Genomic DNA, 230686 nt, shown 5'->3' on the forward strand with positions numbered 1-230686 from the left:
GTGGAGTTGCACAGACAACCAGGATGTTGGCTTAGAAGCAGCCACCATTGAAAGAGTGCGTAATAGCTCACTGGTCGAGTGACTCTGCGCCGAAAATGTAACGGGGCTAAACACACCACCGAAGCTATGGCTTGATGCTTGCATCAGGGGTAGGGGAGCGTTGAATGCGGGTTGAAGGTGTACCGGAAGGAGCGCTGGACTGCATTCAAGTGAGAATGCCGGTATGAGTAACGAAAAGATCTGTGAGAATCAGATCCGCCGAAAGCCTAAGGGTTCCTGAGGAAGGTTCGTCCGCTCAGGGTAAGTCGGGACCTAAGGCGAGGCCGATAGGCGTAGTCGAAGGACAACAGGTGGAAATTCCTGTACCACCGTAATCCGTTATGAGCGATGGGGTGACGCAGTAGGGTAGTGACGCGGACTGATGGATGTCCGTCTAAGCAGTGAGGCTGGTGTGTAGGCAAATCCGCACATCATAAGGCTGGGCTGTGATGGGGAGCGAAAATTGTAGTAGCGAAGGTCATGATCTCAGACTGCCAAGAAAAGCCTCTAGCCAGGAGAAGGTGCCCGTACCGCAAACCGACACAGGTAGGCGAGAAGAGAATTCTAAGGCGCGCGGAAGAACTCTCGTTAAGGAACTCGGCAAAATGACCCCGTAACTTCGGGAGAAGGGGTGCCTCGGTAGGGTGAATAGCCCGAGGGGGCCGCAGTGAAAAGGCCCAAGCGACTGTTTAGCAAAAACACAGGTCTGTGCGAAGCCGCAAGGCGAAGTATACGGGCTGACGCCTGCCCGGTGCTGGAAGGTTAAGGGGAGTGGTAAGCTCTTCGGAGCGAAGCTATGAACCGAAGCCCCAGTAAACGGCGGCCGTAACTATAACGGTCCTAAGGTAGCGAAATTCCTTGTCAGGTAAATTCTGACCCGCACGAATGGCGTAACGACTTGGGCGCTGTCTCAACGAGAGATCCGGTGAAATTTTAATACCTGTGAAGATGCAGGTTACCCGCGACAAGACGGAAAGACCCCATGGAGCTTTACTGCAGCTTGATATTGAATTTGGGTACGATCTGTACAGGATAGGTGGGAGCCGTTGAACCTTGAGCGCCAGCTTGAGGGGAGGCATCCTTGGGATACCACCCTGATCGTATCTAGGTTCTAACTTGGTACCGTGATCCGGTACGAGGACAGTGTCAGGTGGGCAGTTTGACTGGGGCGGTCGCCTCCTAAAGAGTAACGGAGGCGCCCCAAGGTTCCCTCAGAATGGTTGGAAATCATTCGAAGAGTGCAAAGGCAGAAGGGAGCTTGACTGCGAGACCTACAAGTCGAGCAGGGACGAAAGTCGGGCTTAGTGATCCGGTGGTACCGCATGGAAGGGCCATCGCTCAACGGATAAAAGCTACCCTGGGGATAACAGGCTTATCTCCCCCAAGAGTCCACATCGACGGGGAGGTTTGGCACCTCGATGTCGGCTCATCGCATCCTGGGGCTGAAGTAGGTCCCAAGGGTTGGGCTGTTCGCCCATTAAAGCGGTACGCGAGCTGGGTTCAGAACGTCGTGAGACAGTTCGGTCCCTATCTGTCGTGGGCGTAGGAAATTTGAGAGGAGCTGTCCTTAGTACGAGAGGACCGGGATGGACGTACCGCTGGTGTACCAGTTGTTCCGCCAGGAGCACCGCTGGGTAGCTATGTACGGAAGGGATAAGCGCTGAAAGCATCTAAGCGTGAAGCCCCCCTCAAGATGAGATTTCCCAGTATGTAAGACCCCTTGAAGACGACGAGGTAGATAGGTTGGGGGTGGAAGTGCAGTAATGCATGGAGCTGACCAATACTAATCGGTCGAGGGCTTATCCTAAAGATAAGACGCAATGAAGTTTCGGATCCAGTTTTCAGGGTGTAAGTTTGATGTAGCGTAAGCTCAAGTAGCTTAGGCTGGACAAGCGAACACACAGCATTTGGCGATGCTGATACCTGAAAAAGAATTTGCGATGCAAATTCATGTTTGGTGGCGATAGCGGAGGGGTTCCACACGTACCCATCCCGAACACGACCGTTAAGCCCTCCAGCGCCGATGGTACTTGGACCGCAGGGTCCTGGGAGAGTAGGACGTTGCCAAGCAACAGTTAAAAGAGTCATGATCTTCTAAGATCGTGACTCTTTTTTTGCGTTGAAAGCAGTGATATTTATATATTTAAAGAAATAGGTGCAAATTAAGATGGACTCATCATCGTGTAAATAAATTTAAAATAAATTAGTACCAGGTATTAGTATCTGGTGTTATAATGTGATTAAGGATAACAAAGGAGAGTGGTCAGATTGTTGAATTCAAAAGCAAAGTTAACGGCTCTTGGTACTTATGTACCTGAACGGATTTTAACGAATGCCGATTTAGAGAAGCTCGTGGATACGAGTGATGAGTGGATTGTACAACGAACGGGTATGCGTGAACGGCGAATTGCAGCTGAAGATCAATACGCCTCAGATTTATGTATACAAGCAATTACACGTATGATTAACCTGTATGACGTAAATATAAATGATGTTGATATGATCATTGTAGCGACGAGTACCCCTGATTACTACTTCCCAAGTACGGCTTCACGTATTCAGGCTCATTTTAATATCCTGGATACGGGGTCGATGGATATTAGTGCAGCCTGTGCAGGGTTTGCCTATGGACTTCATTTGGCAAATGGTCTTATTACGGGTGGTCTGCACCGCAAGGTGTTAGTGGTGGGAGCGGAAACGTTATCCAAAATCACAGACTACACGGATCGGACGACATGTGTACTTTTTGGAGATGGGGCAGGGGTTGCACTTGTTGAATACGACGAGGATGAGGGGGCATTTTTGACCGCGGATATTGGAACTTATGGCCAAGGGGGAGCACATCTTTACCGTACAGGATTATCAAATAATTTGGATGGAGAGAAGCTGCAAGATCATGGATTTATCGCCCAAAATGGACGTGAGGTGTATAAATGGGCTGTTCGCTCCGTTCCAGCGGGAGTCGAACGTCTATTGAATCAGGCAGATATGAAGAAGGAAGATCTTGACTGGTTTGTACCTCATAGCGCTAATTTGAGAATGATCGAGTCCATATGTGAAAGAAGCATAATACCTGTGGAGAAGACGCTGACAAGTGTAGAGTTTTATGGAAATACATCGGCGGCATCTATCCCGTTGGCTTTACAATGTGGCCTGGATGATGGGCGTTTACGGTATGGGCAACATGTCATCTTATACGGATTTGGAGGCGGCCTGACATATGCGGGTCTGCTATTAAAATGGAGTGTGCCTGATTTATAAGATGTCCTAATCCATGTAAAATTAATATGAATAGTATGTATAAAAGATGCTGATAAGAGCCATTGACATAGATTTATCGTAGGATGGCTGGATGGTATAATTAAACTATGAGAGAAAGGAGCGTAACATGAAGGTATTGGTATTGGCAGAAAAACCGTCCGTGGCCAGAGAAATTGCACGTGTGATGGGCAGCCGCGAGAAGCATAAAAGTCATATAGAAGGACCCAAGTATGTGGTGACATGGGCATTGGGGCATTTGGTCGGCTTGGCAGAGCCGGAAGATTATGATTCTAAATATGCATCCTGGAATTTGGAGGACTTGCCCATTCTTCCAAAGAGCTCGAAGCTAAAGGTACTGCGCGAAAGCAATCATCAATTCAAAGCTGTGCAGCAGCTTATGAAGCGACAGGACATTGGTGAGCTGATCGTGGCAACAGACGCTGCTCGTGAAGGAGAATTGTTGGCACGTTGGATCATACAAATGGCGAACTGGAAAAAGCCTTTCCGGCGCTTATGGATTTCTTCACAGACAGACAAGGCGATTAAGGAAGGCTTTGCAAAGCTATTGCCTGGTCAGCAGTTTGATCGTTTATATGAATCTGCTCGCTGTAGAGCTGAAGCAGACTGGATGATTGGGCTCAATGTGACCCGCGCATTGACTTGCCGGTATAACGCGCAGCTTTCGGCTGGAAGAGTGCAGACGCCAACGCTGGGGATGATCATGGAACGTGAGAAAGAGATTACCCAGTTTCGATCTCAGGAATATGATACGTTGACAGCGGATTTTGGAGACTTTCAGGCAGCTTGGCGGGCAGAAAACGGGGATTCACGTATGTTTGACCGTACGCAAGCAGAGGCTTTGCGCCGTAGACTGGAGGGTGTCCAAGGGACAGTTGCTAGTGTTAAAAAGAGTGAAAAGAATGAGCCTCATCCATTGGCGTATGATTTAACGGAACTGCAAAGAGACGCTAACCAGCGTTATGGCTTTTCCGCCAAACAGACGTCTAATGTACTTCAGCGTCTATATGAACAGCATAAGCTGGTCACCTATCCACGTACAGACAGTCGGTATGTAACCTCTGATATGGTAGGTACACTGAAGGAAAGGCTCAGCAGTGTAGCTGTAGGCCCGTATGCATCCTTGGCACGGCCCTTGCTGCGCAACAATCTGCCGATCACAAAGCGAATTGTGGATGACAGTAAAGTTACGGATCACCATGCGATTATTCCTACAGAGCAGACATTGCTGCTTAATCAGCTAAGCCCGGAGGAACGCAAGCTGTATGACCTGATTGCACGTCGTTTTATCAGTTTGTTCTATCCGCCTGCACGCTATGATGCTGTAGCGGTATCGGTCACGGTAGGGCAGGAGACATTTCAGGTCAAAGGCACAACCATAAAAGATAGTGGCTGGCGGGCTGTATATGACGGAAGCCATTATGACATGGACGATGAAGAAGCAGACGATCGGGAGAACACAGGACGCGGCGTTATTTTGCCTGAACTGAAAAAAGGAGATGCCGTCCGCATACAGCGTTGCCTTGTGCGAGCTGGACGAACGATGCCTCCGAAGCGGTACACGGAAGCGGCCTTGCTCGCCCAGATGGAGAAGCATGGACTAGGTACTCCTGCTACCCGCGCCGATCTGATCGAGAAGCTCGTCAGCTCGGATACGATTGAGCGCCAGGGGAACGTGATGCATCCAACGGGGAAAGGTAAGCAGCTGATCGAGTTGGCGGCTCCGCAGCTTCGAACACCTGAGCTGACGGCACGCTGGGAAGCGGAGCTGGAACGAATCGCGCGTGGTCAAGGGAAACCGGAGCCGTTTTTGAACTCTATTCGTGCTATGGCGAAAGAACTGGTTTCCACTGTAAAAAATAGCAATGCCGAATATAAGCCTCATAACGTAACGAACAGTCATTGCCCGAATTGTGGTACAAAGCTATTGGAGAAGAAAGGTAAACAGGGCAAGTTTCTGGTATGTCCAATTACGGATTGCGGTTACCGTCGTGCAGGGGAAAAACGTTTGTCGAACCGGCGTTGCCCGCAATGTCATAAGAAGATGGAAATGAAAGAAGGCAAAGCGGGACTGTATGTAAGATGTCTGTCTTGCGGTATTACCGAGACGCTGGATAAGGACAAGCAGCGGGTAAACAAACGCGAACAACAAAAGCTGGTAAAACAATATGAAAAGCAGGAATCTTTTGGTTCCAGCTTGGGTGATCTGCTAAAGGCGGCCATGGATCAAAAGCAAGGCAAGTAAGGAAGGCCAAAAGTAGATATAAGCTGATTAATATCAGGTGTACGTCGGTATAAAAACGCTCACTCCTTGGCATGGTAAGCCGAGGAGGTGAGCAATTATGCCAAAGCATAAGCCGCTTAAAATCAATAATCAGCAAAATAAATCAAGTATACTGGAGGAAGAAATCGCTCCTCATCCAGAGAAGCAAGCCAAATATCCTCCAAGCCTAAATGGAATTCCCAAGCAACAGTCATGATCGCGGAATAGGCGGGCTGGCAGAATAGCTTGTAAGACTATGGCAATTAAATTTCGGATGGAGCAGTCCCTTATATCTGCCATTATCTTACTAAAAAAGCAGCAGAACGGTGATATTTATACCGTCACTGCTGCTTTTTTGTAGTAAAAAGGGGTAATGATTGTTATATTGCTTTGGGACTATTCTCAGTATTCATTGAAGAAGGATTGGATTTGATTTACGTCATGCGTTCGGGTCAAAGCGAGCATGAGCAAAATCCGTGCTTTTTGCGGATTAAGCGAATCGGTGGAAACAAAGTTCGATGCCGCGTCTTTCGTCGATGGAGATACGACTCCACTTCCTACACGCGTGGAGCGGGCGATAATGACTCCTTTTTTGCCAGCAGCCTCAGCACCTTCTTTAGAGGCTTTGGACAAGGAGCCATTGCCAGAACCTGCTACAACGATTCCTTTGGCACCAGCCGCTACAGCCGCATCATACAGATAGCGACCGTTGTTTTGATATTCGTATAAAATATCTACCTGTGGAAGCTCGGTCAGATTGGAGATGTCGAATACGGAAGCAGTTGTATGCTTACGTACAGATTTATTATAGTAATACACTTGATCTCCGACAACAGCTCCCAGATACCCCTGTTCCACGGACTTGAACGTATCTACAGCAGTCGTGTTCGTCTTGGTGACGTATCTTGCTGCACCAATGCGGTCATTCAGTAGTACGAGTACGCCTTGACCTTTGGAGCTCGAAGCTCCAGCAACTTTCACAGCATTATAGAGGTTAAAGGGACCGTCGGCGCTGATCGCTGTAGCTGGACGCATAGAGCCAACGACAACTACAGGCTTATCGCTTTTGACCACAAGATCCAGGAAATAGGCGGTTTCTTCCAATGTATCTGTACCGTGCGTAATTACGACTCCATCTACATCATCTCTGGCAAGCAGTTCATTGGTACGTTTGGCAAGTTTTAAGAGGATGTCGTTATTCATATCAGAGCTGTCTATGTTTACAATCTGTTCACCGCTGACGTTTGCAATACTTTTCATCTCAGGAACAGCCTTAATCAAGGTTTCAACACCTAGTGAGCCTGCTTTGTAGCCTGTTGTATCGGTATTGACAGCAGATGATCCTGCGATGGTTCCTCCGGTAGCAAGTATTTTAATATTGGGTAAATGATTGGTTTCTGTTTTTTCAGTTTTGTTTGAAGTTGTAGAGATCGAAGCAGGTGTAGTAGTGCTGGTGGCTGCTGCTGCGGTGTTCGTAAATCCACCATTCCATAAGGTACTTCCGAGAATAAGGCCAGCCAATAGGGGAATCATCGTCATTTTTTTCATGTTAATCATATTAAGCTCCTCTCGAATGTCAAAACTTGAATGATAATGATAGATTAACTGAGAAAATTGTCGAATTACGTTAATATCACGAATTATAGAGGGTGAAATTGTTTTTAGTCAATATAAATGTTAGAAAATATGACTTTAAAACTTATTTTCTAAAGATGTGATCGCTTTGTTCTACTTTTTGTCTGATTTTTGCATCATAGTACTTTGCGTACGATGAGAGAACTTGTGAGCTTAAGGCAATTTTACAATAGGTAGCATTCGTATTCAATGGATCTCACGCCAAATGCAAAAACAGCAAGCCGATATCCCAAAAAGGAATCTGCTTACTGTTTTCTGTGGAAGCTGAACAAACAGTTTGTCTTACTTCATCAAAGGAAACTGCAAGTTAAGCTGATTGGATCCATTTATACATGGCTTTACAGCTTGGACAGTGTCCTTATCAAGGGTTTTTGGTATGCTGTTTGGTTGGCAAGCTGGCACTGGGAGTTCCTTTTCCTCGTTTACGATTGTGCTCCGCTTTTTTTGCATTTTCTCGCAGCTTTTCAACGTATTCATGGGTGCTTTCCATCGCAGGTCCTCCTTTGAGACAAAATAGATGTGGTGAGGATTTTCCTCATACCACGTTACTATATCCGTAAAAGCGCTATTCCAGTCAGAAGAGGATTGTTTCTGTAAAAGGGGCGGGGGTATAATGGGGGTGAGAGCGTTCCATATGAACTAATACCTGATGGGTACGGTGTGCAAAAGGAGGAGAGACATTGCAGACAGGCTTGTTCGTATGGCTGCTGTTTATCAATGCAGTAGGCTATCTGGTAATGTCGGAGGATAAAAAAAGAGCGCGTAAGCATCGTGATCGCGTCCCCGAAAGGACCCTGTTTTTACTGGCCCTGATCGGAGGGGCATTGGGTGTGTTGATTGCGATGTACCGTAAGCGCCATAAAACACGACATATGAGCTTTAGACTCGGTATTCCTGCGTTGCTGTTCATTAACGCATTGCTATATGGATATTTTTTGCGGTAAAGCCGGGGTTTAGGCTCTTATAGGGATGTTTAATGATGAGTAAGGCGGCTACTTCAGCGTCCACGAATGTATTATGCAAGCGTGCAAAGGAATACATATTTCAGGCTTGGATTTAACAAACTGAAAAAGAAGAGGTGTTTATGATGCTATTTTCAAAAATATTGCTCGCTTATGATGGTTCGGATGCAGCCAACAAGGCCTTGCTAAAGGCCGCTGAATTAACCAAGGCATCACCGTCCTCGAAGCTTGAGGTCGTAACGGCATTTGATTTTCCACGAATCTTCATGGGCGAGGGTTTGGCCCCGATTCCGGCTTCGATAAATAAAGAATATTACGATTTGGCGGAGCAAACCACGGATGAAGTTAAAAAGCGACTTGCTGATCAAGGTGTGGATGCCAAGGTAGAACTGATTCAAGGTTCGCCAGCCGAAGTTATTTTGGATTATGCTAATGAAAATGGCTTTGATGTAATTGTGATCGGTAGCCGCGGCTTGGGTGGTATTCGTGAATTTGTATTGGGCAGCGTGAGTCACAATGTGGTGCAGCATGCGCGCATTCCTGTGCTGGTCGTTAAGTAACAGAATAAAATGAGTAAAAGTCGGATTACTTTCTGTACAGGAAGTGCCGACTTTTTTTCTGTATAGTATAATGTCCGCTATTATTAGTTGAGGCAGAGAGTTGGCTAAATGTGCTACTGTTGTCAGACTCTCAGGTATATAAGCGTGTTGATTTTATCAAACACGAACATTCAATTGGATGATTTTGATAATGTTCGTTTTCAAGTTGACATAGAGTGTAGGGAATTGTTAAACTATGAAGTGTATTGTCGATAAAAAATGAACTTTAGGTACAATTTAATAAAGTACACGTGTTTGAGCCGAAACAAATCACGATTATGCTAGGAACGTATAGCGTTGGGGATGGATTAGGCACAATGCTGACTCGTATAATGCCGGGGATATGGCCCGGAAGTTTCTACCTGGAAACCTTAAAATTCCGGACTACGGGAGACATACGGCTGAAGCCGCATTGGTGCGGTGGAACAGGCTTGCTTTTGGCATGCCTTTATGAAGTTCTGTCGTTTGTTTTTTCGTAGTCCGGTGTCTTGAAAATAACGTTATTTTCGAGTGCCGGATTTTTGGCGCTTATTGATAAACAGGGAGTGAAGGACATGTCAGTGCAGGTCGCTGTCATTATGGGCAGCACATCAGACTGGGACACCATGCAACATGCATGTGCTGTGCTGGACGAGCTTGAAATCGGATATGAGAAAAAGGTAGTTTCAGCCCATCGTACACCGGATTTGATGTTCCATTATGCAGAAGATGCCGCCGGGCGCGGGCTGAAGGTCATTATTGCCGGAGCGGGCGGGGCCGCCCATCTGCCGGGAATGGTGGCTGCGAAGACATCGTTGCCCGTTATCGGTGTGCCTGTCCAGTCGAAGGCGCTGAATGGTCTGGACTCTCTGCTCTCGATTGTGCAGATGCCGGGTGGTATTCCAGTTGCCACTGTGGCAATCGGCAAGGCAGGTGCTACGAATGCAGGTCTGCTGGCAGCACAAATATTAGGTGCTTTTGACGAAAAGATAAGCCAGCGGGTCGTGGCAAGACGCGACCGTATCCGTGATGAGGTGCTGGAAGGTAGTGATTCACTATGAATGAGGCATGTGAACCTGCAGGCTGTGTTCGTCCTCCTGGCACAACGATTGGAATTTTGGGAGGCGGACAGCTGGGCAGAATGCTTGTATTGGCGGGAACTAACCTGGGGTACCGCTTTGTGACGCTGGACCCGGCACCGGATAGTCCATGTGGGCAGGTGTCGGAGCAGATTCGCGCCGCTTATGATGACGAGCATGCAGCCAGAGAGCTGGCTAGGCAGTGCGATGTGATCACGTATGAGTTTGAAAATGTGGATGCGGGTGTAGCCGCGCTGTTGGAACAGGAGTCCAGTGTACCGCAGGGCAGCAATCTATTGTACACAACACAGCATCGTCTGCGTGAAAAGCGTTCTATTGAAGCGGCAGGCGTTCCTGTGGCTCCGTATCGTGAAATCAGCAGTGCTACGGATCTGGTTCAAGCGGTTGCTGAACTAGGTGTCCCGTGTGTTCTCAAAACGACAGTCGGCGGTTATGACGGCAAGGGACAGGTGGTCATTCGCCAGCCGGAGGAAGCTGTAGCAGCCTACGAACAATTGGCGGCTAGCGGTGCTGAGCTAGTGCTGGAGCAGTTTATTCGTTTTCGCTGCGAAATCTCGGTCATCGTCGCACGCAGCACGAATGGCGAAGCCAAAGCCTTTCCACCTGCGGAAAACATTCATGTGAACAATATTTTGCACACGTCGATTGTACCCGCACGTGTCCCGGAATCTGTGCAGGAGGAGGCACGCAGGCTGGCGGTAGCTGTGGCCGAGTCGTTAGGGGCGGTCGGACTGCTTGCTGTAGAAATGTTTGTTGCCGAAAACGGGCAATTGTACGTGAATGAGCTGGCACCGAGACCTCATAACTCCGGTCATTACACGATGGAGGGCTGCGCGACATCGCAGTTCGAGCAGCATATACGTGCGATTTGCGGCTTGCCGCTGGGAAGCACGAAGCTGCTGAATCCGGTGGTCATGGTTAATGTGCTGGGTGAGCATTTGGAGGATGTAGTTCAGCGATTTATACAGCCGGATGCCGAAGCTGAAAGATTGAATGTTGTGCCCAAGCTGCATTTGTATGGAAAAAGTGAAGCCAAGCCAGGCCGAAAGATGGGACATATTAATCTATTGTGCCAGGATGCGGAGCAAGCGCTGGAATGGATTGACCAAACCAATATTTGGGGGAATAAATAGTTATGATCGAACGCTATAGCAGACCGGAAATGAGAGCAATTTGGACGGAAGAAAATAAATTCAAAGCATGGCTGGAAGTAGAGCTGTGTGCCTGTGAGGCTTGGGCGGAATTAGGGGTTATCCCGAAAGAGGACACCGTGGCTCTGCGTAAGAATGCAAGCTTTGATATTGACCGGATTTATGAAATTGAGCAGGAGACGAGACATGATGTCATTGCTTTTACCCGTACCGTATCCGAAAGTCTGGGCGACGAGCGCAAATGGGTGCATTATGGTCTGACCTCCACGGATGTGGTAGATACCGCACTGGGCTACCTGTTGAAGCAGGCGAATGAAATTCTGGAACGGGACATTTTGAATTTTATTGAAATTTTGAAGGAAAAAGCATTGGCTTACAAGCATACGCCGATGATGGGCCGTACACATGGAGTCCATGCCGAGCCGACCACATTCGGACTGAAGATGGGCTTGTGGTACGAGGAAATGAAACGTAATTTGGAGCGTTTCCGCTATGCTGCTGATCAGGTACAATACGGTAAAATGTCCGGTGCAGTCGGAACATACGCCAACATTGACCCAGCTGTAGAAGAATTTGTATGCCGTAAGCTGGGCACCAAGCCAGCTCCAATCTCGACACAGACGCTCCAGCGTGACCGTCATGCTGAATATATGGCGACATTGGCGTTGATCGCTACATCCTTGGACAAATTTGCTACAGAGGTCCGCGCACTGCAAAAGAGTGAATTCCGTGAGGTGGAGGAAGCCTTTGCCAAGGGTCAAAAAGGTTCTTCCGCGATGCCGCATAAACGCAATCCGATTGGCAGTGAAAACATCTCCGGTCTGGCACGTGTCATTCGCGGGCATATGGTATCGGCGTATGAGAACGTGACACTGTGGCATGAACGCGATATCTCGCATTCTTCTGTAGAGCGTATCATTCTGCCAGATGCAACGATGCTGCTGAACTATATGCTGAACCGTTTTGGCAATATCGTGAAAAATCTGACGGTCTTCCCTGAAAACATGAAGCGCAATATGGCGCGTACGTATGGCGTACCGTTCTCCGGTCGTATTATGACGAAGCTGATCGACAAGGGATTTAGTCGTGAAAAAGCCTATGATACTGTGCAGCCGCGTGCCATGCAGGCATGGGAAGAGCAACGCCAGTTCCGCGAAATCGTCGAGGCTACTCCAGAAATTACCGCCGTGCTCAGCCCGGACGAAATCGAGGACGCGTTCAACCCGGCTTGGCATTTGAAAAACGTAGATACGATCTTTAAGAAGCTGGGATTAGGGGAGTAAGTGGGAGTGTTGGTGCGTGGAGAGGCCGCTGCGCGAACGGATCATTCTTCCGATTGCTGTTGCCCCTGGATTCCTGTGATTGTAATAAACCCGTAAAGGTTGGAATCCAGAGGCAAAGGCAAACGCTAACGCTTCTCCAGAACGATTCCGTCCGCTCCGCTGCAATCCAGCACCAACCCTCATATGGGAGCAGAGCTAGGGGAAGGTGCGGCACACAAGATACCGCACCCTCCCAGAGCAATGGGAAAAGCGTGTTCCACTGCTTTTCTATCGCAGGCCACGTTCTCGTGAGGGCTGCCGAATTTGCGTAGCAAACAGCCCGCTGCCCTCCCGAGAACGCGCAGGCTCAAGAAGCGAAGCCTTGAGCCACCACAAAGGTGCGCAGCCGTAGGCATATGCGCACAACAGGCGAAGCCCAATGCTCGGCTGCATGGCATGCCGAGCTACGGCCCCGGGGCCGGAATGGTCTGCGGCATGCACGGAGCCGCAGCAGCCCGTAAGCTTGCATATAAAATTGCAGCTTAGAGCTTTCAACGCCATTACGATGTCGTACTCGTAAAAACGTTGTCCTGCACCAACGTAAAAGCGTTGCTGGATTAAAGCTTGTGCCAACAAGCCTTAATCCAGCAGAACGCGCTCGCCCCACCCCAGTTTACACAATACTCCATCATCCACTGCTCACCAACCAACCCTTGCGGGAGTCCCGAGGGCAGCAGCCCTGGGGGTCCTCCCCGAGGGGAGGATTTAGGTGGGGGAAACTTCTTTGAAAGAGGTGTAATGAAATGTCATTGTCTACTGCCGAAGGTCTGATTCATGCGCCGCTCCTGTACAAAGGCAAGGTGCGTGAATTGTATGATCTCGGAGAGCAATTTCTGATTGTTGTGACGGATCGGATTTCGGCTTTTGATTATGTATTGGAGCCGCCCGTACCGGAAAAGGGAAATGTACTGAATAAGCTTAGCGCTTTCTGGTTTGAGCAGACGAAAGACTTGTTGGAAAACCATGTCGTGCACACCGATGTGAACAAGCTCGGGCATGTGATCGACGAACAGAATAAAGAGTTGCTGAAGGACCGGATCATGGTCACGCTGAAGGCTGAACGCATCGACATTGAGTGTGTGGTGCGCGGATATATTACCGGAGGCGGCTGGCGTCAGTATGAGCAGACCGGTGAGGTAAACGGTATTCCATTGCCGGAGGGGCTGCGTAAGAATGAACGCTTTCCCAAGCCTTTATTTACACCAGCTGCAAAAAACGACGTCGGACACGACGAGGACATTTCTCTTCACCAAATGAAAGAGCTGGTCGGGGCACAACTAACAGGTGAGCTTGAAGAAAAAAGCTTGGCGTTGTACGAATTTGCCCGTGCTTTCTGTGAAAAGCGTGGAATCATTTTAGCTGATTGCAAGTTTGAGTTTGGTCTTGTTAACGGGAAGGTTATTTTGATTGACGAAATTTTCACCCCGGATTCTTCACGTTTCTGGGCACAGGAAAAGTATGAGCTGGATGTGGAGATTGACAGCATGGATAAGGAGCCGGTACGAAGCTATTTGGCATCATCCGGTTGGGACAAGAACAGCAAGCCCGATCCGTTGCCTGCTGAGGTGGTAGAAGAAACAACTGCAAGATATACGGATATTTGGCGGCGTCTGACGGCACAGTAAATAGTAATCATTGATTTAAAACCAATAGGATTCATCCATTCGGAGGAGGAACTGAAGGAACATGATAAAAGCAACGGTCTATGTCACAATTAAGCAAAGCGTTTTGGATCCGCAGGGGGTTGCGGTGCAGGGCGCGCTGCATTCTATGGGTTTCGGAGAAGTGGACAGTGTCAGAATTGGTAAGTATATGGAGCTGAATCTGGATACAACAGACCGCGAGAGTGCAGAGAAGCGCGTCATCGAGATGTGCGAAAAGCTGTTGGCTAATACGGTCATTGAAGACTACCGCTACGAACTGGAGGGCTAATTCCATGAAATTTGCAGTTCTGGTTTTTCCGGGCTCCAACTGTGATATTGACTGCTATAAGGCGATAGAGGACACGGTCGGTGAACCTGTCGATTATGTATGGCACACTGCGACGGATCTGTCGCCTTACGATTGTATTCTTGTTCCGGGGGGCTTCTCCTACGGAGATTACCTGCGTTGTGGCGCGATTTCCCGGTTTGCTCCGGTGATGAAGGAAGTAGCCAAAGCGGCTGCCGAGGGTAAATATATTTTGGGTATCTGCAACGGTTTTCAAATTTTGACCGAAGCCGGGCTGCTGCCGGGTGCTCTGCGCCGTAATCTGTCGATGAAGTTCCTTTGTCGTGATACCGTGTTGAAGGTTGAGAATAACAAAACGCCTTTCACAAAAGATTATGCTGCTGGTGAAGAGATCATTATTCCGATCGCACACGGCGAAGGTAACTATTACTGTGATGATGAGACGCTGGCTCGTTTGCAGGCGAATAATCAGATCGTATTTACGTATAAAGATAATCCAAACGGTTCCATGACGGATATCGCGGGGATTTGTAACGAGCAAGGTAATGTACTGGGCATGATGCCCCACCCGGAACGCGCGGTGGATGCATTGCTTGGAACGGATGACGGCAAACGTATGTTTACATCTATTTTGAATGCTTGGAGGGATCGTCATGGCGCAGCAAGTGTCCGCTAAGGAGCCAACGGCAGAGCAGATTGCCGAACATAAACTATATCAGCAGATGGGTGTGTCGGACAGCGAATATGCGTTGATCTGCGAATTTATGGGACGTCAGCCCAATTATACGGAGATTGGCGTGTTCAGTGTCATGTGGTCAGAGCATTGTGCCTACAAAAACTCCAAGCCGTTGCTGCGTCGTTTTCCGACGAGTGGTCCACGAGTATTGATGGGACCTGGCGAAGGAGCAGGGATTGTAGATATCGGTGATAATCAGGCCGTTGTATTTAAAATCGAAAGTCATAACCATCCATCCGCTGTAGAGCCTTTTCAGGGAGCAGCGACTGGGGTAGGCGGTATCATTCGTGATATTTTCTCCATGGGCGCAAGACCTGTAGCGGTGTTAAACTCCCTGCGTTTCGGCAAGCTGGAGAGCGACCGTGTGAAATATTTGTTCGAGCATGTGGTATCCGGTATCGCGGGATATGGAAATTGTATCGGTATTCCAACCGTAGGTGGCGAGGTTGTATTTGATGAAAGCTATGAAGGCAATCCGCTCGTTAACGCCATGTGTGTTGGATTGATTGATCATGACAAAATCCAGCGTGGTGTTGCCAAAGGGGTCGGTAACCCGGTGTTCTATGTGGGACCGCCGACAGGCCGTGACGGCATTCACGGAGCGACCTTCGCATCGGTTGAGCTGACGGAGGAATCGGAAGCGAATCGGACTGCGGTTCAAGTAGGTGATCCATTTATGGAGAAGCTGGTTATGGAATCCTGTCTGGAGCTGATCGACAGCGGTATTGTGCTGGGTATTCAGGATATGGGCGCAGCGGGACTTACCTGCTCCAGTGCCGAGATGGCAAGTAAGGCGGGCAACGGTCTTGAGCTGTATCTGGATCAGGTACCGCAGCGTGAAGAAGGCATGACGCCTTATGAAATGATGCTATCCGAATCACAGGAGCGTATGTTGTTTGTTGTCGAGCCTAAGGATGAAGCACAGGCGCTTGAAATTTTCGAGCGTTGGGGTGTTATTTGCGCCAAGGTCGGCAAGGTGACGGATGACGGTCGTTTGCGTTTGTTCCATCACGGTGAAGTGGTGGGCGATATGCCAGTAACGGCGCTGGTAGACGAGTGCCCGATTTACGACAAGCCTTCCGAAGTTCCTGCTTATTACGAGCAAAATGCTGCCGTTGACACACTGCGTTACCCGGAAGTGACCGATTTGAACGGTGCGCTGAAAAAGGTACTTTCATCGCCAAGTGTAGCCAGCAAGAAATGGGTATACGAGCAGTATGATTACATGGTTCGCACCAGTACAGCCGTTCGTCCGGGTTCGGATGCAGCTGTAGTGACTGTGCACGGTACCCGTAAGGGACTCGCGATGACTACGGACTGTAACGGACGTTATGTATACCTTGATCCAGAGGTAGGCGGACGGATTGCAGTCAGCGAAGCAGCACGTAACATTGTCTGCTCCGGCGGCGAGCCTTTGGCGATTACAGACAATCTGAACTTCGGTAACCCTGAAAAGCCGGATATTTTCTGGCAAATGGAAAAAGCTGTGGACGGTATGGCAGAAGCTTGCCGTGTATTGGATACCCCAGTCATTGGGGGAAATGTTAGCTTGTACAATGAAAATGCCAAAGGTTCCATATATCCGACGCCTGTTGTCGGTATGGTGGGTCTGGTACATGATACAGATCATATTACGACACAAGGCTTCAAAGCCGAGGGCGACGTGATTTTCCTGGTGGGAGAAACGAAAGCCGAGCTGGGGGGCAGTGAGTTCCAGGCTGTTGTACATGGTGTATCCGAGGGACGTCCGCCCGAGCTGGATTTGAATGTGGAGAAGAAGCTTCTGAATGCGGTACTCAGTGCGATCCAGACTGGATTGGTACAGTCCGCGCACGATCTGGCAGAGGGCGGATTGGCTGTAGCTCTGGCGGAATCAGGTATTAGCGGCGGATTGGGAGCGCAGGTTAACGTGGAAACGTCTTTGCGTCCTGATCATGCTCTGTTCAGCGAAAGCCAATCTCGTATTCTGCTATCCGCATCGCCGGATAAGGCGTCTGCGCTGGAAGCACATCTGCGTGGTCTGGAAGTACCGGTTACCGTATTAGGTACAGTTGAAGGAACACAATTGACAGTTGAGGTAAACGGACAACCCGCTTTGAACGAGGCAGTCGCCAGCTTGAAGCAAATCTGGGAGGATGTCATTCCATGTCTGATGAAATAACAGCACGGACGTTGTGGACTGGAGATTATTATAATGAAGGCTCTGGTAAAGAGGGGCTGTTTGATAAATTAAAAGAGGAATGCGGCGTGTTTGGTGTATACCGACACTCCGATGCAGCTTCTCTGGCCTATTACGGCTTGCATGCGCTCCAGCATCGTGGAGAGGAGAGCGCAGGCATCTGTGTAAGCAGTGGGGATGAGTTCCATTATCATCGCGGGATGGGTCTTGTTAAAGAAGTGTTTAATAAAGACTTGATGGCTTCGCTAACAGGCGACATTGCTATCGGGCATGTACGCTATTCGACAAGTGGAGACAGCAAGCTGACGAATGCACAGCCCTTGGTTTTCAAATATCGTGATGGTGATTTGGCAGTAGCAACGAACGGTAATATCGTAAACGCCTTGCAAATCCGGCATGAGCTGGAGCAAGGCGGGTCTATTTTTCAAACGACAAGCGATACAGAGGTCGTCGCGCATTTGATCGCCCGGTCGTCCAAAGATTTGGTGGAGGCTGCCAAGGATGCATTGAAACGTATCGTCGGTGGGTTCGCCTTCCTGATCATGACCAACGACAAGCTGCTCGTGGCTTCTGATCCCAATGGTCTGCGTCCGGTTACGATGGGCAGACTGGGAGATGCTTATCTGTTTGCTTCCGAGTCCTGTGCTTTGGAAACGATTGGGGCAGAGCTGCTGCGTGATATCGAGCCGGGTGAACTGCTGGTGCTGGATCAAAATGGACTGCACGAAGACCGTTACACGGAAGAAAAGCAGCGCAAAGCGCTGTGTGCAATGGAGTATATTTATTTTGCTCGTCCTGACAGTGATTTGAACGGGACTAATCTTCATGCCGCACGCAAACGGATGGGCAGCCAGCTGGCTTTGGAAGCTTTTGTCGATGCCGACTTGGTGACCGGGGTACCGGATTCCAGTATTTCGGCAGCGATTGGTTATGCCGAGCAGACAGGTATTCCCTATGAGCTGGGCATGATTAAAAATAAATACACCGGACGTACGTTCATCCAGCCAAGTCAGGAACTGCGTGAGCAGGGTGTGAAAATGAAGCTGAGCGCTGTGCGCCGCGTAGTCGAAGGCAAACGCGTTATCATGATCGACGATTCTATCGTCCGGGGGACTACTTCCCGTCGAATCGTGAATATGCTACGGGATGCGGGTGCACTGGAGGTACATGTACGTATTACCTCACCGCCTTTCAAAAACCCGTGCTTTTACGGCATTGACACGCCGGATCGCCGGGAGCTGATCGCTTCCTCCAAAACAGTCGAGGAAATTCGTCAGGAGATTAACGCTGATTCGCTCTACTTTATGAGCGCCGAGGGCTTGATCGCTGCTGTAGGCGGACATAACGAGCAGGATTATAAAGGCGGCTTATGTCTGGCTTGCTTCGACAACGATTATCCGACTCAGGTGGATTTCAAAGGCGAAGAAAAGCTCGGATGTAGTTGTTGATAAAAGGGAACAAAAGAGGTACAACGGTGCATGGAGGCATGGGGATGCACGGTTCTGAGTGAACCACTCCGCGTGTGGAAGGTTCTTCCGATCGCTCTTGCCGCTGGATTCCTGGATTGGAATAACCCCTTACAGGGTTGGAATCCGGCGGCAAAGGCGAACGCTTCGCTTCTCCAGAATCCGTCCACCCGCTGCGTTCCTCAGGGCGGCATCCTTTTGCAGCAGTGCCTGTACCTCTTCTGTTCCCACGGGGAAGAGGATAGGAAAGGCAGTTAAAAACTCATGGCATAACTATTTCATGCCATGAGTTTTTAACGGGCGGTCGTAAAGCCGCCCGTGAGCCAGCGAAGCGAGGCTCATAGCAGGCAGGGCGAAGCTGCCTGCCCCAAAAGGGCAAAGAAGTAAGCCGCACGTTGGCGCCGCTCACTTCTTTGCCCTGGCACGTCCCCGCCTTTGCGAAGCAAACAGTCCGGGACGTGCCCCGCCGCCGCTGCAAAGGCGGCCACGCTCTAAAGCGTGTCCTTGTGGTTGGCGGGAAAATCCCGACAACCACAAGGAACACACGCGACTCACAGCACGAGCCAACCACCAAGCAACACCCAACCCTACGCATCTGACCGGCTCTTGAGGGGTCCAGGGGGAGCAGCCCCATGGAATCCTCCCTGCTAGGGAGGACTTAGGAGGGTCAATCATTTGAAGGAGTGTTCATGAATGTCCGAAGCATACAAAAACGCAGGGGTAGATATCGCTGCCGGTAATGAAGCAGTAGAACGGATGAAAAAGCACGTCAAGCGTACCTTCCGTCCCGAAGTGCTGACGGATTTGGGCGGATTCGGTGCTTTGTTCGGCCTGAATAAGGATAAGTACGAGGAGCCGGTACTCGTTTCCGGTACGGATGGAGTCGGTACGAAGCTGAAGCTTGCTTTCGCGATGGATCGTCATGACACCATTGGTATTGATGCAGTTGCGATGTGTGTGAACGATATTGTCGTTGGGGGCGCAGAGCCGCTCTTTTTCCTCGACTACCTCGCCTGTGACAAGGTTGTACCCGAGAAAATCGAAGCCATTGTCGCCGGAATCGCCGAGGGCTGCCACCAATCAGGTTGTGCGCTGGTCGGCGGTGAAACCGCAGAAATGCCAGGAATGTACAGCGATGGTGAATATGATATTGCCGGATTCACTGTCGGTATTGTGGATAAGAGCAAAATCATTAACGGCAGTTCCATCGCTCCCGGAGACACCGTAATCGGACTGGCCTCCAGCGGAGTGCATAGCAATGGATTCTCACTGGTTCGCAAGCTGTTATTGGAACAGCAAGGCTATGATTTACATGATGAAATCGAAGGCTTGAACGGCAAACTGGGCGACGTACTGCTGGAGCCAACAAAAATCTATGTAAAATCCGTTTTGGCTTTGCTGGACAAGGTTAAGGTTAAAGGAATGGCGCATATCACGGGTGGCGGTTTTATCGAAAATATTCCGAGAGTGCTGCCGGATCACGTCAATGTGGATATAGAATATGGCGCTTGGCCGATTTTGCCGATTTTTCAGCTGATGCAGGAAAAAGGTGCAATTTCCAACAAAGACATGTTTACGACCTTTAATATGGGGATCGGATTGGTCATCGTTGTGGGCCAGGAAGATGCACAGACTGCACTGAATGCACTGAAAGAGCAGGGCGAAGATGCCTATGTGATCGGGAAGGTAACGGAAGGCAGCTCTATTGTGACCTTTACGGGAGCCGAGGTGTAATGAGCGGTTACCGTATTGCTGTTTTTGCGTCAGGTGAAGGAACGAATTTTCAGTCATTGGTAGATGCGGCTGCGCGAGGAGAACTGGGCGGCGCATCCATAGAATTGTTAATCTGTGACAAGCCTGCGGCCCCTGCTGTAGCCAGAGCAGAGAAAGCCGGTATTGCTTGTCATACGTTTCGACCCAAGGAGTATGCTTCCAGAGAAGACTATGAGCGTGAACTGGTTGCTTTGCTGGAGCAGAAATCAATCGATCTCATTGTGCTAGCAGGCTACATGCGCCTGTTATCCAGTGTCATGGTCGATGCTTACGCCGGAAAAATCATTAATATTCATCCGTCACTGCTTCCTGCATTTCCTGGGAAAGATGCTGTCGGACAGGCGTTGGCTTATGGAGTCAAAGTCAGTGGGGTTACCGTTCATTTTGTAGATGGAGGTATGGATACCGGGGCCATTATTGCCCAGCGTGTGGTAGAAGTACACGATCATGATACAGCGGATTCGTTATCTGCAGCTATTCAATCCGTGGAACGCCAGCTCTATCCGGAAGTGGTTAGCAGACTGGCTCAAGGCAAAATTCATTTGGATGGTCGCAAGGTGGTTTCACTTCTCTAAAAATGATTGTAATTTGTCATATCATTGTCATATCAAGAATGCTGTATAAGCATTTTCCGATATTTCTCGGGAAATAAATTGATAAAGAGCTAAAGGAGGAGACAGGGTGACTATTAAAAGAGCACTCGTTAGTGTATCGGATAAACGGGGGATCGTGGAGTTTTGCCGCGAGTTGTCCAAATTAGGTGTGGAGATCGTTTCGACAGGGGGAACGAGTAGCTTGCTGGCGAAGGAGGGCATTCCTGTTATCGGAATTTCAGAGGTGACGGGATTTCCTGAAATTATGGACGGACGAGTTAAAACGCTCCATCCTGCGGTACACAGCGGCTTGCTGGCTGTTCGGGATAATGAAGAGCATCAGCGTCAGATGAAGGAGCTTGGCTTGGGTTATATTGATCTGGTCGTTGTGAATCTGTATCCTTTTGCGGAAACGATCGCCAAACCCGGTGTAACCTATGAGGACGCGATTGAAAATATCGACATCGGCGGTCCAACTATGCTGCGTTCTGCGGCGAAAAATCATGCTTTTGTAAGTGTCGTGGTCGATGCAGATGACTATAGCACCGTACTGGAAGAAATCCGCAAGGATGGCGATACCGAGCTGAACACCCGCAAGCGTTTGGCAGCAAAGGTTTTCCGTCATACGGCTGCATACGACGCTTTGATTTCCGATTATTTGTCGAATGTAACAGGCGAGCCATTGCCTGAGCGGTACACGGTAACCTATGAAAAAATTCAGGATTTGCGTTATGGAGAAAATCCACATCAACAGGCAGCCTTTTATCGTCAGCCGTTGGCAGCGAAAGGTACACTGACAACAGCCAAGCAGCTTCACGGTAAGGAGCTATCCTACAATAACATCAACGATGCTAACGCGGCACTGCAAATCGTCAAGGAATTCAGCGAACCAGCCGTGGTGGCGGTGAAGCATATGAACCCTTGCGGCGTGGGAATCGGCGGTAGTATTTATGAAGCGTACAGCAAGGCGTATGCGGCTGATCCAACCTCCATTTTTGGCGGCATTGTAGCGGCTAACCGGATTATTGATGGGGATACAGCCAAAAAACTGAGTGAAATCTTTTTGGAAATTGTACTGGCACCGGGCTTTACGAAAGAAGCGATGGAAATTTTAACGAAAAAGAAAAATATCCGTTTGCTTGATATGGGTGAGATGTCCCCGTCTGAACAGCCGGAGAGCCGTTTTGTTGTGACTTCTATTGAAGGTGGCATGGTTGTTCAGCAAAATGACATTCATGCTTTAGACCCGGATGCACTTACAGTTGTAACGGAGCGTGCGCCGTCCGCGGAAGAACTGAAACAGCTTTTGTTTAGCTGGAAAGTGGTTAAGCATGTGAAATCCAATGCCATCGTCTTAGCAGCAGACAATATGACCATTGGCGTAGGTGCAGGACAAATGAACCGTGTCGGAGCGGCCAAGATTGCCATTGAACAGGCTGGAGAAAAAACAAAGGGTGCGGTCCTGGCATCCGATGCATACTTCCCGATGGGCGATACGCTGGAGCTGGCAGCTAAAGCTGGCATTACGGCAGTTATTCAGCCGGGCGGCTCCATCAAGGACGAAGAATCCATCAAGGTTGCTAACGAATATGGCATTGCAATGGTCTTTACAGGCGTGCGTCACTTCAAGCACTAAGCTGCATTAGTTAGGATGCAAAGCATTTTCACACCTGAATGATCATAATAGGAGCGGGAGGAATCACCTGAATGGATATTTTGGTTATCGGAGGGGGCGGCCGCGAGCATGCGATTGTGTGGGCGCTGAAGAAGAGCCCCAAGGCCGGAAAAATCTACTGTGCGCCGGGCAATGCCGGCATTGGACAGCTAGCGGAGTGCGTTCCGATTCCGGTGAGTGAGTTTGACGCGCTAACAGAGCTGGCAGAATCCAAAAAAGTCGGACTTGTCGTGGTTGGCCCCGATGATCCGCTGGCTGACGGCATTGTGGATGCCTTTGAAGCGAAAGGCATTCCGGTATTCGGACCGCGTAAAAATGCAGCAGAAATTGAAGGTAGTAAAATCTTCATGAAGGATTTGCTGCACAAATACCATATTCCGACAGCAACCTATCGCAAGTTTTATACCTACGAGGAAGCACATGTTTATTTGAAGGAACAGCCAATTCCGGTGGTCATCAAGGCAGACGGACTGGCAGCGGGCAAAGGGGTAACAGTCGCCTTCTCGATGGAGGAGGCAGAAAAGGCTCTGTCCGATATTATGGTAGCGAAGGTGTTTGGAGAAGCGGGTGCACAGGTCGTGATCGAGGAATTTCTTGCCGGACAGGAGATGTCAATTCTCTCCTTTGTCGATGGTGAAACGGTTCGTCCGATGGCAGCGGCGCAAGACCACAAGCCGGTTTTTGATGGTGATAAAGGGCCAAACACCGGAGGCATGGGCACCTATTCTCCACTGCCGCACATAGCGGATTCCATTATTGAGGAAGCCATTGAGACGATTATTAAGCCGACGGCAAAAGCAATGGTTGCGGAAGGGCGCCCGTTCCGGGGTGTGTTATTCGCTGGATTGATGATTTCGCCAGATGGCAAGCCGAAGACGATTGAGTTTAACGCACGCTTCGGTGATCCGGAAACTCAAGTCGTACTGCCCCGTCTAAAATCCGATCTGCTCGATATTTTTCTCGCTGCCGTGAACGGCACGCTGGATCAGGTGGAGATCGAGTGGAAGGATGAAGCGGCGGTGTGTGTGGTGCTGGCTTCCGGAGGCTATCCAGCAGCCTACGCCAAAGGTATACCGATTCACGGACTGGATCAGGCAGACGAAGCCATCGTGTTCCATGCCGGAACAGGCATCAATGAGCAGGGGGAGTGGATAACGAACGGCGGACGCGTATTAGGCGTGGTCGGCTTAGGTCGTGACATTGCCGCGGCACGGGACAAGGCTTACGAGCAGGCGGCACGTATTATCTTTGAAGGCAAGCACAATCGTACGGATATTGCGGCAAAAGCATTGCTGTAGCAGAGCTTTACAAGATAAAGAGAGTCTCTTCGGAGGTTCTCTTTTTTGTTATACGCACAGTATGGAATTGGTTTAACAAAAGTCTACTTATCCTATAGGATTAAAAGTATAAAACTGACTGACTGATCAATCGGGAGGAGGGAACCTATGCAGCCACAGAAGGCGAAGCAGTCCGAAACCGCTGCGAATGAGCAATCTGCTGACCGTACTGGAGAAGAAACAGACCGTAGAACGCAGCTTCTCCACATTGCATTGAAGCGATTCGCTGAGCAGGGCTACCATCAAACGAAAATTTCAGATATTGTGGTGGAGGCTGGCGTAGCCCAAGGCACGTTTTATTGGCATTTTAAAAGCAAAGAGGCATTGGCGCTGGAGATTATTGCTACAGGTTGTGAACAGCTACTGTCAGCGATAGGACAGGGCTATCGCCGCGATGCGGGAACGCTGGCTGATATGGTTAAGGCTTCTGAAGCACTGTTTGTCCGTTTATTTGATTTTTCCTTGGAGAATCGCTATCTGATGGGCTTGCTGCTGAGCGGCAGCGGCGTCGATGAACCTGTGCGTCAAAGTATCCGGGAGACAAGAACCGCAATGGAGCTGGCATTCCGGCGCAATATGGAAAGAGCAATCGAGCTGAACATGCTGCCTGCCGAGCTGGATGTCGAATTACGGGCGGCATTACTTATGAGTATGATCGAGGGCGTCATTACACGCTGGCTATTCGGTTCCGAGGGAACACATGACCATATGAGGCAGGTAACGGCTAAAAGATTGGCGGCAGAGGCGGCTAGCTTTGAATTTTACGGCTTGTTAGGTCAAGGCTAGACGGTCAATATCGCATGAATGGGCAGTAGGCGATAAATAATATATAGCCAAATTACACATATGCATTCAATCATTTACATCCAGACAGGAGAGAACGATTTATGAAAACACGTAAAAAAGGGCTTCTGGTAACCACCCTTATGACTCTGGCATTGTTCAGCCTTGTGCTGGGTGCTTGCGGAACGAAGCAGGAAGCTTCCAATACAGGTAACGGTGCGGGGAGCAATGAGGTCGCGGGTAATCAGCTTGAAGCGATCAAGAAGGCTGGTGTGATCAAGGTCGGCATGATGGGGACCTACCCACCGTACAATTTTTTGAACGATAAAAAGGAACTGGACGGATTTGATGTGGATATCGCCAAAGAATTGGCGAAGCGAATTGGAGTGAAACCGGAGTTTACAGCACAGGAATTTTCGGGACTGATTCCAAGCTTGCAAAAGAAAAAATTCGATGCGGTGATCAGCCAGGTAACGATTACAGAGGATCGTAAAAAGGCAATTGACTTCACAGAGCCTTATATCACAAACCATGTAAATATTATCGTAAACAGTAAAACCAATGATATTACCAAGCTGGAGGATTTCAAAGGCAAAACCATTGGTGTCGGCTTGGGAACGAATGATGAGTCTTATCTGCGTAACGAAGTGCTGCCGAAGGTAGGCGATTTTGAGATTAAAACGTATGATGATGTCATTACGTCCTTAAAGGATCTTAACTCTGGCCGCATTGACGCAACCATTAACAATCTGTATGCACTCAAGCCTATTGTCGATAAAAATGGCTTTCAGATTAAAGCGGTGGGTGAACCGATTAAATCCGACCAAGCGGGCGTAGCCATTCACCAGAATACGCCTGAGCTTAAAGAAGCCTTGAACAAGGCTCTGAAAGCAATGAAGGAAGACGGCACATATAAAACAATTTTCAAAAAATGGTTCAGCGAGGAGCCAAAAGAATAACGCAAGCCTGTTACAGGCGTCTGGCTCCGGTCCTGGCTTTTATGCTCACATGGGGCCACTCGTCTGAAAGAAGGGAATATAACCGATGCTTGAATTAATGTGGGAGAACGTCCCTTTTCTATTAAAGGGCGCTTATTATACGCTGTATATTACGATTGTTTCTATGCTTTTCGGCTTAATCATTGGTTTGGTTGTAGCTGTCGCACGATTGAAGGGGAATCGCCCTGTCCGGTGGTTGTCGCGCAGTTATGTATCTATCATCCGGGGGACGCCCGTTCTGGTGCAGATTGCGGTCATTTATTATGGGCTGGATGATTACGGAATATCGTTTGGATCGCTGACGGCTGTTTGTCTTGCTCTCAGTATTAACACGGGAGCGTACTTATCGGAGACGTTCCGTGGGGCGATCCTCGCCGTACCACAGGGACAGACCGAAGCGCTCTATGCTACGGGAATGTCGCCTGGTCAAACGATGTGGCGTATCATTCTTCCACAGGCTGTACGCATTGCGATTCCCCCGATGGGGAATACGTTTGTTGGTATGCTTAAGGAAACGTCGCTTGTCTCGGTCATCGGGGTCAGTGAATTGATGCGTCAGGCACAGCTTTTACAGGCGCAGTATTTGCGCTACATGCCGTTTCTGCTCGAAATTGGCCTGATGTACTGGATTATGAGCATTGGATTCTCCGCTATACTGGAGCGGGTGGAAAAGCGTCTGGCTCGAGCCTATTAAGGTGGAGATGATGGAAGATGATAACAACATACGGATTGGGTAAACGTTTCGGAGAAGTAGAGGTTCTGAAAAGCATTGATTTTCAGGTCGCTGCTCGTGAAATCGTCGTATTGCTTGGCCCGAGCGGCTCGGGTAAAAGTACCTTGCTGCGTTGCTTGAACGGTCTGGAGGAGCTGTCTTCCGGCAGGTTTGCAGTGAACGGGATTGAGGTCGATGCCATCGCTCCTCTTCGTACACGTCAAGCAGCCATCCGTAACATTCGCAGACAGACGGGAATGGTGTTTCAGCAATTCAATTTCTACCCGCACAAAACCGCCATCGGCAATGTCATTGAAGGATTGGTAACGGTGAAAAAAATGCCGCGCGACCAGGCCATGTCCATCGGACAACGGTTGCTGGAGCGTGTGGGCCTGGCGGACAAGCAGGACGTACATCCTGCCCGTTTGTCCGGTGGACAGCAGCAACGGGTGGCCATTGCGCGTGCGCTGGCGATGGACCCGGCGATCATGCTGTTCGACGAGCCGACCTCGGCGCTTGATCCCGAACTGGTCGGGGAAGTGCTGAGCGTGATGCGGGAGCTGGCTCAAGAGGGGATGACGATGGTTGTCGTCACCCATGAGATGAAATTTGCCCGTGAGGTGGCGGACAAGATTGTATTTATGGCAGACGGTGTTATTTTGGAGGAGGCTGCACCACAGGCATTTTTCGAGGCTCCCCGGCACGAGAGAACACAAAAATTTTTGCGCCAGATTAGTGAGTTTTGAGACAAGAATGACGTTTGATTATAGATTATTAAGTGAGAAAGAAGGCTTTAATTATGAAAGTATCTACAACTTGGCATGGCAAACGCGCATTTACTTCGGAGGGATCGTCCGGTTATTCGGTTGGGATGGATGCTACGGCTGCATATGGCGGCGATGGTAAGGGGATGACACCAATGGAGCTGCTGCTGGCAGGTCTGGCGGGATGTATCGGTATTGATATTACGGTGATTCTCGATCGTTTCTTGTCAGACATTACCCGAATTGATATTGATGCAGAAGGTACGCGCAAGGAACAAATGCCGACAGGCTTTACAGCAATTGATCTGACGTTCCATGTAGATGGAGATATACCGGATTATCGTGTGTGGAAGGCGATTCAGATGGGCAAGGAAAAATATTGTGCAGTATCCGATTCCTTAAAAGCGGACATCCGCATGCACCTCATTTTGAATGGAATTGAAGTACCGCAGCCTGCATAAGTGCGGGAGCTTACAGGGAGAGCCTGCCTGTGTCATATACAGGGGGCTCTCTGTTTTCTTTTTATTGTGGCTATGTTAAATCATAATGTTGATTTTCGACCAAAAGAAAACCGCCCTGATAGGCGGTAATTGAACTATGGTATCCTATACTTCGCAAGCATTTCTCCCCAGGGTGATATCCCCTCCTCCCTGAAACCTGATTTTCTATACAGCTTTCTAGCTAGTTCATTGTCTGGTTTATATCCAATCATTATAACATCAGTTCTATCACTGGCTTTCCTTATCTCGTCAATAACCAGCAACATAGCATTGTAACCATGGCCAAAACCTTGAAATCTTTCGTCAATCATAAATCGGTAAACCCAGTAATTTCCGTCATCCGGGTCTAAACCAAACATCGTAAAACCAATCATTACGTTGTCATTGTAAATAGCTTTAGATAAAAATCCATCTAAAAACTGATGTTCCGCAATTGAAAAAAGATTAGATACAATAAATCTTTTTTGCTCTGGTTTCGGTTTAAGTTGAGCACATTCTTCCCAATTACTTTTGTCGACTGCTTTTAGCGTAATCATCTTGGATTCCTCCTATATAGGGAAATCCGTATAGACTTCCCTATTTTTTAGACCTCTCTAATATCTTACCTGGATGCATTTTCACACCACATCACTCCTTCCATAAAATCATATGAATTTAGTCTTACATCTTTGCCTTTGAATATTTTACAGTTTTTATCATATCCTAATTCTTCACAATTTGGGTACTAATTTTTACAATAACTAAAGTTTACTTCCCTTTCAGTAAGAAAACGATCATTTTAAGGATCGATTGCTGCGGGATGAATCGTTCAGAACCACTACCCGCTTCCTCTTGACTTGCGCTCCCGCAGCAATAGATAGAGAAAATAGGGCGCGCCAATGACGGCTGTCACGATACCGGCAGGAATTTCGAGTGGCGGCTTCAAGCCTCGTCCCAGCGCGTCGGCGAGGACGAGAATCAGGGCGCCGATCATCGCCGCGCCGGGCAGCAGGTAACGGTGGCGGTTGCCAAACAAGCGTCGTGCCAGATGCGGTGCCAGCAGGCCGATAAAGCCAATGGAGCCGATAGCAGCGACACAGGCGGCAGCCAGGGCCACAGACACAGCCAGTAGTCCTGTGCGCACGCGTTTCACGTTAAGTCCCAGCCCAGCCGAGCTTTCTTCATCCAGGCCCATAATGTCCAGCTTGCGCTGTAGCGTATAGGCGAGGGGCAGCAGGACCCCGGCTACCGCCAGTCCAGCTCCGGCCAGAATGGCCAGCAGGCCGCGTGGCAGCCGGTAATGGTAAACGATGAACCAGGATGAGGCGTCCCGGTCAGTCAAAGCCATGAGCAATTCGGAGGGCGTGATGTAGGTGCTGCCCACGCCAATGGCTATAAAGGAACCTACCAGCATTAGAACGAGTAAAATCCACAGCTTTTTCATCTTGCAGCCCTCCCGTTCTTGTGTGCCAGATATAAAAAGAAGGGTGCACCGACCAGTGCGGTTACAATGCCGACGGGTGATTCATACGGAAACGCGATAAATCGTCCAAGCACGTCTGCATAGGTCAGCAGCAGGGCTCCGCAGATTGCAGACAGGGGAATAACCCGTTTGTAATTGTCGCCTGTAAGCATCTTGATGATATTTGGCACCATCAGCCCTACAAAGCCGATGGAACCGGCCACTGCTACAGCAGAGCCTGCCAGCATAATGACCGAGGCCGAGGCCAGCAGACGGACAAGCCGGACATTTTGCCCCAACCCCTGTGCGACCTCTGTTCCGAGACTTAGCACAGACAGCGAGGGAGCCAGTGTCAACGCAAGAATCATGCCCACGGCGAACCATGGCAGCACCAGACGTGTATCTGCCCAGGTGGACCCGTCAATGGCTCCGGCGAGCCAATACAGTACATCGGATATTTGCTCGTTGAACACGAGCAGTCCCTGGGTAACGGAGGCCAGCAGCAGGTGCACGGCCATCCCGGCCAGTGTCAGCTTGACTGGCGTCATGCCTGCCGTTCCGGCCAGGGCATACACGAAGGAGCCGCCCGCGATAGCTCCGGCAAAAGCAAAATATATGCTACCGGATGATCCGATGTTTGGCAGCAGCACAACAGACAGCACGACAGCCAGCGAAGCGCCCGAGCTGACCCCGAACACCTGCGGCGAAGCCAGCGGGTTGCGTGTAATGGCCTGCATCAGCGCTCCGGCCACAGCAAGGCCAGCCCCGACGAGCAGCCCGATGACAGCACGCGGCAGCCGAACCGTCAGGATAATGAGCTGATCCTTGGACGGGTGCTCGGTGAAAAGCGCGGTCAGCATGGTGGGGATATCCATCCTGACAGGTCCGTTTAACGGGAGTCGTCTCATTTGCTTTGCGCGGGATACAGAAGCGAAATGGCTTGCTCCAGTATTTTCTCGGCTGAGCCGAGTCCGCGGTACCGGGTCCATAATGCCCGGTTCACTTCGTAAACTTCCCCTTTTTTGACAGCAGTGATATTTTGCCACAGTGGATTCTGCTTCCATTCTGCAATCAGCTTCTCATCTGCCTCCACCAAAAAGATCACATCTGGATCAGCTTGTACAATTTGCTCCAGCGTCAGCTTGACGGTGGGCTCGCTTGTATTTTGAAGGGCATTGCGGATACCTGCTTGCTCCAGCAGTTGTCCATCAAAGGAAGAAGCCCCGTGAGCAGATAGGGAATCAGAGCGGAATACCCCAAGCAGCACGCTGCGTGGCTCCCCGACTTTAATTCCTTTCTTCAACTGTTCCATTTTAGCTTTATGTGCGGCTAGAATCTGTTCGCCTTTTTCCTTCTCGCCCAGCGCATCAGCAATGACACCGAAGGATGCCAGATTTTGTTCATAGGAGGAATTGCGGCTCTTCAGAACAATGGTGGGAGCAATTTCACTTAGTTCTTTGTATATGCTTTTATGACGGTTCAGATCGGCAATGATTAAATCGGGCTTCAAGGAGCTGATGGTTTCCAGATTCGGCTGCTTGCGCGTGCCTACAGGCGTAAAGTCGATTTTCTTGCCGAGCAATCCAGCAATATCATCGTCATTTTCCTGAGCTATCCCGACAGGTGTTACACCCAGTTGGACTGCCGCATCGACAAAAGAGAATTCCAGCGTTACGATTCTTTTGGGTTTACCCGTAAGTTTGGTTTCTCCCATCTCATGCTTGATGATTCGGGTATCGCCGGTTGCTTGAGGTGCTGCTGCGCTGTTATCTTTTGACTGGCCACCACATCCCGCCATAATGACCGTCAGTAGTGCAAGGATCGCTGTAAGCAGCATGCCTGTGCGTAGTGGTTGCTTTGGTGTTGCCATATGTTGTCCCCCGTTCCCAAATATGATTATCATACTTATTGATAATCATTATCAATTAATCAACTGTTGACCATTCTAGCAATCGGGAGGAGGGACGTAAACAATGTGTTCATTTAAATCATTTTGGCTTATAAAGTGAATTAAGTTCATTAAAATTATGTTTGTTCATTTCCCCGCTGGCGCCGATAGATACGCTCCGGTCTACCAACCGTTCCGTATACCTGATCGTGGTGGGCGTCACCACTCTCTACTAAATGCTCCAGATCCCTTCTGGCTGTGGAACGACTCATGCCCAACTCATTCCCCACCGTACCCGTAGTCACCTCACCCCGCCGATTCAGAAGTTCGAGCACCTTGTCGCAGGTTACTTTGTCAATGCCCTTGGCCCACAGCTCTCCCACTCCGGTGCCTGTCATCCGACCAGTACCCGCGTTTTGAAGCAGGTTGTCAATTTCAGATTGCTCCACTGTCGATGGCTGCTCCTGCCAAGCCTTGACCTGTCGCTGAAAACGGGCATATTCCTCCAGTGTGGCACGCAATCTCTCAAACACAAGCGGCCTTACGATAAAATCAAACACGCCTGCGCGAACGGCTTGTACCACGGTTTCAGCTTCTTTGGCGGCAGTCAGCATAATGACATCGGTGTCTGGATAGTGTTGCTTGATGAACGATAGCAGCGTTAAGCCGTCGGTATCTGGAAAATAAACATCCAGCACGACTAAAGGCGGACGCAGCACGTCCAATTGAAGCTTGGCCTCAAACTCGTTCGTTGCTATTGCACATACAGTGAACCCGTCTACCTTTTCAATAAATCGTCGGTTAATTTCCGCAATTCGCGGATCATCTTCAATAACAAGAACCTCAATATCCAATAAAACCCGCTCATTCATGGGTGAAACCTCCTGTTGCTTCATCACTTGTTACTGAAGTATTTAAAGGTATGCGTATTGCAAAAATGGTACCTCCACCTGTCCGTTCATGTATTTTGATAGAGCCGCCCATTCGCTCTACATACTCGTGCACGAGAGCAAGGCTGTAACCGTGCCCTGCTTCTGCTTTGGTCGATGCTCCTTTGACGAACAGCTTTTCCCGGATATCCTCCGCAATTCCCGCTCCGTTACCCGCAACCTCGACGGTTATGGCTTCAGCCGTTTCTTCAAGCCGGAACCAGACCTGTCCCTCAGGGATTGAGGGCATCGCGACTGCCTCCATGGCATTATCCAGCAGGTTTCCGGCCATGGCAGCGAGAAGCGACCACTCCAACGTGGGAGATAAGGTAGAGAATGCACCGCTAACCGTAGAATGTAATACAATTCTCTTGTCCAGCAAGCCGGATATGAGATACAGCCGATTGGCGTATTCGTGTGTTTGTGATCGCAGCACTTCCGCGTAATCTTTGACCTCCGTCAATTGTCGCGTCATGCGGAGCAGCTCTGTTTTGTCACGCAGACTGGCAACTGTGCCCATCATTTGCCCGGAACGATCCTTGATCGGCACACGGCTGACGACTACGACTCGTTGCTGCACCTCAATTTCCTCATTGAGCACGATATGTTCCTGGTCCGACTTTATATTTGCATGATTCATGGTAAAATCGGCAACAAGTACATCTGCCAGCTTACCCGCGGCACCCGCTAAGTGACGAAGCTCGCAGCCGTCTATGGTAGTCTCCAGGGGAAGGCCGAGCAAGCGGACGGCTTGCGGATTGGCAAGTGTGACTTGTCCACTGCTATTAACCGCGATGATCCCTTCGCCTATAGATTCGAGAATGGCTTGCTTTTCCTGGTACAAACGTCCAATTTCCACCGGCTCCAGCCCATGCAGCTCCCGGCGTACCCTCCGCGCTATTAGCAGGCTGCCTAAAATGCCGATTATAAGCGCCCCCACCATGAACCACAGCTAGGCATAGGTGTATGTACGAATATTTTGCTCCACATCTGTCATTAAGAAACCTACAGAAACGAGGCCGATGGCCTTGCCTTGTTTATCATAAACTGCAGTTTTGGCCCGTAGTGACTGTCCGAGAGAGCCTGCCGATTCCGTGATTAAGGACTGCCCGTGCAGCACCTTATCATTTATGGGGTCTAGCATAGGTGTGCCGATGCGTTCTGGATTGACATGCCACTGCCGGATAAGATGACGATCAGCAATCGTAATAAAATCAGCGCCGCTGCTCGCTTGGACTGGCTTTACGGCCTCATTGATTCGCGAACGCAGCTGCGCCAAGTCGGTCTGCTCCAGAGCTTCCCTGACCTGCGCATCTACCGCAAGCATATTGGCAACGGTTAGAGCCCTTTTTTCCATTTCTTCGTATAGAGCGGAGGTGATCATATATCGAAAGGATAATCCCAATAGCCCGGTAACCACCACCACTAAAAGGGATATAAATACCATTAGTTTTGTCTGAAAACGCACATGCCTTCACCACCGTCAAGCAAGGTATAGGAGGAGCTGATCAAGCTGCACATCTCCTCAATACGATTCATTTTACTGTATTACAGGAACAGTCGCACTTTTAATCTGTCGGATGAATGGTCTATAATAGAAATAGTTACATAATGCGAGGAGGACGAAATCATGATTATTATTCATGCTGATATGAAAGTTTTACCTGAAAAAAGAGAGGCTTTTCTGCAACAAACACAGGGATTGATCAGTGCATCACAGGCTGAAGAAGGCAATGTACGCTACACGCTGATGCAGGATCTGAACGATCCCAACGCATTTACGATGGTCGAAGAATGGAAGGATGCAGCGGCTGTAGATTTCCATAACAAGTCTGCCCATTTCCAGGCATTTGTTGCCGCAGCTAAGGAATTGTTATCAGCTCCGCTGCAAGTGAATGCTTTTCAGGATGCAGCCAAACTGTAATCATCCCGCTATATAAATCATAATCAGGAACAGGAGGAGATAGATATGGGGAACATTGCGGATACAACTGTACTGAATAACGGAGTTCAGATGCCTTGGCTGGGTTTTGGTACGTACAAGGCGGAAGGCAATGAGGTCTACGAAGCGGTCAAAACAGCTATTGAGGTTGGCTACCGTAGCATTGATACGGCGGCGATTTACGGCAATGAAGAGCTCGTTGGACAAGCTATTCGCGACAGTGGGGCGGCCAGAGAAAATCTGTTTGTTACCACAAAGCTATGGAATCAGGATCAGGGCTACGATTCAACACTGCGTGCCTTCGAGGAAAGCCGCAAGCGGCTGGGCCTGGACATCATTGATTTGTATCTTATTCATTGGCCTGGCAAAGATAAGTACAAGGAAACCTGGAAGGCGTTTGAACGCCTGTATGAAGAGGGAAGCGTACGCGCTATCGGAGTAAGTAACTTCCAAGTTCACCATCTCGAAGACCTCCTGAAAGATAGCAACATTGTACCTGTCATCAACCAAGTGGAGCTTCATCCGCGTCTGACACAGCAAGAGCTGCATCAATACTGCCGCGATCACCAGATTCAGCTTGAATCGTGGAGCCCACTGATGAAGGGGAAACTGACAGAGCAGGCGGATATCGTTGAGCTTGCTGCTAAATATGGCAAAACGTCGTCACAGGTTATTTTGCGCTGGCATCTGGATCGGGGAATTGTGACAATTCCCAAATCTGTAACCGCGCATCGTATCCGCGAAAATGCCGATTTATTTGATTTTGAACTGACGGTAGAGGATGTTAACCGAATCAACGCACTTCATCTGGATGAGCGTGTAGGCACGCATCCCGACAAGCTGTTGTTCTGATATTCAAGTATTCTAATTTACAAATGCACAAGGAACCTCCAAATCTGCGTTAACCGTAGGCTTGGAGGTTCTTTTTTTATTTATGCATCGGGGATCTTCTCATACGCTTTCGTCGTTCTGAACAGAGTTGCTACGTCCTGCATGCCTGCTATTGATTTAATTTGCGATGCAGGAGGAAAGAATAGAGGATGGGGGCGACGACGGATATACCCAGTCCAGTGAGAAAAATGACTGTTCCTGCCACTCCATCGACCCATGCCGCCACCAAGCCCGAGGCACCACCAAGCATCATCATAGGCCCGCCGAAACGGTGCGTTTTACGCCAGACCTCCGGGTTGGACAGAGTCCACGGTGTACGGATCCCGAAGGTAAAGTTCGGCTGTACCTGCGTCATATAATTACCAAGCACCAGCAGCAACAGCCCTAATACCCCGTAAATTATAGCAGTCATCTGCAACCGATAATTCAGGTTATACAGCAGCATTCCCCAACCGGCTATAGCGATAATGAGCGAAGTGCCTACACGCGTAACCTCATAGGCTTTAGCAAATTTCTCGAAATTTACTCTGTTGGGGTCCATGTAGCGGGATAGCCGAAGGAGCAAAGGCACCAGCCCCAACAGCACCATCATAAGAATAGATCCATTTTTACTCATATACCCGTCTGCTGTATTGTTAAAGCTAAAATGTGAGGCCAGCACATCGGGAAGCCGGTTATACAGCAGTAAACCGCCTATAGCAGGTGATAAGGCAATTAAATTCGCGAAAACATCCATAAGGCTCCATTGCATTCTAAACTTCATTCAGACTCCTCCGTATCCTTAATATCATTCGAATGTTTCTTTACAGGGGCATCGGAATGGACGATGCTGAACATCCAGCCGATGACATCTGCCACAACCGTTGTATGCAAGGTGTAAATAATGCTTTGCCCCTGTCGCTCGTCCAGCACAAGCCCCGCCTGCTTTAGCAGATTCAAATGGTGGGATATGCTGGGCTTGCTGATTTGAAAATGCTCGGCGACATCGCCTGCGCTCATGCTTTTCTCTTTCAAAAGCTGTAATATTTTGCGCCGGGTCGGGTCGGCCAAGGCTTTAAAGGCATCATTCAAAGTTTGCTCACTCCTTTAGATATTTAGATAATTTCCTAAACATCTAAGCCAATATTAAAATAGTGCTGTGTTGTATGTCAACGGATCAATGCATTATTTTAAAAAAAAATTTTAGAGCAGGTTTGCAATTGGATTTGTAAAAGATAGAGAAGTTAGGTATAATCAAAATACACAAAAAATAAGATTCTTAATTTAAAGTTAAAATAAAGGAGGAATAGATATGAAACATATTTTCCGTAGAGGAAGTAATCCAGAGGCCCCGGTGATTTTGCTACTGCACGGTACTGGCGGGAATGAACAAGATTTGCTGCCATTGGCTGATTTGGTTGCACCAGGAGCATCTGTGTTAGGCGTAAGGGGGAATGTGCTGGAAAATGGAATGCCGCGTTTCTTCCGCCGTTTGGCAGAGGGGGTGTTCGAAATAGAGGATCTTGTATTCCGTACCCAGGAGCTAAGCGAATTTGTGGATACTGCTGCGGAGCAATACAATTTTGACCGTAGCAACGTCGTGGCTCTTGGCTATTCCAACGGGGCGAACATAGCGGCCAGTATGCTCTTTCACGATGCAAAAGCGCTGCGCGGAGCCATTCTTCATCATGCGATGGTGCCGCTGCGCGGGCTGCAATTGCCGGATCTCAGCGGTGTCCCTGTATTTCTGTCTTCCGGTGAAAATGATCCAATCGTTCCAGTTGGGGAATCCCGTGAGCTGCACGCTTTACTGGAAGGAGCTGGAGCCCAGGTGGAAGCATATTGGGAACGCAATGGTCATCAATTAACCCGTACAGAAGCCGAAGCCGCAGGGAAATGGTTTGGAGAGCACTGGAATGCATAAAATCATGCAATAACGATCAAGCTACCGATTAGCGCTCCAGTGAGCGATTCCATAATTAGGAGGCGGCAACAATATGGCAAAACCGGATAATCGGGCCGATAATGTTGAGCATTTGCAACAAAATATTCAGAATACACAGCAGAATCTTCATGAAGCTGAAGGGTATCTGAACGAGTTTTCCTCTGAAATCAGTGACGAGGAGCGTAAGCAAATCGAAGAAAAAAATAATCGCCGTAAAGAAAGTATTAGAGCGTTTCGAGCAGAAGTGAAGGACGAAGCAGCACATTCTCAAGAATAGCTAAAAAAGAGCGACCCAACTCCAAGTTTCAATTCGAGCTGGGTCGCTTTTTTATGCAAAAATCATCATAACCCCATCCGATTCATTTTCCCCCTATAATGCAATGAAGACGCTAGTTTTGTACTAAAAATGAATTTTTATAAATAATGTTGTTGTAAACTAATTTGGCTTGATGTTAAACAATAAAAGTAAGCGCAATCATTAGCGAATCATTTTTCATCATGCGAAGGGGGAAGGATATGCTGCTGCGAAGAAAAAGCATGTCGTTGATGCTCATGGCGGTGGTTTTAATGGCTGGACTGCTGCAAGGTTGTTCCTTGAAGGCCGACGAACAGGATGGGCCGGGAACAGAACTGGTTTTGTGGACGTTTAACGAGCTGCATGAGAAGTTTTTTCTGCAAATGGCTGACCAATGGAACCAACTGCACCCTGATGAACAGATTAATTTGAAAGCGAATACATTCCCTTATGACAACCACCACAGCAAGCTGTCGATTGCATTGCAATCGGGGGTGGGGGCACCGGATATCGCGGATATCGAGGTCAACAAGATCGGCAACTTCCTCAAAGGGATACCGCAGCTGGTCGCGCTCAATCCGGTGATTGACCCGGAGATGAAGAACATTGTGCCTTCCAGAGTCCAGATTTACGGTAAAGACGGTAAGTATTATGGCATTGATTTTCATGTCGGGGCCGAAGTGATGTATTACAATAAAGAAATTTTGGACCAGGCGGGCGTATTCGGTTTGGAGCCGCATAAATGGCTGATGAATGCCAACACCGGTTTTTTAGCGTTGATTGTGTTGGCTTTGTGGAGATGGCTGGGTGTTAACATGCTGTATTACATGTCGGGACTGCAAAACATTCCTCCCGAACTGTATGAAGCTGCGCAGATTGATGGAGCCAGTCGGTTTGCTTCCTTTTGGCGGATTACGATTCCGATGCTCAAGCCGGTGACGATCTACGTATTTACGATTAGTATTTATGCGGGCTTGTCGATGTTCACAGAGAGCTACATGCTGTGGAAAGGTAATAACTCTCCGAATGATATCGGCTTGACGATTGTCGGCTACCTCTACCGTCAAGGTCTGGAGCAGAACAGCATGGGCTTTGGAGCTGCGGTGGGCATAGTATTGCTCGTATTTACATTGGTGCTCAACCTGATCCAGCTCAAATTTTTTGGCATGTTCCGGAAGGAGGATTAAGCGATGGCTCAGAAACAAAAAGGCTCGTTATCCGCATTTCTTGTTGTTCTGTTCATTCTGTTTGCCGGGTTTGCCCTGTTTCCGCTATTTGCCGTGACGCTTGCCTCGTTCAAGCCATCGACGGAGCTGCTGCGCTACGGCTTGAATCTTAAGCTGGAGTGGAGCATCATGTCCTTGAAAAACTATGCGTTCATTTTCCAGGGGACGACCGATTATTTTCAGTGGTACTGGAACAGCATTGTCATTACCGTCTTGTTTACGGTGCTATGTCTGATATTGTCCGCGATGGTGGGCTACGGGCTGGAGATGTACCGTTTTAGACTGAAAAATGTGATTTTTACGCTGGTGCTGGTCGTGATGATGATCCCGGTCGAAATTATTATGCTACCGCTTTACAAGCTGATGATCGGCATGAAGCTGATTAATACGGTATGGGGTGTGATATTGCCCTTCGTCGTTGCGCCGATCCCGATCTTTTTCTTCCGTCAATATTTGAGTGGAGTACCCAAGGACTTTATGGATGCCGCACGGGTTGACGGGTGCTCGGAATATGGTATTTTCGTGCGGATTATGATGCCGCTGATGGCGCCTGCATTTGCGGCGATGGCTATTTTACAGGCGATGAACAGCTGGAACAACTTCCTGTGGCCGATGATCGTATTACGTACCAACGACATGCTGACACTGCCGATTGGTCTGTCTAGTCTGCTGACGCCATATGGCAACAATTATGATGTACTGATCGCCGGGTCGGTTTTGGCTATTTTACCGATTCTGGTCGTGTTCTTGTTCTTCCAGCGTTATTTCATAGAAGGTATGACGGCAGGCGGAGTCAAAGGATAATCGCTACAACAAAAATGTAACATCGAAAAAAGCAGGTCGGGCATCCCGGTCTGCTTTTTTTGATATTACTGATTTTCATTCTCATTTTCATGTCTATGACCAGCACAAGCTGTAGGGAAACGTGGTATGATATTTGAAAGATTTCAAATATAGAAATATTCAGGCGGAGCGTGGAGAACCTATGGAACCAACAGAAACCCAGAAAACTGGCCCGGCCACAGCGTCAACCGTTGGTATGGAGGATATTGTACGGGCGCATCATATGCTGCGTGAGGTGATTGTACGTACACCTTTACAGAGGGATGCCGTCCTGTCGGCCAAATATAACTGCAATGTATATCTAAAAAGAGAGGATCTCCAGGTTGTGCGGTCCTTTAAAATCCGTGGAGCCTACAATATGATCCGCAGTCTGACTCCTGAGCAAATGGAAAAGGGCATTGTGTGCGCGAGTGCGGGCAATCATGCGCAAGGTGTGGCTTTTTCATGTAATGCGCTGGGCATCCACGGTAAAATATTCATGCCAAGCACAACGCCTAATCAGAAGGTGAAGCAGGTTCGTCGCTTTGGCGGTAACAGTGTGGAGGTCATTCTGACCGGAGATACGTTTGACGATGCCTATGACGAAGCCATGAAGGTGTGCAGTGAGCAGACGATGACCTTTATCCATCCGTTTGACCAGCCGAAAATTATAGCAGGCAACGGTACGATTGCGATGGAAGTCATGGAAAGCCTGGATACACCTGCAGATTATGTGTTTGTGACGATTGGCGGCGGTGGCTTGGCGGCAGGCGTAGGCACGTATGTGAAAACTGTCAATCCGTCCACCAAGGTGATCGGCGTGGAGCCGCTTGGGGCAGCGTCGATGACGGAAGCGATGCGTCTGAACAAGGTGGTTACACTGGACCACATAGACAAGTTCGTTGACGGAGCTGCGGTGAAGCGTGTCGGTCAGCTGACTTACGACATTTGTAAAAATACGCTGGACGATATTGTGAAGGTACCGGAAGGTAAGGCTTGTACCGCAATTCTCGAGCTATACAATGAAAATGCGATTGTTGTCGAGCCTGCGGGCTCGCTGCCTGTAGCAGCACTTGATCTGTATCGTGAGCAGATTCAGGGCAAAACGGTGGTCTGTATCGTTAGCGGTGGCAACAACGATATTGATCGTATGCAGGAGATTAAGGAGCGTTCCCTGATCTATGAAGGACTGAAGCATTATTTTATGGTGAATTTCCCGCAAAGAGCCGGGGCGCTGCGTGAGTTTCTTCAGGATGTGCTTGGACCGGACGACGACATCACAAGGTTTGAGTATACGAAAAAGAACGATAAGGAAAACGGTCCCGCGCTGGTCGGCATTGAGCTGTTTCACAAGGAAGACTATCTTCCTTTGATTGAACGGATGAACCGCAAGGGAATTAAATATACAGAACTGAACAAAAACGAGGATTTATTTAATATGCTGATTTAACAAGGAGCCTGCGGGCTCCTTTTTGTATGTATAACGTTATGCGTAGTTTATGGATTTCTTTTTATTTGAAATAAAGCGTTTACAAAACTGAAGTCGATAAGTTAATATATGTGTAACTTCATAAGTGTAAACACTAACGTAATCTATGTTTCACCTGATTCGCATCATATAAAATAAATTTGGAGGTGCGTAAGCTTAAAAGCTTGGAAAAAATCAGTACAAGGTAAATTGGTCCGAACGGCGTTTGCCGCCGTAACCTCGGCGGCATTATTGCTGTCAGTGGTACCATCTGCATCGGCAGAGCACTGGGCATTAACGGGTGATGTGGCGACACATGATCCGTCCATCACAAAGGAAGGCAATGCATGGTATATTTTCTCGACAGGGCAGGGGATACAGGTCCAAAGGTCGGATGATGGACGTAATTTTTATAGATTGCCGCAAATATTCCTGTCGCCGCCATCATGGTGGAAATCGTATGTACCCAAGCAGAAGACTAATGATGTATGGGCACCGGATGCTCAAAAGTACAATGGACGTGTGTGGGTTTACTATTCCATTTCTACCTTCGGGTCACGCACTTCGGCCATTGGATTGACTTCAGCAACGAGTATTGGTGCGGGAAGCTGGAGAGATGATGGACTTGTGCTGCGAACGACGGATTCTAACGATTATAATGCGATTGATCCGAATCTGGTCATTGACGCTTCCGGTGACCCGTGGCTTTCCTTCGGCTCATGGAATTCAGGCTTGAAAATTACTCGTCTGGATAAGAGTACAATGAAACCTACGGGCCAGATCTATTCTATTGCGAAGCGTACTGCTGGTGGTTTGGAAGCGCCACATGTTACTTACCGTGACGGCTACTATTATCTGTTTGCTTCCATTGATAACTGTTGCAAAGGCGTAGACAGTAATTATAAAATCATTTACGGCCGCTCCAAGAGTATCACTGGACCGTATGTGGACAAGAGTGGTAAAATCCTGATGGATGGCGGTGGAACCGTGCTGGATGCAGGGAATGACCGTTGGAAGGGACCAGGCGGACAATCTATTTATAATAACAGTGTTATTGCGCGTCATGCCTATGATGCTACGGATAATGGAAATCCAAAGCTTCTGATTAGTGATCTGAAATGGGATTCAGCAGGCTGGCCTACGTACTAAAAAAGTGGGATGTCTGGAGCCATCCGTATAGTCAGCTCACATAGATATAAGCGAAAAACTGCTCCTCCATATGGGGGAGCAGTTTTTCGCTTGCAATGTAACAAAAACATGCTATTATGAATCAAGCTGATAATAATTATCATTATCGCCTTTGGATTTATGGAGATTTTCGGATCTGGTGATTCGGGTATGGAGGGAGTGACCTCAAGAATGCGGTCAAAAGGTCGGACGGACGAACGTTCAGCTCATACAGAAAGCACAATTTTCGATGCAGCCTCTGTAGCTCGCCCGTTGCTCCGGTCAGGCAGGATTCGGCAGGTATTATTATTCATAGCTTCTGCGGTATTATTAGCCTTGTCCATGTTTGCCGCTATCTCTTTTGGAGCTAAGGACTTGACTTTAAGCACAGTGTGGGCGGCAGTATTCCACTATGATCGTTCGCTAATGACACATCAGATTATTCATGAGCTGAGATTGCCGCGTGTACTCGGTGCAGCCGTTATTGGAGCCGCGCTGGCGGTGGCAGGCTCTCTGATTCAGGGCATTACACGCAATCCGCTGGGAGATACAGGTGTGCTAGGCATTAACGCAGGCGCGATGTTTGTAGTCGCTGTGAGCTTTGCCTTTTTCCCTAATCTGCCTTATGGCACGTTAATCATATTGTCGTTCCTCGGTGCACTGATGAGTACCTTGCTGGTATTCGGCCTCGGAGCCTCTGCCCCGGGGGGATTGACGCCAATGAGATTGACGGTGTCTGGTGCTGTGACGGCTGCCCTGCTAGGTTCCATGACTTCGGGGATTGCGATTTATTTTGATCTGAGTCAGGATTTGGCCTTTTGGTATGCGGGGGGTGTTGCCGGAATTAAATGGTCGCAGCTTGAGATCCTTGCGCCGATTTTGCTGTTGGTGATTGCCTGGTCTATGGGGCTGGCACGTTCCATATCGCTGATTTCAATGGGCGATGAGGTGGCGTTGAACCTGGGAATCAATCTCAAGCGTATCCGACTGCTTGGCCTGCTGACTGTGGTGGTGCTGGCTGGGCTATCTGTGTCGGCAGCCGGGGCGATCAGCTTTGTAGGGCTCGTCATTCCACATATCGCCCGCAAGCTGATCGGTGTGGATTATCGCCAGATTGTTCCGCTGTCTGCGCTATTGGGAGCTGTGCTGCTGGTGCTGGCTGATTTGGGGGCGAGAATGGCAAATCCACCGGAGGAGCTGGCTATTGGAATTATGGTGTCCTTTATCGGGGTACCCTTTTTCCTCTTTCTCGCCCGTAAGGAAAGGAGGGATTTGTAGTGAGTCGCTCTACAGGAACCGGAGATGCAAGAAAGACAAAGGCTTGGCTCGTCTGCCTGATATTGGCAGCGATCAGCTTTGTTGTCATTGTGTTGGGCCTGAATACCGGAACGATCCGTATTCCACCCCTGCGTGTGCTGGATACGCTGTTTGGCGGTGGCAGTGGACGTGATCATTTGGTCCTGTTTGAGTATCGTCTGCCGCGTATCGTCGTAACCGTGCTGGCTGGAGCTGGATTGGGCGCAGCCGGAGCTGTCATGCAAGGCTTGTCACGGAACGCGCTTGCTGACCCCGGAGTGCTGGGACTTCACGCAGGGGCTGCGCTCGGGCTGGTGATGTTCGTCAGCTTTTTTCGCGATCTGGAGGGCTCGGCAGCCGTGCTTATCCCCTTGTTTACCTTTGCAGGAGGACTCATTGCAGCGGTGCTGATTGTACTATTGTCGTATAGCCGCAGCAGAGGAGTCGTGCCCGTGCGTCTGATTTTGTCCGGTATCGGTGTAGCCTCGGGTCTCAGCGCAATAACGCTGTATTGGTCGTTGCGCCTCGATGAGGATACGTATGCATTTACTGCACGCTGGCTGGCTGGGAGCGTGTGGGGCCGGGACTGGGTGCATGCAGCGGCTTTGCTGCCATGGATCGTCATTGTGCTGCCCTATGTTCTGTCACAGACGCGCAGCCTGAATAACCTGTCGCTGGGCGACGAGACAGCAGCCGGAATCGGCACGAATGTGAGGCGTCAGCGCCTGCTGCTGCTGGGCGCAGCTGTAGCTCTATCGAGTGCCAGCGTGTCTATGGCTGGAGGTATCGGCTTTATCGGGCTGATCGCACCTCATCTGGCTCGCCGTCTGGTCGGACCGATGTACCAGCATTTGCTGCCCGTGGCCTGCTTTGTCGGGGTCGTCATACTGGTCACATCCGACACGATTGGACGTTCGGTGTTTCAGCCGAATGCGATTCCCGCAGGGGTGGTAGTTGCGGTGGTAGGGGCCCCGTATTTTTTGTTCCTGCTGTCCCGAACCAAATGACAGAAGGAATACATATAAAGCATAGGAGAGAATAATCATGAGAAAATGTGGATTTAAGAAATCAGATTTTAAGCGTTCTTGGGCAGCAATGATTCTTGTTTTGTGTATAATGATGCTGTCCGCTTGTGGACAAGCAGCAAACAAAGCTGCAGAATCCAAAGCTACAGATAACAAAGCAGCCAGCAGCGGTCAGACAACCCTTAGTGCCGATTCGCGTATTGCTTCGATGTCGATCCATTTGACGAACAACCTGCTGGCACTTGGCATTACTCCGGCTGGCTCGGTCATTGGCGGAGATGTGAAGGATTTTCTGCCCCATGTAAAGGATCGTCTCCAAAATACCCGCAAGCTGGGTGTTGTCACAGACCCGGATATGGAAGCAGTGCTGGAGCTTCAGCCTGATCATATTTTTCTCGACAAAAAATATTCGGGTGCCGATGTTGCCAAGTTTGAAAAAATCGCCCCAACCGAAGTTTTTGATCTGGATGAAGACACATGGAGGGACCAACTGAAAAAAATCGCTGTTATGGTTAACCACGAGGCCCAGGCTGACGCTTTTCTGAAGGATTATGATGCACAGAAGGAACGGGTTAAAAAGCTGATCCACTCCAAAATCGGAGATGGAACGGTTATGGCTGTACGTGTGACGGCGAAGGAAGTGCGTGTCATGGGCATGAAACGCCCGGTAGGGCCGTTGCTGTATCAGGACTTGGGCTTGAAGCCAGCCAAGGGTGTAGAAAAAATCGACAAGGCCTATCAGGTCGTGTCCCAAGAGGTTTTGCCTGATTATGATGCCGATGCTATCCTTGTCATTATCAGTAAAGGCGCCGATGCGCAAAAGGTATACAAGCAACTGGAGGGAAACGCAGTATGGCAAGGACTCAAGGCGGTTAAGCAGGGGCATGTCTACATGCTGGACGGACAGCCTTGGCTGGACTATTCCGCAATGGGGCACAAAGTCGCCCTGGATAATGCAGAGCAGCTATTTTCCAAATAAGTTTTAGAATACATCAATCCGTATTTCCACATGCATCTTCTTGCAGACGGGAATACGGATTTTTTGGGGTGATGAGGCGGCTTCAGTACAATGAGGATTTGTGGATCAAGAACGCTTTTTACGCAGAAAAAGGGGTTTGAGTCCGATGAAGCCGATGGATGCGAGAATTAGATTTAACCAAGGTGATATCCTGAACACAGGCAGTATACTGCGTAGTGCCAATCCGGAAACAAGAATCACGACAACCAGCACCACATACATCAAAATGGATTTGAAATTCAGCTGTGGCTTGACTGGAGCATGACCAGACTGTTGCGTTTCCTCGTCTTCTCCAGGGCGGTCCATAAAATTCATCAATGCTTCAACCAGCAGAATCGCTCCTGCGGCGATGATGATCAGGGTGGACAGGTTAACTTTTTCAAAGGGTGTGATATCTCCGCCTGTAAATGTGATGAACCCTCCGATCATCGCCTGTGTCAAAAAAAACATGGATAAGGCAATCCATGCAATAAGCGTATAATATTTTGCTTTATTCATTTTTTCCTCCTGCTTTGCGGGCGCAACCCGCTGATGGAACCGGTATTTTGCAATAAAAACAGTATACGTGAGGAAGCGCCAGATGGCAAAAGGCTTTATGTGCGGAATGTATATTAGCACTGCATTCTCCTCAAACTGGATAAAGGGTGAGCACATGGAGCAACCTGAATATAAACGTTGAGAGGATGTAGCATCATGAAACTGGAGAATCAGGCAGATTATTCAGTCCAAAAACGACTGGCAGGCGCTCCGAACGGGAACGGGGTCTCCTTGTCTGCAAACGTGAGTCACCGGAGCATTCAAGGAGCATCTCCAACGTACCGCATACTGGACGATACTGAAGTGACTCAGGATGCAGAGTTTGCAGGGGAACTGGGTGAAGAGAGCTATCGCAGCTTGTGGCACGAGGACCATAATAGCGGTGCCTCTTGTAAACTGGAGTGGGAGGGACGAGTCGAAACCCACCAAATGTTCAGGCACAGCTACGAATAGAGAATCTTCTACACGAATGTGGGGTGTTCACCCTAATAAGTATGTCGTCTGGCGTTCTCCGGCATCGTGTCGGGGAGCGCCATTTGTTTACTTTTTTATCAGTACGGATGACAGGTTGACAAGGAATCAGGGCGATGATAGACTGATTTTACTATAAAACTTATTAAACATATCGGAATTAAGGTGAAAGGGTATTTTGCTGAGTATCCGTGTTACAATATACGTTTAAATTGTTCAGGGGGAGAATCATGATGGAACGGCAAATTGGAATTCGCTTTAAAAATGAGGAGTTAGCTGCAACGGTTCATTATCCGAGCAATCCGAGTGCGGGCGAACGGCAGAAACGGGTACCGCTCGTCGTGATATGCCACGGATTTGTAGGCAATCGTATCGGGGTAGATCGGTTATTTGTAAAGACCGCACGTGAGCTTGCAGCAGGGGGATATTTTGTCCTGCGCTTTGATTTTGCCGGGTGTGGGGAAAGCACAGGCGATTATGGCAAGCAAGGGCTGGAGTCCATGATTAACCAGACACGTACCGTGCTGGATTATGCTGTGAATTGCGCGGACATTGACCCGACCAAGGTGACGCTGATTGGTCACAGTCTGGGGGGCGCAGTTGCTCTTCTTACAGCTGTCCGGGACAAGAGAGTACAAAACCTGGTCCTTTGGTCAGCGGTGGGCTACCCGTTCAACGACATTGTTAAAATTACGGAACGAAGCGTGTATGATGAGTCTGTTAAAAACGGTCAGGCCGACTATTTGGGCTACAAGTTCACACCTGCTTATTTTGAGTCGTTAGCCCAGTTCCAGCCGTTTCAGGAGGCTGTCAAATTTAACGGGGATGTGCTCGTTATTCACGGAACCTCTGATGATATCATTCCTGTGGACTACGCCTTCTTATTTCAAAAGGTATTCTGGATGCGTCCAGAGGGACGCTGCGATAAAGAGATTATTTTCCAGGGAGACCATACCTTCTCTTCAGGTAAAGAGCGGCAACAGCTAATTGACCGGACGCTGGAATGGCTGGATGAACAGGAAAACATTCAACGGGATTGGCAGCACTGGATGATCTGATTTCAGATTGTAACGAATTGCATTGGAAATTACGCCTCCGCCGGAGTAAAATGGAAGAGTAACACTATACTGGCGTGTGGAGGTTGGCAGCGATGACATTACCCTCAATTTTTGTTGCGCACGGTTCACCGACACTGGCTGTAGAAAATAACGCATATACTAGCTTTCTTGCAGAGCTGGGCGCAAGCCTGCCCCGACCCAAAGGAATAGTCATTTTTTCCGCGCATTGGGATAGTCCTGATCAATGTATCGGCGCGGACGATCAGCATGCAGCGTTGCACGATTTCTATGGCTTCCCTGAGCAAATGTACACACTTGATTACCCTGCACCAGGCGATCCAAAGCTGTATGAGGAGATAAAGCATCTGTTCAGTCAGCATAACCTGTTTCATCAGCCGGTTCGGAACCGGGGACTGGATCATGGAGCATGGGTGGTTTTGCGGCATATATATCCTGATGCGGACATACCTGTCGTCCCGCTTTCTATTGATTCCCGGCGCGCTCCGCAGGAGCAGTATGAGATTGGGCAGATGCTGGCACCGTTGCGAGAGCAAGGTATTTTGATTATCGGCAGCGGCGGATTGGTACACAACCTGCGAACACTCAAGGAAACGAATGAGCCGGCCGAGTGGGCGGTTCAATATGATGACTGGATTGGACAGCAGCTTCAAGACTGGAATTTACGTCATCTATTCCAATATGATAAGAAGGCTCCTTATGCCAAGCAGGCGGTCCCTTCTTACGGGATTGAGCATTTTTCACCTTTGTTTTATGTGATGGGGGCTGCGGATGATCAGCGCTCGGCACGCAAGCTTTTTCAAAGCTATGTCCTGGGCTCGCTAAGCCTTAATTGTTGGGCTTTTGGTCAGGAAAATGATCAATAAATGTGAAAAGAACTTCCGAATCCACACAGTATGTGGGAATGGAAGTTCCTTTGTGTATTATAAAAAAACAACCATTAGCCCGGAGGGTAACGGTTGTTTTGGGGTTAGTTAAGCTGTTTTTCGAGCGGGATCGGCTGGAAAAGTATCTTTATTTCTACTAAACAGTCCACGCAGGAAGGGCAGTACCCAACGGTCAAAGCCAATCCGTCCGGCATTTGCACCAGCAACCACCAGGAAGATTTCAAACAGCAGGTAGATTGCATTCGTGCTTACTGTACCCGAGAAGAGGAACGAGAAGTTCATGACCATGGCCATCAAAGCAGCCAGTGTAGTCAGTGTACCGAGCAGCAGGCCAACCCCGACCAAGAACTCACCCAGTGGGATCAGGACGTTGAACAAACCGACATTCGGCAGGGCAAAGGCTTCGAGGAACGATCCCCACCACCCTTGTACAGCGGGATGGTCCCCACCCGTTTTAGCAATGGCTCCCGAGATGAATCCACCAGCGTCAAATCCGCCAGTCAACTTTTCAAGTCCATGGCTCATCCATTCATATCCGAGATAAACCCGTACTACAGTCAGCAGCCACATCGCTGCTTTATTTTCACGCAACCAGGTGTTAAACATTTAAACCACTCTTCTTTCTTATCTCAAAATGTGTTGTATTTCATTAGGTTTGGGATGATCATCTCTGCTACACCTTTATTGTATTAAGTTCAGTTACACTTATTTGTGATAAAAATCACAAAGTCTGAATATTTTTTAAAATTTTAATGTCTTCAGATAAGCATTCTATCGGAGGAGGATCTTCGATCAAGACAAAAACAGGAAATAAAGCTTATAATGAGAAAAATATCTAAAGTGGAGGGATAAACTTGTCCAGGTCCATTTCCGAGCGAACTCAATGGTTGCGTGTGATGGCTTCAGTTCTGTTATGCATGATGCTGATGTCTTGTTCTACTTTGTCCAAAACGGGTGAATCTGAGCCCGCCCCCCAATCGAACGAGCAAAACACAGAACTGGAGGTTGAACCGCCCAAAGAGCAGTCCATTCCGGCATTTACAGCTCCGCTTACCGGTCTTCCGGTGGAACAGCCTGTTTTGGAGCGACCGCTTGCGATTATGATTAACAACGCCCCGGCTGCACGTCCACAGGCAGGGCTTAGCCAGGCAGACATGGTATATGAAGTTCTTGCAGAAGGCGGAATTACCCGTTTGATCGCTTTTTTCCAAAGTTATGATGGAGATGTGAAGATCGGTCCGGTTCGTAGCATTCGACCGTACCTGATTGAGCTGGGCGAAACCTATGGTGCGTTGCCGATCCATGCAGGGGGAAGCACAGATGCCTATGCAATTTTACAGCAGCAGCGGAAGGAGCATCTGGATGAGATATCAAATGGAGGGGCTTACTTTTGGCGGAGCAAGGATCGTCGTCCTCCCCATAATCTGTACACGGATATAAGCAGATTGCGCAAAGGAATTGATCATAAAGGGTATGCCGAACAGGCAAAGATTCCCGAATACCCTTACCTTAAACCCGGGGAAGCCCCGGTCATGACAGACGAGAGTGCAGTATCCTTGCAAATCCGTTTTTTGCTCAAAAGCTATCGCGTATCCTACACCTACGATTCGGCGGATCAACAATATAAGCGTTTTGTGAACGAAAAGTCACATATGGATCAAAATAATAACCAACAGCTTTCTGCGGCCAATGTTATTGTGATGAGTGCCAGCCATCGAACGCTGGACGATGTAGGCAGATTGAGTGTTGAGCTGAACGGTAGTGGGGAGGCCATGGTGTTTCAACAAGGACGAGTTATACGTGCACAATGGCAGCATACGCCCGGTGACGCGGTTCGTTTTATGAAAAATGGAGTTGAAATTCCGTTGACGCCGGGTACATCCTATATACATGTGGTACCTGCAGATACTTCGCTAAATGAGCATGTAATTGTAAAAGCAATATAAAAACGGAATCACCCTGATTAGGAAAAAAATGTCGGATTATGACCTTCTGTGTCGGGTATTGTATACGTATATCCTGAAATTTGCTTTTACAAACATTACAAAAACATTGATGAGTGTGATAAGATAGCAAAGGTTGTCTATTGCAGTCGAAACAGGTTGCGGATATTTTCGTAAAGGGGTAATCGTTATGAGATTGAAGAAAAAGGATATATTCTTCGAGACGTTGGAAAATATGGCAGATACGATCGTGCAAGCAGCCGATTATTTTGCCCAACATACTTCAAATCTTCAAGATGTGACTTTGTTTACTAATGAAATGAAGAAGTATGAGAATAAGTGTGATGATTACACACACACGATTATTACTGAGCTGAACAAGACCTTCATCACGCCGCTGGAACGCGACGACATCATGGAACTGACAACGACCATGGATGATGTACTGGACGGTCTGGAAGCAACGGCCTCGCGTTTTTATATGTACAACATTACGGAGCCGGACGAGTATATTGTTCAGTTCGCTGATATTTTGCGCCAATCAGCTTATGAAATTCAGAAAGCAGTACATTTGCTTTCGCAAAAGAAATTGCTGGCTATTCGTGAGTACACCATTCGCCTGAATGATTTGGAAAATCAGGGGGATGAATTGCTGCGTATTTGCATCAAAAACCTGTTTGCAACTGTAACTGATCCTATTGAGCTTATCAAACGCAAAGAACTGTACGAACGCCTTGAAACGACAACGGATTCATGCGAGGATGTTGCAAATATGCTGGAATCGATCATTATGCGTAACTCGTAAGGGAGTCCTTTTACATGGATACAAGTTTATTGGTATTGGGTATTGTTATTTTTCTTGCTCTGGCATTTGATTTTATTAACGGATTTCATGACACGGCGAACGCGATTGCTACTTCGGTTTCGACCCGCGCCTTAACGCCGCGACGTGCGATTATTATGGCTGCAATCATGAATTTTCTCGGAGCTATCATGTTTACGGGAGTTGCCAAGACGATTGGTGGAAGTGTTGCTGATCCTACCAAGCTTACGAATGGTATTGATGTTGTTATTGCTACGCTCATCGCTGCGATCATCTGGAATCTTTTGACCTGGTGGTTCGGTATTCCTTCATCCTCTTCCCATGCATTGATTGGTGCGTTGGCTGGAGCCGTGTATGTAGGTGCGGGCCAGGATAAATTAAATTGGAGCGGCTTTATCGGGATTGTTGAGGGACTGATTTTCTCCCCGCTGATTGCTTTTGTTGTCGGTTATATTGTGATGTTGATATTGAAGTACATCTTCGCTAAACGCAGTCCGCATACAGTGAACAAAGGCTTTCGTACAATGCAGGTTATTACGGCAGCCATTCAATCGTTCACGCATGGTACGAATGATGCTCAGAAGGCGATGGGGATTATCACGTTTGCACTCGTCGCGGCAGGCTATCAGGATCATTTGGAAGTACCAATGTGGGTAAAAATTTCGGCCGCAACAGCCATGGCGCTGGGTACATCCATTGGGGGCTGGAAGATCATCAAGACGATGGGGACCAAAATTTTTAAAATCGACCCTATTAATGGATTCGCAGCCGACATTTCGGGGGCTTCAGTTATTTTCACAGCCACCTTGCTTCATTTGCCTGTAAGTACCACTCATGCCATTACCTCGGCAATTTTGGGTGTAGGGTCTGCGAAGCGATTCTCGGCTGTACGATGGTCGCTGGCTGGTCGTATTGTCATAACCTGGGTGATAACGATCCCTATTTCTGCACTGTTGTCGGGATTGATTTTCAAAATTCTTTTCTAGTTTTCATTATTATTTCACGAAAAAAAACACACACTATAGGATACAGAATAAGCTTCCGTCCGCTTTTGCGGCAGGGGCTTATTGGCATTCAGGGGTCAAAATTCCGCCTTTAAAGTTCACATATCCAGATAGTCCCATGAAATGTTATTTCAAAAATAGCTGACATCAAAGTAGTCAATTTTTAATAACTCCTGTAAAATAAACAGAAAACTTTGAACCGTTCACTGACTGGAGGAAATTATGCAAAAATCTAGAAAACTAATACCACTCATAATTTGTTTGTTTTTTGTGGTTGCCCTGGCCGGTAACTTCGGGGTAGTAGCACATGCAGAAAATAAAGCAAAATATGATATTGGCACGGATACGACGTTCGCGCCTTTTGAGTTTGAAGATGTAAATGGAAAATTTGTCGGAATCGACATGGATTTGCTGGCGGCTATTGCCAAGGATCAAAATTTTGAGTTTACCATTAAGCCTCTAGGCTTTAACGCGGCAGTGCAGGCCCTTGAAACAAATCAAGTGGATGGCGTTATTGCCGGGATGAGTATCACCGACGAACGCAAGCAAAAATTTGATTTTTCAGAGCCTTATTTTGATTCAGGGGTCGTTATGGCGGTCCGTAAAGATAATGATACGATTAAACGCTATGAGGACTTGAAGGGGCAGCGTGTAGCCGTAAAAACAGGAACGGAAGGCTATACCTTCGCGGAATCCATTAAGGATAAATACGGCTTTACGATGGTACCTTTTGACGATTCTTCTCAAATGTACGATGAAGTCAAAACAGGGAATTCAGTTGCCTGCTTTGATGACTTTCCGGTATTGGCATACGGTGTGACACAAAATAATGGCCTCAAACTGGTGACGGATAAGGAAAAGGGCGGTTCTTACGGTTTTGCTGTCAACAAAGGTAACAATAAGGAACTGATCGAGAAATTCAACGCCGGACTTGTTAATATTCGCAACAGCGGGGAGTATGACAAAATCATGTCCAAATATCTGGGCGAATCCGGCAAAGGAGTGGCACCTGTCAAGCATAGCCGCTGGGAGCTGATTTCCGCTTCGCTGCCTGCGTTGATTAAAGGGATGGGGAATACGCTGGTGTACACCCTGGTTTCTTTGCTCATAGCCTTTTTGCTAGGGCTGGTGTTTGGCTTTATGAAGGTAAGCCATAACAAGGTGCTCCGTGGTATTGCGACGGTGTTCGTTGATGTATTCCGCGGTATTCCGCTGATTGTTCTTGCATTTTTTATCTATTTTGGTATTCCACAAGCACTGGGTTTCAAAATGCCGCTTTTTGCTGCAGCTGTATTAACGTTGTCTTTAAACGCGGGTGCTTATGTAACGGAAATTATCCGCGGGGGTATTCAGTCTATTGATCCGGGACAAATGGAGGCGGCTCGCTCACTTGGTCTTCCTTATCGGACGGCTATGCTCAAAATCATTTTGCCACAGGCTGTAAAAATCATGATCCCGTCGTTTATCAATCAGTTGGTTATTACATTGAAGGATACGTCCATTTTGTCTGTTATCGGTCTGGTCGAATTGACCCAATCCGGTAAAATTATTATTGCGCGGACGTTCCAATCCTTTGATATTTGGCTGGTCGTTGCGATAATGTATCTTATTGTCATTACAGTCCTGACCAAAATTTCCAACCGTCTTGAAGGGAGAGTTCGCCGTGGGTAAAATTATCGTCAAAGATCTGAAAAAAAGTTATGGCAGTAACCAAGTGCTGAAGGGCATTGACATGCAAGTACGGGAAGGCGAGGTTGTATGCGTCATTGGCCCTTCAGGTTCGGGAAAAAGTACGTTTTTGCGTTGTATGAACATGCTTGAGGAAATTACCGCTGGTGAGGTCATCGTCGATGACTACAACTTGGGCGACAAAAGCGTGGACATTAACAAAGTCCGTGAAAATATAGGTATGGTGTTTCAGCATTTCAATCTGTTTCCGCATATGACGGTGCTCAAAAACATTATGTTCGCACCGACAGAGCTGGGCAAACAAACGAAGGCAGAGGCCCGGGAAACGGCAATGAAGCTGCTGGATCGTGTTGGCTTGGTTGATAAGGCCAATGCACTGCCAGGCCAGCTTTCCGGTGGTCAGAAGCAGCGTGTCGCGATTGCGCGTGCGTTGGCGATGAACCCGGACATTATGCTGTTTGACGAACCCACCTCGGCGCTCGACCCAGAAATGGTGGGCGAAGTGCTTGGCGTAATGAAGGATCTGGCTCGTGAAGGCATGACGATGATGATCGTGACCCATGAAATGGGTTTTGCACGCGAAGTAAGCGACCGTGTCGTGTTTATGGACGGTGGCTACATCGTGGAAGAAGGAACACCACAAGAGGTATTTAGTAATCCGAAAAATGAGCGGACCATAAGTTTTTTAGAGAAGGTATTGTAAGTGGGGCAGGGTTTGTGAATGTGGGTGGGGGTGTTCGTGAGACGCTCCGCGTTCCATTTGATCTTCCGATCGCTGTTGCCCCTGAATTTTTTGGATTGTATAAGACCTTATAAGGTGAAAATTCAGGGGCAAAGGCGAACGCTGTCGCTTCTACAGATTCAAATGGACCGCTGCGCTACTGCCCGCTGAACCCTCCTTTCTTCACAAAAGCCTGCCCCACTTTTAAATGGGTGGGTATAGGCAGAGGGAATTGGCGCAGCGCTTTGCTTGCTGCGCCGAGGGGGATATAGCGAGGTAAGCATCATTCGATGAATGTTGGAACCCGGGTATCCCACAACTGTAAAAGAAATGAAAAAAGATTTAAGTGATACCGAATGAATTAGTTTAAGGATATGTTAGGGGTGGTATTGAACCTGACATATCTTTTTTCTTATTTTAGCGTGTGGAATATAGGGCTTGGAATTTGTATAATTCAGAATGGCTTATATACAATATACAGCATGTAAGACAGCAGTGTAGACGAGGAGGACGTTCGGTGATACGTACACTGGCTATAGGTCATGACCATCAGGTGACGGTGGGACAGCCGCTGGAGCAGCTAGACATGGAAAATTACATATGGATATGGGTGGATTTCAACGAGCCTACAGATCGTGAGTCGGAGCTGCTAACGAGCTATTTTCATTTTCACCCACTGGCTGTGGAGGATTGTATGCATGTCCTGCAACGCCCTAAATTGGATTATTATGAGGATGTGCAGTTTCTGGTCGTGCACGCGCTTGATGTGGATACATTGGATGCGGAAGAAGTGGACTTGTTCATTAGCAGTCGTTTTTTGGTGACCTATCACCATCATGAATTGGATGAGATAGATCAGGCATGGGAACGGATTGTCCAGCATGCGAATGAACGCAAAATATGGTCACGCGGACCGCTGGCTGCGGCCTACACGGTGATGGACAAGCTGGTGGATAATTATTTTCCAAGTCTGTTCATGATTGAGGATGAATTGGCCGAGCTGGAGGGCCAGGGCAGGCATGAGTCCGTTGAGGAATTGATGAAGCAGGTGTTTGCCCTGCGCGCCAGGCTGCTCAAGCTGCGCCGTACAATTGTACCGATGCGCGATCTGATGTATCGGGTTCTGAATTCGCAGCATGTGCAGGGCAAAGGGGAACATATGGCCTATTTTACGGATATTTATGATCATCTGTTGAAGCTGACGGATATGCTGGAGGCCGACCGTGAAATGACGGCCGACCTGAGAGACAGTTATATTTCGCTCAATTCCAACCGTATGAATTCGATTATGAAGACGTTGACCGTAATTACGACGATTTTTATGCCCTTGACGCTGATTGTCGGCATTTATGGTATGAACTTTTCGTATATGCCCGAGTTAGGCTGGAAATACGGCTATTTCGGCATCCTTTTTTTCATGTTTCTGCTGAGTGTCGCAATGGTGGTCTGGTTTATGCGTAGAGGCTGGTTCAAATAAAATGGACTAACGACGTTTACGCTTGACCGAACGTTTGCGCGGAGTAGTGTTTTTTTTGCGTTGTGTTTTTTTTCGGCGGCGGCGTGAAGGTGGTGTGTATTCATCCAATTCCTCAGATACAGGCGCAGAATTTTTACTGAGGGATTTGCCGAATACGGGGAGCGAACCCATGAGTAGCTTCGCCATCGGAGCAAATTGCTGTACACTGCTCATAACTTTTTGTACCTTGCCAAGAGTGGCTACAATTCCGTCAATGCCACCCATGCGGTCGATAAAACCTTTAATTTCGTTGAGATTGTTGATATTTCCGAGACTGCCCAGCAGTCCTCCTTTGGCTGGTGCCGGGTCTGGTGTAACCACAGCGGAATCCGTAATACTCGCTGGCGCTTCATAAGGCACCAGACTGGAGGAATCGGCTTGTGGAGTCTCGCTGTATGGATCGAGTCCGGGATAGGGAGTAGAATTATACGGATCGGAAAGGGATCGCTGTAGCGGCCTCCGATGATAGTAGTGTCCAGGCATGAGATCACATTCCTTTGCAGGTTGATACTCTACTGTATGTTACAAACGCACAGTGGGTTTAGGCATGTGTCCCGAAATCAGGTATAAATGCGGATTTGGGCATTCGTACGGTATAATCTCATGTCATGTAATGTTGTTCTGTAATGCGTGAAACCGTTAATGCTTGAAAAACCTACTATTTCTCAGGTACAATGAGGAGAGATTGTAACCTTGGGAGATGATAATCCATGCAGCTCAAAAAGCTTAATGATAAAAGTATTGATCAATTGTTTGAAGCTATCTTAACCCTTAAAAATTTGGAAGAATGCTACGTGTTTTTCGATGATCTGTGCACGATAAATGAAATTCAATCCCTCTCCCAACGTCTGGAGGTTGCTCGTATGCTGGGCAAGGGCAGCACATATAACCAGATTGAAGCGGAGACTGGGGCGAGTACAGCCACAATTTCACGTGTTAAGCGTTGTCTGAACTATGGTAATGACGGGTACAAAATGACGCTGGAACGTCTGGGACGCTAATGCGGAGACCTGGGATACTGGTAATCAGCCATGGCTCGAGGGAGCCGTATTGGGTGGAACAGGTGGATCGGGCAGTCGCAAAGCTTCATTTGCCGAAGGATATGCCGGTAGAGGTTTCATTTTTGGAAACGGTTAAAGGAAGATTGATTCAGGATGGTATTGATCATCTGGAGGCCGTGGATGTAACGGATTTACTGGTGATACCTTTATTTATGTCATCGGGCAGTACACATGTTGATGAGATTAGCTATGCGCTTGGGGTCAAGGATGCGCCGGATAAAGAAACGGATTTGATGCCTTTTCGAAGAAAGGCGCGAGTGCATTTCGGTAGGCCGTTGGATGACGGAGAAGATGTTGCACGCATGGTGTGGGACAAGGTTCTTCCACTGTCAGCCCAGCCTGCGAAAGAGCTCATTTTACTCGTTGGACACGGAAGTTTGCATAATGGCTTTCTTCAGCGCTGGGAGCAAGGAATTTCTTCATTGGCCCGTACCGTGCAAAGCGTGAGTAGCATACGAACAGACTATGCTTTGCTGAATCCAGAAAGTGTGCACGACAAGGCAGCGTATTGGAATCAGGAGCGGGGTCATGATGTTATTGTGGCGCCGCTTTTTTTGAGCTCCGGATATTTTACACGCCATATGATTCCTAAGCGGTTGCAGGGCCTGGAGTACCGTTATTCAGGAGATCCTTTGTTGCCGCATCCTTTACTTACAACCTGGATGGACAGGCAAGTTTGCGAACTTATGCAAGGCATGGGTGAGTGAACAAGGCCAAGTCATTGGCAGTTGGGTTCAGGTCGTGTAGTTTAGCTACAGTATTTTTCGCCCTTTTATTCCCAAATTTAGGTCTGTGATGGCTTCTTTTATTGTAAAAGAGGTCTTTTTCCAGTATGATGATATTTTGTACAGACTGAATGTGATGACTGGAATTTGCATATAAATATCATTAAATATACGGGTGGCGTAACGGAATGAAAAGAGCTAGATTAATTTATAATCCGACCTCCGGGCGGGAGGAAATGAAACGTCGTCTTGCGGATGTTTTGCAGCGCCTGGATGAAGGTGGTATTGAAACCTCTTGCCATGCAACTACGGGTGAAGGGGACGCAACGCGTGCTGCAACAGAGGCCATCGAGCGTGGGTATGATATGATTATCGCCGCTGGTGGCGACGGCACCTTGTATGAGGTCATTAACGGGATGGCTGAAAGGGAAAACCGCCCGCCCTTGGGTGTGTTCCCTCTAGGGACGACGAATGATTTTGCCAGAGCAATGGGCATCCCCAGGCAGTGGGAGGATTACTGCGACCTGGTTATTCGTCAAAATCCGAAGCCGCTGGATATCGGAAAAGCCAATGACCGCTACTTTATCAACATTGCGGGCGGAGGGACTTTAACCGAGCTTACGTATGAAGTTCCCAGCAAGCTAAAAACGATGATTGGCCAGCTGGCCTATTATTTTAAAGGTATGGAGAAAATGGTCAGCCTGGCCCCGCAAGAGCTGATTATTAAAGCATCGGGTCAGGAAGTGATACACGACGAGTTCATGCTCTTCCTGATTGCGAATACGAATTCGGTGGGCGGGTTTGAAAAGCTGGCTCCCGGGGCGACAATAGATGATGGGCTCCTCGACGTCATCGCTGTACGCAAATGCAATCTGGCGGAAATGATCCGGCTGGTGACACTCGCATTGCGTGGCGAGCATTTGCAGGACAAGAAGATTGTTTATTTCAAAACAGATTATATGGAGGTAACCTCACCCGGCTATGTCCAGCTTAATCTGGATGGCGAACTGGGAGGAACTTTGCCTGCAACTTTCCAGAATTTGCCGCACCACTTGAATGTATTTCGGTGAGAATTTTTTGGGAAAAATCCACAAAGCGTATGTAATTAGCAATATAAAAATCGAAATGATTTATCTGACTTTATATTGTATCTTGGCGCGACTGAAACCGAATTTTGCAAAAGTCCTGTGGTAGGGAATGATGTGGAAAGGTTTTTGTTTCCGAACGATAGTGTTTCCGATAAAATAATTTTTTGAAGAGATTGGCTTCTCCAGAAGAGATTTCGTCTTCAATAATAATAAAAGACAAGCTACGAGACAAGCTATGGTATACAGAGGTAGTTATGTCGCTTCGACCCTATTAGCAATTGATCCTTGCCGTTCTCCGTGGGGAGTAACGGCATTTTCGAGTTGATGTTTATATAGCTTGCAGGCCGTTTACATCGTATGTATTGAAGGAAGATAGGTATAAAAAAGATGACCAGAAAGAAGTGACATGAATCATGACAAGTAACCGTAGCGGACGTGGAAAAAGCCGCCGGAATGTAGCAGCTCCTGTTCAAGGAAAGCCACAGAAAAAGACTGTGCAGCCTAAAAGGGAGAGAGAGCAAGGGCGGTCTCAAGGTGGAACTGGAAAGGAACAGCTTGGAATCGGAATTGAAAATGGAAATTTTGATGGAAATATAAAGGATGCAGATCGGAATAGAATGGAAAAAGGACGAGGGACTCGTCGTTCTTCCGGTGATGGACAGGAGCGGCACACATCCAATCGTAACCGTTCCAGTACAGAGCGTGCTGATCTGCCTGTACAAAAAAACGATGAAGCCATACTCGACATTATCGGCATGAATCATGATGGTGAGGGTGTAGGGCGTGTCGAGGGCTTTACGCTGTTTATACCAGGCGCATTGCCGGGGGAAAAGGTACGAGTCAAGGTGCTGAAAACGAAAAAGCAGTATGGCTATGCCAAGCTGCTGGACATCGTGCAGGCCAGTCCTGACCGGATTGCAGCGCCTTGTGCCATCTATGATCAGTGCGGCGGCTGCCAAATCCAGCATATGAGCTATGAAGCGCAGCTCGGCTGGAAGCGCCAGCACGTTGTAGACGTACTGGAACGTATCGGAAAGCTGAGCGTGGCTGCCAGCGCCGGTTCCGCAACGGATTCGGGTGCGAATGCAAACGCGACTACTGAATCCGGTAATCAGGCAGCACAGGTATCGGCTGCCCTTGCGGGTTTAGAGGCGAATACAGCTTCGTCCTCGGCAGTAAGTACGGACCCGAATGTCGCCAGCGTGTCCGTAAATTTGGCGCGTGAGCAAGGCGTAGTCGTACATCCTACCCTTGGTATGAGTGAGCCTTGGCGGTATCGCAACAAAGCCCAAGTGCCGATTGGTGTCACCGAGGGCGGGCTTGTCGGCGGCTTCTACGCGCGTGGAAGTCATCGTATCGTGGATATGAACACCTGCCTCATTCAAGATGAGCGTAACGACGAGGTTGTGGCACGTGTCAAAGAGATTGGGCGAATGCTGGGTATCAGTGCATATAATGAAGAAACCGGACGCGGACTGCTGCGTCATGTCGTCGTGAAGACCGCTTTTCGCACAGGTGAAATGATGCTGGTCCTCGTCACGAATGGACGAGATATTCCGCACGTCGATGCTTGGATTGGTAGTATCCGTGAGCATATTCCGCACGTGGCAAGCATTTGCCAGAACGTGAATACCAAGCGAACGAACGTTATTTTTGGCGACGAAACTCGTGTGCTATGGGGCCGTGATGTGATCTACGATTATATCGGAAACGTCCAGTTTGCCATTTCCGCAAGATCTTTTTACCAGGTCAATCCTGTCCAAACGGAAGTGCTGTATGGCAAAACCGTCGAATATGCCGGACTCACGGGCAAGGAAACGGTGATAGATGCGTACTGTGGTATTGGCACGATCTCATTGTTCCTCGCTCAGCATGCGGATCAGGTGTATGGGGTGGAGATCGTAAAAGAAGCCATTGAGGATGCGCGGAGTAATGCGCGGTTAAACGAGATGCGTAATGTGAAGTTTGAGGTAGGCGCGTCCGAGGACGTCATTCCGGGATGGAAAGAGCAAGGCATCACCGCTGACGTCATCGTCGTCGATCCGCCCCGTAAGGGCTGCGATCCACGCCTGCTCGATACCATTCTGGAGATGAAGCCAGAGCGGGTGGTGTACGTATCCTGCAATCCAAGCACGCTGGCACGGGATTTAAGGATATTGGAGGACGGCGGGTATAGAACGGTGGAAGTGCAGCCCGTCGATATGTTCCCGCATACGGTGCATGTGGAGTGCGTGGTAGTAATATATCGAGATGATGCTTCTTATGATTAATTAATGAAGGTGAATTTTTGAACCTCCTTTTATAGGGAGGTTTTTTGTCAATTAAGATAATACTATTCTTTAATTAAACTGATATATACTAGGAATATTTGATCGTTACACTTAATAAAAAGACTGATATCGGTAGTTTGATGTATACTAGTGGAGGAACCTGTCGAATAGGGGGATTTCCAGTTGAACTGTTGAATAGCTTACACTAGCTTTTTTTTTCAAAAGTTTTATTAGAATGGGTAAAGAATAAGAGGTGGTATCATGGCTTCAATTGACGTCCGTATAGATAATTGGAAAAAACGTCTTCTTGATTTGGGTAAAAGGAACAGACTGATTAATTATAGAGAAACTAAACGATCTAGCATAAGGATAATTTTTCCTGATCTGGATGAATTGTTCGCGAATTTAGTTTTAAACGAGAATTCTTTGGAGTTTCCATTCCAATATGAAGATTTTAATGGTGATGATTTAGACGAAATGGAAGGTTCATTAATTTCTTTAGGTGACATCAAAACTGACCAATCACTTAAAGAGCAACAAAAAACATTAAGAAATCTAAGAAATAAAGCCAAGATAGCTTTGGAAGAACAAGGTATTAATATTCTTTATCTTTCTTTTGGATTTCTTAAATGGACAGAAAGTACAGGATCTGATCAAGTAATTACTTCCCCAATAGTGTTGGTTCCGGTCTCGATTACATTAGAGTCGATTAGCTCTCCATTTGTACTACTGCTTGCTGAAGATGAAATTGTTGTAAACCCGACATTAAAATATAAAATGGAACATGATTTTGGCGTTATATTACCTGATTTTGATGCTCATGAGGATAACATTAGGGAATATTTGAAAAATATCAATAAGTTTATTACTAAGAATAAATGGGAAGTTGTTAATGAAACGGGTTTAAGCCTCCTTTCTTTTCTGAAAATCAATATGTATGAAGATCTGGATAAAAATCAAGATAGAATGAAGGCACATCCTTTTTTAGTCGCATTATCCGGTGATAAAGGACAGATTAAAACATTACCGATGGAATTTAATGCATACGACCATGATAAAAAAACGAGAGCAATAGATACGTATCAAGTAGTAGATGCGGATTCTAGTCAACAGGATGCCATTTTATATGCTAAAAAAGGTATCAGTTTTGTGCTTCAAGGCCCCCCAGGTACGGGGAAAAGCCAGACGATTACCAATATTATCGCTGAAAGTCTTGCAGAGGGAAAAAGTGTTCTATTTGTTTCTGAAAAAATGGCCGCTCTTGAAGTAGTCTACAAACGGCTATCTCAAGTTGGATTAACTGAATTTTGTCTAAACCTACATAGTCATAAAGCTAGTAAGAAGGGAGTTTTGGATGATCTAGGAAAAACACTGGCTTTAAATAAATTCAGAATTCAGGATGATACATTCTCTCAACTTGACCTCCTTGAGAAACAGAGAGATAAACTAAACCGATATGTAGCAGAACTGCACACGCCTATTCAGCCACTTAACCAGACACTGTACTATATAACTGGAAAATTGGCTAAACTTTATGAATCTCCTGATATAATTTTTTCTATTGACGATTTGAGAGGAACTACGTCGGAAAAATTAAACGACTATACTTTTTTACTTGGGGAGTTTTCTAAAACTATTGGTAAAATGAGTGGAGATTACACTTTAAATCCGTGGCGAAACTGTATCATAGCAATGGTTTCTCATGAACTACGTCATGATATTGAAACTTATTTAAGAAAGCTGTCACCTAAATTTGATATGCTTACTGAACAGTTTAAATTGATTAATGATTATTATGAATTTAATAGGAAATCTTCACTAATTGCTGTTAATGAATTAATTGAGATACTGGAGGTGTCTGAGAAATCTCCAGGAATTCCAGTTCAATGGGTTACTGGACAAGATATCACTGCTCTAATAGAACAGGCGGAAAAGTATCTAAACTTAAAAATGGAGTATGAGAAACATCATAAAAAATTAACTGATTTTCACCATACCGGCTATTTTAATCTGAATGCTGAATTTCTTAAAACGCAGATTTTATCGACAATCAGTACATTAAAGTTATCACTAAATGAAACAAGTTTCCCTCATGAACAGGACATTGTTAAGTTAAGCAATTCTGTTATAAATGGGTTAACATCAATATCTGAGAAAATAACTTTGTCTTATGGTGCAGCAAAAAGTATTACTGAAATTTTTGATATTTCGAATAAATATACATTTTCTGGTCTTGAGTCTTTGTGTACATTGCTCGACCACGTAATTATGAATCCTAAACCAACGGAAGCATGGTTCGATCCAAGTAAATATAGTGCCGTAAAGAAAGTATACAATGAAGCAAGGAATAAATATTCGCAAATTAATGGTCTGATTCATTCTGTGACCGATCGGTTCGATTCGGAGATTTTTGAATTGGATTTTCACACAATGCTCAGGAAATTTAAGGTTGAATACTCATCATGGTTTAAAGTGTTTAATAAAAATTATAGAAAAGATAAAAAATTGATACGTAGTTTATATAAAGGAAATTCAAAGAAAATTGATGATCAAAACATTATTACAATCTTAAGTGAATTAAAAGAAATTCAGGATAGGAAGTCATGGTTACAAGAAAATGATAATTTACTGAGAGAGTTATTAGGGAGTCATTACTTAGGGGAACTGACTGATTGGGAGAGATTGAACGATTCGTTAGATCAATTTTCCATCATTATAGACTGGTTTTCAAAGGATTCTGTTCCTGAAAAGTTAAAGAACTTTCTGTGTAGTAGTGAGACGAATTCCCAAGGAAATAGAGAACTTTTTGAAAAGGTGGGACTTATAAAGGAAAGTGATATATTACTTACTCTTCAAAAAGTATTTTCCTTTACTACTGAATTCGAGAAAATGGGGATTTCTGATCTTCTGGAAATAATCACAAACGCAATTAAATTGTTTCAACAGCTAGAGAGATTATATACAGAAATCACTAAATATAGTAATCAGGAAATCTCATACGATGAAGCTATAGATCATTTGTCAAGATTAGAGATACTTCAACTCATAGATCATACTATTGAGGATGAAAATGAAAGCCTTAAAAAAAAATATGAAAATTTCTTTATTGGAGGTATTCAGACAGACTGGAATTCGATTCTAGATTCACTTTCTTGGACTGGAAAATTAAAAGAAATTAATGAAAAGTATACATTGCCTCAAAGCTTTATTATTGGCATTTGTTCTAACACGAATTTTGTTAAAAAAGTATCTGAATCTTTAGAAAGGTTAAAGTCTAGTTACAGTCAGATTGAAGTGGAATGGAAATGGTATGCCGATCTTTTTGTAAATAAAGAAGAATTACAACAGATAGCATTATCTGATATATCACTAAAAATAAATAATTGTTTAAATAATATCTCCTCTCTTGAAGAATGGATTGATTTTCGAAGTTGCAGAGACAAGTGTAACAAGGAGGGACTATCAGAATACGTTCAAAAGGTTGAGGAACTTAAAATTGACAAAGATTTAATTGTTGATGCATTTTTGAAACGGTTTTACAGATTATGGGTAGACTCTGTTATTCTTAAATTCCCAACGGTTAATACTTTTCGGAGTCGTAGCCATGCAGAGATTATCCAGGATTTTAGTAGACTTGATTTAAGTCAACTTTCTCTTGCTCGTACACGAGTAAAAGAACGGCTTGTTTCAAAGCTTCCAGACCCAAATTTGCCTACCACTTCAATAGATGAAGTGGGCATATTAAAACGAGAGCTCAGTAAACAACGCAAATTACTACCTTTGCGTAAGCTTTTTAAATCCATACCGAATCTGATGCTTACTTTAAAGCCTTGCGTGATGATGTCACCTCTTTCGGTGAGTTTATTCCTAGAAGCAGATAAGTATAAATTTGATTTAGTCATTTTTGATGAAGCTTCGCAGGTTTGTACGGAAGATGCAATTGGAGCTATTATGAGGGGAAAACAAGTGATTATTGCTGGCGATAACAAGCAGCTTCCGCCAACTAGTTTTTTCTCTGCCAATACATCTGAGGCAGATTATGATATAGACAGTGTGGATGAGAAGGGTGAATATGATGATAGTGATGCTTTTGAGTCTATCTTAGATGAATCAATTGTAGTATTGCCAGAGCGTACCTTACGATGGCATTACCGAAGTCGGCATGAGCATTTAATTGCTTTCTCGAATGCTAAAATTTACAATTATAATCTAATTACATTTCCTTCACATATTGATAAGGTTCCTGATCATGGTGTTGAGTATATTTATGTTGAAAATGGAGTTTACGATCGGGGAGGAAAGAAATGTAATGTGAATGAAGCCTTAGAAGTAGCTAAGTTGGTACTTAATCATTTTGATAAATTTCCCAATCGATCACTGGGTGTTGTCACTTTTAGTGAGTCTCAGCAACAGGCAGTTGAAACTGCCCTTAGACAGTTGCGTTTACAGAATCAAGATTATGAAAGATATTTCAACGAGGAAAAGGAAGAAGCATTTTTCATTAAAAATCTGGAGAATGTTCAGGGAGATGAGAGAGATACAATAATTTTTAGTATTGGTTACGCCAAAGACCCACATGGGGTTATGTATATGAATTTTGGACCACTAAGTAGAGACGGTGGTTACAGAAGATTAAATGTAGCTATAACAAGAGCAAAATATAACGTAAAATTAGTCGGATCAATTCGCCCTACGGATATTAAGTTGGAGAGTACGAAGGCAGAGGGCGTAAAAATGCTACGATCTTATATTGAATTTGCAATGAATGGACCTGAAGTGTTGCAACAGGAATTGAGTTATTCAGATACAGTTAATGTTGATTCGCCTTTTGAAGAGTCTGTTTATGATTTTTTGTTGAAGCAAGGATATAGGGTATCAACGCAAGTTGGTTGTTCCGGTTATCGGATTGATTTGGCTGTCAAACATCCCACGTTAAATGGGCGATTTGTTCTTGGAGTGGAATGTGATGGAGCCACATATCATTCTGCTAGAACTGCCAGAGAACGTGATAGGTTGCGTCAAACAGTTTTGGAAGACATAGGATGGAAAATTTATCGGATTTGGTCTACTGATTGGATTAAGGACCCGGTAACAGAGGGAAAAAAATTGCTTGAAGCTGTTGAAAAAGCGACTAAAGAATACGTTGAAACCGGCTTTAAACCAAAGGAATCTGAGGATAGGTTATCTTCTCCTAAAATAAATATTGAAGTTCTTGAAAAACCTATGTCCAACGATGATATCCAGTATGATAATCCGTATTCATTTGCTTACTATAAAGAAGCAAATATCCATGAAGTGAAAAGAAACTCAGATAATACAGATTACTTTACTAAAGTAATCCATCATGTTGTTCAAATAGAACATCCGATACATTTTGAACTATTATGTAAGAGAGTAGCTGGTTTATTTGGAAATCAAAAGGTGACCGTAAAAATCAGGAAATCTGTTAGCTTTTTAATTGATAATTATCTTGAACAAAAATTAATACGTAAAGGGGAATTCATTTGGATAAAGGACAAAGAGAACCTCTCTGTACGGATTCCTTTATCAAATGATATTGCTGTAAGAGCAATTCATCATATTTGCACAGAAGAGCTTTCTGCGGCTATGCATAAGATTGTTAGTAATAGTATTGGAATTACATCTAATGACCTTTATTTAGTTACAGCACGGGCATTTGGCTTTAGCAGAACTGGAGGGAATATACTTCAAGCAATGGAAAATGCTTGCCAGCATCTCATTCAGACTGGTGTAGTTCAAAATTTGGATGGAAAGATTGTTTTATTAGCAGATAAATATCTTTATAAATCTTAAAGTAGTTTTGTAAAGCAAAAGCGACTTCCTCTCCATAAATAGGATCTGGCAACAATTTTGTTCAATTTTATTTAGATCTATTCTCTGTGAGAGGAAGCACCTTTTCTATATAGTCGATTTCCTTAGTAACCGTCTCTTCAAGATATAAGTATTTTTAATAGAGTATTGGTATGACTTCTTTGATTAGTTATGCGCTTCTTGCGAGATTAATTGTTCTTTTTAATTAAATCATAGGTATACCTCTCTTTCACTCAAAGCCCTATGCAATCTTCTCTTTTATAATTGAGCTAACATACCCATGATAATTTTTTGTTTAGCTTGATCTCTCCAATAAATATCAAAGCGAATTAACTCGTCGATTTTACAAGTCCATAATTGCTGGCTTTCCTTATACAAGCGCTTCTTCAGTTTGGTTCTGCTTGATTTAGGCAAGACTTCGCAAATTTGTTTGAAAATTATTTTTTCTTTTTCGGTCCACTCGTAAATCCCAACGTTTTCTCCGATAAAATTAAGCATAACTTCTACTGTGGCATTATAGAGCATATCCTTTCGATATGGTTTGTGAGAAGTTTTTACCTTATTCTTTATAACTTCTAGGGAGCACAATACTTCCTCTAATGTGTTAATTTTTTTGCTATCCCTTATCTCTTTTGATAATATCAACCATACCTTTGGGTCTAGTAACCAGGTCGAAAAACGCCTTGGCCACTTTTTCTCGACTAAAATATAGTTAAATAATAGTGAGACTTGTGTTCGGTCATCAACTTGTGATAAAGCATACTCAATTTTCCTAAGTTCAGCTTCGATCCCAGTGTATAGTTCATTTCGAGCTGCTTTTTCTCCCTTAGTATCTTGATAACGATCACCATCTGACAATCGTTCTATGTACCTTCTAAGTTTTTTCGTCAATAAATAGAAAGTAATATTTTGGAGGAGTTGATCCTGTGTTTTCATTAAATCTATAATCCATTCTTCCGGAATTTCAATTTCAGGATTATATGAAGTTAGGTTCAAAAGTAAGAGTTGTGAATTGTCTTCTTTTATTAACCATCTAAATTTTTCTTTGTCCTCTTCATAAATTACTTTTGCAGCCATAAAAAATTCTATGTAGTCCCAAAAACCAAACTCCCCTTCAAATCTTCTTAAAAACTGGTATTTATTTCGGAAAGGGCCGTCTCCCGTTGAGATGTGTATTACAAAATCTGGTTTGGTTCCTTTAATTAGCACCGCTAAGCCCCCGTAGAGTAGGGAGATAAGTTCATATCTCTTTAAGTACTTTCGTATTTGTTCACTTTCGTCCAAGTTTTGTCCAAAAAGTGCTAGAACAAAGATAGCAGTATAGATAGGCTTTTTCTTTAAATGTTCATTTGGTAAGGAATTCATAAATATTTTGAATTCTTCGAACAAATTCGAGATTGATTTTTTTCCTAAAAGCCTTTTCAGATGCATTTTAACTTCTCTATATTCTTGAATCCCATTCCAGTGACCAAAGATAGTATCAGAAAGTTCAGCAAGTATTTTTATATCCATCATGTTGGATTCTCCTAATTTAAATAGTTGATTTTTCCACAATGTGAGGTAAAATAGTGAATTTTTTTAGTTCCTCAAAAACATGGCGAGCAGTTCCTTTGTACAACTTGTACATGCAAAAATAGTTGCTATCCAAAGAGTTTAACGATGTTCCTATAGTTATTCCTGTTATAAATCCTTCTTTATCTATGATGAATAAAAAACGATCATGAATACGTTGTTTAGTTTGGTAAAACTGAATCTTTAGTGGCTCCGTTCCTTTTAGTGACTGTATAACAGAATCTTGCTTAGCGATAGTAGCAAATTCTGCTGCACTTATAGGGTTGTGCTCAGTTTTTTTAGGGTTATTATGAAAAATTATATGTTTCTCTTCTGCATGGCAAAAAGCAAAAATTCTAATTAAATCTATTGAATAATTAACTCCGTTACGATCAGAAAAATAAGAATCGAAAAACCAGATTTCTTTGCATGGTTTTTCTAGTTCTTTTTTTATAAAATCCATTGCTTTTTGGACTTCATTTGGTTTAATGAACAGAAAGGAATCATCGACTTCTTCTTCATTCAGCCTTCGACGAATGTTTGATTCAGAATGTTTAATTTTCAATTCTTCAAACGTTTTATTTTCTGAAGTAATGTTAGTTATTATCTGCTCTTTCCCTGAATTCATTGTTTTAAATTCTTTGCCTAGGTTCTTTAAGGGAATAGTATGGCCCTGACGACCTATTGTCGCATTTATTTTTAAACTTCTCATAAAATATGTATCCTTATCAAAGTAGATCAATTTGCCGTCAGCGTACAATTCGATATCGTAATTATTCCAAGAACTTGTAGATAAAATTATAATATCTTCTTCTTGAGGAAAATTAGTAGTATGAATTATTTTTGTGCATACAACCAGATCATCTTTTTTGAAATTTACAATAATAGTATCACAATGTCTCTTATTGCTAACTACAATTCCATCTTCTTTATATGCATGAAAGTTTCTGGGCGAATACTCGTAAATGAAAGTATTACCAAAACATAGAGGGGCCTTTAAAAGGTCTATTCCTATGTATTTTTCAATAAAAGAGCATATTTGTTGAAAGGTTGGAACATCCACTTTTAACGAATATTCTTCAGTATTGGAAAAAAGACGGCGTGGTTTATCAAGAGATATAAATTGCTCTACAAAAGCGCAGGCTCCTTTGCGATAGGGATTCAAAACAGCCCCTTGGCTTAATAGTCCTTCCATTTTCCAACCGTTATATGAAATATTTTCGACTTCTTCGTCTGGAACAACCTTTTCTTCAAAAATCAGTTGAAAACGTCCCAGTTTTTCTTTGGTTTTTAAATGGCGATTTTTTACGTCTTCATCAAAACCTTTATGGTAAACAGTTAGAATATTTTCTCCAGCATAAGAGATTGTATTTTTAAGCATAAAATTCCTCCTGTGAAAACTTATTTAAATATTTTTAGAGTTTTAATAGATATTAGTCCCTTATAGATATTATATTCTATTTTCGCTTTCCTCCCCCAAAAACTCTTTTCCACTTCAAAAATTATATTACACTAACTATTCAAATGAGAACGTATATTCGGTATAATAAAATAGGAACATTAGTTCTGTGTTTAAACTAATAATATCGGAGGATTCGCATGATCAAAAAAAGACAGTACCACTTATGGCAATATCAACTTGGCGATGTAACAGAACGAAACGGAGAATTTTCACTGGCCTACACTTTAGCAGATGCCAAGCAAACAAGTGAAACTTTCATGTATTACATTCTACACGAGAAAATAATGAATAAGAAATTTGATGCTACGCCAGAGTACATAACCAATCAAGATACTTCCAACCTAAAATCCAATAATAGCAAGCCGATCAGAAAAAAGAAGAATCTCCTCCCAATCATGACCATCGAGACTGGACGTGGACGTAGTGAAGAGGACAATGACAAACTCAAACGTTTACTGGAAAAGGGCTTTACCGCCATTTATACAAAGTCAAACGGTCAAGAGATTGCTCGGCATACTTATGTATTTTTGGATAATGTCCTTTCCGGTGTTCAAAACAAAGAATGTCGTCAGCTATTTGTACTGGAGAAATACGTTGAAGCATTGAAAGCGCATGTTTCCCTTGGAACCGAACCAACTAAGTGCACCGTATCTAAAAACTTGACGCGCAATGCCTTAACGACAACAGACGTATATCTATTTCCTGTAGATATGAAGCAATTGGCCATCTGTATTCTCCCCGATAAAGAAATACCAGTAACGGAAGATGTAGAGATGATCCTTCCATATGATCGCACACCCGAAGAAGAGGGCAGATATGTTAAGCTTCAAGCCTATATGGAAGAAGAACAACACTATGAAAAGGAGCGCCAAAAAATCAGCCAAAAGGTCAAAGAGCATAAAATCGAACTTCCTATCGCACCTAACGATAGAGACAAATACAAAACGACTGGTCGTTGGGAAAAAGAGAATAGCAGACGAGTGTGCTTAGAGCACCTTAGCAAGCCTGTATGGAAAGTCCAAAAGAAAGATGGCGTTTCGGTTCCTGTATGGACAATCGACCAGACTGAGCCGTATGAGAAAAAAGAACTCCCCATCACTCCATGGTCAACAGGGTTGCAATTAGCTGAAGTAAAAAATCATACGGTCATGGAAAATGTATTTGACGGTATGGGTTTGGTCTCAAAAGAGTTAGGACGGAAAATGGAGCGTTTCCTAGAGGTAGACTATAGGATTACAGGTTATCAATTACGCTTGCCAGCAATCAAAGGCTTCTTTCCTTGTGTAGATTTTCATGGATATTTCCGTAAGCATAATGTGAAACGGATTCAGGATATATTTGGAACATGGCATGATGCAGACAAAATTGATATTTTGACCACCGAGTCTACCTTTAAAGCGAAGCTACAAGTGATCGGAGAAAAGCCAGACGGTTTAGAGGAGAAAGCCTGGTTATTTCCCTCGATAGCAGTGTACCAGTCTAAATTGATAGAGTATGGCTATGATGCGATAGGGATCTCCAATGTTGCCAAGCCAGTACATGAACAATACCGGAAATCATCGTATCAGCTGTTATTGGCTCTTGATCTGCAAGCCAGAGATGTCGTTTGCTTATCCCATGTCCAGGGTGACCTTATATATCGGGCATTAAGTATCTATCGCAAAGAGGAGTTGGACTGGGAAGGTCTCCGCTATTTGCAAGCCTTCCTGCACTTGGTGTATCGGGAAAATTCAGATAATGGAATTGGTAAACAGTGTAGCGATGCCATTCATGCTCTGCAACTTAATAAAAAATTGGCATTCGATCATAAAGTAAGGCAAACGATCAAGGAAGTAATTGATCATAAAATAGATGAAATGGGCTTGGGTAAATTTTATATTGAAGCTAAGTATCTGTATGTGACACAAGATATTTTAGCGTTTTTGTCTTACGCTGCGGCAGCGGATCATCACACTTGGGAATATACAGGGTTTTTGTCTGCCAAGCAGAGTTACTGTGGCGGCGCAATATTAGGTCAGAATCTATTTGCGAGAAATCCGATCATGTCTTTCAGTGAAATTACCCGAACCACATTTGTGGATTATGAAGGTGAGGATGCTGAGTTTATTCGTCATATCGACAATATTGTGCAGCTTCCTTTGGGGACAGAGCCAGATCGTCTTGGCGGCGCAGACAGGGACGGCGATGAACTACTGGTTTTGTCTACAGAATTAAATTTGGTCGAAACTCAGATTGAATACCTTCAGCAGTACAATTTTAAGGTTAATAACGAAAAAAGTGAACACCACGGTAAAAATCGGCTTGACCTGTTGAATGAGAATATTCAGCAGCATTTTGCGGAACGTTTTCCCGCTCAGGCTAAAGTATCAGTGGCAGACTATGTGATCGATTCACTGGTACAAGTCAACGATGCAGATAAATCCACCGCTCCTTCACAGGATTGGAACAAGGCAAATGTTATTGATTTTATTATTCGCTCTGAAGATAAAACGGGAGAAATCACCGATATTAATACGACGATTGAAAATATCGCTAACGCGAAGGGTAGGCTATTGCAATACAAGTTTCCGATTGCGATCATGAAGCATTTGCAGGCCCTATGTATAGATGCTTCCAAATCGGGTCTGTTCGACCAAGTTGTCATTCCAGATGTAATTCAATATCGGTTTGGAACGTTGAAGCCACAATTTACATTTTTCAAAGACGGAAAAACCTACAACAAGTATCGTCAGTACATCTCGGCTTTAGATCTGCTTGCCGAGTCCATGTTTTCATTTAAGAAATATATAAATCGAATCATGATAGACGATACGGATCGGAAAATTCGGAAACATCAGTTTGAGAATATCTATCAGTATTTTCAAAATCCTAACTTGGATACAGTGTATGTGGATCAAACCATCAATGCGTTAAAGACAACTTATGATACGTTCCTGCAAATAAATAGAGAGCTAACGCAAGAGAAGCAAAGCCTGAATCCATTCGCATCAGACGAGAAGCAGAAGCGATTGCGAAAAGAAGTGGATGCCAAATTTGCGGAGCTATATCGGGAAACGAAGGCAGCAGCAGAAAGCATATGCGATTGTCCTTCTCTACTTGCTACGGCTGCTGTGCGGAAGACTTACGTGGACTCCAAAGCGAAAAAATCGAATAAAAATTATTCCTTTTGTTGGGTGGTCGCCAGTGAAGGAATGCTGCAAAATGTACAGCTTCATTATGAGGACAAAGATAAAGTATATATCCAGCAGGCAAAAGAAAGTGATGAACATACCTTTGAATGGTTAGGCCATAACTATGCCACGGTGATGAAACGAGAAGCTTACACGTTACAATGGCCTGAAGGCAAGGATATGAGCATCCCTGACAAGTACCTCAAACGACAGGATGCGAAGCTCGGTGATCTCATCGACTATAAAATTTCCTTGGTAAGCAGCGAAAAGAGGACATGGAATCCCAAAGAAGTAGCTGAGAAAATGGTGGGTCAGACATACACCCTGTTCGATGACCGTGGCTGGCTTGGCGTAGCTGAAGGATTGAGTATTGCTCGCAAAGCAGGAGATTCCATCCTCAATTGCTATATGTACAAGTCGATAACCATTAAACAGATTATAAAGACAACGAACGCTTCTATCATTTTCCAGGCAGACTTCCGAGCTTAACGATGCGGCTTGCCAGCCGGTAGAGAGGGATGTGGGGGGATTAACCTTTCACATTCCAATCATTAATATATGTGGAGGTCAAATATGGATAGCTATACCATTGTCATTACCCAGTCTCGAATGGCAGGGTGGTTGATGTTTAATCGGTTTCATAAAATGGATGAAAAAGTAGATTTAAAGGATTCCAATCGGAAAGTATTTATATTCAAGGATTCACTTCCATTAAGGAAGGCCATGGAACAATATAACGAATTTAAACAGGTAGTCGATAACATCTATTAATAAGGGGGATCATAACAATATGACAATAGCTTTACAAAAACACGATGATAAACACAAATATTATACCGACCAATTCACCATTAATGGAAAACGGGTGGCTGTACGAAAAAATAGCAATAGCAAACAAGTAGAGGCTTGGATAGATGGTATGTGGAAGCCGATTACCAAGGAAGATATCGATAAACAGTATCGGATACAGTTTGATTATTCTCCATATGAGTTGGAGTTTTCGTATAATGGTGGCAAAACGTGGTGGACATACACGGACGAAAAATATATGACCGATTCGGAACGAGCGTATTTCAAGAAGGAGATCGCGTTTTTTGAGAATTGGGAACTTGAACAACGGATTGCAGAGGAAGAACGGAAAGCGAATGATCCTGAATATCAAGAGTGGCTTGCCGAACAATATGAAGAATGGTTAGCTCATGAGGAAGAGTATTACCAGAGTCAAAGCAATTCTAAGCTTACATCTTATGTGGATTTTCCAGATGTGTTCAAACGCGATGATGAGTCAGCAGGAGAGAATTCTCCCAAATCAATTGAGCATAATTATATGGAATACTTCGAGATTCACGGAACGCATAAGAAATTTCAACCTGTTTGGTATGCCAAAGATATTTTAGATCAGCATATGAAATGTTTTTCTGATGGTACGTTTTTGTATCGATATGATCAGGGCGTATATGTCAATGATGGTGAGCGTCACCTGGAGCAATTATCCGTTACCCTGCTGGATAATGAATTTCGCCATAGTCGGATTAAGGAAGCACGTTATTACATAGAGGCCCAAAGTTATATTGCAGGAACCCAAATGAATCTGTTGGACGACTATATTAATGTGAAAAACGGTTTGTTGAATTGGAAAACGGGAGAGTTAAGGGAGCATACGCCTGATAGACGGAGCACTATTCAATTTCCTGTCCTATATGATCCTACGGCCAATGACCCTGTCATGCTTCAGTTTATCGAATCTGTACTGGAAAAGGATACGCATGCAACTTTATTTGAAATGATTGGCTATTTCCTGATTCCCACCTTGGAATATGAAAAAATATTTTTATTCACAGGTACGGGAAGCAACGGGAAATCGGTATTGATTAAAACGATTGAAGCAATGATAGGCAAGGCGAATATATCCAAAGTTAAAATTCAGGATTTAGAAGGAGACAGATCACGGTTTAAGATTGCCGAGTTGTATGGAAAAGTGCTGAATTGCTTTACAGGTATCCCTGCGGATGCATTGAACTCAACAGGGAACCTCAAGGTGCTTGCCAGTGGTGAAGGATTAAACGCAGAAAAAAAGGGGAAAGATCCCTTTAACTTTGAGCCGTTTTGTAAATTGTTGTTCAGCGCCAATGAGTTGCCGAAAAGTAGTGATAACAGTGACGGATTTTTTAGAAGGCTGACGGTGTTTCCTTTTACTCGTAAATTTACAGATCAACAAAAGGATACGAAACTAATTCATAAACTGACGACTCCATCCGCTTTATCGACACTATTAAATTATGCACTTGAGGGCTTAAGACGACTCGAACAACAAGGTGGATTTTCGTATTCACAAACGATTAAGGATCAAGTTAAAACGTATCAAATGGAGTCGGATACCATTATGCTGTTCATAGATGAAGAATGTGAAATTGAAAGTGAAGCTTCAAAACAGGATGAAAGCCGAATTGAATGCAAAAGGTTGTATGCCAAGTATGCTGCATGGTGTAAACAAGGTGGATTTAAACTTGAAACGACGACTAAATTTAATAAGCATCTCGATGCAAAACTTAAGGATAAGATTTACCGGAAGAAGGCCAAAACAATAAGTGGCAGCTCAGTTCCCTTTTGGTTTGGTATCAAAATATAATGTTTCCTGTTTGCAGCATCTGTTTCCTGTTCGTTTTCTGTTTTGCATACAATTGGAAACGGAAAAATAGTTTGTTTACATAGAGAATCATGAGTTTGTTTCCATGTTTCCTGTTTTTTTAACTCTTGAGAGAATACATATAATAATATTTGATCGAATATTATGTGCTGGTGAGGAGTGTATATATGATAAGGAGTGCTCAAAACTGGAAACATGGAAACAGCTTTTAAAAATCCGCTATTATATTGGAGAAATTGAATCGAAGATAGGAATTCGGCATTATAAAATTGGAAACAAACGGACGGAGAATAAGAAACATGTTTGTATATCGAGTTTATATGGTGGGCTTGTCAGCTCGTAGAGAGGAAGTGGAATTGAATATATTTGTTCAGCCATGAATTTTAGAGTAAAGGGATGATTGGAGTTGCGAAAGTGAACTTAATAAGCCGCAATGGGGTTGGGTGTGGGAGGGGAAACGGCGGCAGCAAATATTTGTCCGAAGTACAGCTCAAGCGAAACGAAGGAAAATCTTTGGAGAGTTTCCCCTATCCCACAAATAGATTATTTATAGATTCAGCAAATATTATATACATAATCAGAATCATGTTATTGACTAGGATTACCACTTGAAAATTTTCAATTTACATATTCAAATTAATCTTGCTGAATTGGACTATTATTTGCAAAATTTTAAACTACACGAATTGAGGACTTGAACCTTCAAAGTTGAAATGTGTCACGTGACACAATGAGCAGTTTTACAATTACAAATTAGACTACACGGGAATTCTGGCTGCTGGCTAGGGTTCCTTTTTCATTTAGAGAGGAGAAATATGAATGCTATTAATGTTACAAGCAATAAGTGTAGAAATATCACGAGTTGTCACAGCAGTTGTTGTGTTTTGCATCTGGATTTGGATTGCAGCCTTTTTAAAAATGAAGGTAGAAAGGGGGATGAAGTGGATTGGAAATCAAATTCGTAAACGTAGAAATTTTAATACCGTACATAAAAAACGCCAGAAATAATGAGAAAGCTGTAGAATATGTAGCAACGAGTATTGAGAGTTATGGTTTTAAAAATCCAATTCTGATTGACAGTAACAATGAAATCATAGCAGGTCATACTCGTCTGTTAGCAGCTAAGAAGCTTGGACTAAAGGAAGTACCAACTATATTAGTGGATGATTTAACACCAGAACAGGTCAAAGCTTTCAGAATAGCCGATAACAAAACGGCTGAGTATGCAGATTGGAATTTTGAATTGTTGGCGCAGGAAATGGAAGAATTAAAACTAGCTGATTATGATCTTTCTTTAACTGGATATGATATGAGTGAGTGTGAGAAGTTGTTAGATATATTGCATGAAGATACAGCCGATGATGAGGATGATTTTAATGTAGAAGAAGCATTACCTGAACATCCGGTCACTCATAAAGGTGATATTTGGCTACTTGGTAAGCATAGACTCATCTGCGGTGACTCGACTAATCCACAGGATATCGCGACATTGATGAATGGTAAGAAGGCTCAGCTTATTGTAACTGATCCACCTTATAATGTAGATTATACAGGTAAAACCAAGGATGCATTGAAAATAGAGAACGATAAAATGGACAATCACGAGTTTTATAATTTCCTATTGGCTGCTTATACTCAAATGTTTGAAGTTGCTGATGATGGAGCGAGTATTTATGTATTCCATGCGGATAGCGAAGGATTAAATTTTCGGAAGGCATTTATTGAAGCCGGATTCAAACTGTCTCAATGTTGTATATGGGCAAAGCAAGCAATGGTAATGGGCAGAAGTGATTATCACTGGATGCACGAACCCGTATTATATGGTTGGAAGCCGACAGGTGGACACTACTGGAACAGTGATCGGAAGCAGACGACATTATGGCAATTTGATCGCCCCTTCCGCAATGAATATCATCCCACCATGAAGCCGATTCCCTTGATTAGCTACCCGATTAAAAATTCGAGCAAGCTTGGTGATATTGTGTTTGATCCATTTGGTGGTTCTGGTTCAACGTTGATTGCTTGCGAGGAAACAAATCGGCTTTGTTATACGAGTGAGCTTGATCCCAAATATGTAGATGTGATTGTGAAGCGGTATATTGCCCATGCTGGCGACAATAGCGGCGTATATCTGATTCGGGAAGATAAGCAACATAGCTATCAAGAAGTAGTGGCTAAATCCAAAATTAGTGAGCATATAATGAGTTTATAAGGTGTATAGCATCACAAAAATTATAAACAAGGAAATACCGAAATTACTAAGTGTAGATTTTATAGTTTGAAAGAACATGGAAGTTTTAATTGATATAAGCCGACTTTATTAGGTCAAGCCATATGTTTTATATCAATTTGCTACGATAAGTTAAAATTAAGCTTATTTCAATGAGAACAAAAAAGCCCCTAACCCTCAAGAAAGCGAGAATTAAGGACCATCCTACTTTAATTTTAAAGGTGAGGAGGAGTTAGACCTCCATCTCCTTCTTGACGGGAAGGTGTTTTCATTTAAACTATCACCATACACAGAAAGGATTGAGACCTTCATTCTCCCGCGTGAAAGGCGGGCACTTTAATTAAGCTACTGTGTAAGAAAATTGTACCATATGTTATTATATGTGTAAATAATATTTAAGGTGATAAAATGAGAAAATATGAAAAAATAAACGATAAAGGCAGACAGTATAGATGCTATGTTTGTAAAGAATCAAATATTGTAGCTCATGAACATTATGTAAAGCTGTGCCAATCATGTGGTGAATACAATGAAAAAAAACGTCTAGCCAAGCATCATTTAGAATCTTACATCGCATTGATTACAGGTGGACGAACAAAAATAGGATATCATACAGCATTACGCCTATTACGAGACGGTTCACGAGTCATTCTGACAACCCGTTTTCCGTATGATGCACTACAGCGTTATATTCAAGAGCCTGATTTTGAAAATTGGAAAGATCGCATCCATATCTACGAATTAGATTTTCGCCAAATTGAAAGGGTAGAAATGTTTGCCCACTTCATAGATAAAGAGTTTCCCTACATCGACATCATTATAAATAATGCTGCTCAGACGGTAAGAATGTCACAAGAGGATTATAAAGAATTAAAATTAAATGAAGTGGAACTCCAAAAACAAATAATGGACAACCAACATTTACTCGCTAACAGCACGACTATCTCTTACTTTGATAAATCTGCGAATGAAACAAAAGATATTCAAAATTTACAGCTTTTTAATCAAGAAATGGGAGTAATAAGTCCCAATCATTCGCTTCAAAATTCATGGACAGCTCAATCCCATCAAATTTCCATGGTTGAAATGCTCGAAGTTCAGCTAATCAACGTGACCGCTCCATTTTTGCTCAATACAAAGTTGAAGGATACTATGATGAGGAGTCCTAATCAAAATCGATTTATTGTTAACGTATCTGCGGCAGAAGGCCGCTTTCAGATGAAGAGAAAAGGTGGATATCATGTCCACACCAACATGGCAAAAGCGTCGCTTAATATGATGACCCTAACCTTGTCTAAAGAGTATAAAAAGCATCGAATATTTGTAACTAGCGTAGATCCTGGCTGGGTATCGAATCAGTTTCCAGAACAGGTAAAGGCTAGTCGGGAGATTAATCTACCATTGGATTTTAATGATGCTGCTGCTAGAATTTGCGATCCAATCTATGAAGGAAAAGATGCAGAGAGACCACTCACGGGTGTATTTTTAAAGGATTATAAACAAGTGGATTGGTAAAAGATATTCATATTATTATAACGAGGGTAGCCAGAGACTATCCTTGTACACCTCTATATTAAAGCTCGTATAGAGGAGTGTGGATTGTTGTTAGGGTAAGCTAGAATACATATGGGGGATGGTCGATAGTTGGCTGTTCCCTTTTTTCGTGCTGGAGGTGAACAGAAGATGAGCAAAAATAATGAAAAACCAAAAAGGAACAAGCCAAAGATACTAACCAAGTATGATCAATTTGTTGTACCAAGGCTCAGGGATATTCCCGTTTGGGTACGTGAGGGGGCAACAGATGAGGAGATTGCTAAGCGATTAAATATTCATATCTGGACGTTAGGTGACTATCGCAGGAAGCATCCCAAATTTGCGGAAGCATTGGAACGTCCAACCAAGTGGGAAACTCATGTATATCCTCGGTTAGCGGAGATTCAACAATGGTTCGAAGAAGGCGTTAATGCAGAGGACATTATCAAGAAACTCGACATTGGTAAAACGACTTGGTACGAGTATATTGATAAGCATCCGATGCTGGCTGAACTAGTCAAATGGAGCAGATCTGTCCCTATCTCACACGTGGAGAACTCACTTTTGAAAGCTGCTACGGGCTATGAGTATGAAGAAATTAAAACGATCATTGAAGAGGACAAAAATGGAAAAAAGAAGACGCGTATCGAGAAGGTAAAACGATATCAGCCTCCCAATCCGACAGCGATGATCTTCTACTTAAAGAACCGCGCACCCAACGAGTGGAATGATCGCCGTGAGCTAGTGGTCAATACGAAGGCACTGGAACAGGAGCGAAAGCAGCTATTCCTGGATATGATCGAAGCCGATGTAGTGGATGCCGATTATGAAGCTATTGAGGAATCGGTCGAAATGGAGGAAGGATATATAGAGCCGGATGATTCGCAGTCGTAACGTTATGTCGTCAGTATTTGCATAGATAAACGCCAGTTTCAGCCCTGAATGAGCCTGTAAATTGCCCAAACTAAGTGCATAAGATAAGTTATGCAATCAGTGGACTTTCCCCCACATCAACGGTATGATGTGACACACAAGCGAAGGGTGGGGGCGAATATGGACTATATTCAAGGGTTTGAAGCACATTTACGGAGCAAGGATCGAAGCAAGAACACAGTTTCGTGCTACATCCGGGACGTGTTGCAGTTTATAACCTGGTATCAAAGGAAAACGGAATATGGACTGGACAAGTGGATTGAATTGGATGGCGTGGAGTACAAGAAATATCTGCAAAGCACCAACCAAGCGATACTCACCATCAACCGCAAGATTGCCAGTATCAACGTATTTGCTCAGTGGATGCACCAACAAGGATATATTAAGGAAGAAATACATATCGAAGCGGTTAGGAACAAGGTTGTTCGGCAATACAAAGGGTTAGCGGAAAAGGATTTGTGGAAGCTGCGGAATGAAATTCACCGTATGGGCAATCGGATGCATATCTGTGTGATTGAATTGTTGCTGGGAACAGGAATACGGGTTAGCGAATTGGTTGGTATCAAGCTGAAAGATATTGAAATCAGTGAACGCAAAGGATTATTGAAGGTATTCGGTAAAGGGAATTCCTTTCGTACTATTCCATTAAATAAGGAAGTGCGAAAAGCCATTACCCGATATCTTGAAGTCAGACCACAAGTGGAATCACAATATCTATGTATTGGGCAGCGAGGGTCATTGGAACGGAATGCAATCAACCTGATTCTGAATAAATATGGGGATCGAATCAACGTGAAGGTGACGCCACATATGCTTAGACATACACTTGGCTATAAGCTGGTGAAAACGACTCCCTTGACGACCATCCAGCAAATCCTTGGACATGACCACGTAGCGACCACCAATATCTATACACTAACAACACAGCAGGATATGGTTGAAGCTTTGGCCAATATCGAGTGGTGAGAAGCCACTCTTTTTGTCGTGGAGGGAGGGGTTCTTCTATGTAGATAAACGGAGCCGCCAGCAAAGGGCGCAGAAATTTTTGTGATGATTTTATAGTGAATATGAGAAAGGAGCCGCAACAATTGAAACGATAAACCAAGAACAACAACGCCAAGCTGAGCTACTTAAGCAGTATATGGAGAAGCATTTTAGACCACCGAAAATGAAACAATTGATCGAGACATTCAGCTTCTCCGAACTAAGAAAGCTTATCGGTGAGATGGACATCGAATTTTTCGCTTTAGCCTATTTTCCTAAATACTTTGATCGAGCGTTTGGACAGTTTCACAAAGAGTTATTTTCGGAATTAAGACATATGCTTGCGAATACAGGACTGATTACAGCTTTCGGACTCCCAAGGGAGCATGGAAAGTCAACGATCAGTTCTTTTTTATTTCCGCTGTATGCGACTTTATATGATAAATCTCAGTTTACATTGATTATATCTGCCACAGAGCAGATTGCATTGCCGTTCCTCGATATGATCAAAGATGAGCTAGAAACGAATACGATGTTGATTGAGGATTTTGGGATTCGTAAAGGGAGCCGTTGGAACAACAATGAAATATGGCTGAAGAGTAAAGGTGGACTAGATTCTTGCATTATGATTCGTGGCATCGACGGTAGCTTGAGAGGTATCCATTACAAGCATCATCGTTCTACGCTGGTATTGATGGATGATTTGCTCAAAGAGGATACGGCTCGATCTGAAGCAAAACGAGAACAGATTAAAAATACATTTACAGATGTCATTCTACCTATTGGCACAAGGGATACGAATATTCAAATCTGTGGAACCATTCTAAACGAAGAGGATATTATGGCCGATTTGCTCAAAGGTAAAATACCAGGTGTGCGAAGTGTCCGTAAAGCAGCCGTGCTTCAATTTTAAGAACGAGATGATCTATGGTCAGAGTGGGAACGAATGTATAATAACTTGCAAGACGGGGACAGGATCAATACTGCCTTGTCTTTTTTTATGGCGAATGAGGAGGAAATGCTGGAGGGTACGAAAATCCTATGGAACGAGTATTTGGACTATTATTATTTGATGTGCAAAAAGCAAGCGATGGGTGAAAAGAGTTTCTATAAAGAGCTACAAAATGATCCACGTTCAACAGACGAATACATATTTCAAAATCTCATGTATTGGGACAGGTTGCCTGAGTTTGAGGAAATAGAAATCGCCATGTATATTGATCCAGCCATTAAAGCTGGGAAGAAAAATGACTATTCTGCGATTTCAATTATTGGTCAGCATCGCAAAACAAAGCAAATGTATGTGGTGGATGGCAATATCTATAAACTGCTGCCGGATGGTTTGTTCCAAGTGGCTATTGAGAAGTTGAAGCTTTACCCTGTAGATAAGCTTGGTTTTGAAGTCAATCAAGCGCAGAGCTATATGAAGCAAAAATTTGAAGAAGAGTTATGGAAGGCGAAGATACATACACCCGTAGAAAGTGTGCATTCCAAGGGACAGAAACATGAACGTATTATTAGCTTGGAGCCGGAAGTGAAGAAAGGTCATATTCTGTTCAATGCAGATAATATTCGATATAATAACCAGATAAAGGATTATAACCGAAACTGCCAATATGATGATGCGCCGGATAGTTTGTATGGGGCTGTTCAATTGATTCAGTCGGTCAAGAGTTTAAAGTTTTATGATCGAGGCTTATTATTTTGAGACTTTCGCTAGATACTCATTCATTATTTTGATCCAATTTTGTTAAGCTAATGGGAAGGATAACTTAACCAGTTACCCAATTAGTTGTTTGTATTGTTGCAAGGAAAGGGGATACAAATGGCCATTTGTTTGGACTACGAGTTAGTTGAAATAAGAGGAACTGTTGCTTTGTATAAATTTGGAAACTGTTTGGAGGAATTAGATGGAATTTTTGAGATTGATCTACCCAAGTTGATAAATGGGGAAATATCGATGCAAGCACCAATTGGTGAAGTAGTGAAACTAAAGAATGACAACCAATCTCAAGCTAAGGCCATCAAAGTATTTGGAAAGATATATAAACATTATCTTGAACATCACGAATATCCTACAAAGGGTGGATATTATGCTTAGTTAATCGGAGTTTATTCTTTTAATCTTATAACCGATCAATGGAAGATATAAAAATTACTCAGTGGACTTGAAAAGGAGCGGGAATATGGGCCTGGATGCTTATGTAGTATGCAATTGTGTGAAGGAAGGAAATGTTAAGCCTCCCCCTTTTGATATAAGCTTGCTGGAAATTACGGACGAAGGGATCGACATACTGGAATCTGTAAATGACGAAATCTATGAGCTTTATCAGCAGTGGCGGGAGAACGCTTGCGAGCATGAAGGCTTTTACTATTATCAAGACCGGGTTTTTAATGTCGCAGGAGGAAATTTCTTTTATGGAATCATTGATCGGTTGGGGCAGGACAAATTCCCATTATTAATTTCAATTGGGGGGAAGTTACTCTCCGCTGATCAGGCCGAAAAAGCTTTAAAGGAACTGGATATTTTTGAATCAGGAGCAAGCAAGCTGCAAGGGACTTTCCTCGTAGATACTGTATCTTATGATGAATATGGGAGATCTCTTCCTGGAGAGGATAAGTGGTTCTTATCATCTGGAGGCGAGCACACTTATCAGTTAAATGACCGAGGATTCTGTATTCTAGACAGAGGTCATCGTGAGCTTTTTCATTCAGTAGCGTTCGCCCAGGAAGTACTGAGTGTTGAAAAAGAAGGACGGAAGCATAAGTATGCAAGATTTCATGATTTGGAGATGGGACGAATTTTTGAATCTTCATATCCGCTAAGCCGAAAGATATGGGGAATCGATGAGCTGTATTATCCAAAATCTTTTCAGGTCGTAAAGAGAAACCTAAAGGGATCTGATTCTCGACCCGCGCGAGTATTAAGAAGCCTGTTGAGGCTTCCTTACAGACAGGTAATCCGATCATTTGGGCATAAAGAGATCTGAGATGAAGCATTTGAATATTAACGGAATACGATCCTGTGCTGATTACAAATCCAGATTTTTTGAGATAGCTTAATATTATTCTAAAATTAGCATAATTGAGCTAACGGGGAACGTTAGTTCAACAAGGAACTATCTTATTAAAGGTGGTTCTTTATTTATTTAAGCAAAAATTACACAGCCCATTTTGAGAGGAAGAATCTATTTGCAAATAACCGAACAAATCGTATTGGAGTGTCTAAATGAACTCCACTCGATTGCATTAGCTAAACAGAAATATTCAGATTACTACAATGGTCAGCATGCTATTCTTAAGAACTATGCGATGCAAGAAAGTCGCAGCAACCAAAAGCTCATTTTCAATTTCCCTCGTAAGTTCGTGGATAATGAAGTTGGTTATCTGCTCGGTAAGCCAGTAAACTATGTGTCCAAGTCGGATCAGGATGAAGCCATACATAATATCGATGTACATATGAGTCATTGGGATAAGGAGCATAATCTACAGCTTCGAAAACAATCCGAAATCTTTGGAGAGAGCTTTGAGTTGAATTATATCGACTCGGATGGCCAGTTTTCAGCCACGGTGCTATCTCCTTTGAATGCGTATATGTTGGAGGATGGAACAGCAGAACGAAATGTATTACTTGGCTTACATAAATTTACCCGTCGATTCGATAAGCAAGTGTATTTGGACGTGTATACCGACCATGAGATTCTACACTATACAATCGGCAGCGATAGTAAACCTAATCAGAGTAAGCAAAACCAAGCACCTGAATTAAAATATATCGGCAAACATAATCACATCTTTGGAAGAGTCCCACTTATCTCCTGTCCAGCCAATACGGAGAGGAAAAGCGGCTTCCATGATGTGATTTCTTTATTTGATGCCTATAATGCGCTGAATTCCGATTTGGTCAATGAAATTGCAGATCATCGCAACGCCTATCTTGTGATCGAGAATGCCAAGCTGGAAGCAGAAGACTTATTGAATATGAAGAAGATGGGGATTATTCAGGTTCCCGCTGGAGGAAAGGTAAGCTGGCTTACGAAGGAGATTAACGATTCTTTTGTGAAGAATGAATTGGACAATATTGAACGAAAAATCTTTGACATGATGGATCAGGTTAATTTTAATGAGAATTGGGCCAGCAATACATCTTCCTTAGCTCTGAGAAACAAGCTGCTGAATTTGGAGAATCGAGTAGCAATGCGTGAAGCCTTAATGGAAAAGGCAATCAAGCAGCGTTTACGGAATTTCTTTACCTTTCTGCACATTAAAGAAGGTGTGCAATATGATTACCGTGATATCGCGGTGAAGTTTACTCGTAACTTGCCGACAGATTTGGTTGGGATGGCTGATGTGATTGTGAAACTGAAAGAAGTGGTCTCTCAGGAAACGTTGCTTACATTGCTTCCATTTGTGGAGAATCCGAAGCTGGAATTCAATAAATTTCATACGGAGCAGCAACGATTAGTAGATACGGCTGAGGAGAAATCGGATGCAGAATAAAAATAGGATCAAGCGGCTGGTGAAGAATAATTGTGCTTGTTATTTCGGAGCGAAGTATGGTATCCCAAGCTATTGCTGTTTACAGGATGGCCCATGTGTATTTTTCGCTCAAGATGATTCTCTTCCCTGTTGTACCTATTTTGAAAATGGAGTTTTGCCAATGGATGAGAAGCTGGATCAAGAGTATAAGTCTGATCGGAATGTAGAATCTGAATTTAAGACAGCGAAATCGAGGGTGAACTGTACACGTTGCGGAGGAACATTTTCGGCAAATTCGAATCGGCAGAAATATTGTGAGAAGTGTAGAGGTAAGGCGAGAAAAGAAAATATTAGGATACGTGTTCGGAAGTTCAGACAAAAAGACGACTCGATGTAACGCTTTAGAGGTGGAAAAATCCCTATAAACAAAGGGTTGAAAATAGGCAAAAATGAGGAGTTGGTATGTTCGTACCTTTTCGTCACTTTTGCGTTTTCTAATGCGTTACATGATTATCTTGAGCATGATATTCAATATGATACGGTTCCAGCATACATATACGTTTCAGAAGTTTAGGCAAACAATAGGGTGGATGTAACGCTTTAGGCTATCCAAAAGCCGTATAAACAAAGGTTTAAAAATATGCAAAAGTGGGGAGTTGGTATGTTTGTACCTTTTCCTCGTTTTTGTGATTTCTAAAGCGTTACATTGCTGTCCTGAGCATGACATTAAACGGCTCCATACATACATAAGCGTGTTCGGTTCTGAGGAGTCGGATGGGCAATAAAGGAGATTAACGAAAGTGAAATTGGAACAAGTGAAGCAGTTGATTGAAGAAAACCAAACAAACGAGGAATGGCAAACGTATCTTCAGGGTTTGAATCCGTATAGCGTAGAAGGGATAGAGCAATTCATTCAATCTAATCATGAAGCAAGAAGTTGGTTCGATAGCACGGTAGATAAACGATCCACTAAATCGCTGGAAACATGGAAGGCCAATCAGCTGGAAAGTGTGGTGGATGCTGAGATCAAGAAGCGATTCCCGGCTAAGGATGAGAAAGAAATTGAAGTAGAGAAGCTACGTGCCGAAGTCGAAAATATGAAGCTGGAGAAGCAGCGTGAACGATTAACCAGCCAAGCGATCAAAATTGCATCCGAAAAGAAACTTCCACTCCCGTTAGTGGATTTTTTTATTGGTGCAGATGAAGAAGCGACGACAGCGAATTTGGCTATGTTGGAACAATCACTCCAACTGGCTATACAACAGCAAGTAGAGCAACGACTCAAGGGGAAAAAAGGATATACCCCTCCGGCTAGTCCAACGATTAGCACATTTACATTGGATTCGATTAAAGGAATGTCTCCTAACGAGATTAATCAGCATTGGGATCAAGTCAAACAAGCATTACAAAACAAACAATAATAAACGAAAAGGATAAGGTGATTAGATATGTCAGTACAAAATTTTATTCCTACCATTTGGAGCGCACGTTTAAATGAAAGTCTGAAAAAGAATTTGGTATACGGAAATGTGGTCAACACCGATTATGAAGGTGAAATTAAAGGCCAAGGCTCCACCGTAAAAATCAATTCGATTGGGGCAGTAACGATTGGTAACTATGATAAGGTGGCAGGAATCGGGAATCCACAGGAACTGGATGCTACACAAAAAACGTTGGTGATCGATCAGGCTAAATATTTCAATTTTCAGGTGGATGATGTCGATGCTGCTCAAGCGAATGTAAATTTACTTGATGGTGGAATCGTAGAAGCCTCTTATGGACTTGCCAATGTAGTGGATCAGTATCTTGCTGGATTCTACACAGAGGTTAAAGCTGAGAATACGATGGGTAACGATGCAACGCCGATAACCCCTACAAAAGATACAGCCTATGATTTGCTGATTGATCTTGGCGTGATGATGGATGAGAACAATGTACCTGAAACGGAACGTTTTGTGGTAGTTCCTGCATGGTACTATGGCTTGCTTTTGAAGGATGCTCGTTTCACGAAAGACCCGAACATTATCCGCACAGGCTATGTCGGAGATATCGATGGCATGACGGTTTACAAATCCAACAATGTGCCGAATACCGGAGGAGCCAAGTATAAAATTATTGCGGGTCATAAGAGCGCCATATCGTTTGCGGGTCAAGTGGATTCAGTGGAAGCCTTCAGACCAGAGAAGCAATTTTCGGATGCAATAAAAGGTTTACAGGTGTTTGGAGCTAAGTGTATCAAGCCAGAGGCTCTTACTGTACTCACAGCCAATAAGTCTTAATTGAAAATAGGATGATATGAAAACACATTATAATAGAAGAAACACGTTCGGGGTATCCGTTTTGGATGCCCTATTTTTCATTTTTGGAGGGTGATAAGATATGGTTTTTGAATCAAGAAACAGGCTGCACATGGAAAGTCACAGATCAGGAGTTAATGCTGCGGTTACAGGCTAGTGGGCATTATGAGCAAGTAGAGGAACCGCAACCAGATGAGACTGAAGAAGCAGCCCAAACGAAAGCTCAAACTGTCAAGAATATGAAACGTACCGACAAGGCACAAGTAAAGGAGAAAAAGGAGTCGGCACATGAGTGAGCTAATGGATTTGATGAAACGATTATTGAGTATGGAGCCAATAGATATCTCTAAAGACGAGATCTTGATTCACTACTTAAACAAAGCGAGGAGTAATATTTATGGCTATTGTAATGTGGTAACACTGCCAGTGGAATATGATGATGTTATGGTCGATTATGCGGCGTATCTCTATAAAAATAGGGATTCGGTTGGCCTTATGAATAAGCAGGAAGGTGAACGTTCAGCCACATACGAAACAGGGATTCCGGCAAGTATCCTGCTTGCTCTTCCTCTACCTAAAATCAAGGTAGGGACAGATTAATGTTCTATGATACGAAGCTGGAAATTTTGAATAAAGCCGATTTCATTCCTGTCCAGTTGATTATGGCAGATGTACAACCTTATCGCAAAAGCTTTTCATTTGAAGATGGTTACATACTGGAGACGACATATCGAGCCTTCTGTCCACTGGAATCCATATTGCAATTAAACGGCTATGTTCGAATGGGCAAGGATATTTTTATTATTTTGGATAAGAAAGAATGGAGCGATTATATGGAGTTGTATCTGTATCGCTGTAAGCCAGATTTTGCATTGGAGGTAGAGGAGTGACAAGGAGCCTAGAACCGATGCTTGATTTCTTCCTACGAGAGAAGGGAAAGCTTGTGCATATAAACGGTGTAAGACAGCTTGGTCTGATCCAGGATGCGACAAATAATATTCAAATGACCGATGAAAAAATTATTCGAGCAGCAACACCCTTACATACAGGAGATAGCGTGGATTATCGTGATGAACGTTATCTGATCACCAGTCAGGTGGATCAAAATGAACAGTCGTGTCGAGGCAGAATGAGAAAGTGTAATCAACGACTAGCTCTAAACTGGAATGGAGAGGTGAAATGGTTTGATGTTGTGGTAGAAGCCAGAACGTTTTCAACGGAAACAGGTAAAGTTATCTCCATGCCAGAGGGAAATATTATAGTTAGACTACAAGACAATGCAGATACGAGGGGCATTACATTAAGCCAACGATTTTATATGACTCATCAGCCGTTTAAAATAGTTGGAATTGACCGCACAATGAATGGCATTATTCAGTTAAGCTGCACATTAGATAGCATAAATACAGCTAATGATGACGTGGAAAATAACATTGCAGACCGATGGAAATATGAGACTGCTCATACATACGCATTACATATACACCAGGGAACGATAGCTCATGTGCGACTAAACGAAACAATAACGTTGAATGTGACTGCTACAGATAATGGAAATGAGATAGCCAATCCGGCGATTACCTATATATCTAGTGATCCAAGTGTAATTAGCGTAGACCAGCAAGGTCAGGTTATGGGCATCGCTTTGGGACAAGCAAGTATCACTGCAAAATTAACCTATCACCCCACAGTGCGGAGTACCATTGAATTGAAAGTCGTTGAAACGGGAACGCATATCTATTCGATAGCCATTATTGGCAATTCAGTTCTAAAAACAGGTCAAAGCGTCTCATACGTCAGTCATATCTATGATCATGGAACGGAAGTGTTTGACCAGTCGGTAGAGTGGAGCCTACGGAATAAAGATGATTCAACTCCTATCATGGGAAGCATGACAGCGAGTACAGGAAATAGCGTGACTGTGAAAGCCGGAAGCAGTAGTGGAGCGAACAATAAAGCCCTTGTACTGACAGCCACCTTAGTAAGTGATCCTAGTATTACCATAGAAAAGACCATTAGCCTTAAGAATTTATTCTAAGCTTTATAGCTATACGGCTTGCCTGTGTGGTGAGCCATTTTTATTTGCAAAGGAGCACATACATATGCAACAAAAATCTATTGATTATCTACTGAGTCTAAGTCTATTAAAGCAATTAAGATCACAACATGTCATTACAGAAGAAGAGTTTATAGCGATTGATGAGCTTAATAAAAAGTCTTTCAAGTAGCTGTAACATGGACAGAAATGGACTTGATGATGTGCCGCACGCATTATACCATGTGACCGTATAAAGAAGATAATGAAGGGAGAAATACATATGGCACAAGCCGCAACCGCAAAAAAAGTCGTGATCGTTCCCATTAAAACGATGGACATCGTAGAGGGAATTCAATCGATTCAAAAGAAGAAAGTCGCTGCCTATTGCCGAGTCAGTACCGATTCCGAGGAGCAAAAGGAGAGCTATACCAATCAGGTAAACCACTATACACAATACATTCAAAACAACTTGGAATGGGAAATGGCTGATATTTACGCAGATGAAGGCATCACCGGAACCAGCACTAAAAATAGAACGCACTTTAATCGCATGATACAGGATGCCCGAAACGGTAAACTAGATCTCATTCTGGTCAAGTCGATTTCGAGGTTTGCTAGGAATACACTGGATTTATTGAAATATGTACGGGAACTTAAAAGTCTCGGAGTGGCTGTATTCTTTGAACGAGAGAACATTAATACACTGGATACAACAGGTGAAGTATTACTGACCATTCTGAGTTCTCTTGCCCAAGACGAGAGTCGAAACATTTCTGAAAATAGTCGATGGGGCATATTACGAGGCTTCCAAAACGGCAAAGTCTTCTGCAACACCACTCGCTTCCTCGGCTATGATAAGGATGAACATGGTGAATTGGTCATTAATGAGAAGGAAGCCGAGATTGTGCGGCGTATATATGAGGAGTATCTGGATGGCAAAAGCTATCAGGCGATTGCTAGAGGATTGATGCGAGATCACATCAAAACGGCTGCGGGAGGCAGTCGATGGTGGGACTCCTCGATTACATTAATCTTGACGAATGAGAAATATTACGGAGCCTTGCTTCAGCAAAAGACGGTAACGGTAGATTTTCTAACCCACAAACGAATAAGGAATAAAGGACAGGAGCAGCAGTATTTAATTGAGGATAACCACGAGCCGATTGTATCCAAGGAAATATTCGAAGCGGTGCAAAAAGAGAAGGAACGAAGAGCCAAGCTGAAAGGTAGTGTAATGGGGGAGAGTAAAAGATACTCCAGTAAATACGCACTGAGCAGTAAAGTATATTGTGGATGCTGTGGAGCTATTTTTAAACGCCGAACCTGGAATAGCAATAATCCATCCAAAAAAGTGGTATGGCAATGCAAAACGTATGTAAATGAAGGTAAAGTGGCATGTGATGCCAAATCGGTTGATGAGCAAGTTTTACATTCTGCGTTTGTACGATTGTTTAATCGGTTGTATAAGAACAAGGAAAGATTGATTAAAACGCTGAAAGGAAATATTGTATCGGTACTTTCCAGCAGAGTAGAGCAAGAAACACTATTGGACATTGAAGGAAAGATGCAAATATTGAAATCCGACTTGAAGGAATTAGTGAATCTCAAGCTACGGAATCAAATTGATGAGACTATATATGATGAAGAAACGAACAGACTTTCCAGTGAGCTAAACGAGCTACGGCAACAGATGCTGATATTAGAGGAGGAAGAGGATCGAAAGGAAAAAATTAAGGAACGAGTCGATGAAATCATTCAAGTACTAAGCTCACGGCAAGATATACTGGAACAATTTGATGATAACCTATTCAATGCGTTGGTGGAGAAGATAAACGTTCTCTCACCAGCGCATTTTGTTTTTACCTTGAAAAGTGGAATGAGCATAGAGGAAATATTGGACTAACGAAATTCATAGGCTAATGCGATAAATAGACTAACGAGTAACTGTGGGTTGTATGACGGGAAGGATCAATCGAATCCCGTCTTTCACTCCTTCCATATACATAGATTGTTTGTCCTGACTTAGCTGATAGCCTATTGCTTCTTCTCATTCAGATAACAGACGTTGGATATCCTTGTTTTGACTCATTTTGAATTGATCCATTTGAGTGAATAGATTATTGTCCTCTGATGAACATGAAGCTTGTTGTTCACTGGCTAGTTCTATCTGATAAAAACGTTGGCGTAATGCTTCTTGAAACCATTCTGGCCAATCTGACATAGTACATTTCCCTCCCGTTGTTGAAGTGTGTGTATGGTAACTCTGATGGGGAGGGATGGCAAGTCATTGTTTTGTTCTTTGGATGGATTGTAATATGAAGTGCGACACCTACTGGAAGATCGATTATTAACCATTAATAGACTAAACTGCACAATTGTGAAACATAAAATCATACAACTTAGGTCTTGAGCAGGATTGTTCCATTTGTATACATGTATTAACATTTATTTGAATAAAACATCAAAAAATATAAGGAGTGAAAAATTTTGAAGAAATTGATCAAATCAACACTTGTTTTGGGTTTAATGCTGAACCTATCAGCGTTGACTGCACAAGCTGCCTCAGATCAGAATGAATTAGAAGGGAATTTCAGACCCCCAGCCGAAAGTAATGTAGGAGATCAGTTGTATATTGATGGTGTTCCATATTATTCTTCTGAGGACATTAAAAAATTCGATAAAGATCAAAAAGAAGACACCCAAACTCTTAACAGAGAAAACAATCTAGTTCAACCGATGGGCACAAATAAGTGGACATTTGTGAATTCAAGTAATTATTATACAGGTCAAGATTACGACAAATTTAACAATGGAAGTAATCAAAGTGTAAGAATGAATTTAGAAACCGAGTCAAAAATGACTGGTGAAGTAACTGGAACTGTAAAATATGGTTTTGAGGCTATCGCAGAAGCTGAGATGAGCTTGAAAATCGGCCAAGAATACAGAAAAAAAGTTTCCATTGATGTGACGATTAAACCTTGGCATACTGCCGAATTAAAAAGTGCTGCAAGAGGTATAAAAAGAAATTATGAGTATACTGATACGGGATGGTTTGGCGATACCAAATACACCGCTTCCAGTTATGATAACAACGGCGGTGTAGAATACTGGCTCTACGATAACCCAAGCTAATTAAAAATGAACCATTTACATAACCCTCCTCAATATGAGGGGGGTTTACCATTTCAAGAAGAGGTGACTACATATTGAGACTACGTTTTATTCTAATTGTCATGTTGCTGCTGACTAATTCTATGTTTTTATTTGGATGTACAAACAATAATCAAGATAAGGTTATAAATGAATCAAATAAAAGTGAAGACACTCAGTTGGAGTATATTCAACAAGTAAGTGTACGAGAGAATAGTTATTTCATTTTCAATTCTCATGATGATAGTCCTAAAAAAATCAAGATAAGTTTCCCCTATAGAGTAGATAGTTTAAATATTAAAAAGGCTTCTTTATTGTTAAAGAATAAAGTTATTTTAGACAATGTGAAAATTGTTCAGATCTATGAAAATGAATTGACTGTGGATATCAATTTTATTCGTGAATTTGATGCTGTCGAAGTTGTTCTCAAGGATGGAAACAATGTACGGTTAAATTCCGGTCAATACTATTTCGAAAATTTTAAAGAAGATAATCTAAATGAATTTGATAAAGAAATCCTTGAAGTTAATAATTTTCATTTAAAATTCAAAGATGGACACTTGTTGACTGATATCATACTTCCTCAAGATAGGAACTCCAAAATAGAATATTTATTTCCATCCCAAATTAGAAAGTATGCATCTAATATAAAGTTCTATCATCAAAAGATAGACGATAACTCTGTTAAGTATACATTGGAGGCCGATATTTCTCGAGATATCCTTTTGAAAAATAATGTAAACTCAATCATTTTTGATGTTGGAATGATTCAAAATTATAAAAATCATAAATGGTTCCTAATAAATGGAAAAGTTCCTATAGAAGCGTCAGATTTTAAAAAATGACAGATTGTCAAACCAAGTGTGACATGTCCTCTGTGAAAGATTCGTAAGCAGTCTTCCAACCAAAGCATTTTCGTGGTCTGTGATTAATCAGATCTAGTGAATGGGCGAGTTCTTCATCCTAAATCTGAGCGAGATCGGTGCCTTTAGGGTAAAACTCTCGAAGCAAGCCATTCGCATTTGCTCCGGAGGCCACGTTGCCTGAAGTTTTTCCTCCAGTGAGGCAGCTAAGGTGTCTGACCACTTATCTGGAGAGACAGAAGCCTTACGACGCTCCTCATAAGCGCCCGGGCTTGTTCTGCCTGATAGGGGTGCGATGCAGCAACACGATCTAACTCACGGCAAATCGTCGAAGGGTGCCTACCCAGTTCTTTTGCAATGACTCTCGAGCTTTAGCCTTGTCTATGCAGGATTTCTAGCTTGCTTCGTTCGATTATGCTAAGATGTGAATAACTCATGGACTGATTCTCCTTGTGTGAATGCTGGTGTGGTAACTTTCATACTTCACGAATCAGGCCATGGGCCCTTTTTTATTTATTTCCAGCAGGTGTCGCACTTCATATTACAATCCGTCCGTCATATAAAAAAGAAAATGCTATCATACGAGCCATGAATATTCTTTTGTTGCTATGTAGATGCAAATTCGACCAACAACGATAACGCTTGTTGTTGTTGGTCAAATTGTCAGTTCAATGCATTGGTCTGCTCACAACGCTACCGGAGCTGGATAGAGCTTGTACTGAGCGAACCGTGTACGACGAGTCCGTCCTCTTAATGATGCATCCGATTCTTCGTCTGGATACGGTCAAGGAGGCTTGTCAAAAAATTGGCAAGATTTTATGTGCCAGAGCGCTAAGGATTGGCGTCATATCCCAACTGACACGTAGAAGAATTGATTGTCCTGCGTTGCTTATTGCCCGACGAACATGATGAGTTCACTACAGAGGAGCAGTTCATCCACTTATGCTCACTGCTTAAAGTCTCACGGTATCTAATTACCCCGGATTTGTAGTCATCGACCGCAATATGTTTAGAGAACAGCCCCGATTGATCAATGATTCTATTCTTTTGGATAGACATGCTATTCTCTGATCTACAATGGTTTAAAACGTGTTTAAGGTATATCCTTTCCATCGTCTCGGCACATGTGGAGTGTGTGATAGTAATATATCGAGATTAGAATGCATTGATGTACGAAGGCTAGAGGATAATTTTTTGAATATGTTCCTGCATTCAACAAAATGCTTTAGGGTTGAGTGCGGGGACATATTTTATTTACAAAGGCATGTGGAGTGTGTGGTAGAGATATATTAGAAGGATGCATCTTCCGATTAATAATGAAAGTGAACTTTTGAGCCTCTTTTAATGGGAGGTTTTTTTGTTTTTTTTATAGTACATAATGTTATATATACTTTACAAAATGTTATTATAATATTACTATAATAATGAGAGGAGGTTTTTGTTTCATGTTTGCATTTGGCGATATCAGCAACCAAGTTTATTTACTGCGTGCTGAACGGAGATGGACTCAAACAGACCTAGCCAAAGAACTAGGAGTAACAAGACAAACGATTGCCGCAATTGAGAACAATAAGTTTGTTCCTTCGCTTGAGCTTGCATTTGCTATAGCATATGTATTTAAAAAAGAAATTACTGAAGTATTTCATTTTGCAGCCTATGAAGAAAACGAGGAGGAATAATACGATGAGTATTTTGATAAGTGTTATTATTTTGGTAGGGGTACTATTAAATTTTATTTTTTCGCTTAGAGAAGGAAAAGATGAACGGTGGAAGCACATTATTAGTAGACCCTTAAATTATGCATTTTCTTTATTATTTATGGGCTATACTGGGGGTAATCTTATCTCTGCGTACTATAATTTTGACTTAATTACATACAAAATGTACTATGATTATCTTTTTTCTGGCGTATTAGTCGTGTACATTATTCTTTTGCTTATTGAGAGAAGGAAATTATCTTGAACTCAAAGAATTATTATGACACTATTGGATAAATCTATCATAAAAGTCTTTTGTATCGTAGTACGCCTCCTGATTAACCATAAATAAGTAGTGATAAATTGGTTCACTACCTCTCCCTCACGCAGCGGAGTTTTTTGTTTGTTGGAGAAAATAACTGTCGAACAAAGGGATTTTCGGTTAGAATAGTGGAATAAGTCTAAAGGACTATTAATGACCTTTCATTCTGCTAAATTTTGATGGGAGAAACGATGATGATTAATATAAGAAAACTGGAAACGGAATTATGGGAATCCGCAGACTTGCTTCGACAAGGCTCCAAGCTAACATCGAATGAATATTGCATGCCTGTGCTGGGACTCATTTTTCTCCGTTATGCATATAGTCGCTATAAAATGGTGGAGACGGAAATCTTGAAAGATCGTCCGGTACGCGAAGGGCGCGTGCTTCCTGTTGAGCCAAACGACTTTAAAACCAAAAATGCTTTATATTTGCCGGAAAATGCAAGATATGATGATCTTCTCACTTTGTCGGATGACGCAGACATTGGAAAAGCTATTAATGACGCAATGGAACTGGTTGAACAACAAAGCGCCCAACTCGTTGGGATTCTTCCAAAGACATATACATCGTTCAAAAATGATCTACTTCGGGAACTGTTGCGCATCTTTAACAATAAAACGTTGGATGAAGTAGGCGGCGATCTTATAGGCCGTATTTATGAATATTTTCTCAGCAAATTTGCTCCTGCTGTTGCTTCTGATGATGGTGTGTTTTTTACACCCAAATCGCTGGTACAAATGATTGTCAATGTGATTGAGCCGAAACGAGGGGTTCTCCTTGACCCTGCTTGCGGCAGCGGAGGCATGTTTGTTCAGACCGGTGATTTCGTTAATGAGAACGGTATAAGCGCCAATACCACTATGACTTTCTTTGGACAGGAAAAAGTGGAATACAATGCAAAGCTATGTCTTATGAACATGGCTGTACACGGTTTAAACGGAATTATCAAATCGGGCGATGAAGCCAATACATTTTATAACGATGCACACAATCTCGTAGGCCAATGCGATTATGTAATGGCGAATCCGCCTTTTAATGTAGATAAAGTAAAATCGGAAAGTGCTTATAATGCAGGGCGACTGCCATTCGGTTTGTCGGGCGTTAATAGCAAGAAGGAATTATCCAATGCAAATTACCTCTGGATCTCCTATTTCTATGCCTATCTTAACGAAACCGGCCGAGCAGGCTTTGTGATGGCGGCTTCTGCTACTGATAGCGGTGGCAAAGACCGAGAAATTCGCAAACAACTGATAGAAAGTCGTTCGGTGGACGTGATGTTGTCTGTAGGTAATAATTTCTTTTATACCAAATCTCTCCCATGTACCTTGTGGTTTTTTGATAGGGCCAAAATTGATGAAAACCGTGATAGTGCGTTGTTTATCGATGCCCGAAATTATTATACAGTTGTCGATAGAACGTTAAATGAATGGAGTATTTGGCAGCTTAAAAACCTAAATGCGATTGTATGGCTGTATCGTGGTGAAACGAAGAAATATTCAAATCTGCTTGAGGAGTATAAAAAAGAAACCACAGAGCGGCTTTGCGGATTATACTTACTTATGGAAAATGACCTTGAACTTTTGGAACGTTTCGCTGATCCGCTCAGAGGAATAAAGGCAGAAATCGAATCCACATTAAACAAAGCTTCCGCATTGCAGGAATTGTATCATTTGAATGGGCTGCTCCAAAAGTACACATCCGTTTTGAACGAGCAGACAAAGTCTCTAATTTCCTATGGTGATGGGTTGGATAAGGATGAGGCTAAGACCTATGTGCAAAGCGTCAGCAAATCGATATCAACCTGGGCTCAGTTTAAAAAGGCAGTGTCCTCTAATGTCGAATCAACAATTGCGGAGATTAATGCCTGTCGAACCATCATCAAGGAAGCGAAATGGCTTACCGAGAAATTCGATGACGGTACTTATCAAGATGTGCTTGGCTTGTGTAAACGGGCCTCACTTTCTGAAATTGAAGAGAAGAACTATTCGCTCACTCCCGGCGCTTATGTGGGGGTTGCGCCTGTTATTGAAACGGAGGATAACTTCCCGGAAAGAATGGTTGAAATCCACAATGAGCTACGGGCTTTGCAGACAGAGGCAAATGATCTGATGGATATCATTTCGGCGAATTTTGAGGGGTTAGGGTTATGATTTTTACAAAGTGGATTCAAATCAACCCAAAAATTAGTTTAGAAAAAGGAAAAGAATATCCTTTTGTAGAAATGGCTAATGTTGGGATCTATACAAGAAGTCCTAAAAAAATTGATTTTAAGCCATACTCATCGGGAGTAAAATTTCAAAAAGGAGACACTGTTATAGCAAGGATAGAACCTTGTCTTCAGAATGGAAAGGGTTTTTTCGCCAATGAGTTACCCCATGGCTTTGGTTCGACAGAATTTCTTGTGTTCAGACCCAAAACAGAAGATGTTGATAATCGATTTCTTTATTACTATATGCAGATTGACTATATGCGAAAAAATATGATCGCATCTATGACAGGTGCGACAGGTCGGCAAAGAGTAAACAATGGGATTTTTGATTCTCTGGAAATTAGCATTCCAAATATTACAATTCAACGCCGTATTGTTGACATCTTATCTGCTTATGACGATCTTATTGAAAACAATCAAAAACAAATCAAACTGCTCGAAGAAGCCGCCATGCAATTGTATAAAGAATGGTTTGTAAAGCTGCATTTTCCAGGGTATGAGAAAACGAAATTTATAGATGGTGTTCCAGAAGGATGGAAGCACTGTACACTTCAGGATGTAGTTGAATTTGACCCCATAATCAAACTCATTAAGGGGAAAACGAAAAAATCTGTGCCAATGGCAGCACTTAGTACCAGTTCACTAGTTGTTGATGAGTCATTGATTGTAGAAACAGAGTCTAATTCTGGAAGCAAGTTTCAATATGGGGATACATTGCTTGCTCGGATTACCCCTTGCCTTGAAAATGGGAAAACGGCATTTGTAGATTTTCTTGATGAAGACGAATCAGCAGTAGGGTCAACTGAATATATCGTTATGAGATCGAAGGCGCTTAATCCATATATGGTCTATTGTATTGCGAGGAATGATGATTTCAGACAATTGGCAATCAATAGTATGTCAGGCGCAGATGGCAGGCAAAGAGTGAAAGTAGATGTACTAAGAAAAGTCGAATATCTTCTTCCACCGGAGCATTTGATAAAATATTGTTTTAAGCATATGAAACCTTTGTTTGAAAAAATAAGATTACTTAATAAGCAGAGCCATTTACTCCGCCAAACCCGCGACAAACTACTCCCAAGACTAATGAGCGGTGAACTAGAAGTTTAGGAGGAAGCTATATATGAGCTGGGAATACTCAGAGAATATTTTAGTACAAAACAGCGCAGGAAACTTGCTCCATGATGCCTTGGATTGGAATGTTGTTTTCGCGTACAACAAGGAGGTTCTTGGCGAGAATGGAACTCTTGGTAGAAAGACATACAAGGAAATTGTCCTTCTGCGGTATCTCAAACAAGCCCTTTTTGATAACAATGACTGGCTAACGGAGGAATTATGTGAGGAAGCTGTCAAAAATCTGTTGACCTATTCTTCTTCTAATTTACTGATCCAAATCAACCAGCAAAAATACACTATGTTAAAGGATGGAATCCCTGTCCGTTTCAAGAAACCAAATGGCCAATTTGAGGATCGTCGCGTTATAGTATTCAACTTCAGTAAACCAGAGGAAAACCATTTTTTAGCGGTAAAAGAGATGAAAATTCATGGCAGTCTTCATCGACGCAGAACGGATATAGTTGGTTTTGTTAATGGTATCCCTCTTCTCTTCATTGAGCTTAAGAAACAAAATGTTGATGTAAGAGATGCCTTTGATTGCAACTACAGGGATTACAGGGACACAATTCCGCAATTATTTCATTTTAACGCCTTCTTGATGCTTTCCAATGGTCTTGAAGCGAAAGTTGGTACACTTGAAAGCAAGTATGAATTTTTTCATGAATGGAAGCGTTTGAAAGAAGAAGATGTGGGTTCCGTAGATTTGGAGACGATGCTGCGTGGCATCTGCAACAAGAAAAATTTCATGGATCTGTTTGAAAACTTCTTCCTATTTGATAATTCAGATGGAAAAACAGCAAAGATATTGGCACGTAATCACCAATATCTCGGGGTAAATGAGGCTGTTGAATCATATAAGGAACGTAAACTTAGACAAGGAAAGCTGGGTGTGTTTTGGCATACGCAAGGCAGTGGGAAAAGCTATTCGATGGTATTCCTTGCTAAAAAAATTCTCAGGAAATTTATGGGTTCTCCCACATTCGTCATCTTGACTGACCGGGATGAACTCAATAAGCAGATCAGTGATACCTTTGAAGCCTGTGGTTGTCTTGGCAGTGTGAAAGCGAATCAGTTCATTCCGTCTACTGGATCAAAGCTCGTAGAAATGCTTAAAGGGAATCCAAGTTTTATTTTTACGCTTATTCATAAATTTAATCAGACAGATATTGAACCGATCCTCCCGGTTCATGATATTATCATTTTATCTGACGAAGCACACCGGACACAAAGTGGCATCTTTGCTGATAACATGTGCGCACTTCTTCCGACTGCCTCACGAATCGGTTTCACGGGTACGCCTCTGTTCTCTTATGACAATATTACAGAGCGTACTTTTGGAAGCTACGTGTCTATTTACGATTTCAAACGGGCTGTCGAAGATGGCGCAACTGTACCGCTTTATTACGAAAACCGAGCGGACATGCTGGAAATTACAAATCCCGAAATTAACGATAAGCTAGTAGACGCAATTGAAGCAGCTAATTTGGATGTAAACAAGCAGGCAAAACTGGAACGTGAATTAGCCAAAGATATTCATATCCTTACCAGTAAGAAGCGGCTTGATAAAATAGCAAAAGATTTTGTAAATCACTATACCGAACTTTGGACAACCGGCAAAGCAATGTTTGTTTGCGTGAATAAAGTTACGGCAGTTCGCATGTACAACCTTGTTCAGAAATATTGGACTTTAAAAATAGCTGAAGTTGAAAAAACGCTAGAGGCAGCTTCGCAACAAGAAAATATGGACATTAACCGCCAGTTGAAATGGATGAAGGAAACAGAAATGGCCGTCATAGTAAGCCAGGAACAGAATGAAATTTCCACTTTTAGTAAGCTAAGTTTGGACATTAAACCGCACCGTGAAAAGATGGAAAAGCGAGAGATGGATAAGGATTTCAAAAATTCTAATCATCCATTCCGCATTGTGTTCGTCTGTGCAATGTGGCTGACCGGATTTGATGTTAAATCTTTGTCTACTATTTACATGGATAAGCCATTGAAGGCTCATACGTTGATGCAAACTATTGCCCGTGCAAATCGAGTCTGCGAAGGGAAAAGCAATGGATTGATTGTAGACTATGTCGGTGTAGTCAAAGCGCTTAGAAAAGCTCTAGCTGAGTATACAACTCAAAAGGGAGGAAGCACTTCCGATCCGACTCCGGATAAAGCGAAATTACTGGAGCGTATTTTCGAGCTTTTACAAGAAATCACGAATTACATGAAGGAAAAAGGATTCGAATTATCGAAATTGGTTCGTTCTTCTGGTTTTAAGAAGTTGGCATTGGTTAAAGAAGGTGCGAATGCTATGTGTGCTTCTAATGAAATTAGAAAACGATTTGAGATTATGGCTAGGGAGTTTTTTAAAATCTTTAAATATGTGGAGCGGCATGAAGTAACACATGACCATATGGCTTATAAGAATGCGATTAGTGCAGTTTACGAACAAATGCAGGAAAAACGTAAACGTTCGGAAACCACTGATTTGATGATTGAGCTTCATCATATCGTTAGTGAATATATTATTGTGCGCGACGACTTTAGAACTGCTGAAGAAGGAATGCGGTTTGATATCAGTCGCATTGATTTTGGAAGGCTGCAACAAGAATTTGCTAAAGTACAAAATTATAATCTTCTGCTTAAAGACCTGAAGGATCTTGTGGAAGAACGGCTTGCAGTCATGATGAGCCTAAATCCAGCTCGAATTAATTATTACGAGCGTTATCAGAAGATCATTGAGGAATTCAATGCCGAACAAGACAAGGCAGTAATTGAAAAGACCTTTATTGATCTCGCCAATTTTGTGAATGATCTAAATGAGGAAGAAAAACGCTATGCCCGTGAAGGATTTGATAGCGATGAAGAACTAGCGATATATGATCTTCTTATGAAAGATTCCTTGACCCCGAATGAGATTAAGAAAATAAAACAGCTATCGAAAATATTGCTTAAAAAAATCAAAACAAAAATCGCTGAACTCGACCATTGGACGGATAAAGAAGAGACAAAAGCGGTTGTAGATGTTCTCATCAGAGATACATTATGGAGCGAGTTGCCTGAAAGTTATGATGAATCTTTGCTTACTTACTATAGACAAAAATTATATGAGTTTGTCTATTCAGCATATCCAGCGGCGTAATTTCAACCACAATTCGATATCCACGAATGCTCATCAGATCATGAGAAAATGGGCAATAGTGTCACGTTGTCAAAGGAAGAGATTGTTGCATTGCGGGATTTGCTGAATGGGTTGGAGTTGTAGATTGAATTTGCCTCAAGGAGTTGAGCTTTTTTGAACTTAGATCAAGTACTATATACCTTAAAAACAGAATTCCCGAACAAAGCTATTGACCTGTCTGAGAGCTTGGAGCTTATAAAAGAAGTACTTAATGATACAATGAACAGTATAAACCATAAGTCAAACGACGCTTTCACTAAAAGAGACTTTGCTGCTAGACGGCAGTATGACGATATGGCGGTATTTATTCACGATTATGAGCAGCAGATTGATCAGTTTGTAGCTAATCTTAGTGTAGAGGCTATTGATTTAGTCAATGAAGACAACGATACAGATGAAGAAACCGAAAAGAATAAAATCCCCAATTATGCTGACTACATGGTTGATTCTAACGTTGAACATACTTTGTATGAGAATTTTACGCATAAGCGACCGTTTGCCTTTCGAATTAACGAGAAAAAATTGATAGAAGTGAAGACTTGGCAAGAAATGCTTAAAAAAACTGCCGAGTTATTGCTTTCTATAGATAGCGAAAAGTTTCTTGCTTTTGAACATATGCCTGGTATGAATGGAAAGAAAAATAAGTACATCTCAACGAAGCAAGAAGGGATAAGGAAACCTCAGTTAATCCTAGATAAAGTGTATATAGAGACACATATGAGCGGAAATGGCATACGAAATATATTGCTGAAGATGCTGAAAGCGTATGGGTTTAAGGCCACGGATTACAAGGTATACTTCCGCGCAGATTATACTGAGTTGAATCAGGAGTAATTTACATTGTATTTCCAAACAGCCGAGGGTATATAGCCCTCGGTTTTTCTTGTTCTCCTTAAAGCCTTGTCGTCATATAAACAATTCTCTGAACTTAACTCTTGCAATACGAATGTATATTTGTTATATTTCATACGAACACCAGTTCCTACTCATTGCAAGGAACGAGAAGCACTAAAATTGTTCGATCCCAATCATAAAATTTTCACCCAAACCAACAAACAGGAGGCTAAAATTTGTCCACTAATCCAACTCGAAATCAATACCAAATCAAGCTGTTCTACTTTAACGAAATCACGGTTCTAGGCGACCAACTTTGTGCGCCACAATCTAGCACTCGTACCATCACTGTATCGGACAGTATCTATCTCGATCAACTCAAACGAGTCATAACAAAGCATGATCCCCTAGTCGATGTTCCCGACGTAATCTTCATGCTCAAAGCTGATCAAATTGATGAAGATGATCCAGCCCAACTTGCACTGTTTGAACGTATATTACGAGATGGCATCTATTATAATGGAAGGAAATATGTCCGTTCAATTAAGTCACCTGCGATGGGACGTACTCAGAGAACAGAATTCATCCAAGAAGAATATGTTGCTGATCTGTATCGACACATTACACTCGGTAAAATGCCGCCACTCACTAATATCCATAAGTGGGAAGCAGCTCTAGGTGTTAGTCGCTCGGCAGCACAGCCAGTACCGTATATTCCACGTATCGTTGTTATTCTAGATTATGAAAAAGCTACGATCATTGAGGATGTATGGAAAGTGGAAAAGTGTGCTGAAGATTTGAAGCAACAGAAGTTAATATTCGAGGAAAAGGCAAAGCAACGTGAATATTTCAAAGCGAAGAAAGAATTGAAGCCATCCAAGGAACAATTACATAAGTTAGATCGTATACCGAACAAAGTAATCCCGTGGAATGGTCGTACAAAGTCCGTTCCTGATCCAAAAGACTATAAAACATTCAACGGATGGGATAAAGCAAATCGTCGTGTGAGGTTGGAAGAAATTCCTTTTCCTGTTCGTTCAGTTATGTATAATGACGAACTATACCCTTGCTATTCCATCGGGCAAACAGAAGAAATCCCAATCATCGCTATCAATGAAGAGTCCATCGGATTTAAACGAGTAGAGTATCCACAGTATGAAAATAAGAATGTCCAATTTTTCGATGGTCAAGGTTTAATGAGCTTCCAGTTTGCCGAGCGTATTGGACAACATCTGAACCTACCCTATTCACCTAATGCAGTTCAGGGAAGACTACCATATATCAAAGGTAACTTTATCCGATTCGATTTGCTGAAATGGTTCAAGGAAAATAGCATCACAGAAATAAAAGATGTTTTTGGTGAATCACAGTCGATCATCGACAAACAGGGTCGTCCTATTGATCTCATCCTTACAAAATCCTGCTTCAAAGCATGGCATCAATACAATGAGGGAGAAGCAAAGCCTAAGTGTCTGTTTGAAAATATAATGGAATATGAAGCCTCACTGAAAGTACATAATCATAACCACTTTTGGGTCGCCAATTATGCGAAGCCAGCATACCAGATGAACGCCTATACACCACTGACATACCAATATATTCATGCGCTGAATCTTACACTAAACGATTTGTTTCAATTAGCTACGCCTCTAATGGATGTCATCAAGCGTGTATTACATGGAGGAAAGAATGATCCCCATGGAAGGTGGCTTCGAGATATTGCTTACACGAAAGCGTTCCTACATATGCTAGTCCAAGAAGACGATGAACCTAAAGATGAAGATGAGGAATCTGACGAACAGCGAGATGAAGTAGCACAGGGGCAGAAGAAAGAGTTTATCAATGAAATTATCCAAGCTATAGATTTGAATGAATTGATGCTGTATGACGGTAATGTTCGCAAATTTATCGTGAAGCAAGCGATGTTGAAAGTACAGGATATGTTGAAAGGTCGCATCCCAATTCGTGGCAGCTACTTTTATTTGACCAACGATCCGATTGCATTTATGGAGCACGCCGCTGGAAATCCAGTAAAAGGTGTGTTGAAGAAGAACCAGGCTTTTATGAATCGGAAACGTGGAATGCATGCGTTATTCCGGTCACCGCTAACCATATTTAATGAAGTTGGCAAGCTAGATTTTGTACAAGTACATAACCGATATATGCGTCATTTAGACAATGTGATTGTTCTGAACTGTTGTGATTTAACACTTGCAAGGCTCGGACTAGGAGATGTGGACGGAGATACGGCTCTCTGTACCAACGATCCCACCATACTCTCAGCCGTGATCGATGCTCCTACGATTATCAATGAAGATGATAAAAAAGTAGCTGCACCTGTATCCAATAATATGGACAGCATCGTCAATATGGAACTGAAAAGCCTACATAACTTGACGGGTAGATGTACGAATGTGAATACGTATTTTCAAAATTTGGCTTTGGAGGAAGGGAGCCTTCAAGCGCGTGTTTTGGAAAACTCCGTTTTAAAATTTCTCCAAGGTCAAATCATTGATGCGACCAAAAATGGACTGGAAGTAGAGATTCCATATGTGCTGGATCGTCTGGCTATCCAAATGCCATATTTCTTTCGTTTTGTGAATGGTGGTAAAGCTGAGGATTATCAGCACTCGATGAAATCGCCGTTTAATCAATTTTGTGTCAAGGCAGAAAAGTACATAGATGACAAGTTCCAGATGAAAGACGGGAAACTGGATAAGTCTATTTTGGGCATCGAAAGCACGAGACAATTGTTACAGGATATGAGCAAGGTTAGTCAGACCAAGTTTCTGAGCTATTTAGCTCGCATTGAGCCACTATACCAAGAATACAACGAGCAGAAAAGACCAATAGATCATCGCTTGATGGAATTTAACAAACTGAAAAAATGGCAACGAGACAATGATACCCGAAAAGCAATCAGCGTGGAATACGCTAGGTTAAGAGAGGAATACAAGACTCAGTGTGAAGAGATCTGTCCGTACCCTTCAATACTTGCCAGTGTTGCTGTGGAGATCGCATATCAAACCTACAGAACGTACTCCTTTGCATGGCTGTTTGTAGATGGACTACTGGAAAATCTAAAGCAGCATGAAAATGTGATGAAGAGGGAAGTACGAAGAGTGAACCGTCTTACGAATCGAAATATGGAAGGCAAAGAACTTACCGTTCACACTGGTATCGCTGCAATAGATGATTTGAAATTTCCATTCCATGTACCGGATGGTGTGTATTCATTATTTGAGATCATGGGGCAATTCTTTATTGGCTATGAAGCTGAACGAGAAACCGTAGTACAAATCAGTAATACGCCTTCTATGCTGGATGGGAGAAGTACAAGACGAACATTGAAGAATTATCCGCTTGCCTTCAGCACTTTGAAAAAGTCGGAGGAAGAATCCCAGTTGGTGGCTGACCAGGTTTTGGGCAAGAAATTGTGGGTTCAGGTGGTCGAGTATCGTTATGTTCATATTGTAGATGAGCATGGAGAAAGGAAATGTATAATCCCACGAGATCAGGTCATCCGTCGAGATGAGGGGTTATCCTTCCTAGATTTTGATGGTGCAGCAATTGAATTTTTAACCATTGAAAAAGTCACGAAATCGAGCTTTAAGGCTGTAGTCCATATCGAATAAATTGAATCATAGGTCTGTCATGATAGGCGCCTGTTAACACTGGCGCTTGGGTGATACCTGTTAAAAGGGTGCAATTCCACAATGAGAGGAGTGAATTTGAATGAGCTACTTTTATTGTTATGATATTCATTTGTTTAATTATCTGACAAGTAAAGGTTTTTCATTTATAACGAAGGCACGACACTATAAGACGAATGTTTTATTTTCCATGTATCTGAAAACGCCAGAACTATCTGTAGCCATTGATGAATGGGAAGCAACAAATCATTAAAATGTAGATGTTAGAAATGATGTGAGGAGCATTTGATGAGAATTGATGATTATAAGCCAAAGCAAAATGTAACTGAGAAGATAAACGGGGAGGAAGTTGAATGGAAAAATGGAGATATCGTTTTAATTAGCAGTGGGACAGCATCAGGTAAATCCTATTTTATTCGAAACAAGCTGGAAAAACTAGCGGATCAGCAAAATGTAAATATCCTTTTATTGGTTAACCGAAAGAACCTGTATAAACAGAATAAAGAAGCTATCGACAATTCACTGTTTTCAAGAATCAAAGTGGAATTATATCAAACGATTGAGAACCAGTTAAACAATGACGAGGAGTATGATTTTTCTCCCTATACATACATTGTGTGTGATGAGTCGCATTACTTTACTACGGACAGTGGATTTAATGATAATTCCGATGATTCCCTTCAAGCTATACTCGGTCTACAATCTCAAATTAGGATTTTTATGTCCGCAACGGGTCATGTGTTATTCTCTTACATAAAGGATCAGTACAGACATAAGCTCAAACGAACCGGAAATAAGATATGGACGTACTCCATACCAATAAAATTCAATCAGATTACATCGTTATCCTTTTATACAGACTTTTATGCAGTAGAAAAATGGATTAAGCGCAAATTCAATAAAACTAACGATAAAATTATATATTTTGCAGACACGATCCAAAAGGCTTTTGAGCTTCATGTGAAGTATGACGATTCATTATTCGTATGCAGTAAAAGCAGCAGCAAAAACAGAAAGTATCTCAAACATGTAGATGATGATCAAGTGGAGTCCATGGTCAAGCAAAATAGGTTTGACTGTAAATATCTATTCACCACGACAGTGCTTGATAATGGTTTTGATTTGAAGGATGAGCACATAAAATTAATTGTATGCGATATATTTGACGTGGATACGATGCTACAGTGTATTGGGCGAAAGAGATTCAAGAATGACCAGGATAAGGTTCATGTGGTGTTGCTGAATAGAAACAATAGGAAATTGAATAATTATTTGAATTCAGTCCAGATGAAACTGGATGAGGCAGACGCTTTTATTCATGGTGGAGTTGAAGAATGGAAAAAGCTAGTGGGTAAATTTTCGAGGAAATCCAATTACATCATTAAAAATAATGTTTCGAGTGATGGCAAATATATATCGAAGAAGACAGTGTCTAGAGTTAAATATCTTCAAGCTGTAGCTACGAGAGATCGGATCAAAGCAATGCTGGATCAGAACAGAGAAACCAATAATTTCAGGGAAGAAACTGGAGGGAGAAAGGAAAGCGATGCCTATATGATGTACATTTCGAATTTATTACATAAAAATAAAATCACGTTGATTGAGAAACTATTTGAGCAAGAAGAATTATGTAGCTATTTAGAAACAATAGTAGGTAAAAGAATATATAAAGACGGTCAAAAACAAGTCATTGAAAAATTTGATATCAAGGATTATCGAGGTAGATTACAAAAGGATATTAGCCAATTACAGTCCTACCTCCAATCGAATCAATTGAAATATGCGATTGGTAGTTTTCCAGATAACCGAAAAAAGTTAGAAGATGGAAGCAACAATCCCCATAAAGGGAAGCGATATTGGTTAGTTGGCAAACTTAGTGGATAATCCGGTTGTAACAAAAAAATCAAATTTTTCTCATTTTCGATATTGCCAAAAAGGTAGTAGATATAAGGTTTTTTTTAATCTCGGACAGCAAATTGTGGAGTAATGCTATATATATACATGTATCCATGATTTGCTGTCCAGATGATAAAAAAGTCAATGAAATCAACCGTTTTTAGAATTAAGGAAAGTTAGAAAATTACGAAAAAGTGAACTTAATGAGCCGCAAAGGGGTTGGGTGTGGGAGGGGAAACGGCGGCAAGCGATACTACCGTTTACGAAGCGCAGCGAAGTGGTTTTATCGCCCAGAGTTTCCCCTATCCCACGAGTAGATGAATAATAGTTCCATTAAAACTAATTTTACATAATGATTAGAGAATTTATTAAATAGACTATTTGATGTAGTAGGGTGCTTCGCACAGGGCTTGTCAGCCCGTAGAGAGGTCGTGATGTGAATAACACGGCTAATTCAATAGAGTTATAGATTATCGCTTTAAAATTTTCATGTTTCATATTGAATTTTAATCTTGCTCAAAAAAATCGAAAAAGGGAGAGATTTTAAACTTGGATTTGATCACAACTCAGGATTGGACAAAATTTAGGAATTTAGAAACATTGCCACAAAAAGCTGGGGTCAGCCGGGACAAACTCGGACTATTGGTTGCGAAGGAATTAGCAGATAATGCGCTGGATCATTGTGGACACTGTGAAGTGGGATATGTGGAACCAAATGGATTCTATGTGAAGGATCAGGGTAGAGGGATCAATCCTGAATTATTGGCAGAGTTATTCTCCATTAATCGTCCGTTTCTGTCCAGTAAAATATTACGGATGCCAACTCGGGGTGTATTGGGAAATGGACTTCGTGTCGTGTCGGGTGCGGTTATTGCTTCGGGTGGGAGTTTACATGTAACCACACGAGGACAACGATATCAGATTCATTTCCAAGCAGATGGAACCTCTACGGCTAAGCGAGTAGGAGATTCTCCTCATACGGGAACGAAGATTGAGATTCAATTTGGTCATTCGTTAAAGCCAGACCTACATTGGGCAGAATTAGCCATTCAGTATAATCAAGGCGAAGAGTATAAGGGGAGAACATCTGGCTATTGGTACACGTCAGAAGCATTTTATGAATTGTGCCAAGGTTATACAGGTAGTGTACGCGAGTTGGTTGCAGAGTTTGATGGTTGCACAGGGACGAAAGCTGGAAAAGTGGCAAGCGACTATAAAAACAAATGGGTTCAATCGCTTTTGTTTGATGAAACGGAATTATTGCTTGGTGCGATTCGGAATCACAGTAAACAGGTCAATGGATCTCGTTACAGTAGTATGAATGGAATAACGGGTTATGAATATTACAAGTCCAGCGGTGAATTTACAGTGAAAAGTGGTAGAGGAATATATAACGCCGAAATCCCGTTTACAGTTGAAGCTTGGGTTGATTTCAATAAGTCTTCTGGACTGGATATCCTCGTCAATAAATCTCCGACTACAGGATGGAACCAACTTAGCGTAGATAAAAAATCAGTTACCATATTCGCAAGTGGCTTCTATGAAAAAATTGCAATAAAACCTTGTCACATTATTCTGAATATCACTACTCCCTATATGCCGATTGTGAGTGATGGTAAGGAGCCTGATCTAAACTGGATGAAGAATGAAATTAAAGAAGCTATTCAGAAGGCAACGAAACGAGCGAAGAAGCATATAAGCAAAACGGATAAGAAGAAGTCACAGAAGGATATCATTTTGACTCATTTACAGGCAGCCATCGACAAAGCAAGTGGTAACGGTAAGTATCCTTTTAGCTTACGGCAACTGTATTATGCCATACGTCCTTACATCATCTCAGAGTTAGGTCGGCAACTTGAGTATGGAAATTTTTGTGGAATCATCACCAACTATGAAAATGAATGCGGAGAGATTCCTAATTTGTATCGGGATAATCGAGGTGTATTGTATCATCCGCATACAGGTAAGGATATTCCTATCGGTACATTGACGGTTCAAGACTATAGTCGACCGAATTGGACATTTAATAAAATCCTATATTGCGAAAAGGAAGGTTTATTCCCATTATTAAAACAGGCAAAATTTCCTGAACGGTATGATTGTGCGTTGGTCACGTCGAAGGGATATGCCAGTCGAGCCGTTAAGGATTTGCTGGATATGTTGGGGGAAACAGAGGAGGAACTGCAATTCTTCTGTATCCATGACGCTGATGCTGCTGGAACTAAAATCTATGAGACATTGGTGGAGGAGACGAAAGCTCGCCCAGGTCGAAAAGTACGAGTGATTAATTTGGGACTTGATCCAGAGGAAGCTGTTCATATGGGGCTAGAAGTAGAAAAGTTAGAAAGGAAAAGAGACGAGAAGCCAGTAGCGAGTTATGTTGCTGGCGAATGGAAAGATTGGCTACAAACGAATCGAGTCGAATTGAACGCCATGGATTCCGAGTTATTTGTTTCTTGGCTGGAAAGGAAGATGTCTGAGTATGATAAAGGCAAGGTCATTCCGGATTCATCAACGCTTACTCGTAGCTTGGAACAAAGCATTCAACAACGTGTGGAGCAAGAAATAATGAATGAAATTCTACGAGAAGCCCATTGGGAAGAACGTGTACGTCAGCGAATGCTTCACCTTTCGCCTGGTTTAAACGAACGTTGTGGACAATTAGATGAAAAAGTATCTATCTTACTGAGCAATCAACGGGAACAATGTTGGCGAGATATCATTGACGATATGAGCCATCAGATTGAATTGTAGAAGTTAGATTTAAAAATTGTAGTTTTTCGAGAAGAAATTTAGCAAGTTGAATGATGATTGAAATATTGAAAATTTAAAATTACATATTATACACAGGAACTCTGGCTACGAGCTAGGGTTCCTTTTTCATTTAGAGAGGAGAAATATAAATGCTATTAATGTTACAAGCAATAATCATAGAAATATTACGATTTGTTACTGTAGTTGGTGTGTTTTTCACCTGGATGTGGATTGGAAATCAAATTCGTAAACGTAGAAACGTTAAATCCGTACATAAAAAACGCCAGAAATAATGAGAAAGCTGTAGATTATGTAGCAACGAGTATTCAGAGTTATGGATTTAAAAATCCGATTCTGATTGACAGTAATCATGAAATCATAGCAGGTCATACTCGTTTGCTAGCTGCTAAGAAGCTTGGATTAAAGGAAGTCCCAACAATACTGGTTGATGATTTAACACCAGAACAGGTCAAAGCTTTTAGAATAGCTGATAACAAAACGGCTGAGTATGCAGATTGGAATTTTGAATTGTTGGCGCAGGAACTGGAAGAATTAAAGCTGGCTGATTATGATCTTTCTCTAACTGGATTTGATATGAGCGAGTGTGAGAAATTGTTGGATACATTGCATGAAGATACAGCCGATGATGAGGATGATTTTAATGTAGAAGAAGCATTACCTGAACATCCGGTCACTCATAAAGGTGATATTTGGCTACTTGGGAAGCATAGGCTCATCTGCGGTGACTCGACTAATCCACACGATATCGCAACATTGATGAATGGTAAGAAGGCTCAGCTCATTGTAACTGACCCGCCCTACAACGTGGACTATACAGGCAAGACGAAGGATGCTCTGAAAATTGAGAACGATAAAATGGACAATCACCAGTTTTATGATTTCCTATTGGCTGCCTATACTCAAATGTATGAAGTAGCTGATGACGGAGCAAGTATCTATGTATTCCATGCTGATAGTGAGGGCTTGAATTCTAGGAAGGCATTTATCGAAGCTGGATTCAAACTAGCACAATGCTGTATCTGGGCAAAGCAAGCGATGGTAATGGGTAGACAGGATTATCACTGGATGCATGAACCCGTATTATACGGTTGGAAGCCGACAGGTGGACACTACTGGAATAGTGATCGGAAGCAAACGACACTTTGGCAATTTGATCGCCCATTCCGAAATGAATATCATCCCACGATGAAGCCGATTCCCTTGATTAGTTACCCGATCAAGAATTCGAGCAAGCTTGGTGATATCGTATTTGATCCATTTGGTGGTTCAGGTTCAACGTTGATTGCTTGTGAGGAAACGGATCGAATTTGCTATACAAGTGAGTTTGATCCCAAATATGTAGATGTGATTGTGAAGCGGTATATTGCCTACGTTGGCGATAATAGCGGCGTTTATCTGATTCGAGATGGTAAGCAATTTAGCTACCAAGAAGTTGTTGCTGAGTCGGCAAGGTCAGAGGTATCATGTGCTGACTAAACCGAAAGGGTGATTGAATTGGGGAAGGCAAAAGTGAATATGGTGATTCGATTCCTGAAGGGCATGCAAGCCGAAAAGGTAAATGTGCTAGGGGCTGAGGAAGCTCAGGAAGACAATGAATTGATTCAGAAGGTGATTGAGGATATCGAGTTGTTTTACGAGGCTGAGTTAGAAGGGTAAGCTGGAATACATATAGGGAATGGGCTACTATAGCTTGTTCCCTTTTTTCGTGCTAGAGGTGAAAGATGAGCAAAAATAATGACAAGTCAAAAAGGAATAAGCCAAAGATACTGACCAAGTATGATCAATTTGTTGTGCCGAGACTGAAGGATATCCCCATTTGGGTACGTGAAGGAGCAACAGATGAAGAGATTGCGAAACGACTGAATATTCATATTTGGACATTAGGTGATTATCGTAGGAAACATCCAAAATTTGCGGAAGCATTGGAACGTCCATCCAAGTGGGAAACACATGTATATCCTAGATTAGCGGAGATTCAACAGTGGTTCGAGGAAGGCGTGAATGCGGAGGACATTATCAGGAAACTCGATATCGGTAAAACGACTTGGTACGAGTATATTGATAAGCATCCGATGCTGGCTGAACTAGTCAAATGGAGCAGATCAATCCCTATTTCACACGTGGAAAATTCACTTTTGAAAGCTGCTACAGGATATGAATATGAGGAAATTCGTACAATAGTTGAAGAGGACAAAAATGGAAAAAAGAAGACGAGAATTGAGAAAGTGAAACGATATCAGCCTCCCAATCCGACAGCGATGATTTTCTACTTAAAGAACCGTGCACCTAACGAGTGGAATGATCGACGTGAGCTGGTGGTGAATACAAAAGCACTGGAACAGGAGCGCAAGCAACTATTTTTGGATATGATCGAAGCGGATGTAGTGGATGCCGACTATGAAGCTATTGAGGAAACGGTAGAGATTGAGGAAGGATATATAAAGCCGGATGATTCGCAGTCGTAACGTTATGTCGTCAGTATTTGTATAGATAAACGCCCATTTCAGCCCTGAATGAGCCTGTAAATTGCCCAAACTCAGTGCATAAGATAAGTTATGCAATCAGTGGACTTTCCCCCACATCAACGGTATGATGTGACACACAAGCGAAGGGTGGGGGCGAATATGGACTATATTCAAGGGTTTGAAGCACATTTACGGAGCAAGGATCGAAGCAAGAACACAGTTTCGTGCTACATCCGGGACGTGTTGCAGTTTATAACCTAGTATCAAAGGAAAACGGAATATGGACTGGACAAGTGGATTGAATTGGATGGCGTGGAGTACAAGAAATATCTGCAAAGCACCAACCAAGCGATACTCACCATCAACCGCAAGATTGCCAGTATCAACGTATTTGCTCAGTGGATGCACCAACAAGGATATATTAAGGAAGAAATACATATCGAAGCGGTTAGGAACAAGGTTGTTCGGCAATACAAAGGGTTAGCGGAAAAGGATTTGTGGAAGCTGCGGAATGAAATTCACCGTATGGGCAATCGGATGCATATCTGTGTGATTGAATTGTTGCTGGGAACAGGAATACGGGTTAGCGAATTGGTTGGTATCAAGCTGAAAGATATTGAAATCAGTGAACGCAAAGGATTATTGAAGGTATTCGGTAAAGGGAATTCCTTTCGTACTATTCCATTAAATAAGGAAGTGCGAAAAGCCATTACCCGATATCTTGAAGTCAGACCACAAGTGGAATCACAATATCTATGTATTGGGCAGCGAGGGTCATTGGAACGGAATGCAATCAACCTGATTCTGAATAAATATGGGGATCGAATCAACGTGAAGGTGACGCCACATATGCTTAGACATACACTTGGCTATAAGCTGGTGAAAACGACTCCCTTGACGACCATCCAGCAAATCCTTGGACATGACCACGTAGCGACCACCAATATCTATACACTAACAACACAGCAGGATATGGTTGAAGCTTTGGCCAATATCGAGTGGTGAGAAGCCACTCTTTTTGTCGTGGAGGGAGGGGTTCTTCTATGTAGATAATCGGAGCCGCCAGCAAAGGGCGCAGAAATTTTTGTGATGATTTTATAGTGAATATGAGAAAGGAGCCGCAACAATTGAAACGATAAACCAAGAACAACAACGCCAAGCTGAGCTACTTAAGCAGTATATGGAGAAGCATTTTAGACCACCGAAAATGAAACAATTGATCGAGACATTCAGCTTCTCCGAACTAAGAAAGCTTATCGGTGAGATGGACATCGAATTTTTCGCTTTAGCCTATTTTCCTAAATACTTTGATCGAGCGTTTGGACAGTTTCACAAAGAGTTATTTTCGGAATTAAGACATATGCTTGCGAATACAGGACTGATTACAGCTTTCGGACTCCCAAGGGAGCATGGAAAGTCAACGATCAGTTCTTTTTTATTTCCGCTGTATGCGACTTTATATGATAAATCTCAGTTTACATTGATTATATCTGCCACAGAGCAGATTGCATTGCCGTTCCTCGATATGATCAAAGATGAGCTAGAAACGAATACGATGTTGATTGAGGATTTTGGGATTCGTAAAGGGAGCCGTTGGAACAACAATGAAATATGGCTCAAGAGTAAAGGTGGACTGGACTCCTGCATTATGATTCGTGGTATAGATGGTAGTTTGAGAGGTATTCACTATAAGCATCACCGTCCTACTTTGGTTCTAATGGATGATTTGCTCAAGGAGGATACGGCTCGCTCCGAAGCCAAGCGAGAACAAATTAAAAATACGTTTACGGATGTCATTCTGCCTATTGGCACAAGGGATACGAATATTCTGATCTGTGGAACGATTTTGAATGAAGAAGATATTATGGCCGATTTACTCAAGGGTAAAATCCCTGGTGTGCGAAGTGTTCGTAAAGCAGCCGTGCTTCAGTTTTCAGAACGGGATGATTTATGGTCAGAGTGGGAGCGACAATATAATAATCTCCAAGACGAGGATAGGATCAATACGGCTTTGACTTTTTTTATGGCTCATGAGGAGGAAATGCTGAAGGGTACGGAAATCCTGTGGAGTGAGTACTTGGATTACTATTATCTCATGTGCAAAAAGCAAGCCATGGGTGAAAAGAGTTTCTATAAAGAATTGCAGAATGATCCGTGCTCAACTGATGAGTACATATTTCAGAATCTCATGTATTGGGACAGGTCGCCTGAGTTTGAGGATATGGAAATGGCGATGTATATTGATCCAGCGATTAAAGCCGGAAAGAAGAATGACTATTCGGCCATTTCGATTATTGGACAGCATCGCAAAACAAAGCAGATGTATGTGATCGATGGCAATATCTATAAACTGTTGCCGGATGATTTGTTTCAAGTAGCCATTGAAAAATTGGAGCTTTACCCTGTAGATAAGCTGGGTTTTGAAGTGAATCAGGCACAAAGCTATATGAAGCAAAAGTTTGAAGAAGAGTTATGGAAAGCGAAGATACATACGCCCGTAGAAAGTGTGCATTCCAGAGGGCAGAAGCATGAACGTATTATTAGCTTGGAGCCGGAAGTGAAGAAGGGTCATATTCTGTTCAATGCAGATAACCTCAGGTACAATCATCAGGTGAAGGATTACAATCGAAACTGTACGTATGATGACGCGCCAGATAGTTTGTATGGGGCTGTTCAATTGATTCAGTCGGTCAAGAGTCTGAAATTTTATGATCGTAGCTTGTTGTTCTGAGGGTTCTGCCGGATACTCATTCTTTATTTTGATCTAATCCCGTTAAGCTAACTGGCAGGTTAGTTTCAATATGTTGTAGTATGTTGGTGTATAGCTACATTTATTTCTATATCCATTCTTAGGAGGTTCTCAAGAATGCCTTATCCGATGGTTCATTTTGCTATAGCTTTAGAACTTTGTTCGCGTACTCCATCTTCTAGTTTCTTAATAGGGAGTATTGCTCCAGATGCTGTCCATGTAAGGGGGAATGTGGCAAGAAATGAAAAGGGTAATACACATTTTGTTTGTGAAGATAGATTTCCTAGTATTGAAGTACTTAAGGAAAGATGTCAGTATTATTTAAACCTAAATGATGAGGCTAGCTGGAAAGATTACGTACTGGGATATTTTGCTCATATCTATGCGGACATAAGATGGACGGAAACAGTTTATTCGAATTTTGAACGTGAGTACCGAGGAGAAAAAGATAAAATAAGAAAAATTTATGATATAGAGTCAAATCAGGTAGAATTTAATTTAATTAGGAGAGAAGAATGGGCAGAAGATGTTCTCAACAAGCTCTATGTAGGAAGTGCCTATAGTATTGAACCGTTATTAACTCAAATTGAAGTAAGCCAATACCGAGATATAAAGCTACAGTGGTTACGCAATAAGGACAATGAACCCCAGATAACTCCAATTTATTTAAAAGAAGATATGGTTAAGAGTTTTGTTACAAAGACATCGCATGAGCTTACCGACTTATATAAAGAATGGGGAATCGAGTCTCTCGAAGCTAAGAAATTTTGAGCTAACGACCTATTTTGAAAGGGAGAAATTTTTTGCAAGTAACTGAAAGCATCATTATAGAGTGTCTAAATGAACTCCAATTGGCTGCATTAGCCAAACAGAAATATGCAGATTACTACAATGGTCAGCATGCTATTCTCAAGAACTATGCGATGCAAGAAAGCCGCAGCAACCAAAAACTCATTTTCAATTTCCCACGTAAGTTGTAGATAATGAAGTGGGCTACCTGCTCGGTAAGCCAGTAAACTATGTGTCCAAGTCGGATCAGGATGAAGCCATACATAATATAGATGTACATATGAGTCATTGGGACAAGGAGCATAATCTACAGCTTCGGAAACAATCCGAAATCTTTGGTGAGAGCTTTGAATTGAACTATATCGACTCGGATGGCCAGTTTTCAGCCACGGTGCTATCTCCTTTGAATGCCTATGTACTGGAAGATGAAACAGCAGAAAGAAACGTATTACTTGGGTTACATAAATTCACGAGACGGTTTGATAAACAAGTGTATCTGGACGTGTATACTGATCATGAAATTCTACACTATACAATCGGCAACGATGAAAAACACAATTGGAGTAGGCCAAACCAAGCACCTGAATTAAAATATATCGGCAAACACAATCACATTTTTGGAAGAGTACCACTTATCTCCTGTCCAGCCAATACGGAGAGAAAAAGTGGCTTCCATGATGTGATTTCTTTATTTGATGCCTATAACGCATTGAATTCCGATTTGGTCAATGAAATCGCAGATCATCGCAATGCCTATCTCGTGATTGAGAATGCCAAGCTTGAAACTGAGGACTTATTGAATATGAAGAAGATGGGCATTATTCAAGTTCCGGCTGGGGGAAAGGTAAGCTGGCTTACGAAGGAGATTAACGATTCTTTTGTAAAGAACGAGCTGGATAATATTGAACGCAAAATCTTCGATATGATGGATCAGGTTAACTTCAATGAGAATTGGGCCAGTAATACGTCTTCCTTGGCTCTGCGAAATAAGCTGCTGAATTTGGAGAATCGAGTGGCAATGAGGGAAGCTTTGATGGAAAAGGCAATCAAGCAGCGTCTACGAAATTTCTTTACCTACCTGCACATTAAAGAAGGCGTTCAATATGATTACCGTAATATCGCGGTGAAGTTTACTCGTAATTTGCCAACAGATTTGGTGGGGATGGCAGATGTGATTGTGAAATTGCAACAAGTCGTATCTCAGGAAACGTTGCTCACGTTGCTTCCGTTTGTTGAGAATCCAAAGCTGGAATTCAATAAATTTCATTCGGAGCAGCAACGATTAGCAGATGTGAGTAAGGAGAAATCGAATGCAGAATAAAAATAGGTTCAAGCGGTTGGTGAAGAATAATTGTGCATGCTATCTTGGAGTAAAACACGGTATCTCCAATTATTGCTGCTTACAAGATGGCCCATGTGTATTTTTTGGACAAGACGATCCTCTGCCTCATTGTACTTATTTTGAAAATGGAGTGTTGCCAAAGCTGGAGCGAGAATATAAGTCTGAACGTGATGTAGAGACTAAGCCTAAGACAGCAAAGCCGAGGGTGAACTGTACACGTTGTGGAGGAACATTTTCGGCAAATTCGAATCGGCAGAAATATTGTGAGAAATGCAGAGGTAAGGCGAGAAAAGAAAATATCAGGATACGTGTTCGGAAGTTCAGACAAAAAGACGGCTCGATGTAACGCTTTAGGGGTTGAAAAAGTCATATAAACTAAGGGTTAAAAACAACCCAAAATGAGGAGTTGGTATGTTTGTACCTATTTCTCGTTTTTACGTTTTCTAAAGCGTTACATCATTGTACTGAGCATGATATTCAATATTATACAGTTTCAGCATACATATACGTTTCTGAAGTTTAGGCAAACAATAGGCTTGATGTAACGCTTTAGGCTGTCAAAAATCCAAATAAAATAAGGATGAAAAATACCCAAAAGTGGGGAGCGGGTATGTAGGTCCTTTTGTTAGAAAAAAATGGTTAGACTAAGGAGGTGGAACGCCATTAAGCTAACGAAGTCTTTGGCAGTGTCCGAGGAGGAATACAACTCCGAATATGAAGAAATATGGAGGGGAAATTCTTATGAGCCAATCTTGATATTTGAAAAAAGAAAAATATAGGAATTATGATACGACAAAAAAGTATTGACACAAAAGTAATTAGCGACCATACTATATATATGAACAAGGATAATAAAGTAACAAAGGATATTGACGCTATTCCCTCGCTTGTACAATCCAAGCGTCAGATTGATCGCTATAACCTGGACCTAGACGCACAGGCTATACTCGTCGCGTCTAGGCTAATGGAAGCCGGAGCCAAGCTTGGACATGCCGCAGAGATTCATTTCTCCAGATTCGGTTTATCAACAGGACGATATCGTTTATTAGCAGACCTTGAAGATAACGAAGGAGAAGAGTTGCCCTCGCAATTAGCGGAGCATCTAGGTGTGACACGTGCTACAGTGACTGGTCTTATCGATACTCTTGAGCGAGATGGCCTAGTATCCCGGCGATCAAGTTCAGAGGATGGACGTCAGAAAGCGGTTATATTGACAGAGCAAGGTGCGAAGAAGCTTTTTGAAATGGCTCCTGAGCATTTCGCTCGGCTGGAAGCCATGGTGGGCTTACTGAATATTGAGGAGCGCAGCGTATTCCTCGACCTGTTAGGTCGAGTTACACAAGGTATATCGGCACTTACGGACGAACCAAAACGAACTAAAAAACACATCAATAATGAGTAGAACGGGCTAGTGAAGCTAGCCCATTTTCACTCTCATATAATTAGTTTCCTAATTATATGCTGCTGAGCAATTAAAAGAATTAAAGGAGCAACTAAATGAACAAGACGACAGAGTACCCCAATCAGACAGATGGTGTTTACGAAATCAAGTCTGCTGATTCTGGCACAAAGACTTTTGTACTGTGGCGTGAAGTTGTAATGGCCTATGCGTCTCCTGCCATTATGGCAGGTATCGGGGGATTGGTCACTGCCGACAAGGGGCTTCAAATAGGGGCCTTGACCACCATTGGTGGAGCCTCGGCTTTCTTGGCTTTGATGCTCGGCCTTTGGCTGCGCGGCAGAGGAGTACATAACCGACGGTGGATCATCGGCGCACCTCACTTGGTTGTGGTTGGGATGCTCGCGTTGATGGGAGCAACATTTGGGCTATTCGCCGCATGGGCGACATCTGGTTTACTAGAAATTATGATTCCGAGCAATCACTTGGCCTGGGTCAGTCGTGTCTGGATCGACTTCCCGTTGTCTGGATTCATAGCAAGCACGATAGTGACATGGCGGTGGCGTCTTGCCGTCACAACAAATTTTTCATCCAAAAGGAGAAGATAAAATGATAGTTATTATTGGAGCAACAGGTACGATAGGCAGTATGCTTTTAGAACGTTTGATTGATCTTGGCGTACCCGCCAGAGCGCTGAGCAGAGAGCCTGAGAAGTTGCGTGATCAGATTGGAGAAAAAGGCCGGTTGACTATCGAGGTAGCTTCGGCTGATGCTTCCGATCCTGAATCGCTACGGCGCGCGTTTGCAGGAGCTAGCCAACTCTTCCTATCCATGTCCAACAGTCCAATACAAGTCGAATTGGAAACTTCGATCATTCAGATTGCCGTCGAAGCTGGAATCAGACACATCGTAAAAATATCCAGTCCTGCCTATGAGAAAAGATCTCCAGTGGCAGTGGCCGGATGGCATCAAAAAATCGAGAAAACGCTGAGCGAATCGGGTCTCACCCACACCGTGCTGCGCCCTTATGCGTTCATGCAAAACTTATTGCGCCTTGCATCAACGATCACAACCCAGAATGTTTTCTTCGGCGCCATGGGCGATTCAGCCTGTAACTTCATTGACTGTCGTGATATCGCAGATGTCGCCGCAGAAGTTCTGACCAACCGCGAGGTGTCAGGCCAAATATATACGCTTACCGGTTCGGAGATCTTTAGCTATCCACAGATTGCGAGTCAACTATCAGCTCTGCTTAATCGGCCGATAAGCTACATCAACATGGAGCCTCAAGTACTACTCCGTAATCTAATCGAGCATGGGCATATGCCTCCTTGGCTCGCAAACCACGTTGTGGAAATTCAAACCATGTCTAAACTGGTACCTGAAAGTCCTAATGTCACTGTGAAGCGCTTGCTCGGCAGAGAGCCACGCACGTTAAACGCCTTTCTGCATGAGTGTGTAGATCATTTCCGGTAGAGGCGAGTCTACCTATTTTGAAATAAGTGTCGTTGGCAGCATCTTGCTCTGATATCATTTAAGTCATTGTACCGGAGAACGATAGTTCGAAAAAAAACAACGGCAATGATACAACCGCCTCTAGTTCCAACTTCTTCAACGGCTTATGATTTACTAATTGATTTAGGCGTACTATTGGATGAGAACAATGTACCGGAAAGCGAGCGTTTTGTGGTAGTTCCTGCATGGTACTATGGCTTGCTTTTAAAGGATGCTCGTTTCACCAAAGACCCAAATATCATCCGCACAGGCTATGTGGGAGATATTGATGGTATGACCGTTTATAAATCCAACAATGTGCCAAATACCGCAGGAGCCAAGTATAAAATCATCGCTAGTCATAAGAGTGCCATTTCGTTTGCAGACCAAGTAGATTCGGTGGAAGCCTTCAGACCAGAGAAACAATTTTCAGATGCAGTGAAAAGGGTTGCAGGTATTCGGTGCTAAATGTATCAAGCCGGAAGCTCTGCTGTACTCACGGTCAATAAGTCTTAATTGAAAGTGATGATATGAGAGTACATTATAATAGAAGAAACACGTTCAGGGTATCTGTTTTGGATACCCTATTTTTCATTTTTGGAGGATGATAAGATGTGGTTTTTGAATCAAGAAACAGGCTGCACATAGGAAGTCACGGATCAGGAGTCGGTGCTGCGTTTACAGAATAGTGGGCAATATGAGCAAGTGGAGGAACCACAACAAGATAAGACTGAGCAAGAAGTAGCCCAAACGAAAGCTCAAGTTGTCAAGAATATGAAGCGTACCGAGAAGGCACAGGTAAAGGAAGAACAGGAGCCAGCACATGAGTGAGCCAATGGATTTGATGAAACGATTATTGGGTATGGAGCCAACAGATATATCTAAAGACGATAACCTGATCCACTACTTAAATATTAACAGCCACTTTAGTAAGCGATCCTAGTATTACCATAGAAAAGACCATTAGCCTTAAGAATTTATTCTAAGTTTTATATCTATTGGCTTGCCTTAGAGGTGAGCCATTTTTATTTTAAAGGAGCACATACATATGCAACGAAAATCTATTGATTATCTACTGAGTCTAAGCCTATTGAAGCAATTGAGATTACAAAATGTCATTACAGAAGAAGAGTTCATAGCGATTGATGAGCTGAATAAAAAGTCTTTCAAGTAGCTATCACATGGACAGAAATGGACTTGATGATGTACCGCACGCATTATAACATGTGACCGTATAAAGAAGATATCGAAGGGAGAAACACCTATGGCACAAGCCGCAACCGCAAAAAAAGTCGTGATCGTTCCCATTAAAACGATGGATATCGTAGAGGGAATCCAACCGATTCTAAAGAAGAAAGTCGCTGCCTATTGTCGGGTCAGTACAGATTCCGAGGAGCAAAAGGAGAGCTATACGAATCAGGTCAATTATTATACCCAATACATTCAAAACAACTTGGAATGGGAAATGGCGGATATTTTCGCAGATGAAGGCATCACCGGAACCAGCACTAAAAATAGAACGCATTTTAATCGGATGATACAGGATGCTCGAAACGGTAAACTAGATCTCATTCTGGTCAAGTCGATTTCGAGATTTGCTAGGAATACACTGGATTTATTGAAATATGTACGGGAACTTAAAAGTCTTGGAGTGGCTGTATTCTTTGAACGGGAGAATATTAATACACTGGATACCACAGGTGAAGTATTGCTGACCATCTTGAGTTCTCTTGCACAAGACGAGAGCCGAAACATTTCTGAAAATAGTCGATGGGGCATATTACGAGGCTTCCAAAACGGCAAAGTCTTCTGCAACACCACTCACTTCCTCGGCTATGATAAGGATGAACATGGTGAATTGGTGATTATAACGAGCCAGAAGCAGAGATTGTGCGGCGCATATACGAGGAGTATTTGGATGGCAAAAGCTATCAGGCGATAGCTAGAGGATTGATGCGAGATAAGATTAAAACAGTCACGGGTGGCGATACGTGGTGGGATTCCTCCATTACCTTAATTCTGACCAATGAGAAATATTACGGAGCTTTGCTTCAGCAAAAGACGGTAACGGTAGATTTTCTAACCCACAAACGAATAAGGAATAAAGGACAGGAGCAGCAATATTTAATTGAGGACAACCATGAACCGATTGTATCTAAGGAAATATTCGATGCGGTACAAAAAGAGAAGGAACGGAGAGCCAAGCTGAAAGGGAGCGTAATGAGAGAGAGTAAAAGATACTCCAGTAAATATGCACTGAGCAGTAAAGTATATTGTGGATGCTGTGGAGCCATTTTTAAACGCCGAACCTGGAACAGCAATAACCCATCCAAGAAGGTGGTATGGCAATGCAAAACGTATGTCAATGAAGGGAAAGCAGCCTGTGATGCCAAATCGGTTGATGAGCAAGTTTTACATTCCGCGTTTGTACGATTGTTCAACCGGATGTATGAGAACAAGGAAAGATTGATTAAAACGCTGAAAGCCAATATTGAATCGGCACTTTCCAGCAGAGTAGGGCAAGAACCGCTATTGGATATCGAAGGGCAGATGCAACAATTGAAATCCGACTTGAAGGAATTAGTGAATCTCAAACTACGGAATCAGATGGATGAGACGGTTTATGATGAAGAAACAGCTAGACTTTCCAATGAGCTAAACGAGCTAAGACAACAGAAGCTGATACTGGAGCAGGAAGAGGATCAGAAAGCAAAAATTAAGGAACGTGTGGATGAAATTATTCAACTTTTAAACTCGCGGCAAGATATACTGGAACAATTTGATGATTACCTATTCAATGCGTTGGTGGAGAAGATCACGATTCTCTCACCAGCGCATTTTGTTTTTACCTTGAAGAGTGGAATGAGTATAGATGAAATTATAGAAGATCAATAGAGCATTGTTAAATGAATTTTAGGGCTAGAGAAATCATAGACTAAAACCATCAATGGGCTAACGAATATTTGTGGATTGCATGACGGGAAGAATCAATCGCATCCCGTCTTTTACCCCTTCCATATAAATGGATTGTTTGTCTTGACTTAGCTGATATCCTATGGCTTCTTCCCATTCAGATAGTAGTTGCTGGATATCCTCGTTTTGGTTGGTTTTGAATTGATCCATTTGAGTGAATAGATTGTTGTCCTCAGATGAACATGAAGCCTGTTGTTCACTGGCGAGTTCTAATTGATAAAATCTCTGGCGTAATGCTTCCAGAAACCAATCTGGCCAATTTGACATAGCATATTTCCCTCCCGTGGTTGAAGTGTGTGTATGTTAACTCTGATGGGGAGGGATGGCAAGTCATTATTTATGGGGGATTGGCTGGCTATATTATTTTGTTATTGATCTTGAGCATACAAAAAGCTTATTCCTACTCATTGAATCAAGTTGAAATAAGCTTTTGAAAATCTATCAAGTTGTTAGTGCTTGCTTTGTTGATTGGATTGTTCGATTTTATTATTGAGTAGCAAAGAGGTTACACAAGATATTTTAAAGACCTATTTTTCATATTTCACAAAACGTTTTCTCATTTTTTTAGTCTCTAAATCGGCTTGTCTTACTGGTATAGGTAATCTACTTTCGTTATTAATTAATGCTAACGTAATATCAGTGACGGTGTCTATATCGATCCAATTACCACAAGAGATAAATATGGGTTTAACATGTTTGTGTGTTCTCAGTACTCGTCCATATATTGTACCGTTTATCACAATATCCGTAAATGCCCCTTCTTTATCACTAGGCATAACAAAATCAACTGCCCCAATTTTTAAGTAGCTTTTTGCAATACCTATGGTTGGCTTATTTAAATGGAAAGAGGCATGCGTTGCAATTCCCATATTTCTAGGGTGCAAGTAACCATTTCCATCAAACATCACAATTTCAGGATCAAAGGATAAAGTTTTGAACGTATTAATAATGAGAGGTAACTCTCTAAAAGATAAATATCCCGGTATATACGGGACTTTGATTTCATCTTTTAAAAACTTTGTCTCAATTATAGCTTTCGTCAAAAAATCCACGACGCATATGCAGCAAACTGCAATTGTCTTTTCATCTTCTTCCCAATATGCTAAATCAACCCCTGCAATCAACTGTATATTGTCTTGGCTAAAACTATTTTCTAATTTTATATTTTGAGATAAGTCATATTGAATTTTATCAAAGTTTTCTGTTATTTTATTCTCCATTTTCTTTAGCCCAAGTATCATATTTGTTAATCATACTTTTTTCGAATTCACTAGGCTCTAGCTTTTCGGTTATTAACTCCCCATTTATATCCCACTCTTTGTAAGTTAGCTTAAAACCATATTTACATTCTGCAATAGATTTTATTGCTCCATTCTCAAACCAAGAAGTGGATCTTCCCAATAACACACCCTTATTCATATTTTGAAAACTTTCTAACTTACCATTCTCGTAAAATTTTACGTATTCGCCCTCTGCAATCCCATTTTCATAATATGAGTAGTAGGCTAAATTTCCATTTTTATATCTCTCAAATACAAGACCCGATATTGGATTTCCACCATCTTCTATGGGTTTATCAAAAACTTCTTGTCCGTTTTTTCCTGAAAAACAAACATCGTCAGTAAATTCAATGCCTTCCTGCAATACTTCTTCCATCGATAAAATGTTTAATAACTCCATTATTTTATTGCCCCTTTATTCCTTCACTTTTTATTACTGTCGGATATAATATTAAATCCTTTTAGAATATAATTACAATGCGGACATGTCGGGAACGGTACATTAGTTACAGGCTTTGTTGCACTTCCGGGTTTTATAACATATATTATTAGATTGTCAATACTAGCATTTGGATTAGCTAACAAAGCCTTGTTCGCAGCATATACTTCTGCATGGGATCCGGCACCATGTGTAAACTGACTATAGGAATCATAAACATCCTTAGGCATATCTTTAATTCTCGCTTCAATAATTGGATGTAACTCTTTTGGCACAAACCCATCTACATCATTAATTGCTGTATAAAATTTACCGGTGGTATTATCGTAGGCACCGGCTACGGCTGGACCTAATTGCTTATTTGTAAGTCCACTGTCTTTTAGCATTTGAGCTTCATCTATAACGTGTTTTTGGAGATGCGAAATTTCCTCTGATGTAAAATTAGCTTTAGCTTGAGTAGGTTTTTGCGTCCCCTCAATCCCTGTATTTTTATTGGGCTTCGGGTTTGAGGGTTGGGGTGGCTCTGTTTTTTCATTTATGATTTTAGGACCTGGATGAACAGGTTCTTTGACTGGTGAATTTAGTATAGTTTTCGGCTTGAGAAATGAACCGACTCCCTCAAGGAACCCTGCTACACTAATGATATTGGACAAATGGTCTGGTGACAAAGGATCTTCAGGTGTCACAGCTCCACGTATAGCCTCTGTTATTCCAAATGTAGCAAAATTGATAGCGTCACTACCAGAGTTACCTTGATTACGTGCGCGCTCCATGTAGGCTTGATACAATCCTTTAGGTATACCAAATGACCAATAATCTAAAAATTCACCAATGGAGTTTCCTGCATTTTGATACCTTACGTTATTAGCCTGCTCTATGCCGTTGTATAATTCAACTAGGCTGTTTGCTGCTTTTTCAGATGCATGTGCCTGCTCCATGGCTATTTGACTTTTTATCATCAAGCTGCTACCCGTATAACCCAGGTAACGATCCCACCAAGACTTAGGCTTCTCAACTTGTTGTTTAGGCTGCTGTTGTGCCATGCGGCTGTCGTAATTAGCTCTCCAGCGTTTTCTTACTTCTTCCGGAACCTGCTGATACGCATGAACCATGGCATTCGATTCTTTAAGCAGGTTCTGTACCAGTTCCAATGTGCTGCCGGAATGAGCTATATGACGTGCGCTCGTATACACTTTTCCTAGAATCCACTTGTTATAATAGGCTTGTTTAGCTTTCTCATGCTCGTGTAGACTAATCAACCCTTGCATGGCCAAACCAGCCAAGTATTTTAATGGGTGAACTTCGCTCCCCTTGCTACTGCCTCCAACGGTAGGGTTCCTTTGCTCCGAACAGGGATCGCTGCGGTTGCTTTCAGAATCAAACCCGCTGCAGGTCCACTTAGCACTCCCACAGCAACGCCAACCACTTTTCCCATCACCGGAATGGAGCCTAATAGCTTGGATACTGTCCCCATCATGGCATTCGCTTGTTGAAGCTTTGCTGGACTGGTGACTTTTGCTTTAGGGGTAGAGGCTTGGCTGCTAGATGAATCTTTGGCTGCTGATTGAGCTGCTTCATACGCTTTGATGCTCATCAAAGGCGGCTCAGGTACAGGAGGGAGGTCGGCTACGAAAACAGGAGCTTTCACCGTTCCTTCCTGATAAATCACTGGAGCTTTGGTATCCGTCTCACCATCCAGTACCATGCTGCTGGCTCTGCCTTTTAGATACAGCGCCGTTCCAGCTTCCAGTGAAAGTTCCTCACCTGCATCAAGCTTCACATGACCACCCTGAATCTGTACATCCCCTAGACTGTCGATCGTAATGCCGTTACTTTCATGCAGTGTAATGGAAAATTCACCGGAGCTGGATAGGGTCAGTTCATGCTCAGACAGTTCTACGCCGCTACCTTGTACATGTTGCCATACCTTCACATTCGGCTGACCATTGGTATGGCGTTGTTGTTGCAGTGAATCCGTTACATAGGCATCTTGTTCGCGGTGGGTAGGCAGATATAACTCGACTTGTTCCCCGATCTCAGGCATATCGTACCAGCCGCTATGTTCTTCGGCGACATAACGGGTGGCTACGGGAAACCAGCAGGCTTTGGCAGGATCTTGCTTCGGGTCGATGTCAAGTTGAAGCTGTACGAAATCCTGCTGTACCATGAGCACTGTTCCTGTCAGCGAAATCCCGGTGGCCTGATCGTTTTCATAACGGGCATAGCGAATATCCTGTTCGGCTTGAAGATCATAACGAGTACGCAGTAAGCCATCCGCTAGTGTAGTCACTGCTCGAACCACGACCAGTTCTTTACCTTGTCCGATGGGTAACGTAATGAGGTCGCCGAGCGCGTAGTATTGCAGACTTTCAATCATATAGGTGATATACGAGCCAGCACGTTGTTCTCCTAGCTTTTCCGCATCCAGTTCATGAAACGTTTTCCGCACCCGATAGAATACATCCCGTTCCACCTTATGCTGCTTGCCTTCTGGCATCCCGAAGAAGACTTTGGGCGAAGCTGCGGTTACCTCTGGCACAAGTACGGAACCAAAGCGAGAAGCGAGACGCTTTAAAAACGCCCAATCGGTCTCCTCATATTGTAAAACAAAAGTGTCCAGTTTGGCATAATTCGTTACGGTATCAATGGCATCTCCGTACTGATACTTCCGTATCATCGTAGTGATCAGATCATCATAAGTGCGGTGAATATCTTGATAGGAGCGTCTTTTTACCTTGATATCCATCTGGTACGAATGGGAAGCGGCCTCTAGTTCAAATGTATATACGCCTCGCACACATTGTACGGACATACTCGTTACAACCCCATGGAACAGCCGTCTTAGCGATTGTCCCTGATCATCCAACTGACGAATCACAATCGGCTCTTGCTCCATATTTTGACCGATACAGGCTGCTCCTTGTTCTTCGGAGAGCAACCCACTGATATGTAAATAGGCATGATCATTAATGGTACGTTTTATTTTAAGTTGTTCGATGTGTTGTGGCTGAAAGGGACCATAAAAGCGTAGGCTTTTATAGCTGATCCCGTCTGTTAATATGCTCAAGTGAGTTCATGTCTCCTTTCCAGATGTGATGGCTGATTACAAGTAAATACGTCATCGTTAATTCGGTTCTGGTTATTGAATACGGATGGGTGCTTTGGCTCAAGACCAATATGTATCATTGAGTTTGTTGGGTACAAAAACATTCTTAATCGGATACAGTTGTCCCAAGTAAGCATTCATTCAAGGTATAAAAGAACAGGAGGTGATATTTAATAAACAGTCCAGTATATGTATTTATCGGTCAAAAGAGAGATTTAGTTTACAGAATGACCCATTCGTTGGGGTATTTACTATGTGTAATACTGGAAGGGAGAGGTATGGGAAGAGAGAAAGCTGAAAGTAATTTTGAGCAATTGTCTTCCAAAGTCAGGAACTGAGCTGATTTAATTGTGATTATGGATTCGGGTAAATTAAATACAGGCTCATATGGAATTAGTAGAATCAATAGAAGTGAAGGGAGAACGGGCGTCATCTGGAAAAGGGGTGTTGTGGGAAGGAGTAGCTTTTGATAGTATAGGTAATATATATAATAAAAAGGAATATATCCCTTTCATCGTCTCGACACATGTGGAGTGCTGTGTGTTGCTCATCAGGAAATAGCATAACGGAGCCACATTTACCTATCCTGTTGAAGCTCAGGCGTAGTTATCGCCTGGGCCTTTTATTTTCGATGAAGCTGTCCTTGTACCTTAAATTAAACCTCGACAGGTTACAATACTTGACTTCTCATTACTCATTTAGTACAATAGTTTTAAAACTATTGCATAATAAGTTAATTGTATTTCCCTAAAGGAAAGGAGCAGGACGATATTGCAAGTCCTTAAAATCTTAACGCCTATTTATACCAATGTGCTGGAAAAAGCTCTTCCGTTTTACGAAGAACTGCTGCAAACCAAAGCAGGGACAAGGTTTCATTATGCTGAGAAAAAATTGGACATTGCAGTTGTTGGTCAACTTCTGCTTATTGGAGGAACGAATAGTGCGCTGTCAGCTGTGCAGGATATCACTTTGTCTTTCCTAGTGGATGATATTCTCGCTTATAAAGCTTGGCTATTGGATCAAGGTGCAGTGATCCGGCAAGATATTACGAAAGTTCCGACAGGCTACAACATGCTTGTGCAACAACCAGATGGCACGATAGTTGAATATGTTGAGCACACGAGGTCTACATATGTTGAACAGTGAACAAAGAGTTCGTATTTTTAAAGCATTGGCTGATGAGACCCGTCTCGAAATTATTCGGACACTCTAAGGTAACAAGAAGGAGATGAATTGTGGAGAATTGGGAATGATATGCGATACTTCCAAATCGAATACATCGTATCATTTCCGTACATTAAGAGAAGCAAACTTGATTAAAGTCCGAAAAGATGCGCAAACAAAATATGCCAGTATTAATTTGGAGACTTTTCATTTGTATTTGCCAGGATTCCTAGAGACCTTATAGACCTTATAATGAGCGATTTACATGGAAAGAGACTTATAGAGGCTTTCGAGCACGCCTGTTGATTAACCAGAAACTGTTTTTTTGAGATTTGACAAATAGACATGTTTTTCCAACACTTTGGTAGTGGCGATGATCCATTCAATTTGTAGTTGATCGTGCTGAATTTGTTTCGCGAAACGGATCAAGGGCATTTTCTTGCAAGGGATGACAAATGATTTTGAGTGATCATATAACCATTTCAAGATAACGTAAGTCATTAACGCGGCAAAAAGCTGATTGAACACGGCATTCATTGTTGTGCCAAACAAAACAGGTACATTTAGGTTCTGTTTTATCCATCTGAAGAAAACTTCAATACCCCAGCGTGCCTTGTAGGTATCAGCAATTTCTTCGGCTGATAGATGCACAAGATTGGTTGCGACCCGAATTTCATTGCCGTTGTTATCTTGAAAGATCACGACGCGATGTCGAAGCTCCGACTGGCACTGAGGTGTTCCGAGATAACAAGTAATATCCCGTATGACGTTCGAGGTTTCCACTTTCCTGTTCTTTAAGGAATGTGGGTTCACAAGCGTTACGTTCTCTTTGATACGGGTTACAAAATACTGCTTCTCCGCGACATATTGATCAAAACGCTTGATCTTCCCGTAAGCTCGGTCATTTACTAAGATGTAATCCTTGTCCGCAAGCTTCTCACCGATAGGGCCATCATGAACCGTACCGATCGATCGTTTCAATGACCTGAACGGGTTGCTCAGTAGCCGCAGCGAATGCGACATGCAGCTTGATTCCTGCGTGTTCTCCATGAAACAGCGCCCAAGGCAGACGTGTTTTTCCTACCGTGATCGTTGTCGAGTCTACCAATAACAGATCGTTGGGTAGGTGCAATTGGCGTTTGGTTGCACGATTACACCTTAAAATCAACAAATGAAACAGGCGCTTGAAAAGCTCATACGGTACTTCGCTAGCTTTGGATGAGAAGGTAGAAAAGCAAACGGTTTGAAGTCCACAGATTTTGGCTTTAACGACACCGGAGCGATAACCATCCCATTGTCCCAAAGCTGCGTGCATAAAGAATACAAGTAACTGATGTGCTGTAAATTTGCGTGCTGTATCTTTGTAGTTCAACTCTTTCAGTATGCTGATCACATCTTCTTCTTTAAGAAGAATTTGAACAAAGTTTGTAAACGTGGTAGACTTTTTCAGAGGTCTCCTCTTTCAAATCGGGTTCTGTGGTGGAATCGATTTTATCGAAAGAGTGGCCTTTTTTCAGCTTTTGGATACCTTATTTTGGTTAATCAACAGGCGTGGCTTTCGAGGTTGTTGGATACGTATCATATCCAATAACCGGCACCTCATGCATGTGGAGTGCGTGGTAGTAATATATCGAGATAAGAATGCATTGATGTACGAAGGCTAGAGGATAATTTTTTGAATATGTTCCTGCATTCAAAAAAAACGCTTTAGGGTTGAGTGCTGTCCATTGTTATTACCAAAGGAGAATTAATTTGAAAAATGTATGGGAGAAACAGTAAAAAGGGGCGACAAGCCCCTCTTATGTGGGCTATAGCCCGTTGAGTACGCGAAGCGTGCGAAACAAAAAACCACCTGCTATGCGGGTGGTGTAGTTTTAATATTATCCCTATAGAAGTAAATGGTTCCCAAAAAGAGTAATAAAGCGCTTCCGAAGTGATCCCGCCATAGAAAGCATCAAGATTGCCCCCATACAGATCAACCAGCAGGAAAACAATAGGCAAGGTTATTATTGAAATCAAAGAGATTCGGAAATAAAATGCGGCCAGTCTAGTATCTATGTTCTCCAGCCAATTATTCCGATAAGCAACTATTTCCATCCAAAACAGTAAAAATTGAGGGAAATACCCTAAGGAAAAATCATGGATATATAAACGATTTGTAGGGAATATCAACCTTGTGATGAAGTTAAGAGAACCTACAGCCAGAATAAAATAGAAAATGCTTACCTTGTTCGGATAATTCATCTGAATAATGAACTTTCCACTCCAAATACGTATCAAAGCATAAAATAATGTAAAATAAAACAAGGCCATAATAAACCACATGTTATAAAAGCCAACATATAGGACCTTTCTTGTCGGCTCTCCCTACCCCCCAATCAACTCTAGTTCCCTGCCGATCTGCTCAAATATATGTAGTGTAAGATCAAGTTGCTCAGGGGTATGGGTTGCCATTAACGATGTACGAATAATTTCACATCCTTCCTGAACAGCAGGAGAAATCACCGGGTTGGTATAAATACCTGCTTTCATTAATTTATTCCAAAACAGAAATGTTTTTAATTCACCTCTTACATGGATCGGAATAATAGGTGTTTCACTGTGTCCTGTGTCAAATCCCAGTTTTTGTAGCCCAGTCAGCATGTTCTGTGTATGTTCTTTTAACGTGCTTCTGAGCTCTGGCTCAAGCCGAATAATTTCCAACGCTTTCAGACTTGCGGCCGCGCTCGCAGGGGTCATACTGGTGCTAAAGATCATGCTCCGGCCCCAGTGTTGGATATAATCAATAATATCCGTATCTCCAGCAACAAAACCTCCCAAGCTTCCAAAGGATTTACTAAACGTTCCGGTGATCAGATCAATTTCCGACTCAACTCCAAGGTGTTCTCCGGTTCCCCTTCCATTTGGACCCAATACGCCAATTCCATGAGCATCATCTACCAGCAAGCGGGCGTTATACTGCTGCTTAAGGGCTGCAATGGCTTTCAGATCGGCAATATCCCCCTCCATACTGAATACACCATCAACTATGATCAGTTTTCCAGCACCCTTGGGAGCAGCATTCAGCTTAGCCTCAAGATCATTCATATCATTATGCCTAAAACGCAGCAACTTACAGGAGGCGAGCTGCACCCCGTCAACAATAGAAGCATGTACCTGGCGATCTACAATAGCTACATCATTGCGTCCCAGAATGGCTGAGATTACTCCCAAGTTCATCTGATATCCAGTAGAAAAGACAATAGCACTCTCTCTATTCAAAAATTCAGCTAACTGGGTTTCTAGTTCAAGATGGAGAGGAAGAGTCCCGCTAAGAAATCTGGAGCCGCAAGTCGATGTACCGTATCTCTGCATCGCCTCAACAGCTCCCTGAGTTAGTCTAGCATCACCGGACAAACCTAGATAGTCATTAGCTCCGAGCATGATCATATTTTGATTTTGAACAATGACTTCTGGTCCTCTTTTTTCCTGAATAGGCATAAAGTAAGGGTAGGTATCATTAGCACGTAGTTTTTTGATTTCGTCCCAACTCATACATTTGTTAAAAATATCCACAACTAATCACCTCGGCATCTTTATAATTTACTTTCCCGTTGTATATCTTGCTTTGTTTCTTGTGAATCTTTAGTCAGATTCAAAGTAATTACACCTATAATGATCAAAATAATTGCAACAATTTTCACAAAGAGAGGCGTTCGTTAAAATAAAGGAGACCGATACAGGCAATCAGAACAATGCCCATTCCAGACCAGACCGCGTAGGCAACGGATACATCAATTTTCTTAAGGGTCAAGGTTAGAAATGATAAGCTCCCTAGATAGAACACCACCAACAATATGCTAGGAACAAGCTTGGTGAATCCTTGTGACAGCACGCCTGTTGATTAACCAAAATAAGCAATTTAATTAATAGAATTAGAGGCACGCTGAAGAAGAACACGCTGGATCTGGATCACCCATTCCACCGGTAGTTTTTCCAGAAGAAAAGATGAGAAAATCGGGCAAAGGAAAGAATGGCATGTTTGGGCCACGTCGTTTGAGCGGTATCAAATGGCCATTTAAGCAGGACATAAACGATGAGCGCGCAAAAGAGTTGCCCATAGACCGCATTTTCGCTGGTGCCAAACAGCGTTGGAATATTCAAATGTTGCTTGATCCAACGGAAAAAGACCTCAATCTGCCATCGAGCTTTATACATCTGTGCGATTTGTTCTGCCGTGACCTGCACTAAATCGGTAACGACTCGGATTTCTCGACCTTCAAAATCCCGAAACATCACCACACGATGACGTTGCTTGGAATAACACTGAGGTGTCCCTAACTGGCAAGTGATATCCCGAATGACAGAAGAATTTGCTTTCTGGAGGCGGGAAAGGGCATGAGGTTTTTCCAAATGGACGTTGTCGCGAAGCCGAATAACAAAGGATTGTCCCTGGATTTTGAAGTCGTCCAGACGCTCCAGTTTCCCATAAGCACGGTCCATCACCAAAATGTAGTCCGGTTGAGCCAACGTTTCGACCACCTGAAGAGGTTGCCCATTTGAGACTCGCAAAGCGACATGAAGTTTAATGTCTGCACGTTCCCCGTGATAAGGGGCCCAGGAAGTCGTGTTTTTCCCACGGTTATGGTGGTCGAGTCGATGAGGAGTATTCATTGGGAAACGTAAGTTTTCGGCGTGTTTCTCGGCTACACTTGTGAATGACTCGATCAAAAAGCTCCTTAAATATAGCAAAGGGGACTTCGGCTGCTTTGGTGGAAAAACACGAATAATGAACCACAGGTAAGCCACTGTGAGCGGCATGATCCACACCGGAACGATAACTGTCCCATTGTTCTAAGGCAGCTGCACACCAGTATTGAAGTAAGTGGGTTACCGTGAATTTACGGGCTTTGTCTTCATAGTCTGTTTCCTTGGCAACGCTTTGCACTTCTTCCGGTGTCAAAATAGATTGAAGGATCGTGATAGACTTTTTTTCTACCATTTAGTGGTTAATCAACAGGCGTGTTGTGACAGCTTCATACTGGTTGTACCAGCTGCTTCAAACAGAATAGCTAGACACAAATATACCCATTCGATCCCAATCACCCCACTATTCATGACGCCATTCGATTAGACTCTAGGTAAATTATACAATAAAATAAACATTGACACAACAATTTTGTTTATTATTATAATGAATTGAAAATTTTGTGATATTGATCACTATTGCTTCTATCAATAGAATATAAACACAAAATTGAGAGAATTAGGATTATTTTCAGTATGATAGCAGCCTGAAGGCATACCGTGGAAGGGTCTTAGTTTCACCGCGGATGGGCGTCTGTTTCAGATCACGGACAAACATAACAACGGATTCAGTTTATGTATAGCAGAGATGCATCTGGTGTACCGTTATTGACGACTGTTCGGGATGCTGTTGGGAACGCAATTCAGATTCATTATTCTTCAACCGATATTACCCTAAGTAAGGGAAATGAACGTGTAGTAATATCACAAGCACCAAGAGCAAAATGTAGGCTTGCTGGATAGTGTGACAGATACCAAGGGACGTAGAACCTCCTATTCGTATTTGTTAGCCCATGCTGGCTTAACTTGCTATTCTTCGACGCATCGCGCGGAATATCCAATCCATATGCGTTATATAGCTATGATATTTGGGGGGGATGATATAGCTTCTTCGCAGGAGAAGGTATACAATCCATTCCGTTACTCGGGTGAGCTACGGGATGATACAACGGAACTGCAATACCTGCGAGCAAATGGTATGATCCCGCAAACGGCAGGTTTATTAATGAGGATACGTATGAAGGGGATATTAAGAATCCGCTGAGTTTAAATTTGTACATTTACGTGAGTAATAATCCGTTGATTTATGTGGATCCAACAAGATGTACACAAGAAATCGGAGGCTCTGAATTTGATACTAGTAGAATGAATATCCTCTCAAACGCACTGAGTGGACACCGTTTTTCCTTGATGCGGACTCAAAGCGGCTTTCCGTAGAAAAGCCAGAATCAACAGCACAACTCTGTTATGAAGGGGATAAAGACCGTGAATCTGTTTCATGGGCTAAACCTTACATGATAAAGACATTTGACAAGGGTGAAATCTCTGCAAAAAGAGTGATGTTTGAAACGGCTCCTTTTGACAATGAAACAGAGATACTGGGTCCAATCAAACTTCATTTATGGGCTTCATCGTCAACTGATGACATGGATATCTTTGTATCCTTGCGTAATATTAATCCACAAGGTAAAGAGGTGGTCAATTCAGGGGCACTAACCGAGAACTTTCCAATCAGCCAGGGGTGGCTACGTGCCTCTTTGCGTAAGTTGGATGAAGAGCTATCTACTGAATATAAGCCATACTACGCCTTTGATGAGGTTCAGAAACTAATTCCTGGAAAAGTCTATCCTTTAGATATAGAAATATGGGATAGTTCAGTTGTTCTATCTAAAGGACATCGTCTTCTTTTAGAAATAGGGAGCCAAAATCAGAGTGGGTGTGCATTATTAATGCAAACATCAGATGATAGAAATTGGGATGCAGATACAACCATTTATACAGGCGGAAAATATGCGTCTTACTTGCTGCTTCCAGTTATTCCTTAAGACCTTTCAGGTTACAGAAAATTATTAGAGTAGGAGTGTATTAAAATGCAAGAAAAAAGAAAGAGATCTGCCGAACAGCCTATGGCAAGGATGGTAGGGCACGGTGTAGACTATGCAAATATGTGTAAAAGGCTAGAGGCAGGTGAAGACTATGTAATTGTGTGTGAAGAAATCGGAGATAGGGCACAGGCGTATGCGGAGAAAGAATTGGCAAAGGGGCATAATCAAACTGCAAGTATCTTTTTATTAAATGCATCTGCAATATATAGAGTAGGAGAATATGGACTCGTAAATATTACTGAGGAGAAATTGAGACTGTATAGAAAAATGGTTGATTGCTTTAACAAAGGAATTCGTCTAAGTCATAGATTGAAATCAGAAAGAATTGAGCTGCCCTATAAGGACTCGAAATTAAATGGATGGTTACTCATTCCAAATGATGCACTAAAGGATGTCCTAGTTGTTCTTATTATTGCAGGCTGGACAGGTTTTAAGGAAGAAATGTATTCAGCGTATGCCATACATTTGATTGAAAGAGGCATGCAGTGTGTATAGTGGATGGTCCTGGTCAGGGTGAGACTCTATACTTCGATCACTGCTATCAAGAAATTAAAATGGAGAAAGCGTATAGAGTTGTTCTTGAATTCCTTAAGAATTATCCGAATGTAGGCGATAAAATTGGTGTTTTGGGATCAAGCTTCGGGGGATATCTGTGCGTAAGATCAGCGGCTTATAATGCTGACCTAACTTTTGTTTGTGTTTCCAAAGGCGGTTCCTACCATCCTCTTGAAATCACTAATAAAATTCCTTATTATCGTGATAAGATTTTGGTGAGATGGGGTAAGGATAAAAGTGAACGATGCTGCCCAATAATCGAAACCGCAGAGTAGTCATTTTTCAAAATTATACGGTTCCAGCATACATATACGTTTCAGAAGTTTAAGCAAACAATAGGCTTAGTACAATGATGTAACGCATTAGAAAACGCAAAAGTAACGAAAAGGTACAGGAACTCTGGCTATGAGCTAGGGTTTCTTTTTCATTTAGAGAGGAGCAACAAGATTGCTATTAATGTTACAAGCAATAATCATAGAAATATTAAGATTTATTACTGCAATTGGTGTGTTTTTCACCTGGATGTGGATTGGAAATCAAATTCGTAAACGTAGAAACGTTAATTCCGTACATAAAAAACGCAAGAAATAATGAGAAAGCTGTAGATTATGTAGCAACGAGTATTCAGAGTTATGGATTTAAGAATCCGATTCTGATTGACAGTAATCATGAAATCATAGCAGGACATACTCGTCTGTTAGCAGCTAAGAAGCTTGGACTAAAGGAAGTTCCAACGATACTGGTGGATGATTTAACTCCTGAACAGGTCAAAGCCTTCAGAATCGCAGACAATAAAACGGCTGAGTATGCGGATTGGAATTTTGAATTGTTAGCGCAGGAACTAGAAGAATTAAAACTGGCTGATTATGATCTTTCTCTAACTGGATTTGATATGAGCGAGTGTGAGAAGTTGTTAGATATATTGCATGAAAATACAGCCGATGATGAGGATGATTTTAATGTAGAAGAAGCATTACCTGAACATCCGGTCACTCATAAAGGTGATATTTGGCTACTTGGGAAGCATAGGATCATCTGCGGTGACTCGACTAATCCGAAAGATATCGCAACATTGATGGACGGTAAGAAGGCTCAGCTTATTGTAACCGATCCACCTTATAATGTGGACTATACAGGTAAAACGAAGGATGCTAATGGGACATGCCGATTATCACTGGATGCATGAACCTGTATTGTACGGATGGAAGCCGACAAGTGGACACTACTGGAACAGTGATCGTAAGCAAACGACATTATGGCAATTTGATCGTCCTTTCCGCAATGAATCTCATCTAACCATGAAGCCGATTCCCTTGATTAGCTATCCAATTAAAAATTCGAGCAAACTTGGTGATATCGTATTTGATCCATTCGGTGGTTCAGGTTCAACGTTGATTGCTTGTGAGGAAACGGATCGGATTTGCTATACCAGTGAGCTTGATCCCAAATATGTAGATGTGATTGTGAAGCGGTATATTGCCCACGTTGGTAGCGATAGCAATGTATATTTGATTCGGGAAGGTAAGCAATATAGTTATCAAGAAGTAGTTGCTGAGCCAGAATTAGAGAATTCGTAGTTAACCTTTTCTCAATAAAAGTGAAGATATAAATACAATTGCAGCGAACAAGGAGACACTGAAACTAACTATGGCATAAGTTTTTCGATTTGCTTTAAATTCGGAGATGCCAGAAAATAAAAACATGAGGCTTAGAAAAAGCTGTGTAAGTGATGGTGAAAATCGATTGTTACCAGGATAAGCAAGAGACAAAAGGGATGTGATTATAACAACAGCAGCACATGAAGATTTAAGAATTTGATATATGTTCATTTTTTTGATCATAGATCTGCTCCCCTTTCCCATTTAGTTTATTATACGGTGAAATCCTATTATACAGTATTATGCAACTATTTAGTTAGAAATGGTAAGGAATATGGTTTTCAAGAAGCCGTTGCTGAGTCGGTAAGGTCAGAGGTATCATGTGCTGACTAAACCGAAGGGGTGATTTGATTGGGCAAGGCAAAAGTGAATATGGTGATTGGATTCCTAAAGGGCATGCAAGCCGAAAAGGTAAATGTGCTAGGAACTGAGGAGGCTCGGGAGGACAATGAGTTGATTCAGAAGGTGATTGAGGATATCGAGTTGGTTTACGAGGCTGAGCTAGAAGGATAAGCTGGAATACATATGGGGAGTGGGCTATATAGTCTATTCCCTTTTTTCGTGATGGAGGTGAGCTAAGATGAGCAAAAACAATGACAAGCCAAAAAGAAACAAGCCAAAGATACTGACCAAGTATAATCAATTTTTTGTGCCAAGGCTCAGGGATGTTCCCGTTTGGGTACGTGAAGGAGCCACAGATGAAGAGATTGCGAAACGACTGAATATTCATATTTGGACATTAGGCGATTATCGCAGAAAGCATTCGAAATTTGCTGAAGCATTGGAACGTCCAACCAAGTGGGAAACCCATGTATATCCTCGGTTAGCGGAGATTCAAAAATGGTTTGAAGAAGGCGTGAACGCGGAGGACATTATCAGGAAACTCGATATAGGTAAAACGACTTGGTACGAGTATATTGATAAACATCCGATGCTGGCTGAACTAGTCAAATGGAGCAGATCTGTCCCTATCTCACACGTGGAAAATTCACTTTTGAAAGCTGCTACAGGGTAACTGACCAAAACATTCTCTTTCTCCGAACTGCGCAAGTTTATAGGTGAGATGGACATTGAGTTTTTCGCTTTAGCCTATTTTCCTAAATACTTTGATCGAGCATTTGGCAAGTTTCACAAAGAGCTATTCACGGAATTAAGACATATGCTTGCAAATACAGGACTGATTACGGCTTTCAGCCTCCCTAGGAAGCATGGAAAGTCCACGATCAGTTCCTTTTTATTTCCGTTGTATGCGACTTTATATGATAAATCACAGTTTACACTGATCATATCTGCCACAGAGCAAATTGCTCTTCCGTTCCTCGATATGATCAAAGATGAACTGGAGACCAATACGATGCTGATTGAGGATTTCGGTATCCGTAAAGGGAGTCGCTGGAACAATAAAGAGATTTGGCTTAAGAGTAAAGGTGGACTGGACTCATGTATTATGATTCGTGGCATAGACGGTAGTTTGAGAGGTATTCACTATAAGCATCATCGTCCTACTTTGGTTCTAATGAATGATTTGCTCAAGGAGGACACGGCTCGATCCGAAGCTAAACGAGAACAAATTAAAAATACGTTTACGGATGTCATTTTGCCTATTGGCACAAGGGATACGAATATTTTGATCTGTGGAACCATTCTCAACGAAGAAGATATTATGGCTGATCTGCTCAAAGGGAAGATACCAGGTGTACGAAGTGTCCGTAAAGCAGCCGTGCTTCAATTTTCAGAACGGGATGATCTGTGGTCAGAGTGGGAACGAATGTATAATAACTTGCAAGACGAGGACAGGATCAATACGGCCTTGTTTTTTTTTATGGCGAATGAGGAGGAAATGCTAGAGGGTACAGAAATCCTGTGGAGCGAGTATTTGGACTATTATTATTTGATGTGCAAGAAGCAAGCTATGGGCGAGAAAAGTTTTTATAAAGAATTGCAAAATGATCCGCGTTCAACAGACGAATACATATTTCAGAATCTCATGTATTGGGACAGGTTGCCTGAGTTTGAGGACATGGAAATGGCGATGTACATTGATCCAGCAATTAAGACAGGGAAGAAAAATGACTATTCGGCTATTTCAATTATTGGGCAACACCGAAGGACGAAGCGAATGTATGTTATAAATGGAAATATTTACAAATTTCTGCCGGATGATTTATTCCAAGTGGTTATTGAGAAGTTGAAGCTTTACCCTGTAGATAAGATTGGTTTTGAGGTGAATCAGGCACAGAGTTATATGAAGCAAAAGTTTGAAGAAGAGCTATGGAAGGCGAATATACATACACCCGTGGAAAGTGTGCATTCCAAGGGGCAGAAGCATGAACGTATTATTAGCTTGGAGCCAGGAATCAAGAAGGGGCATATTCTGTTCAATTCGGGTAACCTCAGATATAACCATCAGGTGAGGGACTACAATCGAAATTGTACATACGACGATGCGCCAGACAGTTTATATGGAGCTGTTCAATTGATTCAGTCGGTCAAGAGTCTGAAATTTTATGATCGCAGTTTGTTATTTTGAGGCTTCTGCTAAAAAAATATTTACTGAATTACTCGTTAACTCAAATGGTAAGTACCCTAAATTACCATAAAGGTTGGATGTCAATTGTTTAGCACTTGGTGTTGCCGTTTGTTTAAAGCCATGCTCTTGTCCGTTTTTTTAAACCTTTATATAGGCAAGTGCATAGAATGAAAATAAACAATGAAATGCTGAGAGGAGAATGAATAGTGTACCGTAATTCATGCTATCCATATCAATGGCATACTCCAATGCATGACTATTGGAATAACATCCGTTGGAGTAATAATTGGAATTGTCATTATTATAATGGGATCAACACGAACTGGTATCCTTATAAATTAACAGATTATGGGCAAAGACCATTTGTAGTGAATATTGACCAAGCTACTAAGCAAAATAATACTTACCGCACTGCTTTGTGGACAGGGAAACACCTTCAAGTGACCCTAATGAGTATTAATGTTGGAGATGACATTGGTTTAGAAGTTCATCCCACAACGGATCAATTCATACGTATTGAAGAAGGTCAGGGACTTGTTCAGATGGGTGAAAGTAAAGATCATTTGAATTTTCAAGAAATGGCCTGTGGTGGCTATGCAATTATGGTACCTGCTGGAACATGGCACAATGTTACCAATACGGGGAATACCCCACTTAAAATATACGCTATCTATGCGCCGCCTGAGCATCCATATGGTACGGTTCATGTAACAAAAGCGGATGCCATGTCCGCTGAATAAAGCCAACATTATTAATGGATCAAGTAAATGAGGGTTGAAATGAATTACTAACGGTAAACATTAATTCAACAAGGGACTACCTTAGTAAAGGTGGTTCTTTTCTTTATTCAAGCAACAGTTACACTGCCCATTTTGAAAGGAAGAACCTATTTGCAAATAAACGAACAAATCATATTAGAGTGTCTAAATGAGCTCCAATCGGCTGCATTAGCCAAACAGAAATATGCAGATTACTACAATGGCCAACATGCCATTCTCAAGAACTATGCCATGCAAGAAAGCAGAAGCAATCAAAAGCTCATTTTCAATTTTCCACGTAAGTTCGTAGATAATGAAGTGGGCTATCTGCTCGGTAAGCCAGTAAACTATGTGTCCAAGTCAGATCAGGGTAAAGCCATACATAATATAGATGTACATATGAGTCATTGGGACAAAGAGCATAATCTACAGCTTCGGAAACAATCTGAAATCTTTGGTGAGAGCTTTGAGTTAAACTATATTGATTCGGGTGGCCAGTTTTCAGCCACAGTATTGTCTCCTTTGAATGCGTATGTGTTGGAAGATGGAACAGCAGAACGAAATGTATTACTAGGCTTACATAACCCGTCGATTCGATAAGCAAGTGTATTTGGACGTGTATACAGACTATGAAATTATATATTATACAATCGGCAGTGATAGTAGATCTAATCAGAGTAAGCAAAACCAATCACCTGAACTAAAATATATCGGCAAACACAATCACATTTTTGGAAGAGTACCACTTATCTCCTGTCCAGCCAATACGGAGAGAAAAAGTGGCTTCCATGATGTGATTTCTTTATTTGATGCCTATAGCGCATTGAATCCCGATTTGGTCAATGAAATCGCAGATCATCGCAATGCCTATCTCGTGATTGAGAATGCCAAGCTTGAAACTGAGGACTTATTGAATATGAAGAAGATGGGCATTATTCAAGTTCCGGCTGGGGGAAAGGTAAGCTGGCTTACGAAGGAGATTAACGATTCTTTTGTAAAGAACGAGCTGGATAATATTGAACGCAAAATCTTCGATATGATGGATCAGGTTAACTTCAATGAGAATTGGGCCAGTAATACGTCTTCCTTAGCTCTGAGAAACAAGCTGTTAAATTTGGAGAATCGAGTAGCGATGCGTGAAGCATTAATGGAAAAAGCGATCAAGCAGCGTTTACGGAATTTCTTTACGTTTCTGCACATTAAAGAAGGCGTGTAATATGATTTCCGTGATATCGCTGTGAAGTTTACTCGTAACTTGCCGACAGATTTGGTTGGGATGGCTGATGTGATTGTGAAACTGAAAGAAGTAGTCTCACAGGAAACACTGCTGACGTTGCTTCCGTTTGTAGAGAATCCCAAGCTGGAATTCAATAAATTTCTTTCGGAGCAGCAACGATTAGCAGATGTGAGTAAGGAGAAATCGAATGCAGAATAAAAATAGGTTCAAGCGGTTAGTTAAGAATAATTGTGCATGCTATCTTGGAGCGAAGCATGGTATCCCAAACTATTGCTGTTTACAGGATGGCCCATGTGTATTCTTTAGTCAAAATGATGCTCTGCCACGCTGTACATATTTTGAAAATGGAGTGCTGCCAACAGATGAGAAGCTGGAGCGAGAATATACGTCTGAACGGAATGTGGGGACTGAGTTTAAGACAGCGAAACCGAGGGTGAACTGTACACGTTGCGGAGAAACATTTTCAGCTAATTCGAATCGACAGAAATATTGTGAGAAATGCAGAGATAAGAATGCGAACGAAAAGTCGAAGTTACGGATGCGCCAGATGAGAAAAAGCAGGCTTGATGTTACGCTTTAGGCTATTCAAAAGCCATATAAACTAAGGGTGAAAAACAACTGTAAATGGTGAGGGAGTATGTTTGTACCTATTTCTCATTTTTGTGGTTTCTAATGCGTAACATCATTGTATCAGATATGACGTTAAACGAATTCAACATACATATGCGTGTTCGAAAGCTCGATGGTTTTGAGGTGAATCAGGCACAGAGCTATATAAGCAGAAATTTGAAGAAGAGTTATGGAAGGCGAAGATACATATACCCGTAGAAAGTGTACATTCCAAGGGGCAGAAGCATGAACGTATTATTAGCTTGGAGCCGGAAGTGAAGAAAGGTCATATTCTGTTCAATGCAGCGATATTCGATATAATAACCAGATAAAGGATTATAACCGAAACTGCCAATATGATGATGCGCCGGATAGTTTGTATGGGGCTGTTCGACTGATTCAGTCGGTCAAAAGTCTGAAATTTTATGATCGCAGTTTGTTGTTTTGAGGGTTCTGTTAAAACTCAATCTTTATTTTATCCAATCCGTTAAGCAAGTAGACAGATTAGTGCAAGCGTAGAGCCTGCCAAAATGTACAAAGACGTCTAACACTTATTTCGGGTGTTCGTGATGAAAATAGGAGGCGTTCAAGAATGAAAGAAAAAAATGTCAGGGGAATTAAGGTAACTGATTATCATGATATTTATTTGTTAAACCAAGACTTTAACCAAGATCTATATCTATTTTCTGAAGATAAAGTAAAAGAGAAGATTGAAATCATAACAAAGAAAACAAAAGATATGATCTTTGTTTGTGAAGGAAACAACGAGGTAATAGGATATATTCATGGGAGCCCGTATGAATTGCTTTTTTCTGACTCTTTAGTAAATATACTGGGATTTGTTGTAAAAGAAAAGTATAGAAATCAAGGTGTAGGTAGCATGTTGATTGAGCGTCTTGAACATTGGGGAAAGAGCCATGGATTTTCTGGGATTAAACTGTTATCCCACCCAAGTCGAATACATGCTCACAGTTTCTACGAACAACGTGGCTATATATTTACAAAGGACCAAAAAAATTTTATAAAAAAGTTCAAATAGTGCATATGTGGAACAAGAGCTCAATGAGCAACCAGAGCAAGGCCGCTGGCACAAACCAGCAGCCTCGTTACTGAGGGAACGGGCAGCATAGTAGAGTAAATTAGCGGGTTCAAAATGCTAACTCCTCAGCTAGGTTCCCCGAACCCATAATTTACAGATGAGACCCGCCACTTGCATCAATCAATTGACCGGTTACCCAACGGCTGTCCGATGAGGCAAGAAAGGCAGCAATATCTGCAACATCTTCAGGTTGCCCCCACCTTTTGAAGGTTGAAAGACCAGAGGCAAATTTCTGTCCATCGGGATCTTTTAACGTCTCGTCATTCATCTCTGTATTAATAATGCCAGGCTGGATGGCGTTTACCGTAATATTACGGCTCCCAAGTTGCTGAGCCAAGACGTACGTAAGTGTGTCGACTGCCCCCTTCGACATGCTGTAGGCAAAAACACTAGGGGAGGCCACTCGTGTAACAAACGATGAGATATTGATAATGCGGCCTCCATCTTTCAGACGCGGCAAAGCTTGCTGGGTAACAAAAAGCGGTGCTTTGACATTAATGTTCATGACTTCGTCAAAAGATTCTTCCGTCGTCTCTTCTATGGTTACAATTTGACCGATTCCAGCGTTATTGACGAGAATATCAAACCGATTATCGCCTGTACGTTCCCGAAGGGCTTCATCCAATGTCGCATATAAATCATGAATGCCGTTAAGGATACTTAAGTCGGTACCGATCGTGAAGGCGTTCCCTCCACTTTGCTCAATCTTATGAACTACCTCCTCTGCTTCATGCTGTCTTCTTCCATAGTGTACGGCGACGACGGCACCCTCCTGTGCCAGACGCAGCGCAATGCTGCGACCAATCCCTCGGCTTGCACCAGTTACTAAAGCGATTTTACCTTTTAACTTACTCATGCTTTCATCTCCTTGTTTGGAATTCATATTTAGTTATATCACGAGGTGATGTTTGAAATGTTGCTCTTTCATTCGGAATTCATGTTTGTCGTCAATGGGTCTACGGAAAACTAAACTAACGAAGAACGATAGTGCAATAAGGAACTACCTTATTAAAGGTAGTTCTTTTATTTTTATGTAAGCAAGTATATTTGGACGTGTATACCGACCATGAGATTCTACACTATACAATCGGCAGCGATACGGATTAACCCCCTAAGTTTGGACACTAACTCTCTCTTGCTCATCCAGACTTCGTTTTTGAAATTATACACGAACTTCTCGGATCGGAATCGGTTTTGTCTGGTTTTTCTCATAAAACTGAGACGGCGACAAATCGCAAATGCCGGAATGAATTCTTCGTTCATTATAAAAATGAATGAATTTAGTGACGGCTTCATAAGCTTCGCTGTACGTTTCAAAGTCGTAGCGAGCCAAGCATTCATCCTGCAATAACCTATGAAAAGATTCAATATGTGCGTTCATATTCGGTGTTCGTGGAGGAATGCGTTCATGCTCCACTCCAAAGCTTTTACAGGCAGCTTCAAACCCATGAGAAATAAACTGAGGGCCATTGTCTGAACGAATCACAGGTTTGGTTTGCACCTCAAATAATTGTCTCTTAAACAAGGCCGTTTGTAACGTTCGGATCACATCTTTGGCCTCGCACCGCAATCCTATATGGTAAGCAACCACAGAACGGTCGTAAACATCGAGGCAAGACTGAATGAAGAAAAATCGGTCTTCTCCTGCAATATAACCGTACTTAATGTCCGTCTCAAACCGTTGGTTCGAATTCGTAATCATCCGATTTCGTGCCAGTTTCCGTGGGTAAGATGAGTTCACTTTTCGCTGTGGTCGCAGGATGTTCAATTCTCTGCACAATCGGTAGACCTTCTTTTTGTTAATAATTAGGCCATCATCTCGGCGTAAAGCGACGGTTAATTTTCGGTATCCATACGCATGGCCGTCTGCAGAAATCAACTCCATAATCCGTTCCATAATCTGAGCATCCGGTACTTTTACGCCGTCCGAACGCAGCGAATATCCTGGCTTTTGTCGTCCCCCACTTGCTGTTTTCTCGATCAATTTTCTATTTTTATGGTAGTAGTAACTAGATCTCGGGATGTTGGCCAGTCGTAGCACAAGCGTGACGGCATATCCTTCACAAATGTAGTGTTCTGCTACTTCCACTTTTTCAGCAAATGAGGGTTCTTCTTTTTTATCAAGTCACGCAGTATCGCAATCTCTAGTGCCTGTTCACCCAGTAGTTTCTTCAATTGATCATTTTCTTGGGAAAGCACTTTGGAATCTAGTCCATGTATGGTTTCCAGTGAAGTTTCACCATATTTACCTTCTTCAAATTCCTTTACCCAACGGTGAAGCATATTGACGGCAATTTCATATCTCCGGGCTACAGCTGCCTTATTCCCGGTTTCGATGGCTTCCTTGACGATTTGGCATTTAAATTCTCTAGAATGTTTATTTCGTGTCATTTTCTCAGCCCCTTATCACTAGTAGTGTAATCCATATACACTCTTAGTGTCCAAGTTCACTAAGGGGCTAAAGAGTTATGTTCTCATTAATTCCTTGAGTGGAGCAATTGATACAATAGGTGTGGAGGTGAAACAATTCCTAGATCGTATTCGAAAAGGTGATGTCCCTTCACGAAATGAAGATTATGAACCATTGTATCAATTCCTTGAAAAAAGAGGGTATATTTACGAAAGCCGTGATTCCGAGTGGGCAAAGTTATTTGAAATACGAGACCACGTTTATCGGTTGCAAGATACCTCTGTTGCAGGGATTACTTTTAATGTATGTACGACTTATATGTGTAACTTGCGATGCCCGTACTGCTATCAAGGACATGAACTCCACGAAAAATCACATGCACTCACAATGACGGAAATAGACAAAATGTTTAAGGCAGTTGATGGGATCCTTGCAATGGAAAAAGAAAAAGGTCGTTATCAAAATGCAACACATCGTATGATGCTCTACGGAGGAGAACCTCTGTTGCCTACAACTCGCGAAACAGTTAGGGAAGTTGTGAGGAGAGCTGTCGATGGGTACGGTTTTAGAATATATGCCATTACCAACGGGACTTTTCTACATGACTATCTCGATTTTTTTGAACAGTATAAAGAAGAATGGGATTATTTCCAAATCTCTGTAGATGGGCCTAAGTCGATTCATGATCAGAGAAGGATTACAGCTGGCGGTCAAGGAACGTTTGATAGAATAGCTCGAAACATTGATATGGCATTAGAGCGCGGCTTTCGAATCGCATTGCGCACAAATATCAACAAGGATAATGTTGATCATCTAGAAGAGTTGGTCTCTTTTGTTGAACAGAAGGGCTGGCACGAGCACCCACTATTTTTCTGGCAGATATCCCCCGTTACTGACCACTATGGCGACAATTTACCTAACCACTTACCTGAACATAAACTACTAGTGGCTCTTTACGAGAAGTTTGGCGATTTGGAAGAGTTTCTGGAAAAGTACAGCGTCCAGCTTGGTACAGATTTAAGTATGAGAACTTCAAGAATTCGTCAGGCCATTACCTCCAAAGACTGGGTTATGAACAACCCTGGTGATAGTTGTATTTCTATACCTAACACACTTCCAATTTTTAAAGAATGTAGTGCAAGAGAACATCGTTTCTATGCCTTCGGTGCGGAAGGAGCGATTTACGCTTGCCCAGAATCTGTAGGACGTTCAGAGCTTGCTATTGGGACATTTTTTCCAGAGTTTGTGATTAATCCCATCAAACATAACATGTGGGAAAGGGATATAACAGATTCCGAACAATGCGGCACGTGTAGTGTTTCTCTATTCTGTGGCGGCGGGTGTGCCTACTCAAACTTGATGCGCAATGGGTCTATAACTAAGCCGCACTGTAACTACTCTCATCCAACCATTTCAACCTATGTGAAGCTGAATGAAGGCATCTTTTTACAGGTGCAACATAAGTAGACTTCAAATCCGGTTCATGTGAAGAGAAACTTTCATGAAAGGAGGTGAGAAATATGTCATTTAAAATTCATTCTGTTAATGAAAATACGAAGCTTTGGACTGAATTAGCAGACGAAATGGAAGTTTTAGAGAATCGCGATGAAATGTCTATTATCAATGCTGGTTCCTGTTGTTTCCAACCTTGGACTTGTTGCGTTAAAGTTAACTAGTACTTATTCGGCTATACACCAAGTTTAATGCATCAAAATATCTTGATATGGAATATCAAGAACTTTGTTGTGTGAACAGGAATTTTAGAAGGCTTAAATTCTTGTGAAAATCAGGAACTGATTTCGGTGCTGCTTTTATCAACGAAGAAACTCCACTTTTATGTGGAGTTTCTATCCTGCTTTGGGGTGAAAATGTGGATAGGAAAATTAGCAATCCTCATGCTCTTTGGGATGGGATTTTGTTTGCTTTTGAACTTTTACCAAGTGCAAACGGCAGATATGATGGGGGCATTTGGAACTTTTAGTGGAGTTGGAATGTCACTCATTCTTCTTCTCTTATCTATTTTATTCCATGAGTTTGGGCATGTAGTGGCAGCATACCGGTATGGTATTCGTCCACGTGATATTGGGATAGGTTTGTATATGTTGGTGCCTGTGATGTTTGTAGATCTTAGTGAAGCGTGGAAATTACCCCGAAAGCAGAGGGTTGTAATAGATTTTGCAGGTATATATTTCTAATTAATAATGATATCCAGTCTTGCAATTTGGTATAGTTAAACCTAAACCCCATCCTACGTTATGATGGTTTTTGGGCATTGAATGATGCAATTGGTATTTACAATGTTCATACCAGAGCCTTTACCTTACTTAAAACTGGAATAAAGGGATATCTACTGCGTCATCAGGAGTCGAGGGGAGCTTTTCACAAGAGCATAAGAATGATGGAGAAAAAGCTTCGTTCTGTCCTACTTTTCTACTTTTCACTTTATATCCTTATGGCAACAGCAGTGATTGCATATATTTTGTATACGATGATCCATACATTACTAGCAGTACGTCCGTTGACTTTGGAAAGTACCAAAGGATTATGGATGCTTGTGTTGGTGATCCTCGTACAGCTGGTTTTGAACATGAGCTATCGCCTTATACAAAAGAAAAAACAAATAAAACAAATAAAACAAATAAAACAAATGATGAAGGAGGGATAATCTTTGTCTCAAGTAATTGTTGAAGTAAGAAATATCCGAAAAGAGTATCAAACAGAGTCAGGTACCTTACAAGTTTTAAAAGGGGTTAATACAGACATTCGTAAAGGTGAGGTTGTCAGTATTATGGGACCAAGCGGAAGTGGAAAGTCTACTTTGCTTGGTATTTTAGGAACCTTGGATACACCAACTTCTGGTCAATTAATGATTGACGGTGATGAGGTTACTGGTTTGACTGAGAGCCAGCTCACTGAGTATCGCGCAAAAAAGATTGGCTTTGTCTTTCAGGCTTACAATTTGATCTCCACCATGACTGCCAAAGAAAATGTAATGCTTTCCTTAATGTCTGCAAAAGGAAAAAGTAATTCCAAGATGGAACAAAAAGCGCTTGAGCTGCTGGATTTGGTAGGAATGAAAGAACGTTGTAATCATCTGCCAGGTCAACTGTCGGGAGGACAACAACAAAGGGTAGCCATTGTCAGAGCTCTTGCCAATCATCCATCCATCATCATTGCCGATGAGCCGACAGGAAATCTTGATTCGACGACCGGCAAACTCATTCTTGATCTTATATGTAGTCTCCGAGATAAAGTAGGCACAACATTTGTCGTAGCAACACATGATCCAAACGTTGCCGAAGTTTCAGATCGAGTACTGCACATTTTAGATGGGCAAATCCAAGAGAATTAAGTAAAGGTTGTGAAGCTTCCATGTTGTGGATATCTTCTTTTCGGAGTTTATTTCGAAATAAGTTAAGAACTTTTTTTACGATGACAAGTATAGCCATAGGAGTAGCGAGTTTTTTCTGTATGTCTATGCTTTCTGAACTTGTACCGCAGGCAGTACATGAATCCTCCAAGAAAGTCTTAGGGGGAGATATCGAAATTCAAGCTTATATGAAACCTACTACTCTGACAGATTTGGAAAAAGTGATACCTGATCACGCAAGAAAAAACATGACGATAGGGTATGTTACAAACACGATGATCAAATCAGACCACAAAATAACGAATGCTTTTGTGAAAGGGATTGATCCCAAACAGTATCCTCTCTATGGAGAAGATATGCTTCCAGGTGTCCGCTCGTTACGCGAAAACGAGGTCTTGATCACAAAAAATCTCGCAAATCGCTTACAAGTGCAAGAAGGGGATAACATCTCACTTCCAAATAAACAGGGCGAGCTTAATACTTTTCAAATTCGTGGATTGGTAGAAAAGGCCCAAGAGTCATATGGAGATTCAATGATTTTTGGCATGATCTATATGGGTTACAATCAGTTGATACAATTGCAGAACTTAACACCAGGTATCACAAATGAAGCGTGGGTCACTCTTACGAACAACGAAGAAATCGGTCAGATACGGAAAAATACAACTACTGCCATCGAAGGAAGTAATGTATTGGATTCAGGTGACAAAGAGAAAAAGATGCTAATCGACGTCCGCTCTTTGTTGCTATTTTTGCGTGTGTTCAGTCTTATTACACTTGCTATAGCCGGTATGACTACCTTTAATACAATGACGATCATGATGTCTACTCGTATCAGAGAAGTAGCCGTGATGAAAGCCATTGGTCTCAAAAACAGCTTCATCATGTACAGTTTTGCTGTCGAGGCATTTTTAATCGGGCTACTTGGAACAATGGGAGGAATTCTGGTTGGAGAACTTGCCAGTGTGTGGTTTTCTTCCTACATGGGTGCTGTTCTTGTCTTGCCTCTTCATTGGGAATTTAGTTGGCAAGCGATTGTCTCCACTTTGCCAGTAGGTATTTTAGTAACTATTATTGCAGCTTGGATGCCGTTACGTAGCGTATCACATATGTCTCCTTTACAGTTACTTCGTGGAACAGAGCCTATAGGTGAGGGGAAATTACCTTTTTTTAAAAAGCTACAGACCCTTTTCTTTGCAAGCGTAGTGGTTGGTTTCTATTTGCAGGATGTCATGTTTGATTCAGTTGGTTCTTTTCAAATATCTAATTTGCTTCTCGCTTCATTAACGTCCATGGTGATCTTATTGTTGATAATTGGACTAATCAATGTAACTTCTTGGATCTTTGGATTACTCTTTCGGCTTTTGGGGAGAGGAAAATCACTTTTCTCTCAACCTATCTATTTAGCTTTACATAACTTATCGATGGCACACAAAAGGAATGGTCTATTATCAGTAACATTGACCGTTGGTGTGCTATCTGTCGTTCTAAGTCATGTACTTACAGATAATCTTATCCAAGTGATTCAAATGCAAATGGAAGTCCAATCCAAAGGAAATGTGTTGCTCACTTCCTCTGCGAGTGACGTAAAAGTAGTTGAGCATTTACTGAGCACAACTGACGGAGTCATCTCCTATAAAAAAGGATATAAACAAGAAACGCAGTTGTTACAGATAAACGATCAAAGTGCGATTGAGAAACTGAAAAGTCTAGGGCGAACCAGTAAAGTGTTCGAAAATATGAAATTTTCTACAGAAGCTGTGGACTTACAAGAAAAAAACCATTCGTATAAAATCTCCTCTGGTCGTGACTTTACTCCGGAAGACAACGGTGCTCTACACGCCTTGTTAATTGAAGACTTCCAAACAGAATTAGGAGTCAAACAAGGGGATACTCTTAAAGTTAACTTGGACCAAAAAACGATGAATGTAAAGGTCATTGGCTTTTTCGAATCCAATTTATTTAAGACGGCAGAGATACGCCTTCCTGAACAAACCATGCAGAAGTACGGTCAATCAACGAGTGTTTCTTACTATGTTGACGCAAATGCAGGTAAGATTCAAGACATCTTGGATTTGCTCAACCAAAAGCTGCCTAAATCTGCAATGGCTTATTCCATCAAGCAAACCGTGGCAGAGAGTTTACAAAATGTAGTAGATACATTTAGTAATTTTTTTTCTATCGTCTCTTTACTTGCTTTTTTAACTTCTGGATTAATGATTGGGAATCAAGTGGTGATCTCACTTTTACAACAAAAACGAGATGTTGCCATTATGAAAACCGTGGGTGTCTCTACAAGAAAACTAATTTCCTCTATTTTAACTGAAAAAGCGATTCTTTCTTTTGTAGCAGGTGTCGTAGCATCTGGTTTGGCGTTGATTTTCTCTTTCGTCATACTGCTTTCCGTGTTCCATGTATCGCTCATGTTAATGAATGCTTATTGGGTAGTAATCGGCATTGGGATGTCGATGCTTGTTACCTTGCTCGTTTCATTATTGGCATCTTTGCAGTCTATGGCAGCAAAACCAATTGAAATGCTACGTTAGGAGAGTGTTATTATGTCAAAGGCTCCTTCTCAGATCCCGACAAATCAAATACCCAACCGTCTAACAGGTTGGGTTCAGCCCTTCACCTTGCTGGTTCTATTTATTTATATCGCCGCACTGGTTGTAATGGGTGTTCTCACAGATGAATGGATATCTCATCCTGTATACGCTATTGGCGTAATTTTACCCGGTGTTGTAGTGTTTGTTTGGTCACGGGCTTATCAACTTGAAACTACATCCGTACAGATATCGAATGAAGAAGTAAAAGTGAGCCTCATCTGGTATGTGATCGTATTGATCATCTACAGTGTTGTTTTGGGCAACGAGGATTTACGCGTTTTAATTAATGAGGAAACAAACTGGATAACATTGGTCATTGTACCGCTTATTTTGATTCAGTCAGCGCGAGGGAAAGCAAGGTGGAACGTTTAGAGAGTTACTGAGTTCAGTGGGATTAACGCGTCAGGGATTGGGAAAAACGATAACGCTAGCTGTAGTTACATGCGTTTTGCTTATACCAATTATTCTCTATTCCCTTAGCGAAGAACAACTTTCCAAAGTGATGACTGTTTTCCAGAAACCTGATCAAGCAGTCCTTTTTTATCCATTAAGCTTAGTAATGGCTTTTCTCCTTCCCGGCTTTACAGAGGAAGTAATGTTTCGAGGCATTCTGCAATCTCGATTATCAAGTTTCACAAGGTCTGAGGTGAACGGTTTATTCTTAGCCTCTCTACTGTTTGCTATCTATCATGTACCGTATGCCTACTTCCTTACTTCATGGGCTACGCACGGAAACCTAACTTGGTCACTATCTACAGTTTTGACAGAGCGGTTTATCACAGGATTGTTGATGGGTTTGATCTGGATGCGTACAAAAAATCTAGCAGGGCCCATGATCGTTCATGCTTTTATGGATAGCTTTATTATTCTTGCTAGTTTTGTAAAATAGGAAGTATGAGTTAAAGAAACAGAATACAATATTGAGCTAACAGGTTTTGATTGGTCTGAAGCGGAGAAGTTGCTGGATACATTACACGAAGAAAATGTGGATGAAGCATTACCTGAACATCCGATCACTCGTAAAGGTGACATCTAGCTACTTGGGGAGCATAGGCTCATATGCGGAGACTCGACTAATCCTTAGGATATCGCAACATTGATGAATGGTAAGAAGGCTCAGCTTATTGTGACTGATCCACCCTACAATGTGGACTATACAGGTAGACTAAGGATGCTTTGAAAATTGAGAACGATTTTATCGAAGCTGGATTCAAACTGGCACAGTGCTGTATATGGGCTAAACAAGCCATGGTTATGGGTAGACAAGATTATCACTGGATGCACGAACCCGTATTGTCGGAGATGCCAGAAGATAAAAACATGAGGCTGAGAAAAAGCTGTGTAAGTGATAGTGAAAGACGATTGTTACCAGGATAAACAAGGGATAAAAGGGATGTGATTATAACAACAGCAGCACATGAAAATTTAAGAATTTGATATATATTCATTTTTTTGAGCCATAGGTTTGCTCCCCCTTCCCATTTAGTTTATTATGCGGTGAAATCCTATTATACAGTATTATGCAACTATTTAGTTAGAAATGGTAAGCAATATGTTTTTCAAGAAGTCGTTGTTGAGGTTGGGCAAGGGGAAAAGTGAATATTGATTCGATTCCTAAAGGGCATGCAAGTCGAAAAAGTGAACGTGCTAGGGGCAGGATATTCCCGTATGGGTACGTGAAGGAGCTACGCCAGTTCATCCCTGAGCTGCCTTTAAATTGCGCAAGCTCAGTACATAAGATAAGTTATTTGAGTGGACTTTGCCCCACATCAACGCTATGATGTGACACAGAAGCAGAATCCTGGACAAGGAATTATTTTGCACATACAAATGAACCTGAACGCGTTACTTATATCGCTGTAGATGGCTTGGCGCCGATTGGAATGGTCAGGGTAAATCATGCTCATACAGGTCTGGCCGTCATTCATGATTTCTGTGTACTTCCAGCCTACCAGGGCAAAGGATATGGCCGTGACCGAATGATTCGGCTGCCTTTTCCCGCTAAAGACCAGAATAGTATAGTGCAAAGTGGATAATAAATGGACAAAAGTAGAGACTAAAAGGGACAACCCACGGGAATACCACAACATAAGAAGGAGACATTATGACGGAGAAAAAAGAAATAAAAGATACAGGGTGGAACTTCGACAACAGTTATTCTCGTCTGCCGGAATCATTATTTACAAGACTCAACCCAACTCCTGTTCGTTCACCGAAGCTGATCATGCTTAATCATCCGTTGGCAGCATCACTGGGGTTGAACGGTGCGGCGCTACAACGGAATGATGGTGTAGAAGTGCTGGCTGGCAACCAGGCTCCCGAAGGTGCTGCGCCTCTTGCTCAAGCTTATGCAGGACATCAATTTGGACATTTTAACATGTTAGGAGACGGTCGTGCTCTGCTGCTTGGCGAACAGATTACTCCCTTGGGGGAGCGGGTTGATATCCAGCTCAAGGGCTCAGGCAGAACGCCATACTCTCGCCGTGGCGATGGCCGGGCGGCACTTGGGCCGATGCTTCGTGAATACATCATCAGTGAAGCGATGCATGGGCTAGGTATTGCTACCACCCGCAGCTTGGCCGTAACTACAACAGGGGAGTCGATCATCCGGGAAACGGAGCAGCCCGGTGCTATTCTGACTCGTGTAGCTGCCAGTCATCTTCGTGTCGGCACCTTTCAATTCGTGGCAGCATGGGACACTACCCAGAATCTCCGGATTTTGGCTGATTACACATTGGAAAGACATTATCCGGAAGTTGCTGCTGCGAACAACCGCTACCTGTCCCTGCTCCAGGGAGTGATCAAGCGCCAGGCCGAGCTAATTGCCAAATGGCAGCTCGTTGGTTTTATTCACGGGGTAATGAACACCGACAATATGACCCTTAGCGGAGAAACCATTGATTATGGTCCTTGCGCCTTCATGGATGCCTATGACCCTGAGACGGTATTCAGTTCCATTGACATTCAGGGCCGTTACGCTTATGTCAATCAGCCGCGTATTGCTGCATGGAATCTCGCAAGATTTGCTGAGACCCTGTTGCCGTTGCTGCATGAAAACACGGAGCAGGCTATCAAACTGGCCGAGGATGCGATTGCAGATTTTTCAGAGTTGTTTCACCGTCATTGGCTTGCCGGAATGAGAGCGAAGTTGGGAATCTTAAACGAAGAGCCGCAGGATGAATCGCTCATTCAAGACCTGCTTGGTATAATGCAAAAGCATCGTGCGGATTACACTAATACGTTCCGTGCTTTAACTTTGGACGAGCTGGAGGATACGGTCCTGTTCGGCACTGCGGATTTTACCCAGTGGCATGAGCAATGGCAGGCGAGGCTGGGCAGACAGCAGGAATCGCAAGCCACCTGGCGCCAACTAATGCGCAGCAGCAATCCTGCCATAATTCCGCGCAATCACCGGGTAGAAGAAGCACTGGAGGCTGCGGTGGAACGAGAAGACTACCAGGTGATGGAGCAGCTTCTGGAAGTTCTTTCGAACCCTTACGCTTATTCTGACGAACAGGCTATTTACTCTACATTGCCTGAGAAATCCAACTGCTCATACCGAACCTTTTGCGGTACCTGATATGATGTCAGCCATTTGAAGATAACCTATTCATGCGCTGGTGGAGAAGATAGCTATTCTCTCACCAGCGCATTTTTGCATTATCCTGAAAAGTGGTGAATTGCAGCTATTAATCAAGTTCCTGACCGTCATTTTCGATTTGAATATGCCCGCAATACAGACACTGATGAGTACAGTTCTGCGTAAGCGCGGGCTGGCCTTCGATTTTCATGTCACTTTTCCCGCTCAGCCAAGGCATCGTGAGGACAGGAATGCACGGGGCTTTTTTCACCCCATAAATATCGACCATCTGACTGGCTTGAACAGCAGGATTGAGTGGACTGGAGCAATTTCCAAAAGTTTTGATGTTAACCCCTGGCACGTAATCTCCAATATTCATCTGTGCTTTATTTTTGATATACACCCCGTGGCTAAAAGGGCGCTTTAATCGGGTAGGCTGTGTACCGTAGCTACAGCTTAAAATTGCACCTGCGACGACGTAGCTTTTTTTCGCGCCTGTTCCAGGCTGCACATTCGCTTCTCCCATCTGAATTATTCCTCCTTTGCTGCCATCTCTAATTTTTGCACCCGAATACCTGTAAATGGACGGCGCAGCAGACTTTCTGCCACAGCGAGATCAATATAGATATAAGCTTCCATTAAACCGGCAATCCGAAATATAGAGGGCTTGATTTTTTCGTGTCTAAGCACCAAATGCTTTAGGGTATGGTCGGGATACCACTCGGTTCTTGAGGAAAGACAATCTACCACAGGGGGGCGCAGTACCCAATACACATCCTGCCTGGCTTGCTGAAAATCAGTAAGTATAGCTGCCTTCCATTCCAGTCCCGGCATATGTTTCTCCAACAGTGCTTTCATCGAATCTGACACCAGAGGCAAAGGAAACTCCAGAAAATCCGGATATACGGTTCGTGAATCTGTATGTACAGCTAAAAACAGGGGAGTGTCCTCCGCCTGAGTTCTGCGATCCGAAAGGATATCCTCTACCTGCAACGGAGACAGGGAAGCAGGCTCTACCCGATGCTTGACACGTTCATCCACCATAAGTCGAAAATATCTCATTGCATCCAGCCTCCTTTACCCACCGTATCTGTCACCTCTGTAGCCGTGGGATGAGCAGGGGAGGCAGGGAGCATTTCTTCAGCAGCAAGGCCAATAGCTTCGTGAAGCTGTTGTTCCGTAAAGCTTACCCTGCTGACCTTTGCTCCAGTAAAATCAGCTTTTGCTAAACAAGCACCTGTAAACGAAGCGCCAGTCATATCGGCTCCCACAAAGCAGGCGTCTGTCAGATCTACTCCGATAAATGAAGCTCCTTGCAGTGAGCTATCCTTGAAAACTGCCCCCTGAAGCTGAGCATGTTGAAAGCTGGCTCCCTGTAAGCTCGCTCTTGTAAAATTTACTCCATCCCATCCTAATGGCTCCCAATCCAGCCAAGCATCTGAACCATCATATCCACGATTCCCTGAAACGGCGTCCAGTACAGCCTCTTGCAGGGAGCAATCGCTAAAATCGGCTCCATAAAGCAGGCTGTATGAAAAGTCGGTTCCTTCCAGCTGAGCCTCTTGCCACACGGTTCCTGCGAGAATGCAGCTATGCAGTCGACTATGCTTCATCCTGATCTGGCGAAAGGCTGTATAGCGAAAATCCAAGGAGCTGTAATCTCCACCAGATAGATCAACTTGGCTCAAAGATTGGTAGCTATAGGACGATTCCTCTTTTTCCTCCAGCCAAGACTTTATGACGTTCGCATCCATTGGTCCTCGATCTTCCCGGTACACGGACACACTGTAATCCATATACTCTCCAACACGAATCTCGAATGCTTCTTCACGATCCAGCGTCTGAAACTCTGGTAAAGCAACGGCTTGCTTCATAGCCTGTCGTATGAGACTAACGATCATCGTATGAAGATATCCCGCTGCTTCCAGCATGAACTGTTCTAATTCAAGCTCGGCAAGAGGTAGCTGCCGCTTCAATGCTTCGGTCAAAAGTTGTTCACGTAAATGAGTCCAATAGGAAAAGACCCAACCTGCATCATACTCCAACGAAATGGGTACAGCATCAAGCATCCATAAGGCATCCGTAGTCTCGACCAGATAAACAGGCTTTTGCTCAAGCCATGTGGTACGCAGCATGGAATAGGTGATGTAACCGAGGCTGCCTTTAAGACCTTCTAGCTGCTTTTGCCGAACCAACTGACAAAAGGTACAAAAATGTTCCACTATATGCTGTAGTCGTTGGCCTTGTGTAGCTCTACATTTCAATGCCCATTCTTGGCGAATGAGAGACCATGCCTGAAGAAGAATCGCTTGTTGCTGATCTAACGTATCTGTTTGCTTTTCCATTTTTAATCATCCTTAATTCGACTTCACTTCGCTGCCCTTCATGTCCGCCGAACCGCTTAATTCAATATGACTGCCGTTGCAATCCATACGGAGCTGACTACCTGCGGACAGGCTCATCGTTTTACCCGCAGACAGGCTGAGATTGCCTCCTGCTGCAATATTCACTTGCTTGCTGCTCGTGATATGAATGCCTTCTTTATCATCCAGCTTGATATAAATAGCGCCGTCCTTGCCTGTAACGACCAGTTCATCCGGCCCCAGCCGAATTTCCTTGCCATGTGGGGTTCGCCATATTTTCATTTGCGGATTGGAAAAATGGTTATGTGTACTCTTGCGATCTGCCCGTCTCACCGCACTGCCTGCCACGCCGTCTTCTTCCCGACTGCCGGGGAAATAAAGGGAAACCGAGTCGCCTTTTTCAGGCATAACGTACCAGCCAGTGTGACCACCGCCACTGTACACGGTTGAATAGTTGAACCAATGCGCTTTGCTTGCATCCTGCTGTTCATCACAATCCAGATGGATACGTACCTGATCCTGACGGACGTCCAGTACAACACCGCTTAACGAGGCACCTGCCAGCATATCCTGGTAGTAACTTTTTTGCCGAAATCCCTGATAGGAACCCAGCACATATTGATGCCGCAGCAGTCCTTGACTCATTGCGGTATAGGCCTCCATCACATACAAGTTATGCCCCTGAAAATTTAACTGAGCGCCTAAGTCTAGCACCTCATCCGTTTCTACCTCATAAAAAATAAAATCATGCTCACTCAGTTTGGCCTGCTCATTCTCCTGAAAATAACGAAAAGGCAGCAGCTGCTTGCGCACCGTATAACGGGTATGATCAAGCACCGCCTGCGCGGGGCTCTCTTCAATACCAAAATAAAACTTGGGACTGTCAAAACGGGCTACAGGCATCAGACTCGTATGATAGCGTGAGGCTATGCGTCTCAAGAATGCCCAGTCTGTCTCCTGATACTGAATGGCAATCCGTCCGATGGCTTCTCCGCCAGTAGCTCCGTCAATGACATCCAGCCCTTCATAATCCTTACCTATGTGCTCCAGCATTTGAGGAATCGTCATTTTCGTATATTGAAAAGAACGGGTGCGCTGCTTAATGTCCATCCGGTAGGTATGGGAAATAGCTTCCACCTCCAGATAGTACACACCCCGCACGACTTTTACCTCGACCGAGAGGGCAATCCCGCTGAATAGCGGCTTGCTGGCGCCGGATTCATCTCGTTGGCTCACCTCAATCACCGTGTTTTTTTCTGTAGCTTCCACATAGCTGTCCTGCAAGTCCTCAGGTATCACACCCGTAAAATAAAGTCGGGTATGCTCGTTCAATTTTTTCGTTAAGGTAAGCTGCTCCAGATCAATTTGGTCATAAGGGTGAATTTGAATTTGATCGTATCCCAGGCTCATTATGATATCATTCCTTTCTCATTTGCAGGATAGGGGGAGGGCGTAAGGAGACGAAGGGATTGGCCCCAATATTCCGCTACAGGTAGCCACGCTTCAAGTTCTGCTTCCAGACAGCTAAAGGAGCCTATCACAACTCGTCCCTTTTGGATGAAAAGCAGCAATTCGTTGTATAGATTACCGTCTATCCCCGCTGCTACAAAACGAATCCGTCCGATTGAAAGCCCGGAATGATTGACGATCATGCCCGTCCCTAACCAGTTGCGAATGGGTTGTACAGATCGTAAAACATCTGCCATTTGCTCCACGAATTCGGAAAGCTCATCCGCTTCTAAAAACGAATCCGTAGGATTAAAACTGATATTAATCGTTCCTTCTGCCGAGGTATAAATATCCTTTGGACGATGCTCCGAAGGGTATTTAATTACAGCCTGCTCCATTGGCATAGGACTAAAGGATTTGGGAATATAGAAGCCGATTTCTCCATCTAGTATCGTGCTTGGCTCCAACGCGAGGTGTTCATTTTGAATATGAAAGAGCTTATTTTCTTCAGACATGGAACCATTCTGCTCTGATTCCTGAGCTTGAGCTGGAATGGATTTTAAATCACCGTTATTAGCTGTCGTCTGATCCCTCATTTTAGCTTTGAGGCTAAGAATATGCTCGTCTAGATAGTTCACAGAAAGCCCCCTTTTAGGAAAAATGTACAGCCGTACTTAAAACCCAGCATATGTATTTATCGGTTAAAAGAGAGATTTAGTTTACAAAATGACCCATTACATCATCCCTTTTTGCTGTAATAATTCTTTAGTAGCACTCCATAGTTGGCGTTGCATGTTGATATCCCCACCAGGATATGCCGGTATTATTGACTTTCCAGTACCAACATTAAAATATCCACCTGTCACTCCTTGATATTGTGATTCTGTAGCTAAACGGACAATAATGTCCGTTCCTTTTCGCGGATCTCCGATATGCAAAGCCTTCAATATTTTTGCAAGTATCGAAGAAAATCCTAACTCACGGCCAAGGCCGGTAACGTTAAACCCTGGATTAAGTGCGTTAACAGTGACTCCAGTTCCATCCAACTGACGACCAAGCTCTTCCGTAAACATAATATTAAGTAGTTTAGTTTTTCCGTAAATCCTAGATGAGCCTGTTGCAGTAAAGGCGGATGTATCTGTTAAATCCTCTGGCAATTTTAGTTCACCATGGTTACGGGATGCTTCAGAAGCAACATTGACGATCCTTGCATTTTTTGAATCCATTAATGGCTGGAGTAAGGTGTGTGTTAACAGCCACGGCGCAAGATAGTTTACGGCTATCATTTCTGCAAATCCCTCGCAGGTTATTCGCTGTTCAAATCCATGTAATCCTGCATTGTTTACTAATATATCAATCTTTGGATAATTGGCTTTAATTTCATTTCCAATACGTTTGACATCTTTCATAAGAGACAGGTCTCCGAAAAAGAAGTTTACTTTTGCATTTGGTGCAAGGTCTTTTAGAATATTTTTAGTTATTTCTGCTCGTTGTTCATTTCTGGATGTTAATACCAGATGTGCTCCGCTTTTGGCTAATTCAATTGCTGCCAATTGTCCAAGACCGCTCGTAGCACCAGTAATTACAATAATCGGATATGTCGACATATAAATACCTCCTTAAAATTCTTATAATATTTACATTCATATTTCACATGTCTATGCTCTATAGTCATCCCTGCTTCTTGACACCTAGCAAAACTACAAATATGATTGACATATATCAAGTATATGTTTTTTATTTGATATATGTCAATCATATTTAAACCAATCAATCAATGAGGTGAAAGCCCAATGGAAAATAAAATTCATGATCAAAATTCTGCAAGAGTGCAATTAGAACTGAATCTTGGTGAGCAGCTCAATGCACTTATAAGTGCATCACATGCACTTAATGTAAGAACTGCAGCACTTTTCGATCCAGCCTTACAACCTGCAGCTTTTCTGATTGTACGTTGTCTCCTTTCATATGGTCCGGCAAGCGCTACATTTTTGGCGGAATCCACTGCCATGGATCGAAGCTCTGTTACTCGGCTTGTCACTCAGCTTAAGCGCATGAATTATGTGAAAAGTGAAACTCATCCTGAGGATCGCCGGGGAGTGTTGATTTCCCTGACAGCGTTTGGGCGCGAAAAAGCTCTGGACGCTTTAAAAGAAAAAGAAAATGAATTTTATAAACGCATTTCAACATGGGAGGATTGCAAGCTTGAAGCGTTTATTGGGATGCTTAAGTGCTTTAACGGACAAGATTGCCAGGATTAATGAGATTCGACATAAAGCATCGTATGAAGAATATAGGAGGCATTCAAATTTTTGCCCATTGGGATGATTTTAACGTCTCGTTATCGTGATATTTATCATTGAAAATTACGTGCGATTCGTTACATTTTCCTGATTTAATGCATTGAATTAAATTGACCAATGTTCAGAAAAAAAGAATCTCCTTCCTTTCCATTTCATCCCTAAATATGTCTACTAATTAGCAGTTGTATTTAGGCGTTTTTTGTCATACAATTCACCTAATGCTACGGACTCGGTCTTAGAAACAGTAAGGTTTGGACGGTAAGTAGGACGTGGTCTCTTTGTTAATTTACGAATCGTTGTATTTTGTAGTCGTTCGAGCAGGACTGCGTCAGTCCAAAAAATTAATAATGTTTTGCGGACAGTTTTCCGGGTCATTAACATCTGATGATAAACATTTACGAAGGGGAGCGTTCTATTGGAATCGAAACAATTAACGAGAGGGCTAAAGCCACGGCACGTTGAGCTGATTGCGCTTGGAGGAACAATTGGCGTTGGCCTGTTTATGGGATCGGCAAGTACGATAAAATGGGCGGGTCCCTCTGTGCTGCTGGCGTATCTCTTAGCTGGGATTATTATGTTTTTTATCATGCGGATCATGGGGGAAATGCTGATTCTCGAGCCGGTGACGGGTTCATTTGCTACTTTTGCTCATAAATATATCAGCCCTTTGGCCGGTTTTTTGACCGCTTGGAGCTATTGGTTCTTATGGGTTACGGTTGGAATGGCAGAGGTAACGGCGATTGGAGTGTACGTGGGGTATTGGTTTCCGGACATTCCGCAATGGCTACCAGCCTTGGCAGGTGTAGTTATTATCGCGTTAGCCAATTTGGCGGCTGTAAAGTTTTATGGGGAATTTGAGTTTTGGTTTGCCATGATTAAGATCGTTGCCATTATCTTTATGCTGATTGTTGGCACGGGCCTGATCTTCTTCGGCTTTGGTAATGGTGGACAACCGATTGGTCTCTCCAATCTATTCTCCCATGGCGGTTTTTTTGCAGGCGGATTAAAAGGCTTTCTATTCGCACTATGCATTGTAACGGCGGCTTATCAAGGTATAGAGATGGTGGGCATTACGGCGGGTGAAGCCGAAAATCCGAAAATGACACTGCGAAAAGCCATTAAAAACATTATCTGGCGTATTCTGATTTTTTACGTGGGTGCGATTTTTGTCATTGTTACGATTTACCCTTGGAACCAGATTGGCGAGATCGGCAGTCCTTTTGTCCTGACCTTTGCCAAAGTAGGGATTATAGCGGCTGCTGGCATCATTAACTTTGTTGTTCTTACAGCAGCGATGTCAGGTTGCAACAGTGGTATTTATAGTGCGGGAAGAATGCTATATACATTGGCTAAAAACGGACAAGCCCCTAAGTTTTTCGGGAAAGTTTCCCAAAGCGGAGTACCTAGAAATAGCATTATTACGACGATTTCCTTGCTGCTGATCGGAGTGCTTTTTAATTACTTATTACCTAATTCCAAACTGTTTCTGTACATCTACAGCGCCAGTGTTCTTCCAGGCATGGTACCGTGGTTTGCATTGGCGATCAGCCAATTTAAATTCAGGAAGAAGTGGAAAAACGAAATGAAGGATCACACCTTCAAGTCTCGTTTTTTCCCAATCAGCAATTACATCACCATTATCTTCTTATTGCTAGTGATCGTCGGGATGTGGTTCAATCCAGACACACGCTTGTCATTGATTGTAGGGGCATCATTTATGGCGCTCGTCATTGTTGGATATTTTGTCTTTGGTATCGGAAAGCGGCAGAGAATTGAAGACTAGAGGAAAACTAGAAGCTTGTTAAATATGTAAAATTTGCCGAGTGCCATTCAGGCTATATCCTGAGTTCGCTCGGCTTTTATTTTATGTGTGGTTATCTTTTTCACACAGTCAGCCTTAATATAAATAGAATCTAGTGTATTCTATATTCTATAGGACAGACTGTGGTACATCAAATAAATAAAGAACAAAATTATTCTTATCTCTTGACGGATTGTCAAGCCAAGTGCGACAGTTCCTGTGTGAAAGATTCGTGAGCGGTTTTCCACCCCAGGCATTTTCGGGGGCGATGGTTGATTAAATCTAGCGAGCGCTCCAATGCCACATCGGATACTTGGGCAAAGTCTGTGCCTTTAGGAAAGAACTCTCGAAGCAAACCGTTCGCATTCTCATTCGATCCTCTTTGCCAGGAAGAGTATGGGTCAGCAAAGTAGATCTGCACGCCATGTGTGGTTTCCAGGTTCGCGTAACAGGCGAACTCTTTGCCTCGATCTGCAGTTGATGTTTGAAACACCCCAACAGGGTACTGAGAAGCCGCTACGCCAAAGGCAATCTCCATCGACAATGCCGTTCGATCGGGCATTTGAATCGCGGTGTACAAACGGGTTTTCCGTTCAATGAAGGTTGCCACACAGCCTTTGCTTTTCCCACGACCAGACACCACCGTATCTAGCTCCCAGTGTCCAAAGGTGTCCCGGGAACGGATCTCCTTGGGGCGTTCGGAAATCGACTTACCCACGGCAAACTTCCCTCGTTTTTCAGCAGGCTGTTGCCGTTTACCTTTGTGCCGTAGCACCTTCACGTTCGCTTGGGCAAGGCGGCCTGCATAGAGCCAGCGATAGATGGTTTTGCAGCACACGGTGGGCTGGCCTTCTGCTCTAAAACGCTCCACGATCTGCTCAGGTGACCATGTCGCATGCAACTTCTCTTCGAGCTCTACCGCTTGTTCCTCTGTCCATTTGCCTCGGGGTACAGAGGCTCTACGGCGCTGCTCGTAAGCATGTTGGGAGCGCTGTGCATCGTAGGGCTCTAGCTCAGCATTCCGACGAATTTCCCGGCAAATGGTCGCATGATGTCGCCCCAGCTCCTCAGCGATGGCTCTTGAACTTTTCCCTTGCTGATGCAGGATTTCTAGCTTGCTTCGTTCGATTATGCTAAGATGTGAGTAGCTCATGGTGGATTCTCCTTGTGTGAATGTGGGTGTAGGAACTTTCATTCTACACGAATCCGGCCATGGGCCCTTTTTTATTTATTTCCAGCAGGTGTCGCACTTCATATTACAATCCGTCTCTTTCTAAAATTTAACTGTCAGTTTAATTATTGAAACGCTATAATGCATTGTATTAAGAAAAAAGAAGGAGAAGGTATGATGTTGAAAAAATGGCCATTATTATTCATGCTAGGTATTATCATGCTGGCATCTGTAGGCTGGAACAGTGGAGTATCTCATGCGAGTTACTATTTTGAATACACTTGGGAGAAGTACAAGGGGACTGAGGCCAGGACCTACAAGTTGACTCCAGTACCTGGCAGAGCAGGACAAATGGATCAGAAAAAGTTCTTTGCTGCTATTAGCAAAACCCCGAATGTGTATGGAGGGTTCAGCGGCTATAGAACAGAGAAAACAACCGGAGTTGCGACCAAGAGTGTAACAGATGGGGGTTATAAATATTCGATTATTGATTCTGCTAGCAATCAGGAGCCTGAGGTCGTAGAGTATATAAATCCTACTAGTGGAGTTCCACATAAATGGAACGGAACCGATGATATTCGAGTTTTTATGAGAGGATCTGAAGCGGCTTCTTTGGCAGAGCTGTTTTATGAGGGGACTCCAACTGATGGACGATATCAATTTAATGCTGACGATGTCTATTTAGTTACATTCCGGTCCAGTACAGTAAAACCGATCAGTGAAATGTCTGCTGAAGCGTTAGTTGAAGAAGGAACCCCAACGTTTATAAATCGAGAGTTGGTAGGCCAAATAAAGGGCAAAGATCCTGCTGCTTATCCGTCAAATGGAATTTTAAACGGCTACTTTTATGTTTATAAGGGTTCTGAAGTAAAAGTGAATTAAAAGAGTAGACAGGATTTAATAAGCACATCTACACAAGAACGAGATAACATTTTGTATTCTCCATGACAAATGCGGATACATGATGTTATCTCTTGTTTTATTTGTGTGCGTGATCGAAATAATAGCCGAATAAGGCTATAAACATTTAATTACCAATGAAAGCCATTGAAAAGTGATTGGGATATACGGCTTTAAAAGTATATTAATTAGCATAAGGACAGAATTACTTTTTTTTACTGGCCTTATTCAATTCCGGGGGGATTATTCCGATAATTTAAATATACAGTTTGGTGTTAATGGAAATTAAAATTCGTTTGAAAACAAATGAGGTTATTTTCAAAGTTGAAACAGAAGGACAGGTGAAAATGATCCAATGCTATCTCATAGAGGAGGTGTAATAATCTAACATAATGAGATGTGAGAAAAAAATAAAACGAATTAGGCAATACATGACTGGTTTACTGGCTGTTTGGTTGTTCTGTATACATACTGTGCCTGTTTTTGCAGATAGGGCCTTTAACGATATTGAACATTCCTACGCAGCGGATGCAATTGAAGCCATGGCTGCTCAAGGTTATGTTACGGGTTATCAGGATGGCAGTTTTCGACCTGTACAGTTTATTTCGCGGCAGGAATGGGCTACCATCTTCGCTAAAACCTTAAAACGTACACTGAATGACAAGGACGTTATTGCTTTTCGTGATGTGTCTCCCTGGGCTCTACCTTATGTTCAGATCTTGCAGAAAGAGAACATTACAAAAGGAATTAGCGATCAATTATTTGGTGCCACGCACAATATGACTCGTCAGGATATGGCCGTTTGGTATGCTAGGTATTTTGGTGTTTCTGAAGACACTCGTTCTGCCGGTATATCCAGTTTTGTGGATCAATTTGATATATCAGACTATGCACAAACGAGCGTGTGGTTGATGGAGCGATTAGAGCTGATAGAGGGGGATACGAATCATTATTTCTATCCCAAAAAATTTGTAACACGACAAGATGCCACGTTGGTTGCATATCGGGTATGGCTAGGCGGTGACGATCTGAGAGAGCGTGCCAAGCGTTTGCTAGAGTCAGGAAACGGAGCTGGAACGACGAATCAGCTACCCAGCTTGCCGGAACCGGACAAACCAGTGGTCGACTTGGCACCGGAAATTAGGCCCCAACCTGTGAATCCGGAAATTGAGGAGCCTGAAAGACACAGCTCAAAGCCCAAACCACCGGCACCTGATCCTGAGCCACCGGCACCTGATCCCAAGCCACCGGCACCTGATCCCAAGCCACCGGCACCTGATCCTAAGCCACCGGCACCTGATCCCAAGCCACCGGTACCTGATCCCAAGCCACCGGTACCTGATCCTAAGCCACCGGTACCTGATCCTAAGCCACCGGTACCTGATCCCAAACCACCGGATCACTCTTCGGATTTTGTAGTGGATGAGGTCGTAATCAAGGCGCCGGAGCTCATAAATCAACCGGAAACGTATCCTTCGTATCAGCTGTCCTTTCAGCTCTACAAAGAAGGACAGCCGGTAAGCATTCCCGCTGCCAGCGTTACAAGTGTTACTTATACATTTAGTGATGCATTAGGTGTGTTTGATGAACAGGGGAAAATCGCACATTCTGAAAATATCCCTGCTGCAGATGGTATGATTCCTGTCGAGTTGGAAGTCACCATTGCCAAACCTTATCGGGTGCTTAAAGCACAGACCAAGCTGATTGTTAAGGAGAAGACTCCTCCACCAGAGGCTCCGAATGTAATCAGGTCCGTATACTTGGCCACGTACACCATTTCGCAGGCTACTACCCTAGACCCTGCAGCCTGGAGCATGCCCTATGTATTTCACAATGCAAAGGGAGAGGTCATACCGCCCGGTTCGTTGCCGTCAGACCTGAAGCTTCGAATAGAGGACTCCATGGGAATATTTGGTGAGGATGGACGTATTGTCAATCTGCATTTGATTCCGGCAGTGAACTCGGTCATTCCATTCAAGATCGAGGTTGAATCACCATCTCAGGGAATTCACTTCATATCCGATGCCGAATTAACTGTAGTACCAGGAGAACGCAAAAAGCAATATTTTGCTGTCTCCATAATGCTGCAGGGAAAAGGAGGCAGTGCGACCACGGTAGACCAAATTAAGCAGGCTCGTCAATTGCTGATGGATCACTTTGGTCCTAACTTAAAAGTGACCTGGGCGATGGAAAATCCATTTGTTTTTGAAGACACGAATCGCCCGCAGCTCAAACAGGCTTTGGCATACGTGGATCAGTATGGCGATGAAATCGGGATTTTGGACGGGTATGCGAATAACCTGTATGAGTTTCCTGAATGGAATTTAAAGATGGACGAGTGGTTGTATATGTATCGTTATAATGCACTCAATGAGCTGCACCAAGGCGGTACGATGGGATCACCTTCGGTGTTTGAAAGCATGGATACAGACCAGTATCGAAAATATCTGCCTAAATCATTGACCAGCTTCACGGTGAATCCTGAGCAGGCCCAATGGCTTAAAGATCATTATAAGATCACTTCAGCCATGGGGTGGTCGGCTACACAGTATAATGCTAACAACATGTATGGTGAGGGTTCACCTTTGATGCCTTACTGGTCCAATAAGGATAATCCGATTGTTCCCGCACAGGGGCTTACCGATAATAGCGGTATCGTGTTTATGAACTCGGTTACGATTGATCCCATTGGATCACGCTATACAGAAGGTTCCTCACGCTGGACGCTCCATCCAGGTGACCCATATGTGAATGAAACGGATGCGGCACCACAACTGTATATAGCACAGCAATATCTGGATAATCCGTATCAACGTTTAAATACGGTAAACTACATGTCCATTATTCTGGACATCAACTCGTTTGCCCAAAAACATAACCTGTCTCAAATATGGGATAACTTTGTGAATCACTTCCCTGCTGACCGCGAGGTCGAGATTGTGGGCGTGGACGGGCTGAAACAGATTTATCAATCGTCAGCTGGATCGAATAATGATCATTCGGAATTTTCACTCATGTTTAGGGGCTCCGGCTTTAAGACGGCCATGGACTCCAATAATTCGCCGGCCAATCTGCGTTACTTGTGGACTGAAAACGCCTCACAGCGGATCATTTTATCCAAGGAGGATGGAGATGCGGCATGGTCCATTATTGATTTTACGGACTATACCCGCAGTCCGGTTCCGAAGATGCCATACGGCAAGAAGAATTCGAAAGTGGATGTAAGCTATGTCACCGGAAGGAACTTCAAGCTAGCTCCTACGGCTTCGTTAACAGCAGATGAAATCCAGCGCGTAAAGGATCGTTTGAAGGAGATCTACTTCGCAGAAGAAGTAAAGTATCAGTAAGTGATTGGAATGACAGGATTTTTTAAGACCTGAGGTTTTATGGAAAAGGGGTGTCCCAAAGCCATGGAAATGGCTAGGGGACGCCCCTTTGCATTAGAGAAGGATATTCGTTGGTGGTTAGACCCATTCAATAACCTGATCTACAGACCGCCGGGTTTTTCCGCGCGGCTCATTCAGACGGTATCCAAAGGCTACCATGCAGGAAATACCGAAATGCTCGGCATCCATGATGCCTTCTTCAGATAGGATGCGTTCGATTTCCTGTTTATTAAAGCCTTCGATTGGACAGGAGTCAATCCCGATTTGTGCTGCGGCTGTCATCATATTCCCCAATGCGATGTAGGTTTGTCGGCAGGCCCACTCGAACATTGCTCTTTCATTTTCTTCCAGTTCAAAATCTGATCTCAGGAAGGCGTCATATACCTTCTCTTTGCCTTGCATAACTTCAGCAGGTAATTGCTGTACGTTTTCCATCATATCCTTGATGTAATCGGATGAGGCTACCATATCTTTAGGCAGTCTGGAGAGAATGAGTACAAAATGGCTTGCTGTTGGCAACTGTTTTTGGGCTCCCCAAGAGTAAGGCAGCAGCTTCTCGCGCATAGCTTGACTTTGGACAACAACGAACTTCCAGGGTTCAAAGCCAAATGAACTCGGGGATAAACGCCCTGTTTCAAGAATAAAATCGAAGTCGGAATCGCTAATTTTTTTATGACGATCAAATTCCTTGGTTGCATGTCTGAACTCATATGCGGATAAGATTTGATGTTTAGTGGTTGTTAAGGTTTCCATTGTTTTTACACTCCTTATGGATATGGATTGGAATTGACGCTTACCGAGTGACATGCTTAATATTAGTATATACATGATTGTTTTTGAAGTACGCACATTAATGTGCTGTAGTATAAAAAATGATACCAAGGGGAGAAACACCTATGCGCAATCGGAAGGGCGGCTTTGGGGCATGTCCCGCTGGAGATGATCAGGCTTGTCCTGTAGAGTACACGCTGGACGTGATTGGGGGCAAGTGGAAAGGAGTTATTTTATATCATCTGATGTATGGAACAAAGCGATTTAGTGATTTTCGGCGTATTTGCCCGGGAATTACACAGCGTATGCTGACACTTCAATTACGTGAACTGGAAGAGGACGGTGTAGTTCATCGGGAGGTTTACCAACAGGTTCCGCCCAAAGTCGAATACTCCCTAACTGAATTTGGAAGAACGCTTATCCCGATTATTAACCTGATGAAGGATTGGGGAGAAGAATATAAAGCCAAGCAACGTCCAACAGACAATCTCCTTCAACATCCGAGCCCCAATTTGTAGCACGCTGAGACAGACCTCACCACAAAAGACTTGCCATACATCTGGCAGGTCTTTTCCCTTTTATTAATGTCAAAGCTGCTCTATTTCAGTTGGGCAATGTTATCAATTGTAATTGACAGCAGGAAGGCCAGCCTGATATATTTCTTACGATATTAATAATCATTATCATTATTGAGATAAGGGGATTTCCATAATACATAGGGGCTAATATGTTGAAGAAAAAATCGTTTTTTATGCTGACTGCTTTGATGCTTGTATTGTCTGTATTCATTAGCGCTTGCACTGGAGGCAGTAATAGAAGTAATTCCGCTCCAGCTTCAGGGGAAAAGGAAGAGCCAACTTCGGCTGAGACGAGAAGCTTTAAAACGGTAAAAGGGGATATGCAGATTCCAGTCAAACCGCAGCGCATTGTAACCGATTTTTACGGTGGGGATTATTGTCCGTAGGAGCTAACGTGGTGGGTGTGGAGCCGACGGCGTTTCAAAATCCTTTTCTGACGGATCTGCTAAAGGAAAAAGGGACCAAGGAAGTTGGCGACCCGGCCAATTTGGAGAAGACGCTGGAACTCAAACCCGACCTGATCGTAGTTATGAAGGATACAAATTATGAGGCCTTGTCTAAAATCGCCCCTACCCTGTATATTCCGTTCGGAACGACGACCAATATATACGATACAGTCAAGCTGTTCGGTGACATCACCGGGGAGAAAGAGAAGGCAGAGCAATTTATTGCTGCATTTAATAAAAAGGCTGCTGAAGGTCGCGCACGTCTTAAAGGTGTTATTGACGAAAAGGCAACCTTCGGCCTGTATGAGCTGACAGACAAGAATGCACTTTGGATATTTGGAGATAATGCAGGCCGGGGTGGACAAGCTGTCTATTTATCGCTATGATCCGATCGCTATTACCGGACAGATTGATATGATCGTGGATATGCTGGTTGAAAGAGAGAAGGAGAATAAAGCTAAAAATAAGTAAACGATCTACCTGCATTCGTAAACACTTCACTACATGGCAGTAGCCGTGAGATGGGGTGTTTTTTTGCTTGCAATCGGTTACATCATAAGATATACTCATTTTCAAAGCTTCCGAAACGTTTTGGAAGGCCGGCTAAGGAGCAGAATTATGACGACAATTAAAGATATCGCGCGTGTTGCCGGGGTCTCTGTCACCACCGTCTCCAGAGCTCTTAATGGGTACGATGATGTCAATGAAGCGACTCGCCGCAAAATTATGCAGGTGGCCAAGGATTTAAATTACAGCCCCAATATTCTGGCGAGAGGACTTGTCATGAATAAGTCCAAAACGATTGGACTGCTGGTATCCGGATTGAATCGGCAAAGTGCCAAGGACCATTTTACGTTTGAGGTTTTATCAGGAATTAACGAATGTGTGTCGGAAAAAGACTACGATCTGGTCCTGTTCAGTACCAACTCGACGAAGCAAAGAGAAAAAACGTACTCTCAACTGTGTCGGGAACGAAGAGTGGACGGGGTCATTTTATCGGGGATTAAGACGGATGATCCATATCTTCAGGAGGTGGTGGACAGCGATATTCCCTGTATACTGATCGATATTCCCATCCTGACCGATACGGTAGGCTATGTAACGACGGACAATGTGCTTGGCGCGAAAAAAGCAGTGGATCATCTGATTCGGCTTGGTCACCGTCATATTGGTATGATCAATGGTCATAATCTGGCTTTTGTCAGTGAGAGACGCCTGGAGGGATATAAGGAATCCCTGAACTCTGCAGGGTTAACGTTCAATCCAGACTGGGTCGTCAATGGAGATTATAATGAAGACACCGCCAGAGAGGAAGCTGTTAAGCTGTTGACGCTTTATCCTGAAATTACGGCGATATTTTGCGCGAGTGATCTAATGGCATTGGGAGTTTTAAAAGCAGCGAAGCAGCTTGACCGAAACCTGCCTGAACAGTTGTCAGTTGCTGGATATGATGACATTCAGCTTGCGTCTTATGCAAGCCCGCCCTTGACAACCGTATCGCAGGATAAATTTCAGCTTGGCTATCAGGCAGCCACTATGCTGATTCAAATGCTGGAAGGCAGTGGACAGCCACATGCCCTGATCCTGGAGACACAGCTGATTGAAAGAGAATCGGCAATGAAACGCTAAAGACACAAAACCACAATATGTGGTTTTTCAATTACACTTTTTCCGAAACGTTTCGGATACAGGGAGGTTCTTATGGAATACAGAGTAATTAAAGAAAATGATCTGTTTTTATTAACCGATACGAAAGGGAATATTCCGGAGGATCACCCCTATGGATTGGGTTTGTACACGAAGGATACCCGTTTTCTTAGCAAGCTGGATCTGAAAATTAACGGGCAGGAACCCGTTTTGCTCTCCTCGGATGCAGCAGAAAATTACATGGCCACCATTTTGCTGACCAATGTGCAAACGGAAATCGACGGCAAGCTGGAGTTGTGGCGTGAATCGGTTGAAGTGAAAAGGACTCGTTATATTTATGACGGTGTGCTGTATGAGCGTATCCAGCTAACAAATTATTACCCGAAGCAGATTGCGTTTGAGCTGAGTGTACACATGGATGCCGATTTCGCAGATATGTTCGTTGTTCGTGGTTTTCAGACCGGTGAGCTGGGAAAAGGAACCGGAACGGAGGCTGCCGATCGGTCTCTAAGCTTTAGTTACCTGGGAGCCGATCAAGTCCGCCGAGCTACTTCTGTCACATGGGATCGGCAGGAACAATCCGTTCATGAAAACGGGGATGTTTTTTTCCGGGTCTCATTGAACCATGGGGAATCGGAAAATATCAGGTTTACAGTGCAGCCTCAAATTGGTGAAGCATGCGTAACGGAGCCGATAAAGCCGGAGGATGCGCTAGAGCAGCTCAAGCACATCTATAAGGTGTGGGACCAGCAAACGGCTAAAGTGCAGACAGATCATGAGCTGCTGCAGCGGCTTGTAGATCGGGGCTTGAAGGATATGAAAGTGCTGCTGACGGATTTGGGCTATGGATCGTTTCCGGTCGCAGGACTTCCCTGGTTTGGAGTCCCTTTTGGCAGAGACAGTCTTATCGCATCCCTGCAAATGCTTCCCTTTAATGCGCAGATTGCCAAAGGTACAATCCGAACGATGGCAGCATGGCAAGGGAAGGCCGTTGATCCTTGGCGTGACGAACAGCCAGGGAAAATTATGCACGAAATCAGATACGGTGAGCTGGCGAATACGAAGCAGATTCCGTTTACTCCTTACTATGGCACTGTTGATGCAACCCCGCTATTTCTGATGCTGATTGTAGAGTACGTCAGATGGACAGGGGATTTGGCTTTGGTACAGGAGCTGGAACCCAATATTATCGGGGCGCTGGAGTGGATCGACCGCTACGGAGACCGGGACGATGATTTATTTGTGGAGTATCATCAGGAATCAAGCAAAGGCATAGCCAATCAGGGCTGGAAGGATTCCGGTGATTCCATTGTTCACCGCAACGGAGAGTATGCCAACACACCGATTGCTTTAAGCGAGGTGCAGGGCTACGTCTTTCAGGCCAAAACGGGCATTGCTGACTTGTATGAGGCTCTTGGTCGCAATGAGGAATCCACAAGGCTCAGAGACGAGGCTCGGCGCCTGAAAAGCAAATTTGATGAGGCTTTTTGGATGGATGAGCATCAATATTATGCCATCGCTTTGGATGGAAGCAAGCATCAGGTGGGCACCATCACTTCCAACCCCGGGCACTTGCTGTTATCGGGAATGCTGGACGAATCCAGAGCGGAAGCGGTAGCTGACATGCTGATATCACATAAAATGTTCTCCGGTTTCGGGATTCGGACGATGGGAGCAGGAGAAGCCGGGTACAATCCGATGAGCTACCATGATGGAAGCATTTGGCCGCACGATAACAGTATGATTATCCTTGGACTCAGCAAAACCGGTCGTCAGCAGCACGCGAATCAGGTGATGAAAGGGCTGATTGATTCTGCCGGGCATTTTGAATATGAACGATTACCTGAGTTGTTCTGCGGTTATGACAGCTCAATCGGGAAGGCCGTCCCTTATCCGGTGGCTTGTTCTCCACAGGCATGGGCGGCGGGAGCGCCTCTGGTATTTATCCAGTCCCTGCTTGGATTATTTCCGGACGGAGTTGGAAAGGAAATCCATCTCTCGCCTGTCTTGCTTGACGGGATGAATGAGCTGACGGTTTCCAATATAGCCATCGGCAGCGGAATATTGTCCATCCGTGTAGAAAGAAGTGGAGAGAGTGATATTTCCTGGTCCGTGTTGGAGAATACGACGGGATATAGAGTTATTGCTGACTAAGCCAACAGAACGGAAGGGGAAAACGAGGATGAAAGCGATCAGATGGTTCATAATTGTGGCGGTGTTGACCGCCTTGATTGCCAGTCTGCTGACTGGCTGTGGCAGCGGGCAGAACCAGGATACAGGCGATAAGGTCGAGATCACTTTTGCAGGCTGGGGCTCTACTCCGGAAGAGACCAGGCTGCTAGATCAAGTGCTGGCTGATTTTGAGCAAAGCCATCCGAATATCAAGGTAAAACGCGAAGTGATCGCTGATCAGTATATGGATGTGATCAAGACACGTCTCATTGGCGGCAAGGGTCCAGATGTATTTTATTTGGACGCTATTGAAGCACCGGGTCTGATTGAAACGGGAGCTTTAGAACCGCTTAATGCCTATGTTTCCCCTGATTTTGATGTGGAGGATTTTGAAAAACCACTGATACATGCATTCCAAAAAGATGGAAAGATATATGGTTTTCCAAAGGGGTATTCCACGCTTGCGCTTTTTTACAACAAAAAAATGCTTAAAGAAGCGGGTGTGGAGGTTCCAAAAACATGGGATGAGCTGCGGGCTGCCTCTCGGAAATTAACGAAGGGCAATAAAGTGTACGGTTTCGGGCAAAACCCGGAACTGGCACGAACCTTTTTTATTGCTCAGTCGGCAGGTGGACAGGTGGTTAAGCAAGGCAGAGCCAACTTCACTGCACCCCAAGTGTTGAATGCCCTTCAGCCTTATGTGGATCAGCATTTGATCGACAAAACGGCAGCGCAGCCCAGCGATGTTGGTGCCAGTTGGACCGGTGAGATGTTCGGTCAAGGAAAAGCGGCTATGGTGCTGGAAGGGAACTGGTCGATTCCATTTTTGAAAAATACATTCCCCAATATTGATTTCGGAACGGCGGAGGTGCCGACGATTCATAATAAAAAAGGAACGATGGCTTTTACGGTGGGGTATGTGATGAATGCCGCTTCACCCCAAAAACAAGCTTCTTGGGAGCTGATATCCTATTTGACTGGCAAGCAGGGGATGAAAACCTGGACGAGTAAAGGCTTCGAGCTTCCGACTCGCCAATCCGTCGCCAAGGAATTGGGGTACGATAAAGATCCGGTACTCGGCCCACTCGTTGCAGGCGCCCCTTATGCGACTGTTTGGTCGGCAGGCCCTACACTTCCAACCATATTTAATAACTTCAACAATCAATTTGTAAGCGCTTATATCGGTGAGAGACCATTAAAGGAGGCGCTTCAGGAGGCACAAGATCAAGCCAATGGGGAAATTCAATTCCAGCTCTATGATTAAAACAGTGACGGAGGGTTCAACATGAAGCGGAGTCTTTCCAGACGGAAATTTAAAGAAGCGGCTCAAGGGTATTTGTTTTTGCTGCCGACCTTGTTCGTACTGCTTTTTTTCATTATTGGCCCGATTTTCTATGCCATCTATCTTGCATTTCATAAAGTTCAACTGCTTGGCGTTGCCAGTTCAGAATTCGCTGGTCTGCGAAATTTCACCCGTATCACGGTTGATAATCGCGCCCATATAGCCATCTGGAATACATTAAAATATGTTGTCGTGGTTGTTCCGATTCAAACGATTCTGGCGATGGTTCTGGCCGCTGTTCTCAATGCGGGCTTGAAAGGACAAAAAATATTCCGGGTCATTTATTTTCTTCCCACGCTTACGTCATCTGCTGTGCTTACCCTTATTTTTATGTGGATGTTCAATCAAAACGGGCTAATTAATGAGCTGTTGAGTGCAGTCGGTTTGCCAATATATAACTGGCTGGGTGATCCGAGAGTGGCCCTGCATTCTATTATGGGAATGAATATTTGGTCGACGGCTCCCTTTTTTATGGTTATTTACTTGGCCGCATTGCAGGATATTCCAAACTCCTTATATGAGGCTGCCGAGCTGGATGGGGCGAACGCCTTCCAGAAATTTTGGAGCGTTACGATGCCCAGCTTGAGACCTGTGACCTCTTTTGTCGTCATTATGGGATTAATCGGAACATTTCAACTGTTCGACCAATCCTATATTTTCTCGGCGGGATCAGGAGGTCCGAACAACTCGACGCTTACGGTCGTATTGCTGGTGTATCAATATGCCTTTAAAAACCTGGGCACGATGGGGTACGCCGCTGCGCTGGCGATGACATTGGCGGTGATTATTTTAATCGCAACGCTAATCCAGCGCAGGTTTTCCAAGGAAGAGTCTTTGAACTAGGGAGGGAGCATCATGAACCGTCGAATAGGCATCGGGAAAATTCTATTGTATTTGATTCTTATCGGTTACGCGGCTGTTACGATAGTTCCATTTTTATGGGCGTTGTCATCGTCATTCAAGCCGCTGGAAGAAATCGTGAACGGAAAAATCAGCTTTATTCCCAAGGTATTTACCTTCGACAACTACAATATGATATTTACTCAGCAGCCTTTATTTGGTCGATGGCTGTTGAACAGCCTGGGGATTGGAATTGTCACTACGGCGCTCAATCTGCTGTTTAATTCTATGGCAGGCTATGCACTTGCCCGGTTGGATTTTCCGGGGAAAAAGCTGCTGTTCGTCATTATCCTGGGTGTACTGATGATCCCGGCCCAGGTTACGATGATTCCGAATTTCCTGATTTTGAAAGGCTTTGGCTGGCTGGATACGTATCAGGGGATGATCATTCCCTCTATGATCAGCGCGACATATATTTTTATGATGCGCCAGTTTTTTATCAGCTTTCCGAAAGAACTTGAAGAGGCAGCTGAGATTGATGGCTTAGGACGGTTTGGTGCTTTTTTTCGCATCGTTCTTCCGTTGGCCCGTCCGGCACTGGCAGCACAGATTATTTTTGTGTTCATGGCGTCGTGGAATGATTTTATGAAACCGTTGATTGTGATGTCCAGCCCGGAAATGTTTACGTTGCCGCTTGGATTAAATACGTTCAAGGGGCAATATATCAGCTATTGGAATTACATTATGGCGGCTTCCATGATATGTACGCTACCGATCCTCGTTATTTATGCATTCTTTAATCGTTACTTTATCAAGGGAATCACGTTTACGGGCGGTAAATAACGAAAAGAGGGATATCGTACCCATACAGGGCAGATATCCCTTTTTTGATGATCCAAGAGGCTATCGAGATCTACGTAAAAGAACGAGTAGGATCAATAAAGGGGGCGGTCCTACAGGTTAATGTTCTTATTTTGTCGTGGTGACGGTCGTGATGGTTATAGTACCTTCCTTCTGTATCCAATCTACCTTGGCCCCTAACGTCTCGCTGATTAATCGCAGAGGAAGATAGGCAATACCGTTCACCGTGAAAGGAGGGACGGTAAGCTCGACAGGTCTACCGTTCACTGTTGTTTGGCTGGTTTTGAGATTCAATTGTAGAGAGACAGGATTAGCTCCAGCCTTGGACTGAATAATGTTCGCTACTTTATTGTTGGAGTCAAAGGTGACTTCGGCCCCCAGCTTGTCAAAAACAGAACGGAGAGGAATGAACGCCTGCCCGCTTCTAGTAATCACACCGTTACTCAGGGGAACAGGTATACCGTTAAGACGGACGAGAATCGGCTTTTGTACAGGAACTGGCATACTATAAAGAAACTCATAATCCCCTATACCAAGCTGTGCATGCTTGTTGACCCCCCAGCCCCACAGGGTGCCGTCTGTTTTTTGCATGATTACATGTCTTGGGCCTGCTTTGATGCTTTGAATATGTTGAGCCAGTAATGTAAAGTGGGCATTCGGCAATAATTTTTCTCCGTCCAAGGACGCTGCATAAACATTTCCCTCTGTGGTCAGTGCAAGAATGGAACGCTCAACGATGAAGGCGTCTTTAACATTCTTTACACCCGTCAACAGTACAGGAGTATTTTCGTTATGATAGGTTGTAGCATCCGAGGAGCCTGTGACTGTAGCACCCCAGAACCACAGCCGGCCTTGCCGATCCATCGCAAGATAGGTACGACCATTGGATTTAATCGCCTGGATTCCTGTTAGGGATTGAATCTGCGCAGCAGATATAGTATCGGATAAGGTGGCATTTGTATCAAATTCCTTGGGCCATGTCCATACGGTACCGTCTTTTTTTAAGGCTATATTTTTCGCGATTGCCGTAATATCCTTTAAGGAGGAAACAGGTTTAAAACCCTGCAAGCCTTTTGTGTTTTTCCACACACTGCCGTCCTTTTTCAAGAAGATCCAGCCTTCCTCATATTCCGGTCTTTCTTCATAATAGCTGTCTATATCTGCAACCCCATCGACGCCGGATAGAGGTTGAAAAGGACCCAAGATGTCGTCATTGTTGAGTCGATCAGCGAAATATATGCTGCCTTCGGTGCTCAGGGCAAGCACATGATTTAAACCACTTACAGCTGCGAGGTTCTGTAGTCCTTCCAGAGGAATGAATTTCACGGATTCAGAAATGTTGTCTCTGGGTACATACCAAGCGGAATGATCTTGTAAGGTAAATACCAGGTCGCCTTCGTTGATGATATAAGATAAAAATAATTTCTTGGGAAATATACCCGTATCAATAGACGTTGAATATTTAGAAAGGTTTTCCACAAATTGATGAATTCCAATAAAATAGCCTCCAAACCCACGATTATAAACGGGTTTGGAGGCTATTTTTTGAGCATGGGAGCAGGGATAACTTGGGACGGTTCTTCCAATGGATTAGCCCGTTATTCGGCTGCGCACGATCATTAGGGTTTGTTCTTTGATTTGTGCAATTTCACGCATGAGTGCAGCTGTTTTGGCTTCATAGGATTGTTTGACATCCAAGTCCTTTAGTGAGGCAAGGTTAATGTCAACGGTAAGCAGGGCGGATTGAGCAGCAGCTTCAAACAGGATTGCGCCTATGCCAAGATCAGAAATGACATTTTTATTGGACGACTCCACAATACGGTAGGCATAGGACAATCCGTCCCGGCTTACTTCCAGCAAGCGCATGGGTACCTCAATGGCAGCAATCACTGCGGTCTGTAGAGAATGGGTACGGTAACGCTTCTCTTCGTCTGTTTCTTTGGGTAGCTTTAGCGCCGTCATGTACTGTTCAAAGGAGCGGATGTCTGCAGCCATCAGTTCCTCACAGCGTGAAGTCAGGTTTTCCATACTACGAATCACTTCAGTGATTGACTCGTGGATGTGTGCGAATTTTTCTCCTTGTGAAAGGTTGGCGGTCATGGAGGTCATAGCGGCCCCCAGTGCCGCAGCCAATGCGGATATACTTCCTCCGCCGGGTGTAGGAGCTGCGCTTCCAGCCTCTTTCAGAAAATGTCCGATGGAATCCTTCCACGACAGTTCACTCATGAATAAACCACCTCTCGGGAGTATTGTTGCAGATCAATCGCTTTGAGCAGATTTTTATACAAGATTGCCGTCGTTAATGTACCGACACCGCCGGGCACGGGAGAAATCGCATGCACCTTTTCCCCAACGTCTAAAGCGGCATCCCCCACTATTTTTCCCTCCAGCGTCTCATTAATTCCCGCATCTACCAAAATAAGACCGGGATGCACCATATCCTGCGTAATGACATCAGGGCATCCGACTGCGACGAAGGCAATGTCTGCATGACTCAAATGCTCTGCAATATCGCGTGTGCCCGCATGACAGGCCGTGACGGTAGCATTTTCTCTTTGCAGCATGTGAAAAAGGGGGAGTCCCACAGTCTGGCCGATGCCGACAAGCGTGACATTTTTGCCTGCCAAGGTGTGACCGTAATGCTTGAGCAGTTCAATACAGGCTTGAGGTGTAGCAGGATACAGTCCAGCCTCGCCTGTGACAGTAGCCAGCTTATTGCCCGGGGTAATTCCATCAATATCCTTGTACGGGGCGATGGACTGTTTAATGACGGATGCGGATAGATGCCGGGGAAGGGGCAATTCCAGCATAATGCCGTGTACATGTGAAGCTTCATTCAGGCTGTCGATCAGGTGAAGGAGCTCGGCTTCTCTAACATGGCGGTCAAAGGTATGAAGATGAAAGGAGATGCCCAGCTTCTCCGCTATTTTTTGCTTGGTTCGAGCGTAGTAGGCAGAGGCGGGATCACCTTCTACCAATAGGGTTGCCAGATGGGGACGATGTCCTTGCTGTTTTAACTGTTCCACCTGGGAACGAATCGTCGTATACACTTGCTCGGCTGCTTCTTTGGATTTCATAATAATAGCCATAGCTCAAGCCTCCTCTGAATTTATCGCGCTAATGATGGAATCAACAGGGTGTCAGGGTCTTGTAAACGCAAAAAAGTATTTGCACAAGGTCGTCAAGACAGACGAATCCTCTGCAAATACTTCTCCCAGGCGAACGGCACGCTTTTGTTTGTATGCTCCCTCGTGGTTTATTCCACTGACTTCGCCAGTCACATACAGCGTTATTTACTTTATATATTAACAAATATTCTCCCGGAAATAAACCCGTGAACCATTGGCAAATAGCTGTACCGATTTAATGATATGACAAATGTCATACTCCCGAACTGACGTTTATGACTACAGCGGTGAGAGGCTGTTCCTTATACTGAGGTTAGATCTACATGCACGTCTGACGAGATCAAGGTACAGGGCGTCATTTTAAAGGAGGATCAACATTAGGTATGGCACAACTTCCATTAGCACAATTGAAAAAAAATATGGCTCCTTACGAAAAAATAAACACCAAATCCAGCGTTCTGCAGCTTATTAACACTTTGGGCCCGCTGATCTTGCTATGGTATGCGGCTTATCTCAGTCTGTCGGTATCCTATTGGCTGACGCTTCCGATTGCCGTTATTGCCTCGGGGTTTGTGGTAAGGACATTCATTATTTTTCATGATTGTGGTCATCAGTCCTTCTTCAAAAGCCGCAAGCTGAATGACATTGTAGGAACGATTACAGGTATCATTACGCTCTGTCCGTATCGTCAATGGAAAAATAGTCATGCCGTCCACCATGCAACCAGCAGTAATCTCGACAAAAGAGGTACAGGTGATATGTGGGTACTTACGGTAGAAGAGTACGCACAGGCTTCTATATGGACACGGCTGGCTTATCGCATATACCGGAATCCTTGGGTTATGTTCGGATTAGGTCCGATCTATACTTTTTTGCTTACCTATCGGTTTAACGTCAAAACAGCGAAGCGCAAGGAAAAAATAAACACTTATGTTACAAATATATCTATCGTTGCCTTATATGCATTGTTGTGTTGGGCTATCGGCTGGCAGTCGTTTCTTCTGATACAGGTGCCTATCTTTTTTGTTTCAGGCATGCTGGGAATCTGGCTGTTTTATGTGCAGCATCAGTTTGAGGATTCATATTTTGAGCATGATGAAGAGTGGAGCTATATCAATGCAGCCGTAGAGGGCAGCTCTTACTACAAGCTTCCTAAAGTATTGCAATGGATTACGGGGAATATCGGTTTTCATCATGTCCATCACTTGAGTCCAAAAGTGCCGAATTATAATCTGGAGAAGGCACATGAAGCGACACCATTGCTGCAGAAAGCAACCACCATCACTATGAGCAGCAGTCTGCAATCTTTGAAGTTCCGGCTTTGGGATGAAAGCACAAAAACCTTTTTGACCTTTAAACAAGTGAAGCCGCTGCTGGGCAAACGTGTTACCGTTACCAAACCCATTCCTGCACCTGTTGTGAGCACAGAAAGAAAATGAATTGTACGCATTTCGATATGATAAGATAAGGGATAAAAGCAAGGTGAAGGAGAGAAGGGTGAGCAGGATGCAAAAATGGTATCAGATTTTCCAAAAAAATACGGGGCTTAGCCCTTATGTGTGGGTTGTCTTTTATATCCTGCCCTTTTATTACTTCAGCTCCTCCTCGACAAGTCATATTATCCTGGGCACGGCGATTATTTTAGTGTTTTTTGCTTGTTATGTACTGGCTTTTGTCTCGAAAGGCTGGCTCATATACTTCTGGACCAGTGTACAGATTGTTATATCAATTACCATGACGCTGCTGTTCAGCTATATGTATTTTTCCATATTTATTGCTTATCTGATCGGTAATATTAAAAGTAAAGCCGCATTCACAACACTGTATATTCTCCTGATGGTTATTACCATTGGACTGATCAATTATGGTTTTGTTTCTGAAAATCCTGTTTTTATTAAACAGATTCCTTTTATTTTGCTCAATCTGATTGGTGTGATTCTTCTTCCGATCACGAATTTTAATCGTAACAAAAGTGATCGGCTTCAGGTACAATTAGAGGATGCCAATAAGAAAATATCGGAACTGATTAAGCTGGAAGAGCGCCAGAGAATTGCACGTGATCTGCACGATACCTTGGGTCAGAAGCTGTCACTCATCGGGCTGAAAAGCGATTTGGCGGGCAAACTGATGGATCAGCACCCGGAGCGGGCTCGTGTTGAAATTAACGATGTTCGGCTTACGGCGAGAAGCGCGTTAAAAGAAGTACGGGAAATGGTGACTCAAATGCGCGGCATGCGATTAGAGGATGAGTTACTGCGCATTCGGCAGATTTTAAAGGCTGCCCATATTGAATTGACCCTGGAGGGCGACCCGAAGCTGAAGCATACGTCGTTAATGAACGAAAATGTGCTTAGTATGTGCATGAAGGAGGCGGTAACCAATGTGGTTAAGCACAGTGGAGCTACCGCTTGTTCTATCACCATTGAGCCGTCTCGGAAGGAGTTGACCCTTCGGATTCAGGATAACGGGACAGGCGTTATAGGGGAAAATGCAGTTTTTCGAGGTCATGGCCTGCGAGGAATAAAGGAAAGACTCGAATTTGTGAACGGATGTATGGAGCTGCATTCAGATCAGGGAACAACTCTGGTCATTAAAGTGCCGAATATCACTGAAAGGCCGAACGAGGAGGTGGGGCCATGATACGAATTGTCATTGCAGAAGACCAGCGTATGCTGCTGGGCGCTCTTGCTTCGCTGCTGGACTTGGAAGAGGATATGAAAGTAGTTGGAAAAGCGAGTAATGGAGAAGAGGCTGTAGAGCTGGTCAAGCTGCATCAGCCGGATATATGCATCATGGACATCGAAATGCCGATAAAGAGTGGACTGGATGCGGCTGATGAGCTCAAGGGCTTGAACTGCAAAGTGATGATTTTGACCACATTTGCTCGCCCCGGGTATTTTGAACGGGCCATCAAGGCAGGTACCCACGGCTATTTGCTCAAGGATAGTCCCAGTGAAGAGCTGGCTTCCTCCATTCGCAGCATTTTAGCAGGTCGTCGCATTTATGCCCCGGAACTGGTCGATGATGCTTATGCCGAGGTCAACCCGCTGACTGAGCGTGAGAAGACTGTATTGGCGCTCATTGCTGACGGGAAGAACACAAAGGAGATTGCTGGTGAACTGTATTTAACGACAGGGACGGTACGTAATTACATCTCAGTCATTCTCGATAAGCTGGGTGTCAGCAATCGAATTGAGGCGATTAGACGTTTTAATGAAAAAGGCTGGTTTAAATGAGTGACCAGCAGAAATATCTAAGCAGAAACAGAGACGGCTATGAAGCAAGATATGGCAGCTCTGTTTTTTTGTTTTATCCATAGATTTGATATGCCGTTAGCACACTTCCTTGTGATACAATAGGATAGTTGTCCACAGGATGGACTGGAGTACAAGGAGGAACGGAACGCATGAAACATGCCCCTTTTATAGCTGTTGAAGGGCCTATCGGAGCAGGTAAAACGACGTTGGCTTCGATGCTTTCAACCGAGCTGCATATACCGATTATTAAAGAAATTGTCGAGGAAAATCCGTTTCTCGATAAATTTTATCAGAATATAGATGAATGGAGCTTTCAACTGGAAATGTTCTTTCTCTGCAACCGGTACAAGCAACTGGAGGACACCGGTCTGCAATATCTGGAGAAAGCCCAGCCTGTTATTTCTGACTATCATATCTACAAGAATCTGATTTTTGCTGAACGTACGCTTAAAGGTATAAAGCGAGACAAATACCGTCAAATCTATCATCTGCTGACAGATGACATGCCTAAGCCGGACATCATTATCTATATTAGAGCCGACTTGGATACTTTGCTGGGCAGGATTCGTAAGCGGGCCCGCTCCTTTGAACAGGAGATGGACCCTGCCTATCTGGAGCAATTAATTACGGATTATGATAAAGGCATTCAGTTTCTTGCTGAGCAGTCCCCTTCGCCCCGTATATTGACCATAGATGGGAATGAGATTGATTTTGTAGAAAACCAGGCACAGTTCGAACAAATTGTTTCCGATGTAAAGGAGCTTATTCAATGAGTAATTACAATATCCCCGCGAATGCCCTGATTACGGTAGCGGGCACGGTAGGTGTGGGGAAATCCACGCTAACGGCTGCTTTGGCTGAACGCCTGGGCTTTAAAACCTCTTTGGAGCAGGTTGATCATAATCCGTATCTGGAAAAGTTTTATCATGATTTTGAAAGATGGAGCTTCCATCTGCAAATTTATTTTCTCGCTGAGCGCTTCAAAGAGCAAAAAAATATTTTCTTATCCGGTGGAGGCTTTGTGCAGGATCGTTCCATTTATGAGGACACAGGCATTTTTGCGAAAATGCATGCCGACCAGGGAACAATGAGCCCTACGGATTATGAAACTTACACTAGCTTGTTTGAGGCGATGGTAATGACACCGTTTTTCCCGCACCCTGATGTGCTGATCTACCTGGAAGGCAGCCTGCCATCCATACTGAGTCGGATTGAGGAACGCGGTCGCGAGATGGAGATCCAGACCGAGAGAGCCTATTGGGAGCAAATGCATCGCCGATATTCCAATTGGATTAACGAGTTTGATGCCTGCCCTGTCCTGCGTCTGAACATTGATGAATATGATGTACATGACCCGGCTTCCATGGATGCCATTTTGACAGAAGTAGGCAAGATCATTTCCAAAAAATAAAGGTATAAAACCAGCAAAAAACATACAAAGACTGTGGTACAATCAGAAATAAATGGATCTGATAACTACAGTCTTTTTTGTCGAATAAAAGTTGTTGAAGAACAAGATAACCCTACGATATAGTGGACAAGCCTAGGCTAGAATGCGAGAATAGATACATATATTCAAATGAGAATGACTCACGGGAAGGATGGGATATAGTGATGCGTTTTGGTATTGTTGGAACCAACTGGATAACCGAGAGGTTTATTCAAGCCGGGGTAGAGACGGACGAATTTTCCCTGACCGCGGTGTATTCACGATCGGAGGATAAGGGCAAAGCTTTTGCTGCCAAATATAACAGCCAACCAGAGGTTTTTACAGACCTGGCCCAAATGGCTGCAAGCGATCAGGTGGATGCCGTCTATATTGCCAGTCCCAATTCCTTGCATGCGGAGCAGGCGATTTTGTGTATGAATCACGGAAAGCATGTGCTCTGTGAGAAGCCGTTTGCTTCGAATTCAACGGAGGTTCGGAGCATGATCGAAGCCGCACGCAACAACAATGTTCTGTTGATGGAGGCTGTTAAATCCACGCTTATGCCCAACTTTAAAATCATAAAGGAGCATATGTATAAAATAGGCCGGGTTCGGCGTTATTTTGCAAGCTATTGTCAATACTCCTCACGCTTTGATGCTTTTAAGCAAGGCAAGGTGTTGAATGCCTTCAATCCGGCTTTTTCCAATGGTTCCTTGATGGATTTGGGTGTGTATTGCTTATATCCCATGGTGGTATTATTCGGCAAACCGGAGGAGGTTCGTGCAGTTGGTGTACTCTTGTCCTCTGGTGTCGATGGCGAGGGCAGTATTGCGATGCGGTATCCTGATATGGATGCGGTCGTTATGTATTCCAAAATTTCCGATTCCTATTTGCCTGCTGAAATTCAAGGTGAGAACGGAACGATGGTGATCGACAAAATCAGTCAGCCCTATGAGGTGAAAATCCATTATCGGGACGGTACCATTGAGGATTTGACGAAAGCTCAGACACATGAGCCGATGTATTATGAAATTCAGGAGTTTATTGATCTGATCAAAATGGGAGAGCGCAACAGTTCCATTAACTCCTTGGAATGTTCACTTGCAGTCGCTGAGGTGATGGAGGATGCAAGACAACAGATCGGACTTCATTATGAAGCGGATTTGAAAAATACGTCTACACATTAGTCTATTGAATTTTTGCATTTAAAAAGGATATCCTGCGGCCTCGTTGGCTGTGAGGATATCCTTTTCACTTTTTTACAGGGATGTCCGCCGATGTGCCTGTAAAACTTACGACCTGCTCAGAGATTGGTAAAACGTTCGCAAATTGTTCCTTAAAATCGCACTTGATCCAGAGTACGCCAACAAACCGGGTCCAATCATCTGCATGCTTATTCAGAATGCGCTATACTATGAATTATTGTATATGTTCGACTTGAAACTGTAATCTGGGAGTGAGATAGATATGGAAAAAATCGTAAAGGTGAAAGATGTACTGATCGGGGAAGGAGCACCTAAAATCTGTGTTCCAATGGTGGGAGAAACGCTGGAGCAACTGAAGGAAGAGGCTGCTTATTTACGCACACTAGATCTCGATATCGTAGAGTGGAGAGTCGATTTTTTTGAGCATGTGGAGGACTTGGAGCAAGTAAAGGCTGCCTTGAAGGAAATTCGGACCATGTTAGGGAATATTCCACTCGTCTTTACATTTCGCAGTGCTCGGGAAGGCGGGGAAAAAGAGATCAGTGCGGCGAGTTATGTAGAGTTGAACCGCACGGTGGCCGAGACGGGACAAGTAGATATCATTGATGTCGAGCTTTTTAACGAGGAAGCCGATGTGAAGACACTGGTGGAAGCTGCGCATCAGCATAAAGTGTATGTGATTATATCCAACCATGATTTCCAGAAGACGCCACCGAAGGAGGAAATCGTATCCCGGTTGCGAAAGGCGCAGGAATTGGGTGGCGATCTGCCTAAAATAGCGGTTATGCCTACCAACACAGCCGATGTTCTGACCTTGCTGGATGCAACGCGTACGATGGCGGAGGAGCATGCGGATCGGCCTATCATTACAATGTCGATGGCGGGGAAAGGTGTCGTGAGCCGTCTGACCGGAGAACTGTTTGGTTCGGCTCTGACCTTTGGGGCGGCCAAGAAAGCTTCTGCGCCGGGGCAGATTCCTGTCACCGAATTGAGAGAGATTTTGACGGTACTACATCATCACTCTTAAATGATGCATGGCATTACAGTCTATAAGCTGTCATCCACAGTAAACAAAAAAGGAAGGCCCTCACGCAATGCATGGTTGGGTCTTCCTTTTTTTTGTAGTTCTTAATTCTAATTCAATCCCCGAGTAGGCTGATACAGCTCCCAACCCAGATTCAGAGTTTGGATAATATAGTCTGCGACTTCTTCCGCATCCAGCTGATCTGTATCAATCTTGGAGTGATTTACCGCATAAATATTCTGTCTGGAACGGAAAAGATCTTCAATTTCGGCCAACGTCTTGTTTTGCAAATTTGGGCGGGTGTCAACCAGCATCTTAAGCCGATCTTTCCAGGAATTCCAATTCAAATCCAGGAAAAAAACAATAGATGAAGCCAAGCAAGCCTGCTTCACCTCTTCCTGTAAAAATGCACCCCCACCCACGGAAATGATTTTCAGACGGGTATTGCGGCATAACTTCAGAATATGCTCTTTTTCAATTTCGCGGAACCGTTGTTCCCCGTATGTTTTGAAAATCTCTGTCGTTGGCATGTTGTACTCTTGTTCAATTTCCTGGTCAATATCCACGAAATCCCGGTACAGCTTGCGCGCAAGATGGGAACCTATCGTTGTTTTGCCTACGCCCATAAAGCCAATGAGCACAATATTTTGTTCTCTTAATGGAATCTCTCTATTGTTTTGCACCATAACCACTCTTTTCTCACCAGTAATGTTGAGATGTAACGCTTCAAAGCACTAAATACATTATACGTTCATCAAACGCCGCATTCAATAGCATAGATCATATCAGAAGCGAGGCACAAGCTCATAATGTAATGCTCACGGGACTATTTCCAATGTAACGTGGGAGGATGTAGGTGAAGATGCCTTGACGCTTAAAGAACCAGGCACGGTAAACATTACGGGCGGCGGAGCGTACCACGCCTATGACAAAGTGTTCCAAATTAATGCCGAAGGCACGATTAACATTAAAAACTTTAGAGCCGATGATATTGGAAAGCTGGTTCGTCAACTGGGAGGCTCTAAATTCAGAGTAAATATGACTGTGGATAACTCGGATATTTCCAACGTAAAGGATTCGATCCTGAGATCAGACGGTCCAAATAGCAAAGCTAAAATTACGAATACTCGCTATCACAATGTGCCACAATTGTTCAAAGGCTTTGCTTCCGGTAATACGAGCGAGTCCGGGAATACTAAATATTAATTGGAGTGTAGTATAGGATAGGAGTACGGATATGAAAAGGGGCTGTCCAACAGGTCGGGTGGATCTGATTGGATAGCCCTTTTGGGTACGTCAATTTACACGAAGGAGATCTGGACTTCGTTTGGAACGAGGACTGTGATATGATCGTGCTATTACATTTTATACAAAAAAAGTTGGGTAGCCATGAATTGTTTTCATCCATATGTGAATGTTGACGGTACTTTGAATGATACGCTGGCACGGAATCGTGAAATTTTATATACAGGTACGAATGGTCGACATGTAGAACGTTTTTACGTATCGCCTTCTGAAAGTTATGTGTTCAAGCCGCTAACCAATGATGAGCAAGAAGGGCGGGAGAAGTGGGTATATGAGCATGTGCTTGCTTCGTTGCCACCCATCTATCCCCAACTGCTGGCCTGGTCTGATGCAGGCACGGATGGCAGAGGGGAATGGATGATCCTCGAGGACCTTGGTTCGCTGCACCATTTACATGAAGAAAAAACGATGTTGCGAGCTGTTGGACTTGTCGCGTGGTGGCATGCTTTGCCGACAGATCGTTTTACTGGCATTCCGCTGCGCGGTCCGAAACCACTCATTAAGGAGATGGCTTCTGAACTGTACGAGCGTAAGCCTGAGGTGCTGAAGCTTTGCAGTTCATTGGGATTCTCCAAGCAACAGGTGCAGCGTATTTATGTACGGCTGGAGCACCAGTCTTTTTCGCAGCAGCTTGTACTGTCGCATGGTGATCTTCATCCGGGGAACTATGCGCTAAGCGGGGAACGGCTTATAGTGCTGGACTGGGAGCATGCTCATCTGAACATACCGCTGTGGGATGTGTACCATCTGATCGACATGTCCCATCCGTTGTTCCCACGTCGCATGACGTCCGATTTGCGTATCCGTATGCTGGATACGTATCTGGAGCAGCTGGGGCTGTTGGGGATAAGAGTGGATCGAGCGATATTTTTACTGGAATATGGCATGTTTGCTGTGGTATTTTCGCTGTGGATGCTGCTGCTAATTCAAAGTGATTTACAGAGGCTTGGAACGAGCCAGCATAGAAACGGCGACAAATGGTCAAAAGAGCAATTAGAGGCTCAACGGGGAGAAATGTTAGCCTGCTTGAACGAATGTGCAGCGATGATGGAATGGGGACAAAGAAAGTGGGGAGCTAGATGAAAAAAGTCGGTTTGGTCATGAGAAAAATACAATTTGCTGAAGCGCAGGGTCCTCGCATTTTTGCAGAACGTCTGAAGCAGATTGGGCTGGAATTGGGAGTGGATATTGTATTTGTATCCCCGGAGCGCCATGTGAGCAGCCATGACTGGCTACCGGGGTATGAGCACGAAAAGGGTGATCTGGTCAATTATGATATCGTTCTGGACCAGCTCCATGAGCAGCAGATTGAGCACGTGATTTATACGGTATCCGGTTTTACATATCTGAACATGTTTTTTAAAAAGAGTGTGCTTTTTCCACACAGTTTTCCTGATCCGGCGCTTACAGGCTATGAGATGATGAAGCCTTTTTATCAGATCGTCGATAAGGCTATTGTGCAGACTGCTTTTCTCAAGCAAGAGATGGCATCCAGGTTTGGCGTAACCGATGTGACGGTCATCCCGATTGGCTTTAATGAGCGGCTGGTGGAAAAGCACTTCGACCCTGCGCAGGTTGTGGAGAACCGGGTGATGTGGATTGGTAGAGATGAGGAGAATCGACGTCCTGATCTGGTACTGGAGTATGCGCGGCATAATCCCGACAAGGATGTCTACATGGTGTTTGGCGGTGAGCGCTACAAGGAAAGCATGAAGAAATATGACATCCCGGACAATGTAAAGCTTCAATTTGCATTGACGCAGGATGAGGTGTTTGCGCTGATGAACACGGCGAAGGTGTATTGGAGCTGCTCCAAATTCGACACGTTCGCGATGCCGCTGACCGAAGCGCTGGCCATGGGAAAAATCGTCGTCAAACCGGAGCATCCTTGCTATGGACATATCAGCTCCACACATTCATTTTCAGGAAATGAGAAAAACTGGTTCGAGCTGGTCAATATGGCTGCCGCCTCACCTCGCCGGGTTTCGATGGAGAATCAGGCATACGCCATGGAACAGTTTTCAAGTAAGGTGATGAAGCAGGGATATCGGGATTTCTTTGACCGTTGGTTAAGCTAATAAACCGATTAAATATACTAAAAAAAGGACTTGCGCTGAAATGAACGAAGTCCCTTTTTTTCTATGGCTGTGTCTCTGCTGCCGCTTCAGTATGAGCCGTTTTGCGATCCATGATGTAGCTGACCAGCATAAGAAGCAGGCCGCCGACGGTGATCAGAGATGCCACCCATGGGATAGCAGCCAGCCCCATTTGATTAATAACAACTCCACCGATAAAAGCGCCACCTGCATTACCCAGATTCAAAGCGGAATGGCTGGAGGTGGAGGAGAGCAAAGGAGCTTCATAGGCCAGGTTCATGATGCGAACCTGAATCCCGGGCATGATGCCGAACGCGGCAATTCCCCAGATAAAGACAGTGATGACAGCGAGTACCTTGCTTTGAAGCGTAAACGTCAGAATAGCCAAAATAATGGCCAGTACAGCGTAGTTTGCAATCAAGGACGGCAGCAGCTTCCAATCTGCGAGCTTGCCGCCAACGATGTTGCCGATGGTTACACCGAGTCCAAACAGGACGAGAATCCACGTAATGCTGTGCTCGGCAAAGCCACTAATGTCGGTAAGCAGAGGCGTGATGTACGTAAAGACAGAGAACAGGCTCCCACAGCCGATAGCCCCTGTGAGCAGCATTAGCAGCACCTTTGGATTAAACAGACTTCGGACTTCCTGTTTGAGACTGGAAGGCTTGTCCTGCTGAATAACCGGGATATAACGAATGATGCCCAAAAGAGAAATGAGGCCGATCACGACAATGGCTCCGAACGAAGCTCGCCAGCCGAGCTGTTGCCCAATAAAGGTACCAAACGGCACGCCGATAATGTTCGCTACAGTCAATCCGGTCAGTACCATAGAAATGGCACCAGCCCGCTTGTCAGGACGAACCAGTCTGGCGGCGATCATGGAACCGGCGCCCAAAAAGGTTCCGTGTGATAACGCGGTAGCCATGCGGGCCACAATGAGAAGCTCGTAGTTGGGGGCAACGACGGAGAACAGATTGCCTAAAATAAATATGGCCATTAGCAGGCAAAGCAGTTTTTTTTGCGGCACCTTGTGAGTTAATACGGTAAGCACAGGTGCGCCAATGGCTACGCCCAGCGCGTAACTGGTAATAAGCTGCCCGGCTTGTGGAATTGTAACATGAAGATCATGGGCTACATTGGGCAGAAGTCCCATAATGACAAATTCGGTCATCCCGATGGCGAAGGCGCCAAGTGTCAGCCATAGCAAGGAGGGGGGAAAGCGATTAGCTGTCATATGTTCTTGAGTACTCATAAGTTTCTTGTATCCTCCTGAAAAAATAGTAATGCGAGTATATCATTACAGTCGATATCTGACGACCCATTTTGCAAGAATTTTACATACTAAATAGATAAGATTTATATAAATTACAAAGGCGGCGGTAGGAAGCAGCTAATTATGTTATTTTGTTAGTAGGGAACACTCGAGGAGGGAACAACGATGACACTTAAAGTGGTACATCATATTACTGATTTAATTGGAGATACACCTTGTGTAAGGTTGCAACGGCTCACAGGGCCGCAGGATGCAGAGGTGTATGTAAAGCTGGAATATTTTAATCCAAGCGGCAGTGTCAAGGATCGGGCGGCAGGCAACCTGATTGCCGAGGCTGAAAAGGCGGGGCATCTACAGCCGGGAGGCACCATTATTGAGCCAACCAGCGGCAATACGGGTATCGGACTTGCGATGAATGCAGCTGCGCGAGGCTACCGTGCGATTCTGGTGATGCCGTCGAATATGACGAGGGAACGAATCAATATTTTAAAAGCATACGGGGCTGAGGTTGTGCTGACCCCGGCAGAGGAACGAATGCCCGGCGCGATCCGCAAGGCGCTCGAATTGGGGGCTGAAATTGAGGGAAGCTTTATCCCGCATCAATTTGAAAATGAGGCTAACCCGGATATTCACCGTACAACGACGGCACTTGAAATTTTGGAGCAGACGGAAGGAAGGCTGGATGTGTTCGTCGCTTCTTCGGGAACGGGCGGTACGATTACGGGAACGGGTGAGGTGCTGCGCCAGCATTTGCCGGATCTGCGGGTTGTCGTGGTAGAGCCGAAGGGTTCGCCAGTGCTGTCCGGGGGAAAACCCGGTCCACATAAGCTGGTTGGCACCAGTCCGGGATTTATTCCTGACGTACTGAATACGAAGGTTTATGATGAAATCGTACAGGTTTCCGATGAGGATGCGATTGCAATGACCCGGGCGATTGCTGCCGAGGAAGGGATTCTCGTGGGGCCCTCCAGTGGAGCTACGATTTGGACGGCCATACAGGAAGCCCGGCGCTTGGGAGCGGGCAAACGGGTGCTTTGTATTGCGCCAGACACTGGAGAGCGTTATTTGAGCATGGGGATATTCGGATAAAAAGGCTTCATGACGCAAATATTTTTTGGGGGTTGAAGGAGGAGCAGTATGAAGATTATGCCTTTACAGAAACGTGGAATTTCTGATAGTCGTCTGGTGCTTGGTTGTATGCCTTTTGGTGGAGAATGGAGTCATGCCCCGTATACGCAGGAGCATATCATCGAAGCTGAAAGAGCCATAGAAGCGGCACGTTCCATCGGAATTACAATGTTCGATCATGCGGACATTTACCGTATGGGGAAAGCGGAAGAAATTTTCGGCCGGATTTTAAAGGGACAACCCGCTTTGCGTGAACAAATCGTAATTCAGTCCAAATGCGGGATTTTCCTGCCGGATGGTACACTCTCGGGTCGCTTTGACTTCTCATACGCTCATATTATGGAGTCCGTGGATGGCATCTTGAAGCGTTTGGGAACTGAGTACTTGGACATTCTGCTGCTGCACCGTCCCGATCCGCTGGTAGAACCGGAGGAAGTAGCAGAGGCGTTCGGCAAGCTCAAGGCGTCCGGCAAAGTCCGGCATTTTGGCGTTTCCAATATGAATGTAAGCCAGATTCGTTTTTTGGAGCGCAGCCTGACGGAGCCATTGGTCGTTAATCAGTTGGAGATGAGCCTAACACATCTGCATTTTGTAGATCAGACCGTGCATGTGAATCAGCAGGCGGGGACGAATGTACATTTTGGCGAAGGCTTGCTGGAATATTGCCAAACAGAGGATATTCAGCTTCAAGCGTGGGGACCGCTGGCACAGGGACGTTTTAGCGGAGGACCTTTGGACGGAGAGCCTGAGCATGTTCGCAAGACGGCAGAGCTGGTGCAAAAGCTGGCTACTGAAAAGGAAACGACATGTGAAGCTATCGTCCTGGGCTGGCTTATGAAGCATCCGGCACGGATTCAGCCCGTTATTGGCAGCGCCAATCCTGAACGAATCAGGGCGTGTCAGGATGCGGAACGTCAGAGCGAGCTAATGACCCGTGAGGAATGGTATGAATTGTACGTCAGCGCACGCGGACAAGCCTTGCCGTAACTCGTAAAAAGGCCCTTCCTTTGTCTAATAAACGGACGAGGAAGGGTCTTTTTACGTGTGGATACATCCTGTATTTTCTCAATAGAGCTATTCCTCTTCGTACCGTGCGAGGGCCTTGGTGATTGTTTCTTTCATACGGGAAATCAGTCGGTCGCCCTGAACGACCTTGACACGTTTGCCGAGGAAACGGATTTTGGATAGCACGTATTCACATTCATCAGCCTGAAAAGTGAGCGTAATACGATAGGTATCTATTTCCTGAACATATTCAACCTCTTTTTCAAAACAGGAAAAAGCATATAAAATACGGGACATTTCCGCGTTGTATATAGGAATAATTTCAATGATGCCCTTTTCCTTGCGTGACTCCAGAATACCGAGTATACGCTGGGTGAATTTCTGCGCCTCTTCAGGGGAAAGCTCCTCTGTGGTGACGGTTACGATATTGGACAGCTTGGTGGACATCAGCGCCCGGTGTCGGCGGTTATACCATAGCAGGCTCCATTCCTTCTTGACCATGGAAAACTCCAGCTTATATGGGAAACCGGGCATTCGCTCATGCATACACCCGTTACGCAGTCGGTAGCTCATACTGATGCCTGAACGGGACCGCAGGAGGGGACGCAATACACGCAGGAGCGGATGGTAGACGGAGGTAGCCGAGCTGCCTGCCTTTTCCTTCAAGCTCCCATCGGCCTCCAGCAGTTCATCGTCTGCCAGCATTAACCGAAGCTTATCCAGCGTCGAAGGGGTGAAAGCCTCTACCGCCGCCGCGTCTGCCAGCATGGATTGGAGCCAGACCCTTTCCTGCGAGGTGGTGGCAAAAGCACCTGATTCATCCAGTCGTGAGACGATCTGATAGTTAAATATTTTCTCAAACAGGCTCATAATAGGCTTGCAGCTCCTTCCATTCCTGCCTGAATTCCTTGCGCAGCCGCTCTGGCTCCAATACTTCACAGCTTGATCCGAAGCTGCGAATCCATGGTTTAATCTCGGTAATACCGTTTACTATAATTTCATAGATAAAGGATTCGCTTTCTTCCTCCGTAATCGTACCCCATTGTCCCTGTAACAGCACACGTTCCCGAATAAAATTGCGCTTCGCACCCTCAGGATTAAAAAAGCGCACCCGAACCTTCACAGCGCGTCCAGTATCCACAAGCCAGCTATACCGCATTTTTTCTTCCAACACCGCCAGCAGGTCGGCAAAATGCTGCTCAGGCACGGGCTTCCCCTCCACCAGTTGCGTCATGCCTTCCAAGCGGAACTTCATGATTCCTTTGCCGCCCACGTGCCCCAGCACGTACCAGCGCCCATATTGATGATCATAGATGACCTGCAGGGGCAGGATCGTATGCTTCTGACCTTCCGTCTCCTTTTCAAACAGCGGATTGGTATTCTGTGACCCGTACATGCTGCGTTTGGTCGTCGAAAAATATAAAAAGCTCACATAGCGCCGTTGCCGAATGGCATGCAAGAGCGGGTGAATATGGGCCTCGTCCAGAATGCGTGAGTAGTAGTGATACTTGTATAAAAAAGGTTCCGCCATATCTCGATCTCCGTCTTGACGGCGCATCGTTTTTTTTAAATGATCTCGCAACAGGTATCCCTGCACAGAGGGAAGCTGAGTGTTGGCCATAATGTCTACAAAGTCATATAAGTCCAGTAATTCCTCATTCGTCAGCCCTGTGAGCAGATCATTGCGGACAGCATAGCGGTAAGGTCTGCCACCCGGCTCCTTGCGAACTACGCCGACTTCGACCAGGTATTTCAGGTCCGAGCGGATGGTTTTTTCATCCGGCAGCGTACTGTCGGGAGCCAGTCCGTCACAGCAGGCATTCAGCAGCTCCATGGTGGTCAGGGGCTGTGATTGTAGTGCTGTCAGCAGTAAAGCCAAACGGGCGCTTTCCGATTCCTTGAGTGATTTGGCTCGAAACAGGAATAACAGTAATGGATCAGCGGATTCATAATAATTAAAGCGCAGCATCTCATTAAAATCATGCCCCTGCTCTGCCGGTAGCTGCTGCTGCACGGATTGGACGATTTCCTTGAGCCGCCGGATCGTCTTATCGAAGGTATGTATCGAAATGCCCAGTCTGTCTGCAAATTGCTGCCGATTGTAAGCACCGCTTGTTAATGTCAGCAGGCGCAGAAATTGAATTTCTTTATCAAAGCTCTCTTTCGCCATGGTGAATTCCCCATTTCTGTTGCCGTTCTGCGAAAACAAGTATCCCTTTATTTTAACAGGGAAGGGAAGCAGGAAAAAGGAAATTTATTCATCCTTGTAATACTTTCACCATGTTCACGACTTGCAAAATCAAGGATCATAGGGATACAAGGTAACCATGATGAGCAAGAAGCAACACATAACAGAAAGGTGATGCAGCATGTTTGGAAGAATCAAAAACAAGGCGTAATATCCATGAATTATGAGTATGCTGCCCCTGCTGATTTGCCGGGCTTGGGACCAGAGTATAAAGCGCATCAATGTCTGGGTATGCTGTTGCAAATATTGTTTTCTTACGAAGGAGTAGGCGAACAGCTCGTTGCAACGGGACTTTGGAGTCCAGTGATCTCCTCCAATCGGTATGCAGCGCTTCATGTACTCAAGGTATGGGATACGTTGAAATATATGGGGGGATAAGCATGAGCGATATGAAACGGAAGCACGATTTAATCAAGCCGGACATGCGCGCAACGATTTTGCGTGAGCTGCGAGCCTTGGAGCAGAAGGAGCAGGTGCGTATTGTATATGCCTGTGAGTCAGGCAGTCGGGCATGGGGATTTCCTTCACAGGACAGTGACTATGATGTGCGTTTTATCTATGTAAGGCCGATGGAATGGTATTTGTCCATTTTTGACAAACGGGATGTGATTGAGCGTCCGATCAGTGATTTGCTGGATATGAACGGCTGGGATTTGAAAAAGGCGCTTAGTTTGTTTCGCAAGTCCAATCCGCCCTTGCTGGAATGGCTGCAATCCCCGATTCCCTACCTGGAGCAATATTCGGTGGCTGATCAGATTCGTGCTATATCGCCGCTAACCTTCTCTTCCAAGTCCTGTATGTATCACTATCTGAATATGGCACGGGGGAACTACCGGGATTATTTGCAGGGAGAACAGGTGAGGATCAAAAAGTATTTTTATGTACTGCGCCCGCTGCTGGCTTGCGGCTGGATTGAACGGTATAACAGCATGCCTCCGCTGGAATTTGAAACGCTGCTGGAGGCATTAATTCCCTCAGATACAGAGCTTTATCAGGTCATTGGGCATTTGCTGGAGCGTAAAAAGGCGGGCGAGGAACTTGATATTGAGCCACAGCTTTTGGTGTTGAATGATTTTATACAGCAGCAAATTGCTTATTTTGAACAGACAGCACCTTTGCTCCGGCATATGGAGGGGGAGCGTGATCAGCAGCTGGATGATTTGTTCCGCGCTGCGGTAAAGGAAGTATGGGAAGCATAAGCGGGGGAGGGAGGAAGGGGAGTAGGCAGCACAGGATAGGAATGGTCGCTTTTGACTCCCTCCACAGCGGCAGAAACGTGACTCCATAATACCTGTCCTGCATATTCAAATGCTTCTGCTGCTATCTCGTCTTTATTGGCAAAGTTCCGATATATTCCTCCCTTGGTTAACCCCGTTTCAGCCGGTATTGACATGGGGTTGCAGATCGTTGCTTGGGAATGTGGGGATGATTATGCGAAGCTGGTTCAGCTCGCAACAGAATATGATCCGTAACCTCCCTTCAACTGCGGTTCCCTGCTAAAGGCTCCTTCTGATATTATTGAGAAAACAAAGCTGCTTTTTGCCACATCCATCTGAGGAGGTATGTAAGCTGAGCAAAAAAAGGTTTCAAGGTTCCCCAATAAGATACATTTACCCGGCCATACTGATTTTTATCATGATATATATTATTTACACGCTGATTGGCAATTTGGTTATGGATTCGCAATCCACAGCTTTTCTCAGTCATAAAACAGACCTGAGGGATTCCTTTAGGCTGCCAGTTTGGTTAAGTGTCATGTATGTGCATGTGGTCTTTGCTTGCTTGGCGATGCTGACCGGAGCCATAAATTTCTCTGGAAGAATATTAACAAATAACCGTAAGCTCCACCGATTCAATGGATATGTCTATATCATTTCTGTATTCATCGTGACACTTTCGTCAGGTTATATGGCACCTCACTCTACGGGAGGAAAAATCGTAAGTATAGCCTTTAATATGGTGAATTTATTTTGGCCTGCGATGACGATTATCGCATTAATTCAAGTTAGAAGAAAACAGTTCAACAAGCACCGAAAATGGATGATACGAAGCTATTTATTCTGCTTCACCAATTTGTTCATTCATTTGATTACTTTTGTGTGCAATAACGGTTTAGGTATGATTTATGTAACCAGTTATACAATCGGAGTTTATGGAGCGATTGTGCTGAATTTTATTATAGCTGAATACATCATTCGGTTTATTTTTAGGAAGACAGTGAACATTCAGTAAGCATTTGTCGATCGACAGATCCAAAAAAAGGGTTCAGGTTATTCCTTCAAAATAAGATTGTCAAAGTGATAGATGTGGTGTACATTATAGTGAATTAAAAAGCATTGTCGGGAGCTTGAGAAAGTCAGGCTGAGAGGGTGGCCCCTGCCGCCGACCGTGAAATCTGATCTGGGTAATGCCAGCGTAGAGAAACTTAGAGCACTATACAAATAACAGGAATAACCGCGTGTATTGTGGGCTTGTCGTTGAATTCAATTCATGTCATATAACAACTGAGTAGCTGCGGATCTGTAAAATGCTGCAGACGAGCAGGGAGCATTTTGTTCTGCCCCTGACTTTGGCTTGGTTGCAGTGCAGTAGCTTAGACTACAGTTATATGAGACATATCGACAAGTGATGTTTTGTATGGTGATCACCTTATGACTGCGCATAAAGCTTGCCTGGAGATTCAGCTCCGGACAGGCTTTTTTTTATGGCCAAGAGGCCTATTTTAAGGGAAAAGGGGAGTATATCATCAATGAATACTAATGTAAGAGCGTCCAGAGGGTTAAAGCTGACAGATATTTTGGTCACGATTGTAATCTCTGTTGTGTTCGGGCTGGTCTATAAAATATGGGGACCTGCCTATGATTTGATGAAGCCATTCGGTCTGCACGCCGAGCAACTGATGTATGGCATGTGGTTTATGGCAGGCACGTTCGCTTATCTCGTCATTCGCAAGCCGGGGGTTGCGATTTTGGCAGAAGTAGCCGCGGCAACAGTCAGTGCTTTTCTGGGAAGCGAATGGGGAATGTCCACCTTGTACTATGGTCTGCTGCAAGGCTTGGCTGCGGAGCTGTTCTTCGCGGTTTTTCTGTATAGGAACGCCAATCTGTGGGTCACTTCACTGGCTGCTGTCGGAGCGTCCGTCGCCTCTCTGATTTTGGATTTCAGCTACGGGTATGTTGATCAGCTTTCGACCTGGAACTACATTTTGTATATTGGATTCCGTATGGTAGGCAGTATCGTAATTGCCGGGGTGTTCGCATTCTATCTGGCTAAGGCGCTGGAAGTAACCGGGGTCACACGAACCTTGAGACCTGCAACGCAGCAGGATTACAAGGGGCTGGATTAATGTGTCGGGCTGCCGAGGATGTGGTGGCGTCGGTCACCCGTCTTCGATTGAAATTTCCCGGTGAACAGGAACTGCTTTTTCATAATATGTCTTTATCCGTTCGTAAAGGGGAAAAGCTGTTGCTGCTTGGACCAAGCGGATGCGGCAAATCAACGCTGCTCCAGGTGCTGAGCGGTCTGATTCCGCGTACGATTGAAGTACCTATGAAATGCGATGCTGCCGTAATTCCGGCTCGTTCCGGTATCGTATTTCAAGATCCAGATACGCAGTTTTGCATGTCATATGCAGACGAGGAACTGGCTTTTGTGCTGGAAAATAATCAGGTTCCGCGGGAGCAGATGCCGTCCCGTATTCGCAGACTGCTAACGCAGGTCGGACTTTCGACGGATGATGTGCACATGCCCATTGGCAGTATGTCACAGGGGATGAAGCAGCGTCTGGCCATAGCGTCTGTGCTGGCGATGGAGCCGGAGGTGCTTTTTCTGGATGAACCTACGGCCTTGCTGGACGAAGAAGGCACCGCACAGGTGTGGGATACGATTCGCCACATTTCGGAAAACCAGACGCTGGTGATCGTAGAGCATAAAGTAAATGAAATTGTCCATGATGTGGATCGGATTGTAGTGCTTTCCGCTCAAGGGGAGATCATTGCGGACGGGGACGCGGAAGAAGTATTTCATGTACATCGGCAGGCATTGTCTGAGTACGGCGTATGGTATCCGGGGGTATGGGATGAAGCGTCCTCGCCACGCTGGAGAGAGCAAGTAATACAGCAAAAGGGGGCGGGAAGTGTCGACAGACCGTCGATCTTGGCGGCTGAATCTGCTCTACTGGAGCTGGAAGATTTCTGTAGCCTGCGCGGATCAAGTCCAGTCATTGATGTAGGGCAGGCACAGGTGAATCCGGGCGACTGGATTGGCGTGGTCGGTGAAAACGGAGCGGGTAAAAGCTCGCTGCTGCTTTCCATGATGCGCTTGCTTCACACCCGGGGACGTTATCGTGTGGACGGCGTAGAGGCTGGCGGTACGGAGGAGCTGGCAGAGCGTATTGCGTTCGTGTTTCAAAATCCCGAGCTGCAATTCGTAGCGCACACTGTACGGAAGGAACTGGAGTATTCGTTACCCCAAAGCTTGTTTACAGCCGAACAGCGCGGTGAGCGAGTGGATCGACTGCTCGTACAATTCGGACTGGAACGGCTGGACGAACGCCATCCGTATCAGCTTTCGCTCGGACAAAAGAGGCGGCTGAGCATTGCCACGGCTATGATCCGTGAGCCAGCCGTGCTGCTGCTGGATGAACCGACCTTTGGGCAGGATGCGCGTAATACCTTTGTTATCCTGGACATGCTGGAGGAACTTAGAGTGGCAGGCACAGCCATCGTGATGGTGACACATGACCCGGAAATCGTTCGTCGGTACTGCACAGGTACATGGCGGGTGCAGAAGGGAGAGCTACGACATGAACCTGTCTTTTTCCCATCATGAAACCTGGCTGCATCGTGTTAATCCGGGGCTAAAGCTCGTGATGTTTTTCTTGTTATTCATAGTCGTTATTATCATTCATAATCTAAACGTCATGTTTAATGTAGCGTGTGCTATGTTGCTGCTGCTTGTCTGGTCTGGGCACCCGTGGAAGCGACTGCTGCTGTACGGCTCTCCTTTTATATTGGTGTTTATTTCGACCTCCACAGGTATGATGCTGTTCGGTAAAGGGGTGACGACCTGGTGGACGTGGGGCTTGATCCACATTACGCGGGAAAGCTTTTATCGGGGCATGCATCTGGGCTTTCGTGCATTGAGCATGGCAGCAGCAGGGCTGCTATTTGGTTTGACGACTCGTCCGGTGAATCTTTTTTATTCGCTGATGCAGCAATGGAGGCTTCCTCCGAAGTATGCGTACAGCTTTTTGGCAGCCATGCGAATGATGCCGATTATGCTGGAAGAGTTCCAGACATTGAGACATGCCCATCGTATTCGAGGTTCAGAGCAGCATGTGTCCAAATGGAATATGTATGCCATGCTTCGCAGATATGCGATCCCGCTGCTGGCTCAGAGCATCCGGCGAGCGCAGCGAATCGCTATCGCCATGGAGGCCAAGGGCTTTGTTAATGAAACCAGGCGCACGTATTATTATGTGATCCGCTATTCGGCTGTAGATATTGTGTTTATTTGTTATTTTGTGGTGATGCTTACGCTGGCTTGGGAGCTTGGTATCCGCTTTCCTTACGTAGGAGTGTGGGATGTGCGCTAATTTGCTGCCAAAAGGCTTTGCCCGGTTTCTGCTCTTTGTTATATTAATGCAATGGGATTTGACGGCTCGTACAGACCTGACTGGGCTGACGGGCTTATTATATTTTCCCTGAGAAAAGGAACATCAGGAAGCCAGTTTCATGATTACGCTGCATCAGGTAAGCAAGCATTATACCACCTCCAGCGGCCAATTTGATGCGGTTCAATCCGATCATTGCTGGATGTTCCCAAGGGCGTGATTGAAGCCGCTACTTCTATGGGAGCGTCTACTCTCCAGCTAATTTTCAAATTTCTGTACGTGGAAGCCCGTTCCGGGCTTGTACTGGGTTTGACCACATCGACCATCAGCTTCATTTCCTACTCCACAGTGATGGGCATTGTGGGCGGCGGCGGAGTAGGCGATTTTGCCATCCGCTACGGCTACCAGCGGTTCGAAACAGGCTTGATGGCGTTCACCATCGTTGTCATGATCATTTTCGTACAAACGATCCAGTTCACCGGAAGCACCATATCCCGCCGAATCGACAAGCGGTAGCAGAGAAGTACGCTGAGGATGAAAGGTTTTAGTACACATTTGCCCGCAGAAGGCAATAAATTATTTCACTACACGCTCTTTGGTCATGATGGAGCAAAATGGCCTGATCAAGCTTAAAGAAGGTGTTGGCTATAATGCTACACAGGCTGATATTATTGAGAACAAGAAAAAGTTTGTGTTTAAAGAAGTGGATCTGTTGATGCTGGCGCGGTCACTGGATGATGTGGACATGGCTGCCATGTATCCTGCCTATGCCAAGCCGCTGGGTCTGACGCCGAAGAAGGACGCGCTGATTACGGAAAAGGATGATGCCCACTTTGCCATTAATCTGGTAGCGCGCAAGGATAATGCGAATTCCGACGCGATTCAAAAGCTGGCAAAACATATGACCGGACCGGAGGTTCGCAAATTTTTTGAGGATCATTACAAGGACAGCGTTGTTCCAGCTTTTTAAAAAATAAGTGCTTTGAAACATCGTTTTATGATAAATATGACCTGTAAAAGGTAATGAAGTCTGTGACGAGCAGATGAAATTCCTTGTGCAGGTCTTTTTCTTTTCTACCCTTTATATGGATATTTTTTGGCGAAAACAGGGTATAAAGTCTTAGTTTTTAAGGTTTTAGGGTACGACACTGCTATAAATTTTGGTCATTAAGGGCGATGGAGTAATGCTTGTGAGCATATTAAAATAAATATACGAACAAACATTCGTTTTAGGTTTGGTTAACATTTTTTTGTAGCGGTCAAAAAATTCAGCTGACAACGGATCAAAAGTGGAAGTAAGAAGGAAGGAAGGGGAACGTTATGAAGCTGGTTGTAACTGTAAAAAGTTTGGGAAAACGCAAGCCAGCACTCGCACGGCAAGAAATGGAGCTGAGTCCTGTACCGCAAAACTTACGAGAGCTGATTGCGGCAACGGTTGCCCTGAATGTCCGAAGACTGCGGGAAAAACAGGATAGCGTCGCGCTGATTCCTTTCCTCACAGGGGAGGAAATTCAGATGCAAGGAGAGACAGGCAAGGTCGGATTCGGTTCCATTTATAATGATGCAATACCTGATATTCAGAATGCTGTAGACACAGCGATGCAGGCTTTTGCAGATGGTTTATACAGAGTTTTTGTACGTGACGAGGAAGCTACTGAACCAGATGCTCCTTTGTTGCTGGAGGATGGAGACGAGATTGTATTTATACGGTTTACAATGCTGGCCGGAGGCCTATGGTAGAGGGGGAAATGAAATATGCATCAGGAGAAAAATGAGCAGGAATATTTCACCATACTGAAGGAGCGCGCGGCGCAACTGGATGGACAACAACAGGAGTTGGCGCAGTATGTTATAGAACTGGGACAGCTTCCTTACATACACGAGGACGAGGTGCCTTTTAACGAATGTCAGCGAATATTGAAAGCACAGGCTGTAGCAAGCGGAGAATCGCTGTTCAAGCCTCTGGCAGAGGTATTGTGTCGGTTGGTTGGACACACGACAGGTGATGTGTTCGCACATATAACGGAGCACGTTACGGAATATCCGTACAGTACAGGGTATGAGCGTAAACCGTTTCGCACCTCGGATATTACGGCTCATACTTCGCGGATTTATAAAAGAATGGTGCAGTTGATCCGCATGGACTGGATCGGTTTCTCCATTATGGATTATTTAACGAAAAAGGATTATGAACAAGGCAGGGATTACCGGATTCAGGAGGCGATTAGTGATTGGATAGCCTATGAGCTGGATAGCGGTAATTCACAGGTGCTTGAGGCGTTAAAAGGTATTATTTATGGCGATAATCAGGCGGCATTACTTACGCGCGGCATGATTAAAGGACTGCTCTTGAGCCATCAGGAGGAGCATTATCACATGATTGGTGAGCTGCTGACAGCGGCCAAGCTTCAAGAGGGACTGCGACAAAGCATTGTAGAGCAAATGGATGAAGGAACCCGGGAGGCTCTTATATACCTGTTGAAGTTGATTATAGACCAAGACTTCATTCGTTACAGCTCGGTGGTGCGGGCGCTCGCGGTATGGACAGGTATGGGGCTGGAATCTGCCAATCAGCGGGTAGTTCGCCAACTGATTGAGCAGGCGTATGAGGCATTGACCCATAGTGAGCGGCGCCAAGAGTGGTTGACCAGCCCAAATGCCAATGAAGTCTACATGAGTCTGTGGGCTACGGCAGTGCATGAGGAACGTGACTTGTATGGGCAAGTGCGGCAACTCATGGAGCAGGGAGCACCTTATCAGAAAATCGTAGCACTTTATGTGCTGTCTAATAGTGAGAACAAGGATGTACGTCTCGGAGTTGCCAGAGAATATTTGGACCAGACGGACCCGGAGCTTCAATATTGGATACTGAAGAACTATACAAGTCATTATTTTTATGAATGGGTAGAAGGTGGGACAGTCGCGGATCGGATCGTTAAAGTAGCGCATACTCCTTTGCTGGATAGCAAAGAGGAGCGGCACAAGGATTTTGAGCGACTGCATGCCCTGTTTGTACATATGAAAAAGGGAGAGTCCACCGGGCCCTCCAAGGTGCTGGATTTTGTAAACGTTTATCATCGCTCGGATGCTCCAATTCAAAAAATGCTGTATCTCGCCGGGTATGATATGGATGCAGACTGGATTGGGAAAATCATAGCCCTGAAGGATCAGATTAGCCCTAACCTGCGTGGCGAGCTGCTAAATCATTTTGTGCAAAAACCTGATGACAAGGTGCAACGTGATTTTATTTTTTCCTGCTTGTCTGACAAAAGCATGAGCATTCGTGAGTTCGCTGTTGCCAAGGCACGCAAGCTGACGCTGTCGGAAGCAGAAATGCAGCAGATGGAGGCTTTATTAAAGCTAAAGACAGGCTCTCTACGGCAAAGTGTCATTGGTGTGCTGCTCTCACAGCCGCAGGAGCCTTTGGCTGGCTCGCTGGAACGGCTGCTCAAAGCCAAGGCGGAGCTGCAACGATTGGGTGGATTGGAAATATTGACGAAAATATATGCAGACCCTGAGCGTGCAGAACAATATGAAAGCCTGCGGGCTTTGGCGGATATCATTCAGCAACCGACAGCTAAAGAGGAGCAGTTGCTATCCAAGCTGGGGCAGGAGGACGCTTATACAGGAGCAAACGGCTTTGGTCTGTACGATCCGAATGCCGGGGAGGCTTGGCTGGAGGAGAAAGCTGATTTGGGCGATTTCCGATTGGCCGATATTTTTGTTTGTTCATTGGAGAAGCTCAAGCAATTCTTGAGTGGACTGGATGAGCTTGTCCATCGTCATCGTGATGTAGAATATACTGCGGAATACTATTCGGGCTACAAAGAGACGCTGCTCATTGGGACAAACCTTCGTCCTCTACGGCTGGTTCAGGTCGATGAAGAAGTAGATTCCAGGCTGTCTTTATATCCTCTTTATGAGGAATGGAACCGTTATTTGCAGGAGAGCGGCATTGGAGCGCGCGAACTACTGGAGCTTGTGTTTTATGACCAATTGGAGCCAATGGATCAAACGCTGGATCGCTACTACCGTTATTTCTCCAATATGGACTATTCAGAACGAAGCAAGCACAAGCTGCTGGAAGGGTGGCGTAAAGACTTCGCCGAGCAAATGTATCCTTTGGACCGGATTAACGAGGTTCAGAAGTGGATGGCGGAGCTGACCTATTCCAGTCAAGTAAGCACACTGATCAATGCTTATTTCCCGGATACATCCGGTGAGGAAACATTTGACGTAATTGACCTTGCCTTAAATGCATTGATGCAGGCCATGCCCCAGGACAGACCTGCTGAGGACATGGGAATGCTTCATCTATTAGCCAGCCCGTGGGTGGCACTGGAGAAGGGGCGGATCCATGATGGTAAGTCCTTTAAGCGATTTTTCCATACCTTTGTGAACTATTCAAAACTGCCAGGATCAGAACATCGTTATTATTCGCCGCTGGATCTGGCGGATTATTTCAAGGCATATGGAGACGGATTGATTGGTGTAGGGGAAGTATATCGGGAACTGTTGGCTGGCAGTAGTAGCCGCGGTCATATGGGTTCCTTAACAAACGCACGTAATACTTGGATTACCAACTCGCCAGAATTTATAGAAATACGGCGTACGGTTATTGATCGGCTGCTGGAGGTTGAATTGGCTCGAGGTGATTTGCCTACCGAGGCTACGCCAAAGGTTATGGGTCTGAAGCGGATTGAAGGCATGGAATATTTTATCCGTATTCTGGAAGGCCTTGACAAGGAGACGTTCGTCCGAGGTTATGTGTACGGATACGGTGATCGTATTACCAAAAAGGAATCGTTCAGCCACTTGCTGAAGGTGTGTTATCCGAGTGAAGGCGAAGATGCCATGCTGCTCAAGGAAAAGCTGAAAAATGCTAAAATTACGGATAAACGTCTGCTGGAGGCAGCGATGTATGCTCCACAGTGGATTGAGATTGTAGCGAATTACCTAGGATGGGAAGGGCTTCGCAGTGCGGCATGGTACTTCCATGCACATATCAATGAAGGCTTTTCGGCTGAAAAGGAGACGATTGTAGCTCACTATTCGCCGATTGCTCCGCAGGATTTTAATGACGGCGCCTTCGATATTCACTGGTTCCATGAAGCTTATGAGACGTTGGGCGAAGAGCGATTTGACCTGCTGTACGATTGTGCTAAGTATATTTCGGCTGGAGCCAATCATCGCCGATCGCAGTTGTTTGCAGATGCGACGCTGGGCAAGCTGAAGCTGGATGAAATAAAACAATCCGTGGAAGACAAACGGAATAAGGATCATTTGCTGACCTACAGTCTGATCCCACTTGCAGAGCCTCCTGAACCGGATGTGAGGGAACGCTATGACTTTATTCAGCGGTTTCTGGAGCACAGCAAAAAATTTGGAGCACAGCGTAAGGCTAGTGAAGCTTTGGTCTCGCGGATTGCACTCGGAAATTTGGCCCGCAATGCAGGTTATGATGACGTAACCCGGCTCGTATGGGATATGGAAGCACGTAAGCTGGAGGATCTCCGGTCTTATTTTGAGCCACATGCCTTGGCAGAGGGGACAACGATACAACTTGTCATTGATGAAGAAGGGGCAGCAGACATTGAGGTTGTCAGCAAAGGGAAGACGCTGAAGTCTATTCCGGCTCGTTTTAAGAAGGCTGAGTATGTTGCTGCCTTAAAGGAACTTAAAGGGGATTTGGTAGATCAGTACAGAAGAGCCCGCAAAGAGCTGGAACGCTCTATGGAATCCGGTACGGCTTTCTTGGTGAAGGAGCTGAAGGGATTATTGGGTAATCCCGTGCTTGCTCCATTGGTACGTACGTTGGTATTCAAGGCCGGGGATCATCTTGGATATTTCAACGAGGATACGTTGGCGTTGACTGCTCCTTCTGCTGAACAGCATACTGTGGGAGAAGAGGAAAAGCTGATTATCGCCCATCCGCTTCATTTGTACGAAAGCGGCCGTTGGGGCGACTTCCAGAAGGACTTATTTGACCGTCAGATTCGTCAGCCGTTTAAGCAGGTGTTCCGTGAGCTGTACTTGCCGAATGAGGACGAACGTGCAAGCGCAACGGTTTCCCGCCGATATGCAGGACATCAGGTACAGCCGAATAAAACGGTATCCCTGCTGAAGGGTCGCCAGTGGACGGTCAGCTATGAGGACGGACTCCAAAAGGTGTATTATGCCGAAAATCTGATCGCTAACCTGTACGCCATGGCGGATTGGTTCTCACCAGCGGACACCGAAGCACCTACGCTGGAAACGGTGCAGTTCTTTGATCGGACAACGTATAAAAGTGTTCCGTTAGATGAAGTTCCTCCTGTCCTGTTCTCCGAAGTCATGCGGGACGTGGATCTGGTTGTTAGTGTTGCTCATGTGGGCGGCGTTGATCCGGAAGCCAGTCTTACGACCATTGGAATGCGCAGCGTTATTGTACAGGAATCATTGCGTTTGCTGAAAATCAGCAATGTACGGTTGGATGGAAATTATGCACGTATAGATGGCACGCTTGGGGAATATGCGGTGCATTTGGGAAGCGGTGGTGTCTACAAGCAAGCGAAGGGAGCGCTGCATATCATTCCGGTGCATGCACAGCATCGTGGGCGCATCTTCCTGCCGTTTCTGGATGAGGACCCAAGAACAGCCGAAATTTTATCCAAAATTGTGCTGCTCGCTGAGGATCAGAAGATCAAGGACCCGCAAATTCTTACGCAGCTTCAAGCGTAGGACGTACTAACTCAACTTTCGCACCTGGATAATCCTTGATACTGGATCAACTCTATGAAGGAGACTGAGCTTTCTCAGCTACATCAAGTGGGTGTTCACAAGACTAGCTGCGAAGTTGAGTTATGTAATATTAAGGCACAACAATGAACTAGGAGAATGCAGTGATGGTCAATAGCATCTTTATAAAAGAGTATTCAAGCGAGTATCAATCACAGGTTGTCGATTTAATCTTGCATATTCAACAAAATGAATATGATATCGCCATAACCAAGGAAGATCAGCCAGATCTGCTTGAAATTGAAAGCTTTTATCAGAGAGGTAACGGCAACTTCTGGGTAGCTCTAAGTGAAGGAACCGTAGTGGGGACTGTAGCTTTGTTAGATATTGGGGACCATAAGACAGCACTCAGAAAGATGTTTGTCAAACAGAGCTATAGAGGTCAAGCGTTTAATGTGTCGCATCAATTATTGCATCATGCCATAGATTGGGCCAGGGAAAGGGCTATTGAAGAAATCTACCTTGGAACAACAACACAATTCGTAGCAGCTCATTGCTTTTATGAGAAGAATGGCTTTGTTAGTATAGCTCTTGATGAATTGCCGGTTGGCTTTCCCGTTATGAAAGTGGATAAAAAGTTTTATAAATACGTCATTCATTAATTGGTTTAAGCCGGGATGCTTCTGGATGACATCCTGGCTCAAAACCTTAATTAGTAGTTCGCCGTGTCGTTCCGCTGCCGAGCGACAGCAAAAACCTCTGTTCAGCAGGAATTACTTTTGTTTAGGGTAGCCGTTTGCTAGAATGAAGAAGATTGTGTTAGTCACCGTTAACCATACTGCTGGGAGGGAAACAAGTATGAGCCAAAAGATTAAATGGGGAATTGTCGGCACGGGATGGATCTCTGATCAGTTTGTTGCGGATTTGGCGCATGTTACGAATGGAGAAGGGTATGCCGTTGGATCGCGCACTATTGAAAGCGCTACCGATTTGCAGCCAAGCATCAATTGGCACGGGCTTACGGAAGCTACAAGGAATTAGTTCAGGATTCCGAGGTCGATGCTATTTACGTAGGTACTCCTCATCCTTTTCATACAGAAAATGTTCTGACAGCCCTCCGGGCGGGCAAAGCCGTCTTGTGTGAGAAGCCCTTCACTGTGAATAGCAAAGAGCTGGAGGAACTGATCAGCTTTGCGCGTGGAGCGTAAGCTATTTTTGATGGAAGCCATGTGGACACGCTTTTTGCCTCCGATTCGCCAAGTGCGAGAGTGGATACATAAGGGACGCATTCGAGATAAAGCTGGTTAAGGCGGAATTTGGTTTTCGTGTAGAATGGAACCCGGAGGGACGGCTTTTAAACCCTGAGCTGGGCGGAGGAGCTTTGTTGGACACGGGAATTTATCCGGTTTCTTTTGCTTCGATGATCTTCGGCCCTGAACCTGAGCATGTATGGAGTACCGCCCATATTGGGGAGACGGGCGTTGATGAGACATTTTCTATCCTGCTGGATTACGGCAACGGACGCACGGCTATGCTTAACGGAGCGGTTCGTCTCGGACTGACGAATGAAGCCTATATCATGGAACCAAGGGCTATATTCACATTCCGTCCTTCCTGAACAGCACATCGGCCACTTTAGTTGTGGATGGTGAAGAAGCGCACCACTTCCAGGATGACCGTGTTTTTACAGGATACGCCTTTGAAGCAGAAGAAGTGGGGCGCTGCCTGAACGAAGGCTTGCTCGAAAGCTCTATTATTTCTTTGGATGAATCACTAGGGATTATGAAGCTAATGGATCAGATTCGCGCACAGTGGGGACTTCGGTATCCGTTTGAATAATCACGTCAATTCCAGGGACATTTCCGGTTCTCTGGGATTTTTTTGTTTTTATCGTTGTATTCTCATACATCATATATTCCAATTTTGAAATAGCGACTTTGGTCGCACGCGATGAACCGGCATGGAAAGATCTCATCCTGTGGGACATATGAATCATTTTTTATGATTGAAAATAGTTAAGAAAACGTCATTTAAAAGTTACAAAAATGTAATTTTATCATTAGTTAAACAAATTGTTAGCGTTCTCTTTTTGTGAAGATGAAGAAACTCCAAAAGCAACGACGCTCTAACCTCTGGCTGCTCGTAGCTGCAGCTGCAATTTTGGTCTTTGCTGTTCTGGTTAGTGTGGCTATACAGAATGTTCCGAAGCAGGAAGCTGAGCATGATGTCAGCATGTGGCTAACAACACCGGACCCGGCGAATCGCCTAACGCAACAAGCCCCCATCCATTGGGAAAATGACAATAGTAAGGAAAGTAAAGAAAAAGCAGCGAATTCGGATACACTGACGGTGGAAGTGAAGCCGGATATTCGTTACCAACAGATGGAAGGGTTTGGCGCAGCGGTGTCCGGATCGTCTGCTTACCTGATGAACCATGGCATGTCTGCAAATCAGCGTGATCAGTTGTTAAATGATTTGTTTACCGCCAGTGGCATTCAACTGAGCTATATTCGCCATACCATTGGGGCATCTGATTATTCGGTGAATGAACAGGGGCAGCCTGGCAGCTATACCTATGATGATGTGACAACAGGCAAGGACTATGAGTTGAAGCACTTCTCCATTGCCAAGGATCGGGATGTGGTTGATGTGCTGCAGCAAATCCTGAGAAGAAACCAGAATCTGCGGATTATGGGGACGCCATGGACTGCCCCGCCCTGGATGAAATACGGGGAGCAGATATATAATGGCTGGTATTTGGATTATACCGATCCACGTGTCTACTCGGCGTATGCTGACTATTTTGTACGTTATATAAAGGCTTATGCAAACGAGGGGATTCCAATTCAGGCGATCTCCATTCAAAATGAACCGGAATTTACTACGTCCAAGTATCCCAGCATGAGTATGGGAGCAGCAGAGCAGGCGAAATTTATCAAGCAATACCTGGGCCCTGCCTTAAGTCAAAATCATTTGTCCACCCCAATTATTGCCTTTGACCATAATTGGGATACAGGGAGCAGTTATGCCAAGACTGTACTTGGCGATGAGCAGGCCCGAAGTTATACGCATGGTACGGCTTTTCATTGCTACAAAGGGGAGCCCACAGCGATGACAGATGTGCATCAGGCTTTTCCAGATAAGCCTGTTTTCATGACAGAATGCAGCGGAGGAGCGTGGAGTTCAGGGTTTGGGGATAATTTGAGCTGGGATATGTCCAAGCTTATCATTGGTGCACCTCGAAACTGGGCACAAAACGTGCTTTTCTGGAAAATTGCACTTGATCCGTCCGGCGGTCCAACCAATGGTGGCTGCACCAACTGTCGAGGTGTAGTGACCATCGACCCGTTAAGCGGAGCCGTTACGAAAAATGTGGAATACTATGCGATGGGTCATGCCAGTAAATTCGTCCGTCCGGGTGCGATACGCATTGATTCTACACATTATAGCGGAAGTATCGAAACGGTCGCTTACCGCAATCCCGATGGTACGCTTGTTCTGATTGCTGCCAATACAGGAGCGAACAAAAAGACCTTTAAGGTTCGGCAGGGAAGCAACGTTTTCACAGCTGCACTTCCATCCAAGTCGGCGGCTACCTTTCAATGGAATCCTGCGGCTTCATGATATGGCTTCACAATAACGTTTATAGAAGATTTTAGAGCGTTTGGTCCAATGGGCTGAGCGCTCTTTTTTTCATTTGCAGCAAGACCAAACTGCAAAAAAATAAAATTTTAACATTGTTCAGAATCGGTTCAGAGGCGGGTGATAAGATCTTTTCACTAATAAAAAGAATGAACCGTTTACGGGGGAGAGTCTGATGAATCAACAAACAAATAAAGAATGGCACAAAGTGCTGATGGTGACGTTGCTGGCGGGTATGGCATGGGGACCACAGCTTGCTCATGCGAACGTAGCAGGGGAAACATCAACGATGGTAACCAAAGCTAATACAGTAGCTTTTACAGATCAATCCAGTATGTCATCCCAGGCGCTGCAGGCGGTACAGGAGGCTGTGAAGCAAGGACTAATTACCGGCTATCCAGACGGTTCTTTCCGCCCGGATCAACCATTGACGCGCAAGGAAATGGCAGCTTTGCTAGCTAATGCGCTTAAGCTCGACATAGCAGGGAAAACAGTAGCGTTTAAGGATACGCAGGGTAGCTGGGCGGCTTCTTATATCGAAGCGGTACGTGCAGCAGGTTTAATGAACGGGGATGAATCTGGCTCCTTCCGTCCGGATGCTCCGGTGAGCCGCGAGGAATTGGCAGCGATTTTGGTAAGGGCCGTTGGAGGAACTCAGGTTCAAGGCGGTGATGCTCAGGACATTTCCGATGGAGAACAGGTGAGCGCATGGGCCAAAAGCAATGTAGAAGCAGCTCTCAAGCTGGGGTTGATGGATACATCCAATCATCGGTTTGATTCTAAAGTACAGGTAAAGCGCCAGGATATCGCGGCCTTTCTGGTAAATGTGTTCCAATCCGGTGAGCGGACAGGAATCCTTTCTCGGATTGACGGAGATATTGCCTACATGGATGGAAAGCCATATTTGATCGGCAAGCAATTGAAGCAACTGTTCGGAGCGGATAATACAGCGGCGCTTCAAGGGGCTACCCTGACCTATCAGGCGGCAAACCGGAATGTAGCTGATCTGTCGGCGCTCCAAATTGTGCAAAGCGGCACAGCTGAACATCCGGTGACCTTGTATGGCAAAGGAACAGATTTTAAAGGCAAGTTAGCTATTGCAGCGGATTATGTGCATATTCAAGGCGATATGTTACCTCAGGTAACGTTGATGCAGGGTGCCAAAAATGTAGAGATTCATGCAGACGTAAACGAAATGATTGTAGATACGCATGAGCCAGTACAGATTCAGGGGAGTGGAGTATGGCAGCAGCTTAAATTGAATTTTGCCGATACACAGGTGCGTCTCGCCAATGGTATTCAGACAGTACAGACCCGCCTTGCGGATCGGGGAACAGAGACACAAATTATACGTGATACCACATTGGATACTTCCCCGGATTCATCTTCAACAAGCACGAAAAAGAGTTCATCCGGCGGCGGTGGCGGTTCTACAACAAATCCAACGCCGACACCTAATCATGCACCTGTCTCAGCCATAGTTCCTGCCGATCAGTCTGCCATTTTGGGCTCCGGGGATACACTGGTGGATTTGAAAAATGTGTTTTTTGATGCGGATCAGGACGAGCTGTCGTATCATGCGGTCACTTCGGATGTATACGTAGCAGAAGCAGAAGTAGCTAGTAAACAGCTTGCGTTAAAGCCTAAATCGGCGGGAAGCACGCAGGTGTTTGTTACGGCAGAGGATGGAAAAGGCGGCAAAGCGAGCGTATTTTTCACATATACAGTAACCAGTTCTACTTACGAGGTGGACGTTAATCACAGTCCTGTCGCAAGCAGAAGCCTAAATGATGTTTCTTTGCTTTTAAATGAAGGCGGCCAGCAGCTCAGTCTGTCTGATTTGTTTAACGATGAGGATGGCGATGCGTTGACCTACACGGTGGAATCAGCTTCGCCAGAAGTGGCTACAGGAAAAGTTACAGGCGATCAGCTTATGCTTACACCACTTCAAACCGGCATGAGCCCGATGACGATAACAGCGCATGACGGTAAAGGCGGCACGACATCACTTCAGTTTGTTGTTATCGTGAATTCGCCTTTGCCTGATCCGCAGCCTGTGAATCACATGCCTGTCGCTTTGCCTCATATACCTTTCATAATTGCCAATGTACTGCAAGACAAGCTGATGCTCTATCCAGGCACGTTATTCATGGATGAGGATGGCGATACATTGACGTATACCATCACTTCCTCCAATCCCCAGGTAGGCAGTGTGGTGGAGAATGAAGAAGGATCATTTGTAGCGCTGCATAGTACGGGGGCGACGACAATTGAAATTACGGCAAACGATGGTCGTGGAGGCGTATCCTCCACTTCATATATGTTACAAGTCGTAGGCCCTCTACCTGATAATCATACTCCAGTGGTAGCCAATGCACCTGCACCTCAATTTATGGACCCGGGGGATGGTCAGCAGACATTACAGATGGATACTATATTCTCGGATGCCGATGGAGACCCGCTGACCTATAGCGTAGTATCTTCTGATCCATCAGTTGCAGTAGTGCAGGTACAAGGGAGTGCTCTCTTCGTTCAACCCTTAAATAACGGTACGGCGTTGCTTACGCTCGCGGCAAATGACGGCCGTGGGGGAACAGTGTCCTTCCCGCTTCCAGTGATCGTGGAGAAAAAAGATTTGTTTATATCCGAAGTCGTATGGCAGGGGGAACCGGATTACCTGGATCAGGCGATTGAATTGTACAATCCTACCAACAGGCCTATGGAAAAAAATAGAATTCGGATTGAGCGATCCGATCAACCAGAGCAGATTATCATCAATGCCAATGACGGAGATGTGATCATGCCTGGACAAACGTTTGTGATTGCAAATGACCTCAGTTCGTACGAATCAGCGGACTGGTATTATACCTTCCTGCAGTTACAACATAATCCGGAGCCCGTTACGCTTAAACTGTATTACGATAATATGCTCATGGACATTGCAACAATTAGTCAAGGACAAGCTCTTGGAAGGAACAGCGGTACGATCATTGGCAATGCGGATCAATATCAAGCAGGCGAATGGATTATCGAGGGAACGAGCAACTCCCCTGTCAATTTAGGCGACTATTTAGGGCGATTACACCCTTAAAATGGGTGTGCTCTAGAAACAATCATCACTTATATGACATTGTAACTTTTACATTTTATTGATTGGGGAGAGTCGCACCATGAGAAATAAACAATTAACCGCCCAGCTTGCAGCTGCTTTACTGCTGCTGACCCCTGCTGTTCCAGTCGGGACAGCGCAGGCGGCAGTGTCTTCGGCTGATGCAGCCTCTGTATCCACGGCGTCCATAGGCAAGAGTCCCAGCCCTTGGAAGGATGTGCAGCAGCTTACAGCACAGCAATTGGAACAGCTGCAAAAGGCCCGTGAACTCGGGATCATCCAAGGTGATCCGGCTGGAACACTCAGACCTGAGCAGAAGCTCACCCGTCAGGAGCTAGCCGTGCTGCTGGTCAAAGCATTACAGCTTCCGACCGGCAATTTGGACGGTGCTGCCTCCTTCACGGACGTGCCCGCCAATAGTTGGAGCCGTCCGGCAATAGAGGCAGCCCGCAAGGCCGGGCTGCTGCAGGGCGACGCCGACGGACGCTTTCGTCCGAATGACCTGATCAGCGCCCAGGAACTGGTCGCGCTGCTGGTCAGGTCTGCCGGGACGAATACGCCTGCGGATACGTCTGCCAGCACAACCGCCACGTCGTCGGCACAGACGTTGCCGACGACGTGGAAGGAAGCCAGCCCGTGGGCGGCCCCGCTGATTCGGGCGGCGCTCAGTGACGGGCTGATGAGCGAATTTGGCGGAAGCCTTCACGCCAAAGACTCGGTAAGCCGCGTAGATGCGGTCAGCCTGCTCGTATCTGCCCTGTTTCCGCAGGAGCGTGCCTCGCAGCTCCAGGGAATCGACGGCCAGCAGATACGGATCAATGGCATCGCTTATGACGTGGCAGAGCCGCTGCGCGGCATTTTTCACGCGGATAATCAGGCCGCGTTGCGTGGCGCAGGCATCCGTTTCCATGCCACAGGCCGGACGGTGGACAAGGTCACTTGGCTGGAACTTCGCAGCAGCGGGACTCCGGCCGGTAACGGCGAAGCGGAGTTCAGTGGGAACGTTGTGCTGGATGGGCATGGCTCCACCCTGAACGGAGATTTGGTAGTCGCCGGGGATTTTACATCGGTGCTGCATCTGAAAGTGGAGCAGCAGCTAACGGTGGATGCCCGGGTGCAGCAGGATTTTTATGCACAGGATGTACAGGTGCAGGGACAGACCCATATTAACGGCGGAGATAACAATACAGTCGTATTTGATAGCTCGACTTTGACGCAAATGGATGTCACAAAGCCTGAGGTTCATGTCGTACTCAGCGGCACGGCAAGCGCGACTGTTATGAACGTACAATCCAATGCGAGCATTGAAGTAGGCACGGCTGCTTCATTGTCACAGCTGAATATTAATGAAGGGACGGACAACGTCAGCCTTCAGGGGACGGTTCCAACCGTTCAAGTAACTGGCAGTCAGCCCGTTGAAATGACAGGCAACAGCACGATCCAGCAGTTGACCGTCAGTGGGACAGGAGCCTTGCAATTAAAAAATACGGGGAGTATTGAAAACCTGCAAGTCAGCAATCCGGCAGCTACGGTCAATGTGAGTGGAAATATACAGGTATCCGCCCTCACACTCGGGACCGGAGTAGCTTCCAATGCGGTTACGGGTTTAGCTGTCACAAGCGTAACAGGTACATCTTCATCTTCTGGAGGCTCATCAGGCTCATCCAGCGCTGCTAACCGCTCACCGGAGGTTGTAAACGCTTCTGTCGAGCGTGTAATTACGGAAGGCACGGGTGAGCAATTATACGATTTGCGTCAATTCTTTACCGACCCGGACAGGGATGTTTTGACCTTTTCGGCCGCTTCTCTTCAATCCGGCGTGGTACGGGCATCTGTGTCAGGCAATACCTTAAAGCTTACGCCTGTTAGTGTCGGCAAAGCATCCATCAGTGTATCGGCTAATGATGGACGCGGAAAAAGGATATCGTCCACCTTCAAGATTACCGTGAATGGCCTGCCTGTATCTACAGGTATACCAGCTCAGGATCTTACTGTGGGGCAGTCCGATGCTGTACTGCATTTGAACGACTATATTCAGGACCCGGAAAATGCCGCCTTAACGTATCAGGTTACTGTTGATCATCCTGCTGTAGCGTCGGCGGTGCTTGCGGGAGATGAATTGCGTCTCAGTCCGCTTCATGCGGGCAGTACAATCGTTCATGTCACTGCCAATGACGGACAGCAAGGGGAGGACGGCAGCACAGGGCAAAAGCAGATTGATTTCAATTTGACGGTTCAGGGCGCTCCGAACCATGCTCCGCAAGGACAGACGCCTCAACCGTTAACCGTAACTTTGGGTCAGCCGAATTCAATGCTGGACCTCGGGGCGGTATTTACGGATGCAGATAGCGATCCGTTGGTATTCACAGCGGCCAGTGCGGATACGTCCATCGTGCAGACTTCCATCACAGGCCACCAGCTTACCTTGCAATCGCTGCAACCGGGGAGTACCAGCATTACCTTGACGGCAGACGACAGCAAGGGGGGAACAGCCATCGTTACCTTGATCGTCACGGTTTTGCCAATCCCCAATAGCAGCCCGGTGGTAACCCATGCACCCAACGCTGTACATCTGATTTTAGGCAAGGCTGACGGCACAGTGGATCTGTCCACCATTTTTGCAGACCCGGACCATGATTCGCTCAGGTATGAAATCAGTTCTTCTGCCCCGGCTGTAGCTGATGCTATGCTTCAAAATGATCAGCTTGTCATTCATGGGCTGGCTGCCGGCAGTACAATCATTACGATTACTGCTACAGACGGCAGAGGCGGAGAGATTAGCACAGACTTACAGGTTCATCTATTAGAAAATGCAGTGATTGCAGCTATCCCTGAGCAATTGCTTCAATTGGAAAATCCTGCGCCAGAACTGGATCTGTCGCCGTTCCTATTGAATTGGGACCTGGCTTCTCTTTCTGTGACAGCGGACACGTATGACCCGGGTATTGCTACGGCCCATATGAACGGTCAGAAGCTGCAGCTAAACCCGGTCAGTGTAGGGACCACCAGTGTAACACTGAGTGTGTATGATCAGTACGGACGTGCAGAGGGAGCGAATTTCCCGGTTATCGTTAGCATGCCGCAGCTCAATCATGCTCCTCAAGTCATCTCAGCTATAAACGAGCAGGTGTTGAGCCCTGGAGTTACACAGCAAAGGGATTATGATCTGCAGCAACTGTTCAGCGATGAGGATGGGGATGAGCTTCAGTTTACGGTCAGCTCCAGTGATCCGACTTTGGTGAGTGCATCGCTTCAAGGCAGCAGCTTAACACTGGCTCCAGGCACAGGCAGCGGTCTTGCTGCTATGACCATTACAGCCACGGATGGTAAGGGTGGCTCTGTCCAATATACGTTTAATGTACGCAACGCTGAACTGATTTCCGGTGGCATCACTCCGATAGGGGTTAAATACGGGTTGCCGTACAGAACGGTCGACCTGTCCAGCTACTTCCCGGGACAATCGGAATTTCTAGTGTATAGAGGGACCCAATCCTCAACATTCACTGGACCTGTAGATCACTTGGGCACGACGATTGCCCTTTCCCCGGACCCCGTGCTGGTATGGGTGGTAGGAACAGATGGGAGGGCTGCAGTATTTCAGGTTCAGCAGGACCCACAGCAAGCGCCTGCTGTATATTTCTCGCAATTTGTAGATGGCGGGGATGGACGGATTGTGTTGCAATTGTATTATAACGGGGATGGAGATCCTTCCCACAGAGGAGAAAATTATTCACTGGAAGTTCATCAATGGATGAAGAATACAAACCGTATGAACGTGACCACGATACCCATTAATCCACTTTATCCTGCCATGCCATACTTGATCATTGACAGTATCTTTTATGATTTCATGGATATTACGCCTGCTTGGTATTTTAATGATGAGGGTAATTTCTACAACCCGAACGAATTTAATACCGTTGCATACGTTTTGAAATACCAAGGACAAGTGGTGGATGTATTAGGAAATCCAAATTCGGATGAACAGTTTACACCGCAAGGAGGAACGTTCGTCCGTAAGCCGGGGATATCCTATGGATCGCCTGCCTACAATCAGCCGGATGAGTGGAATGTGTATCCAAAAGGGGCCTATCAATTTGTAAGCATTCATACGCCATAATCGGTAGACTTGTCTGAAATACCTCTCCTTTGAGGACAAGGCATTCATATAAAGGTGTAACCCATCAACATACGGAGGGGTTGCACCTTTTTTGTATACTATCAAAATGGAATAGAGAGGGTTCATGTATAGCAGTGAGTGCAGTCACATTGATACCTCGAAAAACATGGCTATAATGTACATATAGTTTAAATTTTTTTCTTTTGGGAGCTGACAGTTCCAAATATTTCATTAATAAAGGAGAGCGATCGTCTCATGAACATACATTTAGAGCTGGACCCCTTGTCAGTGGAAAGGCTGGACAGTGCTCTGTCAGGAAGACCGGGAATGTTTAAGCTGTTTTATGATACAGAAGGCTGCGGATGCAACGGCGTCATTGTCATCCAGGTTATTACAACAGAGAATGCAACCGATAGAATAGTTCAATCCGAGCCCTATTCTTTTTGGGTAGACCGACAGCAGGAGCAGCAGTTCGATAGCAGAATGCGGCTTGAGGCAGACCCCAACTATCCATCGTTCAAGATCATTAGTGATGCAGGCATACTTAGTGGCAACATTAGAATTCAAGATGTGCGCGCAAAATAGTGAATTCAAAAAGACGAATCTCTTCCACCGCAAATGGAAATGAGGTTTGTCTTTTTTAATGTAGTGACCTCCTTTGAAATGGTACAATAACTGTTATGATCATTCGAGAAGGACGTTGAGATGATGAAAAATTTGCTCGTTTCGGGCTACCGTGCCCATGAATTGAATATTTTCAGTCAAAAGCACGAGGGCATTCCATATATCAAAAAGGCGATTGCAGGCAGGCTCATTCCTCTGATTGAAGAAGGACTGGAATGGGTGATTACTCCCGGCCAATATGGGGTGGACCTGTGGGCCTGTGAGGTAGCTATTGCTCTAAAACAGCAGTATCCCCACCTAAAATGCTCTATACTGGCAGCCTATCAAAATATAGAGGAAAAGTGGAAGGAGGAAAAAAAGGAGTACTTTCAGCAAATTTGTAACGCAGTTGACTACGTGGGCTTTGTCAGCCGTCAGCCTTATCAGGGGATATGGCAGCTCAAGGCACGGGATGAACTGCTTTTCCGCAAAACAGATGGTTTGTTGCTCGTTTACGACGAGGATGCTGGAGAGGGCAGTCCGCGTTTTATGAAGGAGCTGGCATTAAAAAAGCAACAGGCGGAAGGCTATCAATATATCAGCATCAGCTCGGAGGATATCCAAAGCATAGCGGATGAAGAACGATTATTCATGGACCTCTGATTTTTACAGCATTAGCTCGGATTTGTGAACAAAAAGGACGAATTCGTCCCTTTACTTTTATGTAAGCGCTACCATAAAATTTAGACAACAATAACTTATCGGTCAGATAAAATAAATTTATTGAAAAACAAACCAGAAAGGAGCCATTGATTCATGAACAAAAGGTTTCGGTATACTGCGTTGCTCTGTCTCGGTGTCATGTTGTGTGGAATGGTCACTCCGATGGATAGCCAGGTCTCCGCTGCCTCAACAAGGCAAATGGAAAAGCTGAGCCGGGGAGCTGTGGCGGTCAAGGTGCCGGAGGGCGTACTTGTGAGCTGGCGTTTGCTGGGCACGGAAGCAGATTCGGTCAGCTTTAATCTGTACAGAGGGACAAGCAAGGTGAATGATACGCCGATTACATCGAGAACCAATTATTTGGACAAGGCAGGTACAACCTCATCCTCGTATACGGTTCGTGCCGTGGTGAATGGAACAGAGCAGGCTGCTTCCCCTGTGGTAAAGGTATGGAGCAGCAACAATCTGGACGTTCCCATCCAGCAGCCTGCGGGCGGTAAAACTCCGGATAATGTGAGCTACGCGTACCAGGCCAATGATGCCAGCATAGGGGATTTGGATGGGGATGATAAGGATGAGATCGTGTATGGCTCGCTGGTGGTGGACGATAACGGAGCGAAGCTGGCTAACACGGGAATGGGGCACGGCGATGCACTTCATGTCGGAGATTTGGACCCGGATCGTTCAGGCTATGAAGTGTTTAAGGTAAATGAGGACAAGAACGCCACCTATGGCGCAGCCATGTACGATCCGCGTAACGGCAACATTTTATGGGGCGTAAATACAGGCAAGGATACCGGCAGAGGCATGTCCGCAGACATTGATCCGCGTACCAAAGGGAACGAGCAATGGGCGCCGGGGATCGGCTTGCGTTCAGCTAAAGGAGCGCTTGTTACAAATGCGCTACCGTCCTCCATTAACTTTGGAATTTGGTGGGATGGCGACCTGCTCGTGAACTGTTGGATCATACCTCGTCAAGCGAAGGTAAAATCGACAAGTGGAACTATACCAACTCGACCACTTCCAATTTGCTTACCGCGACAGGAACCAGCTCCAATAACGGAACGAAAGGTACACCTTCCTTGCAGGCTGATCTGTTCGGTGACTGGCGCGAGGAAGTAATTTGGCGCAAAAGCGACAATTCGGCACTACGAATTTACACAACACCATACGAGTCAGAGCACCGATTCTATACACTTATGCATGATCCAGTGTATCGGTTAAGTGTGGCCTGGCAGAATGTAGCCTATAATCAGCCGCCACACACCAGTTTTTATCTGGGAGAAGGGATGTCCAAGCTCCTGCAGCCCAATATATACACTCCTTGATTACAAGGCCAAAATGAAATACGAATGGACAGAAAACGAATAAGGGCTCCGGAGTTGATCGGAGCTCTTTTTATTATGCTTTGTTATACCCATAGAAAGAGAACGTATGATCCTGATTAAAAATGGGAACATTAGTTCTTATTAAGAGAATATACACATGAAAAAGGAGGCGGGATAGTGACTTCTCTGGCGACCGAAGGCATGATTGAGCTCGTAACCAATGTCGGATTCCCTGCTGCATTAAGTCTGATTCTGTTAAAATATATCCTTGTCACCCTCAGTCGCAGATTGGAGCAGCTTGACCGATCTGTTAAGCAATTGTCGCAATCCTTGGAAGATATGGAGGCAAAGCGGGTAAAGCAGTCAGATGAGCCGTGCAGGGCAGATACGGACAAACTTCGTGCCGAATGAGCAAATAAAGGAAAATAGAAACAATTTAGCAACCTAATTGCACAGCAGAATTCTTATAATAGAAAGGTGTGCAGTCTATGCAGGCATATATTAATGGAGGTGTATATTAAGATGAAAATAAATACGAAGCTATCCGCGCTGTGCATTGCAGCCACACTTTTGAGCGTAGCGCAGGCCGCAGCCGCAGCGCCCGCTGTGACCGCTCCAGCAGAAGCGACGCAGCCGGACGTTGCCAGTCCGGCCGCTGCGGCCCCGGCTCAGGTGCCAGCACCAGCAGCATCTGCGTCGGTTAAGACACCGGCCCCACCAGCCCCGTCCGCGCCAGCTGCGTCGATCCCGGCTGAAGCCGCAGGTTCCGCCAAAGCCGCTGCACCAGCAGCTCCGTCCACTTCAGTAGCGCGTCCATCCGCTTCGGTAGCGCCAGCTGCGGCTCCAACTATACCGTCTACTGCGAAGCCGTCGAAGCTGCAGCAGCCGTCCACTTCGGTGCCAGCAGAAGCTGCCGCTACAAGCGTGAAGCCAACGCAGTTGGACAAGCTGAACCACGAGAGCGTCATTCCACTTGTGCTGGAGGCGCAGTCGCGTTATCAGCACGCGATCAGCGGTGGCAGTACGGTGGGGAAGTCGTTCCAGTGGAACGGCAAAAGCTACCGTTACCTGTCCGAGGACATCGGCACCAAGACCAAGCTGATCAACTATCTGACACAGGCTTATACCAAGCAGGCGAGTGAGCAATTTGTGGGCAAATTTTTTGTTGAAATTAACGGTAAACTGGCGCAGTTGAATGCAGATGGCGGTAATTTGCTAGAGTTTAACCGGGCTACAGCGAAAATGGTAACGATGACTCCAGTGAAGCGCAGCTATCTGCTGACCGTGCCTTATCCGGCAGGAACGAAGAAAGCGAACGAAAAAATTACAGTCAATTTCGAAAAGGTCGGCAGCTACTGGAAAATCAGCTCTGCACCGCACATGATTTTTTAATGGAAATTTTCTAAACAAAATATTTTCCAAATCGCGGTTTCGCAACGTTCTTCATGAATAGGGTAAAGTGATGGTAAGGCTTTCATAAGCCCTAATTCAACGCTGAGGAGTGCTGTGCAATGATGACACCCATTAAGGTGAAAAACGTTAAGGATATTGAGAAGATCAATCAAATCGTATCCAATTATACGTATGACATCTGGATTCATGGCAAAAGCGGCATGGCAGATGCCAAATCCATTCTAGGCATGTATGTGTTGAAGCTGGATGAGCCGTTAACTCTGGTTGTACCTGACAACGTCAATCCGAAGAAGCTGTTTAAGGAACTGGAGGAATTTATTCATTTTCCTGCTCAAGAAGCATAAAAGGCAAGAAAGCACCTGTAGATACTGCATACTCTATTTTAAAGCAATGCAAAGAAGCCTGGGGATACGTAGCCCCAAGGCTTCTTTTTTAATGCTCCTCCTCATCCAGAAACGGGAGATTCACCGAATAGTACATAACACCCATAAGCAGCACACCGCCAACCAGATTCCCGAGCGTAACCGGAACCAGATTATGAATCACGCCAGCGACCGAGACAGTACCCGGATGGTCTAGCACGAGTGCAATCGCGAAGGTACACATATTGGCTATACTATGCTCATATCCCGAAATGAAAAAGCAGAATACAAATAACATCATCGCAAACATTTTCGCCCCGTTTTCCTTCATAAGCATCGGAACAAAAAAGGCAAGGCAGACCAGCCAATTACACAAAATAGCCCGGAAAAACAACTGCGTTGCAGGCGCTTCCATTTTGTGTTCAACCACGTTCAGCAGAAAGCTGTTCACGCTGGAGGAGTCAAATAGCCCGGTCAAATAAATAAGGAGCGCAAATACCCCGGCCCCTAGCAAATTACCGCCATAGCTGGCAGCCCACAGCCGAAGCACCTGCCCCCAGCGCAGCTTTTTACGGAGCGCTGCATAGGTGTAATAAAAGGTGTTGCCTGTAAACAAATCCCCGCCGCCGTAAGCGATCAAAATGATGGCTGCCCCGAATGTGACTGCCGCCATGGGATAAGTGAATGGAGATTGCTCCATGTAAAAAAAGTTGCCCGTTTTGAACGCTACAATAACGCCGAACCCGATGAACATACTCGCCAGCATGGAACGTGCCAAATACCGGAGCAGGCTTTGCTTATATATTTTGTATTTCTTCATGGCTAGCTGTTCGACATTGCGTAAGCCTTCCGTCTCCATTCCAAAGACAACCTCCTATTTTCTCAGATGTAAGTCTTTAAACATGCTTATTATTCTCAAAACATGCTCCGTTAGCCAGCAGCTTGTTAGCTTAACAAACCAAGCTTTTGCAGCCCATACAAAATGCCGTCTTCATCTGCACGTTTGGTCACCATTTTCGCCGCAGCCTTGGCCTCATCACAGCCGTTGCCCATTGCCACACTATTATGTACAGCCATTAGCATTTCTACATCATTCAAGCCATCGCCAAAAGCGTATTGATTTTCCTCGGCAATGCCCAGCCTGGAGGTGATTTCACGAATGCCCTTCGCTTTGGAGCCAGCATGAGGAACAACGTCCACAGAACTCGGATGCCAGCGTACAAAGTCAAAGGCTTTGAATACTGCTTCATAGAAAGGTTCTTCTTCTTCCGTACACATCAGTAGCGTCTGGTAGATATCTCTTCCCTGAAAATAGAGTGGATCATACCCCACCGATATCTTGGCCTTTAAGGCTTGGACCCACTTCTCTACAAGCTCATCGTTAGGAATATTGGCCTTCATGTTCAAATGATCCATATATACGAGAGCATGATTGTGTGTGAGAGCCAGATCAGTCATCGCCTGCAAAGCTTCTCTGTTCAACGGGGTGGTAGCAACGACTTCTCCGCGAAGCACGACATATTGCCCATTGCAACTGACATAGGAATCAATTTCCAGCTGCTCGCGGATTTCCTTGAACATAAAAGGCGCACGACCTGTTGCAATGGCGACCTCATGCCCTTGCTCTTTCAAAGCAAAGACAGCCTTTTCTGCCGTTAGCGGCATTTTTTTGTCATCGTCCAGCAACGTACCGTCGATATCAAAAAAGATAATCTTTTTGTCTGACATGTCCCAACACCTGACTTTCAATAATGTTATTGTCGAAATTGACCCATATGGATTCATTATATCAAAGGAACTGCTTATGAATACACAAATACGTATAAATCCTCATGAATGATCGACCTGTATAGCTTACAATATGAAATAAGGATTACTGTAAAATATAATGTCTATCTCCTATTTTCATAGATGGGATGTGATCAACATGACAAAAATCCAAGTCTCGCCGGAGCAGCTGGATCGCGTGGCCTCCCAATTTGCCGATGCCCACGGAACACTGTATAACCAGTTAAACGGCCTGGATAACACAATGAATAACCTTCACAGCCAGTGGGATGGTATGGAGAGAAATCGCTTTTATAACGACTATCGGACAGCTAAATATACACTTTCTTCTGCATTAAGCAAGGTTCAGTCTATTGAAATTGAGCTGAAAAGCATCGCTTCGAGGTTCAGAAATGCGGATGGTGAAAGCACACGTGGCTTCTGGACAGCACTGGCAGCGGCGATGAGCGCCAGTACAGCACTGGTGGACAATGGAGAGGGTGAAAGCGATGCTGGAGACGCCGCTAAACCCCCCAAAAACCTGGACGAATGGGAGCAGGCAGATGCGGATAAATATCATCAATATGAGAAGTTGCTGAAAAACGCCGAGGAGATTGGTGACAAGCAGGTTATGCAGAAAATTCACGATCAGATGAACGTTCTGCGATTGCAATATGAGGACTCGGTGAATCGCACAGATTTATAATACTGGAGAAACCTCCAGGATCATCTGATTCCCTTGTGGCTGTCATTAAGCTGATAGGTCAGGATGGGACCAAAACAGATATTTCTATAGGTAAACCCATACCTAATTTGCCCTAGAACACGCTCCTAGGTAAAACGGCCCAGACCGCCACAACACGAATAGCAGCATCTATAAAATCTACAGTCTTTTTCTCTGAAACAAGTGAGCGCCAGTTGGAAACTGTAAAACTCGCTAGCTGGAGAAGTCTGTAGATTTTTGTTTACCAATATTTCTGAATTCCGATATAGATAGAATGAAAGGGAGCATCTACACCAAAGTGATCGTCGTTTCCAACCGATTACCCCGTACTAAATCTATGAATTTGCAATTGGGGTATCAAGTGGTGGATAATTGAAGGGGCTCTATCAGTAGAAAATAGGGCTAAAGATAGAGACGATGCCTAAAAAAAGCAGATCAGATTTACCGTATATTTGTATATTATTGTAGAAAAAGCTCGTAATTCAGGTTATAGTAAAGGAAGAATTTAACTAGAATGAATTTTACCCAAATACGTCATTGTGGAGGGAAATATGAGTACATTTAAGAATTGGCTGAATACAACTAAAAAAGGGCTTGGAGACCAGGTTAAAAAGTTTAAGAATAAAGATTTTATGGAGGCTGTGGTTGCGGGCTGTGCATTGGTGGCATTTGCAGATGGTACGATTAGTCCGGAAGAGAAAACAAAAATGGCCGGATATATAAACATCAGTGAGGAATTGAAGGTGTTTGATATGGGAGAGGTTATCAACCGCTTCAATCACTATGTGGCAAATTTTGAATTTTCACCTGAAATTGGTAAACAGGAAGCGCTAAAAGCAATTGGAAAATTGAAAGGTAAGCCTGAAGTAGGCCGACTCGTCGTTGGCGTATGTAGCGCTATTGGCGCAGCCGATGGTGACTTTGATGCTGATGAACGACGAATTGTTGCTGAAATTTGCGGCGTACTTGGCTTGAATCCGTCTGAATTTAGTCTGTAAATTTTACGGAAGGAGGTGTGTTAATTAGTGGCTGTAATTAATCTGGTCAAGGGTCAGAAAATTGATTTGACTAAAGGAAATACAGGACTAACCAAGGTTATAGCAGGATTGGGATGGGACCCGGTACAGTCCAAAGGATTTTTTGGCTTTAAGAAGCAACCCAATATTGATTGTGATGCTTCTGCTATTTTGCTGGACGCAAACGGGAAGCTGACTCAGTCGGACAACGTAGTGTGTTTCCACAATAAAAAAAGTCCATGCGGCTCTGTCGTGCACTCCGGTGATAATTTGACCGGACAAGGTGACGGCGATGATGAACAAATTGCGATTGACCTGGCACGTATTCCTGCCAATGTCGACAAAGTGCTTGT

203 protein-coding genes, 2 rRNA genes, 16 pseudogenes and 2 riboswitches (2 of these 223 running past the window's edge) are annotated in these 230686 nt (G+C 44.3%); of the genes and pseudogenes, 169 read left to right on the forward strand and 52 right to left on the reverse strand.

Features of this window, described 5'->3' with window-relative positions; genetic code table 11:
- The 5 genes from GCU48_RS14565 to GCU48_RS26955 all read left to right on the forward strand — a co-directional run.
- Positions 1-1846: ribosomal RNA gene (locus tag GCU48_RS14565) — 23S ribosomal RNA — on the forward strand; it begins 1081 nt to the left of the window's first position.
- Positions 1847-1992: 146 nt separating this feature from the next.
- Positions 1993-2109: ribosomal RNA gene (rrf, locus tag GCU48_RS14570) — 5S ribosomal RNA — on the forward strand.
- 198 nt (positions 2110-2307) lie between these two features.
- The gene (locus GCU48_RS14575; protein ID WP_152380473.1) at positions 2308-3300 is read left to right on the forward strand and encodes a ketoacyl-ACP synthase III; all 993 of its coding nucleotides are present in this window, start codon (positions 2308-2310) and stop codon (positions 3298-3300) included.
- Between the two features lie 127 nt (positions 3301-3427).
- Positions 3428-5563 (forward strand): DNA topoisomerase III, encoded by a 2136-nt coding sequence (locus GCU48_RS14580; RefSeq protein ID WP_152380474.1) that lies wholly within the window; start codon positions 3428-3430, stop codon positions 5561-5563.
- 97 nt (positions 5564-5660) lie between these two features.
- Entirely contained in the window at positions 5661-5798 is a 138-nt protein-coding gene (locus tag GCU48_RS26955) for a hypothetical protein (RefSeq protein ID WP_167518699.1), read from the forward strand.
- Positions 5799-5983: 185 nt separating this feature from the next.
- Here GCU48_RS26955 and GCU48_RS14585 read toward each other — a convergent pair whose 3' ends face one another.
- Together GCU48_RS14585 and GCU48_RS14590 are read right to left on the reverse strand one after the other, a co-directional pair.
- Positions 5984-7138: a type II asparaginase gene (locus GCU48_RS14585; protein WP_152380475.1), complete on the reverse strand. Its 1155-nt coding sequence runs from the start codon at positions 7136-7138 to the stop codon at positions 5984-5986.
- Positions 7139-7577: 439 nt separating this feature from the next.
- Positions 7578-7706: a DUF4023 family protein gene (locus tag GCU48_RS14590; protein ID WP_007428828.1), complete on the reverse strand. Its 129-nt coding sequence runs from the start codon at positions 7704-7706 to the stop codon at positions 7578-7580.
- A gap of 190 nt (positions 7707-7896) precedes the next feature.
- Here GCU48_RS14590 and GCU48_RS14595 point away from each other — a divergent pair, with 190 nt between their 5' ends.
- The 5 genes from GCU48_RS14595 to purB all read left to right on the forward strand — a co-directional run bounded on the left by GCU48_RS14595 (position 7897) and on the right by purB (position 12290).
- The gene (locus GCU48_RS14595) at positions 7897-8160 is read left to right on the forward strand and encodes a DUF1294 domain-containing protein (RefSeq protein ID WP_010348778.1); all 264 of its coding nucleotides are present in this window, start codon (positions 7897-7899) and stop codon (positions 8158-8160) included.
- A gap of 143 nt (positions 8161-8303) precedes the next feature.
- Positions 8304-8738, forward strand: a complete 435-nt coding sequence (locus tag GCU48_RS14600; protein ID WP_025719149.1) for a universal stress protein — start codon at positions 8304-8306, stop codon at positions 8736-8738.
- A gap of 344 nt (positions 8739-9082) precedes the next feature.
- Positions 9083-9184, forward strand: a riboswitch (purine riboswitch).
- 147 nt (positions 9185-9331) lie between these two features.
- Positions 9332-9817 carry a 5-(carboxyamino)imidazole ribonucleotide mutase gene (gene purE, locus GCU48_RS14605; RefSeq protein ID WP_152380476.1) on the forward strand — a complete coding sequence of 162 codons (486 nt, stop codon included), beginning with the start codon at positions 9332-9334 and terminating at the stop codon, positions 9815-9817.
- Positions 9814-10989: a 5-(carboxyamino)imidazole ribonucleotide synthase gene (gene purK / locus GCU48_RS14610; RefSeq protein WP_152380477.1), complete on the forward strand. Its 1176-nt coding sequence runs from the start codon at positions 9814-9816 to the stop codon at positions 10987-10989. The genes purE and purK overlap by 4 nt, the downstream gene beginning before the upstream one ends.
- Positions 10990-10991: 2 nt before the next feature.
- Entirely contained in the window at positions 10992-12290 is a 1299-nt protein-coding gene (gene purB / locus GCU48_RS14615; RefSeq protein WP_025719145.1) for an adenylosuccinate lyase, read from the forward strand.
- Positions 12291-12557: 267 nt separating this feature from the next.
- On the opposite strand, the gene GCU48_RS26960 is transcribed toward purB, so the two are convergent.
- Complete coding sequence (locus tag GCU48_RS26960) at positions 12558-12902, reverse strand: hypothetical protein (protein WP_167518700.1); 345 nt, start codon at positions 12900-12902, stop codon at positions 12558-12560.
- A gap of 170 nt (positions 12903-13072) precedes the next feature.
- Here GCU48_RS26960 and GCU48_RS14620 point away from each other — a divergent pair, with 170 nt between their 5' ends.
- The 14 genes from GCU48_RS14620 to GCU48_RS14685 all read left to right on the forward strand — a co-directional run bounded on the left by GCU48_RS14620 (position 13073) and on the right by GCU48_RS14685 (position 27756).
- Positions 13073-13954: a phosphoribosylaminoimidazolesuccinocarboxamide synthase gene (locus GCU48_RS14620; protein WP_152380478.1), complete on the forward strand. Its 882-nt coding sequence runs from the start codon at positions 13073-13075 to the stop codon at positions 13952-13954.
- A gap of 61 nt (positions 13955-14015) precedes the next feature.
- Positions 14016-14261, forward strand: a complete 246-nt coding sequence (gene purS, locus GCU48_RS14625) for a phosphoribosylformylglycinamidine synthase subunit PurS (protein ID WP_014279841.1) — start codon at positions 14016-14018, stop codon at positions 14259-14261.
- A gap of 4 nt (positions 14262-14265) precedes the next feature.
- Complete coding sequence (purQ, locus tag GCU48_RS14630) at positions 14266-14955, forward strand: phosphoribosylformylglycinamidine synthase subunit PurQ (RefSeq protein ID WP_025719141.1); 690 nt, start codon at positions 14266-14268, stop codon at positions 14953-14955.
- A complete protein-coding gene (purL, locus tag GCU48_RS14635; RefSeq protein WP_152380479.1) occupies positions 14933-17176 on the forward strand; it encodes a phosphoribosylformylglycinamidine synthase subunit PurL in 2244 nt (747 codons plus the stop codon). The genes purQ and purL overlap by 23 nt, the downstream gene beginning before the upstream one ends.
- Positions 17161-18642: an amidophosphoribosyltransferase gene (gene purF, locus GCU48_RS14640; RefSeq protein WP_025719138.1), complete on the forward strand. Its 1482-nt coding sequence runs from the start codon at positions 17161-17163 to the stop codon at positions 18640-18642. The genes purL and purF overlap by 16 nt, the downstream gene beginning before the upstream one ends.
- A gap of 711 nt (positions 18643-19353) precedes the next feature.
- A complete protein-coding gene (gene purM, locus GCU48_RS14645; RefSeq protein ID WP_152380480.1) occupies positions 19354-20394 on the forward strand; it encodes a phosphoribosylformylglycinamidine cyclo-ligase in 1041 nt (346 codons plus the stop codon).
- Positions 20394-21008 (forward strand): phosphoribosylglycinamide formyltransferase, encoded by a 615-nt coding sequence (gene purN, locus GCU48_RS14650; RefSeq protein WP_152380481.1) that lies wholly within the window; start codon positions 20394-20396, stop codon positions 21006-21008. The genes purM and purN overlap by 1 nt, the downstream gene beginning before the upstream one ends.
- 106 nt (positions 21009-21114) lie before the next feature.
- Positions 21115-22662, forward strand: coding sequence for a bifunctional phosphoribosylaminoimidazolecarboxamide formyltransferase/IMP cyclohydrolase (gene purH / locus GCU48_RS14655; RefSeq protein WP_025719132.1), 1548 nt, complete (start codon positions 21115-21117; stop codon positions 22660-22662).
- Between the two features lie 71 nt (positions 22663-22733).
- Complete coding sequence (gene purD / locus GCU48_RS14660; protein ID WP_152380482.1) at positions 22734-23999, forward strand: phosphoribosylamine--glycine ligase; 1266 nt, start codon at positions 22734-22736, stop codon at positions 23997-23999.
- A 147-nt stretch (positions 24000-24146) separates the two neighbouring features.
- Complete coding sequence (locus GCU48_RS14665) at positions 24147-24824, forward strand: TetR/AcrR family transcriptional regulator (RefSeq protein ID WP_152380483.1); 678 nt, start codon at positions 24147-24149, stop codon at positions 24822-24824.
- Between the two features lie 101 nt (positions 24825-24925).
- On the forward strand, positions 24926-25780 hold the full coding sequence (locus GCU48_RS14670; RefSeq protein ID WP_152380484.1) for a substrate-binding periplasmic protein: 855 nt from the start codon (positions 24926-24928) through the stop codon (positions 25778-25780).
- Between the two features lie 85 nt (positions 25781-25865).
- Positions 25866-26513, forward strand: coding sequence for an amino acid ABC transporter permease (locus GCU48_RS14675; protein ID WP_152380485.1), 648 nt, complete (start codon positions 25866-25868; stop codon positions 26511-26513).
- Positions 26514-26530: 17 nt separating this feature from the next.
- The gene (locus GCU48_RS14680; RefSeq protein ID WP_152380486.1) at positions 26531-27277 is read left to right on the forward strand and encodes an amino acid ABC transporter ATP-binding protein; all 747 of its coding nucleotides are present in this window, start codon (positions 26531-26533) and stop codon (positions 27275-27277) included.
- 53 nt (positions 27278-27330) lie between these two features.
- Complete coding sequence (locus GCU48_RS14685; protein ID WP_152380487.1) at positions 27331-27756, forward strand: OsmC family protein; 426 nt, start codon at positions 27331-27333, stop codon at positions 27754-27756.
- Positions 27757-27890: 134 nt separating this feature from the next.
- On the opposite strand, the gene GCU48_RS14690 is transcribed toward GCU48_RS14685, so the two are convergent.
- From GCU48_RS14690 to GCU48_RS29210, 7 genes and pseudogenes are all read right to left on the reverse strand, one after another.
- The gene (locus GCU48_RS14690) at positions 27891-28331 is read right to left on the reverse strand and encodes a GNAT family N-acetyltransferase (RefSeq protein WP_152380488.1); all 441 of its coding nucleotides are present in this window, start codon (positions 28329-28331) and stop codon (positions 27891-27893) included.
- 281 nt (positions 28332-28612) lie between these two features.
- Positions 28613-29218 (reverse strand): FecCD family ABC transporter permease, encoded by a 606-nt coding sequence (locus GCU48_RS14695; protein WP_152380489.1) that lies wholly within the window; start codon positions 29216-29218, stop codon positions 28613-28615.
- Positions 29215-30123 (reverse strand): annotated as a pseudogene (locus GCU48_RS14700) (FecCD family ABC transporter permease); the annotation flags it as partial. The pseudogene GCU48_RS14700 and the gene GCU48_RS14695, both read right to left, overlap by 4 nt.
- A 17-nt stretch (positions 30124-30140) precedes the next feature.
- Positions 30141-31106, reverse strand: a complete 966-nt coding sequence (locus GCU48_RS14705; protein ID WP_152380490.1) for an ABC transporter substrate-binding protein — start codon at positions 31104-31106, stop codon at positions 30141-30143.
- A gap of 155 nt (positions 31107-31261) precedes the next feature.
- A complete protein-coding gene (locus GCU48_RS14710) occupies positions 31262-31996 on the reverse strand; it encodes a response regulator (RefSeq protein WP_152380491.1) in 735 nt (244 codons plus the stop codon).
- Positions 31989-32996 (reverse strand): sensor histidine kinase, encoded by a 1008-nt coding sequence (locus tag GCU48_RS14715; RefSeq protein WP_425280850.1) that lies wholly within the window; start codon positions 32994-32996, stop codon positions 31989-31991. The genes GCU48_RS14710 and GCU48_RS14715 overlap by 8 nt, the downstream gene beginning before the upstream one ends.
- 9 nt (positions 32997-33005) lie before the next feature.
- Complete coding sequence (locus GCU48_RS29210; protein WP_425280851.1) at positions 33006-33521, reverse strand: sensor histidine kinase; 516 nt, start codon at positions 33519-33521, stop codon at positions 33006-33008.
- Between the two features lie 162 nt (positions 33522-33683).
- Between GCU48_RS29210 and GCU48_RS14720 the strand changes: the two genes are divergently transcribed.
- Together GCU48_RS14720 and GCU48_RS14725 are read left to right on the forward strand one after the other, a co-directional pair.
- Positions 33684-33977, forward strand: a complete 294-nt coding sequence (locus GCU48_RS14720; RefSeq protein ID WP_152380492.1) for a putative quinol monooxygenase — start codon at positions 33684-33686, stop codon at positions 33975-33977.
- A 45-nt stretch (positions 33978-34022) separates the two neighbouring features.
- Positions 34023-34847, forward strand: a complete 825-nt coding sequence (locus GCU48_RS14725) for an aldo/keto reductase (protein WP_152380493.1) — start codon at positions 34023-34025, stop codon at positions 34845-34847.
- A gap of 148 nt (positions 34848-34995) precedes the next feature.
- Here GCU48_RS14725 and GCU48_RS14730 read toward each other — a convergent pair whose 3' ends face one another.
- Together GCU48_RS14730 and GCU48_RS14735 are read right to left on the reverse strand one after the other, a co-directional pair.
- The gene (locus tag GCU48_RS14730) at positions 34996-35649 is read right to left on the reverse strand and encodes an SdpI family protein (protein WP_152380494.1); all 654 of its coding nucleotides are present in this window, start codon (positions 35647-35649) and stop codon (positions 34996-34998) included.
- Positions 35646-35957, reverse strand: coding sequence for an autorepressor SdpR family transcription factor (locus GCU48_RS14735; protein ID WP_152380495.1), 312 nt, complete (start codon positions 35955-35957; stop codon positions 35646-35648). Before GCU48_RS14735 ends, GCU48_RS14730 begins: the two co-directional genes overlap by 4 nt.
- A gap of 220 nt (positions 35958-36177) precedes the next feature.
- Between GCU48_RS14735 and GCU48_RS14740 the strand changes: the two genes are divergently transcribed.
- From GCU48_RS14740 to GCU48_RS14780, 9 genes are all read left to right on the forward strand, one after another.
- Positions 36178-36789, forward strand: coding sequence for an alpha/beta hydrolase (locus GCU48_RS14740; RefSeq protein ID WP_152380496.1), 612 nt, complete (start codon positions 36178-36180; stop codon positions 36787-36789).
- A gap of 73 nt (positions 36790-36862) precedes the next feature.
- Positions 36863-37087, forward strand: coding sequence for a small acid-soluble spore protein Tlp (gene tlp, locus GCU48_RS14745; RefSeq protein WP_025715556.1), 225 nt, complete (start codon positions 36863-36865; stop codon positions 37085-37087).
- A 239-nt stretch (positions 37088-37326) separates the two neighbouring features.
- Positions 37327-38292 carry an extracellular solute-binding protein gene (locus tag GCU48_RS14750; RefSeq protein ID WP_152380497.1) on the forward strand — a complete coding sequence of 322 codons (966 nt, stop codon included), beginning with the start codon at positions 37327-37329 and terminating at the stop codon, positions 38290-38292.
- A gap of 3 nt (positions 38293-38295) precedes the next feature.
- Complete coding sequence (locus tag GCU48_RS14755) at positions 38296-39135, forward strand: carbohydrate ABC transporter permease (RefSeq protein WP_152380498.1); 840 nt, start codon at positions 38296-38298, stop codon at positions 39133-39135.
- Positions 39136-39316: 181 nt separating this feature from the next.
- Positions 39317-40603 carry a threonine ammonia-lyase IlvA gene (gene ilvA / locus GCU48_RS14760; protein WP_152380499.1) on the forward strand — a complete coding sequence of 429 codons (1287 nt, stop codon included), beginning with the start codon at positions 39317-39319 and terminating at the stop codon, positions 40601-40603.
- Between the two features lie 228 nt (positions 40604-40831).
- Entirely contained in the window at positions 40832-41770 is a 939-nt protein-coding gene (gene abnA / locus GCU48_RS14765) for an arabinan endo-1,5-alpha-L-arabinosidase AbnA (RefSeq protein WP_152380500.1), read from the forward strand.
- Between the two features lie 360 nt (positions 41771-42130).
- Complete coding sequence (locus GCU48_RS14770; RefSeq protein ID WP_425280869.1) at positions 42131-43066, forward strand: FecCD family ABC transporter permease; 936 nt, start codon at positions 42131-42133, stop codon at positions 43064-43066.
- Positions 43066-44091, forward strand: coding sequence for a FecCD family ABC transporter permease (locus tag GCU48_RS14775; protein ID WP_152380501.1), 1026 nt, complete (start codon positions 43066-43068; stop codon positions 44089-44091). The genes GCU48_RS14770 and GCU48_RS14775 overlap by 1 nt, the downstream gene beginning before the upstream one ends.
- A 37-nt stretch (positions 44092-44128) precedes the next feature.
- The gene (locus tag GCU48_RS14780) at positions 44129-45088 is read left to right on the forward strand and encodes an ABC transporter substrate-binding protein (RefSeq protein ID WP_152380502.1); all 960 of its coding nucleotides are present in this window, start codon (positions 44129-44131) and stop codon (positions 45086-45088) included.
- 105 nt (positions 45089-45193) lie between these two features.
- Here GCU48_RS14780 and GCU48_RS14785 read toward each other — a convergent pair whose 3' ends face one another.
- Entirely contained in the window at positions 45194-45625 is a 432-nt protein-coding gene (locus GCU48_RS14785; protein ID WP_152380503.1) for a hypothetical protein, read from the reverse strand.
- 195 nt (positions 45626-45820) lie between these two features.
- Between GCU48_RS14785 and GCU48_RS14790 the strand changes: the two genes are divergently transcribed.
- The 3 genes from GCU48_RS14790 (at position 45821) to GCU48_RS14800 (ending at position 48077) form a co-directional block, all read left to right on the forward strand.
- Positions 45821-46117 (forward strand): hypothetical protein, encoded by a 297-nt coding sequence (locus GCU48_RS14790; protein WP_025715547.1) that lies wholly within the window; start codon positions 45821-45823, stop codon positions 46115-46117.
- 251 nt (positions 46118-46368) lie between these two features.
- Positions 46369-47193 carry an alpha/beta hydrolase gene (locus GCU48_RS14795; RefSeq protein ID WP_025715546.1) on the forward strand — a complete coding sequence of 275 codons (825 nt, stop codon included), beginning with the start codon at positions 46369-46371 and terminating at the stop codon, positions 47191-47193.
- 92 nt (positions 47194-47285) lie between these two features.
- Entirely contained in the window at positions 47286-48077 is a 792-nt protein-coding gene (locus GCU48_RS14800) for a dioxygenase family protein (RefSeq protein ID WP_025715545.1), read from the forward strand.
- Between the two features lie 108 nt (positions 48078-48185).
- Here the strand turns inward: GCU48_RS14800 and GCU48_RS14805 are convergent, their stop codons facing one another.
- On the reverse strand, positions 48186-48704 hold the full coding sequence (locus tag GCU48_RS14805; RefSeq protein ID WP_152380504.1) for a DoxX family membrane protein: 519 nt from the start codon (positions 48702-48704) through the stop codon (positions 48186-48188).
- 290 nt (positions 48705-48994) lie between these two features.
- Between GCU48_RS14805 and GCU48_RS14810 the strand changes: the two genes are divergently transcribed.
- The 6 genes from GCU48_RS14810 (at position 48995) to corA (ending at position 55755) form a co-directional block, all read left to right on the forward strand.
- Positions 48995-50044 (forward strand): DUF3048 domain-containing protein, encoded by a 1050-nt coding sequence (locus tag GCU48_RS14810; protein ID WP_370881029.1) that lies wholly within the window; start codon positions 48995-48997, stop codon positions 50042-50044.
- 187 nt (positions 50045-50231) lie between these two features.
- Positions 50232-50846, forward strand: a complete 615-nt coding sequence (locus GCU48_RS14815; RefSeq protein ID WP_007428879.1) for a DUF47 domain-containing protein — start codon at positions 50232-50234, stop codon at positions 50844-50846.
- A gap of 14 nt (positions 50847-50860) precedes the next feature.
- Positions 50861-51850, forward strand: a complete 990-nt coding sequence (locus tag GCU48_RS14820) for an inorganic phosphate transporter (protein ID WP_025715541.1) — start codon at positions 50861-50863, stop codon at positions 51848-51850.
- Positions 51851-52090: 240 nt separating this feature from the next.
- A complete protein-coding gene (locus GCU48_RS14825) occupies positions 52091-53539 on the forward strand; it encodes an amino acid ABC transporter substrate-binding protein/permease (RefSeq protein WP_152380506.1) in 1449 nt (482 codons plus the stop codon).
- A complete protein-coding gene (locus tag GCU48_RS14830; protein ID WP_152380507.1) occupies positions 53532-54260 on the forward strand; it encodes an amino acid ABC transporter ATP-binding protein in 729 nt (242 codons plus the stop codon). The genes GCU48_RS14825 and GCU48_RS14830 overlap by 8 nt, the downstream gene beginning before the upstream one ends.
- 535 nt (positions 54261-54795) lie before the next feature.
- On the forward strand, positions 54796-55755 hold the full coding sequence (gene corA, locus GCU48_RS14835; protein ID WP_152380508.1) for a magnesium/cobalt transporter CorA: 960 nt from the start codon (positions 54796-54798) through the stop codon (positions 55753-55755).
- 6 nt (positions 55756-55761) lie between these two features.
- On the opposite strand, the gene GCU48_RS14840 is transcribed toward corA, so the two are convergent.
- Positions 55762-56277: a hypothetical protein gene (locus GCU48_RS14840; protein WP_025715536.1), complete on the reverse strand. Its 516-nt coding sequence runs from the start codon at positions 56275-56277 to the stop codon at positions 55762-55764.
- A gap of 227 nt (positions 56278-56504) precedes the next feature.
- Here GCU48_RS14840 and GCU48_RS14845 point away from each other — a divergent pair, with 227 nt between their 5' ends.
- The 5 genes from GCU48_RS14845 (at position 56505) to GCU48_RS14865 (ending at position 66752) form a co-directional block, all read left to right on the forward strand.
- Entirely contained in the window at positions 56505-56795 is a 291-nt protein-coding gene (locus GCU48_RS14845) for a YerC/YecD family TrpR-related protein (protein ID WP_007428885.1), read from the forward strand.
- Complete coding sequence (locus GCU48_RS14850; protein ID WP_152380509.1) at positions 56795-57562, forward strand: sirohydrochlorin chelatase; 768 nt, start codon at positions 56795-56797, stop codon at positions 57560-57562. Before GCU48_RS14845 ends, GCU48_RS14850 begins: the two co-directional genes overlap by 1 nt.
- A 206-nt stretch (positions 57563-57768) precedes the next feature.
- Complete coding sequence (locus GCU48_RS14855) at positions 57769-58650, forward strand: diacylglycerol kinase (protein WP_025715534.1); 882 nt, start codon at positions 57769-57771, stop codon at positions 58648-58650.
- Between the two features lie 431 nt (positions 58651-59081).
- Entirely contained in the window at positions 59082-60938 is a 1857-nt protein-coding gene (gene rlmD / locus GCU48_RS14860; RefSeq protein WP_152380510.1) for a 23S rRNA (uracil(1939)-C(5))-methyltransferase RlmD, read from the forward strand.
- A gap of 261 nt (positions 60939-61199) precedes the next feature.
- Positions 61200-66752 carry a DUF3320 domain-containing protein gene (locus GCU48_RS14865; RefSeq protein ID WP_152380511.1) on the forward strand — a complete coding sequence of 1851 codons (5553 nt, stop codon included), beginning with the start codon at positions 61200-61202 and terminating at the stop codon, positions 66750-66752.
- Between the two features lie 276 nt (positions 66753-67028).
- On the opposite strand, the gene GCU48_RS14870 is transcribed toward GCU48_RS14865, so the two are convergent.
- Positions 67029-68285 carry a hypothetical protein gene (locus GCU48_RS14870; protein WP_152380512.1) on the reverse strand — a complete coding sequence of 419 codons (1257 nt, stop codon included), beginning with the start codon at positions 68283-68285 and terminating at the stop codon, positions 67029-67031.
- 16 nt (positions 68286-68301) lie between these two features.
- Entirely contained in the window at positions 68302-69702 is a 1401-nt protein-coding gene (locus GCU48_RS14875; RefSeq protein WP_025715971.1) for a hypothetical protein, read from the reverse strand.
- 218 nt (positions 69703-69920) lie between these two features.
- Between GCU48_RS14875 and GCU48_RS14880 the strand changes: the two genes are divergently transcribed.
- The 20 genes from GCU48_RS14880 to GCU48_RS14970 all read left to right on the forward strand — a co-directional run bounded on the left by GCU48_RS14880 (position 69921) and on the right by GCU48_RS14970 (position 91997).
- Positions 69921-73442, forward strand: coding sequence for a hypothetical protein (locus tag GCU48_RS14880; protein ID WP_152380513.1), 3522 nt, complete (start codon positions 69921-69923; stop codon positions 73440-73442).
- An 84-nt stretch (positions 73443-73526) separates the two neighbouring features.
- Positions 73527-73724 carry a hypothetical protein gene (locus GCU48_RS14885; RefSeq protein WP_152380514.1) on the forward strand — a complete coding sequence of 66 codons (198 nt, stop codon included), beginning with the start codon at positions 73527-73529 and terminating at the stop codon, positions 73722-73724.
- Between the two features lie 19 nt (positions 73725-73743).
- Positions 73744-75582 (forward strand): DNA primase family protein, encoded by a 1839-nt coding sequence (locus GCU48_RS14890; protein WP_152380515.1) that lies wholly within the window; start codon positions 73744-73746, stop codon positions 75580-75582.
- 964 nt (positions 75583-76546) lie between these two features.
- Positions 76547-77812: a DNA modification methylase gene (locus GCU48_RS14895; protein WP_152380516.1), complete on the forward strand. Its 1266-nt coding sequence runs from the start codon at positions 76547-76549 to the stop codon at positions 77810-77812.
- Between the two features lie 426 nt (positions 77813-78238).
- The gene (locus GCU48_RS14900; RefSeq protein ID WP_152380517.1) at positions 78239-79345 is read left to right on the forward strand and encodes an SDR family NAD(P)-dependent oxidoreductase; all 1107 of its coding nucleotides are present in this window, start codon (positions 78239-78241) and stop codon (positions 79343-79345) included.
- A gap of 168 nt (positions 79346-79513) precedes the next feature.
- Complete coding sequence (locus tag GCU48_RS14905; protein WP_152380518.1) at positions 79514-80257, forward strand: transposase; 744 nt, start codon at positions 79514-79516, stop codon at positions 80255-80257.
- A gap of 159 nt (positions 80258-80416) precedes the next feature.
- A complete protein-coding gene (locus GCU48_RS14910) occupies positions 80417-81262 on the forward strand; it encodes a tyrosine-type recombinase/integrase (protein ID WP_152380519.1) in 846 nt (281 codons plus the stop codon).
- A 202-nt stretch (positions 81263-81464) separates the two neighbouring features.
- The gene (locus GCU48_RS28000) at positions 81465-82193 is read left to right on the forward strand and encodes a hypothetical protein (protein WP_244315662.1); all 729 of its coding nucleotides are present in this window, start codon (positions 81465-81467) and stop codon (positions 82191-82193) included.
- 33 nt (positions 82194-82226) lie between these two features.
- A complete protein-coding gene (gene terL, locus GCU48_RS28005; RefSeq protein WP_244315664.1) occupies positions 82227-82988 on the forward strand; it encodes a phage terminase large subunit in 762 nt (253 codons plus the stop codon).
- Between the two features lie 117 nt (positions 82989-83105).
- Positions 83106-83381, forward strand: coding sequence for a hypothetical protein (locus GCU48_RS14920; RefSeq protein ID WP_152380520.1), 276 nt, complete (start codon positions 83106-83108; stop codon positions 83379-83381).
- 85 nt (positions 83382-83466) lie between these two features.
- A complete protein-coding gene (locus GCU48_RS14925; protein ID WP_244315666.1) occupies positions 83467-84270 on the forward strand; it encodes a hypothetical protein in 804 nt (267 codons plus the stop codon).
- A gap of 202 nt (positions 84271-84472) precedes the next feature.
- Positions 84473-85780 (forward strand): phage portal protein, encoded by a 1308-nt coding sequence (locus GCU48_RS14930; RefSeq protein ID WP_152380521.1) that lies wholly within the window; start codon positions 84473-84475, stop codon positions 85778-85780.
- Positions 85781-86559: 779 nt separating this feature from the next.
- The gene (locus GCU48_RS14940; protein WP_152380523.1) at positions 86560-87180 is read left to right on the forward strand and encodes a DUF4355 domain-containing protein; all 621 of its coding nucleotides are present in this window, start codon (positions 86560-86562) and stop codon (positions 87178-87180) included.
- A gap of 27 nt (positions 87181-87207) precedes the next feature.
- Positions 87208-88038 carry a phage major capsid protein gene (locus tag GCU48_RS14945; protein ID WP_152380524.1) on the forward strand — a complete coding sequence of 277 codons (831 nt, stop codon included), beginning with the start codon at positions 87208-87210 and terminating at the stop codon, positions 88036-88038.
- Between the two features lie 107 nt (positions 88039-88145).
- On the forward strand, positions 88146-88352 hold the full coding sequence (locus GCU48_RS14950) for a hypothetical protein (protein WP_244315667.1): 207 nt from the start codon (positions 88146-88148) through the stop codon (positions 88350-88352).
- The gene (locus GCU48_RS14955; protein WP_152380525.1) at positions 88345-88656 is read left to right on the forward strand and encodes a phage head-tail connector protein; all 312 of its coding nucleotides are present in this window, start codon (positions 88345-88347) and stop codon (positions 88654-88656) included. The genes GCU48_RS14950 and GCU48_RS14955 overlap by 8 nt, the downstream gene beginning before the upstream one ends.
- Positions 88656-88946, forward strand: a complete 291-nt coding sequence (locus GCU48_RS14960; RefSeq protein ID WP_152380526.1) for a hypothetical protein — start codon at positions 88656-88658, stop codon at positions 88944-88946. The genes GCU48_RS14955 and GCU48_RS14960 overlap by 1 nt, the downstream gene beginning before the upstream one ends.
- 17 nt (positions 88947-88963) lie before the next feature.
- A complete protein-coding gene (locus tag GCU48_RS14965; protein WP_244315669.1) occupies positions 88964-90094 on the forward strand; it encodes an Ig-like domain-containing protein in 1131 nt (376 codons plus the stop codon).
- Positions 90095-90158: 64 nt separating this feature from the next.
- Entirely contained in the window at positions 90159-90284 is a 126-nt protein-coding gene (locus GCU48_RS28650) for an SHOCT domain-containing protein (RefSeq protein ID WP_280116404.1), read from the forward strand.
- 90 nt (positions 90285-90374) lie between these two features.
- Entirely contained in the window at positions 90375-91997 is a 1623-nt protein-coding gene (locus GCU48_RS14970; protein WP_152380528.1) for a recombinase family protein, read from the forward strand.
- 144 nt (positions 91998-92141) lie between these two features.
- On the opposite strand, the gene GCU48_RS28015 is transcribed toward GCU48_RS14970, so the two are convergent.
- Positions 92142-92315 carry a hypothetical protein gene (locus tag GCU48_RS28015; RefSeq protein WP_244315671.1) on the reverse strand — a complete coding sequence of 58 codons (174 nt, stop codon included), beginning with the start codon at positions 92313-92315 and terminating at the stop codon, positions 92142-92144.
- A gap of 266 nt (positions 92316-92581) precedes the next feature.
- On the opposite strand from GCU48_RS28015, the gene GCU48_RS14980 reads away from it, so the two are divergent.
- On the forward strand, positions 92582-93226 hold the full coding sequence (locus GCU48_RS14980) for a hypothetical protein (protein ID WP_152380529.1): 645 nt from the start codon (positions 92582-92584) through the stop codon (positions 93224-93226).
- Positions 93227-93300: 74 nt separating this feature from the next.
- Positions 93301-94089: a hypothetical protein gene (locus tag GCU48_RS14985; RefSeq protein ID WP_152380530.1), complete on the forward strand. Its 789-nt coding sequence runs from the start codon at positions 93301-93303 to the stop codon at positions 94087-94089.
- Between the two features lie 7 nt (positions 94090-94096).
- Here GCU48_RS14985 and GCU48_RS29215 read toward each other — a convergent pair.
- Positions 94097-94276, reverse strand: a pseudogene (locus GCU48_RS29215) (IS30 family transposase); the annotation flags it as partial.
- Positions 94264-94544, reverse strand: a pseudogene (locus tag GCU48_RS29495) (transposase); the annotation flags it as partial. The pseudogenes GCU48_RS29495 and GCU48_RS29215, both read right to left, overlap by 13 nt.
- Before the next feature lie 1008 nt (positions 94545-95552).
- Between GCU48_RS29495 and GCU48_RS14995 the strand changes: the two are divergent.
- From GCU48_RS14995 to GCU48_RS28030, 26 genes are all read left to right on the forward strand, one after another.
- On the forward strand, positions 95553-95786 hold the full coding sequence (locus GCU48_RS14995) for a helix-turn-helix transcriptional regulator (protein WP_152380531.1): 234 nt from the start codon (positions 95553-95555) through the stop codon (positions 95784-95786).
- Between the two features lie 534 nt (positions 95787-96320).
- Positions 96321-98279, forward strand: coding sequence for a type I restriction-modification system subunit M (locus GCU48_RS15000; RefSeq protein ID WP_152380532.1), 1959 nt, complete (start codon positions 96321-96323; stop codon positions 98277-98279).
- Positions 98276-99448: a restriction endonuclease subunit S gene (locus tag GCU48_RS15005; RefSeq protein ID WP_152380533.1), complete on the forward strand. Its 1173-nt coding sequence runs from the start codon at positions 98276-98278 to the stop codon at positions 99446-99448. The genes GCU48_RS15000 and GCU48_RS15005 overlap by 4 nt, the downstream gene beginning before the upstream one ends.
- Before the next feature lie 13 nt (positions 99449-99461).
- Positions 99462-102590 (forward strand): type I restriction endonuclease subunit R, encoded by a 3129-nt coding sequence (locus GCU48_RS15010; protein ID WP_152380534.1) that lies wholly within the window; start codon positions 99462-99464, stop codon positions 102588-102590.
- Between the two features lie 153 nt (positions 102591-102743).
- The gene (locus GCU48_RS15015; RefSeq protein WP_152380535.1) at positions 102744-103463 is read left to right on the forward strand and encodes a hypothetical protein; all 720 of its coding nucleotides are present in this window, start codon (positions 102744-102746) and stop codon (positions 103461-103463) included.
- Between the two features lie 236 nt (positions 103464-103699).
- Positions 103700-107098 carry an RNA dependent RNA polymerase gene (locus GCU48_RS15020; RefSeq protein ID WP_152380536.1) on the forward strand — a complete coding sequence of 1133 codons (3399 nt, stop codon included), beginning with the start codon at positions 103700-103702 and terminating at the stop codon, positions 107096-107098.
- Between the two features lie 100 nt (positions 107099-107198).
- Positions 107199-107369: a hypothetical protein gene (locus GCU48_RS26970; protein WP_165264052.1), complete on the forward strand. Its 171-nt coding sequence runs from the start codon at positions 107199-107201 to the stop codon at positions 107367-107369.
- Between the two features lie 35 nt (positions 107370-107404).
- The gene (locus GCU48_RS15025; RefSeq protein ID WP_152380537.1) at positions 107405-109000 is read left to right on the forward strand and encodes a DEAD/DEAH box helicase family protein; all 1596 of its coding nucleotides are present in this window, start codon (positions 107405-107407) and stop codon (positions 108998-109000) included.
- A gap of 612 nt (positions 109001-109612) precedes the next feature.
- A complete protein-coding gene (locus GCU48_RS15030) occupies positions 109613-111766 on the forward strand; it encodes an ATP-binding protein (RefSeq protein WP_167518703.1) in 2154 nt (717 codons plus the stop codon).
- Between the two features lie 231 nt (positions 111767-111997).
- On the forward strand, positions 111998-113263 hold the full coding sequence (locus GCU48_RS15035; protein ID WP_152380539.1) for a DNA modification methylase: 1266 nt from the start codon (positions 111998-112000) through the stop codon (positions 113261-113263).
- A gap of 18 nt (positions 113264-113281) precedes the next feature.
- Positions 113282-113443: a hypothetical protein gene (locus tag GCU48_RS26975; RefSeq protein ID WP_167438494.1), complete on the forward strand. Its 162-nt coding sequence runs from the start codon at positions 113282-113284 to the stop codon at positions 113441-113443.
- Positions 113444-113508: 65 nt separating this feature from the next.
- Positions 113509-114252: a transposase gene (locus GCU48_RS15040; protein WP_152380540.1), complete on the forward strand. Its 744-nt coding sequence runs from the start codon at positions 113509-113511 to the stop codon at positions 114250-114252.
- Between the two features lie 312 nt (positions 114253-114564).
- The gene (locus GCU48_RS15045) at positions 114565-115257 is read left to right on the forward strand and encodes a tyrosine-type recombinase/integrase (protein WP_244316292.1); all 693 of its coding nucleotides are present in this window, start codon (positions 114565-114567) and stop codon (positions 115255-115257) included.
- Positions 115258-115459: 202 nt separating this feature from the next.
- A complete protein-coding gene (gene terL, locus GCU48_RS15050; RefSeq protein WP_244315672.1) occupies positions 115460-116983 on the forward strand; it encodes a phage terminase large subunit in 1524 nt (507 codons plus the stop codon).
- A 135-nt stretch (positions 116984-117118) separates the two neighbouring features.
- On the forward strand, positions 117119-117772 hold the full coding sequence (locus GCU48_RS15055) for a zinc dependent phospholipase C family protein (RefSeq protein WP_152380542.1): 654 nt from the start codon (positions 117119-117121) through the stop codon (positions 117770-117772).
- 32 nt (positions 117773-117804) lie between these two features.
- Positions 117805-117981 (forward strand): hypothetical protein, encoded by a 177-nt coding sequence (locus GCU48_RS28020; protein ID WP_244315674.1) that lies wholly within the window; start codon positions 117805-117807, stop codon positions 117979-117981.
- 8 nt (positions 117982-117989) lie between these two features.
- Positions 117990-119111: a phage portal protein gene (locus GCU48_RS15060; protein WP_244315676.1), complete on the forward strand. Its 1122-nt coding sequence runs from the start codon at positions 117990-117992 to the stop codon at positions 119109-119111.
- Entirely contained in the window at positions 119101-119478 is a 378-nt protein-coding gene (locus GCU48_RS27365) for a hypothetical protein (protein ID WP_152380543.1), read from the forward strand. Before GCU48_RS15060 ends, GCU48_RS27365 begins: the two co-directional genes overlap by 11 nt.
- Before the next feature lie 492 nt (positions 119479-119970).
- Entirely contained in the window at positions 119971-120534 is a 564-nt protein-coding gene (locus GCU48_RS15070) for a MarR family winged helix-turn-helix transcriptional regulator (protein ID WP_025717548.1), read from the forward strand.
- 197 nt (positions 120535-120731) lie between these two features.
- On the forward strand, positions 120732-121139 hold the full coding sequence (locus GCU48_RS15075) for a hypothetical protein (RefSeq protein WP_307500444.1): 408 nt from the start codon (positions 120732-120734) through the stop codon (positions 121137-121139).
- Position 121140: 1 nt separating this feature from the next.
- Positions 121141-122007 carry an SDR family oxidoreductase gene (locus GCU48_RS15080; RefSeq protein WP_152380545.1) on the forward strand — a complete coding sequence of 289 codons (867 nt, stop codon included), beginning with the start codon at positions 121141-121143 and terminating at the stop codon, positions 122005-122007.
- A 105-nt stretch (positions 122008-122112) separates the two neighbouring features.
- Entirely contained in the window at positions 122113-122493 is a 381-nt protein-coding gene (locus GCU48_RS15085) for a hypothetical protein (RefSeq protein WP_244315678.1), read from the forward strand.
- Between the two features lie 201 nt (positions 122494-122694).
- Positions 122695-122856: a hypothetical protein gene (locus GCU48_RS15090; RefSeq protein ID WP_244315680.1), complete on the forward strand. Its 162-nt coding sequence runs from the start codon at positions 122695-122697 to the stop codon at positions 122854-122856.
- A 217-nt stretch (positions 122857-123073) separates the two neighbouring features.
- The gene (locus tag GCU48_RS28655; RefSeq protein WP_256873800.1) at positions 123074-123199 is read left to right on the forward strand and encodes an SHOCT domain-containing protein; all 126 of its coding nucleotides are present in this window, start codon (positions 123074-123076) and stop codon (positions 123197-123199) included.
- Positions 123200-123289: 90 nt separating this feature from the next.
- Positions 123290-123967 carry a recombinase family protein gene (locus GCU48_RS28025; protein ID WP_244315682.1) on the forward strand — a complete coding sequence of 226 codons (678 nt, stop codon included), beginning with the start codon at positions 123290-123292 and terminating at the stop codon, positions 123965-123967.
- Complete coding sequence (locus GCU48_RS28030) at positions 123916-124920, forward strand: recombinase family protein (protein WP_244315684.1); 1005 nt, start codon at positions 123916-123918, stop codon at positions 124918-124920. The genes GCU48_RS28025 and GCU48_RS28030 overlap by 52 nt, the downstream gene beginning before the upstream one ends.
- A 57-nt stretch (positions 124921-124977) precedes the next feature.
- Here GCU48_RS28030 and GCU48_RS26980 read toward each other — a convergent pair whose 3' ends face one another.
- From GCU48_RS26980 to GCU48_RS29230, 5 genes and pseudogenes are all read right to left on the reverse strand, one after another.
- Positions 124978-125265 carry a hypothetical protein gene (locus tag GCU48_RS26980; protein ID WP_167518608.1) on the reverse strand — a complete coding sequence of 96 codons (288 nt, stop codon included), beginning with the start codon at positions 125263-125265 and terminating at the stop codon, positions 124978-124980.
- Between the two features lie 260 nt (positions 125266-125525).
- Positions 125526-126218 carry an endonuclease V gene (locus GCU48_RS15105; RefSeq protein WP_244315685.1) on the reverse strand — a complete coding sequence of 231 codons (693 nt, stop codon included), beginning with the start codon at positions 126216-126218 and terminating at the stop codon, positions 125526-125528.
- Complete coding sequence (locus tag GCU48_RS15110; protein ID WP_152380547.1) at positions 126208-126678, reverse strand: toxin-antitoxin system YwqK family antitoxin; 471 nt, start codon at positions 126676-126678, stop codon at positions 126208-126210. Before GCU48_RS15110 ends, GCU48_RS15105 begins: the two co-directional genes overlap by 11 nt.
- Before the next feature lie 23 nt (positions 126679-126701).
- The gene (locus GCU48_RS29225) at positions 126702-127760 is read right to left on the reverse strand and encodes a YwqJ-related putative deaminase (RefSeq protein ID WP_370881042.1); all 1059 of its coding nucleotides are present in this window, start codon (positions 127758-127760) and stop codon (positions 126702-126704) included.
- A gap of 32 nt (positions 127761-127792) precedes the next feature.
- Positions 127793-129784 (reverse strand): annotated as a pseudogene (locus GCU48_RS29230) (contractile injection system protein, VgrG/Pvc8 family); the annotation flags it as partial.
- A gap of 810 nt (positions 129785-130594) precedes the next feature.
- Between GCU48_RS29230 and GCU48_RS15120 the strand changes: the two are divergent.
- Positions 130595-130969: a VOC family protein gene (locus GCU48_RS15120; protein ID WP_152380548.1), complete on the forward strand. Its 375-nt coding sequence runs from the start codon at positions 130595-130597 to the stop codon at positions 130967-130969.
- Positions 130956-131231, forward strand: a pseudogene (locus GCU48_RS15125) (ArsR/SmtB family transcription factor). The gene GCU48_RS15120 and the pseudogene GCU48_RS15125 overlap by 14 nt, the downstream one beginning before the upstream one ends.
- 62 nt (positions 131232-131293) lie before the next feature.
- Here GCU48_RS15125 and GCU48_RS28035 read toward each other — a convergent pair.
- From GCU48_RS28035 to GCU48_RS29235, 6 genes and pseudogenes are all read right to left on the reverse strand, one after another.
- Positions 131294-132010 carry an IS4 family transposase gene (locus tag GCU48_RS28035; protein ID WP_244315687.1) on the reverse strand — a complete coding sequence of 239 codons (717 nt, stop codon included), beginning with the start codon at positions 132008-132010 and terminating at the stop codon, positions 131294-131296.
- Positions 131940-132380: a hypothetical protein gene (locus GCU48_RS28040; protein WP_244315689.1), complete on the reverse strand. Its 441-nt coding sequence runs from the start codon at positions 132378-132380 to the stop codon at positions 131940-131942. The genes GCU48_RS28035 and GCU48_RS28040 overlap by 71 nt, the downstream gene beginning before the upstream one ends.
- 314 nt (positions 132381-132694) lie before the next feature.
- A complete protein-coding gene (locus GCU48_RS15135; RefSeq protein ID WP_152380549.1) occupies positions 132695-133300 on the reverse strand; it encodes a hypothetical protein in 606 nt (201 codons plus the stop codon).
- 54 nt (positions 133301-133354) lie between these two features.
- A complete protein-coding gene (locus tag GCU48_RS15140) occupies positions 133355-134542 on the reverse strand; it encodes an aminotransferase class I/II-fold pyridoxal phosphate-dependent enzyme (RefSeq protein ID WP_244315691.1) in 1188 nt (395 codons plus the stop codon).
- A 20-nt stretch (positions 134543-134562) separates the two neighbouring features.
- Positions 134563-134861, reverse strand: a pseudogene (locus GCU48_RS15145) (DMT family transporter).
- Between the two features lie 27 nt (positions 134862-134888).
- Positions 134889-135968 (reverse strand): annotated as a pseudogene (locus GCU48_RS29235) (IS4 family transposase).
- A 659-nt stretch (positions 135969-136627) separates the two neighbouring features.
- On the opposite strand from GCU48_RS29235, the pseudogene GCU48_RS29240 reads away from it, so the two are divergent.
- The 6 genes and pseudogenes from GCU48_RS29240 to GCU48_RS28065 all read left to right on the forward strand — a co-directional run.
- Positions 136628-136873 (forward strand): annotated as a pseudogene (locus GCU48_RS29240) (RHS repeat-associated core domain-containing protein); the annotation flags it as partial.
- A gap of 107 nt (positions 136874-136980) precedes the next feature.
- Positions 136981-137598 (forward strand): annotated as a pseudogene (locus tag GCU48_RS15165) (CocE/NonD family hydrolase C-terminal non-catalytic domain-containing protein); the annotation flags it as partial.
- Between the two features lie 45 nt (positions 137599-137643).
- A complete protein-coding gene (locus tag GCU48_RS15170) occupies positions 137644-138153 on the forward strand; it encodes an alpha/beta hydrolase (RefSeq protein ID WP_152380550.1) in 510 nt (169 codons plus the stop codon).
- A 59-nt stretch (positions 138154-138212) separates the two neighbouring features.
- Positions 138213-138488 carry an acyl-CoA thioester hydrolase/BAAT C-terminal domain-containing protein gene (locus tag GCU48_RS29245; protein ID WP_370881043.1) on the forward strand — a complete coding sequence of 92 codons (276 nt, stop codon included), beginning with the start codon at positions 138213-138215 and terminating at the stop codon, positions 138486-138488.
- 254 nt (positions 138489-138742) lie between these two features.
- Positions 138743-139399 (forward strand): ParB N-terminal domain-containing protein, encoded by a 657-nt coding sequence (locus tag GCU48_RS28060; protein ID WP_244315697.1) that lies wholly within the window; start codon positions 138743-138745, stop codon positions 139397-139399.
- Positions 139362-139790, forward strand: coding sequence for a DNA-methyltransferase (locus tag GCU48_RS28065; protein WP_244315699.1), 429 nt, complete (start codon positions 139362-139364; stop codon positions 139788-139790). Before GCU48_RS28060 ends, GCU48_RS28065 begins: the two co-directional genes overlap by 38 nt.
- Here the strand turns inward: GCU48_RS28065 and GCU48_RS29250 are convergent, their stop codons facing one another.
- The gene (locus GCU48_RS29250; protein ID WP_307500451.1) at positions 139791-140075 is read right to left on the reverse strand and encodes a YczI family protein; all 285 of its coding nucleotides are present in this window, start codon (positions 140073-140075) and stop codon (positions 139791-139793) included. It abuts the gene before it with no gap.
- 147 nt (positions 140076-140222) lie between these two features.
- On the opposite strand from GCU48_RS29250, the gene GCU48_RS26985 reads away from it, so the two are divergent.
- The 7 genes and pseudogenes from GCU48_RS26985 (at position 140223) to GCU48_RS15220 (ending at position 146044) form a co-directional block, all read left to right on the forward strand.
- Positions 140223-140384 (forward strand): hypothetical protein, encoded by a 162-nt coding sequence (locus GCU48_RS26985; RefSeq protein WP_167518705.1) that lies wholly within the window; start codon positions 140223-140225, stop codon positions 140382-140384.
- Between the two features lie 67 nt (positions 140385-140451).
- On the forward strand, positions 140452-140886 hold the full coding sequence (locus GCU48_RS28070; protein ID WP_244315700.1) for a hypothetical protein: 435 nt from the start codon (positions 140452-140454) through the stop codon (positions 140884-140886).
- Between the two features lie 48 nt (positions 140887-140934).
- Positions 140935-142401, forward strand: coding sequence for a phage terminase large subunit (terL, locus tag GCU48_RS15195; RefSeq protein ID WP_244315702.1), 1467 nt, complete (start codon positions 140935-140937; stop codon positions 142399-142401).
- A gap of 206 nt (positions 142402-142607) precedes the next feature.
- A complete protein-coding gene (locus GCU48_RS15200; RefSeq protein ID WP_025717280.1) occupies positions 142608-143141 on the forward strand; it encodes a cupin domain-containing protein in 534 nt (177 codons plus the stop codon).
- Positions 143142-143291: 150 nt separating this feature from the next.
- The gene (locus GCU48_RS28660; RefSeq protein WP_280116405.1) at positions 143292-143759 is read left to right on the forward strand and encodes a phage portal protein; all 468 of its coding nucleotides are present in this window, start codon (positions 143292-143294) and stop codon (positions 143757-143759) included.
- Between the two features lie 16 nt (positions 143760-143775).
- A pseudogene (locus tag GCU48_RS15205) lies at positions 143776-144594 on the forward strand (phage portal protein).
- 1003 nt (positions 144595-145597) lie between these two features.
- Positions 145598-146044, forward strand: a complete 447-nt coding sequence (locus GCU48_RS15220) for a GNAT family N-acetyltransferase (RefSeq protein ID WP_152380555.1) — start codon at positions 145598-145600, stop codon at positions 146042-146044.
- 151 nt (positions 146045-146195) lie between these two features.
- Here the strand turns inward: GCU48_RS15220 and GCU48_RS15225 are convergent, their stop codons facing one another.
- From GCU48_RS15225 to GCU48_RS15235, 3 genes are all read right to left on the reverse strand, one after another.
- On the reverse strand, positions 146196-146960 hold the full coding sequence (locus GCU48_RS15225) for an SDR family oxidoreductase (protein WP_152380556.1): 765 nt from the start codon (positions 146958-146960) through the stop codon (positions 146196-146198).
- Positions 146961-147266: 306 nt separating this feature from the next.
- Positions 147267-148145: an IS3 family transposase gene (locus GCU48_RS15230; protein ID WP_208811837.1), complete on the reverse strand. Its 879-nt coding sequence runs from the start codon at positions 148143-148145 to the stop codon at positions 147267-147269.
- A gap of 38 nt (positions 148146-148183) precedes the next feature.
- Entirely contained in the window at positions 148184-148495 is a 312-nt protein-coding gene (locus GCU48_RS15235) for a transposase (protein ID WP_152380558.1), read from the reverse strand.
- A gap of 127 nt (positions 148496-148622) precedes the next feature.
- Here GCU48_RS15235 and GCU48_RS15240 point away from each other — a divergent pair, with 127 nt between their 5' ends.
- The 10 genes from GCU48_RS15240 (at position 148623) to GCU48_RS15285 (ending at position 158070) form a co-directional block, all read left to right on the forward strand.
- Complete coding sequence (locus GCU48_RS15240; protein ID WP_244315704.1) at positions 148623-149981, forward strand: radical SAM/SPASM domain-containing protein; 1359 nt, start codon at positions 148623-148625, stop codon at positions 149979-149981.
- Positions 149982-150034: 53 nt separating this feature from the next.
- Entirely contained in the window at positions 150035-150190 is a 156-nt protein-coding gene (locus tag GCU48_RS26990) for a hypothetical protein (RefSeq protein ID WP_167518609.1), read from the forward strand.
- A 126-nt stretch (positions 150191-150316) separates the two neighbouring features.
- Entirely contained in the window at positions 150317-150709 is a 393-nt protein-coding gene (locus tag GCU48_RS15245; protein WP_152380560.1) for a site-2 protease family protein, read from the forward strand.
- A 77-nt stretch (positions 150710-150786) separates the two neighbouring features.
- Entirely contained in the window at positions 150787-151179 is a 393-nt protein-coding gene (locus GCU48_RS15250; RefSeq protein ID WP_152380561.1) for a hypothetical protein, read from the forward strand.
- A 3-nt stretch (positions 151180-151182) separates the two neighbouring features.
- Positions 151183-151866 (forward strand): ABC transporter ATP-binding protein, encoded by a 684-nt coding sequence (locus GCU48_RS15255; protein WP_025716532.1) that lies wholly within the window; start codon positions 151183-151185, stop codon positions 151864-151866.
- Positions 151867-151985: 119 nt separating this feature from the next.
- Complete coding sequence (locus GCU48_RS15260; protein ID WP_244315705.1) at positions 151986-154430, forward strand: ABC transporter permease; 2445 nt, start codon at positions 151986-151988, stop codon at positions 154428-154430.
- A 12-nt stretch (positions 154431-154442) separates the two neighbouring features.
- On the forward strand, positions 154443-154862 hold the full coding sequence (locus GCU48_RS15265) for a hypothetical protein (protein WP_152380563.1): 420 nt from the start codon (positions 154443-154445) through the stop codon (positions 154860-154862).
- Positions 154863-154878: 16 nt separating this feature from the next.
- Positions 154879-155379, forward strand: coding sequence for a CPBP family intramembrane glutamic endopeptidase (locus GCU48_RS15270; protein WP_152380564.1), 501 nt, complete (start codon positions 154879-154881; stop codon positions 155377-155379).
- 979 nt (positions 155380-156358) lie between these two features.
- Positions 156359-156526, forward strand: coding sequence for a GNAT family N-acetyltransferase (locus GCU48_RS29255; RefSeq protein WP_425280852.1), 168 nt, complete (start codon positions 156359-156361; stop codon positions 156524-156526).
- A 68-nt stretch (positions 156527-156594) separates the two neighbouring features.
- Entirely contained in the window at positions 156595-158070 is a 1476-nt protein-coding gene (locus GCU48_RS15285; RefSeq protein WP_152380565.1) for a protein adenylyltransferase SelO, read from the forward strand.
- 109 nt (positions 158071-158179) lie between these two features.
- On the opposite strand, the gene GCU48_RS15290 is transcribed toward GCU48_RS15285, so the two are convergent.
- The 6 genes from GCU48_RS15290 to GCU48_RS15315 form a co-directional block, all read right to left on the reverse strand.
- A complete protein-coding gene (locus GCU48_RS15290; RefSeq protein WP_152380566.1) occupies positions 158180-158596 on the reverse strand; it encodes a DUF4280 domain-containing protein in 417 nt (138 codons plus the stop codon).
- A 5-nt stretch (positions 158597-158601) separates the two neighbouring features.
- Positions 158602-159132, reverse strand: a complete 531-nt coding sequence (locus tag GCU48_RS15295; protein ID WP_208811839.1) for a hypothetical protein — start codon at positions 159130-159132, stop codon at positions 158602-158604.
- Positions 159129-160415 (reverse strand): pentapeptide repeat-containing protein, encoded by a 1287-nt coding sequence (locus GCU48_RS15300; protein WP_152380567.1) that lies wholly within the window; start codon positions 160413-160415, stop codon positions 159129-159131. Before GCU48_RS15300 ends, GCU48_RS15295 begins: the two co-directional genes overlap by 4 nt.
- Before the next feature lie 12 nt (positions 160416-160427).
- Positions 160428-161843 (reverse strand): phage baseplate assembly protein V, encoded by a 1416-nt coding sequence (locus GCU48_RS15305; protein ID WP_152380568.1) that lies wholly within the window; start codon positions 161841-161843, stop codon positions 160428-160430.
- Positions 161843-162520, reverse strand: coding sequence for a hypothetical protein (locus GCU48_RS15310; protein WP_152380569.1), 678 nt, complete (start codon positions 162518-162520; stop codon positions 161843-161845). The genes GCU48_RS15305 and GCU48_RS15310 overlap by 1 nt, the downstream gene beginning before the upstream one ends.
- 96 nt (positions 162521-162616) lie before the next feature.
- Complete coding sequence (locus GCU48_RS15315; protein WP_152380570.1) at positions 162617-163489, reverse strand: SDR family NAD(P)-dependent oxidoreductase; 873 nt, start codon at positions 163487-163489, stop codon at positions 162617-162619.
- Positions 163490-163675: 186 nt separating this feature from the next.
- Between GCU48_RS15315 and GCU48_RS15320 the strand changes: the two genes are divergently transcribed.
- Together GCU48_RS15320 and GCU48_RS15325 are read left to right on the forward strand one after the other, a co-directional pair.
- Entirely contained in the window at positions 163676-164143 is a 468-nt protein-coding gene (locus GCU48_RS15320; protein WP_152380571.1) for a MarR family winged helix-turn-helix transcriptional regulator, read from the forward strand.
- A 457-nt stretch (positions 164144-164600) separates the two neighbouring features.
- The gene (locus GCU48_RS15325; RefSeq protein WP_152380572.1) at positions 164601-165968 is read left to right on the forward strand and encodes an amino acid permease; all 1368 of its coding nucleotides are present in this window, start codon (positions 164601-164603) and stop codon (positions 165966-165968) included.
- 214 nt (positions 165969-166182) lie between these two features.
- Here the strand turns inward: GCU48_RS15325 and GCU48_RS15330 are convergent, their stop codons facing one another.
- The gene (locus tag GCU48_RS15330) at positions 166183-167139 is read right to left on the reverse strand and encodes an IS30 family transposase (protein WP_152380573.1); all 957 of its coding nucleotides are present in this window, start codon (positions 167137-167139) and stop codon (positions 166183-166185) included.
- 192 nt (positions 167140-167331) lie between these two features.
- Here GCU48_RS15330 and GCU48_RS15335 point away from each other — a divergent pair, with 192 nt between their 5' ends.
- Together GCU48_RS15335 and GCU48_RS15345 are read left to right on the forward strand one after the other, a co-directional pair.
- Positions 167332-168039 carry a hypothetical protein gene (locus GCU48_RS15335; protein WP_152380574.1) on the forward strand — a complete coding sequence of 236 codons (708 nt, stop codon included), beginning with the start codon at positions 167332-167334 and terminating at the stop codon, positions 168037-168039.
- Between the two features lie 410 nt (positions 168040-168449).
- Positions 168450-171404 carry a DUF3863 domain-containing protein gene (locus tag GCU48_RS15345; RefSeq protein WP_152380575.1) on the forward strand — a complete coding sequence of 985 codons (2955 nt, stop codon included), beginning with the start codon at positions 168450-168452 and terminating at the stop codon, positions 171402-171404.
- 117 nt (positions 171405-171521) lie between these two features.
- Here the strand turns inward: GCU48_RS15345 and GCU48_RS15350 are convergent, their stop codons facing one another.
- Positions 171522-172196: an NAD(P)H-dependent oxidoreductase gene (locus GCU48_RS15350; protein WP_152380576.1), complete on the reverse strand. Its 675-nt coding sequence runs from the start codon at positions 172194-172196 to the stop codon at positions 171522-171524.
- Positions 172197-172339: 143 nt separating this feature from the next.
- Between GCU48_RS15350 and GCU48_RS15355 the strand changes: the two genes are divergently transcribed.
- The 7 genes and pseudogenes from GCU48_RS15355 to GCU48_RS15385 all read left to right on the forward strand — a co-directional run bounded on the left by GCU48_RS15355 (position 172340) and on the right by GCU48_RS15385 (position 180082).
- Positions 172340-172732: a winged helix-turn-helix transcriptional regulator gene (locus GCU48_RS15355; protein ID WP_152380577.1), complete on the forward strand. Its 393-nt coding sequence runs from the start codon at positions 172340-172342 to the stop codon at positions 172730-172732.
- A gap of 209 nt (positions 172733-172941) precedes the next feature.
- A pseudogene (locus tag GCU48_RS15360) lies at positions 172942-173709 on the forward strand (ABC transporter substrate-binding protein).
- A 147-nt stretch (positions 173710-173856) separates the two neighbouring features.
- Entirely contained in the window at positions 173857-174867 is a 1011-nt protein-coding gene (locus tag GCU48_RS15365) for a LacI family DNA-binding transcriptional regulator (RefSeq protein ID WP_152380578.1), read from the forward strand.
- Between the two features lie 72 nt (positions 174868-174939).
- On the forward strand, positions 174940-177039 hold the full coding sequence (locus GCU48_RS15370; protein WP_152380579.1) for an amylo-alpha-1,6-glucosidase: 2100 nt from the start codon (positions 174940-174942) through the stop codon (positions 177037-177039).
- A 28-nt stretch (positions 177040-177067) separates the two neighbouring features.
- Complete coding sequence (locus GCU48_RS15375) at positions 177068-178321, forward strand: ABC transporter substrate-binding protein (RefSeq protein ID WP_152380580.1); 1254 nt, start codon at positions 177068-177070, stop codon at positions 178319-178321.
- Between the two features lie 21 nt (positions 178322-178342).
- Positions 178343-179242: a carbohydrate ABC transporter permease gene (locus GCU48_RS15380; RefSeq protein WP_152380581.1), complete on the forward strand. Its 900-nt coding sequence runs from the start codon at positions 178343-178345 to the stop codon at positions 179240-179242.
- Positions 179243-179254: 12 nt separating this feature from the next.
- Positions 179255-180082, forward strand: a complete 828-nt coding sequence (locus GCU48_RS15385) for a carbohydrate ABC transporter permease (RefSeq protein WP_152380582.1) — start codon at positions 179255-179257, stop codon at positions 180080-180082.
- Positions 180083-180208: 126 nt separating this feature from the next.
- Here the strand turns inward: GCU48_RS15385 and GCU48_RS15390 are convergent, their stop codons facing one another.
- The 3 genes from GCU48_RS15390 to GCU48_RS15400 all read right to left on the reverse strand — a co-directional run bounded on the left by GCU48_RS15390 (position 180209) and on the right by GCU48_RS15400 (position 183189).
- On the reverse strand, positions 180209-181579 hold the full coding sequence (locus GCU48_RS15390) for a stalk domain-containing protein (protein WP_244315708.1): 1371 nt from the start codon (positions 181577-181579) through the stop codon (positions 180209-180211).
- A gap of 111 nt (positions 181580-181690) precedes the next feature.
- Complete coding sequence (locus GCU48_RS15395) at positions 181691-182326, reverse strand: cyclodeaminase/cyclohydrolase family protein (protein ID WP_152380583.1); 636 nt, start codon at positions 182324-182326, stop codon at positions 181691-181693.
- Positions 182323-183189, reverse strand: a complete 867-nt coding sequence (locus GCU48_RS15400) for a bifunctional 5,10-methylenetetrahydrofolate dehydrogenase/5,10-methenyltetrahydrofolate cyclohydrolase (protein WP_152380584.1) — start codon at positions 183187-183189, stop codon at positions 182323-182325. Before GCU48_RS15400 ends, GCU48_RS15395 begins: the two co-directional genes overlap by 4 nt.
- A gap of 116 nt (positions 183190-183305) precedes the next feature.
- A riboswitch (ZMP/ZTP riboswitch) is annotated at positions 183306-183391 on the reverse strand.
- Positions 183392-183611: 220 nt separating this feature from the next.
- Here GCU48_RS15400 and desA point away from each other — a divergent pair.
- From desA to aroD, 7 genes are all read left to right on the forward strand, one after another.
- Positions 183612-184667, forward strand: a complete 1056-nt coding sequence (gene desA / locus GCU48_RS15405) for a Delta(5) desaturase DesA (RefSeq protein ID WP_152380585.1) — start codon at positions 183612-183614, stop codon at positions 184665-184667.
- Between the two features lie 67 nt (positions 184668-184734).
- Complete coding sequence (locus GCU48_RS15410; protein WP_025720702.1) at positions 184735-185868, forward strand: sensor histidine kinase; 1134 nt, start codon at positions 184735-184737, stop codon at positions 185866-185868.
- Positions 185865-186464: a response regulator transcription factor gene (locus tag GCU48_RS15415; protein WP_025720703.1), complete on the forward strand. Its 600-nt coding sequence runs from the start codon at positions 185865-185867 to the stop codon at positions 186462-186464. Before GCU48_RS15410 ends, GCU48_RS15415 begins: the two co-directional genes overlap by 4 nt.
- A 170-nt stretch (positions 186465-186634) precedes the next feature.
- Positions 186635-187258: a deoxynucleoside kinase gene (locus GCU48_RS15420; protein ID WP_152380586.1), complete on the forward strand. Its 624-nt coding sequence runs from the start codon at positions 186635-186637 to the stop codon at positions 187256-187258.
- Positions 187255-187896, forward strand: coding sequence for a deoxynucleoside kinase (locus GCU48_RS15425; protein WP_152380587.1), 642 nt, complete (start codon positions 187255-187257; stop codon positions 187894-187896). The genes GCU48_RS15420 and GCU48_RS15425 overlap by 4 nt, the downstream gene beginning before the upstream one ends.
- A gap of 203 nt (positions 187897-188099) precedes the next feature.
- Positions 188100-189101 (forward strand): Gfo/Idh/MocA family protein, encoded by a 1002-nt coding sequence (locus GCU48_RS15430; RefSeq protein WP_025720709.1) that lies wholly within the window; start codon positions 188100-188102, stop codon positions 189099-189101.
- A 280-nt stretch (positions 189102-189381) separates the two neighbouring features.
- Complete coding sequence (aroD, locus tag GCU48_RS15435; protein WP_152380588.1) at positions 189382-190146, forward strand: type I 3-dehydroquinate dehydratase; 765 nt, start codon at positions 189382-189384, stop codon at positions 190144-190146.
- Positions 190147-190253: 107 nt separating this feature from the next.
- On the opposite strand, the gene GCU48_RS15440 is transcribed toward aroD, so the two are convergent.
- A complete protein-coding gene (locus GCU48_RS15440; protein ID WP_152382172.1) occupies positions 190254-190826 on the reverse strand; it encodes a shikimate kinase in 573 nt (190 codons plus the stop codon).
- A 136-nt stretch (positions 190827-190962) separates the two neighbouring features.
- Between GCU48_RS15440 and GCU48_RS15445 the strand changes: the two are divergent.
- The 3 genes and pseudogenes from GCU48_RS15445 to GCU48_RS15455 form a co-directional block, all read left to right on the forward strand.
- Positions 190963-191349, forward strand: a pseudogene (locus GCU48_RS15445) (pectate lyase); the annotation flags it as partial.
- Positions 191350-191532: 183 nt separating this feature from the next.
- The gene (locus GCU48_RS15450) at positions 191533-192531 is read left to right on the forward strand and encodes an aminoglycoside phosphotransferase family protein (RefSeq protein WP_152380589.1); all 999 of its coding nucleotides are present in this window, start codon (positions 191533-191535) and stop codon (positions 192529-192531) included.
- Positions 192528-193526, forward strand: a complete 999-nt coding sequence (locus GCU48_RS15455) for a glycosyltransferase (protein ID WP_152380590.1) — start codon at positions 192528-192530, stop codon at positions 193524-193526. The genes GCU48_RS15450 and GCU48_RS15455 overlap by 4 nt, the downstream gene beginning before the upstream one ends.
- A gap of 61 nt (positions 193527-193587) precedes the next feature.
- Here GCU48_RS15455 and GCU48_RS15460 read toward each other — a convergent pair whose 3' ends face one another.
- Positions 193588-194796 carry an MFS transporter gene (locus tag GCU48_RS15460; protein ID WP_152380591.1) on the reverse strand — a complete coding sequence of 403 codons (1209 nt, stop codon included), beginning with the start codon at positions 194794-194796 and terminating at the stop codon, positions 193588-193590.
- Between the two features lie 186 nt (positions 194797-194982).
- Between GCU48_RS15460 and cysK the strand changes: the two genes are divergently transcribed.
- Both cysK and GCU48_RS15470 read left to right on the forward strand, forming a co-directional pair.
- Positions 194983-195906, forward strand: a complete 924-nt coding sequence (gene cysK / locus GCU48_RS15465) for a cysteine synthase A (RefSeq protein ID WP_025720719.1) — start codon at positions 194983-194985, stop codon at positions 195904-195906.
- A gap of 48 nt (positions 195907-195954) precedes the next feature.
- Entirely contained in the window at positions 195955-196932 is a 978-nt protein-coding gene (locus GCU48_RS15470) for an aldo/keto reductase (RefSeq protein WP_152380592.1), read from the forward strand.
- Positions 196933-197019: 87 nt separating this feature from the next.
- Here the strand turns inward: GCU48_RS15470 and GCU48_RS15475 are convergent, their stop codons facing one another.
- Entirely contained in the window at positions 197020-197820 is an 801-nt protein-coding gene (locus GCU48_RS15475) for a WYL domain-containing protein (RefSeq protein ID WP_152380593.1), read from the reverse strand.
- Positions 197807-199120 carry a helix-turn-helix transcriptional regulator gene (locus GCU48_RS15480; protein ID WP_152380594.1) on the reverse strand — a complete coding sequence of 438 codons (1314 nt, stop codon included), beginning with the start codon at positions 199118-199120 and terminating at the stop codon, positions 197807-197809. Before GCU48_RS15480 ends, GCU48_RS15475 begins: the two co-directional genes overlap by 14 nt.
- Positions 199121-199354: 234 nt before the next feature.
- Between GCU48_RS15480 and GCU48_RS15485 the strand changes: the two genes are divergently transcribed.
- From GCU48_RS15485 to GCU48_RS15590, 21 genes and pseudogenes are all read left to right on the forward strand, one after another.
- Positions 199355-199576, forward strand: a complete 222-nt coding sequence (locus GCU48_RS15485; RefSeq protein ID WP_244315710.1) for a hypothetical protein — start codon at positions 199355-199357, stop codon at positions 199574-199576.
- 2 nt (positions 199577-199578) lie between these two features.
- The gene (locus GCU48_RS15490) at positions 199579-200397 is read left to right on the forward strand and encodes a nucleotidyltransferase domain-containing protein (RefSeq protein WP_025720725.1); all 819 of its coding nucleotides are present in this window, start codon (positions 199579-199581) and stop codon (positions 200395-200397) included.
- Between the two features lie 436 nt (positions 200398-200833).
- The gene (locus GCU48_RS15500) at positions 200834-201430 is read left to right on the forward strand and encodes a DUF2306 domain-containing protein (protein ID WP_244315712.1); all 597 of its coding nucleotides are present in this window, start codon (positions 200834-200836) and stop codon (positions 201428-201430) included.
- Positions 201431-201947: 517 nt separating this feature from the next.
- Positions 201948-202544: an ECF transporter S component gene (locus GCU48_RS15505; RefSeq protein WP_152380595.1), complete on the forward strand. Its 597-nt coding sequence runs from the start codon at positions 201948-201950 to the stop codon at positions 202542-202544.
- Entirely contained in the window at positions 202544-204028 is a 1485-nt protein-coding gene (locus GCU48_RS15510; protein WP_152380596.1) for an ABC transporter ATP-binding protein, read from the forward strand. The genes GCU48_RS15505 and GCU48_RS15510 overlap by 1 nt, the downstream gene beginning before the upstream one ends.
- Positions 204003-204794 (forward strand): energy-coupling factor transporter transmembrane component T family protein, encoded by a 792-nt coding sequence (locus GCU48_RS15515; RefSeq protein WP_152380597.1) that lies wholly within the window; start codon positions 204003-204005, stop codon positions 204792-204794. The genes GCU48_RS15510 and GCU48_RS15515 overlap by 26 nt, the downstream gene beginning before the upstream one ends.
- A 207-nt stretch (positions 204795-205001) precedes the next feature.
- Positions 205002-205328 (forward strand): annotated as a pseudogene (locus tag GCU48_RS15520) (ABC transporter permease subunit); the annotation flags it as partial.
- Positions 205329-205401: 73 nt separating this feature from the next.
- Positions 205402-205782, forward strand: a pseudogene (locus tag GCU48_RS15525) (MetQ/NlpA family ABC transporter substrate-binding protein); the annotation flags it as partial.
- A gap of 350 nt (positions 205783-206132) precedes the next feature.
- Positions 206133-206552 carry a hypothetical protein gene (locus GCU48_RS15530; protein WP_025720735.1) on the forward strand — a complete coding sequence of 140 codons (420 nt, stop codon included), beginning with the start codon at positions 206133-206135 and terminating at the stop codon, positions 206550-206552.
- 15 nt (positions 206553-206567) lie between these two features.
- Positions 206568-211532 carry a DUF4132 domain-containing protein gene (locus GCU48_RS15535; RefSeq protein WP_152380598.1) on the forward strand — a complete coding sequence of 1655 codons (4965 nt, stop codon included), beginning with the start codon at positions 206568-206570 and terminating at the stop codon, positions 211530-211532.
- 164 nt (positions 211533-211696) lie between these two features.
- On the forward strand, positions 211697-212191 hold the full coding sequence (locus GCU48_RS15540; protein ID WP_152380599.1) for a GNAT family N-acetyltransferase: 495 nt from the start codon (positions 211697-211699) through the stop codon (positions 212189-212191).
- Positions 212192-212387: 196 nt separating this feature from the next.
- Positions 212388-213368, forward strand: a pseudogene (locus GCU48_RS15545) (Gfo/Idh/MocA family protein).
- Positions 213369-213626: 258 nt separating this feature from the next.
- Positions 213627-215153: a glycoside hydrolase family 30 protein gene (locus tag GCU48_RS15550; RefSeq protein WP_152382174.1), complete on the forward strand. Its 1527-nt coding sequence runs from the start codon at positions 213627-213629 to the stop codon at positions 215151-215153.
- 193 nt (positions 215154-215346) lie between these two features.
- Entirely contained in the window at positions 215347-218262 is a 2916-nt protein-coding gene (locus GCU48_RS15555) for an S-layer homology domain-containing protein (RefSeq protein ID WP_152380600.1), read from the forward strand.
- A 79-nt stretch (positions 218263-218341) separates the two neighbouring features.
- Entirely contained in the window at positions 218342-222400 is a 4059-nt protein-coding gene (locus GCU48_RS15560) for an S-layer homology domain-containing protein (protein ID WP_152380601.1), read from the forward strand.
- A gap of 255 nt (positions 222401-222655) precedes the next feature.
- On the forward strand, positions 222656-222985 hold the full coding sequence (locus GCU48_RS15565; protein ID WP_152380602.1) for an iron-sulfur cluster biosynthesis family protein: 330 nt from the start codon (positions 222656-222658) through the stop codon (positions 222983-222985).
- Between the two features lie 123 nt (positions 222986-223108).
- Positions 223109-223666 (forward strand): SLOG family protein, encoded by a 558-nt coding sequence (locus GCU48_RS15570; protein ID WP_152382175.1) that lies wholly within the window; start codon positions 223109-223111, stop codon positions 223664-223666.
- A gap of 153 nt (positions 223667-223819) precedes the next feature.
- Positions 223820-225051, forward strand: a pseudogene (locus tag GCU48_RS15575) (rhamnogalacturonan lyase family protein).
- 177 nt (positions 225052-225228) lie between these two features.
- A complete protein-coding gene (locus tag GCU48_RS15580; RefSeq protein WP_152380603.1) occupies positions 225229-225462 on the forward strand; it encodes a hypothetical protein in 234 nt (77 codons plus the stop codon).
- A gap of 111 nt (positions 225463-225573) precedes the next feature.
- The gene (locus tag GCU48_RS15585; RefSeq protein ID WP_152380604.1) at positions 225574-226443 is read left to right on the forward strand and encodes a DL-endopeptidase inhibitor IseA family protein; all 870 of its coding nucleotides are present in this window, start codon (positions 225574-225576) and stop codon (positions 226441-226443) included.
- 119 nt (positions 226444-226562) lie between these two features.
- On the forward strand, positions 226563-226808 hold the full coding sequence (locus GCU48_RS15590) for an HPr family phosphocarrier protein (protein ID WP_007428972.1): 246 nt from the start codon (positions 226563-226565) through the stop codon (positions 226806-226808).
- Between the two features lie 88 nt (positions 226809-226896).
- Here GCU48_RS15590 and GCU48_RS15595 read toward each other — a convergent pair whose 3' ends face one another.
- Both GCU48_RS15595 and GCU48_RS15600 read right to left on the reverse strand, forming a co-directional pair.
- Entirely contained in the window at positions 226897-227685 is a 789-nt protein-coding gene (locus GCU48_RS15595; RefSeq protein WP_152380605.1) for a formate/nitrite transporter family protein, read from the reverse strand.
- Positions 227686-227771: 86 nt separating this feature from the next.
- On the reverse strand, positions 227772-228554 hold the full coding sequence (locus GCU48_RS15600; protein WP_152380606.1) for a Cof-type HAD-IIB family hydrolase: 783 nt from the start codon (positions 228552-228554) through the stop codon (positions 227772-227774).
- Between the two features lie 199 nt (positions 228555-228753).
- Between GCU48_RS15600 and GCU48_RS15605 the strand changes: the two genes are divergently transcribed.
- From GCU48_RS15605 to GCU48_RS15615, 3 genes are all read left to right on the forward strand, one after another.
- Positions 228754-229299 (forward strand): WXG100 family type VII secretion target, encoded by a 546-nt coding sequence (locus tag GCU48_RS15605; protein WP_231503588.1) that lies wholly within the window; start codon positions 228754-228756, stop codon positions 229297-229299.
- Positions 229300-229868: 569 nt separating this feature from the next.
- Complete coding sequence (locus tag GCU48_RS15610; protein ID WP_025717136.1) at positions 229869-230315, forward strand: tellurite resistance TerB family protein; 447 nt, start codon at positions 229869-229871, stop codon at positions 230313-230315.
- 27 nt (positions 230316-230342) lie between these two features.
- Positions 230343-230686, forward strand: the 5' portion of a protein-coding gene (locus GCU48_RS15615; RefSeq protein ID WP_010347449.1) for a TerD family protein. Its footprint extends 250 nt past the window's final position; 344 of the gene's 594 nt are visible here — the first part of the coding sequence; the start codon lies at positions 230343-230345; its stop codon lies off the right edge, out of view.

Origin of the sequence: Paenibacillus brasilensis (assembly GCF_009363115.1) — a bacterium.
In the GTDB taxonomy this organism is placed as follows: domain Bacteria; phylum Bacillota; class Bacilli; order Paenibacillales; family Paenibacillaceae; genus Paenibacillus; species Paenibacillus brasilensis.

Bases quoted from the DNA above. Each gene is read 5' to 3' on its own strand.
- GCU48_RS14580 (WP_152380474.1), top strand. From the start codon at position 3,428: ATGAAGGTATTGGTATTGGCAGAAAAACCGTCCGTGGCCAGAGAAATT.
- GCU48_RS26955 (WP_167518699.1), top strand. From the start codon at position 5,661: ATGCCAAAGCATAAGCCGCTTAAAATCAATAATCAGCAAAATAAATCA.
- GCU48_RS14585 (WP_152380475.1), bottom strand. From the start codon at position 7,138: ATGATTAACATGAAAAAAATGACGATGATTCCCCTATTGGCTGGCCTT.
- GCU48_RS14590 (WP_007428828.1), bottom strand. From the start codon at position 7,706: ATGGAAAGCACCCATGAATACGTTGAAAAGCTGCGAGAAAATGCAAAA.
- GCU48_RS14600 (WP_025719149.1), top strand. From the start codon at position 8,304: ATGCTATTTTCAAAAATATTGCTCGCTTATGATGGTTCGGATGCAGCC.
- purE (WP_152380476.1), top strand. From the start codon at position 9,332: ATGTCAGTGCAGGTCGCTGTCATTATGGGCAGCACATCAGACTGGGAC.
- purK (WP_152380477.1), top strand. From the start codon at position 9,814: ATGAATGAGGCATGTGAACCTGCAGGCTGTGTTCGTCCTCCTGGCACA.
- purB (WP_025719145.1), top strand. From the start codon at position 10,992: ATGATCGAACGCTATAGCAGACCGGAAATGAGAGCAATTTGGACGGAA.
- GCU48_RS14620 (WP_152380478.1), top strand. From the start codon at position 13,073: ATGTCATTGTCTACTGCCGAAGGTCTGATTCATGCGCCGCTCCTGTAC.
- purS (WP_014279841.1), top strand. From the start codon at position 14,016: ATGATAAAAGCAACGGTCTATGTCACAATTAAGCAAAGCGTTTTGGAT.
- purQ (WP_025719141.1), top strand. From the start codon at position 14,266: ATGAAATTTGCAGTTCTGGTTTTTCCGGGCTCCAACTGTGATATTGAC.
- purL (WP_152380479.1), top strand. From the start codon at position 14,933: ATGGCGCAGCAAGTGTCCGCTAAGGAGCCAACGGCAGAGCAGATTGCC.
- purF (WP_025719138.1), top strand. From the start codon at position 17,161: ATGTCTGATGAAATAACAGCACGGACGTTGTGGACTGGAGATTATTAT.
- purM (WP_152380480.1), top strand. From the start codon at position 19,354: ATGTCCGAAGCATACAAAAACGCAGGGGTAGATATCGCTGCCGGTAAT.
- purN (WP_152380481.1), top strand. From the start codon at position 20,394: ATGAGCGGTTACCGTATTGCTGTTTTTGCGTCAGGTGAAGGAACGAAT.
- purD (WP_152380482.1), top strand. From the start codon at position 22,734: ATGGATATTTTGGTTATCGGAGGGGGCGGCCGCGAGCATGCGATTGTG.
- GCU48_RS14665 (WP_152380483.1), top strand. From the start codon at position 24,147: ATGCAGCCACAGAAGGCGAAGCAGTCCGAAACCGCTGCGAATGAGCAA.
- GCU48_RS14670 (WP_152380484.1), top strand. From the start codon at position 24,926: ATGAAAACACGTAAAAAAGGGCTTCTGGTAACCACCCTTATGACTCTG.
- GCU48_RS14675 (WP_152380485.1), top strand. From the start codon at position 25,866: ATGCTTGAATTAATGTGGGAGAACGTCCCTTTTCTATTAAAGGGCGCT.
- GCU48_RS14680 (WP_152380486.1), top strand. From the start codon at position 26,531: ATGATAACAACATACGGATTGGGTAAACGTTTCGGAGAAGTAGAGGTT.
- GCU48_RS14685 (WP_152380487.1), top strand. From the start codon at position 27,331: ATGAAAGTATCTACAACTTGGCATGGCAAACGCGCATTTACTTCGGAG.
- GCU48_RS14690 (WP_152380488.1), bottom strand. From the start codon at position 28,331: ATGATTACGCTAAAAGCAGTCGACAAAAGTAATTGGGAAGAATGTGCT.
- GCU48_RS14695 (WP_152380489.1), bottom strand. From the start codon at position 29,218: ATGAAAAAGCTGTGGATTTTACTCGTTCTAATGCTGGTAGGTTCCTTT.
- GCU48_RS14705 (WP_152380490.1), bottom strand. From the start codon at position 31,106: ATGGCAACACCAAAGCAACCACTACGCACAGGCATGCTGCTTACAGCG.
- GCU48_RS14710 (WP_152380491.1), bottom strand. From the start codon at position 31,996: ATGAATGAGCGGGTTTTATTGGATATTGAGGTTCTTGTTATTGAAGAT.
- GCU48_RS14715 (WP_425280850.1), bottom strand. From the start codon at position 32,996: ATGGTGGGGGCGCTTATAATCGGCATTTTAGGCAGCCTGCTAATAGCG.
- GCU48_RS14720 (WP_152380492.1), top strand. From the start codon at position 33,684: ATGATTATTATTCATGCTGATATGAAAGTTTTACCTGAAAAAAGAGAG.
- GCU48_RS14725 (WP_152380493.1), top strand. From the start codon at position 34,023: ATGGGGAACATTGCGGATACAACTGTACTGAATAACGGAGTTCAGATG.
- GCU48_RS14730 (WP_152380494.1), bottom strand. From the start codon at position 35,649: ATGAAGTTTAGAATGCAATGGAGCCTTATGGATGTTTTCGCGAATTTA.
- GCU48_RS14740 (WP_152380496.1), top strand. From the start codon at position 36,178: ATGAAACATATTTTCCGTAGAGGAAGTAATCCAGAGGCCCCGGTGATT.
- tlp (WP_025715556.1), top strand. From the start codon at position 36,863: ATGGCAAAACCGGATAATCGGGCCGATAATGTTGAGCATTTGCAACAA.
- GCU48_RS14750 (WP_152380497.1), top strand. From the start codon at position 37,327: ATGCTGCTGCGAAGAAAAAGCATGTCGTTGATGCTCATGGCGGTGGTT.
- GCU48_RS14755 (WP_152380498.1), top strand. From the start codon at position 38,296: ATGGCTCAGAAACAAAAAGGCTCGTTATCCGCATTTCTTGTTGTTCTG.
- ilvA (WP_152380499.1), top strand. From the start codon at position 39,317: ATGGAACCAACAGAAACCCAGAAAACTGGCCCGGCCACAGCGTCAACC.
- GCU48_RS14770 (WP_425280869.1), top strand. From the start codon at position 42,131: ATGTTTGCCGCTATCTCTTTTGGAGCTAAGGACTTGACTTTAAGCACA.
- GCU48_RS14780 (WP_152380502.1), top strand. From the start codon at position 44,129: ATGAGAAAATGTGGATTTAAGAAATCAGATTTTAAGCGTTCTTGGGCA.
- GCU48_RS14785 (WP_152380503.1), bottom strand. From the start codon at position 45,625: ATGAATAAAGCAAAATATTATACGCTTATTGCATGGATTGCCTTATCC.
- GCU48_RS14790 (WP_025715547.1), top strand. From the start codon at position 45,821: ATGAAACTGGAGAATCAGGCAGATTATTCAGTCCAAAAACGACTGGCA.
- GCU48_RS14795 (WP_025715546.1), top strand. From the start codon at position 46,369: ATGGAACGGCAAATTGGAATTCGCTTTAAAAATGAGGAGTTAGCTGCA.
- GCU48_RS14800 (WP_025715545.1), top strand. From the start codon at position 47,286: ATGACATTACCCTCAATTTTTGTTGCGCACGGTTCACCGACACTGGCT.
- GCU48_RS14805 (WP_152380504.1), bottom strand. From the start codon at position 48,704: ATGTTTAACACCTGGTTGCGTGAAAATAAAGCAGCGATGTGGCTGCTG.
- GCU48_RS14810 (WP_370881029.1), top strand. From the start codon at position 48,995: ATGGCTTCAGTTCTGTTATGCATGATGCTGATGTCTTGTTCTACTTTG.
- GCU48_RS14815 (WP_007428879.1), top strand. From the start codon at position 50,232: ATGAGATTGAAGAAAAAGGATATATTCTTCGAGACGTTGGAAAATATG.
- GCU48_RS14820 (WP_025715541.1), top strand. From the start codon at position 50,861: ATGGATACAAGTTTATTGGTATTGGGTATTGTTATTTTTCTTGCTCTG.
- GCU48_RS14825 (WP_152380506.1), top strand. From the start codon at position 52,091: ATGCAAAAATCTAGAAAACTAATACCACTCATAATTTGTTTGTTTTTT.
- GCU48_RS14840 (WP_025715536.1), bottom strand. From the start codon at position 56,277: ATGCCTGGACACTACTATCATCGGAGGCCGCTACAGCGATCCCTTTCC.
- GCU48_RS14845 (WP_007428885.1), top strand. From the start codon at position 56,505: ATGCAGCTCAAAAAGCTTAATGATAAAAGTATTGATCAATTGTTTGAA.
- GCU48_RS14850 (WP_152380509.1), top strand. From the start codon at position 56,795: ATGCGGAGACCTGGGATACTGGTAATCAGCCATGGCTCGAGGGAGCCG.
- GCU48_RS14855 (WP_025715534.1), top strand. From the start codon at position 57,769: ATGAAAAGAGCTAGATTAATTTATAATCCGACCTCCGGGCGGGAGGAA.
- rlmD (WP_152380510.1), top strand. From the start codon at position 59,082: ATGACAAGTAACCGTAGCGGACGTGGAAAAAGCCGCCGGAATGTAGCA.
- GCU48_RS14865 (WP_152380511.1), top strand. From the start codon at position 61,200: ATGGCTTCAATTGACGTCCGTATAGATAATTGGAAAAAACGTCTTCTT.
- GCU48_RS14870 (WP_152380512.1), bottom strand. From the start codon at position 68,285: ATGATGGATATAAAAATACTTGCTGAACTTTCTGATACTATCTTTGGT.
- GCU48_RS14875 (WP_025715971.1), bottom strand. From the start codon at position 69,702: ATGCTTAAAAATACAATCTCTTATGCTGGAGAAAATATTCTAACTGTT.
- GCU48_RS14880 (WP_152380513.1), top strand. From the start codon at position 69,921: ATGATCAAAAAAAGACAGTACCACTTATGGCAATATCAACTTGGCGAT.
- GCU48_RS14885 (WP_152380514.1), top strand. From the start codon at position 73,527: ATGGATAGCTATACCATTGTCATTACCCAGTCTCGAATGGCAGGGTGG.
- GCU48_RS14890 (WP_152380515.1), top strand. From the start codon at position 73,744: ATGACAATAGCTTTACAAAAACACGATGATAAACACAAATATTATACC.
- GCU48_RS14900 (WP_152380517.1), top strand. From the start codon at position 78,239: ATGAGAAAATATGAAAAAATAAACGATAAAGGCAGACAGTATAGATGC.
- GCU48_RS14905 (WP_152380518.1), top strand. From the start codon at position 79,514: ATGAGCAAAAATAATGAAAAACCAAAAAGGAACAAGCCAAAGATACTA.
- GCU48_RS14910 (WP_152380519.1), top strand. From the start codon at position 80,417: ATGGACTATATTCAAGGGTTTGAAGCACATTTACGGAGCAAGGATCGA.
- GCU48_RS28000 (WP_244315662.1), top strand. From the start codon at position 81,465: ATGAAACAATTGATCGAGACATTCAGCTTCTCCGAACTAAGAAAGCTT.
- terL (WP_244315664.1), top strand. From the start codon at position 82,227: ATGTATAATAACTTGCAAGACGGGGACAGGATCAATACTGCCTTGTCT.
- GCU48_RS14920 (WP_152380520.1), top strand. From the start codon at position 83,106: ATGGCCATTTGTTTGGACTACGAGTTAGTTGAAATAAGAGGAACTGTT.
- GCU48_RS14925 (WP_244315666.1), top strand. From the start codon at position 83,467: ATGGGCCTGGATGCTTATGTAGTATGCAATTGTGTGAAGGAAGGAAAT.
- GCU48_RS14945 (WP_152380524.1), top strand. From the start codon at position 87,208: ATGTCAGTACAAAATTTTATTCCTACCATTTGGAGCGCACGTTTAAAT.
- GCU48_RS14955 (WP_152380525.1), top strand. From the start codon at position 88,345: ATGAGTGAGCTAATGGATTTGATGAAACGATTATTGAGTATGGAGCCA.
- GCU48_RS14960 (WP_152380526.1), top strand. From the start codon at position 88,656: ATGTTCTATGATACGAAGCTGGAAATTTTGAATAAAGCCGATTTCATT.
- GCU48_RS14965 (WP_244315669.1), top strand. From the start codon at position 88,964: ATGCTTGATTTCTTCCTACGAGAGAAGGGAAAGCTTGTGCATATAAAC.
- GCU48_RS28650 (WP_280116404.1), top strand. From the start codon at position 90,159: ATGCAACAAAAATCTATTGATTATCTACTGAGTCTAAGTCTATTAAAG.
- GCU48_RS14970 (WP_152380528.1), top strand. From the start codon at position 90,375: ATGGCACAAGCCGCAACCGCAAAAAAAGTCGTGATCGTTCCCATTAAA.
- GCU48_RS28015 (WP_244315671.1), bottom strand. From the start codon at position 92,315: ATGTCAGATTGGCCAGAATGGTTTCAAGAAGCATTACGCCAACGTTTT.
- GCU48_RS14995 (WP_152380531.1), top strand. From the start codon at position 95,553: ATGTTTGCATTTGGCGATATCAGCAACCAAGTTTATTTACTGCGTGCT.
- GCU48_RS15000 (WP_152380532.1), top strand. From the start codon at position 96,321: ATGATTAATATAAGAAAACTGGAAACGGAATTATGGGAATCCGCAGAC.
- GCU48_RS15005 (WP_152380533.1), top strand. From the start codon at position 98,276: ATGATTTTTACAAAGTGGATTCAAATCAACCCAAAAATTAGTTTAGAA.
- GCU48_RS15010 (WP_152380534.1), top strand. From the start codon at position 99,462: ATGAGCTGGGAATACTCAGAGAATATTTTAGTACAAAACAGCGCAGGA.
- GCU48_RS26970 (WP_165264052.1), top strand. From the start codon at position 107,199: ATGAGCTACTTTTATTGTTATGATATTCATTTGTTTAATTATCTGACA.
- GCU48_RS15025 (WP_152380537.1), top strand. From the start codon at position 107,405: ATGAGAATTGATGATTATAAGCCAAAGCAAAATGTAACTGAGAAGATA.
- GCU48_RS15040 (WP_152380540.1), top strand. From the start codon at position 113,509: ATGAGCAAAAATAATGACAAGTCAAAAAGGAATAAGCCAAAGATACTG.
- terL (WP_244315672.1), top strand. From the start codon at position 115,460: ATGAAACAATTGATCGAGACATTCAGCTTCTCCGAACTAAGAAAGCTT.
- GCU48_RS15055 (WP_152380542.1), top strand. From the start codon at position 117,119: ATGCCTTATCCGATGGTTCATTTTGCTATAGCTTTAGAACTTTGTTCG.
- GCU48_RS27365 (WP_152380543.1), top strand. From the start codon at position 119,101: ATGCAGAATAAAAATAGGTTCAAGCGGTTGGTGAAGAATAATTGTGCA.
- GCU48_RS15070 (WP_025717548.1), top strand. From the start codon at position 119,971: ATGAACAAGGATAATAAAGTAACAAAGGATATTGACGCTATTCCCTCG.
- GCU48_RS15075 (WP_307500444.1), top strand. From the start codon at position 120,732: ATGGCCTATGCGTCTCCTGCCATTATGGCAGGTATCGGGGGATTGGTC.
- GCU48_RS15080 (WP_152380545.1), top strand. From the start codon at position 121,141: ATGATAGTTATTATTGGAGCAACAGGTACGATAGGCAGTATGCTTTTA.
- GCU48_RS15085 (WP_244315678.1), top strand. From the start codon at position 122,113: ATGATACAACCGCCTCTAGTTCCAACTTCTTCAACGGCTTATGATTTA.
- GCU48_RS28655 (WP_256873800.1), top strand. From the start codon at position 123,074: ATGCAACGAAAATCTATTGATTATCTACTGAGTCTAAGCCTATTGAAG.
- GCU48_RS28025 (WP_244315682.1), top strand. From the start codon at position 123,290: ATGGCACAAGCCGCAACCGCAAAAAAAGTCGTGATCGTTCCCATTAAA.
- GCU48_RS26980 (WP_167518608.1), bottom strand. From the start codon at position 125,265: ATGTCAAATTGGCCAGATTGGTTTCTGGAAGCATTACGCCAGAGATTT.
- GCU48_RS15105 (WP_244315685.1), bottom strand. From the start codon at position 126,218: ATGGAGAATAAAATAACAGAAAACTTTGATAAAATTCAATATGACTTA.
- GCU48_RS15110 (WP_152380547.1), bottom strand. From the start codon at position 126,678: ATGGAGTTATTAAACATTTTATCGATGGAAGAAGTATTGCAGGAAGGC.
- GCU48_RS29225 (WP_370881042.1), bottom strand. From the start codon at position 127,760: ATGGCACAACAGCAGCCTAAACAACAAGTTGAGAAGCCTAAGTCTTGG.
- GCU48_RS28035 (WP_244315687.1), bottom strand. From the start codon at position 132,010: ATGTCGCATTCGCTGCGGCTACTGAGCAACCCGTTCAGGTCATTGAAA.
- GCU48_RS15135 (WP_152380549.1), bottom strand. From the start codon at position 133,300: ATGGCCTTGTTTTATTTTACATTATTTTATGCTTTGATACGTATTTGG.
- GCU48_RS15170 (WP_152380550.1), top strand. From the start codon at position 137,644: ATGCAAGAAAAAAGAAAGAGATCTGCCGAACAGCCTATGGCAAGGATG.
- GCU48_RS29245 (WP_370881043.1), top strand. From the start codon at position 138,213: ATGGAGAAAGCGTATAGAGTTGTTCTTGAATTCCTTAAGAATTATCCG.
- GCU48_RS28065 (WP_244315699.1), top strand. From the start codon at position 139,362: ATGCTAATGGGACATGCCGATTATCACTGGATGCATGAACCTGTATTG.
- GCU48_RS29250 (WP_307500451.1), bottom strand. From the start codon at position 140,075: ATGGGAAAGGGGAGCAGATCTATGATCAAAAAAATGAACATATATCAA.
- GCU48_RS28070 (WP_244315700.1), top strand. From the start codon at position 140,452: ATGAGCAAAAACAATGACAAGCCAAAAAGAAACAAGCCAAAGATACTG.
- terL (WP_244315702.1), top strand. From the start codon at position 140,935: ATGGACATTGAGTTTTTCGCTTTAGCCTATTTTCCTAAATACTTTGAT.
- GCU48_RS15220 (WP_152380555.1), top strand. From the start codon at position 145,598: ATGAAAGAAAAAAATGTCAGGGGAATTAAGGTAACTGATTATCATGAT.
- GCU48_RS15225 (WP_152380556.1), bottom strand. From the start codon at position 146,960: ATGAGTAAGTTAAAAGGTAAAATCGCTTTAGTAACTGGTGCAAGCCGA.
- GCU48_RS15235 (WP_152380558.1), bottom strand. From the start codon at position 148,495: ATGACACGAAATAAACATTCTAGAGAATTTAAATGCCAAATCGTCAAG.
- GCU48_RS26990 (WP_167518609.1), top strand. From the start codon at position 150,035: ATGTCATTTAAAATTCATTCTGTTAATGAAAATACGAAGCTTTGGACT.
- GCU48_RS15260 (WP_244315705.1), top strand. From the start codon at position 151,986: ATGTCTATGCTTTCTGAACTTGTACCGCAGGCAGTACATGAATCCTCC.
- GCU48_RS15265 (WP_152380563.1), top strand. From the start codon at position 154,443: ATGTCAAAGGCTCCTTCTCAGATCCCGACAAATCAAATACCCAACCGT.
- GCU48_RS15285 (WP_152380565.1), top strand. From the start codon at position 156,595: ATGACGGAGAAAAAAGAAATAAAAGATACAGGGTGGAACTTCGACAAC.
- GCU48_RS15290 (WP_152380566.1), bottom strand. From the start codon at position 158,596: ATGGGAGAAGCGAATGTGCAGCCTGGAACAGGCGCGAAAAAAAGCTAC.
- GCU48_RS15295 (WP_208811839.1), bottom strand. From the start codon at position 159,132: ATGAGATATTTTCGACTTATGGTGGATGAACGTGTCAAGCATCGGGTA.
- GCU48_RS15300 (WP_152380567.1), bottom strand. From the start codon at position 160,415: ATGGAAAAGCAAACAGATACGTTAGATCAGCAACAAGCGATTCTTCTT.
- GCU48_RS15305 (WP_152380568.1), bottom strand. From the start codon at position 161,843: ATGAGCCTGGGATACGATCAAATTCAAATTCACCCTTATGACCAAATT.
- GCU48_RS15315 (WP_152380570.1), bottom strand. From the start codon at position 163,489: ATGTCGACATATCCGATTATTGTAATTACTGGTGCTACGAGCGGTCTT.
- GCU48_RS15320 (WP_152380571.1), top strand. From the start codon at position 163,676: ATGGAAAATAAAATTCATGATCAAAATTCTGCAAGAGTGCAATTAGAA.
- GCU48_RS15330 (WP_152380573.1), bottom strand. From the start codon at position 167,139: ATGAGCTACTCACATCTTAGCATAATCGAACGAAGCAAGCTAGAAATC.
- GCU48_RS15335 (WP_152380574.1), top strand. From the start codon at position 167,332: ATGATGTTGAAAAAATGGCCATTATTATTCATGCTAGGTATTATCATG.
- GCU48_RS15345 (WP_152380575.1), top strand. From the start codon at position 168,450: ATGAGATGTGAGAAAAAAATAAAACGAATTAGGCAATACATGACTGGT.
- GCU48_RS15350 (WP_152380576.1), bottom strand. From the start codon at position 172,196: ATGGAAACCTTAACAACCACTAAACATCAAATCTTATCCGCATATGAG.
- GCU48_RS15355 (WP_152380577.1), top strand. From the start codon at position 172,340: ATGCGCAATCGGAAGGGCGGCTTTGGGGCATGTCCCGCTGGAGATGAT.
- GCU48_RS15365 (WP_152380578.1), top strand. From the start codon at position 173,857: ATGACGACAATTAAAGATATCGCGCGTGTTGCCGGGGTCTCTGTCACC.
- GCU48_RS15370 (WP_152380579.1), top strand. From the start codon at position 174,940: ATGGAATACAGAGTAATTAAAGAAAATGATCTGTTTTTATTAACCGAT.
- GCU48_RS15375 (WP_152380580.1), top strand. From the start codon at position 177,068: ATGAAAGCGATCAGATGGTTCATAATTGTGGCGGTGTTGACCGCCTTG.
- GCU48_RS15380 (WP_152380581.1), top strand. From the start codon at position 178,343: ATGAAGCGGAGTCTTTCCAGACGGAAATTTAAAGAAGCGGCTCAAGGG.
- GCU48_RS15385 (WP_152380582.1), top strand. From the start codon at position 179,255: ATGAACCGTCGAATAGGCATCGGGAAAATTCTATTGTATTTGATTCTT.
- GCU48_RS15395 (WP_152380583.1), bottom strand. From the start codon at position 182,326: ATGAGTGAACTGTCGTGGAAGGATTCCATCGGACATTTTCTGAAAGAG.
- GCU48_RS15400 (WP_152380584.1), bottom strand. From the start codon at position 183,189: ATGGCTATTATTATGAAATCCAAAGAAGCAGCCGAGCAAGTGTATACG.
- desA (WP_152380585.1), top strand. From the start codon at position 183,612: ATGGCACAACTTCCATTAGCACAATTGAAAAAAAATATGGCTCCTTAC.
- GCU48_RS15410 (WP_025720702.1), top strand. From the start codon at position 184,735: ATGCAAAAATGGTATCAGATTTTCCAAAAAAATACGGGGCTTAGCCCT.
- GCU48_RS15415 (WP_025720703.1), top strand. From the start codon at position 185,865: ATGATACGAATTGTCATTGCAGAAGACCAGCGTATGCTGCTGGGCGCT.
- GCU48_RS15420 (WP_152380586.1), top strand. From the start codon at position 186,635: ATGAAACATGCCCCTTTTATAGCTGTTGAAGGGCCTATCGGAGCAGGT.
- GCU48_RS15425 (WP_152380587.1), top strand. From the start codon at position 187,255: ATGAGTAATTACAATATCCCCGCGAATGCCCTGATTACGGTAGCGGGC.
- GCU48_RS15430 (WP_025720709.1), top strand. From the start codon at position 188,100: ATGCGTTTTGGTATTGTTGGAACCAACTGGATAACCGAGAGGTTTATT.
- aroD (WP_152380588.1), top strand. From the start codon at position 189,382: ATGGAAAAAATCGTAAAGGTGAAAGATGTACTGATCGGGGAAGGAGCA.
- GCU48_RS15450 (WP_152380589.1), top strand. From the start codon at position 191,533: ATGAATTGTTTTCATCCATATGTGAATGTTGACGGTACTTTGAATGAT.
- GCU48_RS15455 (WP_152380590.1), top strand. From the start codon at position 192,528: ATGAAAAAAGTCGGTTTGGTCATGAGAAAAATACAATTTGCTGAAGCG.
- GCU48_RS15460 (WP_152380591.1), bottom strand. From the start codon at position 194,796: ATGAGTACTCAAGAACATATGACAGCTAATCGCTTTCCCCCCTCCTTG.
- cysK (WP_025720719.1), top strand. From the start codon at position 194,983: ATGACACTTAAAGTGGTACATCATATTACTGATTTAATTGGAGATACA.
- GCU48_RS15470 (WP_152380592.1), top strand. From the start codon at position 195,955: ATGAAGATTATGCCTTTACAGAAACGTGGAATTTCTGATAGTCGTCTG.
- GCU48_RS15475 (WP_152380593.1), bottom strand. From the start codon at position 197,820: ATGAGCCTGTTTGAGAAAATATTTAACTATCAGATCGTCTCACGACTG.
- GCU48_RS15480 (WP_152380594.1), bottom strand. From the start codon at position 199,120: ATGGCGAAAGAGAGCTTTGATAAAGAAATTCAATTTCTGCGCCTGCTG.
- GCU48_RS15485 (WP_244315710.1), top strand. From the start codon at position 199,355: ATGAATTATGAGTATGCTGCCCCTGCTGATTTGCCGGGCTTGGGACCA.
- GCU48_RS15490 (WP_025720725.1), top strand. From the start codon at position 199,579: ATGAGCGATATGAAACGGAAGCACGATTTAATCAAGCCGGACATGCGC.
- GCU48_RS15500 (WP_244315712.1), top strand. From the start codon at position 200,834: ATGATATATATTATTTACACGCTGATTGGCAATTTGGTTATGGATTCG.
- GCU48_RS15505 (WP_152380595.1), top strand. From the start codon at position 201,948: ATGAATACTAATGTAAGAGCGTCCAGAGGGTTAAAGCTGACAGATATT.
- GCU48_RS15510 (WP_152380596.1), top strand. From the start codon at position 202,544: ATGTGTCGGGCTGCCGAGGATGTGGTGGCGTCGGTCACCCGTCTTCGA.
- GCU48_RS15515 (WP_152380597.1), top strand. From the start codon at position 204,003: ATGAACCTGTCTTTTTCCCATCATGAAACCTGGCTGCATCGTGTTAAT.
- GCU48_RS15530 (WP_025720735.1), top strand. From the start codon at position 206,133: ATGAAGCTGGTTGTAACTGTAAAAAGTTTGGGAAAACGCAAGCCAGCA.
- GCU48_RS15535 (WP_152380598.1), top strand. From the start codon at position 206,568: ATGCATCAGGAGAAAAATGAGCAGGAATATTTCACCATACTGAAGGAG.
- GCU48_RS15540 (WP_152380599.1), top strand. From the start codon at position 211,697: ATGGTCAATAGCATCTTTATAAAAGAGTATTCAAGCGAGTATCAATCA.
- GCU48_RS15550 (WP_152382174.1), top strand. From the start codon at position 213,627: ATGAAGAAACTCCAAAAGCAACGACGCTCTAACCTCTGGCTGCTCGTA.
- GCU48_RS15555 (WP_152380600.1), top strand. From the start codon at position 215,347: ATGAATCAACAAACAAATAAAGAATGGCACAAAGTGCTGATGGTGACG.
- GCU48_RS15560 (WP_152380601.1), top strand. From the start codon at position 218,342: ATGAGAAATAAACAATTAACCGCCCAGCTTGCAGCTGCTTTACTGCTG.
- GCU48_RS15565 (WP_152380602.1), top strand. From the start codon at position 222,656: ATGAACATACATTTAGAGCTGGACCCCTTGTCAGTGGAAAGGCTGGAC.
- GCU48_RS15570 (WP_152382175.1), top strand. From the start codon at position 223,109: ATGAAAAATTTGCTCGTTTCGGGCTACCGTGCCCATGAATTGAATATT.
- GCU48_RS15585 (WP_152380604.1), top strand. From the start codon at position 225,574: ATGAAAATAAATACGAAGCTATCCGCGCTGTGCATTGCAGCCACACTT.
- GCU48_RS15590 (WP_007428972.1), top strand. From the start codon at position 226,563: ATGATGACACCCATTAAGGTGAAAAACGTTAAGGATATTGAGAAGATC.
- GCU48_RS15595 (WP_152380605.1), bottom strand. From the start codon at position 227,685: ATGGAGACGGAAGGCTTACGCAATGTCGAACAGCTAGCCATGAAGAAA.
- GCU48_RS15600 (WP_152380606.1), bottom strand. From the start codon at position 228,554: ATGTCAGACAAAAAGATTATCTTTTTTGATATCGACGGTACGTTGCTG.
- GCU48_RS15605 (WP_231503588.1), top strand. From the start codon at position 228,754: ATGACAAAAATCCAAGTCTCGCCGGAGCAGCTGGATCGCGTGGCCTCC.
- GCU48_RS15610 (WP_025717136.1), top strand. From the start codon at position 229,869: ATGAGTACATTTAAGAATTGGCTGAATACAACTAAAAAAGGGCTTGGA.